The following is a 225,479-nucleotide window of genomic DNA, read 5'->3' on the forward strand; positions in this document are numbered from 1 at the left end:
GCCCGGAGACGTACGCGTTGACCGCCTTCGTCCGCCGGGAGGCGTCGGCGACCAGCACGTCGCGCACCGGCACCCCGTCGCGGGCCGCCATCGCCATCAGCTCGGCGCGCAGCGGGCCCTGCTCCATCGGGGTGAACCGGTTGAACACCGGCTCCACCAGCACCGGCAGCACGAACGACAGCAGCACGACCAACCCGGCCGCCCCGGCGGCGCCGAACGCCCACCACCAGCGGGGGGCGAGCCGGGTCACGGTGTAGAAGCCGAGCAGGGCCACCGCACCGATGACCGCGCTGACCGCGTACGACTTGAGCAGGTCGACGGCCCAGCCGCTCCAGCCGTGGGTGCTCAGCCCGTACCGGGTGAGCACGGACTGCCGCCAGGCGGCGAAGGGCAGGGTGAGCAGGTCGGCGAGGAGCACCACGGCGAGCCCGCCGAGCACCGCGCGGGCGGTCCAGTGGCCGCCGAAGGGGCGCCCGGCCAGCTCGACCAGGCGGGCGCCGAGCGGGGTGAGACCGAGCAGCAGCGCCACCAGCAGCCCGACCACCAGCGCGCCGTACGCGCCGGGGCGCAGCGCCGAGCGGAACTCGCGCGCGTGGGCCACCTGGTCGACGGGGAGTTCGCCCAGCGCGGCAACCTGGTCGGCCCGGGGTGCCGGCGGCCGACTCCACGGCACCAGCACGACGCTGGCGACCAGCAGCGCCAGCACCAGCCCGCCGAGGGTCAGCACCGCCCACCCGCGGGGGGTCACGCCGGCACCTCGTCCGCCGGCCCGCCGCCACCACGCCGTAACCGCGTCATGCCGCCGCTCCTCCCGCCGTGAGCGCCCATCCTATTGCCCGCCGCCACCGGGCCCGGCGCGGTGCCCGCGCCCGCGCGGGCCGATTGGCGCGGACCACTGTCGGACGGCCAGCGCGGCCCGCCGTCGGCCGACCGGTGCGGCCGGCCGCCGGGCGACGGTGCGGGTGGCAGGCGGGCGACCGGCGCGGCCGGGCCGACGGAGGCGCGGGGGCGTGGCGTGCTGGTCAGGCCACCCGGCGCCGGCGGGCGGCACGGGCCGGCGCGGCCTCGTGGGCCAGCACCGCCACGTCGAAGCCGGCCCGGGCGAACACCTCGACCGCCCGGAGCTCGGCCGGCCCGAGGCCGGCGGCCGGCGAGTCGGCGTCGAGCAGGGCGGTCACCAGGCAGCCGTTACAGCCGGCGCCCCGGATCCCGCACCTGTCGCAGTCGATGAGCATCGTGCCTCCCTGACGGAGTGCGGCGCGGCGGATGCGACAGCCTGGTCACCACCCGCGCACCGTCGGTCAGGTCGGACACTAGTCACCGGGTACGACGGAAACGGACAACAGTGATCAAGAGTCAGGAACGGGCCAGCCGGCGCAGCAGCGAGTCCGCGCCGAGCGGGTACGCGCCGTGCCGGCGCACGCCGTCGGCGACCTCGCGGTCCGACGAGACCACCACCACCGGCCGGCCGGCCGGCTCGGCCCGGACCAGGCGGCGGATCAGCTCGTCGGCGGTCTCCCCCTTGCGGGAGAAGAGCACCCGGACGCCGCGCGGGGTGGGCGGCAGCCCGTGCATCCGCTCCGCGCCGTCGAAGACCACGGTGACCTCGTCGCCAGTCTGCGCGGCGATCCCGCCCAGCCCGGTGATCAGCCGTTTGCGCTGCTGTTCGAGGGACATCTCGCCGAAGCCGCGCTTGGTGACGTTGTAGCCGTCCACGACCAGGTGCGCCCGGGGCAGGGCGAGCAGCTGGTCCAGCCGGGCCGGGTCGTCGGTGTCCCGGGCGCGGGCGGCGGTGCCGGCGGGCGTGACCGCCGACGAGTCGGCGAACGCGTCGGCCACGAAATCGGCCGGCAGCTTCTCCACCGGGTCCAGCGCCAGCTCCCGGCGCAACCCGACGGCGGCCTGGCCGATGGTCTCCAGCAGCAGCCAGAGCCGGGCGTCGTCCACCGAGCGGGCCTCCTTGGCGCTGGCCCGGGCGACCCCGGCCGCCGCCTCGGCCTCGGCCAGCCGGGCCCGCGCCCGGCGCAGCTCGGCGTCGCTGTCGGCGGTCGCCCGGGCCGCCCGGCCCCGCTCCGTGGCGAGCAGCTCGTTGGCCCGGCGTTCGCGCGCCTGCGTCTCCCGCAGCGTCCGCTGGAGCTGGCGGTTCTCCTCCCGCAGCTGCCCCAGTTCCTCGCGGACCCGGGCCAGCTCGTCGCGGAGCTTCTCCGCCTCGACCCGGGCCACCGCCCGGTCGTGCTCGGCGCGGGTGGCCCGCTGCTCGGCCTCCCGGACCAGCTCGGCCACGACGGCGCTGTCCGCCTCGGCCCGCACGGCGGCGCCGCTGGCCTCGATCAGCTCCCGCCAGCCGCGGGGCCGGGCCAGGTACGCCAGCGCGGCCACCTCGACCGGGTCGGCGGCGGCCGGCGCGGTGCCCTCGACCACGGCGGCGCCCAGGTCGCCGGCGTCGGCGAGCACCCGCGCGGTGACCCGCTGACGGAACAGCGGATCGGCGGTGAGTTGGGCGGCGATCACCGGCGCGCCCAGCCGGGCGCGGCGGTTCGGGGCGAACTTGGCCACCCGGCGCAGCGGCACCGGCAACTCGTCGGCGGGCAGCCCGGGCAGCACCGCCGCGGTGAGCGTGACGATGCGCTGGCGGACCGGCTCGGGGAGGGTGGGCTCCGGCTCGGGCGCCCCCGCACCCGGTTCCGCTCCGCCCTCGGGCGCGGCGGCGGACGACCCCTCCTCCGGGAGGTGGTCGTCGTACGGCTCGGTGAGGGGCATGGGGCAAGTCTCCCACCGCGACCGGGCCCACCGCCGGGTGAGTGAGCCGATCTCTCATCCTAGACCGGCGGTGACGGCTGGGGCCGCTGCGACGGGAGTGTCGGACCGGGCCGCTAACCTGCCGCGCGTGGCACCTGGCGAGTACGTCCAGCAGACGCTGGCCGGTCTGGATCCGACAGCGGGCGGCGGGGTGGACCCGGCGCTGCCGCTCTACGCGACGACCTTCGTGGTGGTCGACCTGGAGACGACGGGCGGCGCCCCGGACGGCGGCGGCATCACCGAGATCGGCGCGGTCAAGGTGCGCGGCGGCGAGGAGCTGGGCGTGCTGGCCACCCTGGTCAACCCCGGGGTGCCGATCCCGCCGTTCATCACCGTGCTGACCGGCATCACCCAGGCCATGCTGATCCCGGCCCCGCCGATCGAGCAGGTGCTGCCGAGCTTCCTGGAGTTCATCTCCGACGCCGTGCTGGTCGCCCACAACGCCCCCTACGACGTGGGCTTCCTCAAGGCGGCCTGCGCGAAGCACGGCTACCGCTGGCCCAACCCGCGGGTGCTCGACACCGCCGCCCTGGCCCGCCGGGTGCTCACCCGCGACGAGGTGCCCAACCGCAAGCTCGGCACCCTCGCCGCCTACTTCCGCACCGCCACCCAGCCCACCCACCGCGCGCTGGACGACGCCAAGGCCACCGTCGACGTGCTGCACGGGCTGATCGGGCGGCTGGGCGGGCACCGGGTGGACACGGTCGGCGAGGCCATCGAGTTCGCCCGCGCGGTCACCCCCACCCAGCGCCGCAAGCGGCACCTCGCCGAGGGCCTGCCCAAGGTGCCCGGGGTCTACATCTTCCGGGCCGCCGACGACCGGCCGCTCTACGTCGGCACCTCCGGCGACATCGCCACCCGGGTGCGCAGCTACTTCACCGCGGCGGAGAAGCGGGCCCGGATCTCGGAGATGCTGGCCGCCGCCGAGCGGGTGGAGGCGGTCGAGTGCGCCCACCCGCTGGAAGCCGAGGTCCGCGAGCTGCGGCTGATCGCGGCGCACGCCCCGCCGTACAACCGGCGCTCCAAGTTCCCGGAGCGGATGGTCTGGCTCAAGCTGACCGACGGCCCCTATCCGCGGCTGTCGGTGGTGCGCAGCCTCGCCCCCGGCGACACCGCCTACCTGGGGCCGTTCCGCTCCAAGCAGGCCGCCGAGCTGGCTGCCGCCGGCTTCCACGACGCCGTCCCGCTGCGCCAGTGCACCCACCGGCTCTCGCTGCGCACGGTCACGCCGGCCTGCGCGCTGGCCGAGCTGGGTCGCTGCCCGGCGCCCTGCGAGCACCGGATCACCCCCGAGGAGTACGACCACCGCGCCGCCGCCCCGTTCCGCACGGCGACGGCCAGCGACCCGCAGGTGGTGGTCGACGCCCTGCTCACCCGGATCGAGACGCTGTCGGCGGGCCAGCGCTACGAGGAGGCGGCGGTGGTGCGCTCCCGGCTGGCGGCGGTGCTGCGGGCGAGCGTACGCATGCAGCGGCTGGCCGGGCTGACCCGGATCGCCGAGCTGACCGCGGCCCGGCGTGCCCCCGGCGGCGGCTGGGAGCTGGCGCTGGTCCGGCACGGCCGGCTCGCCGGGGCGGGGGTCGGCCCGCCCGGGGTCCATCCTCGACCGACCATCACCGCGATCCGGGCCACCGCCGAGACGGTGGAGCCCGGCCACGGGCCGGTGCCCCGCGCCTCCGCCGAGGAGACCGAACGCATCCTGTCCTGGTTGGAGCGACCGGAGACGCGGCTGGTGGAGATGTCCTCCGAGTGGTCCTCGCCGGTGTCCGGCGCGGGCCGCTTCCGCGACCTGCTGGCCAAGGCCGAGAACGGCGGATCCCACCAACTCTCGACCGAACGCTCATGAGCAAGTGACCGATCGGACGACGGTGACTGACTTAGGCTGTTAAGGGAGTGCAGTCCTGCCCGTTTCGTGGGCCTGCTTCCGGTTACCAGAGATGGTGATCGCGGAGCCGGGGTGAGGAGGTGTCCCTCGTGGACGTCGACGCCGGACACGGCGCCGCCCTGGGGGGCGCGCTCCCGACCCAGCCCGGGGAGCTGCCGCTGGCCCGCCGGCTGCGGTCCCTGCTCACCTGGCCGACCAACGACACCGACCCGGTCAACCACCTGGTCCGCACCCACCGGGGCATCCACGCCAGCGCCGAGACGTCGGTGCTGCGCCGGGCGTACACGATCGCGGAGAACATGCACCGCGGCCAGTTCCGCAAGAGCGGCGAGCCGTACATCACCCACCCGCTGGCGGTCGCCCAGATCTGCGCCGACCTCGGCATGGACACCACCACCCTGGTGGCGGCGCTGCTGCACGACACGGTGGAGGACACCCGCTACACGCTCCAGGCGCTCTGTGAGGACTTCGGCCGCGCGGTGGCCCACCTGGTCGACGGGGTGACCAAGTTCGACAAGGAGTTCTACGGCAAGGCCGCCGAGGCGGAGACGATCCGCAAAATGATCATCGCGGCGGGCAAGGACGTCCGGGTGCTGATCATCAAGCTGGCCGACCGGCTGCACAACATGCGTACCCTCGGCGTGCGCTCGGCGGCGTCCCGCGAGCGGATCGCCCGCAAGACCCAGGAGGTGCTCGTCCCGCTCTGCGACCGGCTGGGCATCCAGACCCTCAAACGCGAACTGGACGACGTGGTGCTGCTGCACCTGCATCCCGAGGAGCACGCCCGGATCGCCCGGCACGTGCACGACCGGCCCGGGTGGGACGCCTACCTGGACGACGTGGTCGCCCAGACCAGGACGGCGCTGCGCCGCAGTCGGGTCGACGCCGAGGTGAGCCCCCGGCCCCGGCACCTCTACTCGATCTGGAAGGACACCGTCGCCGGCGGCCACACCGCCCCGTTCGACCTGCCCCGGATCGTGATCGTGGTGGACGGCCCGGCCACCGACTGCTACGCCGCGCTCGGCGCGGTGCACGGGCGCTGGCGGCCCGTCCCCGGCCGCTTCAAGGACTTCATCGCCTCCCCGAAGAACAACCTCTACCGGTCGCTGCACACCAGCGTCTGCGGCCCGCAGGACCGCACCGTCGAGGTGCTGATCCGCACTCGCGAGATGCACCGCTCCGCCGAGTACGGCGTCGCCGCCGACTTCCGCTTCCCCCGCACCTCTGGCGAGGCGGCCCAGGCGGAGCAACTCGCCTGGCTGCGACGGGTGCTCGACTGGGAGCAGGAGGCCCCCGACCCGGCCCAGTTCCTCCAGTCGCTGCGCTGCGACCTGGCCGAGACCCAGATCCAGGTGGTCGCCGACGGGAAGCAGGTCGTGCTCCCGGCCGGGGCCACCCCGGTCGACCTGGCGTACGAGCTGGGCGCCGAGCGGGGCGACCACTGCCTGGCCGCCCGGATCAACGGCCGGCTGGCGCCGCTCTCGTCCGAACTGGACGAGGGCGACGTGGTGGAGATCTTCACGGAGAACGACGCGGAGAGCGGCTTCGAGGCCGACTCGGCGCCGCGCGGGCCCCGGCGCGAGTGGCTCGGCTTCGTCAAGTCGCCGCACGCGCAGATGCAGATCAGCCGCTGGTTCGCCGAGCACACCGAACCGGGCATCTCGATCGCCGACAAGGTACGCCTCGGCCGGGCGACGATCGGGCTGGCGCTGCGCAAGCACGACCGGGGACTGGCCAGCGACCTGCCGCTGCTGCGGCTCTCCGAGGAACTCGGCTACCCCGACCTGGAGACCCTGCTGGTGGCGGTCTTCGACCGGGCGGTCGAGCCGGACACCGTCGTCCGGCAGCTCATCGACCTGGTCGACCATCGCCAGTGATCCCCGGCCGGTCCAGCCGTCCCGACGCGGGTGGTGGGGCCGGGGCGCGGGTGAGGGGCCGAGGGCCTAGCCTGGAGTCATGATCCCCCGCTCGCGCGCCACCGGCCGGGCCGTCGCCTACAAGGTCTTCTACCGCCTTCCGGTGGGGATGCGCCGCCGCCTGGTTCGGCTCGCCGTGCCGAAGTACGTCGTCGGCGCGGTCACCCTGGTCCGGGACAGCGAGGCCGAGGGGATCGGCCGGCTCCTGCTGCTGCGCCAACCGCCCGGGTACAGCTGGACCCTCCCCGCCGGCCTGCTCGAGCGCGCCGAGGCCCCGGTCGTCGGCGCGGCCCGCGAGCTGTACGAGGAGTCGGGCATCCGGCTCTCCCCCGACCGGCTCCGCCCGGCCGTCCCCAACGCCCTGGTGCACGCCAAGGGCTGGGTCGACATGGTCTTCGAGGCGGAGGTGCCGGCGTCGACCACCGAGCTGACGGTGGACGGCGCGGAGGTCTACGAGGCCGCCTGGCACCCGCTGGACGACCTGCCCCGGCTCAGCCGGGCCACCGCCTTCCTGCTCGGCCACTACGGCATCGGGCCGCTGGCCGGGCAGATCCCGCCCACCGGCCGAGCGGCGTGACCGCGATCCCCGACCGGCCGTCGCCCCAGACGGCCAGCCACCCGGCGCCGGTGCCGCCGGCGGGGATCTGCGCGGTGGTGCTCGCCGCCGGCGAGGGGACCCGGCTGCGGCCGCTCACCAAGCGGGTGCCCAAGGCGCTCTGCCCGGTCGGCAACGTGCCGCTGCTGGACCGCGCGCTGGCCCGACTCGCCGGGCTGGGCCTGACCGGTCCCGGGACGGTAGCGGTCAACGCCAGCTACCTCGCCGACCAGGTGGTCGCCCACGTCGGCGCCCGGGCCCACCTCTCCGTCGAGCCGGGCACCCCGCTGGGCACCGCCGGCGGCGTGGGCAAGCTGCGGGACTGGATCGCCGGGCGCGGCGTGCTGATCGGCAACGCCGACGCGTACCTCGCCGATCCGGCGGCCGCCCCCGGGCCGGACATCGCCGCGCTGCTCGACGGCTGGGACGGGCGGAGCGTACGCCTGCTCGGCCAGCCCGCCGCGGACCCGGCGGCCCCCGGGACGTTCCACGGGCACCAGTTCACCGGGTTCTCCCTGCTGCCCTGGCGGCTCGTCCGGGAGCTGCCGGCGACCTTCGGCGACCTGGTCCGGGCGGTGTGGCGGCCGGCGGAGGCGGCCGGGGCGCTGGAGGTGGTGCCGTACCCCGGCACGTTCTACGACACCGGCACCCCGGCCGACTACCTGGCGGCCAACCTGCACGCCGCCGGCGACGGCGAACTGCTCGATCCCGGCGCCACCGTGACCGGCCGGGTGCGCCGCGCGGTGGTCGGGGCGGGCGCGGTGGTCCGCGGCGACGTCGAGCGGGTGGTGGTCTGGCCCGGCGCCATCGTCGAGGAGGGCGAACGGCTGTGCGACGTGATCCGGGCCGGCGACGCGCTGACCGTGCCGGCGGGCTGAGCGGGCCCGCGCCGGACCGGTCCTGCGCCGGCCGGTGACCATCTAGTGCGGTGTCCACTGACGTTTGCCGGGTTTCCGGTTGGGCGTTGTGGATCCTCGCCGTGGGGCGAGCGACTCCCCACCGGGTGGTGGGGCGGGCCTCCGCGGGCCAACTGGGCCCTCACGCCGCCAGTAGTGCGCGGGGCGGCGGGGGTCACGCCGGGACTGGCCGGCACCAGGAAGGTGTCGGCCGGCTCGACGGTGCGTGACCACCTGCGGCAGCACGGGCGCTGCGCTGGTGGTGGTTCCGCCACCCGGGGTGCGGGTGGCGATGCTGGCGGCCGCGACCAGGTCGCGGTGCCCGGAGAATGTGCAGCGTGGGCAGAACAGGGTCCGCCCAGGAGGTTTGGGCACCCTCTTCCGGCAGGCGGGGCAGGTGGAGGAGGTGCCGCGCTCGTCGACCAGCCGCACGGTGATCCCGGCCAGAGTGGCCTTGTCGGTGAGGACCTGGATCAGCCGGCCGATCTGCCACTGCCGCAGCCGTAGGTTGTGCCGCCGCCCCGCAGGCAGGTCGAGCACGCCGCGGGGGTCACCGACGTGCAGCACGCCCACCCGCTGTCGTGCGGCCCAGGAGACCACTGTGCGGGCGGCTTCATGCTGGGCTTGGCGGATCCGCCGCCGATGCCGGCCCTCCACCCGCCGAGCCCGCCGACGGTACTGCCGCCACCGCCGCGACCCCCGCTCGCCCGGCTTTGGCGCCCGGCCGGCTACGGCCCGGCGGCGGGCCTTCGTGTCAGCCAGGTGCATGCGATGCTCGGCGCGGATCGCCCGCCCGGACACCAACAGCCCCTCCCCGTCAGGGCCGGCCACCGCGTACGGGTGGATGATCCCCAGATCCACCCCCGCCACCCGACCCGCATCCGGCTCCTCACCGGGCTGGTAGGTCGTCACCGGGACCTCGGCGGTCACCTCTAGGAACAGCCGGCCGGCTTCGCACAGAAGGGTGATCGACCGGACCTGCTCGGCCGGATACGGCACCTCCCGCGCCAGACGCACCCACAACGGCGCTGTGCCTCTGGCGGTGGGGATCCGCACCCGGCGCCCGTCGATGGTGAACGTGCCGTGATACCAGCGCACCGGCATCAACCCACGCCGGCGACGCGGGAACCGCGCCGACAGATCCCCGTCCTTGCGGCGTTTCGCCGCCGCGAACCACGCATCCGAGAACCGACGCAACACCGACCGCGCGCCCGTGGAGTCCAACTCGGCGAATGTGCCCGGCCCCGAGGTTGCCAACTCCCGGCACAACTCCTGATAACCGACCAGGGCCGCGTCCCCGCGGCGGCGGCGCCACGCGTTGACCTCCAACACACACGCCCACACATCCGCAGCCGACCGCAGCACTCCGAAACACCGCCGCCGCTGCCCCGCCGTCACCCGCAACCCAACCCGCGCCGTCCGATGAACCACCCGAGGCGCAGACGGATCACGACGACGAGGCACGAACCAAAGCCAACACCACCCCTACGACACTTCTCATGGGCCACAAACCGGCAGACGTGACAGACGCGGCACTAGCATGAGCCACGACGTCGACGAACGGAGAAGCGTCCAGTGATCACCGCGATCGTCCTGATCGACTGCGCCACCGACTCGATTCCCGAGGTGGCCGAGACCCTGGCCAACCTGCCCGGCGTCAGCGAGGTCTACTCGGTGGCCGGGCACGTCGACCTGATCGCCATGGTCCGGGTCCGGGAGTTCGAGCAGATCGCCCAGGTCATCGCCGGCAGCATCTCCAAGGTGCCCGGCGTGCTCAACACCGAGTCGCACATCGCGTTCCGGGCGTACTCCCAGCACGACCTGGAGGAGGCGTTCGCGATCGGGCTGGCCGGCGCCGACTGACCGGTTGACGCGCGGTGGCCGGCCCACCCCGGAGGGCGGGCCGGCCACCGTCGGCCGTGCGGTGACGTCAGCTGGTGCCCGGAGCCGGCGTCTCGGTGGTGCCCGGCGACTCGGTGCCGCCCGGGGATTCGGTGCCGCCCGGCGCCGGCGTGGTGGTGCCGCTCGGGCTGGGCGTGCCGGTGGCGCTGGCTTGCGGCACCGGGATGCCCAGCTGCTGCGCGAGGTTCACCAGCTCGTCGTAGTGCGCCTGGAGCACCGGCAGCGCGGTCTGCGCCAACTGGATCACCGACTGCTCCTGACCCTGCGAGATCTCGGTCTGGGTGGCCTGGATCGCCTGGAGGTGCGCGGCGAGCTGCGCGGTCACCCACTGCCGGTCGAACTCCTCGCCCCTGGCGTTCTTCAGCCGGTCGAGGATCTGCCGCTGGTCGGCGGTCGGCTCACCCGGCAGCTGCACACCCAACTGGGAAGCGGTCTGCTGGACCGACTGGTCGAGCTGGGTGTGGTCGGTCTTGAACATCTCGCCGAGCCGCTTGACCTCCTGGTTCTGGCCCTTCTCCCGGGCCAGCTCACCAGCCTTGATCTCGAACAGGTTGGACTGGTGCACCGCCTGCAGATACTGGCTGTCCTGCGTCGACGGCTGTGCCGCGGCCTGCACGGCCGCGGCAGGCGCCAGACCGACCAGCACCAGCGCGGCCAGCAGGCCGAGGCGTTTGATTCCCAACATGTTTCCCTCCCCGTTGACGTTGGACCGCACGGATACCCGGCTGGCGGGGGTTATTCCTGCGTTTCCACCCGTCAGTGGGCGGGTTGCGGGGTAGGCAGGGCGGACCCGGACGAACGTCGCGGAAATGGACGTGGCGCCCGCCGGAGAACTCCGGCGGGCGCCACGGTCGAGTACGTCGTCAGCGACGGCTCTCGCCGCTGCCGATCTCCTCCCGCTCGGGGCGGGGCTCGACCGGCGGGTGCCCCGGCGAGACCGGCGCCTCGGCCGGCTTCTCGATCGGGTAGAAGAAGCCCCGGATGGCCGGGCCGAGAGCCCCGAGCCGGTTCATCTTCTTCGGCACCACCCAGCCGACGTAGTCCAGCTCGCCGTGCCCGTCGTGGCCGTCGGCCGCGCTGAGCGGCTGGTGGACCTCGACGAACCGGCCGTCCGGCAGGCGCCGGATGATGCCGGTCTCCACACCGTGGGCCAGCACCTCCCGGTCGTGCTGCTGGAGACCGAGGCAGAGCCGGTACGCCACGTAGTACGCCAGCGGCGGGACCACCAGCAGGCCGATCCGGCCCGCCCAGGTCATCGCGTTGAGGCTGATCTGGAACTTGTCCGCGATCACGTCGTTGCCGCCGGAGAGGGTCAGCACCACGAAGAACGACACCGCCATGGCGCCCGCCGCGGTCCGGGCCGGCACGTCCCGGGGCCGCTGGAGCAGGTTGTGGTGCTTGCGGTCCTTGAGGTGCCGCGCCTCCATGAACGGGTAGAACAGGGAGATCGCGACCAGGATGCCCGGCAGCACGACCGTCGGCCAGAACAGCGGCGGGATGACGTACCCGTCGCCGATCGGGATGTTGATCTCCCAGGCCGGCATGAGTCGGGTCGAGCCGTCGAGGAACATGACGTACCAGTCGGGCTGGCTGGCGGCCGAGACCACCCACGCCTCGTACGGGCCGAAGTACCAGATCGGGTTGATCTGGAAGAGGCCACCCATCAGCGCGATCACGCCGAAGACGACCATGAAGAAGCCGCCCTGCTTGAGCGCGTAGCGCGGGAACATCCGCTCGCCGACCACGTTCTCGTTGGTCCGGCCGGGGCCGGGCCACTGGGTGTGCTTCTGCTTGAAGACCAGGCCCAGGTGGACGCTGATCAGCGCCACCAGCAGACCGGGGATCAGCAGCACGTGGGCGATGAAAGCCCGGCTGATGAGGATCTCGCCCGGGAACTCGCCGCCGAAGATCGACGAGGTGACCCAGGTCCCGATCACCGGGATCGACAGCATGATGCCGGAGGCGATCCGCAGACCGGTGCCGGAGAGGCCGTCGTCCGGCAGCGAGTAGCCGGTGAAGCCGGCCAGGAAGCCGACCCAGAACAGCAGCGAGCCGATGATCCAGTTCGTCTCACGCGGCTTGCGGAACGCGCCGGTGAAGAAGACCCGCAGCATGTGCACGACGATCGAGGCCATGAACAGCAGCGCCGCCCAGTGGTGCATCTGCCGCATGATCAGACCACCCCGGACGTCGAACGACAGGTCCAGGCTGGAGGCGTACGCGGCCGACATCGGCGTGCCCCGCAGCGGGGCGTAGCTGCCGTCGTAGACCACCTCGGTCATCGCCGGCTCGAAGAAGAAGGTCAGGAAGACACCGGTCAGCAGCAGCACGACGAACGAGAAGAGCGCGATCTCGCCGAGCAGGAACGACCAGTGGTCCGGGAAGACCTTGTTGAGCAGCTTGCGCAGCGGGGTGGCCACCTGGAACCGGTCGTCCACCGCCCCGGCCGTCTTGGCCGGCACCGCTGCTACGTCGAACTTTCGGCGCTTCATGGCCGCTCCCAGAAGTCGGGGCCGATGGTTTCGGTGTAGTCGGACTTCGCCACGAAGAAGCCCTCCTCGTCCACCTCGATGGGCAGCTGCGGCAGCCGACGGCTGGCCGGACCGAAGATGGGCCGGGCGTTGTCGGTGATCAGGAACTGCGACTGGTGGCACGGGCAGAGCAGCCGGTTGGTCTGCTGCTCGTACAGGCTCGCCGGGCAGCCGGCGTGCGTGCAGATCTTGGAGAACGCCGCGTAGTTGCCCCACATGAAGTCCTGGCGGCCCACCCGCGCGTTGGCGTCGCGGGACTCCTGGGCGTCCGTCTCGCGCAGGTGGATCAGCAGGGTCGGCGAGTCGGCGTGCTTGTTGCTCACGCCGTGCTCGATGCCGGGGAAGACGGTCAGCTGGCCACCGGCGCTGACGTCGGCCGGGCGGATCGGCCGGCCGTCCTCACGGACCAGCCGGATCTTGCGGCCGCCCTCGGCCGGCGCGAAGCCGGTGGTGAACATCTGGTTGTTCTTGTGCGGCTGCGAGATCAGGCCACCGATCAGCGGGGCCGCGACGACCGCGCCCACCGGCAGCAGGCCCGCCGCCAGCGAGACGCCGAGCAGCGGACGACGCCGCACGCCCATCTCGTCGGCCAGGTAGAGCATGGTCTCCCCGGTGATCTTGCGATCCTCCGGCGCTCCCGGCTGGTCGTGCCGGCCCTGGATCGAGACCTCCTTGGGCAGCAGCTTCTTGCCCCAGGTGAGGATGCCGAAGCCGACGGCCAGGAGCGCGACGCCCAGGGTGAGGCCGAGCAGCGGGGTGTACCACTTGTCACCGCCGCGGCCGGCCTCCCACTTCCACGGCCACCAGATGTAGATGACCAGGAAGGCGGTGGCCGCGAGGCCGGTGAGGAGGAAGAACGAGGCGACCGTACGGGTCAGCCGGCGCTCGGCCTTGCTGCCCGGCGCCACCTGCTCCTCGTAGTGGACGATCTCGATGTCGTCCCGACGCGCGCCCTCCTGGACGATGTCGAACCGGGACAGCCGGGGGTCCAGGACGTCGAGCGGCTCCCGACCCTGCGGGGTCTGGTGCTCGGTGTGGGTGCTCATGCCGTCACCTCGCTACGGGCGGTGCCGACGCACGGCACCACGGCAATGGTACTGACGTTCGACCGGGTCACGACTTGCCCGCAATCCACAGGCTGGCGAAGACCAGCGCGACGATTCCGATCAGGAAGATCGCCAGGCCCTCGGTGGAGGGGCCGTACCGGCCGAGGTTGAACCCACCCTGGTCCTGGTCGTGCTTCAGCGTCTCCTGGATGTAGGCGATGATGTCCGCCTTCTGCTCCGGGGTGATCTGGTTGTCGCCGAACACCGGCATGTTCTGCGGGCCGCTCAGCATCGCGGCGTAGATCTGCCGGTCGCTGGCCGGGCGCAGGCTCGGGGCGAACTTGCCCGAGGAGAGCGCGCCGCCGCCACCACCGAAGGCGTGGCACTGCGAGCAGTTGATCCGGAACAGCTCGCCGCCGGTCGCCACGTCGGCGCCCTCACGCAGGTGACCCTCGGGGACCTGCGGGCCGCCACCGAGCTCCTGGACGTACTGGGCGAGCTGGCGCACCTGCTCGTCGGTGAAGACCGGGGGCTTGCGCTGGGCCTGGGCCTCCTGTCGGGCCATCGGCATGCGGCCGGTGCCCACCTGGAACTCGACCGAGGCGGCGCCCACGCCGACCAGGCTCGGGCCACGACCCTCGACACCCTGCGCGTTGCGACCGTGGCAGGTCACGCAGCTCACGTCGAACAGCGCCTTGCCCTCGGCGGCGGCGCCGGTCAGCGGCGGGTTTTCCTGCGCCTGCACGCCAGGGGCGAAGACGGTGTAGGCGCCGCCGGCCAGCGTCAGCGCGGCGATCAGCCGGACCGCGGCGCCCAGCCGGCGGCGGCCCCTGCTGCGCGCTACGGGCCGCCCGCGCAGGCGCGCGAGCAGACCGCGTCGGCGGTCGTTGTCAGAAGTCATGACCTGTGTCCTTAACCGGTTGGACCTTGTCTCAGGGGACGGAGCAGCGGCGCGGTTCGTGACGCGCCAAGATCACTGGAGCCAGTAGATCATGGCGTAGAGCGCGATCCACACCACGTCGACGAAGTGCCAGTAGTACGACACGACGATCGCCGAGGTGGCCTGCGCCGGGGTGAACCGGCCCATGGTGGTGCGGATCATGAAGATGATGAAGGCGATCAGGCCGCCGGTCACGTGCAGGCCGTGGAAGCCGGTGGTGAGGTAGAACATCGACCCGTAACCGTCTTCGTTGATCTTCACGCCCTCGTGCACCAGGGTGCGGTACTCGTTGGCCTGGCCGAGCACGAAGATCAGGCCCATCACGAAGGTGATGGTGAACCAACGCCGCAGGGCGTGGACGTCGCCCTTCTCCGCCGCGAAGACACCGAGCTGGCAGGTCACCGAGGACAGCACCAGGATCACCGTGAAGGTGGTCGCGTAGGGGATGTTGAGTCCCTCGGTGTGCTTCTCCCACTGCTCCGGCGCTGCCGCGCGGATGGAGAAGTACATCGCGAACAGCGCCGCGAAGAACATGAGTTCGCTGGAGAGCCACACGATCGTCCCGACGCTGACCATGTTGGGTCGGGTCAGGGAGTGGATCCGGCTCTTGTCAATGGCTGGGGCCGCAGTCACGCGGTCATTATTGCCCTTGACCGGGGCGGGCGATCAGCGGGGGGCCAAACCCGGGCAAGGGATGGCCCGATCGTGGCGGTCCAATTCGCCTGGCCTAGCCTGAAAAGCGTGCTGCACGTCGATTCGATCTTCGCCGCGACCTCGGCGGGCCCGTCGGCGGTCCTCGCCGCCGGTGGCGAGGCCGTCCCGCCGCCGTTCACCGTCGCCCGGGTCTTCACCGAGACCCGGCTGGACAGCTGGCTCGCCCTCGGGCTGGTGCTGGCCGCCGGGCTCTACCTCTACGGGGTCTACCGGCTCCGGCTGCGCGGGGACGCCTGGCCGGCCCTCCGGACGATCTGCTTCCTCGGCCCGGGCCTCGGCGGCATCGCCGCGGTCACGGTCAGCGGCCTGCACGCGTACGACACGGCGCTGGTGTCGGTGCACATGGTGCAGCACATGGTGCTGTCGATGGTCTCGCCGATCTTCCTCGCCCTGGGCGCCCCGGTCACCCTGGCCCTGCGCACCCTGCCGGTACGCCCCCGCAAGCGGCTGCTGGCGGTCGTGCACAGCCGGTTCGCGAAGGTCTACAGCTTCCCGCTGGTGGCGTTCAGCATCTTCGTGGTGAACCCGTTCGCGCTCTACTTCAGTGGCCTCTACCACTACACGCTGGAGCACGCCTGGGCGCACGAGCTGGTGCACGCGCACTTCATCGCCACCGGCTGCGTGTTCTTCTGGCCGCTGCTCGGCCTCGACCCGCTGCCGGGGCGGTGGCCGTACCCGGCGCGGGCGCTGCTCATGCTGCTCTCCGTGCCGTTCCACACGGTGCTCGGCCTCACCATCATGCAGAGCACCACGCTGCTCGGCGGCGACTGGTACCCGTCGCTCAACCTGTCCTGGTCGAACCCCTGGAACGACCAGGTGGTCGCCGGCGGCATCCTCTGGGCCGGCGGCGAGTTCGTCAGCGTGACGATGCTCGCGGTGCTGGTCGTCCAGTGGATCCGGCAGTCCGAGCGGGAGGCCCGCCGGCTCGACCGCGAACTGGACCGCCAGGAGGCCCGCGACCGCGCCGCCGACGCCGCCGCGGCCGCAGCGACCGCGAACCCGACCCCGGGCACCCCGGCCTGAGCTGCGCCGACGCGGCGTCCGCGCGGGGCCGGCCGGGCGGGATGTCGGGTACGCCACACCGGCGGGTACCATCAGCGGGCAGCTACGAGGTGGGAGCCAGTCCAGCGATGAGCGATCGTCAGTGCACCGTCCTGCTCTACAGCGACGACCCGCAGGTCCGTGACCGGATGCGGCTGGCCGTCGGCACCCGCCCGGCGCCCGGCCTCGAGATCGAGTTCGTCGAGGCCGCCGCGTACGCCGAGTGCATCCGACTGGTCGACGACTACGAGATCGACCTCATGCTGCTCGACGGCGAGGCCAGCCCGGGCGGCGGCATCGGCATCGCCCGCCAGATCAAGGACGACCGGGACGACGCCCCGCCCACCTGCGTGGTCATCGCCCGCTCCGCCGACCGATGGCTCGCCGCGTACGCGCAGGTCGACGCCACGCTGGTGCACCCGCTCGACCCGGTGACCACCGGCACCACGGTCGCCGAGCTGCTGCGTACGCACGCCGCCGCCTGAGTCTGCGCGCTCGGCGGCGCCTCCGGCGCCCGGGCTGACGGGCGCCGCCCCCGTCCCACCCGCACCCACGCCCGCTCGGGAGGCCCACCATGGGCGAACGGACCTGGCCGCATCTGCTCAACGCGCTGCTGCGCGGCGACGAGCTCTCCACCGCGGACACCGCGTGGGCGATGGACGAGATCATGACCGGCGCGGCCGCCCCGTCCCAGGTCGCCGGCTTCGCGGTGGCGCTGCGGGCCAAGGGCGAGACCCCCGCCGAGCTGGCCGGCCTGGTGCAGGCGATGCTCGGCCGGGCGGTCCCGGTCGAGCTGCCCGAGGAGCTGCGGCGCACCGCGCTGGACGTGGTCGGCACCGGCGGTGACCTCGCCCACACCGTGAACATCTCCACGATGACCGCGCTGGTGGTGGCCGGCGCCGGCGTCCGGGTGGTCAAGCACGGCAACCGGGCCGCCTCCTCGCTCTGCGGCACCGCCGACCTGCTGGAGTTCCTCGGCGTGCCGCTGGACCTGGCGCCCGAGCAGGTCGCCCGCTGCGTCGAGGAGGCCGGGATCGGGTTCTGCTTCGCCGGCCGGTTCCACCCGGGGATGCGGCACGCCGGCCCGGTCCGCCGCGAGATCGGCGTACCCACCTTCTTCAACTTCCTCGGCCCGCTGACCAACCCGGCCCGTCCCCGGGCCGGCGCGGTGGGCTGCTTCGACGCGCGGATGGCGCCGGTGATGGCGGCCGTCTTCGCCGGGCGGGGCGACTCGGCGATCGTGATGCGCGGCGAGGACGGCCTGGACGAGTTCACCACCGCCGCCCCCACCCGGGTCTGGGTGGCCCAGCAGGGCACCGTCAGAGAGGCCGTGCTGGACGCGACGGACCTCGGGGTACCCCGGTCCACCCTGGCCGACCTGCGGGGCGGGGACGCGGCGTACAACGCCGGGGTGGCCCGCCGGCTGCTGGCCGGTGAGACCGGCCCGGTGCGGGACGCCGTGCTGGTCAACTCCGCCGCCGCGCTGGCCACCCAGGGGCCGCTGGACGGCGACCTGACCGAGGCGCTGCGGGCCGGGCTGGGCCGGGCCGCCGAGTCGGTCGACTCCGGCGCGGCGGCCGCCGTCCTGGAGCGCTGGGTCGAGGTGGCCCGCACGCTCTGAGCGGGTGGCGCGGCGGAACCGTCGGAGGGGCGTGCCAAACTACACGGGAGTAATTTTCCGTTTTCCGCCGATGGCTCCGATGGTCCTCGGCGGGCACCGGAGCGAGAGGAGACGCCCGTGTCGGACCGCGAGCTCTACTGCGACACCTGCGAGGGCGTGCAGCCGTTCGAGGTCCCGCCCTGCGTCGACGGTCACGACTTCGACTGCCCCGAGCTGATCTGCACCGGCTGCGGCGCGGCCGTGCTGATCGCCACCTTCGCCTTTCACGCCCCGCGCCTGGCCGACCGGCGCCCGCGGGCGACATCCCGGTCGGACCGCCGCGCGGCCTGACCCGCAGCACCGCCCACTTTCGCTCGCTCTCGCTCGCCGTGCTGCCGGGCCGTTGGCCCACCGGCGACCGCATGGCCTGCGTCCCGTCCTGTCGACCTGATGTCGTGGACGACGCAAGGGGCCGGAAACACGCGTAGGCCCGCGTCCCGGAGCGGGACGCGGGCCTACGGGCGAAGCCGTCAGATCAGTGCTCGGCGGTACGCCGGGTGCCGGTGTAGTACTCGAAGAGCAGGCCGCACGCGGCGAAGATGACCGCGACCAGGCCGAGGCCCACCAGCCAGAACTGCCAGTACACCAGGCCCAGGCCGGCCACCGCGGCGGCCAGCGCCAGGCCGAACGGCCAGTAGCTGCCCGGGCTGAAGAAGCCGATCTCGCCGGCGCCGTCGGCGATCTCGCCGTCCGGCCGGTCCTCCGGCCGCAGGTCGATGCGGCGGGAGACGAACCAGAAGAAGCCGCCGCACATCGTGCAGAGCAGGAACGACAGCAGCAGAGCCACCGTACCGATCCACTCGACCCGGCCGCCGTCGCCGTAGGTCCAGGCGCCGTAGAGCACCGTCACGCCGAACAGGAACGCGGCGATGACCAGGAAGATACGCCACTCGGTCTTCATGCCTGATCCCTCAGCTTCCCGCGCCGGCCGACACGTCGTCGGGGTTGAAGTTGGCGGTGTTGCGCCGCGTCTTGAACGGCGTGGTGGTCGACGCGTACGGGTCCTCGCCGATGGCGCTGAGCGCCTCCTGCGTCGACTTGCCGTCCCGCTTGGCCGCCAGGAACTGGTCGTACTTCTCCGGGGAGACGACGCGCAGCTCGAAGTTCATGAAGGCGTGGTAGCTGCCGCAGAGCTCGGCGCACCGGCCGACGTACGCGCCCTCGGACTCGAGCTTGGAGATCTCGAAGACGTTACGGATGTTGCCCGGCATGACGTCCCGCTTGAACAGCAGCTCCGGCACCCAGAACGAGTGGACGACGTCGCGGCTGGTCTCCTCGAAGCGGATCGACCGGTCGGTCGGCAGGACCAGCACCGGGATGACCTCGCTGGTGCCCAGCACCGACGCCACGGTGTTCGCCTCGGGGCCCTGACCGTCGCGGTAGTTGAACTGCCAGTTCCACTTGAACGCGACGACCTCGACGGTCACGTCGGGGTTCTTCGTAATCCGCACCACGTCGGTCTGCACGACCGCCGTGTAGTAGAAGAGCACGGAGACGATCAGGATCGGCGCGATGGTGTAGAGGAACTCCATCGGCAGGTTGTACCGGGTCTGCACCGGCAGCTCGTTGCCCCGCTTGCGGTAGCGCACGACGCACCAGAAGATCAGGCCCCAGACGAAGACGCCGACCGCGAGGGCGGCGATGCAGGAGGCGATCCACAGGTCGTACATCCGGTGCGACTCCGGCGAGATGCCGCCCTGCGGCCAGCCGAAACCGTCGACCGAGCTGCCGACGTTGCAGCCGGTGAGCAGAACCAGCAGCGCCGCTCCGCCGAGACCGAGCCCGGCGAGTCGACCAGCACCACGCCGCCGGCGCCCATCGGCTCCTGGGGAAGCGCTGTGCCGTACGGCCGAGGGCCGTACCTCCGAACTCCTTGCGACCACCTGGTCCTGCCTCCCTAGCGCGCCGCGGTGGGTTTCCCTGAAGCACCGACGGCAAAGGCGTCACCGACGGTCGCAGATTACTCGACCATGACGGGCTCGACCGTGTTGGGGTCACTGTGCGCCCCCATCGGGGGGCTCGTGGGCATACCGACCCGATAGCGTGGGCTGTCGTGAGCCCTACCCCCGTCTACCTGGATGCGGCCACCGCCGCGCCGCTGCACCCGGTCGCCCGGCAGGCGCTGCTGGCCGCCCTCGACGACGGCTGGGCCGACCCGGCCAGGCTGTACACCCAGGCCCGCCGGGCCCGCCAGCTCCTCGACGCCGCCCGCGAGGCCACCGCCGCCACGCTCGGCGTCCGCGCCGACGAGCTCTCCTTCACCCCCAGCGGTACGGCCGCGGCGCACGGGGCGGTGCTGGGTGGCCTGGCCGGTCGGCGGCGGGTCGGGGCGACGCTGGTGCACTCGACGATCGAGCACTCCGCGGTGCTGCACGCCGCCGAGCGGCACGTGGCCGGTGGTGGCGCCGCGGTCGCCGTGCCGGTGGACCGGCTCGGCCGGCTCGACCTGCCCGCCTGGTCCGACGCGGTACGCGCCCCCGGGGTCGCCTTGGCGGCGCTGATCGCCGCCAGCCACGAGGTGGGCACCGTCCAGCCGGTGGCGCGGGCGGCGGCCGAGTGCGCCGACGCGGGTGTCCCGCTGTACGTCGACGCGGCCCAGGTGGTGGGGCGGGCGCCGGTGCCGGCCGGCTGGTCGGTGCTGACCGCCAGCGCGCACAAGTGGGGTGGGCCACCCGGGGTGGGACTGCTGGTGGTGCGCAAGGGCACCCGGTGGGAGTCGCCCTGGCCGGCCGACGAGCGGGAGTCGGGGCGTACCCCGGGGGTGGTCAACCTGCCGGCGGTGGTGGCGGCGGCGGCGAGCCTGCGCGCGGCGGCGGCCGACGCCGCGGCCGAGGCGGCCCGGCTGGCGCCGCTGGTGGACCGGATCCGGGCCCGGGTGGCGGCCGAGGTGCCGGACGTGGAGGTGGTCGGCGACCCCGTCGACCGGCTCCCCCACCTGGTCACCTTCTCCTGCCTCTACGTCGACGGCGAGGTGCTGCTGCACGCGCTGGACCGGCGCGGCTTCGCCGTCTCCTCCGGCTCCTCCTGCACTTCCTCGACGCTGCGCCCGTCGCACGTGCTGGAGGCGATGGGGGTGCTCTCGCACGGCAACGTGCGGATCTCGCTGCACCGGGAGACGACCGAGGCGGACGTCGAGCGGTTCCTGGCCGAGCTGCCCGGGATCGTCGCCGAGCTGCGCGCCGAGGCGGGGGTGGTGGGGCTGTGACCGACCCCACGGAGGTGCTCGACTGCCGGGGCCAGCGCTGCCCGCTGCCGGTCATCGCGCTGGCCCGTCGCCTGCCGGAGCTGCCCGTCGGCGCGGTGCTGCGCGTCCTGGCCGACGACCCGGCCGCGGCCGTCGACATCCCGGCCTGGTGCCGCATGCGTGCCCAGGACTTCGTCGCCGCCCACCCCGACACCACCGCCTACGACGTCCGCCGCACCCACTGACTGACCCCTCCCCCACCCCGAGACCTGCCCGCGGGGCGCGCCCGGGGTCAGGTCAGGTAGCCGAGGATGGCGGGGAGGGGGTCCAGGTCCACGGCGGTGTCGACCACCAGGCGGGGACCGATGATCGGCTCGTACTCGGCGCGGCGGAGCAGGGTCTGGTCCCAGGTGGGGAGCAGCGGGTCGGGCTCGGCGGGCAGCCGCGCCTCGACCCGGCGGCGGTGCTCCGCCTCGTCGCCGCAGTGCACCTCGATCAGCCGCAGCGGCACCCCGGCCTGCTCGGCCAGGTCGTGCCAGAGGCCGCGGGCGCTGGCCACCGGGTTGACCGCGTCGACCACCACGGCCAGGCCGAGCCCCAACTGCACCTCGGCCAGCCCCGCCACCGCCTGGTACGCCGCCATCCCGGGCACGTCGCCGACCAGTCCGTGGTGGGCCAGCGCCCGCTCGACCGGGTCCACCGGCAGCACGGGCGCGCCCAGCGCCACGCCGACCCGCCGGGCGAGGGTGCTCTTGCCCACCGCCGGCAGGCCGGCGAACGCGACCAGGACGGGCCTCACGGCAGCAGGTGCGGCCGCACGTCCTCGGCGGCGGCGTCGCCGTACGACTCGGCCAGGCGCTTGACGAACAGGTCGCGGCGGACGTCGTACTCCTGGGTGCCGACGGTCTCCAGCACCAGGGTGGCCAGCAGCGAGCCGACCTGCGCGGCCCGCTCCAGGCCGAGGCCCCAGGAGAGCGCGGCGAAGAAGCCGGCCCGGAAGCCGTCGCCGACGCCGGTCGGGTCGACCGCCTGGATCTCCCGGGCGATCGGCACGTGGATCGTCCCGAAGTCCCGCCCGGCGATCTCGGCGCCGTCCTTGCCCAGCGTGGTGACCCGCACCTTCACCCGGTCGAGCAGCTGCTCGTCGGTGAGGCCGGCCTTGCTCTGCAGCAGGGACTTCTCGTAGTCGTTGGTCATCAGGTAGTCGGCGCCGTCGATCAGGCCGATCACGTCCGCGCCGTCCATCCGGGCGAGCTGCTGGGACGGGTCGGCGACGAAGGCGTAGCCGCGCTCCCGGCACTCGGCGGAGTGGCGGATCATCGCCTCCGGGTCGTTGGCGCTGACCAGCACCAGGTCGAGACCGCCGAGGCGCTGGGCGACCGGGGACAGCTCGATGTTGCGGGCCTCGCTCATCGCCCCGGCGTAGAAGGAAGCGATCTGGCACATGTCGGTGTCCGTGGTGCAGACGAACCGGGCGGTGTGCGCCACCTCGCTGACGTGCACCGACTCGCAGTCGACGCCGTGCCGCTCCAGCCAGGAGCGGTAGTCGGCGAAGTCGGCGCCGACCGCCCCGAGCAGCACCGGGCTCAGCCCGAGCTGCGCCATGCCGAAGGCGATGTTGGCGGCCACCCCGCCCCGACGCAGCACCAGGTCGTCCACGAGGAACGACAGCGACACCTTGTGCAGCTGGTCGGCGATGAGCTGGTCGGCGAAGCGACCGGGGAAGCTCATCAGGTGGTCGGTCGCGATCGAGCCGGTCACGGCGATCTTCATGTCAACCCTCGGGGTCGGGAGCACGGCGCCGGTCAGCCTACCGGGCCGCCCGGGGAGCCGGTCCAGGGTCGGTCGACAATGCGCCACCCGCCGCTCATCCGGACGTCACCTCCGGCGGATCCGCACAGACGGCGGCGGGGCCGCCCCGAAGGACGGCCCCGCCGGACACAGGTGCTGGTCGACTCAGCTGAACGAGTCGCCGCAGGCGCAGGAGCTGCCCGCGTTGGGGTTGTCGATGGTGAAGCCCTGGGCGTCGATCCGGTCGGCGAAGTCGATGGTGGCGCCGGCCAGGTAGGGGGCGCTCATCCGGTCGACGACGACCTCGACACCGTCGAAGTCGGTGACGACGTCACCGTCGAGCGACCGCTCGTCGAAGAACAGCTGGTACCGCAGGCCGGAGCAGCCGCCCGGCTGCACCGCGACCCGGAGCCGCAGGTCGTCGCGGCCCTCCTGCTCGATCAGGGCCTTGACCTTCTGCGCCGCGACGTCGGTGAGGACGACGGAAGTAGGGGCCTTGGCCTCGGTCGACTCGGTCTGCGCTGGCGTGGTCACGTGGAAATCTCCCTGCGCGGTATGGGTCCGGACGCACTGGCCAACGTCGCGCGTCGTCCAGTGATTCCCGGTGTGGTCCAGATCCGATCGTACGCCGTCCCGGCCGGCGCGGCCCGGGGGCGTGACCGGACGGTCGTCACCCGCGCCGCAGGTCCGCGCCGGGGCGGCACCGCGCCGCGCACCCCGGCATCCCGACGTGTCTCTTCGGCACGGCCGTTTCCGAACGAGCGTGATACCTCAGAGGCATCAATATGCCTCTGAGGTATCACGCTCGTGGTGGTGTCATGCCCCGGACCGGCGCGACCGGAGCCGGCGCGACCGAATCGGCGGCGGCGCCTCCGGCCGGGTGTTCAGCGGCTCCACTGCCGGGCCAGCCGGGCGCCCAGCGCCCGCAGCCCCTCGGCCGGGCGGCTCATCGCCGCCTCGACGCCGCCGCGTTCCTCCCCGCCGAAGTGCTCCACCAGGCTGTACGTCTCGGTGACGCCGGCCGAGGCGGCCTCCCGGCGCCCCGTGCTCACCCGTCCCGCCAGCACCACGCAGGGCACTCCGCGGTCGCGGGCGGCCCCGGCCACCCCGGCGACCACCTTGCCGCGCAGCGACTGGTGGTCGAAGGACCCCTCCCCGGTGATCACCAGGTCGGTGGCGTCGAGGGCGACGTCCAGCCCGATCGCCCGGGTCACCAGGTCGATGCCGGACTCGCAGCGTCCGCCCAGGGCGAGGATCGCCGCGCCGAGGCCGCCGGCCGCGCCGCCGCCCGGGAGCGTGCCCAGTCCGGGCGGGCAGCCCGGCAGGTCCCGTTCGAGCACCGCCGCCCAGCGCTCCAGCGCGGCGTCGAGCAGCAGCACGTCCGCCCTGGTGGCGCCCTTCTGCGGGCCGTAGACGTTGCTCGCGCCATGCAGCCCGAACAGCGGGCTGTCGACGTCGGTGGCGGCGACCAGGGTGGCCCCGCGCAGCCGGGGCGCGCCGTCGAGGGTGGCGACCGCGGCCAGCGCCGCCCCGCCGTACGGCAGGGCCCGGCCGGCGTCGTCCAGCGGCGTCGCGCCGAGCGCGGTGAGCAGGCCGGCCCCGCCGTCGTTGGTGCCGGAGCCGCCCAGCCCGACCACGACCGTGCGCGCCCCGTGCTCGACGGCCGCGGTGACCAGCGTCCCCAGCCCGTACGAGGTGGTCGCCTTCGGGTCCCGCTCGGCGGCGGAGAGCAGGTGCAGCCCGCAGGCCTGGGCGCTCTCCAGGTAGGCGGTGCCATCGTCGGTGAGCAGGATCTCACCGGCGGCCGGCCGGCCGAGCGGGTCGACGGTCGGCACCGGGATCCGCCGCCCACCGAGGGCGTCGGCGAGCACCGCGACGAAGCCCGGCCCGCCGTCGGCGAGCGGTCGGATCAGCAGCTCGTCGCCGGTGGCGACGGCCCGCCAGCCCTCGGCGACGGCGGCGGCGACCTCCGGAGCGGCGAGGGTGCCGGCGAACTTGTCCGGACAGAGCAGCACGCGCATGCCTGGCAGTGTGGCAGCCCACACCGGCAGAGGCTGCACGGCAGCCACGCTGTGGGACCATGGGAGGCGTGACTTCGACCTGGGTGGAACCCTCCAACACCGCCACTGCGCTGCTGCTCCTCGGCCGCGGCAGCGACCCCGCCACCGAGCGTGGCGTGGAGTGTCCGGGCGACCTGCCGGCGCCGAGCGACCCCGACCTGGTGGCCCGAGCGGCGGCGGCCAAGGCCGCGCTCGGCACCAAGGTGTTCGTGCTGGGTCACCACTACCAGCGCGACGAGGTGATCCAGTTCGCCGACGTGACCGGCGACTCGTTCAAGCTGGCCCGCGAGGCGGCCGCCCGGCCGGACGCGGAGTACATCGTCTTCTGCGGCGTGCACTTCATGGCCGAGAGCGCCGACATCCTCACCTCGGACGCGCAGAGGGTGATCCTGCCCGACCTGGCCGCCGGCTGCTCGATGGCGGACATGGCGGTGCTGTCGCAGGTCGAGACCGCCTGGGACGTGCTGACCGAGCTGGGCGTCGCGGCGGACACCGTCCCCGTGACGTACATGAACTCCTCGGCGGACATCAAGGGCTTCGTCGGGCGCAACGGCGGCGTGGTCTGCACCTCGTCGAATGCCAAGCGGGCCCTGGACTGGGCGTACCAGCAGGGGTCGAAGGTGCTCTTCCTGCCCGACCAGCACCTGGGCCGCAACACGGCGGTGCTGGAGATGGGCCTGTCGCTGGACGACTGCGTGCTCTACGACCCGCACAAGCCGGGCGGCGGGCTCACCCCGCAGCAGCTGCGCGACGCGAAGATGATCCTCTGGCGGGGGCACTGCTCGGTGCACGGCCGGTTCACCCTCGACAGCGTCAACGACGTGCGCGCGCGGGTGCCCGGGGTCAACGTGCTGGTGCACCCGGAGTGCCGCCACGAGGTGGTCACCGCCGCCGACCACGTGGGCTCCACGGAATACATCATCAAGACCATCGAGGCGGCTCCGGCGGGCTCGGCCTGGGCGGTCGGCACCGAGCTGAACCTGGTCCGCCGGCTGGCGCTGGCCCACCCGGACAAGCAGATCATGTTCCTGGACAAGGCGGTCTGCTACTGCTCGACGATGAACCGGATCGACCTGCCGCACCTGGTCTGGGCGCTGGAGGAACTGGTCGCCGGGCGGGTGGTCAACCAGATCACCGTCGACCCGGACACCGCGCACCACGCGCGGGTGGCGCTGGACCAGATGCTCGCCCTGCCGGGCGCGGACACCCCGCCGCCCACTGCCAGCTGATCACCCACGGTCACATCGCTGGTACGGAAACGTACCGGAATCCCCGGTTCGTTCCGTGCCTGGCGATGTGACCGATTCCATTTTCGTCACCGAGGGCTATGCTGCCGGGGCGACGACATCGCGGACCGTTTTGCGCCGGTCCCATTCCGGGTAGCTGAACAGCCGGCAAGAGCTGGACAGCCCGACCCACCCTCGACACAGCACCACCCGACGCGCGCTGGAGGTTGCGTTGACCGACGACGTCCTGGTCGTACACGGAGGCACGCCGCTGGAAGGGCGGATCCGCGTGCGCGGCGCGAAGAACCTGGTCTCGAAGGCGATGGTCGCCGCCCTGCTGGGCGACACCCCCAGCCGGCTGTTCGACGTGCCGCGCATCCGTGACGTCGAGGTGGTCCGCGGGCTGCTCGGCCTGCACGGGGTCAAGGTCACCGACGGCGCGGAGGAGGGCGAGCTGGTCTTCGACCCGGCCAACGTCGAGAGCGCCAGCACCGACCAGATCAACGTGCACGCGGGTTCCAGCCGGATCCCGATCCTGTTCTGCGGCCCGCTGCTGCACCGGCTCGGGCACGCCTTCATCCCGGACCTGGGCGGCTGCCACATCGGGCCGCGCCCGATCGACTTCCACCTCCAGGCGCTGCGCGAGTTCGGCGCGACGGTCGAGAAGACCCCGGAGGGGCTGCACCTGTCGGCGCCGAACGGGCTGCACGGCACCAAGTTCGCGCTGCCGTACCCGAGCGTGGGCGCGACCGAGCAGGTGCTGCTCACCGCGGTGATGGCCGAGGGCGTCACCGAGCTGCGCAACGCCGCCGTCGAGCCGGAGATCATCGACCTGATCTGCATCCTGCAGAAGATGGGCGCGATCATCAAGGTCCACACCGACCGGGTGATCGAGATCCAGGGCGTCAAGCGGCTCAGCGGCTACACCCACCGGCCGATTCCCGACCGGATCGAGGCGGCGAGCTGGGCGGCGGCGGCACTGGCCACCCGCGGGCACGTCGAGGTGCTCGGCGCCCAGCAGGTCGACATGATGACCTTCCTGAACATCTTCCGCTCGGTCGGCGGCGCGTACGAGGTGACCGACGCCCGCGCGCCGAAGCTCGGCGACCCGGGCCAGGAGGGCGGCATCCGGTTCTGGCACCCGGGCGGCGAGCTCAACGCCGTGGCGCTGGAGACCGACGTGCACCCGGGCTTCATGACCGACTGGCAGCAGCCCCTGGTCGTCGCGCTGACCCAGGCCCGCGGCCTGTCGATCGTCCACGAGACGGTCTACGAGCAGCGGCTGGGCTACACCGAGGCGCTGAACACGATGGGCGCCAACATCCAGGTCTACCGCGACTGCCTGGGCGGCACCCCGTGCCGCTTCGGCCGGCGCAACTTCAAGCACTCCGCGGTGATCGCCGGGCCGAGCAAGCTGCACGCGGCCGACCTGGTCATCCCGGACCTGCGCGCCGGGTTCAGCCACCTGATCGCGGCGCTCGCCGCCGAGGGCACCTCCCGGGTGTACGGCGTGGACCTGATCAACCGCGGTTACGAGGACTTCGAGGCGAAGCTGGCCAGCCTGGGCGCGCACGTCGAGCGGCCGTAACCGAACTCACCCAGCTCCGAACGAGCGCCCGGTGCACCGTGATGTGCACCGGGCGCCGTCGTTTGGCTACCCTTCACCTCGTGCCGTCGCTGTTTCGTCGCAAGTCCGCCGACCCCGACTCCTCCGCCACCGTCGTGGTGACCGAGGAGCAGCCCTCCACGCGCGCCCGGGGCTACACCCCGAGCAAGAAGGAACTGGGCCGGGAGACCCCGAAGCGGCCGGTCGCCGGTCGTCGCCCCGCCGGGCCGACGAAGCCGCTGACCAAGGAGGAGGCGCGGGAGCAGCGCCGGCTGGCCCGCGCCGAGGCGGCGGCGGAGTTCCGCCGCGAGGGCGGCCCGCGCGACCGCGGCCCGGAGCGGCTGCTGGCCCGCAACGTGGTCGACTCCCGGCGTACCGTCGGCACCTGGTTCTTCGGTGGCGCGCTGATCGTGCTGATCGGCTCCAACCAGGCCATGCCGCCGGCGATCCGGCTGGCCTCGAACATCGTCTGGGGCGCGCTCGCCCTCGGCGTGGTGATCGACTCGATCCTGATCTCTCGCAAGATCAAGAAGCTGGTCCGGGAGCGCTTCCCGAACAGCGGCGAGCGGATGGGGTCGCTCTACCTCTACGCGATCATGCGCTCGATCACCTTCCGCCGGATGCGGGCGCCCGCGCCGCAGGTCAACATCGGCGACAAGATCTGACCCGCACGGTCCCTCCCGAGCCCCTTCCCGCCATCGTGGGGAGGGGCTCCGGTCATTGGACCCCGGCCAGGCGCAGCAGCGCCGTGGTGCCGGCCGCCGCGACCACCACCAGGACGAAGGGTGCCCGCCGCCAGGCGAGCAGCACCCCGACCAGCACGCCCGCCGGCCGGGCGTAGCCGGCGAAGCCGCCCGCCTCGGTCAGTGCGGCGGTCGCGGCCAGCGCCGCCAGCAAGGCGGCAGCGCCGACCGGCAGCAGCCGCCGGGACCACTCGGGCAGGTCCAGCCGGTCGCGCAGCAGCACCCCGGCCACCCGGAAGCCGTATGTGCCGGCGGCCAGGGCGAGGATCACCACGATCAGCACGATGTTTCCTCCGTCCGGCGGGTCGGCCCCGACGGCCCTGCTTCCCGGAGGACTGCAGCCCGGCCCCGCGTCCCCGACCCGGCGGCAACGGCCTCCCCGGGCGGGACAGCGGCGCCGATGGCGGCGGGCGGGTCCGCGGCGCCGCTCGGAGCGGCCGGGTCGGCGGAGGGTGGGCGGTGCCGGCGGAGGGCCGGCACGGCCAGGGCGGCGAGCGCGAGCAGCACCGGCAGCCCGGCCGGCAGCACCGGGGTCGCCAGCACCGCCACCCCCGCGCCGCTCAGCGCCACGCGACGGGTCACCCGGTCGCGCAGGGTCGGCAGCAGCAGGGCGATCAGCCCGGCCGGAAAGGCGGCGTCCAGCCCCAGCATGGCCGGGTCGCCGACCGCGCCGCCGGCGAGCACGCCGAGCAGGGTGCCGGCGTTCCAGGCTAGGAAGAGCAGCGTCCCGGCGAGCCAGAACGCGCGTCGGCGCGCGCCGCCGGCAGGTCGGGCCAGCGCAAACGCGGTCGCCTCGTCGGTCATCAGGTGGCTGCCGAGCAGCCGCCGCCAGCGCGGGCGGCCGAGGCTGTCGCCCAGGGTCAGGCCGAACGGCAGGTGCCGGGCGTTGAGCAGCAGCCCGGCCAGGACCGCGGCCAGCGGGCTGCCGGCGGCCACCAGCCCGACCGCCATGAACTGCGCGCCACCGGCGTAGACCAGCACCGACATCGCCACGGTCGCCCAGGCGGGCAGGCCGGCGGCCACCGCGACCGCGCCGAAGGAGGCGCCGACGGCGACCATCGCCGCGCCGATCGCGGCGACGTCGCGGAGCATCCGGGCGTCGGGTGTTCGGTCAGCCGTACACATGGTTCATTATGATGAACAGCCTCGACACGTTCGTCAAACCGAACAAAGAGAACGATGGAGCGAACAACGCGTGGACAACACTCCCCCGCTGGCCACCATCGCGGCGGCCCTGCGCCGCGAGCGCGACCGGGCCGGTCTGTCGTTGACCGAGCTGGCCCGCCGTGCTGGCATCGCCAAGTCCACCCTGTCGCAGCTCGAATCCGGGGTCGGCAATCCGAGCGTCGAGACGCTCTGGGCGCTCGGTGTCGCCCTCGGCGTACCGTTCAGCCGGCTGGTCGAGCCACCGCCGGCCAGCGTCCGGGTCATCCGGGCCGGCGAGGGTCCCCGGGTCCGCTCGGAGCACGCCGACTTCACCGCCACCCTGCTCGCCGCCGGCTCGGCACACGGCCGGCGCGACGTCTACGTGATGGAGCTGGAGCCGGGCGCCGTCCGCGTCGCCGAGCCGCACACCCCCCGCAGCGTCGAACACATCGTGGTCGCCGCCGGGCGGATGCGGGTCGGCCCGGAGTCCGACCTGGTGGAACTCGGCCCGGGCGACTACGCGACGTTCCCGGGGGACGCCCCGCACCGGTACGAGGCGCTGGCGCCCGGCACCTTCGCGGTACTGGTGATGGAGCACCCCTGAGCTGCCGGCGGAGCCGCCCTCAACCGCAGTGCTCTCCTGGCCGGCGCCTTCACTGAGGGTGATGCCCATGCCTGTGCGATGGCGATGAGCGATATGCCTGTGCGTCATATTTATGACTCACAGGCATATCGCTCATCGGGAAGTCTGCCGGCTCGGGCGACGGCCCGCCGGTTGGGCGTGGGGAGCCGTGCCGACTTCGACGGTTGGCGGGGTCAGCCGGTGACCGGGGCCGCCCGGCTCGCCGGGGACCGGTAGAGCCGGGTCACCACCTCCTCGATGTCCGGCTCGACGATCGAGATGTCGCGGAGCGTGGCCAGGCCGGCCAGCCCGGCCACCACCTCCGCCGCGCCGGCCGACTCGCAGGCGTACACCAGCCGGCGCCCGTCCGCCTCGACCCGTTCCAGCGGCGCGCCGGGCAACGTCGGCGGGGTGTCCAGCGCGGTGTCCAGCTCGGCGACGACCAGCCGGCGGGAGCCGTACCGGCTGTGCAGGGCGGCGATCGAGCCGTCGTGCACCACCCGGCCGTGGTCGATCACCACGAGCCGGCGGCAGAGCCGCTCGATGTCGGCCAGGTCGTGGGTGGTGAGCACCAGGGTGGTGTCGCCGGCCCGGCGCAGCTCGCCGAGGAAGTCGCGGACCGCCTGCTTGCTCACCACGTCCAAGCCGATGGTGGGCTCGTCCAGGAAGAGCACCCGCGGGCCGTGCAGCAGGGCGGCGGTCAGCTCGCCGCGCATCCGCTGCCCGAGGGAGAGCTGCCGCACCGGGGTGTCCAGGAACTCGTCGAGGTCCAGCAGCGCGCGGCAGCGGCGCAGCCGGGTCGCGTGGTCGCCGGCCGGCACCCGGTAGACGTGCCGGAGCAGGTCGAACGAGTCGCGCAGCGGCAGGTCCCACCAGAGCTGGGAGCGCTGGCCGAAGACCACGCCGATGCCGAGGGCCAGCCGGGTGCGCTGGGCGACCGGGCGCAGCCCGCAGACGCGTACCTGCCCGGCGGAGGGGGTGAGCACGCCGGTGAGCATCTTCAGGGTGGTGGACTTGCCCGCCCCGTTCGGGCCGATGTAGCCGAGCGTCTCGCCGCGCTCCACCCGCAGGTCCACGCCGTCGACGGCGGTGACCGTCCGCTTCTCGCGGCGCAGCCGGCCGACCTTGACCCGGACCGTGAACTCCTTGCGCAGGCCCTGCGCGTCGATCACCAGGCTCATGATCCCGTACTCCGGTAGTGGCGGACACCGACGCGCCAGGCCGCCGTCGCGCCGGCGGCGGCGACCAGCGCGATCCCGGGCGAGGCCCAGCCGGCCCAGGCCGGCAGGCCCAGCGGGTCGGCCCGGCCGAGCAGCGCCAGCGCCGGCTGGTAGCTGACGAAGGCGAATCCCAGCCCGTACGCGAAGGCCGCGCGGAACCAGCCCTCGAAGATCGTGACCGGGTACGTGGTGAAGTCCCGTCCACCGTAGGTGAGCGAGTTGGCCAGCTCCCCCGACTCCACCCAGTAGAACGAGATGGTGGCGGTGGCCACGAAGAGCGAGCCGAAGAAGACCACCCCGGCCAGCGGGGCGACGACGGCCAGCGCCACCCGGCCGGGCGTCCAGTCGATCGGTGCGGTGGTCAGCGCCACCACCAGCACGGCCAGGCCGAACAGCGCCCGGGAGAGCTTGCGCAGCGGCAGGTCCATCAGCAGCAGCTGGGGCAGCGCGCCGAGCGGTCGCAGCAGCACCGCATCGAGCAGCCCGGTGCGCACGTACCGGGGCAGCCGCTCGATGTTGCCGACCAGCAGGTCGGCGGTGGCAAAGGCGCAGGAGGAGAGGCCGACCATCACCAGCGTCTCGGCGAGGGTGAAGCCGCCCAGCTCGTGGGTCACCCCGTAGAGCACCAGGACGGTGACCACGTCGAAGACGGTGGCCCCGACGTTGCCCAGCAGGTCCACCACGAACGACGTCCGGTACGCCGTCTGCGACCGCGCCTGCGCCCGCAGCAGCGCCCGGTACGCGGTGGCCGCGCCGCCCGCCTCAGCCACCCTGCACCACCAGCCGCCGTTCGGCCCGGCGCTGCACCAGCCGGCAGGCGGCCAGGATCAGCACCGCCCAGCAGAGCTGGAGGGCGACCAGCCCGAGCTGGGTGACCGGCGGGTCCCGCTCGACCAGCACGTCCAGCGGGGTCTGCAGCAGGCTCGGGAAGGGCGTGCCGAGCCAGAGGGAGAGCTGGAGCGGCTCGGGCAGGAACCGCAGCGGGAAGTAGAGCCCGGCCAGCACCCCCGAACCGAGCGTCCAGAGGATCATCGGGCCACGGACGTCCTGCAACCAGTACGCCGTGGCGTTGACCAGGTACCGGCAGCCGAAGCAGAGCACCAGCGCGGTGACCACGGAGACGCCGAAGAGCGGCAGGGTCGACCAGCGGGTGGGCAGGTACACGTCGAAGAAGAGCGGGCCGATGAGCAGCGGCGGCAGGAAGCGGGCCAGCACGGCGTACCCGGCGCGGCCCAGGTCGGTCGCGAGGTAGCTGGTCACCGGGTGCACCGGCCGGAGCAGGTCGCCGGCGACGTCGCCGGTGCGGATCCGATCGGCCAGGTCGGTCCAGCCCCAGAGCAGAATCACCGCCAGCAGGCCCTGCGCGACCCAGACGAAGGTGGCGAGCTGGGCCTTGTCGTACCCGCCGACGCTGCCGGCGGTCCCGGCCGCCGCGAGCAGCACGTAGCAGTGCAGGAACCCGAAGACGGAGTTGGTGACGGCACCGGCCAGCGCGGCCTGACGATAGGTGGCGTATCGTCGGAAGCCGGAACAGGATATCGCCCAGAATGTCCGAAACCATAGGATAACGTTTGAGTCCGTGGGCGGTGCCACAGTGGCGGTGACCGAGCCCACGCCGTTACCCTCCATCCGCAGCCATGCCGTGCCGGGCCGGGCGACTCTACCGGCAGGTGGAGGCCCCGGCACGACAATTTCCAACGAGGTGACACCGCCGTGAGCGAGCGACGCGAGCCGGGCATCGGGCCGCGCCGCACGGGCGGCGACGAGGGCCTTCGATGACGGGCGGCTACCGCGACCGCTGGCAGGACCCGGCCGAGCCCTCCTGGGTCGTCGAGCCGACCACCGAGTGGCAGCCGCAGTTCCCCGGCCAGCGCTACCCCGGCGACATCGGCGCCCGGCACGTCCCGGCGCCGCCCCCGCGCGGGCGGGCCGCCGTGGTCGGCCGGGCCGAGGTGCCGCCGCTCGCCCCGACCCGTCCCGACGGGACGTACCTCGGGCGGTCCTGGGACGACCACGACGAGGAGCCGCCGCGCTGGGGCGGCCCCCCGGTCGCCGAACAGCAGCCCCACGCCGACGAGGCGAACCGGCGCGACGACGACCTGTACCGGCGGCCGGCCTCCGACCTGACCTGGCAGCGCGAGCGCCGCCGGCCGGAGCCGGAGGCGCCGGCCCCGCGCGCCGCCCGTACCGCCTGGGCCGACCGCCACCCCGAGGTCGCCGACCGGCCGCGCGAAGGCGCCGACCGACCGCGCGAGGCGGCGTGGCACCGCGACCGGGGCGCCCCCGACCGGTACGACGGCCGCCCGCAGCGCCCCGCCCCGGGCGTCGCCCCGGTCTCCCCCGGGCCGAGGCACGAGCCGGCCCGTGGCCTCGAGCCCGGCTGGGTGCCCGAACCCGACGAGGCGCCGCCGGCGCGCCGGCCCGGCACCGGGTACGACCGCCGTCCGGCCGACGACGGCCGCCGGCGGGACGGTCACGAGCAGTTCCCGGCCGACCGGCGGACCCGCCCCGACCAGGAGGCCCCCGGCCGGTACCGCGAGCCGGACGAGCGCCGCCCGGCGCGCCACGACGAACGCCCGCCGGCTTCGCACGGATACGACGACCGCCCGCCCGCCCGCGACCACGCCGGCCACCGACCCGGACCGAACGGGTACGCGGACCGGCCCACCCCCAGCGGGTACGCCGAGCAGCGGCCCACGCCGAACGGGTACGCCGAGCAGCGCCCGGCACCGAACGGGTACGCCGAACAGCGGCCCGCGCCGAACGGGTACGACGACGGGCGCCGCCCGCCGTCGCGCGGGTCGGACGAGCGCTGGCAGCGCGGGTACGACGAGCGCCGCCACCCCGAGGAGCGGGGACCGTCGCGCGAGGCGGCCGCCCGCGCCGAGGCGTACCCGGACCGCCGGCCGCGCGAGGCGACGCCGCCCGCCGAGGCGTACCGCGAGCAGTGGAGCCGGCCCGGCGCGGACCGCGACGGCCGGGGCGGCCCTGGCCCGGAATACGGCCGGCACCAAGAGCAGCGGCCCGCTCGCCCCTCGTGGCACGAGGAGCGGCCCGCCGCCCACGGTCCGGTACGTCCGGTCTCGCCCGCGCCGGTCTCCGGGGCGCCGTCGTCCGGCGGCCCGGCCCCGGCCACACCCGTCTCCCCCGCCCCCACCTCGGGCGCGCCGGTCTCGGGCGCTCCCCTCCGCCCGGTCACCGACCCGCGTGCCCCGCACGGCCGGGACCAGTTCCCGCCCCGCGCCGCCGGCACGCCGCCCTACGCTGGGACCATGCCCCCGGTCTCCGGTCCGCCGCGCCCCGCGCCGCCGGCCACCGGCGGCTCACCGGGCCGGACCCGCGACGACCGGCCCACCTCCACCCCGCCCGGCCCCGACCGGGACGCGCCGATCTCGTCGCCCCCGGCGGCCCGCCCGCGGCCGGACTTCCGGCCCGGCCAGGAGAGCCCGCCGCGCCCCACCGCGCCCGGCGACGCCGGCCCGACCCCCCAGCGCCCCGTCCCGGCCGACCACCGGCCGGCGTCCGCGCCTCCGGCCGACGGGCGACCGGTCTCCGGTGCCCCCGGTGCGGGATTCCGGTACCCCGCCGACGACCGGGTGCCGCCGGCGCACGGCCGGCCGTTCCCCGGCCAGCAGCCGACGCCCGGTCCGACGCCCGACCGGCGCCCGGTGTCGGGAGCGCCCGTCGGGCACCAGCCCGCGCCGGGACCGTCCGTCGGCCACCGGCCGGTCTCCGGGCCGCCCGTCGGCCCGCCCCCGCCGCCCGAGACCCGGGTCGCCCCGCAGCGACCCGCCGGCCCGGCCCCCGCGCCGTCCACCCCGGCGAGCGCCGGCCCGTCCCTGGAGATCACGCCGGACAAGCCGCGCCGCTACGTCCCTCCGGCGCCGGAGCCCACCACTCCCGTGCCCCCGGTGGCCCGCAGCGCGGAGCCGAACACCTCCGAGGCGTGGTTCCGCCCCGCCCGCCCGACGCCGGCCGACGAGGCCGACGACCGCCCGATGTCCGCCCCGTCCGGCGCGACGGGCACGTCCGCGCCGGCGGCCCGCCCGACCCCGGACGCGGACCGGCCGACCCCGGTGGATCCGCCCCGGGACGCGTCCCGGTCGGCGGCCCCGGTGTCCGCGCCGCCCGAGGCCACCCACCCGTCGGACGAGTGGTCCCCCGTGCGGTCCCCCGACGACGAGCCGTACCGGCCGGTCTCCGCGCCGCCGGCGTTCCGGCCGGTCGCCGACCAGGCCGCGTCCGAGGCCACGGCACCGGCGGCGGCGCGTCCGGTCACGCCCGTCTCCGAGCCGGCCGTCGCACCGGTCGAGCCCACGGCTCCGGCGTCGGAGCGGGACACCGACGCGGAGATTGCCGCACCGCTGCCGGCCGAGGCCGCCGCGTCCGCGCCGGAGACGTCCGCCGAGCCGGCCTCGCCCGGGGCCGGGGAGTCGGCCGTCCCGGTCTCACCCGCCCGGCCACTGTCCACGCCGCCGGCGGACGCCACTGTGGAGCCGACCCGGCCCATCTCCGCGCCACCAGCCGACGCCCTGGAGCCGCCCCGGCCCGTCTCCGCGCCACCGGCCGGGGACTGGACGGCGACCGCCGGACCCCACGCGCCCGACGGCCCCGAACCGGCCCCACCGGTCAGCGCCCCACCGACCGACACCTGGACGGCAGGGACAGCCGAACCGCACGCGCCCGACATCGCCGAACCGGCCCGCCCGGTCACCGCACCGCCGGCCGAGCCCGACCCTGCCGCATCGGACGCCGTCAGCACGTCGACCCGACCCGTCTCCGCACCGCCGGCCGGCACGCCCGAGGAGTCCGCCCGGCCGGTGCCGGAAGTCCCGTCGTCCGTGGCCGAGGCACCGTCCGGCGGGCCGGAGTCCGCGCCGCCCGGGTTCGACACCGACGAGGAGCCCGTCCGTCCGGTCTCGGGTCCGCCGTCGGCGACCGGCGCGGGTCCGACCTCGCCCGAGGCGTCGACACCGCCCGCCACCGCGTCCGAGCAGTCCGCCGGGCTCGTTCCGACGCCCCCGGTCGCCGCTGCCACCACCGAAGCGGCACCCGAGTCGGACCCGGCCGAGACGGCCACGCCGCCGGCCGACGTGACCACGCCGCCGGCTGACGAGGCGGCGCCGGCCACGGCGGACCGGCCGGCCACCACCGCCCCGGAGACCGCCACCACCGTGCCGGACGAGCCGCCGGCCGACCCGGAGCAGGTCCTGGCCGCGTACCGGTGGCGGCTGGACCCCGAAACGCTGCGCGAGGTCGTCGACGACGCCGACGAGCTGCGGACGCTGCGCCGGCGGCTGACCGAGAAGCTCGGCGCGTCCCTGGACAACCGGGCCCGGGCGCGGCTGCTCAGCCTGCGCGCGGTGGTCTCCCGGGTCGTCCACGACCTGGACGACGCGCTCGCCGACGGCCGGCTCGCCCTCACCTACGCGGAGGCGACCGGCGAGCTGCGGCGGACCGCGCTGGCCCGGGCCCGGCTGGCGGAGGTGCTGCGCTGGAAGGGCGAGTTCGCCGAGGCGGACCGGCTCTTCGCCGAGGCGAACTCGGCCGAGCTGCCGGACCGGCTGCGGGCGGCGCTGCACGAGCACGCCGGCCGCTCCTGCTACGACCAGGGCCGGCTGATGGAGGCCTGCGAGCACTTCGAGCGCGCCCTGGACCTGCGCCGGGCCGACGACCCGGAGCTGACCGAGCGGATCCGGGTCTGCCTGGACGCGGTGCACACCCGGGCTGCCGCCCGGGGCGGCTTCGGGCCGTACCCCCGCAGCCGCGAGGAGGTGCTGCGCGGGCGCAAGTCGCCGGTGCCCACGCTCGACGGCGGCCTGGGCCGGTGGGGGTACGCGGACGCCGACGGTGAGCTGGTCCTCGACTACCGGTACGCCGAGGCGCAGCCGTTCCGCGAGGGCCTGGCCTGGGTACGCCGCCCGGACGCGCCGGGCTGGGAGCTGATCGACGAGGCCGGCACCACCATGATCGGCCCCTCGTACGCGGCGGTGCGGGCCTTCTCCGACGGCCTGGCCTGGGTCTCGCGCGGCGGCGAGGCGGACTGGATGGCGATCGACTCCGAGGACACCGTGGTGGTGCCGGCGGGCTTCGAGGATGCCCGGCCGTTCACCGCCGGGGTCGCCGCGGTGCGCCGGGGCGGCTGGGGCGCGGTGGACCGCAACGGCCGGCTGGTCGTCCCGACCCGCTACCACGGCTTCCGCACCGCGCTGGCCGGCGGCCGCCGGCTCGACGGCTTCACCGACGAGGGGCTGGCCGTGGTGGAACTGGGCGGCTTCCGGGGCGTGGTGGACCGCACGGGCAGGGTGCTGGTCGCGCCGGCCCACCCGGAGCTGGTGATCCACCCGGTGGCGTTCCTGGCCAACGACCGCACCGGCCGGTGGGGCGCGCTGGACCGGCGCGGCGAGCCGCTCATCGACCCGGTGCACCCCGGCCCGGACGCGGTGCTGGCCGAGATCGACCTGCTGCTGACCGACGCGCATCCGGTGCTCTGAACCACCCCACCGCCGCGCCGTCCGGCGGCCATGATCGGAGCGGACTAGGGTCGGGGGCATGGAATTCCGACACCTGGGCCGTTCCGGCCTGATGGTCAGCGAGATCTCGTACGGCAACTGGATCACCCACGGGTCGCAGGTCGAGGAGGACGCGGCGCTGGCCTGCGTCCGCGCGGCCCTGGACACCGGCATCACCACCTTCGACACCGCCGACGTCTACGCCGGCACCCGCGCCGAGGAGGTGCTCGGCAAGGCCCTCGCGGGCGAGCGCCGGGAGGGCCTCGAGGTGTTCACCAAGGTCTACTGGCCGACCGGGCCGGGCCGCAACGACCGGGGCCTGTCCCGCAAGCACATCATGGAGTCGATCAACGGCTCGCTGCGCCGGCTGCGCACCGACTACGTGGACCTCTACCAGGCCCACCGGTACGACTACAGCACCCCGCTGGAGGAGACGATGTCGGCGTTCGCCGACATCGTGCACGCCGGCAAGGCGCACTACATCGGCGTCTCGGAGTGGAAGGCCTCGCAGATCCGCGAGGCCCACCAGCTCGCCCGCGAGCTGCGCATCCCGCTGGTGTCCAACCAGCCGCAGTACTCGATGCTCTGGCGGGTCATCGAGACCGAGGTCGTCCCCACCAGCGAGGAGCTGGGCATCGGGCAGATCGTCTGGTCGCCGATGGCCCAGGGTGTGCTCTCCGGCAAGTACCTGCCGGGCCAGCCGCCGCCCGCCGGCTCCCGCGCCACCGACGAGAAGTCCGGCGCCGGGTTCATCGCCCAGTGGCTGACCGATGAGGTGCTGACCCGGGTGCAGCGGCTCAAGCCGCTGGCCGAGCAGGCCGGGCTGACCATGCCGCAGCTCGCCATCGCCTGGGTGCTGCAGAACCCGAACGTCTCGTCGGCGATCGTCGGGGCGTCCCGCCCCGAGCAGGTGCACGACAACGTCAAGGCGGCCGGCGTGAAGCTCGACGCCGACCTGCTCAAGGCGATCGACGAGATCGTCGAGCCGGTCACCGAGCGGGACGCGGCGAAGACCGAGAGCCCGGCCCAGCGGCCGTGACTCTCCCCCGGGCCGGCGCGGCGTCCGCGCCGGCCCGGGCCCTTTCCCGGGTACGCCGACCGCGCGGCGCCCCGCCGCTGCGCGGCGGCTCCCGGGTTCAGCCCTGCCAGAAGCGGATCAGGTCCAGCCCCAGGCCGTAGAGCCAGCTCGGCAGGCCGAGCAGGTCGCCGATTGCGAAGACCGCGTCGAAGAACCAGCCGCCGATGCGCGGGTTCCACAGCAGCGCGAAGAGCAGGATGAAGCCGTACGGGGCGAACATGTCGTACATCCGCCGCCATTGCGGGTTCAGCCAGGGCTGGATCATGTTGCCGCCGTCCAGGCCGGGCACCGGGAGCAGGTTGAGCACGCTCGCGGTGAGCTGGAGGAACGCCAGCAGCGCCACCCCGGCCCAGAACTCGATCGGCCCGCCGAGGGTGCCCGTGCCGATCCGCAGCGCCGCCACCAGCAGCAGCGTGAACAGCACGTTGGTGGCCGGGCCGGCGAGGCTGACCAGGGTGTGCCGCAGCCGGCCCGGGATCGCGTGCCGGTCCACCCAGACCGCGCCGCCGGGCAGGCCGATGCCGCCGAGCAGCACCACCACCACCGGCAGCACGATCGACAACAGCGGGTGGGTGTACTTGAACGGGTTCAACGTCAGGTAGCCCCGGTGGGCGATGTCCCGGTCGCCGGCCCGGAACGCGACCACCGCGTGGGCGTACTCGTGCAGGCAGAGCGAGACCAGCCAGCCCGAGACCACGAAGAGGAACACGTCGAACTTCACGTTGCCGAACCGGTTCCAGGCCATCACCCCGCTGGCCACGAAGAGCGCGACCAGGGCCAGGAAGACCGGGCTGGGCCGGAACGCCGCCCGGGGCACGCCGAGCACCAGCGGCTCGCCGCCCGGGCGGTCGTAGCCCATCACTCCGCCGTCGGGAGCAGGCTCATCCGGTACTCCACCCGGTCGTCCTCCACGAGCGCGACCGAGGTGACGCCGGACGCCGCGAGCTCCCGCCAGGTCTGGCCGATCCACGATTCGGCGTCCGCCTGACTGCCGAACGACTCCGCCGGTCCATCGACCGACGCGCCGTTCGCGCCCTCGTACCGCCAGCTCCACGCCATGCCGCGTCTCCCCTCGCCGCTACACCGTCCCCGGGGACGGACCCCCGCAAGCGTAGTCGGCCGTCCGCGCGGCGGCCCGACGCTCACCCCCGGCGGCGCCCGGCCGGTGATCACCATGAGTGTCCCGGGCCGGTACGGTGGCGCGGTGCTGACTCAAGGAGTGGTGCTCAGCAACCGGTACCGGCTGGGCGAACGGGTGGCGACCGGCGGCATGGGAGCGGTCTGGCGGTGTGTCGACACGTTGCTGGACCGCGAGGTGGCGGTGAAGGTGCTGCTCCCGGCGCTGGTGGAGGACCCGGAGTTCACCAGCCGGTTCCACGCCGAGGCCCGGATGATGGCGGCCCTGCGGCACCCGGGCATCGTCGCGGTGCACGACTTCGGCTCGGCGACGCTGGCCGACGGCAGCCAGGTCAGCTACCTGGTGATGGAGTACGTCGACGGCGAACCGCTGGTCACCTGGATCCGGCGCGCCGGCCGGCTCGACCCGACGTCGACCATGTCGGTGGTGGCGCAGGCCGCCGCCGCGCTGCACGCCGCGCACACCGCCGGCATCGTGCACCGGGACGTCAAACCGGGCAATCTGCTGGTGAAGCGGGACGGGACGGTGGTGCTGGTCGACTTCGGCATCGCCCGCTCCAGCACGATGGCCTCGCTGACCGCCGCGCACATGGTGCTCGGCACGGCCTCGTACATGTCGCCGGAGCAGGCGGTCGGCCAGCCGGTCTCGGCGGCCACCGACGTCTACGCGCTCGGCGCGGTCGCCTACTACTGCCTGACCGGGCAGCCGCCGTTCGTCGGGGAGAACCCGTTGCAGGTGGCGCTGCGGCACGCCCAGGAGGAGCCGGCGCCGCTGCCGCCGGGCACCCCGCCGGCGGTGGCCGAGGTGGTCGCGCGTGCCCTGGCCAAGAGCCCCGGTGACCGCTGGCCCAGCGCCGCCGCCCTGGCCGACGCGGCCCTGGACGCCCGGGACGCCACGTTGGCCGTGCTGCGGGTGCCGCCGCGTCCGCCGTGGGCGCTGGAGGGTCCGGCTCTGCCGACGCCGACCGGGCCGTCGACGCCGTCCGGCCCATTGACGCCGTCCGGCCCATTGACGCCGTCCGGCCCGTTGACGCCGTCCGGCCCGGCAGTGGCGGGCGACCCGTCGGGGGCGGCGTCCACCGGGCCGCGGGACACCGGCGTGGGGACCGGCTCGGGAGCCCTTCCAGCCGGACCGCCGACGCCACCCGGCGCGGGGACCGGGGCGCTTTCCGCCGCGTCCATCACCCCGTCCGCGCCGTCACCTGGCCCCGACCGGCGTCCCGGCATGGGCGCTGCTCCCCTCCCGCCCGCCGGCCCCGACAGGCGTCCCGGCATGGGCGCTGCTCCCCTCCCGCCCGCCGGGCCTGGAACCGGCCCGGCACAGGTTGCCGGCCCAGGGCACGCTGCCGGCCCCGGACCCGGGCCCGCCCACGGTGGCGCGGCGCCGGCCGGCCGCCCGGGGCACCTGGGTGGTGACGGGACCGGCACCGGCCCCGGAACCGTGGCGCCGCCGTGGCAGCAGAGCGGCCCACCCGCCACACCGCCGGGCGGCGCACCCGCTGCGACCGGGCACCCGGCTGGCGCACCGTTCCCGGCGGCCGGGCAGCCGTATCCGGGCGGGCCGTACCCGGCCGTGGTGGGCGGCCAGCAGACGACTCCGCCCGCCGGCTACCCCAGCCGGTACGTCGTACCGGAGACCACCCCGACCCGGGAGGACCGGGCCGGCGGCGCGGGCCGACGGCGCCGGCTCGCCCTGGCCGGCGCGGCGGGCGGGGTGGTGGCCGTGCTGGCCGCCGTGGCCGCGGTGGTGGCGCTCCAGCCGGACGAGCCCGCCCGGGGCGGCCCGGCGCAGACCGCCGAGACAGAGGCGGCGGCACCGGTGCTGCCAGGGCCGACCGTCAGCACCCGGGGCGGGAAGCCGAGGCCCAGCGCGAGCGCCACCGGCTCCCGGTCGGCCTCGGCGACGCCGACCGCCGGTTCGACCGGCACGACGGGCCCGGGACCGAGCGCCTCCCCCACCGCCTCCGCCCCGCAGCCGGGGACGACCACCACCCCGCCGGCGAGGACCAACCCGTACACGCCGGCCCAGGTCTGCGGCAGCGGCTACCAGGTGATGGACTCCGCCTCGTTGACCGCGAACGGGGTCCGGCGGGGAAAGGTCTACCTGCTGTGGAACGAGGCGGCCAAGGCCAACTGCGTGGTCACCATGAAGGTGACCGCGGTCGGCGAGCGCACCACGGCGTCGGCGTTCCTGGAGGTACAGGGGAAGACCCGCGTCACCGACAGCGGCGCCTTCGAGTACTACGCCGGCCCGGTCCGTGCCGGAGCCGGCGGGGCCTGCGTGAAGTGGGGCGGGGCTACCGGCGGCGCCAGCTACGCCAGCGGATTCGAGCACTGCGGCTGAGCCCGGGCCGGCCGGCGACCGCGGCCCGGGCGGCTTTAAGGTACGGGCATGTCCGTTGACGGCTGGAACACGGTCCTGGTGCTCGGCGGTATCCGCTCGGGCAAGTCGGAGTTCGCCGAGTCCCTGGTGGGTGACGCCCCGACGGTGCGCTACGTGGCGACCTCCGCCGACGCGGACCCGGACGACACCGAGTGGGCCGCCCGGCTGGCGGCGCACCGGGAACGCCGCCCGGGCAGCTGGACCACCGAGGAGACCGCCGACGACCCGCGCCGGCTGGCCGACGTGATCGCCTCCGCCGGGCCGAACGAGACGCTGCTGGTGGACGACCTGGGCGGCTGGGTGACGGTGCTGCTCGACCCGGCGCACCAGCCCGCCGACGACGTGGCCACCATCGCCGAACTGGCCGCGGCGGTCCGCGCCAGCGAGGCGCGGATCGTGCTGGTCAGCCCCGAGGTGGGGCTGTCGCTGGTGCCGACCACCCCGCTCGGTCGGGCCTTCACCGACGCGCTCGGCGCGGCGAACCGGGCCGTCGCCGACGCCTGCGACGCCGTGGTGCTGGTAGTCGCCGGTCAGCCGGCCTGGCTCAAGCCCGCCGTCGCCCCGCGCGCGGCCGGGGTGCCCGCCCAGGCCGGCCCGGCCCGGCAGGACGTGACCGCCGCCGCCGCGCCGGCCGAGGCGCCGCTGCCGGACGTGCTGACCCCGACCGCTCCCGCCGCACCCGCCGCCCCGGCGGAGACCAACGGGACCGCCTGGGCGGCGCCGACCATGGCGCTGCCGATGGTCGCCACCGGCCTGGTCATCCAGCCCGGCATGGAGCTGCCCATGCCGGACGAGTACGCCGGCCCGCAGGCCGTCGACCGGCTCGCCACCCTGGACGTGGCGGGGGCGGGGTTCGGCACGCTGGAACGGATCGTCGGCTTCGCCGCCGCCACCCAGGGCACCGCGACCCCCGCCCCATGGGCGAGCGTCCGGGTGCTGCTGCTGCACGGGGACCACCAGGGCGGCGCCGCCGCCGGCACGGTTCCCGGCGAGTCGTCGCGCCGGGCCCGGCAGGCGCGGGCCGGCCGGGGCGCGCTGGCCCGGCTGGCCGCCGAGAACGGCGCCAGCCTCCAGGTGGTGGACACCCCGTCCTCGGCGCCGATGGAGCAGGAGCCGGCGCTGGCCGGCGCCGCCGTCGAGTCGGCGCTGCGCTACGGCTGGCGGCTGGCCGAGGAGGCCGCCGACGCGGGCGTACAGCTGCTGGTGCTGGGGGCGTGCGGCGCCGGCACGGAGGCGGCGGCCGCCGCGGTGCTGGCGGCGACCGCCGGCGCGGAGGCCCCGGCGGTGCTCGGCCGGGTGATCACCGCCAGCGGCGAGATCGACGACGCGGCGTGGATGACCCGCTGCGCGGCGGTCCGGGACGCGCTGCACCGGACCCGCCGCTCCCCGCGCGACGCCAAGGACGTGCTGGCCGAGCTGGGCGGCGGCGACATCGCGGTGGCCACCGGCGTGCTGCTCGGCGCGACCGCCCGCCGGCTGCCGGTGATGCTCGACGGCCCGGTCGGCGTGGCCGCGGGCATGATCAGCCGCGATCTGGCCGGGCAGGCCCGGCACTGGTGCGTGCTGGCCGACCACGGCGGCCACCCGGCGGTCCGGCTCGCCGCCGACGTGCTCGGCCTGGCCCCGCTGCTGGACCTGCGGCTGGACCTGGGCGAGGGGGCGAACGCGCTGACCGCGCTGCCGCTGCTGCGCTCGGTGCTGGCGCTGGCCGCCGCGCTGCCGGCGCACCCCCGGCTCGGCGGCGGGGACCCCGACTCCGAGGAGCCGGACTTCGCCGAGCCGAACCCGGCAGGCCCCGGCCCGACCACCGTGGAGCCGGGCGGCACCGAACCGGACGTCTCCGAGCCCGACTTCACCGAGCCGGAGCCGGCCGGCCCGGGGCCGACGACCACGGAGCCGGACCCGTCCGGCTGGCGTGCCGGCTGAGTCGCGGGTCGCCGACGGCCTGCGGCTGGCGCTGACCACCTTCACCACGCTGCCGGTGCGCGCCGGCCGGATCGACCGTCCGACGGCGGGCGCCGCGATGGCGCTCGCCCCGCTGGTCGGGGCGCTGCTCGGCGCGGTGCTCGCCGGGGTGCTGCTGCTCCTGGCCGCGTTCGCTCCCCCGCTCATCGCCGCCGGGGTGACGGTGGGCTGCGCCGCCCTGCTCACCCGGGGGCTGCACCTGGACGGGCTGGCCGACACCGTGGACGCGCTGGGGTCGTACCGGCGGGGGGCGGCGGCGCTGGAGATCATGAAGAAGCCGGACGTGGGGCCGTTCGGGGTGGTCGCGTTGGTGGTCGTACTCCTGCTCCAGACGGCGGCCCTCGCGGAGCTGGCGGGGCGGTCGTGGCCGGCGGTGCTCGCGGGCGTGGTGGCCGCGACGGCGGCGGGGCGGCTCGCGGTGACGGTGGCCTGCCGACGCGGGGTGCCGGCGGCCCGGCCGGAAGGGTTGGGCGCGCTGGTCGCCGGGACGGTGGGGCCGGTGGCGCCGGCGGTCGGCGCGGTCGCCGTCGCGCTGGCGGCGGTTGCGGCGGTGCCGGGCCGCCCGTGGCAGGGGCCGCTCGCCGTCGTGGCGGCGCTCGCCGTCGCGGTGGGGCTGCTGCGCCACGTGGTACGCCGGCTCGGCGGCGTCACCGGCGACGTGCTCGGCGCCGCCGTCGAGGTGGTCACCACGCTGGTCTACCTGGGACTGGTGCTGTCCGGCTGAACGCGGCACCGGGCGGCGGGTAGCGTTTGCCCCGACAGCACCGGCACGGCCTTCCGGGGGACGACTTGCTCATCACGGACGACTTCCTCCCCATCCCGGTGCCGGAGTCGCTGAGCGCGACGTACCTGGTGCCGATGGCGGGGCTGCCCCGGGTGAGCCCGAAGACGGCGGTACGGGCGCTGGAGGGCCGGCTGGCCGAGCCGGTGCACGGGCTGGCGACGCAGATGCTGGACAGCCCGCTGATGACGGTGGACACCCGGTCGATCGACGAGTTCCCGCAGCTGCCACCGGACCTGCTCGCCGCGTTCGGCGCCACCGAGGCGCAGCTCGGTCGGCTGGCCGCGGCCAGCCACCTGGTGGTGGTGCAGGCCGAGTACCGGCCGGGCTGGCCGCCGGCGCACGAGTGGGCGGCCCGCGCGGTGGCCGCCGCGGTCGCCGAGTCCGTCGACGGCGACGTGGTGGACGTGTTCGGGTTGCAGTTCCTCGACCCGGCGGCCGCACTGCGCTCGCTGCCGGACGCCGAGGGCCGGGTACGCCTGGTCGACTGGGTGCTGGTGCCCTACTCCTCCGACGCGGAGGGGCTCTGGTTCACCACCAAGGGGCTGCGCCGGTTCGGCCTGCTGGAGTTGCAGACCCAGGGCGTGCCGGACCACCTCACCCGGGCCTGGGGCGCGGTGATGACCGGGGCCGCCCGGCGGTTGCTGCGGGACTGGACCGACGGGCTGGCCGGCGAGGAGGTGCCGGCGTTCGTGCAGCTGCCCGTACTGGCCACGGTGACCGGGCACGACATCGCGGTGGCGTACGGCAACCCGGAGCAGCACGGCGCGACGGCCCCGGTGCTGCTGCGGCTGGAGCTGGACCCGGCCACCGACCCGGAGGCCGACTCGTTCCTCAGCCTGCGCCCGCCGCCGGGGCACCCGGGCCCGCCCGGGAAGTACTTCGCCGCGGCCTGCGCGACGCTCTTCTCCGGCATCCAGCCCGACGTCCGCTACGCCCGGCCCGGCGACGCGATGAGCAAGGCGATCGCCACCGCCCGGGCCGGGCTGGACGACATCCGGGCCCGGTTCCTCGCCGGCACGCTGCCGCCCGAGTCGCAGCTCGTGGTCAAGTACGGCCTGCCCGGCGACGAGGGCCCCGAGTTCGTCTGGGCCGGGGTGACCTCGTGGGAGGTGCCGGAGCGGCTCGTCGGCGCCAGCGCCAGCGACGCCAACACCGACCCCACCGTCCGGATCGGCTCCCCCGTCGTGGTCGAGGCCACCGACGTCGTCGACTGGGCCCTCCTCGACGGCACCGGCGTCATCGAGGGCGGCTGGACCCAGGCCGTCCTCGACGCCGGCGAACCCCCCACCGCCTGACCCGCCTGCCCCTGCCCTGCCCCTGCCCCTGCCCCTGCCCTCGTTGATCAAGAAGTTTGCGTCAGATCCGGTGCTCGGGCCGACGCAAACTTCTTGATCAACAAGCTGGCGTCAGAGGGGTTACTTGACCGAGGGGGTCACGAAGGGGGGTCGGGTGACGCGCATCTGGGCGCGGCGGCCGCGGATGTCGACCTCGACGAGGTCGCCGTCGGCGAGCTTGGCCTCCGTGTCGAGCAGGGCCAGGGCGATGCCCTGCTTCTTGGTGGGCGAGAACGTGCCGCTGGTGATCGTGCCGAGCTCGGTGTCGCCGGCGTACACGGTCATGCCGGGGCGCGGGATGGCCCGGTCGACGGCCTCCAGGCCGCGCAGCGTACGCCGCGGGCCGGCGGCCTTCTCGGCGAGCAGCGCGTCGCGGCCCCAGAACGCCGGCTTGTCCCAGCCGACCGCCCAGCCGGAGCGGGCCTGCACCGGCGTGATCTCCAGCGACAGGTCCTGCCCGTGCAGCGGGTAGCCCATCTCGGTGCGCAGCGTGTCTCGGGCGGCCAGCCCGCAGGCCCGCAGCTCGTACTCCGCACCGGCGGCGAACAGCGCGTCCCAGACCGCGACGGCGTGCTCGGCCGGCACCACCAGCTCGTAGCCCAGCTCCCCGGTGTAGCCGGTGCGGCAGACCGTCAGCTCCACACCGGCCAGGGCGGCGGCGGAGAAGCTCATGTAGCCGTGCTCCACCGGCAGGCCCAGCCCGCCGAGCAGCTCCGCCGAGCGCGGGCCCTGCACGGCCAGCACCGCGTACGCCTCGTGCTCGTCGGTGACGGTGATCCCGGCCGGCGCGGCGGCGCGCAGCCGGCGTACCACCTCGGCGGTGTTCGCCGCGTTCGGGATGAGGAAGACGTGGTCGTCGGCGTGCAGGTAGGCGATGATGTCGTCCACCACGCCGCCGGTCGCGTCGTCGCAGCAGAGCGTGTACTGCGCCCGGCCCGGGCCGATGCGGCCCAGGTCGTTGCTGAGGCAGGCGTTGACGAAGTCCGCCGCACCCGGCCCGGTGACCCGCGCCTTGCCCAGGTGGGAGACGTCGAAGACGCCCACGGCGGTCCGCACCGCCGTGTGTTCCTTCAGCACGCCGCCTCCGGCGTACTCCAGCGGCATCTCCCAACCCCCGAAGGGGGCGAACTTGGCGCCGAGAGCGGTGTGCCGCTCGTGCAGCGGGGAACGGCGCAGCCGGGTCACGGCGGCGTCGGAGGTCACGTCCGTCATGGGTGGCAACTTACCGGGGTACCCGCCGCTGGTTAGCATCGGCGGGACCCGCCGCGACAGCCATCGGCGGGACAGCCAAGCTTCCGGCAGGTAGGTTGCCGCCGGAGACCTTCATCGCCGGTACGCGACGACGCGACCGGCCCGGCCCGCCCGGAGTAGCTTCAGTGACATCGCCCAGCACCACCCTGAGCCTGGTCGACACCGACCCCGCCGAGCTTGCCGTCGACGCGATCGTGATCGGCGTGCACAGCCAGACCGGAGAGCAGGACGCCACCAGCGGCCTCGCCGGCACCCTGCTGCTCGCCAGTGGCGCGGAGAGCATCGCCGCCGCCTTCGACGGCAAGCTGACCGAGACGCTGGCGCTGCTCGGCGCGACCGGCGCTCCGGGCGAGGTGACCAAGCTGGCCACGCTGGGCACGGTCACCGCGCCGATCGTCGCCGCGGTCGGGCTCGGCCCCGAGCCGACCGGCGCCGCCCCCGCTCCGGAGACGCTGCGCCGGGCCGCCGGCGCCGTCGTCCGGGCGCTCGCCGGCGCGCCCCGGGTGGCGCTCAGCATGCCGCTGCCCGACGACGCCGACGCCCCGGCCGCGCTGCGCGCGGTCGCCGAGGGCGCGCTGCTCGGCGGCTACCGGTTCGCCGGCTACAAGACCAAGCCGCAGCCGACCCGACGCACGCCGGTGGCCGAGGTGCTGATCTCCGTGCCGGACGCCGGTGACGCGACCGCCCGGGGCGAGATCGACCGGGCCACCGCGGTGGCCGGTGCGGTGCGTACCAGCCGGGACTGGGTGAACACCGCGCCGAACGAGCTGCGTCCGCCGGCCTTCGCCGAGGCCGTCGCGGCGGCCGCCCGCGCGGCCGGGCTCGGCGTCGAGGTGCTGGACGAGGAGGCGCTGCGCGCCGGCGGGTACGGCGGCATCGTCGCCGTCGGGCAGGGCTCGGAGGCCCCGCCGCGCCTGGTCAAGCTCACGTACACCCCGTCGGGTGGCGGCAGCGGCAAGCGGGTGGCACTGGTCGGCAAGGGCATCACCTTCGACACCGGCGGCATCTCGATCAAGCCGGCGCAGGGCATGTGGGAGATGAAGTCGGACATGGCCGGGGCGGCCGCCGTCGGCGCCGCGATGCTGGCGATCGCCGCGGTGAAGCCGTCGGTGGCGGTGACCGCGTACCTGCCGATGGCGGAGAACATGCCGTCGGGCACCAGCTACCGGCCGGGTGACGTGATCACCATGTTCAACGGCAAGAAGGTCGAGGTGCTCAACACCGACGCCGAGGGCCGCATGATCCTGGGCGACGCGATGGCGCGGGCCTGCGCGGACGGCACCGACTACCTCTTCGAGACGTCCACCCTCACCGGTGGGCAGGTCATCGCGCTGGGCAAGAAGATCGCCGGCGTGATGGGCACCCCGGAGCTGTGCGAGCGGGTCAAGACCGTCGGCGAGTCCGTCGGCGAGCCGGCCTGGCCGATGCCGCTGCCGGACGACGTGCGCAAGGGCATGGACTCCGACGTCGCGGACATCTCCCAGGTCAACGCCGGCATGGACCGGGCCGGGCACATGCTCCAGGGTGGCGTGTTCCTGCGCGAGTTCGTCACCGAGGACGTGGCCTGGGCGCACATCGACATCGCCGGCCCGGGCTACCACTCGGGCGAGGCGACCGGCTACTGGACGAAGGGCGGCACCGGCGTCCCGGTCCGCACCCTGGTGCAGCTGGTCGAGGACGTCGCCGCCAACGGCTGACGCCCACCCGCAACCCACGATCGGGGCGCCTCCCACCCGGGAGGCGCCCCGCCCCCATCCCGCCAAGATCCGCGCACTTTCCGAGAAAGCGTGGCTATCCGGCGCGGAATAGCCACGCTTTCCGGGAAAGTGCGCCCACGGCGTTGGCGGTGGGCGCGACCTCCTGGGGCGGGTGGGGTCAGAAGAGTTCGGGGCGGCGTTTGCGGCGCTCGTTGTAGTCGCGCATCCGCTGCGGGTAGCCCATCAGGCGGACGTCGTAGATGGGGATGGCCAGCCGGTGGGCGAAGCGGCGCGCTCCCTCGGGGCTGTCGACGCGACGGCGGGTCCACTCCCCGTCGTCGGCGATCAGGATGACCGTGGTCTCGGTGACCGTGGTCCGCGGCTCGATGTACGCCTCGACGCCCCGCCGGGTCCGGACGAAGTTCTCAAGATGGTCCAGATCGGCCCGGTCGGCGGGGCGGCCACGACTGACCGCGCCCGTCTGCTTTCGTCGCCGGAAGAGCCCCACCGACTGTCTCCTCCCCCGTCCGTCATCGAAGACGGTGCCAAGAGTACGTGTCGATGACGTGTCGTTGGGCACCTCGGTACGCGCTCCGCATCCCCTAGTGACAAGATGACCGAGGTGGGGTGTGTCCTGTTACCCCACCGTGACCCCCGATGCAGCGACGCGACCTGGGAGTTGGACGTGAGCGAGCCGAACGAGACCTTCGACATCGTCATTCTCGGAGGTGGCAGCGGCGGCTACGCGGCGGCGCTGCGTGCCGCCCAGTTGGATCTCTCGGTCGCGTTGATCGAGAAGGGGAAGCTCGGCGGCACCTGCCTGCACAACGGCTGCATCCCCACCAAGGCGCTGCTGCACGCGGCCGAGATCGCCGACCAGACCCGAGAGTCGGAGCAGTTCGGCGTGAAGGCCGAGCTGGTCGGCATCGACATGGCGGGGGTCAACTCGTACAAGGACGGCGTGATCTCCCGCCTCTACAAGGGCCTGCAGGGCCTGGTGGGCAGCGCCAAGAACATCACCTTCGTGGCCGGCGCCGGCAAGCTGGTCGGCAAGAACGTCGTCGAGGTCGACGGCAAGCGCTACACCGGCCGCAACGTCATCCTGGCCTCCGGCTCGTACGCCAAGAGCCTGCCCGGCCTGGAGATCGACGGCGAGCGGATCATCACCAGCGACCACGCGCTGACCCTGGACCGGGTCCCGGCGTCGGTGATCGTGCTCGGCGGCGGCGTGATCGGCGTCGAGTTCGCCAGCGTGTGGAAGTCCTTCGGCGTGGACGTCACGATCGTCGAGGCGCTGCCCCGCCTGGTCGCCGCCGAGGACGAGGAGTCGTCCAAGGCGCTGGAGCGGGCCTTCCGCAAGCGGAAGATCAACTTCAAGGTCGGCAAGCCGTTCGAGAAGGTCGAGAAGACCGACAACGGCGTCAAGCTGACCATCGCCGGCGGCGAGACCGTCGAGGCCGAGCTGCTGCTGGTCGCCGTCGGGCGCGGCCCGAACACCGCCAACCTCGGGTACGAGGAGCAGGGCGTGAAGATGGACCGCGGCTACGTGCTGACCGACGAGCGGCTGCGCACCAGCGTGCCGAACGTCTACGCGGTCGGCGACATCGTGCCCGGCCTCCAGCTCGCCCACCGCGGCTTCCAGCAGGGCATCTTCGTCGCCGAGGAGATCGCCGGCCAGAACCCGGCCGTGATCGACGAGGCTGGCATCCCGCGGGTCACCTATTCCGACCCGGAGCTGGCGTCGGTGGGTCTGACCGAGGCCCGGGCCAAGGAGCAGTACGGCGCGGACAAGGTCAAGACCTACAACTACAACCTGGGTGGCAACGGCAAGAGCCAGATCCTCAAGACGGCCGGCTTCGTGAAGCTGGTCCGGGTGGAGGACGGCCCGGTGGTCGGCGTGCACATGGTCGGCGCCCGGGTCGGTGAGCTCGTCGGCGAGGCGCAGCTCATCTACAACTGGGAGGCGTACCCGGCCGAGGTGGCGCAGCTCGTGCACGCCCACCCGACGCAGACCGAGGCCCTGGGCGAGGCGCACCTGGCCCTCGCCGGCAAGCCGCTGCACGCGCACGCCTGATCGAGAACTGATTCCGCGGCGTCCGGCGGCAGACGGGCGAGATCGCACCAGGGGAATGAAGGAGTCATAAGAGATGCCGGTATCGGTCACCATGCCTCGGCTCGGCGAGAGCGTCACCGAGGGCACCGTCACCCGCTGGCTCAAGCAGGAGGGCGACACCGTCGAGGTCGACGAGCCGCTGCTCGAGGTGTCGACCGACAAGGTCGACACCGAGATCCCGTCCCCCGCGGCGGGCGTGCTGAGCCGGATCGTGGTCGGCGAGGACGAGACCGCCGAGGTGGGCAGCGAGCTGGCCGTCATCGCCGGTGAGGGCGAGCAGGTCGGTGGCGGCGAGGCCGCTCCGCAGCAGGCGGCCGAGCCGGCCGCCGAGCCCACCGCCGCCGCGGCGGGCACCGGCCCGGAGCCGGAGCAGGAGCAGCCCGCGGCGCCGCAGCCGCAGGCCGAGGCCGCCCCGGCGCCGTCGGGCGAGGGCACCCCGGTGAAGATGCCGGCCCTGGGTGAGAGCGTCACCGAGGGTACGGTCACCCGCTGGCTCAAGCAGGTCGGCGAGACCGTCGAGGTGGACGAGCCGCTGCTGGAGGTCTCCACCGACAAGGTCGACACGGAGATCCCGTCGCCGGTCGCCGGCACCGTGCTGGAGATCAAGGTCGCCGAGGACGAGACCGCCGAGGTGGGCGCCGACCTGGCGATCATCGGTGCCGCCGGGGCCGCCCCGGCGAAGCCGGAGCCGAAGCCCGAGCCCAAGGCCGAGGCCAAGCCCGAGCCGAAGCCGGAGCCGAAGCCGGAGCCGAAGGCCGAGGCCAGGCCGGAGCCCAAGGTCGAGGAGCCGACCCCGGGCATGTCGTACAACGAGCCCGCGGCCGAGGCGGAGACCGCCGCCGAGCCGGCCAAGGCCGAGCAGGCGGCACAGCCGTCCGCGCCGACCCCGACCCCGCAGCGGCCCACCGCCCCGGCGCAGGGCGGCGAGGAGGCGGCCGGCTACGTGACCCCGCTGGTGCGCAAGCTGGCCGGCGAGCACGGTGTCGACCTCTCCTCGGTCAACGGCACCGGCGTCGGCGGCCGGATCCGCAAGCAGGACGTGCTGGAGGCGGCGGAGAAGGCCAAGGCGGCCAAGGCCGCACCGGCCCCCGCGCCGCAGCCCGCCGCGGCGGCCCCGGCCAAGCCGGCCGCGAAGCCGCAGCCGAGCGGCAAGCGCGGCACGACCGAGAAGCTGCCCCGGATCCGCAAGGCCATCGCCAAGCGGATGCACGAGTCGCTGCACGAGATGGCGCAGCTCACCACGGTGATCGAGGTGGACGTCACCAAGATCGCCAAGCTGCGGGCGCAGGCCAAGGAGTCGTTCCAGCAGCGGCACGGCGTCAAGCTGTCGTTCCTGCCGTTCTTCGCGCTGGCCGCCATCGAGGCGCTGCAGGCGTACCCGATCGTCAACGCCAGCATGGACCTCGAGGCCGGGACGATCACCTACCCGGACGCCGAGCACCTGGGCATCGCCGTGGACACCGAGCGGGGTCTCCTGGTCCCGGTCATCCACAACGCCGGTGACCTGAACCTGGGCGGCATCGCCAAGCGGGTCGCCGACCTGGCCGAGCGCACCCGGACCAACAAGATCAGCCCGGACGAGATCGCCGGCGCGACCTTCACGCTGACCAACACCGGCAGCCGGGGCGCGCTCTTCGACACCCCGATCGTGCCGTCGCCGCAGTCGGCGATGCTCGGCACCGGTGCCGTGGTCAAGCGCCCGGTCGTGGTCAACGACCCGGAGCTGGGCGAGGTCGTCGCGGTCCGCTCGATGATCTACCTGGCCCTCTCCTACGACCACCGACTGATCGACGGCGCCGACGCGGCCCGTTTCCTGGTCGCGGTCAAGGAGCGCCTGGAGGGCGGCAACTTCGAGGCCGACCTCGGCCTCTGATCCTCCCGTACGCGCGCAGGGCGCCCCGGTCACACCGACCGGGGCGCCCTGCGCCGTTGCACCCTGCGTGCGGCGACCGTGGAGCCGGTGCCGCAGCCAGTGTCACGCCCGGAGGGTCTCCTCGGAGACCGTCCAGAGCCGCCCCGCCGCCTCCGGGTCACGCGCGTACGGCGCGTAGCCGGTGCGGGTGCCCGGCTGGTTCGGCCCGGCCTCCTGGCAGTCCTCGAAGTAGCGCCCGCCGATGCCGTCGAGCAGCGGTGAGGTGGCGACCAGCACGGAGGTGGCCGCGCCCTGCTCGGTGCTCTTCCAGTAGGCCGCGCCGCCGCCGCTCTGCGCGCGCATCCGGTTCAGCTCCTCCTCGCTGATGTAGCGCTGGAGGTTGGTCCGGATCGCCCCGGGCATCAACGCGTTGCTGGTGATGCCGTCGTCGGCCCAGCGCCTGGTCAGCTCCACCGCGAAGAGCACGTTGGCCGTCTTGGACTGCCCGTAGGCCTCCCAGGGGTCGTACGGACGCCGGGTGAAGTGGATGTCGTCGAAGACCACCGGCGAGCGCAGGTGGGCCGCCGAGCTGACCGACACGACGCGCGCGCCCCCGGCCGCCGCCAGCGCCCGGTGCAGCCCGGTGGCCAAGGCGAAGTGGCCCAGGTGGTTGGTCGCGAACTGCATCTCCCAGCCCTGCGGGGTGCGCATCTCGGGCGAGGCCATGATGCCGGCGTTGTCGACCAGGATGTGCAGCGGTCCGTCCCAGGTGCGCACGAATCCGGCCACCGACGACTGGTCGGCGAGGTCGAGCGGGGCGACGAGGATCCGGTCGTTGCCGGTGGTGTCAGTGATGTCCGCCGCGGCCTGCTGGCCGGCGTCGAGGTTGCGTACGGCGAGGGTGACGTCGGCCCCGACGGCGGCGAGCGCACGGGCGGTCTCCACGCCGATGCCGGACGCCCCGCCGGTGACGACGGCCCGTCGACCGGTGAGGTCGATGCCGCGCACGACCTCCATGGCGGTGGACTCGCGGGAGAACGGCGTGCTGACAGGTGTGCTGGTGGTCATGATCCATCCTTGTCCGAGGCGGCGGCGGGCGGCTGCTGGACGCCGCGGTGCGGGCGTTTTCCCACCAGGGCGCGGAGGTAACGCTGGAGGCGATCGCCCGCGACGAGGGGAATCGCCTCCGGGCCGAGCCGACGCTGCGAGAGTGGACGGGTGGGCAGCGGGCGGTGGCGGTGGCACAGATGGCTGGGGCCCGCCATCTCCGTCGCCCCCGGCGCCCGGGTGGACCGCTTCGAGGTCTTCTTCGACCTGGTCTTCGTCTTCTCGTTCTTCATCATCACCCGGGCCACCGCCGTCCAGATCACCGGTACGGCGTTGCTGCACGGCATGCTGGTGCTGGCGGTGCTCTGGTGGACCTGGGTGGTGCACAGCGTGGTGGCCACCCGGGTCCGGCTCGGCCAGGGGTTCGTGCCGGTGCTGATGGTGGTCGGGATGGCGGCGCTGTTCTGCTTCGCGCTGGCCCTGCCGCAGGCCTTCGGCGACCCCCGGGCGGGCGCGGCCGGGCCGGTGGTCGTGGCGGTCACCTACGTGGTGATCCGTGCGGTGCACTTCATCCTCTACCTGCACGTGGTGTGGAGCAGCCCGATCGAGCGCCGGCAGATGACCCGGTTCGCCCCGGAGATGGTGTTCAGCACCCTCCTGCTGCTCGGCGCGGGGCTGATCCCGCCCCGGATCGACGACCTCGGGATGGCCGCGATGGTCCGGGACGGCCTGTGGGTTGCCGTGGTGCTGCTCCAGTACGCGGCCGGGATCCTCGGCGGCACCTGGGGCTGGGGGGTGACCTCGGCGGAGCACTGGACGGAACGCTACGAGCTCATCCTGATCATCGCGCTGGGCGAGTCGGTGATCTCGGTCGGCGTCGGCAGCAACCTGCTCGGCCAGCCGCCGACCTGGCCGGCGGTCGCGGCGGCGGCGCTCGGCATCTTCTTCACCGCCGCGCTCTGGTGGGCCCACTACGACGTGATCGGACCGGCGGCCCGGATCGCCCTGCACGCCGCCGAGGGCCACGCCCGGGTGGCGATGGCCCGGGACGCGTACGCGTACTTCTACCTGCCGATGATCGCCGGGATCATCCTGTTCGCCCTGGGCGCCGAGGGGATCGTGCACGAGATCGCCGACCCGTCGGTGCCGCTGCGCGTGCCGGCGCACGGTCCGAGCGTGCCCCTGCTCTTCGGCGGGGTGATCTGCTACCTGTGCGGGAACATGCTGTTCCAGTGGCGCACCCTGGGCACGGTCTCCTGGACCCGGGTCGGCGCCGTACTCCTGCTCGCCCTCGGCATCCCGGTCGGCTCCCACCTGCCCGGGCTGGCCACCTTGACCCTGCTCACCGTGATCTGCGTCGGGCTGGTGATGGTCGAGGTGGTCACCATGGAGGAAGGCCGGCGCGCGCTGCACGAACTGGTCTTTGAGGAGAAGACCACGCACGAGGCGCACGAGGCGGCCTGGCGGGCCCGGTGGAAGGAGCGCGGGACGGACGAGACGGGCACCTCGACGTAGGATCACCGGCAGCGTCGCGGTGCACCCGGCAAGCAGACCGCCGAGGGCATGGAGGCGCGGGACAGCATGGGATCCACGTGCACCCCTCCACCGAGCCGGGCGACCGCCTGACCGCCCTCGGCAACCAGTTGATCGAGATCCACCTCTGGCTCCGCGAGGAGCTGGCCGCGCTGCGCGACGGCCTCGACTCCCCCACCGGTCCGCGCGACCTGCGCGTCCACTGCCTCACCTTCTGCTCCGCGCTCACCCGCCACCACACCGGCGAGGACGGCGGCGCGTTCCGGGTGCTGGCCGAGCAGGCGCCGCAGCTGCGCCCGGTCCTCGACGAACTCGCCGCCGACCACGACGTGGTCGCGGCCGTCCTGCGCCGCGTCGAGGAGCTGGCCGCCGACCCGGCCGGCCTCGACGGCGTACGCGCCGAACTGGACGGCCTGAGCGCGCTGCTCGAATCGCACTTCGTCTACGAGGAGAAGAAGCTGGTCGCCGCCCTGAACGCGGTGCGCGACGGGACGACCGAGGAGCTGCTGGGCGTGCCGCTGCCCGAGTGAGGATTCGCCGGTCAGCAGAATCGGCCCGTCCGGGCTGGCCGGCGGGGTCCCCGACGGCGCAGGCTGGCCCGGTGACCGTCTTCTCCCTCCAGGCCACCCCCACCGACGCGGCGAGCTGGCTGGACCTGGCCCGCCGCGCGGAGGCCGCCGGCTTCGCCGCGCTGCTCGCCGCCGACCACCCCGGGGCCGTGACCTCCCCGTTCGTGGCGCTGGCCGCCGCCGCGTCGGTGACCTCGACGATCGGCCTCGGCTCGTACGTGTCGAACCTCGGCGTCCGCGAGCCGATGCTGCTCGCCACCGACGTGGCCACCCTCGACCTGGTCTCCGGCGGGCGGGCCCGGCTCGGCGTCGGGGCCGGCCACACCCCGGCCGAGTGGCGCGCCGTCGGCCGCGAGCGCCCGGACGTCGCCGACCGGGTACGCCGCTGCGTGGTCGTCGCCGAGGCGGTCCGCGCCCTGCTCGACGGCGACGAGGTCACCGTGGACACCCCCGAGCTGACGGTCCGGGAGGCCCGGCTGACCGCGCCCCGCCCGGTGCAGGACCGGATCCCGCTGACCATGGGCACCGCCAACTCGACGCTGCTGCGCTGGGCCGGCGCGCACGCCGAGGTGGTCGGGCTGACCGGCTTCGGGCGTACCCTCGCCGACGGCCACGCCCACGACGTGCGCTGGCGGACCGACCAGATCGAGGCGCAGCTCGACCACGTCGCGGCCGGCGCGGCCGGTCGGGACGACCCGCCCGCGCTGGAGGCGCTGGTGCAGAAGGTGGTGGTCACCGACGACGCGGAGGCCGCCGCGGCGGAGACCGCGCGCGACGTCGGCCTGACCGTCGCCGAGGTGCTGGCCACGCCGTTCGTGCTGATCGGAACGGCGGACGAGATCGTCGCGGCGGTCGCGGAACACCGACGCCGCTGGGGCGTCACCCGCTTCGTGGTACGCCGGGACGCCCTCGAACCGCTGGCTCCGGTGCTCGCCCGGCTGTCCTGACCTGCGGCAGGATCGGCCGGAGTCAGCGGCGAGCCGACTCCGGGCCGGGCGCCGCGTGGGTCGCCGCGACGCTGTCGAGCTGATGACGTAAACGACTCACGATCGGCCGCCTCCGGCGACGGACCCACCGGGGGCACGGGTGGTGCGGCCGTCGCGGTCGACGCCATGGTCGACAAGGCGCGTGCCGGGGAGCCGCTCGTAGAACCGGATCTTCTCGCGGAGATGGTGGTACTGGCGTTCCAGCAGGCGCATCTGCTCCTCGACCCGTTCGGCGTGCCGCTCCAACAGGGCCTGCCGTTGGCCGGCGGTGTGCTCACCGTCGCGGGCCAGCTCGGCGTACCGGCACATCTCGGCGATCGGCATGCCCGTGTCCCGCAGACAGCGGAACAGCAGCAGCCAGCTCAGGTCGTCGTCGGTGAAGACCCGACGGCCGCCGGAGGTGCGGCCGATGTCGCTGAGCAGGCCGATCTTCTCGTAGTAGCGGAGGGTGTCGAGGCTGAACCCGCTGCGGGTCGCCGCCTCCGAGGGGGTGTAGCCGGGCATGTCGCAATGCTAGGGCTTGACCTGGAGCGCGCTCCAGGTTGAAAGCTGACCGCATGACGATGACACGGACACTGGGCCGCAGCGGGATCGACGTCAGCGCCCTCGGCATGGGGTGCTGGGCGATCGGTGGACCGCTCTGGGGCGCGGGCGGAGAGCCGTTCGGCTGGGGTGAGGTGGACGACGACGAGTCGGTGCGCACCATCCACCGCGCCCTCGACCTCGGCGTCACGCTCTTCGACACGGCCAGCAACTACGGCGCCGGGCACAGCGAGCGGGTCCTCGGCCGTGCCCTCGCCGGCCGCCGCGACCGGGCGGTGATCGCCACCAAGTTCGGCAACCGCTCGGACGAGCGGACCCGCCGGTGGATTGGCGAGGACGGCAGCCCGGCCTACGCGGTGGCGAGCCTGGAGGAGTCGCTGCGCCGGCTCGGCACCGACCATGTCGACCTCTACCAGTTGCACATCAACGGCCTGCCGGCGTCCGCCGCGCTCGACCTGGTCGACACCCTGGAGGACCTCGTCACCCAGGGCAAGATCCGCGCGTACGGCTGGAGCACCGACAACCCGGCCTCCGCGCGCGGGTTCGCCGAGGCCGGTCCGCACTGCGCGGCGATCCAGCACGACGAGTCGGTGTTCAAGGACAACGCCGAGCTGCTCGCCGTCTGCGACGCGCTCGACCTGGCCAGTCTCAACCGGGGACCGCTCGCCATGGGACTGCTCACCGGCTCGACGCGGGCGGTCGGGGCGGACGACGTGCGCGGGAGGGCACCGGAGTGGCTGGTCTGGTTCACCGACGGCCGCCCGGCACCGCGGTGGTCGGCCCGGCTCGCCGAGATCCGGGAGGCGCTCACCGTGGACGGTCGTACCCTCGCCCAGGGTGCGCTGGGCTGGCTGCTCGCGCGCAGCCCACGGACGGTGCCCATCCCGGGCTGCCGCACCGTCGCGCAGGCCGAGGAGAATTTCGGCACCCTCGCCCGCGGACCGCTGTCGGCCGAGGCGTTCGCGGAGGTGGAACGCCTGCTCGCCGACCTGCGCGCCGTGCCGGTCGCCTGATCCCGGGCGGCCCTCGACCCGGCGGGTCGCGGGCCGCTCCCGGCGCCCTGATCCGCAAACGGGCTGAACGCATCCGAACCCGCTTCCGTACCCGAAGATATGAGCATGCGGATCCTCACGGCCGGCGTGTCCGGCTTCCTCGGCACCCGGCTGGTCGACCGCCTCACCGCCGACGGGCACCAGGTCACCCGGCTGGTGCGACGGCCGCCACGTACCCCCGACGAGCGACAGTGGAACCCGTCCGCCGCGCAGCTCGACCCGGCCGTGGTGGCCGCGGCCGACGCGGTGGTCAACCTGGCCGGCGCGGGCGTCGGCGACAAGCGCTGGAACGACGACTACCGGCAGCTCATCCGGTCCAGCCGGGTGGACACCACCACCACCCTGGCCATCGCCATCGCCGGGCTGCCGGCCGCCGACCGGCCGACGGTGCTGCTCAACTCCTCCGCCGTCGGCTGGTACGGCAACACCGGTGACCGGGCGGTCGAGGAGGACTCCCCGGCCGGCGACGGCTTCCTCGCCGATGTCTGCCGGGTGTGGGAGGCGGCGACCCGGCCGGCCGAGGACGCCGGGGTGCGGGTGGTACGGCTGCGCACCGGGCTGCCGCTGCACCGCGACGGCGGGCTGCTCAAGCCGCAGCTGTTGCCGTTCAAGCTGGGCATCGCCGGGAAGCTGGGCAGCGGCCGGCAGTGGCTGCCGTGGATCTCGATGCGGGACTGGCTGGACGCCGCGCTGTTCCTGCTCGACCGCGACGACATCGGCGGCCCGGTCAACGTGGTCGGTCCGGCCCCGGTCACCAACGCCGAGTTCACCCGGGAGCTGGCCCGCCAGCTGCACCGTCCGGCGATCATGCCGATCCCCGCGCTGGCCCTCAAGGTCGCCCTGGGCGGCTTCGCCCAGGAGGCCCTGACCAGCACCCGCGTCCTCCCCGGCGTCCTGACAAAGGCCAACTTCCACTACACCCACCCCGACCTCCCCACCGCCCTCCACGCCGCCCTCACCGACTGACCCCCCGGGTTCCAAGGCGGTGATCATGAAGTTGTTGCCCCGACACGCCGGAGCGCGGGGCAACAACTTCATGATCGACGGGGTGGGGACAGGGGTCAGCAGCCGATGACCCAGTAGGACGGGGCGGTCTGCTTGAGGGTGCTGGTGTTGAAGGTGTTGTAGAGGCCCATCCGCTGGTTGCTGCCGAGGGCGTAGGCGTAGCCGCCGGACTGGTAGGCGCGGCCGGCGGTCACGTGGGCGTAGTTGCTGGCGGTGACGCAGGTGGGGGCGGTGGTCGGGGTCGGGGAGGCCGTGGCGGTGGGGGTGGGGGTGACGCCGCCGCCGAGGCCGAAGAAGAGCGCGTCCCGGTAGGTCGAGCAGATGGTGTCCAGGAAGTACGAGGTCGCGGTGCCGCACTGGTCGGCGGCCGAGCCGGGGTCGACCGGCGTGCCGTGGCCCATGCCGGAGACCCGGTAGAGCCGGACGGCGTCGTTGCCGTACACCTCCAGGCTGGTGCCGCCGGTCAGCGACGCGGTGCTGGTGGGGGTCTGCGACACACCCAGCACGTTGGTCCACTGGTCGCGGGACTCGGTGGCGTTCATCGGCACCACCGTGGTGTCCGAGGTGCCGTGCCAGATGGCGACCCGGGGGCGGCGGCCGGTGTAGCCGGAGTAGGCGTTGCGGACCAGGTCGCCCCAGGCCGCCGGGCTCTTGTCCACCCCGGTGTACTGGCAGGTGTTGGTCGACGCCGGCGGCGAGCAGCGGTACGGCAGCCCGGCGATGACCGAGCCGGCGGCGAAGACGTCCGGGTAGGTGGCGAGCATGACCGAGGTCATCGCCCCGCCGGCGGACAGCCCGCTGACGAAGATCCGGTTGCCGTCGAGGCCGTAGTTGGTCTTGGCGTGGTCGACCATCTGCTTGATGGACAGCGTCTCGCCCTGGCCCCGGCTGATGTCCCCCTCGACGAACCAGTTGAAGCAGCTCAGCGACTGGTTAGCGCTGGACTGCTGGGGCACGATCAGGGCGAACTTCCACTGGTCGGCGTACTTCTGCCAGCCGGAGTTGGCGAAGTAGCCGGCGGCGTTCTGGGTGCAGCCGTGCAGCAGCACCACGGCCGGCGCGTTGGCCGGCAGCCCGTCCGGGCGGTAGGCGTACATGGCGAGGTTGCCCGGGTTCGAGCCGAAGCCGGTGACCTGGGTCAGCGTGGCGGCCTGGGCGGGCACGGCGACCGCGACCAGGGCGGCCGCGGCGACGACGGCCCCGGCCAGCGCCGCGGCGAGCCGGGCGAGGACGGATGGGGAACGGTGCACGGCGACCTCCTGTTGCGGCGTGTGAACTGGGTCACCCCCGAGTTGCCGAGACGTTACGTCCGTGTTTCAGACCAGCGACATGGCCGCCGCTCACACATTCGTCGTCGCCGATGTGGCGGTCGGGAGCCGGGCATCCCGGCCCCCGACCCGAGCCCTCAGCAGTTGCGCAGCTCCGGGCTCTGGTTACGGATCTGCGCCAGCGGCGAGACGAACTGCCGGTGGGCGTCGCCGCCGATCAGCGCCGGCGGGAAGGCCGCCACCCGGTGACAGTTCTGGAAGGCCAGCGTGACGTTGAAGTGCCGCTCCAGCCCGCCCCGGATGGCGTCGCTGGCCAGCGCGCGCAGCAACTGCCCGCGCTCGGCCTCCGACGGTGGCGGCACGGCGTGTTCGGCCATCCGGCCGCCGTCGGCCGCGCGCGGCGACGTCGGCGACCACCGACCAGGCGTACGGCACGGACCGCCGGACACAGTCGACGAACTCCTCGTCGTCAGTCAACCTTTCGTGTCCGACCGGCGTGTCCAGATCCGGTTGGTAACGTCCGCTCCGTGCCGACCTCCCCGACCCTGGCCGCCGACCAGCCGCCCGCCGCCGCACCCACCGCCGGCCAAGGTCGCCGGGCCGATCTGAGCGTGGTGCTGGCCGCCGTGGTGCTGGCCGTCTGGGTGACCAGCGGCCTCTGGCGCGACCCGAGCAGCCGGGCGATCACGGTCAACTCCAGCGACCAGGCACTCTTCGAGTGGCTGCTCGCCTTCGGCGGGCACGCGCTGACCCACGGCGAGAACCCGTTCTTCACCCACCTGGTCAACGTCCCGGACGGGGTGAACCTCGCGGTCAACACCTCGATCACCGTCTACGCGGCGGTCTTCGCCCCGCTGACGTACCTGATCGGGCCCCCGGCGACGTTCCTGGTGATCCTCACCCTCAACCTGGTCGCCACCGCGCTGGCCTGGTACTGGCTGCTCTCCCGGCACCTGGTCCGCAGCCGGCTGGCCGCCGGCGTCGGGGCGCTGTTCATCGCCTACTCCCCCGGCATGGTCGCGCACGCCAACGCGCACCTGAACTGGACCGCCGGCTGGCTGGTGCCGCTGCTGACCTGGGGGGTGTTCGCGCTGCGCCGACCCGGGCGCTGGCTGCGCGGCGGGATCGTGCTCGGCGTGCTGGTGGCGGTCGCCTTCTCGATCGCCGCCGAGGGGCTCTTCTTCACCGCGCTGGCGCTCGCCGTCTTCCTCGCCGTCTGGGCGCTGCACCCGGCCCGGCGGGCCGAGGCGCGGGCGGCGCTGCCCACCTTCCTGCGCGGGCTCGGCGTGACCGCGCTGGTGGCGGGGGCGCTGCTGGCGTACCCGCTCTGGCTGCACTTCGCCGGCCCGCAGCGCTTCCACGGCACCGGTTTCGACGCCGTGATCCACTCCGAGGACATCGCCGCGTTCGGGGCGTACCCGCAGCGGTCGCTGGCCGCCGCGGCGGGCCTGGGCACCAACCTGGCGCCCAACCCGACCGAGGAGAACTCCTTCTTCGGACTGCCGCTGCTGCTGCTCGCCGTGGCCTGCTTCGTGGCGCTGTGGCGGCGGGCCGACGTGGGCCGCCGGGCCACGCTGGCCGCGCTGGGCGTCACCGCCGTGCTCTTCTCGGTGCTCTCCTGGGGGCCGCTGGCGAAGTGGGACGGGCGGCGCACCGACCAACTGCTGCCGTTCGGCGTGCTGGACGCGCTGCCGGTGGTCAACGCCGCGTTGCCGTCCCGGCTGGCGCTGGTGGTCGCGCCGGTGATCGGCCTGCTGCTGGCGTACACCGTCGACCAGCTCCGGGCCGACCCGCCCCGGCGACGGCGCGTGGCGACGGCGTGGGCTGCCGGCTTCGCGGTCGCGCTGGTGCCGCTGCTGCCCACGCCGCTGGCGACCAGCGCCCGGCCGCCGGTGCCGGAATTCATCACGGCCGGGACCTGGCGGCAGCACGTCTCGCCCGGCGGGGTGCTCACCCCGCTGCCGCTGACCCTGGACGTGACGCCGGACGGGCAGCGCTGGCAGGCGTACGCGCTGGCGCACCGGCAGGGCGAGTTCCGCATTCCGGCCGGCTTCTTCCTCGGCCCCGGCGGCCCGGACGGCCGGGGCCGGATCGGCCCGCCGCCGCGCACCTTCGACACACTGATGGACCAGGCCGGCCGCACCGGGCTGGTGCCGATCGTCACCGAGGGCAGCATCCAGCTCTGCCTGGCCGACCTGCGGTACTGGGGTGTCGAGGCGGTGGTGCTGCCGGACGAGGTGCACGGGGCGAAGTACGACCTCGACGAGGACGCCCTGCGCCGCACCGCGACGGCCCTGCTCGGTCCCCCGCGGCGGGTCGACGACGTCTGGCTCTGGGAGGTTCCCGCCGCCCGACGCGACGAGGCTCACCCCCGGTGAGCCCCGGTGGCGGGTCTAGGCTGGAGAGGTGACCGCGACGACTTCCGGCCTGACGGCCGTCCGCGCCGGCCTGCTCGACTACCAGGCCGCCTGGGACGAACAGCGCCGCCTCCACGAGTCGGTGGTGGCGGGCGAGCGCGGCGACACCGTGCTGCTGCTGGAGCACCCGAGCGTCTACACCGCCGGCAAGCGCACCGAGCCGTGGGACCGCCCGATGGACGGCACCCCGGTCGTCGACGTGGACCGGGGCGGCAAGATCACCTGGCACGGGCCGGGCCAGCTCGTCGGCTACCCGATCCTGCGCCTGCCGGACCCGGTGGACGTGGTCGCCTACGTGCGCCGCACCGAGCAGCTGCTGATCGACGTCTGCGCCGAGTTCGGGCTGGCCGCCGGCCGGGTCGAGGGGCGCAGCGGCGTCTGGGTGCCCGAGGACGACCGGGGTCCGGCCCGCAAGGTGGCCGCCATCGGCATCCGGGTGGCCCGTGGGGTGACCCTGCACGGCTTCTCGATCAACTGCGACTGCGACCTGACGTACTTCGACCGGATCGTGCCCTGCGGCATCCGGGACGCGGGCGTCACCTCGCTCACCGCCGAGCTGGGCCGACCGGTCAGCGTCGCCGACGTCCTCCCGGTGGTCGAGCGTCGCCTGCCCACCCTGCTCGGCTGAGCCGCGTGCACGTCGATCTCGTCACCGTCGTCGTCGCCGAGTACGACCCGGCGATCGCCTTCTTCACCGAGGTGCTCGGCTTCGACCTGGTCGAGGACTCCCCCTCGCTGACCACCGACGGGCGCCCCAAGCGCTGGGTCGTCGTCCGCCCGCCCGGGGCACAGACCGGCCTGCTGCTCGCCCGCGCCGACGGGGAACGCCAGGAGCGCGCCGTCGGCGACCAGGTCGCCGGCCGGGTCGGCTTCTTCCTCCAAGTCGACGACTTCGACGCGGTGCACCGGCGGATGGTCGACGCGGGGGTCGAGTTCGTGCGACCGCCGCGCACCGAGCCGTACGGGCGGGTCGCCGTCTTCCGCGACATCGCCGGCAATCGCTGGGATCTGCTCGGCCCCGCCTAGCCGAGCGCCGTCCGACGTCGTACCCCGGCTCTACGGTGGTGCGATGACGGACAACGACACCCCCTGGGAGCCGCCCCTCGCGGGCACCGAGGTCGCGCACCTGGTCGGCGCGCTGGACCGCCTGCGTACGACCTTCCGCTGGAAGGCCGACGACCTCGACGCGGCCGGGCTGCGGGCCCGGGTCGGCGCCTCCGCGCTGACCCTCGGCGGCCTGCTCAAGCACCTCGCGGTCGTGGAGGACCACATGTTCACCGACCGGCTGAGCGGCGCGCCGCTGGGCCCGCCGTGGGACCTTGCCGCCTGGGACAGCCAGGCCTGGCCGTTCACCTCCGCCGCCGCCGACAGCCCGGACGAGCTCTACGCGCTCTGGGACGGCGCCGTCGCCCGGTCCCGCGCGAGGCTGTCGGCGGCCCTCGCCGACGGCGGGCTCGACCAGCTCGTCCACGCCTCCGCCCCCGACGGCACCCGGGCCAGCCTGCGCCGGCTCGTCTGCGACCTGATCGAGGAGTACGGCCGGCACACCGGCCACGCCGACCTGCTCCGCGAGGCGGTGGACGGGCTGACCGGTGAGGACCCGCCGCCCGGGTGGCGCCCGCGAGCGGGGCAGCCGATCCCGGGCAGCTGACGCGGACGAGACAACGCCGGCCCGACCCCGGCCCGACCCCGGTCAGCCGATCGGCAGCCGGGTCAGCCAGTCCTGCCAGGCCTGCTCGGCGCGGGCCGGGTCCGGGTCGGCGGCGAAGAGGTGGTGCCCGAGCACCAGGACGTTGCCCCGGTCCGTGCCGGAGTGCAGGAACCGGTAGAGCGCGTCCGACGTCCGTACGCCGAAGTACGTCGGCAGGCCGACGAGGTCGACCACCCCGTCGACCGGCGGCAGCCCGGGCAGCTCGAGCCGGACCGGCTCACCCCCGGTGACCGGGCCGGTGAGCCCGAACGCGCCGGCCACGGCCGCCCAGACCTGGTCCGGATCGCCCGCCCCGGGCCGGAACGCCGCGACCGGGGCTCCGGCCCGACCGGCGAAGTGCGCCAGGTACGCCGCGAGCGTCTCCAGGTACATGTCCCAACCGGTCCGCATGGCCTCGTACTCGGTCTCCCAGTTGTCCCCGAGGACGCCGCTCTGCACCAGCCGCAGCACGGTGCCGCCCTGCTCGCGGCCCTCGATCAGGTACTCGATGGCCATGAAGGTGCCGTCCGGCCCCGGGTCGCTCCGGTACGCGAACCGCTTGCCGGGCTCCCAGGCCGTCACGGTCGACTCGGCGACCTGACCGGCCATGGTGAACCGGGTCCGGCCGCCCTCGCCGGGCTCGACCTCGCTGCGGCCCATGAACCAGGAGTCGATGCCCGGCCCGGTCGCGATCGCCGCCCACACCTCCTCCGGCGTGCCGGGCAGCGCGATGTCCTTGCCGAGTTCGAACGGGTGTCCCATGGTGGTGCCTCTCTGTGCGGGCGCGAAGTGGGTCGCGAGCGGAAATTCAGTGATCGTCAGGAGCCCTCGGCTGCGCCGGTCGGGAGGTCGGCGCTGGGGTGCAGGGCGATGACCACCCGGTGCCGCCGGCCCCCGGGAGCCTGCTCGTCGTGGTACCGGCCGACCAGGCCGGCGACGGCGGCCGCCAACTCCTCGGCGAACGCGGCCCGGTCGGTCGCCGAGGCGAACCGGACGTCGGCGTCCACGGCGAAGGTGGCGACCCGCTTCCCGGCCCGGTCGGCGCCGGTGATCAGCGCGCCGACGTCCTGGACGAGCCGGGCGGCGAGTGCCAGCAACCACCCCGCGGAGAGCCGGTCGGGCGCCTGGGCCGGATCCGGGCGCACGGCGGCGAGCGCGGCCGGCGAGATGACGTACGACGCTGCGGTGGCGCGCATGACCCGCTCGGTCATGTTGCCCTTGCGGCGCTCCTCGACCAGCTCGATCAGGCCGTGCTGCTCCAGCGCCCGAAGGTGGTAGTTGACCTTCTGGCGGGCCAGCCCGACCCGGGCGGCGAGCATCGTCGCCGAGGCCGGCTCGGCGAGCGCGGCGAGCAGCCGGGCGCGCACCGGGTCCAGCGACGCCTCGGCCGCCGCCGGGTCCTCGATCACTGCGATGTCGAACATGCCTCCAGCCTTTCACCGACAATATTTCTTGTCAAGACAATGCAAGTTGTCGGTGGCGGCAGCCCGCGCCGCGACGCTCCCCCACGCGAGGGATTGAGCGGTCGCTCAACCGCCGATACCGTTCGTTGAGCGACCGCTCAAATAGGAGGCTGACGTGCGGGGCATCTACGTGGAGACACTGATCGACGCGCCGGTGGAACGGCTCTGGCAGGCGACCCAGGACCCGGCGGCGCACCGCCGCTGGGACGCGCGCTTCGGCCGGATCGACCCGGTGCCGGGCAGCACCCCCGCCCGGTTCCGGTACGCCACCACCGTGCTGCCCGGCGTGCGGATCGCCGGCCACGGCACGCACGCCGGTGAGCGGAACCGCCCGGACGGCACCCGCACGTCGGCGCTGCGCTTCGGCTCCGACGACCCGCGCTCGCTGATCGCCACCGGGTCCGGCTACTGGCGCTACCTGCCCGGGCCGGACGGCGTGCGGTTCCTGACCGGCTACACGTACGCCCCGCGCTGGGGGCTCGCCGGCCGGCTGGCCGATCTCGCCTTCCGGCCGCTGTTCGGCTGGGCGACCGCGTGGTCGTTCGACCGGCTGCGGCTCTGGCTGGAACGGGGCGTACCGCCCGAGCGCGCCCGGCGGCAGGCGTGGCGGGAGGTGGCCCTGCGGGCGCTCGCGGTGGCCGGCGTCGGTGCGCTGGCCGCCCGGCTCGGCACGGGAGGCGCGGGAGTCGCCGGGGCGGTGCTCGCCACGGCGGCGGTCGCGCTGGCGGTGCCGCCCCACCCGCACACCCCGGCCGCCCGCCGGTGCCGACGGCGGCCGGCGGACCGCCTCGCCGCCCGGACGCCGTCGCTGCTGGAGCAGCTGTGACCTCCGTCTTCCAGCGCGCCCTGGGCGCCGACTTCGACCGGCTGCACCCCCGACTGCGGCGCCGCTTCGGCGTCGACGGCCGGACCGACCTGGGTTGTGTGGGCACCGGCGTGATGGACCGGGTCTGGCGCGGCGCCGCCTTCACCGCGCCGTTCCTGCGGCTGGGCACCCTGCGGCACGTGCTGTTCCCGGAGACCGGCACCGGCGTGCCGTTCACCATCGAGAACTACGCCTACACCGACTCGTACCGCCGCCCGACGCTGACCTTCGTGCGTACCTTCGAGGTCGCCGCGCACCGCCGCCGCCGGTTCGACGCCACGATGGTGTGGAGTCCCCGGCGCGGCGTCCTGGTGGACTACCTGGGCACCCACCAGCACCTCGCGGTCGACCTGCACCTCGGCGTCGACGCCGCCGGGGCGCTGACGATCCGCAGCGGCGCCCAGCGCTTCCGCGGCGGGCTGCCCTGCCCGCCGGCGCTCAGCGGCGAGGCCCACGTGCGCGAGTGGTACGACGACCGGACCGGGCGGTTCCACATCGAGGTACGGGTCAGCAACCGCCACTGCGGGCCGCTGTTCGGGTACACGGGCAGCTTCACCGTCGACTACGTGCCGCCGGACGGGGCACCGGTGCCCGCCGCCGTGCGGCCGCTGCGGGAGAATCCCCGGGACTGACGGAGAGGATCCCCATGGCCGCCACCCGGCAGAAGCTGATCGACGGGGCGCTCGCGGCGATCCGGTCCCACGGCATCGCCGGCGCCTCGGCCCGCACGATCGCGGCGGCCGCCGGGGTCAACCAGGCCCTGGTCTTCTACCACTTCGGCACCGTCGACGCGCTGCTCGCCGAGGCGTGCCGCAGCGCGACGGCAACCCGGGTGGCGGCCTACCGGGACCGGTTCGCCGAGGTCGGATCGCTGCGCGAGCTGCTCGACCTGGGGCGCGCCCTGCACGAGCAGGAACGCTCCGCGGGCAACGTGGCGGTGCTGGCCCAGCTGCTGGCCGGGGCGCAGACCGACCCGGCGCTCGCGGAGTCCACGGCCGCCGCGCTCGGGCTCTGGACGGCCGAGATCGAGACGGTGCTGCGCCGGCTGCTGCGGGACTCGCCGGTCGCCCCGGTCGCCGACCCGGCCGGGCTGGCCCGCGCGATCTCCGCCGCCTTCATCGGGCTGGAACTCTTCGAGGGCGTCGACCCGGCCGGCGCCCACGACGCGTTCGACGCCCTGGAACGCCTCGCCGTCCTCCTCGAGGTCGTCGAGGACCTCGGACCGCTGGCCCGACGTACCCTGCGCGGCAGACTCCGCCCGCACACCTGACCCGCCCCGGCCCGGTACCGACCGGGCCGGGGCGGGGACCCGTCAGGGGGTGAGGCGGTGCAGGTCGCGGGGGAAGGCGGTGACCTCGCGGACGTTGGCGGCGCCGGTCAGCCGGGCGACGAAGCGTTCCAGGCCGATGGCGAAGCCGCCGTGCGGGGGCATGCCGTGCCGGAACGCGTCGACGTAGCCGGCGTACGGCTCCACCGGCTCGCCGCGCGCGGCCAGCGCCGCCAGGTAGTCGTCGTAGCGGTGCAGCCGCTGCCCGCCGGTCACCAGCTCCATCCCACGGAAGAGCAGGTCGAAGCCGTTGGAGTACGCCGGCCGCTGCGGGTCCGGGTGGGTGTAGAAGGGCCGCTTCGCCATCGGGTACCCGGTGACGAAGAGGAAGTCCGAGCCGTGCTCGGCCCGCGCCCACTCCCCCAGCGCCCGCTCGTGGGCGGGGGCGAGGTCCGGCTCGTCGGCCGGCGCGCCGGCGATCCGCAGCGCCTCGGTGAAGTGCACCGCGGGGATCTCGGCCGGCACCTCGGGCAGCCCGATGCCGAGGGTCGCCACCGCCCCGCCGGCCCGGTCCGCCACGCCGGCCAGCATCCCGGCGAGGGTGGCGCGCAGCACGGCCATCACGTCCCGGTGGTCGGCTACGAAGCCCAGCTCCACGTCGAGCGAGGTGTACTGGGCCAGGTGCCGGACGGTGTCGTGCGGCTCGGCCCGGAACACCGGGCCGACCTCGTAGACCCGCTCGAAGACGCCCACCATCAGCTGCTTGTAGAACTGCGGCGACTGCGCCAGGTACGCGGGCCGGCCGAACCAGTCCAGCGCGAAGACGTTCGCCCCGCTCTCGGTGGACGAGCCGACCACCTTCGGGGTGTGGATCTCCACGAAGTCACGGGCGTCGAGGGTGGCCCGGAACCCGGCCACCGCCGCCGCCGAGATCCGCAGCGCCGCCGAGCGGGTCGGGTGCCGCAGCGCGGTGGGCGCGTGGTCGAGCTGGGTGGGCAGGGTCGCGGTCAGCGTCGGCCGGTACAGGTCGAACGGCGGCGGCACGGCGGCCGGGCCGAGTGGTCGTACCGTCGGGTCGGTCAGCTCGACCCCGGCGGGCGCCGTCGGGTTCGCGACCACCGTGGCGGTGACCTCGACGACCGTCTCCTCGGTGAGCTTCTCCAGCGCGGCGCGGACGGCCGGGTCGGTGACCACGACCTGGCTCAGGCCGGCGGCGTCCCGCACGATCAGGAAGGCCACCGACTTGAGCAGCCGGCGGCGGTGCACCCAGCCGGCGATCCGGACGGTCCGCCCGACGTGGGCGGGGAGCTGGGTGGAGAGGATGCGTTGCACGGTGGTACCTCCTCGATCGATCGCAACGCGATCCCAGGGAGGTGTGGGCGAGCGGGAACCTCGCGGTGCCACCACACCTTCGCCCCCGCGGACGGGGGCCTCGTTCGTCGCCTTTTCACCGGGGCCGGCCGGGCGGGCTCTACTGGGCGCGAACGCCGTTCTTCCCGCAGCTCAGGAGGGTCTTCGCGCCCCGGCGCCAGACCGCCTTCCAGCATCCGGCGGCTCTCTGCACTGGCGGGTCGGGGCCCTACTCGGCTCCGTCACAGCTCTGCGGCAGACGCTAGCACCACTGGCGGGACCGCTGTGACGGGGTTTTTCGGCCCCCGGTGTCCGGTGTCACAACATCTGCGGCGTGACGCCGGTCGCCCGCGGTTCATCGACCGCCACCGCCGGGCGTAGTCTCGGTTTTGTGACGATCGAGCACTCCACGCCGACGACCGAACAGGCCGGCCGTACCGCGACTGCCGCACCTGAGGGGCGGCGTCTGCTGCGGATCGAGGCCCGCAACGCCGAGACGCCGATCGAGCGCAAGCCGCCGTGGATCAAGGTCAAGGCCAAGATGGGCCCGGAGTACACCCAGCTGCGCGGCCTGGTCGCGCGCGAGGGGCTGCACACCGTCTGCCAGGAGGCCGGCTGCCCCAACATCTACGAGTGCTGGGAGGACCGCGAGGCCACCTTCCTCATCGGTGGTGACCAGTGCACCCGGCGCTGCGACTTCTGCCAGATCGACACGGGCAAGCCGGCCGAGTTCGACGCCGACGAGCCGCGTCGGGTCGCCGAGTCGGTCGCCGCGATGGGGCTGCGCTACGCCACCATCACCGGCGTCGCCCGCGACGACCTGCCCGACGGCGGGGCCTGGCTCTACGCCGAGACGGTCCGGCAGATCCACGCCCTGCAGTCCGGCTGCGGCGTCGAGCTGCTGATCCCCGACTTCAACGCGGTCCCCGAGCAGCTCGCCGAGGTGTTCAGCTCCCGTCCCGAGGTGCTGGCGCACAACGTCGAGACGGTGCCGCGGATCTTCAAGCGGATCCGGCCGGCGTTCCGCTACGAGCGCTCGCTGGACGTGATCCGGCAGGCCCGCGCCGACGGCCTGGTCACCAAGAGCAACCTGATCCTGGGCATGGGCGAGGAGCGCGCCGAGGTCTCCCAGGCGCTGCGCGACCTGCACGAGGCGGGCTGCGAGCTGATCACCATCACCCAGTACCTGCGCCCCTCCCCCCGGCACCACCCGGTCACCCGCTGGGTCAAGCCGGAGGAGTTCGTCGAGCTGCGCGAGGAGGCCGAGGAGATCGGCTTCGCCGGCGTGATGAGCGGGCCGCTGGTGCGCTCGTCGTACCGGGCCGGGCGGCTCTACAAGCAGGCGCTGGAGGCCCGCGAGGGCGTCACCGCCGCCGGCTGAGGCCGGCCGACGGCCGCGTCACCGGCCGCCGGCCCCGGTCCGGATGCCATGATCGCAGGCATGACCACCGGGGTACGCCAGGCGGCGCGCGACGCCATTCGCCCGCGCGCGCCCCGGTGGCCCGCGCCGGTGGTGCTCGCCCTGCTGGTCGGCCTGGCCGGGGTGGGGTACCGGCTCGCGTTGCTGCTCGGGGACACTCCGCGCGCCAACAGCGACGAGGCGACCATGGGGCTCGCCGCGCTGCACATCGCCCGGGGCGAGGACTTCCCGGTCTTCTTCTACGGGCAGGCGTACATGGGTGCGCTGGAGGCGTACCTGGCGGCGCCGCTGGTGGCGCTGGCCGGGCCCTCGGTGCTCGCGCTGCGGCTGCCGCTGCTCGCCCTGTACGCGCTCTTCCTGCTGCTGAGCTGGCGGCTGACCCGCCGCCTCGGCGGGGACCGCTGGTTCGCGCTGCTGGTGGTCGGGCTGCTGGCGCTGGGCGCGGACCGGATCGTCAAGAACCAGCTCATCGCCGGGGGCGGCTATCCCGAGCTGAACCCGATCGGGGCGGGCCTGGCCCTGCTGACCCTCGACCTGGTCACCGGCCGGCCGGCGGGACGCCGGTGGCGCCTCGCCGGGTTCGGCTTCCTCGCCGGGTTGACCGTCTGGGTCGACCCGCTGCTGCTGCCGTACGTGCTGGCGCTCGGGGCGGTGCTCGTCACGATCACCGGGCGGGACCTGCGCGGGCGCGGCGGCGTCCTGCTGGCCGGGGCCGCGCTGGTGGGGGCGGCGCCACTGCTCGGGTACGGCCTGGCGCACGGCCACAACCCGCTCGCCGCGGCCGTCACGGCCGGGGGCGGGGACGCGGCGGCGAGCTGGGCGGACCGGCTGCACGGCGGGCTGGTGCTCGGGCCGGCGCTGGGCATGGGCCTCTGCTCCCCGGGGCACTGCGCGACCTGGCAGCTCTGGTGGGCGCTCGCCCTACCGGTGCTGCTGGTGCTGGCCGGGGTGTCGGCCTGGCGGACGGTGCGCGCCGACGGCGGTCGGGCGGTGCGGGCCGACGGCGCTCGGGCGGTGCGGGCCGGCGCGGCGGTACGGCTCGCGCTGCTGGCCGGGGCGGTGGGCACGCTGGCGGCGTACACGGTCAGCAGCGCCGCCGGGCGGACCCCGGTGGAAAGCTCCCGCTACCTGTCCTGCCTGGCCATTTCGCTCCCGGCGCTGCTCTGGCCGCTGTGGACCGTGGCGCGGCGACGCGGTCCGGTCGACCTCCCGCGGTTCGCGGCCGTCGGCACGCTGATCGCCCTGCTCGCCACCGCCACGGTCGCCACCGCCGGCGCGCTGGCCACGGTCCCGGCGAACCGGGCGGAGGCGCAGCGGCACCGCGCGCTGGTCGAGGCGCTGCGCGAGCGGGGCGTCCGGCACGTGTACGGCGAGTACTGGACCTGCAACCGGCTCACCTACGACACCGGCGAGGGGATCGTCTGCGCGGTGGTCGACGAGACGCTGCGCCCCGGCCTCGACCGGCTGCCCGCCTACCCCCGCGCGGTCCGCGAGTCACCGGCCCCGGCCTACGTCGCCCCGGTCGGCTCCCCCCTCGCCCGAAGCCTCGACCGCTCCCCGCCCCCCGCCCGGCAGGCGGTCACGGTGGACGGCTGGCGCATCTGGCTCCCCCACCCCTGACCCGCCGGCCCAGCGTCCTCCGCCGCGCACTTTCAGAGAAAGCGTGGCCTCGTGGCCGGGAATAGCCACGCTTTCTCTGAAAGTGCGCGCCCCTGCGGGGTGGCCGTCGGGGCGAGGGGGACGGGTTAGCGCGGGGGGTCGAGGAGGTTGAGGCGGTGGGCTAGGGCGGCGGCCTCGACCCGGTTGGTGACGTCCAGCTTGGCGATGATCCGCGAGACGTGCACGCTCGCGGTCTTCGGCGAGATGAACAGCTGCTCGGCGATCCGGCTGTTGCTGTGCCCCTCGGCGACCAGCCGCAGCACCTCCTGTTCCCGGGAGGTGAGCAGGTCCGCGCCGGGGCGGCCCCGGCTCGCCCCGCGCAGGCCGACCCGGCGAGCCAGGGTGGCGGCCTGCTCGGCCAGCGGGCTCGCGCCCAACCGCTGGGCGATCCCGGCGGCCTCCGCCACCGCCTCGGCGACCTCGTCCCGCTCCCCCGCCGACGCGGCCGCCTCGGCCAGCGCCAGCAGGGCCCGGCCCAGCGGGTACGGCTGGCCGTCGGCCCGCCACGCCTGCACCGCCGTACGCCAGGCGGGCAGCGCGCGACCGCCTGGCGTCAGCAGCGCGGCGACCTGGGCCGCGTGGGCCTGCTCGGCGGGCTGCCGGACGGGCAGCTCGGCGGCGAGCGCGGTGACCGCCGCGGCCAGCTCCCGGTCCTCGACCCGGGCGGCGGTGCGGGCGGCGGCGCTGAGCACCGGCCACCCCTCCCGGGGCAGGTGCGGCAGGCGGTCGTCGGCCAGCGCGGCGCGGGCCGCCCGGACCGCCTCGACCTTGTCGTCGGCCGCCAGCGCCGCCTCGATCCGCAGCTCGTGCAGGGGCAGCCGGTGGTTGGGCCACAGGTACGGCCGGGCGAGGAAGCCCAGCGCGCGGCCGACCAGCTCGTCGGCGGCGGGGTGGGCCCGGGCCAGCCGCAGCCCGGCGCGCAGCTGGAGCCAGTGCAGGCCGGAGACGCCGGGCGGGTCGATCCGGGCCGCGTCGGCGCAGGCCGCGTCGGCCTCGTCCCAGCGGCCCAGGGCGAGCAGCGCCTCGGCCTGGTTGGACAGCAGGTACGCCCCGGTGGAGCGGCTGATGCCGACCCGCCGCGCCTCGCTCACCCCGGCGGCGGCCGCCTCGGCGGACTCGGCGTACCGGCCCAGCTCGAAGAGCACGTCGGAGAGGTGGACCAGCGCGCTCACCAGCGCCGGCGCGTTGCCGGCGGCCCGGGCCAGCGCCTCGGCCCGGCGCAGCTCGGCCAGGCCGAGGTCGGGGGCCTGGTCGGTGCGGCAGAGCATGGCGATCCGGGTGGGCAGCAGGGCGAGGTCCTCACCGACCGCCTCGGCGACCGTGCGCGCCTCGGCGGCGACGGCCGCGGCCAGCTGCGGATCGATCTTCACCAGGTGCGCGGCGATGTCGGCGAGCAGTCGGACCCGGTCCGGTCCGTCCGGCACCCCGCCCGCCAGCCGGTACGCCTCGCGCAGCTCGGCGCTGCCGTCGCTCTTGCCGAGCAGGGCGAGCAGCCGTCCCCGTTGGTCCAGCAGCCGGGCGGCGCGCAGCGGCGCCGCGTCGGCGTCCACCTCGGCCAGCGCGGCCCGGGTGAGGGTGAGCGCGCGGCTGTAGTCGCCGGCCGTGGTGGCGGCGTCCAGGGTCTCCTCCAGCACCGCCAGGTGGTCCATGCCGAGCCGGTCGGCGGCGTCGGGCACCAGCTCCCACAGCTCAAGCACCCGTTCCAGCAGCCGGCTCTGCTCCGCGTACGCGTACCGGTCGGCGGCGGCGCAGGCCGCCGCGCGGGCGGTGACCAGGGCGCGGGGGTGGTCGTGGGCGGCGTACCAGTGGTGGGCCAGCTCGGCCGGGGCGCGGCCGGCGGCGACCAGGTGCGGCTGCGCCTCGATGGCGGCGGCGTACCGGGCGTGCAGCCGGGCGTGCTCGCCGGGCAGCAGCTCGTCATGGACGGCCTCGCGGACCAGGGCGTGCCGGAACTCGTAGTCGCCGTCGGGGTCGGCGACGACCAGTTGGGCGGCGACGGCGGCGCGCAGCGCGTCCTCCAGCTCGGGCTCGGGCAGGCCGGCGACCTCGGCGAGGAGCTGGTGCGCGAAGCGGGTGCCGCCGGCGGCGGCGATACGCAGCACCCGCTGCGCGGCGTCGGGGAGCCGGTCGACCCGGGCCAGCAGCAGGTCGCGCAGGGTCTCCGGCAGGGTGGCGCAGCCGACCGGGTCGCCGGCGGCGGCCAGCTCCTCGATGAAGAACGGGTTGCCCTGGGTACGTTCGTGGACGTCGTCGACGGCCCGGGCGGCCGGCTCGGTGCCGAGGATGTCGGCGAGGATCGCGGCGGTGCCGTCCCGGTCGAGGCGGCTCAGCTCGATCCGCTCGACGCTGCGGGCCCGGTCCAGCTCGGCCAGGAACGGCCGCAGCGGGTGGCCCCGGTGCAGCTCGTCGGTGCGGTACGTGCAGATCAGCAGCAGCCGGGCGGTGCGGGCGGCCCGGACCAGGAAGCCGATCAGGTCGCGGGTGGACCGGTCGGCCCAGTGCAGGTCCTCGATGACCAGCACCAGCGGCTGGTCGGCGGCGAGCCGGTGGAACAGCTCCCCGACCAGGTCGAACAGGTAGCCCCGGGGGGCGTCGGAGAGGGCCGGCCCGGCCGGCGCGGCGACGGCGGCGGGTCCCCGGCCCAGCTCGGGCAGCAGGCGGGCGAACTCCGGCTCGTACCCGTCGAAGACGCCGGGACCGTCGCGGCGCAGCACCTCGCGCAGCGCGGCGGCGAACGGCGCGAAGGGCAGGCCGGCCTCGCCCAGCTCCAGGCACTGGCCGACCAGCAGCCGGGCGCCGGCGGCGCCGGCCAGCGCGCCGAACTCCTCCAGCAGCCGGGTCTTGCCGACGCCGGCCTCGCCGCCGACGAGGACGGTGGTGGGTTCCCCGGCCCGGGCGCGGGCCAGGGCGGTGCGCAGCGACCCGACCTCGCCCTGGCGGCCGACGAGGACGGTGCTGGCGGCGCGTACGGTCACGGCACCGAGCATGCCACGCGCGCCACCGGCACCGGCCCCACCGACCGGGCGGTCCGGGACCGCCACCCCGGTGGGGCCGGTGGGGCCGGTGGTCGCCGCCGCAGCGGCGGTGGCCACGGTCGTCACCGGCGGGCGGCGTCGGTGCGGCCCGGGCGGCCGCGGCGGCTCAGCCAGCTACGGCCGTGCCGGCGCGGCAGGGACCGGGCGAGCCGGGCCGCCTCGGCGTCGGCCTGGAGCTCGGCGGCGTGGCTGCGGTGGATGGAGAGGAGGAAGTCTGCGTCGTTGCCGAACATGTCGGGCTCCTTCGGGGTCGTCGTTCGCTGATGTCGACTTTCCGCGCGAAGGTGCCCCCGGGGCATGGGTGCGCCGCCTGATCTTCGGCCGGGCGCCCTCCTTACCGGGGCCGGAAACGCCGGCTGAGGCGGCGTAAGGTACTCAGCCGGCCGCGGATCATCTGCGCCGGCGGGGACCACTAGACTCTGGGGCATGGCAAAGCCCCAGGAGAAGGTCTCGTTCGGCCAGCGGCTGAAGCAGATCGGGATGGTGTTCCAGTTCACCGCCAAGCAGGACAGGTGGTTCGCGCCGCTGACCGCTGCGGCGGTGCTGATCCCGCTCGCGCTCACCGTGGTCGCGGTGATCCTCTGGGGCTGGCTCTGGCTGCCGCTGGGCATCCTGATCACCCTGCTCGCCGTGCTGATCGTGCTCAACCTGCGGTCCAACAAGGCGATGATGAACGCGGCCGAGGGGCAGCCCGGCGCGGCGGCGCAGATCATGGAGAGCATGCGCGGCGACTGGCGGGTCACCCCGGCGGTCAGCTCCACCACCCAGATGGACATGGTCCACCTGGTGATCGGCCGCCCCGGCGTGATCCTGCTGGCCGAGGGGAACCCGCAGCGGGTGCGCGGCCTGCTCGGCCAGGAGAAGCGTCGGCTGGCCAAGGTGATCGGCTCGGCGCCGCTCTACGACTACGTGATCGGCCAGGGGGAGGGCGAGCTGCCGATCCGCAAGCTGCGGATGACCCTGATGCGGCTGCCGCGCAACCTCCAGGGCAAGGACGTCAACGCCTTGGACAAGCGGCTCAAGGCGCTCACCGCCCGCCCGCAGATGCCCAAGGGCGCGATCCCGAAGAACATGCGGCCGCCGCGCGCGTTCCGCCAGACGCGGGGCCGCTGACCCCCAGACGTACGCGAAGAGCCGGGCCCCCGAGGGGCCCGGCTCTTTCGTGCCGCCCGAGGCGGTGATCCACTCCGTTCCGCCGATACGGCGGGATCCGGACGACCGAGACAGGCCCATGTCGGCGACATGGAGTCGATCATGTCCCTCAGAAACGGCCGAGGCGCGTCAGGGGCGGGTGGGGCGGGGCGCGTCGGCGATCACCGAGCCGGTGAGCCGGTCGTGCAGGCCGCGCCGGTGCTCGTCCATGATCAGCGCGGGCACCAGCAGGGCGAGCAGCAGGCCCCGCAGCAGCGCCCGGAGCAGTCCGATCCGGCCGCCGTCGGCCCAGCCGAGGCAGCGCACCTTCGTGACGTACATGCCGGGGGTCTGCGCGAAGAGGCCGAGGAAGAAGCCGTACTCCAGGATCAGCACCAGCGGTGGGGCCCAGCCGTCGCGGACCGGGTCGGCGAAGCCGCGGGCGACCAGCAGGCAGAGTACCCAGTCGATCACCAGGGCACCGAACCGGCGGCCGAGGCTCGGCGGGGTGAAGGAGGGGTCGGCGGCGGGCGGCACCGGTGCCGCGGCGTGCGGGTTGGTCACGACGGTCAAGGGTAGTCAGCGCCCCGCCGACGGCGGTCGGGGTGGGCGGCGGAGGCCGGATCGGCACGTATCGCAGAATCGGGCCAACCGCATCAATTAGCCATACACCCTCCCAGCGGGTATCGTCCGAACGGTGACCCGCCGAGGGCTGAGCGGCGCCGATGACGCTCCGCGAGCGACGTAACACGGCGGAAACAGAGGAGACACGGCCGGGCAACCGCACGGCCATAGCGTCGTCAGTGCCCAGCCACCGGAGTGGACGTGCCAGGAGGACGTGTGTTTGCCAATCCCGAGGAACTCCTGCGATACCTCAAGAACGAGGACGTGAAGTTCGTCGACGTACGTTTCTGTGACCTGCCCGGCGTGATGCAGCACTTCAACATCCCGGTCGAGTCCTTCGACGACAGCGTCTTCACCGACGGCCTCGCGTTCGACGGCTCGTCGATCCGCGGCTTCCAGGCGATCCACGAGTCGGACATGCTCCTGCTCCCGGACGTCGCGACCGCCTTCATCGACCCGTTCCGCGCGCAGAAGACCCTCGCGCTGAACTTCTTCATCCACGACCCGTTCACCCGCGAGGCGTACTCCCGGGACCCGCGCAACGTGGCGAAGAAGGCCGAGGCGTTCCTGGCGGCGAGCGGCATCGCCGACACGGCGTACTTCGGCGCCGAGGCGGAGTTCTACATCTTCGACTCGATCCGCCACGAGACCTCCGCCCACCAGTCGTTCTACTACATCGACTCGATCGAGGGCGCGTGGAACTCCGGCCGGGAGGAGGAGGGCGGCAACCGCGGCTACAAGACCGCGTACAAGGGCGGCTACTTCCCGGTGCCCCCGGTGGACCACTACGCCGACCTGCGGGACCGGATCGTGCGTCGCCTGGTCGACGGCGGCTTCACCGTCGAGCGGTCGCACCACGAGGTGGGCACCGCCGGCCAGTCGGAGATCAACTACAAGTTCTCCACCCTGCTGCACGCCGGTGACCAGCTCCAGCTCTTCAAGTACCTCGTGAAGAACGAGGCCTGGGCCGCCGGCAAGACCGCCACCTTCATGCCGAAGCCGCTCTTCGGCGACAACGGCTCCGGCATGCACACCCACCAGAGCCTCTGGCTCAACGGCGAGCCGCTGTTCTACGACGAGACCGGCTACGCCGGCCTGTCGGACACGGCCCGCTGGTACATCGGCGGTCTGCTGCACCACGCCCCGTCGCTGCTGGCCTTCACCAACCCGACGGTCAACTCGTACCGCCGGCTGGTGCCGGGCTTCGAGGCGCCGGTCAACCTGGTCTACTCGCAGCGCAACCGCTCCGCCTGCACCCGCATCCCGGTCACCGGCAGCAACCCGAAGGCCAAGCGGGTCGAGTTCCGGGTGCCGGACCCGTCCAGCAACCCGTATCTCGCCTTCTCGGCGATGATGATGGCCGGCCTGGACGGCATCAAGAACAAGATCGAGCCGCCGGCGCCGATCGACAAGGACCTGTACGACCTGCCGCCGGAGGAGTGGGGCGACGTCAAGCAGGTGCCGGGCTCGCTGCCCGAGGTGCTCGACGCCCTCGAGGCCGACCACGACTACCTGCTCGACGGCGGCGTCTTCACCCCCGACCTGATCTCCACCTGGGTCGGCTGGAAGCGCGCCAACGAGGTCGACCCGGTGCGTCTGCGCCCGACCCCGCACGAGTTCGCCATGTACTTCGACTGCTGAGCAGTCGTCGACACCGGCCCGGGCCGGCTCCGCGTTCGCGGAGCCGGCCCGTTCCGTCGTACGGCCCCTTGATCGGCCCGGTTTGCGGCGTGTCGGGGTGTGTCGACGACGCGGACACCGCGACACGCCGCGAACGGGCGTGACGGTCAGGGTTGGGCGGCGGGTGGGGCGGGGCGGCCCCGGCGCCACGCGCGCCAGGCCCGTGCCGCGAGCGCCACCACCAGCACGGTCATGGCGATCGCGCCGGGCGCCTTGGTGTACCGGGCCAGGGACGTGCCGTCCGGCAGGGCCAGGAAGGTGGCCACCGCGGCGGGCAGCACGAACCACCCGGTCCGGGTCGCCGACACGGCGAGCAGCAGCAGCGGCCAGGTCGCGTACCAGGGGTGGAAGACCGGGGCGAGCACCACCGTGGCGGCCAGCGCGACGCCGGCGGCGTGCAGGGTCACCCGGGGGCGGGCCGCCGCCAGCCGGCGCACCCGCTGCCGGACGTCGTTGAGGGCGCGCAGCGCCGACCAGGCCCGCCACCAGAGCACCACCAGCAGCACCGCGAGCAGCACCAGCGCCGCCGCCCGGGTGACCGGCACCGCGCCCGGCTCCCGCCCGGCCCACTCGCCGAGGTAGTCCACGACGACGCCCACGGCGGTGGGCGGGGAGGTCCACTGCTCGGTGTCGCCGCTGCGGGCCAGGCCGGCGAGCCAGCCCAGGCCGAGCCCGGACAGCGCCGAGGTGGCGGCCAGCGCGGCCAGCACGCCGCCGGCCAGCCAGCCCCCGTCCCGGAGCAGCGCGCGCGGGGTGTACCGGCCGAGCACCGCCGCGAGGGCCGCGAACGGCAGCACCACCACGGCGGTGGCCTTCACCGTCACCGCCAGGCCGAGCAGCACCCCGGCGGCCAGCAGCGCCGTCGGCTTGCCGGGCAGCCGGACCAGCACCAGCAGGCCGAGCAGGAGCAGCCCGAGCATCACCGCGTCGTTGTGCGCCCCGGCCACCAGGTGCACCCCGACCAGCGGGCAGGCCAGCGCCAGCCAGGCCGCCCGGGCGGTGGGCACCCCGGCGGCCCGGGCCAGCCCGGGCAGGCAGAGCGCGGCCAGCAGCACCCCGGCCAGCGCGACGAGCCGCAGCAGCACGACGGTGCCGACCAGGCCGCCGCCGAGGGTCACGGCCAGCGCGGCGAGCAGCACGAAGAACGGGCCGTACGGCGCGGGAGTGTCCCGCCAGATCGGCGCGACCGACTCCACCCAGGGGCAGCCGGCCGCCGCCACCCCGATGTCGTACGGGTCGTGGCCGGCGGCGTACGCCCAGCCCTGGCAGGCGTACGAGTAGACGTCCCGGCTGCCCAGCGGCGGCGCGGCCAGCAGCGGGACCAGCCACAGCCCGGCGGTCAGGTACGCCCACCGGGTCGACGGGGCGCCCCGGCGCAGCGACCACCAGGCCCCGACCAGCAGCGCCGTGCCGAGCAGCCAGCAGCCCAGCGCCCACGGGGCGTTTCCGGCGCGCCAGGGGCCGGCGGGCGGGATGTCGGGCAGCGCCCCGCCCAGCCACCCGGCGACGGTGAGCAGCACCGCGCCAAGCAGGCCGGCGTACCGGGCGAGCCGGGCCTGGCCGATGGTCGGCGGGCCGGGCTCGGTCACCGGCAACCTCTCCTCAGGCGGCGGGGGCCGGCCGGCGGGCCGCCCGAGCCGACCGTACCAACCGGACGGCCACCACGATCACCAACAGCGTCATCAGCGGCGCACCGGGCATCTTGGTGAACCGGGCCAGGCCGGTGCCGTCGGCCAGCACCAGGAACGACGACACCAGCGCGACCAGCGAGAACCATCCGGTACGCCGGGCGGTGGCGGCCAGCACGGTCAGCGGCCAGATCCAGTACCAGGGGTGGAAGAGCGGGGACAGGGCCACCGTGGCGGCCAGGGCCAGCCCGGCGTGCCAGAGCGGGTCCCGGGTACGGGCCCGCCACCACAGCCACACCAGCAGCACGGCGAGCACCAGCACGCCGATCGCCCTGGTCACCGGCAGCGCGTCGACGTGCGCGCCGAAGAGCGCCGCGACGTACCCGACGGTCTGCCCGACCGCGGTGGACGGCGAGGTCCAGGCGATCACCAGGCTCCCCTGCTCCAGTCCGCTGATCCAGCCGAAGCCCAGGCCCGACGCGACGGTCGCCGCGACCGTCGCGGCGAGCGCCCCGCCGACCACCGGGCCGCCGTCACGGATCAGCGTCCGGATCCGGTACGGCCCGGCCATCGCGGCCAGCGCGGCGAACGGCACCACCACCAACGCGGTGATCTTCACGGCGGCGGCGAGCCCGAGCAGCACTCCCCCGGCAAGCAGCGCCCAGCGGCGACCGGGCCGGGAGACCACCACCGCCAGCCCGGCGACCATCAGGCCGACCATCAGCGCGTCGTTGTGCGCGCCGGAGATCAGGTGCACGCCGACCAGGGGGGACGCCAGCGCCAGCCAGAGCGCCCGCGGCACCGGAACCCCGCAGCGGCGGGCCACCACCGGCAGGCACCAGGCGGTCAGCGCCACCCCGGCCAGCGCCAGCAGCCGGAACAGCGCGGCGGCGGCGGTGAGCGAGCCGGTGGCCTTGACGATCGCGCCGGAGATCATGACGAACAGCGGCCCGTACGGCGCGGGGGTGTCCCGCCAGATGTACGAGATGGTGTCCAACCACGGGCAGGGCAGCGCGGAGACGCCCTGCTCGTACGGACTGATCCCGGCCGCGTAGCTCGCGCCCTGGCAGGCGTACGCGTAGACGTCCCGGCTGCCCAGCGGCGGCGCAACCAGCAGCGGGACCAGCCAGAGCCCGGCGGTGACCAGCGCCCAGCGGGCGGACGGCACCCGGTCGCGCAGCGACCACCAGGCCCACGCCATCAGCGCGGTGCCGACCAGCCAGAGGCCGATGACCAGCGGCCCATGCCGGCCCTGCCAGATGCTGACCGGGGTGGGGCGCAGCGGGGAGTCTGGCAGCGCGCCACCGAGGTACGCGGCGACGGCGAGCAGCGCCGAGCCGGCCAGGCCGATCCAGCGCGAGAGGTGGTGAGGCACGTCCGACATGCTGCCAGTACGGTGGTCGCGGACCGGAGGTGGGCATGCGGCGCAGCAGGGTGGTGGGGCTCTCCGCCGGCTGCGCCGCCGTGGCCGGCGCGGTGTGGCTGGCCCTGCCGCCGATGGGTTCGGACCTCTCCGCCCAGGTCACCCGGGCCGACTTCTTCGCCGCGCACGGCACCGCCCTGGTGGACCTGCGCTGGTACGCCGGCATCCACCCGCTCGGCTACAGCCTGGTCACGCCGCCGCTGATGGCCACCCTCGGGGTGGGCGTCATCGGCGTCCTCGCCCTGGTCGCGGCGGCCACCGCGTTCGCGGCGCTGCTGGTGCGCACGCCGGTGCCCCGTCCCCTGCTCGGCAGCCTGGTCGGGGTGCTCACCATCACCGGCAACCTGGTCTCCGGCCGGGTGACCTACGCGCTCGGCGTGGCGTTCGGGCTGGCCGCGCTGCTGGCGCTGACCCTGCCGACGCACGGCCCGCCGGGCCGCCGCTGGGCGCGCCCCGTCCTGGTCGCGGCGGGCGCGCTGCTGGCCTCGGCGACCAGCCCCGTCGCCGGCCTCTTCGTCGGCCTGGCCGGCGCGGCACTGCTGCTCACCCGCCGGTACGCCGACGGCCTGCTGCTCGGCGTCGCCGCCGCGCTGCCGCTGGGGGTGACCGGGCTGCTCTTCGGCGAGGGCGGCTGGATGAACATCAGCCGCACCGACACGTTGCGGGCGGTGCTGACCAGTCTGCTGGTGGCGGCGCTGGTGGCGTACCGGCCGGTGCGGGTGGGGGCGCTGCTGTCGGCGGCGGGAGTGCTGGCGGCGGCACTGGTGCACACCCCGGTCGGGTTGAACGCCACCCGGCTGGCGGTGATGTTCGCGCTGCCGGTGCTGGCCGCCGCCGCCCGGCCGCCCCGCTGGCTGACCGCCCGGCTGGCGAGCGGGGGGGCCCGGTGGGGCCGGGTGGCCGGTGGCGTGGCGCTCGCCGTGCTGCTGGCCGCGGTCTGCGCGTGGCAGCCGCCGGTGGTCGCCGCCGACCTGCGCAGCGTCGACGACCCGACCGCCGCCCGGTCGTTCTTCGCGCCGCTGCGGGCCGAGCTGGCCCGGCGCGGGCTCAGCGGCCGGGTGGAGGTCCCGCCGACCCGCAACTACTGGGAGGCGGCCCGGCTCGGCGAGGTGCCGCTGGCCCGGGGCTGGCTGCGGCAGGCGGACATCGCCCGCAACCCGCTCTTCTTCACCACCGTGCCGGGGGCCGCCGGCACGGGCGTGCCGCTGACCGCCGAGAGCTACCGGGCCTGGCTCGACGAGTTCGCCGTGCAGTACGTGGCGGTGCCCGACGCGCCGCTGTCCTGGGTCGGCCGGGCCGAGGCCGAGCTGGTCTCCGCCGGCCTGCCGTACCTGACGGAGGTCTGGTCGGACGGGCGGTGGCGGCTCTACGCGGTGGCCGACCCGACGCCGATCGTGGGCGCTCCCGGCGAGTTCGTCGGGCAGGACGGGGCCTCGCTGACGTTCCGCACGTCCGCCGCCGGCACGGTCCCGGTCCGGGTGTGGCACATCCGCTGGCTGACCGCCTCCGGCGGCGCCACCGTCGCCGCGGACGGGGACTGGACGACGGTCACCGTGCCGCGCGCCGGCACCTACACCCTGAGCGGGTGACGGACCGCCGGCGCGGACGGGCGCTGCGAGGTGCCTCCTCCACGCCCTTTCGAGCTGATGTCGTAGACGATTCACAGCGATGGCACCGAATAGGTAGGGCGGAGAGCCCGCTGACTCGTCTGCGTCATCAGCTCCACAGGGCCGCACGGCCGGCCGGGACGGGCCAGGCCGGTCAGCCGAGGTCGCGGCGTACCGGGGAGGGGCGGGCGCGGACGTGCAGCCGCTCCCCCTGCGGCCCGAAGAGGCTGAGGATCTCCAGCGGGCTGTCGTACGGGTTGCCGAACCAGTGCGGCGTACGGGTGTCGAACTCGGCGACCTCCCCCGCCTCCAGGGTCAGCTCGTGGCTGCCGAGCAGCAGCCGGCACCGCCCGGAGAGCACGTAGAGCCACTCGTACCCCTCGTGCACCTGCTGCTCGGGCTCCCCCGGCCGCCCGCCGGGCGGGTAGATCATCTTGTAGGCCTGCACCCCGCCGGGACGGCGGGTCAGCGGCACGATGGTGACCCCGTTGCGGACCACCGACCGGAGCCGGACCCGCGGGTCCCCGGTCTCCGGCGCGCCGACCAGGTCGTCCAGCGGTACCCGGTGGAACCGGGCCAGCGGGAGCAGCAGCTCCAGGGTGGGCCGGCGGCCACCGGACTCCAGCCGGGACAGGGTGCTCACCGAGATGCCGGTGGCGGCGGAGAGCTGGGCCAGCGTCACGGCGCGCTGCTGACGCAGGGCCCGCAGGCGCGGCCCGACCGCCGTCAGCACCTCGTCCGGGGCCGCGGTGTCGTCCGCCATCCGTTCGTTTGCCATCTCGGCAACGATACTTGTCGGTCCGGGAAGTAGCGCGGACGATCCGGGGCATGGGCGGGACGGACCCGCCCGGAGGGGGAACGAGGATGCATGAGCACCGGATCTACGACGTGGTGGTGGTCGGCGGCGGCGCGGCGGGGCTCAGCGGCGCGCTCACCCTGGGCCGGTCCCGCCGGTCGGTGCTGGTGATCGACGGCGGGGCGCCGCGCAACGCCCCCGCCGGGCACGTGCACAACTACCTCACGAGCGAGGGCGTCGCCCCCGCCGAGCTGTACGCGACGGGCCGGGCCGAGGTCGCCGGGTACGGCGTCGAGGTCGTCGACGGCACGGTCACCAAGGCGCACCGGGTCGAGGGGCACGACCGGGCCCGGTTCGAGGTGGAACTGGCCGACGGAGAGCTGGTGCGGGCGCGGCGGCTGCTGGTCACCACGGGGTTGGTCGACGAGCTGCCCGCGATCCCGGGGCTGGCCGAACGCTGGGGCCGGGACGTGCTGCACTGCCCGTACTGCCACGGCTGGGAGGTGCGGGACCAGGCCGTTGGCGTGCTGGCCACCGGGCCGATGACCACCCACCAAGCGCTGCTGTTCCGCCAGCTCACCGACGACGTGGTGGTGTTCACGCACACCGGCCCGCCGCTGGCCCCGGAGCAGGCCGAGCAGCTCGCCGCCCGGGGCGTACGGGTGGTCGAGGGCGAGGTGACGGGGCTGGAGGTGACCGACGACCGGCTCACCGGCGTACGGCTGCGCTCCGGGGAACTCGTCGCCCGGCAGACGCTGGTGGTCGGGCCCCGGTTCGCCGCGCGGGCCGACCTGCTGGCCGGGCTCGGCCTGACGACCAGCGAGTTCGTCGTCGGCGGGCACGTCTTCGGCGACCACGTCGCCGCCGACGCCAGCGGGGCGACCGCGGTGCCGGGGGTCTGGGTGGCCGGCAACGTGACCGACCCGCAGGCCACCGTGATCGCCGCCGCGGCGGCGGGGATGAAGGCCGGCGCGGCGCTCAACGCCGACCTGATCGCCGAGGAGACCGACCGGGCGGTCACCGCGCTGCGCGCCGGCGCGGACACCGAGGCCGGGGCCAGAGCGGATACCGGCGCGGACGCGGTGGACGCCGAGACGGCGCGGCACTGGGACGAGCTCTACCAGCGGCGGGAGCGGATCTGGAGCGGGCGGGCCAACCCGCACCTGGTCGACGTCGTCGACCCGCTGCCGGCGGGCACCGCGCTGGACCTCGGCTGCGGCGAGGGCGCCGACGCGATCTGGCTGGCCGGTCGGGGCTGGCGGGTGACCGCGGTGGACGTCTCCACCACCGCCCTGGACCGGGCGGCCGCCGAGGCCGCCACGGCCGGGGTGGCGGCCCGGATCGACTTCCAGCGGCACGACCTGACCCGCACCTTCCCGGAGGGGGTGTTCGACCTGGTCTCCGCGCAGTTCCTCCAGTCGCCGCTGGAGTTCCCCCGAGCCGACGTGCTCCGGGCGGCGGCGCGGGCGGTGGCGCCCGGAGGCCGGCTGCTGATCGTCGAGCACGGCGAGGTCCCGCCGTGGTCCCGACTGGCCCACCCGGACGTGCGCTTCCCCACCCCGGAGGAGACGCTGGCCGAACTCGACCTGGACCCGGACGGGTGGCGGACCGAGCGGTTGGACGCGCCCCGGCGCGAGGTCACCGACCCGGACGGGCGGCCGGCCACTCTGGTCGACCACCTGGTGCTGGTCCAGCGCCGCTGACGGCGCGGAGTGGGTGGACTGTGAGCCGCGCGCGGAAGCCAATGCCGTAACCACGTCGAGCGGTGACGGGCCAGTGACGAAAAGCATCGAAGTCCTTGACACTGAAATACGGCCTCCCGTAGGTTGGCAATCACGACAAGCAGTTACACGGGGGTAAATGCTTATCGCCTTCCTGATGGGTCGCTGTCATCCATGCGATCCATCATGGCGGTCGCAGCCTTTACGCCCGCAGCATCGCCTTGTGTCGATGCTATGGGCAGGCTGGCCGCGCCGGGCCAACACCCTGGCGCGGTCCACCCCTCGTCGCTGCGCCCCCCACAAGGAAGGAAGATCATGCGACGGATCGGCAGTACCCTGGCGGCCCTCACCCTCGTCGGCACCGCCGTGCTGAGCGGCTCGCCGGCCCAGGCGGCCACCTCGTCCACCGACACCAACCTGGCATTGAGCTGCCCCTCCACCGGCGCTCTCTGCCTCTACCGGGACGCCGGGTTCCTCAACCTGATGGACGTGCTCAACGGCAGCTCCAGCCTGGTCGGCACCACCGCCGACAACAAGACCACCTCCGTGCGGAACCGCTCGAGCTGCGCCTACCGGCTCTACAAGAACGGCGACCGCTCCGACTCGCCCATCACGATGGGACCGCGCACGGAAATCAGCAACCTCGGCACCTTCTGGGGCCTCCAGTGGAACGACTCCATCAGCTACGCGCAGATCTACTGCTGACGGATCGCGCCACCTTTTCTCAACGGCGCACACCCGGACGATCAATTGAGCAGTAACAATTCTCGCCAATATCTGCGCACAATTTCCGGGTAATGCTGTTCCTCGACGTCGGTGTGCTCAGGCACCGGCGTCGAGGACGCGTTCCATGGCGGCCCGGGACCGCCGGGCGGTGCGCAGGTACTCGTCGAGGAACTCGCCGGGGTCGTCGCGGCCGAGCAGCCGGACGACCCCGGCCAGCTCCACGCCGTGCCGGGGCAGCTGGTCGCCGGCGCGGCCACGGACCAGCATGAGCGCGTTGCGGACCTGCGCGGCGAGCGTCCAGCCGGCGGCCATCCCGGCGGCGTCCGCCGGGTCGACCAGGCCGGCGTCCCGGGCCGCCGCCAGCGCGTCGAGGGTCCGGGTGCCCCGCAGTTGCGGGTACGCCCCGGCGTGCCGGAGCTGGAGCAGCTGCACCGCCCACTCGACGTCGGCCAGGCCGCCCCGCCCCAGTTTGGTGTGGGTGGCCGGGTCGGCGCCCCGGGGCAGCCGCTCGTTCTCCACCCGGGCCTTGATCCGGCGGATCTCCACCACCTGCTCGCGGCTCAGCCCGTCGGCCGGCCAGCGGACCGGGTCGATCAGCGCCTCGAACTCGGCACCCAGGTCGGCGTCGCCGCAGACGAACCGCGCACGCAGCAGCGCCTGCGCCTCCCACACCTTCGACCAGCGGGCGTAGTACTGCGCGTATGCGGCGAGGCTACGGACCAGGGGCCCCTGCCGGCCCTCGGGGCGCAGGTCGGCGTCGACGCCGAGCGGCGGGTCGGGGGCGGGCACGCCGAGCAACCGGCGCAGCTCCTCGGCGATGCCGTGGGCGGCGGCGCTGGCCGCCTGCTCGTCCGCCCCGGCCGGCGAGTCGTGGACGAAGAGCACGTCGGCGTCGGAGAGGTAGTTCGACTCGTACCCGCCGAGCCGGCCCACGCCGATCACGGCGAACCGCAGTCCGGGGGGCCCCGGCCTGGCGGCCCGCGCGGTGCGCAGCGCGGCGGTGAGGGTGGCATCGGTGACGTCGGAGAGCGCGGTGCCGACCCCGGTGACGTCGGCCAGGGGCGCGGCGGCCTCCGAGCCCCGCTCCGGGCGCGGAGCGAGCCCGCCGGCCCGGCTGAGCAGGTCGGCGCAGGCGATCCGGACCAGCTCCCGCCGGCGCAGCGCGCGTACCGCCCGGATCGCCTGCTCCGGGTCGGGGTACCGGCCCGCGGCGGCGGCGAAGCCGTCGCAGAGCACCTCCCGGGTACGCGGGGCCAGCTCGCTCTCCTCGGCCAGCAGGCGCAGCGCCTCGGGCTCCCGGGCCAGCAGGTCGGCGGCGTACCGGGAGGAGGAGAGCACCCGGGCCAGCCGGCGGGCCACCGGCCCGGAGTCCCGCAGCAGCCGCAGGTACCAGGGGGTGCTGCCGAGCTTGTCGGAGACCTGGCGGTAGTTGAGCAGGCCGCGGTCCGGCTCGGGGGCGTCGGCGAACTCGCTGAGCAGCACCGGCAGCAGGGTGCGCTGGATGGCGGCGGTGCGGCTGACCCCGCCGGTGAGGGCCTGGAGGTGGCGCAGCGCCCCGGCGGGATCGGCGAAGCCGAGGATCTCCAGCCGGTGCCGGGCCGCCTCCGGGGTGAGCCGCAGCCCGTCGGCGGGTACCCGGGCCACCGACTCCAGCAGCGGCCGGTAGAGCAGCTTGGCGTGCAGCCGGCGTACCTCGGTTGCGTGGGCGACCCACTCGGCGCGGAAGCTCTCCACGGCGCTGCGGCCCGGCGTGGCGGTGCACCCGAGCGCGGCGGCGAGCCAGCGCAGCGCGGCCGGATCGGTCGGCACGGTGTGGGTCCGGCGCAGGCCCTGGAGCTGGAGCCGGTGCTCGACCCCGCGCAGGAAGCGGTACCCGCGCAGCAGCGCCTCGCCGTCGGCGCGGCCGACGTAGCCGCCGGTGACGAGCGCGCGCAGCGCCGGGATGGTGCCCGGCGCCCGCAACGACTCGTCGCCGCGGCCGTGCACCAGTTGCAGCAGCTGGACGGCGAACTCGATGTCGCGCAGCCCGCCCGGCCCGCGCTTGATCTCGCGTTCCAGCTCCTTCGGCGGAATGTTGTCGATGATCTTGCGGCGCATGGACCGGACGTCGGAGACCGCCTCGGGCCGCTCGGCGGCGGTCCAGACCAGCGGGGCGAGCGCCTCGATCCACTCCCGCGCCAGGGCCAGGTCGCCGGCGGCCGGCCGGGCCTTGAGCAGGGCCTGGAACTCCCAGGTCCGGGCCCAGCGCTGGTAGTAGGCCAGATGGCTGGCGAGGGTGCGCACCAGCGGCCCCCGGTTGCCCTCGGGGCGCAGCGCGGCGTCCACCGGCCAGGCGACCAGCCCGCAGACGCCGATCAGCCGGGCGGCGACCGTGGTGGCGACGCTGAGGTCCGCGTCGTCGGCGGCCACGAAGATCACGTCGACGTCGGAGACGTAGTTCAGCTCGTCGCCGCCGCACTTGCCCATCGCCACCACCGCGAGCCGGGGCCGGGCAGTGCCCGCGGGCAGCTCGTCGACGGCGATCTCGTACGCCGCCGCCAGGGTCGCGTCGGCCAGCGCGGAGAGCGCGGCCATGGTCTGCTCCAGGCCGCGCCCACCGGTCAGGTCGGCCGCCGCGATCCGCAGCAGCGCCAACCGGTACGCCTGCCGCAGCACCGCCACCGGCGCGGTGGCGGCGGTCAGCCGCCCGGCGGCGGGGAGGTCCAGCCGGCCGTCGGCGGTGGGGGCGAGCCCGTCCGGTGCGGTGGCCAGCACCGTCCACTGCTCCGGGTTGGCGACCAGGTGGTCGCCGAGCGCCGACGAGGCGCCGAGCACGGCGACCAGCCGGCGGCGCAGCCCCGGGTCGGCGTGCACCGCGTCCAGCAGGGCGGGCGGGTCGACGGCCCGGCGCTCCGCCTCGACCAGGCGGTGCAGCTGGCGCAGGGCCAGGTCCGGGTCGGCGGCCCGGGAGAGCGCGGCCAGCAGCTCGGCGGCCGGCTCGTCGACCGGCTCCTGCTCCTCGACCCGCCACAGTCCGAGGCCGTCCGGGCCGAGCAGGTCGGCCGCGCGGGAGCCGCCATCGGACTGCGCGGTGCCGAAGCCGTACCGGGCGAGCCGTCCCCTGGCCGGTCTGGTCATCTCACTGCCCGAGCAGCGGCAGGCTTCGCCGGGTGGGGTCGTCGCCCAGCTCGCCGAGGGCCAGCGCGGCGAAGCGGACGGCGAACGGCTGCCAGACCTCCTCCACGTCGGCCATCACCCGGTCGCAGGCGGCCACCACCAGCTCCGGGTCGTAGCCCAGCTCGGCCAGCAGGTCGGAGTCGCGGGCCCAGTCGGCGATCATCGCGGTGTCGCACTCGATGTGGAACTGCAACCCCCAGGCCCGGTCACCGAGCCGGAACGCCTGGTGCGGGTAGCGGGTCGAGGCGGCCAGCAGGGTGGCGCCCCGGGGCAGCTCGGTGATCTCGTCGGTGTGCCACTGGAGCACGTCCGGGATCAGCGGCACGTACCGGAACAGCGGGTCGGCGTCGGCGGCGTCCCGCTTGCCCACCACGCCGGGGCCGACCTCCGGGCCGGACGGGCTCCGCTCGACCAGGCCGGCGTGCGCGGTGGCCAGCAGCTGACCGCCGAGGCAGACGCCGAGGGTCGGCACCCGGTACCGGACCGCCTTGCGCAGCAGCCCCTCCAGCGCCGGGAACCAGGGCGCGCCGGGGCTGCCGTCGGGCAGCGGGTACGCCTGCTGCTCGCCGCCGAGCACCACCAGCGCGGCGTACCCCTCCAGGTCGGCGGGGAGCGCGTCGCCGGCGTGCGGGCGGAGCACCCGCAGGTCGAGGCCCCCCTCGGTCAGCCACTCCCCCAGCCGGCGGAGGTCGTCGGTCGGGTCGTTCTCGATCACCAGCGCGGTCGCCACGGTGTCGAGGCTAGCGGGTGCGCCGGCGCAGACCCGGAACGGCTCGGCCGCCCACCGCGCCGACTAGGCTCTGCCGCTGTGATCACCGACGAATGCCTGCGCCCGCCGGTCCTGCGCCCCGGTGACACGGTGATGCTCGTGTCGCCGTCCGGCCCGACCCGGCCCGAACGGGTGGCCCGGGGCGTCGAGCTGCTGACCGGTTGGGGGCTGCGCCCGGTGCTGGCGCCGAACGCGTACGCCCGGCGGGGCTACCTGGCCGGCGACGACGCGCTGCGTGCCGCCGACCTGAACACCGCCTTCGCCGACCCCGAGGTGCGCGGGGTGATCTGCACCCGGGGCGGCTACGGCGCGCAGCGGGTGGTCGACCTGCTCGACATGGCCGCCGTACGGCGGGACCCGAAGGTGGTCGCCGGCTTCTCGGACATCACCGCGTTGCAGTTCGCGCTCTGGCGGGGCGCCCGGCTGGCCGGCGTGCACGGCCCCGGCGCGGCCTGGCTGGACGAGCGGACCCCGCTGCGCTCGGCGGAGTCGCTGCACGCCGCGCTGATGACCACCGAGCCGGTGACCGTCGCCGCCACGCCGGACGAGGAGACCTTCGCCGTCCGGGTGCCCGGCCGGGCGGTCGGTCCGCTGCTCGGCGGCAATCTCTGCCTGATCACCGCCTCCATCGGCACTCCGGACATGCCCGACCTGACCGGCGCGGTGCTGCTGATCGAGGAGGTGCAGGAGCCGCCGTACAAGGTCGACCGGATGCTGACCCACCTGCGCCGGGCGGGCGTGCTGGACGGCCTGGCCGGGGTGGCGGTCGGCCAGTTCACCGAGTGCGCCGACGGCTGGGACACCACGGTCACCGACGTGCTCACCGAGTGCCTGGGCGATCTCGGCGTCCCGGTCCTCGGCGGCCTCCCGGTCGGCCACGGCGTCGGCCAGCTCACCGTCCCGGTCGGCACCCGCGCCACCCTCGACGCCGAGGCCGGCACCCTCACCGTCTCCCCCGCCGTCCGCTGACCCACCCCGCCCGCCGCCCCGCCTCCGCCTGGGCTCGGCGCGGTGATCAAGAAGTTTGCGTCCGGGAAAGCGTCTTCCGCTGACGCGAACTTCTTGATCACCTCTAGCGGGGGGTGGATTTTCAGCTGGGTGACAGGGTCGGCACGGGTTCGGCCCAGGTTCGGTGGTCACTGTCGGTGAGGTCATCGCACCAACCACCGATCACTGGAGGACTGATGTCCCGCACGATGTCGAAGAAGCACCTGCTGGCCGGGCTCGCCGCCGCCGGAGTGCTCGGCGTGGGGATCGCCGCCCCGACGGTGGCCTTCGCCGAGGACGCCACCCCGTCGCCCAGCGCCAGCAGCAGCGCCGACCAGGGCACCGACCGGCAGCAGCAGAAGGCCGACCGCCAGAGCGAGTTCGCCGAGGCGCTGGCCAAGGAGCTCGGCGTGCCCACCGAGAAGGTGACCGCCGCGCTGGAGAAGCTGCGCGAGCAGCGCAAGGCCGACCGCCCGGAGCGCCCCTCCGGCGAGGACCGGCAGGCGGCGCTCAAGGACCGGCTGGCCCAGGCGGTCAAGGACGGCAAGCTCACTCAGGAGCAGGCCGACGCCATCACCAAGGCCGCCGAGTCCGGCGTCTTCCCGGGCCCGGGCGGCCGTGGCCACCACGGCGGTCCGGGCATGACCGGCAGGTGACCCGGGTGGCCCCGCCGTCCCCTCCCCCGGCCGTCGGTCTCCTCCCGGCCGGCCCACCCCCAGCGGCGGGGCCATCCCTCTACTCGATCCGACCGCGCACGACGTGGTCCGCCCCGGCGGCGCTGCCGGGGCGGACCTGCGGTGGGCTCAGGCCCCGGCGGGCGGCGGCGCGAAGACGCCGAAGTGGTTTCCGGCCGGGTCGAGCAGGTGGGCGAAGGTCAGGCCGTTGTCGTTCGACTTCAGCGGGACCAGCACCTTGCCGCCGGCCGCCTCGGCCCGCCGGCAGGTGTCGGCCACGTCGGCCACCTGCACGTAGAACACCGCGTAGTTCGGGCCGGCCCCGCCGGTGGCCCGGATCGCGCCCTGGATCGACCCCTCCGGCCCCGGCTCCACCACCCGGTACGACGTCTCCGGGCTGCCCTGTTCGGTGAACGCCCAGCCGAACACGTCGGTGTAGAACCGCCCGGTCTCCTCGGGCCGGTCGGTGCCGACCTCGAACCAGCTGACCGCGTTGGTGATCGTGGACATGTGTGTCGCCTCCCGTCGCAGGCCCGGCCGGTCGGCCGGGCTCGTCAGGAGTCAGCCTCGGGGTCGTCCGCGACACCGTCCTGTCGGTGTTTCCCCGACGACTCGACCCCGCGGCCGGACGCTCAGACCAGGCTCAGCGCGCGGACCCGCTCGTGCGGGATGTCCAGGTCGTCGAGGCGCAACTCCCGGGTGACCACCTCGGGCAGCGCCTCCACCTCACGGATCCGATCGGTGCGGAAGCAGCGCAGCCCGTCGCGCAACCGGCACCAGGCGAGCAGGTACCAGTGTCGGGGGTTGCCGAGGTAGCCCAGCGGTTCGACCTCGCGTACCGACGCCGTGCCGGCGCCGTCGGCGTACCGCAGGCGCAGCACGCGCCGCGCGGAGACCGCGTCGGCGACGACGGCCGGGACGGGCGTGGCCGGCCCGTCGCCGATCAGGTGCACCCGGCCGGCGAGCCGGTGCGCCTCGGCCGCGTCGGCGGCCGGCATGACCGCCAGCAGTTTGCGCAGGGCAGTGGCGCCCGCCCCGGCGAACGGCGTGCCGCCGAGCCGGTGCAGCGCGACGGCCATCGCGACCGCCTCGGCGGCGGTCAGGTTGACCGGTGGCAGGGTGTGCGCCCGGTCGACCACGTAGCCGCCGGTGCGGCCGGGCTCGGCCCAGATCGGCACGCCGGAGCCCTGCAGCGCGCTGATGTCCCGCTCGATGGTGCGGGTGCTCACCTCGAAGCGCCCGGCCAGCCAGCGGGCGCTGCGCGGCCGGGGCGACACCGCCCGCAGCTCCTCCACCAGGGCGTAGAGGCGGTCGGTCCGGTTCACCCCCGCAACCTAGGCCGGGGGTACGACAGCGGCGCTCAGGCGATGCAGGCGCAGACGATCAGCGCGGCGCCGAAGTGGGTGGCGGCGCTGACCCGGGCCGCGGGGTGCGGCTCGTCGGAGCAGATGATCTCGCCCAGCCGGCCCGGGGTGAGCAGGTCGAGCACGAAGAAGGCCAGCGCCATGATAGCCAGCCCGATCAGCCCGAAGATCACCGTGGAGGCGAGCCCCTTGGCGAAGTCGCTGTAGCTGGTCAGGATCGCGGTGAAGACGATCCCGGCGATGCCGAGCTGGTTGGCGGCGAGCAGCAGCGCGGCGTTGCCGTTGCGCCGCACCCAGATCAGCTCGCGCAGCCTCCCCGGGGTCAGCATGTCGACCAGCAGGAAGCCGGCCGCCATCAGGGCCACCCCGACGACCCCGAACACCACGCTCTGCCACGCCCCGCTGAGCAGATCCTCCAGCACCGACTGCCTCCCGGCCTCCTACGCCCGGCGAGGGTGCCGGCGCGGTGATCGAGACGATAGCGGCACCGCGCCACCGCGATCTAGAGCGACAGGTATCGCTGCCGCTCGTACGGGGTGACCTCGCGGCGGTACTGCTCCCACTCGGCGCGCTTGTTGCGCAGGAAGAAGTCGAAGACGTGCTCGCCGAGCACCTCGGCGATCAGCTCCGAGCCGGCCATCACGTCGATCGCCTCGGCGAGGTTCTCCGGCAGCGCCTCGTACCCCATCGCCCGCCGCTCGGCGCTGGTCAGCGACCAGACGTCGTCCTCGGCGCCCGGCGGCAGCTCGTAGCCCTCCTCGATGCCCTTGAGGCCGGCGCCGAGCAGCACCGCGAAGGCGAGGTACGGGTTCGTCGCCGAGTCCAGTGAGCGGACCTCCACCCGGGCCGAGTTCGGCTTGCCGTACGCGGGCACCCGGACCAGCGCCGACCGGTTCAGGTGACCCCAGCAGACGTACGCCGGGCTCTCGGTGATCCGGTCCGGCAGTGCCAGCGGGAAGAGCCGCTTGTACGAGTTCACCCACTGGTTGGTGACCGCGGTGTACTCGCGGGCGTGCATCAGCAGGCCGGCGATGAACGACTTGGCCACCTTGGAGAGCTTCATCGGGTCGCCGGCGTCGTGGAACGCGTTGCGCTCCCCCTCGAACAGCGACAGGTGGGTGTGCATGCCGCTGCCCGGCTGGTCGGTGAAGGGCTTCGGCATGAAGGTGGCCTGCACGCCGGTGGAGAGCGCCACCTCCTTGACCACGTGCCGGAAGGTCATGATGTTGTCGGCGGTGGTCAGCGCGTCGGCGTAGCGCAGGTCGATCTCCTGCTGGCCGGGGGCCACCTCGTGGTGGCTGAACTCCACCGAGATGCCGATCCGTTCCAGGGCCAGCACGGCCTGGCGGCGGAAGTCCCGCGCGACGGCGTGCGTGGTGTGCTCGAAGTAGCCGCCGGTGTCCACCGGGGTCGGCAGGGAGCCGTCCTGGGGGCCGTTCTCGAGCAGGAAGAACTCGATCTCCGGGTGGGTGTAGAAGGTGAAGCCCTTCTCGGCGGCCTTGGACAGCATCCGGCGCAGCACGTGCCGCGGGTCCGCCCAGGAGGGCCCGCCGTCGGGGAGCAGGATGTCGCAGAACATCCGGGCGCTCTCGCCGCTGACCCCGCCCTCGAAGGGGAAGACCTGGAAGGTGGTCGGGTCCGGCATGGCGACCATGTCGGACTCGAAGACCCGGGCGAAGCCCTCGATCGCGGAGCCGTCGAACCCGATGCCCTCCTCGAAGGCGGCCTCCAGCTCGGCGGGGGCGACCGACACGCTCTTGAGCGTGCCGAGCACGTCGGTGAACCACAGCCGGACGAACCGGATGTCCCGCTCTTCCAGCGTACGGAGGACGAACTCCTGCTGACGGTCCACTTCCCCAACCCCTCGCGACACTCTTTGTCCGCCTTCGACCGGGCTGCGCCCGACCTGACCGCCCAGTCTCCCCGGGCCTCGTTACGCCGACGTTACGCGAAGCACCGCCGCCCGTCCCGTCGTGTCCCGCCCGCCGGTGGCCGCCCGGGAGGGTGGCCGCCGTCTCGTCCCGGCCATCGCGTCGGTCCGCCGGCGCTGGGGCAAGATGAGGGCATGCCCACCCTGCGTCTCGCCCTGTCACAGGTCAACCCGACCGTCGGCGACCTCGCCGGCAACGCCGAACTGGTCCGCACGTGGAGCCGCCGCGCCGCCGACGCCGGCGCCCAGCTCGTCGCCTTCCCGGAGATGATGCTGACCGGCTACCCGGTCGAGGACCTGGTCTTCCGCCGCTCCTTCGTGGCGGCGTCTAAGGCCGCGCTGGAGCAGCTCGCGGCCGACCTGGCCGCCGACGGCCTCGGCGACCTGCCGATCGTGGTCGGCTACCTGGACGCGGACGGCCCGCCGCAGGTCAGCGGGGACGCCCAGCCGGGCCGGGGCGCCCGCAACGCCGCCGCGCTGCTGCACTCAGGCGGCGTCGTGGCCACGTACTTCAAGCACCACCTGCCCAACTACGGCGTCTTCGACGAGGACCGCTACTTCGTTCCCGGCGACGCCCTCACCGTCGTGCGGGTCGGCGGGGTGGACGTCGGGCTGACCATCTGCGAGGACCTCTGGCAGGCCGGCGGCCCGTTCGCGGTGGCCCGGCAGGCCGGCGTGGGGCTGGTGATCAACATCAACGGCTCGCCGTACGAGCTGAACAAGGACGACATCCGGCTGCCGCTGGTCCGCCGCCGGGCCGCCGAGGCCGGCGCGACCATCGCGTACGTCAACATGATCGGTGGCCAGGACGAACTGGTCTTCGAGGGCGACTCGATGATCGTGGCGGCCGACGGCACCCTGCTCACCCGCGCCCCGCAGTTCGTCGAGCACCTGCTGATGCACGACGTCGAGCTGCCCGAGGCGGGCGAGCGCGGCGCGGACGAGGAGGAGCTGGCCGACGGGATGCGGGTGGTCCGCCGTACCGTCGGATCCATCCCGCCGGCCCCGACGGGCCCGGCGGCCGCCGGCGGGGTGATGGAACCGGTCGCCGACGAGGCCGAGGTGTGGCAGGCGCTGGTGCTCGGCCTGCGCGACTACGTCAACAAGAACCGCTTCCCGTCGGTGGTGCTGGGCCTGTCCGGCGGCATCGACTCGGCGGTGGTGGCGGCGATCGCCGTCGACGCGCTCGGACCGCAGCGGGTGGTCGGGGTGTCGCTGCCCAGCCAGCACTCCTCGGAGCACTCCCGGGCCGACGCCGAGGACCTGGGCAAGCGGACCGGCCTCGACTACCGGGTCGAGCCGATCCAGCCGATGGTGGACAGCTTCCTGGCCAACATGTCGCTGTCCGGGGTGACGGTGGAGAACCTCCAGGCGAGGGTCCGGGGCGTGATCCTGATGGCGCTGTCGAACCAGGAGGGCCACCTGGTCCTCACCACCGGCAACAAGAGCGAGCTGGCGGTGGGCTACTCGACCCTGTACGGCGACTCGGTCGGCGGCTTCAACCCGGTCAAGGACGTCTGGAAGACGCTGATCTGGCGGCTGGCGAAGTGGCGCAACGCCGACGCGGCCAGCCGGGGCGAGACCCCGCCGATCCCGGAGAACTCGATCGGCAAGCCGCCGTCGGCCGAGCTGAGCCCCGGCCAGCTCGACAGCGACAGCCTGCCCGAGTACGACGTGCTCGACCCGATCCTGATCGGCTACGTCGACGGCGACCTGGGCCGCCACGGGCTGGTGGAGTCCGGCCACGACCCGGCGGTCGTCGACCGGGCGCTCCGACTGGTGGATGTCGCCGAGTACAAGCGGCGGCAGTCCGCGCCGGGCACGAAGATCTCCATGAAGGCGTTCGGACGCGACCGGCGGCTGCCCATCACCAACCGCTGGCGCGAACACGGCTGAGCGGGGCTGTTCCCGGTGCAGCGGCGACCGGTCCCCGGTCCCGCCGCGCCGGTTGCGCCGAGTGAAATCCTGCACTGTGCCCTGCCGTGAGGCGGTCGTCCGGTGCGACGATCGCGGCGGAACCCGGGGACCGCGACGGCGGCCTCGAGGAAAGGAGACAGTCATGGTGGAATCCACCCCGACCGAGGTGACCGCCCTCTACGGCGGCCCGGCCACTCGGCGGGTACGCACCCGCGACCTGATCGCCGCCAAGGAGCGCGGCGACCGCTGGGCGATGCTCACCTCGTACGACCAGTACACCGCCTCGATCTTCGACACGGCCGGCATCCCCGTGCTGCTGGTCGGCGACTCGGCGGCGAACAACGTGTTCGGCTACGAGACCACCCTGCCGGTGACCGCCGAGGAGCTGCTGCCGCTGGTCCGGGCCGTGGTCCGGGCGACGAAGCACTCGCTGATCGTCGGTGACCTGCCCTTCGGCTCGTACGAGGAGGGCCCGACCCAGGCGCTGCGTACGGCGGTGCGGTTCATGAAGGAGGGCGGCTGCCACGCGGTGAAGCTGGAGGGCGGCCGGCGCTGCGCCGACCAGATCGCCGCGATCGTCGGCGCCGGCATCCCGGTGATGGCGCACATCGGCTTCACCCCGCAGAGCGAGCACACCCTGGGCGGCTACCGGGTCCAGGGGCGGGGCGACGCCGCCGACGAGGTGATCGCCGACGCCCGGGCGGTGGCCGAGGCGGGTGCCTTCGCGGTGGTGCTGGAGATGGTGCCGGGCGAGGTGGCCAAGCGGATCACCGCGGAGCTGCCGATCCCGACGGTGGGCATCGGCGCCGGCCCGGACACCGACGCCCAGGTGCTGGTCTGGCAGGACATGGCCGGCCTGCGTACCGGTAAGGCGCCGCGTTTCGTCAAGCGCTACGCGGACCTGGCCGGGACGCTGTCGGAGGCGACCCGGCGCTTCGCCGACGAGGTACGCGGCGGCGAGTTCCCCGCCGCCGAGCACACCTTCTAGGACGACGGGGCGGTGGGGGTCGTCCGCACGACCCCCACCGCCCCGCTCGCCGGGTCCACAGTCACCCGGTGTTCACCCTCTGCCACGCCCTCGACGAACGGCCTCGGGTTCGGGCCACCGCCGCCACCCGCGGCCCCGGCCGAGACCCGATGCCGGACTGACCGCAGCGCCGTCCGGGACGGCGCCGGGGGTCAGAGGTCGGTGACGCGGATGCCGGCGTGCGCCTTGTAGCGCTTGTTGATGGCGATCAGGTTGGCGGTGAACGCCTCGATCTGGTGGGCGTTGCGCAGCCGGCCCGCGTAGATGCCCCGCATGCCGGGGATCCGGGCGGCCAGCGCGCCGACGATGTCGACCAGCTCCCGGTCCTCGGTGCAGATCAGCACGTCGAGGTCGATCCGGTCGATCTCCGGGTCGGCCAGCAGCGGCGCGCTGACGTGGTTGAACGCCGCGCAGACCCGGGAGTCCGGCAGCAGACCGGCGGCCTGCTGCACCGCGCTGCCCTCGGGGACCGGGAGGGCGTACGGGCCCTGCTTGTCGAAGCCGAGCGGGTTGACGCAGTCGACCACGATCTTGCCGGCGAGCGGCTCGGCGAGGGCGGCGACGATGGCGGCGTGCCCGTCCCACGGCACCGCGATGATCACCACGTCGCTGCGGCGGGCCACTTCGTCGTTGTCGGCCCCGGTCACGTCCACTCCGGCCGGTACGCCGGGCAGCGCCGCGATCTCGGCGGCGGCGTCCGCGGCCCGCTCGGCGGAACGGGAACCGATCAGCACGGTCTGCCCGGCCCGGGCGAGCCGGTAGGCGAGGCCCCGCCCCTGGTCGCCGGTGCCACCGATGATGCCGACGGTCAGCCCGGAGACGTCGGGCAGCGTGGTCGCGTCGTAAGCCATGCGGCCATCCTCGCAAATCGTCCCCGCCCCCAGCAGCGCCCGCCGCTGTGACAATCCCCGCTACCCACCCCGCCGCGCGCCGCCCGCCCGCCGCCACCCGGTACCCGCACTTTCAGAGAAAGCGTGGCTATTCGGCGCGCGAAGGCCACGCTTTCTCTGAAAGTGCGGGGATCTTGGGGCGCGGATGGGGGCGGCGGCGGCAGAGACGGGCGGGCATGGGCAGGCGCGGGGGTCAGGTGCGTTCGAAGACGACCTTGCGCTGGGTGGGGTCGGCGGTGACCAGGCGGACCGGGATCCGCTCGCCGAGCGGCAGCTCGCCGGTGCAGCGGGCGCGCACCGGCGGGGCGTCCAGCGCCACCGTGCCGCCGGGCGGGCGGCCGGGCTTCGACTGGCCGTTCGGCGGGGCGTCCACGTCCAGCACGGCGGCCTCGAAGACCTCCCCCACCCGATGCTCCAGCAGCACCGCCTCGGCCAGCTCGATGGCGCCCCGGGTGGCCGCGCCCGCCGTCCGGTCGGTCGCCGCCATCACCTCGGGCAGCTTCGGCAGCGCCGCGCGGGCCCAGTCCGGCACCGGCCGCTCCTCGTGCAGGGCCAGGCAGACCTCCGTCGCGTACCGGTCGGCGAGCCGGCGCAGCGGGGCCGTGACATGGGCGTACGCGGCCGCGACCCCGCCGTGCTCCGGCTGCCCGGGCAACTCGCCGTCGAACGCCGTGTACGCGGCGCCCCGCATCAGCTCCGCCGCCTGGTCGGCGAAGGCGGCGGCCCGGGGCTGCGAGGCGTCCAGCCCGGCGAGCACCTCGCCCACGCCGGCGCCGTCGGGCCACGGCACGCCCAGCGGGGCGGCGGCGGCGCGCAGCCGGGCCACCGCCTCGGGCTTCGGCGGCGGCATGGTGCGCAGCAGCCCGATCCGGCCGGCCAGCATGATGTCGGCCGCGGCCATCCCGGTCAGCAGGGAGATCTGCGCGTTGTGGTCCTCCATCGGGACCGGCCCGCGCAGCACCAGCCGCCAGCCGTCACCGTCCGGCTCGACGTCCTGCTCGGGCAGGGGCAGGTTGACCGCGCCCCGGCCCAGGCCCCGGACGGTGAGCAGGGCGCCGATCTCGGGCAGCAGGGCGACCGGTTCGGGCAGCCGCCCGGCGTCCGCGGCGGCCTGCACTCCCTCGTAGTCGAGCTTGGCCCGGCTGCGGACCCGGGCGCGTTCCAGCGCGACGCCGGTGGTCGCGCCGTCGGCGTCGAGGTCGATGGTCCACACCACCGCCGCCCGGTCGACGTCGGGCAGCAGGCTGGCCGCGCCCTCGCTGAGGGTGTGCGGGTGCAGCGGCACGTTGCCGTCGGGCAGGTAGACGGTCTGCCCGCGGCGCCAGGTCTCCTCCTCCAGCGCGCCGCCGGGGCGTACGTGGGCGGCGACATCGGCGATGGCGTACCGCACGCGGTAGCCGCCACCGGGACGGCGGGCGAGGTGCATCGCCTGGTCGAGGTCGCGCGACGCCGCCGGGTCGATCGTGACGAACGGGACGTCGGTACGATCGACCCCGGTGGCCGGCGGTGCGGCGGCGGCCTGGTCCGCCTCGCGCTGCGCCGCGTCCGGGAAGCCCTCGGGCAGTCCCAGCTCGCGGCGCAGCGCGCCGAAGTCGATACGGGGCGCCAGTACGCGTCGGATGACCACGGGGTCAATCCTGGCAGTCCGGCGCGTGATCCGCCCTCCGGCGATGCGACGGCGGTCGCCGTACGGTCAGCCGGTGGCCTTGCGGGCGCGGGACCGGGCACTGGTGGGCGCGGTGGCCCGGGCGGCGGCCGGGCGGGCCGGTGCCTTGCGGGCGGTGACCTTCTTGGCGGCCGTGGTCTTCGTCGCCGGCGCCTTCTTCGCGGTCACCTTGCGGGTGGTGGTCGGCGAGGTGGCGGTCGTCTTTCGCGCCGGCGCCTTCTTGGCGGTGGTCTTCGACGCCGGCGCCGTCCTGGCGGTGGTCTTCTTCGCCGGTGCCTTCTTCGCCGCCGTGGTCTTCCTGGCCGCGGCACCGGTGGTCTTCTTCGCCGCGCCGGTGGTCTTCCTGACCGCGGCGGTGGCCTTCTTACCCGTGGAGGTGACCTTGCGGGCGGCGGTCGAGGCCTTCGCGGCCGTGGTCTTCTTCGCGGCGGCGGTGGTCTTCTTCGCCGCGGGCGCGGTCTTCTTCGCGGCGGCGGTGGTCTTCTTCGCCGCAGGCGCGGTCTTCTTCGCGGCGGCGGTGGTCTTCTTCGCCGCGGTCGTGGTCTTCGCGGCGGCCTTGCGGGCGGGGGCCTTCGTCGCCGTCGCCTTCGTCGCGGCGGTCTTCTTCGCGGTGGCCTTGACGGCGGGGGCCTTCTTCGCCGTGGTCCTGACGGCGGGGGCCTTCTTGGCGGTGGTCTTGGTGGCGGGGGCCTTCTTGGCGGTGGTCTTCGAAGCGGGGGCCTTCCTGGCCGCCGTCTTCTTCGCGGCGGTCGCCGTGGTGGTCGGGGTCCGTCCCGACCCGGCGCCCGCCGCGCTCGTCGCCGCCCGGCCGGCCGACGCCTTCCGGGCCGCCGCGGTGGTCGTGGTGGGCCGGCGTGCCACGGTGCTGCGGGTGGCGCCCGCCGTCCGCGTGGCCGCGGCGGACTTCTTGGCGGCCGGGCGGGTGGTGGCCTGTTGTGCTTCGGCCATCTCGGTTCCCTCCTTGGGGACATGCGCTCGCGCGCCCCCGGTGCGGAGGCACGGAGTTCCTCGACACGGGCGTCCCGCGCCGTTTAGCTGCCCTCCCCGGCCCAGCGAGCGTCCTCGGCCTCCCACGCCTCGTTGCGCTCCCGCACCGTCTGCAGGGCGTTCTCGGCGTCGGCGGACGAGTCGTACGGTCCGAGAACGTGCTTCGCAGGGCACACGTCGGCATCGGTCTCGACCCGGTGGTGTCGGGTGCACCAGTAGTAGTGCCCACCACTTCCGCTGTCGTTCATGAGATCACTGTGCACCGGGAGCAGCCCGGCCGCCACCGGATCGCGCAAATAGTCGCGACGACCTCCACAGTAGACGTGCTGGTGGGGGCCACGCGGCGGAATGCGGGAAGCCCTACCCGGACGGACGGGGCAGCCGGAAGGGCGGTCGGTGGCGGAGAATTTCCCGGTGCGTCTCGGGGGCAGAACATCGGCACGGGTACGCCGCGGCCTGCTCGCCGCGGCCGTGGTCACGGTCTTCGCCGTGACGGCGGTGGCGGTGGCGGCGCCGCTGCTGCGGGACCGTTCGCAGCAGCGGCTGGAGCGGCGGGCCGAGCGGGAGGTGACCGCCATCGCGCAGCGGGCGCGGGGCGAACTGCTGGCCGATCCGGCGGCCGGAGAGGCCGACCTGCGCCGCGCCGCGGAGCGGGTCGACGGCGTCGAGGTGTTGGCCGTGGAGGGTGGCGCGCAGCGCCGGGAGGCCGGGGTGCGCCTGGTCTTCCGGGTACGCGTGGCGAAGACCGCCGCCAGCGTCTTCGGCTGGCAGCGGGCCACCACCGAGCGGTGCTTCGCACAGCTGGTGCGCCCCGGCGCCGGTCCGGCCGCGCTGGAGCGGGTGCCCTGCCCGTCGTGAACGGAACGGTGGCGTGAGGACGTGACCGAGCGGGTGCCGTGACCGGCGAGATTGGGCCGGTGGCGTGCGCGGCGGGCAGGGCGTGCGGGGTGTGACCAGCTCGGCTGAACGGCCGGTACCGCCGGGCGGCCGGCACCGGCAGGATCGGCGCTCATGATCAAGACGACGGCCGGGGCGGGGTCGTGCCCGCGATGCGGCACGGCCACGGTGTCGGTACGCGAGGCGATGCCCTGGTGCGCCGACTGCGAGTGGAACCTGGACGGCTACGACCGGGCCCGGCAGGCGCCGGAGTTCGGCTGGTCGTGGGTCGACCGGCGGACCCACCGGCTCGCCGCCCGGCTCACCCGGCAGCAGTACGCCGCACTCGTCGAGCGCCCGTTGGCCGCGACCGGTCTCGGGTTGGCCGGGACGGTGACGGTGGTCGCCTCGCTGCTGCTCGTCGCGGCGGTGCTGGCGATGGCGGTGCTCGGCGGCTGGCTGATGTTCGCGTACCCGTTCCCGAGCCTCGCCGTCGTGGTCGGGCTGGCGCTGGTCGGCCTGGCGGTGGCGCTGCGACCGCGGTTCGGTCGGGTGGACCCGGAGCTGGAGGTGCTCTCCCCCGACCAGGCACCCCAGTTGCACGCCCTAATCGAGGAGGTGGCGGCGGCGATCGGCGCGCCGGGGCCGTACGTGGTCGGCGTCGACGGCAGCATCAACGCGTACGCGACGTCGGTGGGGCTGCGCCGACGGCGGGTGCTCTGCCTGGGGTTGCCGCTGTGGGGCTCGCTCGACGGGCAGGCGCGGGTCGCGCTGCTCGGCCACGAGCTGGGCCACTTCGTCAACGGCGACGTGCGGCGGCTGCTGGTGACCGACCCGGCGCTGACCATGCTCGGCTCCGCCGCCGACCTGTTCCGGCCCGCCCAGGCCGGCCAGGGCGGTGGGCTGCTGGAGATGATCGGCGAGGCGATCGGCCGGCTGCTGTCGTGGCTGCTGTCCCGGCTGCTCTTCGCCGGCCACCTGCTGCTGGTGGTGACGGCGCTGCGGGACAGCCAGCGGGCCGAGTACCTGGCCGACGAGATGTCCGCCCGGGCCGCCGGCACCGCCGGGGCGACCCGGCTGCTCGACGTCCTGCTCAGCGGCGAGTCGGTGGCGCTGGTCGTCCGGCAGGGGTCGCGGGGCGGGCACGGACCGGCGACGTGGCGGGCGGGCGTGGCGAGGTCGCTGGCCGGCGCCGCCGAGCGGCTGCCGCTGCTGCGCCAACTCTCCGTCCGCGAGCAGGTGTCGCTCTTCGCCTCCCACCCGCCGGCCGGCCTCCGGCACCGGATGCTCACCGCCCGCGCCTGGCAGGACCCCACGGTGGTGCTCACCGACACCCGCGCAGACGCAATCGACGCGGAACTGGACCGCCACTACCGGCGGGTGAGCCGGGCGGTGGCCTGGTCCGGCTGACGCCGCGGCGCGGCCATCGGTCGGCACGGGCGGGGCCGTGCCGGTTAGGGTCGCCGGATGGGCGTACCGGACTACATCCTGCGGATGCGCGAGCACGTCGGCCACGACCTGCTCTGGCTGCCGAGCGTCAGCGCGGTGGTCCGCAACGACGCCGGCGAGCTGCTGTTGGGACGGCGCTCCGACGACGGTCGCTGGTCGGTGGTGAGCGGCTTCGTCGAGCCGGGCGAGCAGCCGGCCACCGCCGTGGTGCGCGAGGTCGAGGAGGAGACCGGCCTGCACGTCGAGCCGGTACGCCTCAGCAGCGTCGTGTCGCACCCGCACACCTACCCGAACGGTGACCGCTGCGAGTACCTCAACCTCGGTTTTCACTGCCGACTCGTCTCCGGTACGGCCCGGGTCAACGACGACGAGTCGGTGGCCGTCGAGTGGTTCGGGCCAGACCGGCTGCCCGAACTGGACGCGCACGCCCGGCTGGTGATCGCGCGGGCGCTCGCCGACGACCCGGCCGCCTGGTACCTCCCGGCGGGCGCGACCTGGAACGAGTTCTCCGGCGCGCGCTGACCCGGCAGGCCGGGTTGCCGGTGGCCGACGAGACCGCAGCACCTGCCGGTGCTCTTCGCCTGCGCCGTGGTCCGCCGACCGACGCCGCAGCTGGCCACGTCCGGTCCCCGGTCCTTGGTGGAAGCGGGCCGGCGTCAGGCGTCGGTGTGCAGGCGGGCGTGCAGGTGCATGTCGTGCCAGCCGTCGGCGTGCAGCCCCTCGCCGCGCTTCGTACCCTCGGCGGTGAAGCCGGCGCGCCGCGCAACCCGGCAGGACGCCTCGTTCGCCGTGGAGTGGCACAGCTCGACCCGGTGCAACCGGAGGGTGTCGAAGCACCAGGCGGAGACCGCGGCGAGCGCCCGCGGGGCGACCCGGCGGCCCCGCGCGGCCGGCAGCACCCAGTACGACACCTCGGCCAGCCCGTCGGCGAGGACGAGCCGGCGCAGGCTGAGCTGCCCGACCACCGCCCCGGCGTCGCACACCGCCCACCCGGCGCCGGTCTCCGCCCGCCACCGGCCCGGCCAGGCGGCGATCCAGTCGGCGGCCTCGTCGTCGGTCATCGACCGGCAGTGCCAACGCCGGATCGCGGCGTCGGCGTACGCGGCCACCACCACCGCACGGTCCGCCAGCAGCCACGGACGCAGGTGTACGCCGTCGGCGCGCAGTTCCGGCTGCGCCAGCGCGGCCATCGATCCGGGCGGTACGGCGGGCGCGGAGAGCATCGGCACGAGTGGACTGTAGGCGGTGCTCCTGCCGCGCGGGGGCCCCGACGAGGCGCCGGCACGCCGTAGGCTGCCGCGAGGTCCCGGCCCCACAGGAGGACGACGATGGACACCCGCACCGACCCGGTCGAGATCCTTGACCGGGTGAGCGAGCAGGACGGTCGCCAGCGGGCGTTCGAGGTGTGGGTGCACAAGGCGATCAAGGCGGGTTGGGCGGTGACGGTTGAGTCGACCTCCGACCGGCCCGGGCCCGAGTGCGGTGTGGTGGAGATCGAAGGACTGCGGTACCGGGTCCTGCACGCCGAACGGGTCCGCCAGCGGGTGGCCATCGTGCCGGCCGGCGAACACCTGATCGCCGCGTCCGTGCGGCTCTCTAGGGGCGACGCGGAGGGCATCTCCTGGGCCTGGGAGTTCGGGCACGCCGCCTGGGCGGAACCGATCGTGTCGTAGATCGCGATGGTGTGCCGGAAGACGGCGGACCTATGCTCACCGACTGAAGATCGAGAAGTCTGAGGTGTGCCGGTGAGACGGGTCAGCGTTTTCCGCACCGCAGCCCTGCTGGCCGCGTTGGCACTGGCCGTCGGCGGGTGCGGCCGGCTGGGCGATGCGATATCCGGGGATCTCTCCCACCGCGACTGCCATCCCGACCCGGATACGGTCGCCGCACTGCGTCAGGAGCCGGTGTTGACCCGGACGCCATTCGGCGCCACCGCCGGGCCGACGACCGAGACCGTCAGTTGCGGCAATGAGCCACCCAGCTTCGGAATGCTCGACCGCCAGGTCACCTGGGCCGGTGCCGCCGACGACGTGTCACGCTTCTACGCGGACCTCGGCCGCTCCAGTGGCTGGGAGAGGTTCGACCATGGCGTCCATGTCTACGACGCCGGGAAGCCGGACGACACGAGGTGCTCGTGGCGGCTTCAGGTGGTCAGCACCGCCGAGGGGATCTACCACGTGCAGGTCTTCTACACGCCTCGGGATCTCCGGCCCACCTGCCTCTGACCGGATGACCACCCACGACGATCTGTCGACGGGCATCCCATCGACAGCCGTGGTGGGCGGATGATGGGCGCGGCGGCGGTGCGTCGATACTGATTCCCATGGCGGAGGAGCAGGCGACGGAGCTGACCCGATGGACCATCCACGGTGAGCGGGTCGTCGACGACACCCGGCGGGCGCGGCTGAGCATCGCCGAGGTGGAGTTGCCCGACGGCGTGCGGTTCGAGCAGTACGTGATCCGGGCGCCCCGGTCGGCGATGGTCGCCGTTCTGGACGAGCGGCAGCGTCTGCTGCTGATCCGGCGGCACAGGTTCGTGTTCGACCGGTGGGTGTGGGAGCTTCCCGGCGGCTATGTCGATGATCGGGAACAGGCGGTGGCCTGCGCGGTTCGTGAGGTGGAGGAGGAGACGGGCTGGTGCCCGCGCGAGGTGGAGCCGCTGCTGTCGTTCCAGCCGTGGGTGGGAACCGCGGACGCCGAGAACCTGCTGTTCCTCGCGCGCAGGGCTCAGTACACGGGCGTTCCGGTGGACGTGAACGAGGCCGAGCAGGTGGCCTGGATCCCGTTGGCCGAGGCGCGCGAACTGGTGACCAGCGGCGAGATCGTCGGGGCCGGCACGGTGATCGCGGTGCTTGAGCTGGTCGCCAGGCAGGCGCGGGGCGAGTTGTAGGCGTCAGGCGCGGGCGCCGAGGACCGCGTCGACATGGCGGATGAACTGCCGGACGGTGGGCCGCCGGCGGTGGGGCGCGAGCTGGGCCTGCAGATCGCGCATGTAGCGGACAGCTCGGGCCGACTGAAGTCGCGAGGTGAGCGACAACGCGTCGGTTCCGATGGCGCAAGCTCGGTCCGGCTCGCCCCGCTGCGCCTGGACAGTGGCGAGCAGAGCGAGGTTGAAGGCCTTGCCGCGAACATAGCGCTCGTCCATCCGCAAGGAGCGGGCGGCGAAGCCCTCGGCCCTGGCCGGCTTGCCGAGCGCGTGTAGGCAGTGACCGAACTTCGCCGACAGGTAAGCCTCGTCGAAGTAGCCGAGCCACTGGGGATCACTGCTTCGGTCGGCCCGGTCGAGGGCCTGTTCGGCCAGATGGAGGGCAGCCGCACACGCCCGTTCGTCTCTGATCACGGCATGCCCGTGGGCCTCCATGACGGACGCCTCCGCGGTCAGGACGGTGAGCCCGGCGCGCTGTGCCGTCTCCCGTGCGGCTCGCGCGAGGTCGACGCCCGCCGTGCCGTGCCCGAGGTAGGTGGCCTGGTGGCTCATGGCGGACAGGATCTCCGCGCCCAGGCCGGGATCGCCGGCGGCCCGGGCCAGGTCCAGGGCGCGGGTCAGGTAGAGCTGCGCCACCCCGTGGTCGGCCATGTCGTACGCCTGCCAACCGGCAAGCTGCGTCAGCTCTGCAACCGCGCTCAGGAGTCGCCGTCCCGTCCCGGCGTCGTAGCGTCCGTCGCTGAGCAGCGGTGTGACCTCCTGGTGGAGGTACCGGGTGACGGCGGCCCGGGAGTGGCCGCCGCCGTACTGGTTGTCCAGTCTGCGGTAGGTGCTGGTCATCTCCCGGATGGTGTCGATGTCAGGCTGGCCGACAAACCGACGGCCGCCCTGCTCGACAGCCGGCGCGGCGGGTGCGGTGAACCAGCGCAGGGCCGGCAGCGTGTAGCCGGCAGAGGTGAACGCCACCTGCCGGATCACGTCTCGACGGTTCACATCGCCTTCCCACAACTGCACGGCGGCGCGGACCTCCTCGCGCCAGGAACGGTAGACCGGCTGGTCACTCTGCCGCTCCCCCGCCGGTGATGCCATGCCCAGGAGACATGACGGGTCCTGCGGAGCGAGCCCCAGCGCCATTCGGGCCTGGTCAGGCATTCGAAAGCCTTCGGCGATGCGTTCCAGCACGTCGATGGACGTCACCTTCCGTCCCGCCATGACGCGGCTGACGTACCCCTGCTCCAAGCCGACGGTCGCGCCGATCCGGGTCTGGCTCGCACCGGTCAGTTGGCTGACGCGACGAAAGAGTGCGCCGACGTCACGTCGGGTCAGAGCATCGCGGACGACGGCGTCGGACCACACGTCGTCCGGAATCCGAAGCGGATCGAGCAGCACACCGGCTCCCAGCGTCGCGGACTGACTACCCAAGGTGCTCACCGCGGAGCCTAAGCGGCGAAGACGCGCAGGTCGAGGCAGGTCATGTCACCGTGACATGACCGCTCGACATGGCCGCCGACCGCTGCCGGACAGGACAGTCGAAGCATGCTTCCGACCGGCCGGCCTCCAGTGGGCATTCGCCCCGCACCGTGTGTTGTGCCCCATGGGACGGCGCCGTGAGAGCGGCCCGCAGGGAGCCATCGCGCCGAGTCTCGTACGACGAGTACCTGCTCGCCGTGGCGATGACTCTGGCCCGCCGCCACAAGCCGGTCTGGTCGTGGCGCAAGTGGCGACACGTCTGCCGCTGCGGCGCCGAACTTCCGTGCCGCGCCCAGCATCACATCCCGATCAACAGAGGTCACTGGCCGGTGAAGGATGAGCGGTGAACGACAATCAGGAACAGCAGATTCTTGCCGCGCACCTGCCAGGGGCGGCCGGGATGTGCATCGGCTGCCGCATCTGGTGGGCGCGGATGACGCCGTATCCCTGCTGCCAGGTGCAGTGGGCAACCAGTCGGCAGGCCCGGTCGATGACCGCACACTTCCTCCGCTGGGTGCGGTGACCACCCACGGACCCGTACTGCCGATCTGGAGTTGCGGAGGATGCGACGGCCCTTGGCCCTGCCCGACCCGCCAGCGCGAGTTGCGTGCGGAGTTCGACGGCGCGCCAGTCTCCCTGGCCCTCTACATGGGTGCCCAACTGGTTCGCGCCTCGGAGGATCTGACCTGGATGCCAGCCGGTAGCTTGCACCGGCGCTTCCTAGGGTGGGTGCGGTGAGCATCCTGCGGCTGGGTGACGAGAAGTTCCACTACAGCGACGGATCGCACAAGTGGATCCCGCCGGACCCGGACTACGAGCAGCAGGTCTGGGACGAGCAGGTTCGCCAACACAAGTATCGGCACCTAGCAGGAGAGCGACCGAAGGTGCGCGTGCAGCGGTTCGTCTGAGCTGCGTCGGGGTGAGTACGCGAGCTGCACTGCCGAATTGGCCTGTATTAGATCAAGGCGCTCCGCGCGGCGCGGGCCGGGGCGCGGTAACCGGCTCCTGCGGAGCCGCCGCCCCGGCCGCCTACGGCGCCGGGGCGGAATGTCAGCCGGGCCCGAACCCCACACCCCGCCCCGCGCGTCAGCCTGGGTCAATAGGTGACCGGTGACGAGTCCCGGAGATGACCAGGGCCAGGCAGAAACGCCTTCACCCGTTCTCGACGCTCCAAAGGCACCAGAAGGCCGGAGGCCACCACAAGGAAGTTGCCGAACGGTCCGTACGAGGCCGCTGAGGCCCCAGGGAGGGGAGGGGGAGGGGGGAGGTGGTGGTAAGGGCGGGAGGCGAGGGAGGGGGCGGGGTTAGAGCTGCGCCTCTGGCGGGGGCCAGACGACTCCCAGGATGGAGCTGCCGAACGGTTGGGTGGGTGGGGTGGTTGGGGAGCGGCCATCCCGCCAGCCACCGACCCAGGCAAGCCGAGCAGACCAGGGCCAGCTCCACCGAGGTGTGGGTCGGCGGAAGACAGTGGCAGGTCGCACGACTTGTTGTCTGACCGACGCATGCCACCGTGAGCGTCCCCGCAGGATGTTCGTTCGTTGAGGCGATCAGTGGCACATCTATCAGCCCTGCGACACCGCCCAACTTCAAGAAGTAGCCGGGCGTTCCATGGAAAATGTCGTACACGCGTGTCATGGTTGACGTACACCAAGTCGGGGAGGTATACATGCAGCCCCTCAACCAGCACGGCGAAGTGGCCCCGCCGAACGGCTGCCGATGGTGTGGCGTGGCCGAGCGCGAGCATGTCCAGTTGTGGACACCGGGTCATGGCTGGCACGGGTGGGAGCCCCCGACCAGCCTCCAGCGTCGTCACCGCATGCTTGCCCGAAGAGCCGCTTCCCTGGCTCACGCGTCTAGCGCTGCCATCTCCACGAGCTTGCGGAAGATCTCCTGAAGAGGTGCAGGAACATCCGCGGCCTCATCGAAGCTTTGGACTAAAGCGAACATTGTCGCCGGCTTCCCGCTTGGTCCCTGTTCACTACTCTCGCGGAACGTATCCGCTAGGCGGGCGCTGAACTTTTTTTCCTCTCGGAGGACTGCAATGTCCTCTGGCGCCCAGGGCCGCCCATCGACTCGTGGCCAGTTTACATTGGCGGCCCTGCACCATTGCTCATCCGTGAACAGGTGCTCCAACTCCTTATCGGGCAGACCAACAAGGTGAACGTGCTCGCGCAGTCTCAGCCCGGCATCCGCAAGCCGCCCTTCGTTATAGAACTTCTGCTTGCTGGTGTCCCCGTCAACGACGAAGGCTACTTGCCTACCATGCTTGACTAGATGCCCTGCGAACAAGATTGCACCCTCGTTCTTGTTGCAGGCCACCAATGCTATGCCGGCCTGCTGGAGCGTCTTGCCGGTGGAAAGCCGGAAGAGGATCGGGAAAGATTGCACCTCGGTATCGCCTTCCACCGCGAGGAAGAACCGCTCGTGCAGAAGAACCGTATTCCGAAGACCCAACGAGATGGCAACGTTCATCAAGTGTCGATCATGCTCATGGTGCGAGCTCGTCGAAAGAAGGCAATCGACCTCGGTTCGTCCGCTGTCGTTCAGCCTCAAGTGGACCAATTCATGAACCGCGGCGCCGTCGATCAGATTCATGGAGTGTGTCGCAAGCACGACGCCGATGTTCGGCGCGTCCGATTGCTCCTGAATAATCTTCATTATGCGCCGTTGCTGACGATAATCCAGGTGCGTATCCGGCTCGTCGTATAAGACGACGGCGTCTGGTGGTTGCGCGTCGAGCTGGTGCTCTACCCTACTAGCCTCGGCCGACCCGTCCTCCACGTGTTGCGGCCGAGGCAGAGAGCTACGAAGGGTTTCGCTGGCCCACTCCCAGATTGCCAGGCTCACCCGACGGCCGCGGCCTGCACCGAAGCGGCCTATACCAACCTCCTCACCGTCGGTCGTCGCAAGATGCAAGCGCGTCGCGCGTAGGGCTTTGCTGAAGCTAATTTCAGGCTCAATCTCTACAGAGGTCAGATCCCGGCATCGGTCTTTGACGTGTTTGACCAGCTCCTTGGCGTCCTCTCGAACCCTGCTGCTAAGTTCGCCCTTAAGGTCGTCAATCCTCGACTTCAAGGCAGGGTCATCGAGGTACTGCTGGAATCTCGTGTTCAAGGCGGCCTTGATGGCCGTCTCGGCAGAGTCTTGATCGCCAAATTTCAGCGGGTGGGGCAGCATTGACTGAACATCGGCCGGGAGTGATACCCAATCGATCGTTGACGGGGTGGCTTTGTCGTGCAGGCCAATTCGGTCCACCAAGTCGCTCTTCTTGGTGATGCCCCGGATATCGATGCCGTGGACTTTGGCGAGATCTCGGAGTTGGTCGTTCTTCTTGGAGGGCAGGTCTCGAAACTCTACATCCTCCGGCACCTTGGCTTCGATCTCGTATCTTCCTTGATCGTCCGCGGTGGCCTGGCGGCGGATCCGGACCCGCTCCGAGAGGCCGGACTCCTCCTGCTCCTGCAGCGAGAGCACGAATTCGCCGGTTACGGTAGTCGCCTCTACCCGAGCCGATCGTCCGTTCACGCCGCTAGAGGCAGGGTCTGACGGCTCCCGGAGATAGGTTCTGTCCTCTTCACCTAGCGTGTAGCTGTCGAGCAAGTACGCGATCGAATCGAGGAGTGCCGTCTTTCCGCTGTCATTGTGACCAACCAAGATGGTCGGACGAGTGATCTCAATTGGACCCACGTCTGCCAGACTGCGGAAACCCTGTACGTGTATCGACGCGAGGCGCACTGATCAACTCCAGCCTTCGGAGGGATTCGACTCCACTAAAGCATGTGAGGGATACGTCAGAGTAGTCCGGACGGCGGTCGCTTGGATGCCGACACCTCGCGGCTGGGTGGTTCTGTCGCTAACCGGGTATACCGGACGAAGTACCGATATCCCGCCCCAAAAGGCTGCAAAACTGCTGGGACTACTTGGCGGCGAGACTTGGCGGGCCGCTGACGGGCCCGCGTGGTCCAGGGAGATTGTCGTCCCTGGGACCTACTCTGCCGCATATGGCGCTAAGTGCGACGACCCGCGTCCTCACCTCAAACCGCGGGTGGGCCAGTCTGCGAGACCTACGTGTCGGCGATCATGTCTTCCACCCCTCTGGCTCGACGACCACCGTGACCGCCGTTGGCCAGGTGCAGGACGACCGCCACTGCTACCTGGTAGCGACGACCGATGGGCGTACCGCCATCGCCGACGCTGATCACCTGTGGGAGGTAACAGACAAGAGGGCCAGGCGGTCCCTCGGCCCCCGCGGGGCGACACGCAAGTGGTTCGAGAAGCGAGTCCTGTCGACACGGGAACTGCTCGCCTCCGGTTTGTCGCGCTACCCGGGCGGCGGACGAACCTCGATGACAGGTGGCAAGCAGTACGCCACCAACGAGTACCGGTACGTGCTTCCAGAGCAAGGAGGACTGGTGTCCGACGACGTGCCGTTACCTCTGGACCCATACCTGCTCGGTGCCTGGCTCGGTGACGGCACCTCCTCCAGTGCCTCCCTGACGGCACACGTTTCGGACGTTCCTCACTGGATCGCGGTCATCGAGGCCGCCGGGTTTATTCCAACCGTACGACCTGGCGGCGGGACGCGGGACACGCGGGCTGTGGGCATCACCTGTACACCCGGGCAGGGCCGTCGCGGCCGGTCCTTCATGGGTCGGCTGGTCGAGCTCGACCTTCGCCAAAATAAGCACGTTCCGGATGGCTATCTCTCAGCCGGCGCAGCGCAACGCGAGGCGCTGCTACAAGGACTCCTGGACACCGACGGCACCATCAACACAACCCGAGGCCAAGTCGAGTTCTGCTCCATGAACAGTCACCTGGCCACCGCAGTCCTGCAACTCGCTCGATCTCTCGGGTGGCGGGCTACATTGCGCACCGGCCGCGCCACGCTGGCGGGTAGGGACTGTGGCGAGAAGCTTCGGGTCTTTTTCACGCCTGTACGGACCGATCCATTCGTGCCGTTCCGTCTCGCCCGCAAGCGCGATCGTGTCAAAGAGTTGGACGGCGGCAAGGGTCGTTCAACGCTTTCCATAGCGGCCATCACCCAGGTCGAGCCTGTGCCGCTGTGCAGCATCCAGGTGGCGGCCTTGGACGGAATGGTCGTGCTTGGCGACCACTTCGTTCCGACTCTGGCGAACCTACATAACTTCATGTCTTACAGGACTGGGAGAGTCCCTGCATGACCAGTGTTCCGCAGCCTCGCGCCCAAGGTGCCGGCATACGCAAGAAGCTGCCGCCGGCAACGTTGGCTGCCCTCTGGACTATCAGCAACGGCAAGTGTTATGCACCCGGGTGCCCCGTGCCCGTGGTGCTAGAGGTACGGCCGGGTGTGTACCGGAAGAATGCCCAGGTCGCCCACATCTACGGAGTGAGGCCGGGCGCCGCCCGCTACCGTAGCGACCTGTCCGCTGATGAACGGGACTCCTTCTCCAACTTGCTCTTGCTGTGTCTCGGTCATCACGAGGAAATCGATGGCGACGGCCTGCGCTATCCGCCTGAGGTGCTCAGGACCTGGAAGGTTGAGCACGAAGGCATGGACAACTCCGTCCTAAACAGGCTCAGGGTCCTCGACGCTGAGGCGCTGACGAAGCTGCTCACCGAGCTTGCGACCCCTCCGCTGGAGAGACTCGAAGCCATCACGAAGCAGCTGGAGGAGACTGGCACAGCTACTGCTGACACAGTCGCCGAGCTCAAGCGGGTCATTGCAACGCTGTCGATGTCGGGAAGCGGAGTCGACGCTCGGACAGCTCGATCGCTCGCCTACTCGGCCGAGGTATTCGGAACATCGAGCTTCAAGAGGAGCGCCAGCGCGCTTGCTGAGGCTGCTCAGGTCCTGCCTCGCGTAGCGCGGCGGATCGAGGACGCGGCTAGCAGGATGTCCCGGTTCAAATGACAGCCGGGGCAATACCAGCCGTACAGCAGCGAAGTGCAGCAACCAATCGGGCCGCCAGAGCTATAACGCGGCGACCAGGAGCTATCTGACATCGAGGATGGCCGTAGGAGATCGCACTGCCCGGAGCTACGGATCAGAAGTCTAGGGATTCTAACTAGCAGGAGAGGCTTCGTCTACTGGTGAGGGATAGCCCGCTCCCACACGCTACGGGTGCTCGCCAGTAGTTCGAGCGTGTCACGAGCGTCTTGTACTTGCTGCGGAGTAAAGAACCGCAGAAGTTGTTCATCCGTCAAGTCGAGTTCGAAATAGCCGTCGCTCATTAGCTCCTCGGGCGTGTGCCCGTGGTAGTTGAGCCCTGCCGTGACCACGGCGTCGGAGCACCGACGGAACGCGGCACGGTACAAGGTCTGCTGTTCTGCTGCGCGCTGTCGCTGTTCCTCGCTCAGGCTGCCGACGGCTGCTCCCTTTCTCAGGTTGCAGTGACGGCACGACCCAGCCATGTTGCTCCATGTGTCGGTGCCTCCGTACAGGCGCGGATGAACATGCTCAGCGTGTTCGACCTTGGGGAGTCCACAGAGGTAGCAGGACGGCGCCAAACGCCTGACGATGGGAGGAAACGTCTCGATGTCGTAAGTCCCCGCAACTGCCCAGGTCAACGCGGCGTAGAGGCAGTCTGCATGGAAGGTGCGGCCGGTCTGGCAGACAGGACAGGGGCCCTGGGTCCATCGTCTGACCATCAAAGACCGCCTTGAGCCGTTGGCGTCCAGTGCCGGCCGCCTGGCGCGGACGATCGCCCCGCCAGCCGCTCGGTAGGAACGACTGCTGTACAGCAGCAAAGTACAGCATTGAACGACACCGAGCGGGGCTGCCGGGGACCCTGACTCCCCTGCCTGACCTCGAACGAGGCTTTAGCGGGCTGCTTGCTCACAGTTCGCGTCGAAGGGTCACTGTTCGAGATCCAGCTAGGTAGTCCCGCATGTCGACGTCGTGCGCTGCGGCGGTGGCGCGCCAACGGGCGAGATCAACATTCACACCGAAGAGGTCGATGGCGCGGCGAGATCAACATTCATACCGAAGGCTCGTTCGACTCAGTATCGCCCACGCAGGTCAAGGGCCACCTTCCACTGATGGAGGTGTCCCTTCTGCTGCCTGTATAGCAGCCAACTAAGAAGACGGCACGGTCACTTGCGGCGCCAATCTGCCGCGTCGTAGAGGAGTCTGTAGATCTGGACATCTTGCCCGCCTGCGTACACGATCGTGATGTCAGAAAGTAGTTGCTTGTAGGTGGCTCGCCGGGCCCGATATTCCTCCGGATCATCTACGATCCAGCGTTCAATCCTATCTGGAAGACTGAAGCGTAGCTCGACCCTTTGATCAGCCGATTCGATCAACCAGCTCCCTGCCGTATCAGTGTCGCCCACGTGTCGGAGCCGTACACGCGTCACGGGCCTCTGTGCCAGAGCGGCGAGCGTCGCAGCCATGTTGGGGACAAGCATCGGCAGGATGAGCGGAGCGGCGGGAAAACCCAAGAGCATTCGCGCTTGCCATTCAGTGGTTACGAAAGCCGCAAAGTCCTCGACCTCACCACCCAGAAGTTCCCCGACAGGGACGCCGTTTGCAAGGCCACCCGGTCTCTGATCGGCTGTTCCGAGCAGCCGACGGAGCTGGGTGCGAACCCAAGCCGTAGGGAAGTCATCCATCGGCCAAGCCTCCACCAGCCGGCGGGCAGAGTCACGGACCGCGTTCCGAAGGTCTTTGAAGGCGGGCATCGAGAGATCGACCAGAACGATCTGATGTGCCTGTGCGTATTCTTGCGCCCCAGAGGTAAAACCGGAGGTGGAGAACATTGAATATAGGTAATGGTATCGTTGCCGAGGCTGGCCTGAGCGAGGTTGAGTCGCCCAGTTTTGATTTACGTCGTGAATGACCCCATGAGCATTCCGAACCTCCCCCAGCCCGACACGCTCGGTTTTATAGCATTTCGCCTCGACGAACATGCGTAGCGGTAGTGAGAAGGGCGGCACGTACATCAGCTCCCCCAGCACGTCGGCTTGATGCTGCGCCCCTCGGCCACGGACCCGGAGTCCGTTGGCGCCATCGTCTAGCTCGACCGGGTCGTCGCTCGGTCGAGTTAGCAACCTATAGCCGCTACTCAGAAGCATCCAGGCGATGATCTCCTCAAGGAGATACCCACCGAGCTGAGCCGGACTGATGCGAGCCATCGCTCCACATTAGGACAGCGTGGGGTAGAGCGGTAGCCCGTCGTTTTCTGGTTGCAGACCGTTCACTGAAATCCAGTACAGCCAACTTACTGGCGCAGACGATGCCCTGCGAGTTGCCCCCGCTAACGGGCGGCGGGTAATTCGGCGAGCCGTAACCTGTGCAGGCGTCAGCGCCAGCATCACCAGGCGGCTGGAGCCGGGACACGCTCGGGCTGCTGCGTCAGCAAGAAGCAGCAAGAGGCGTGGTGCCCTCCAGCAATGAACGGCCTTCGGCGGTGGCCGGAACGTGTGCGACGACATCAGGTGGCAGGGGTGATGTACGCCTTCGCGGCCTGGGCATCGGCACTGGCGTCGGTCATGCGGCTGGCGGCATGTCGAGGGCGCCCGGCTCGACGGAGAAGCTCACGACAACCGGCCCCCGATTACACCCGTCACCACGAGAAGGACGGCGGCGAGCAGGAGGGCGAGGCCCATAACCCTGCCGCGGCGCTTGGCCTCCGCACTGCTGGACGCCCGTTAGACGCCGAAGCCCGACGCCGCGGCTACACCCAGAGGAACCGCCACCGACAGGAAGCGGAAGAAAGACCAGCCGTCGAAGGTTGCGTCACCACTACGGGTGGCAAGCTGGTAGACGAGGAATCCGAGGCCGACGACGCAGAAGAAGAACAGCACCATCGACAGCAGTGCGATGCCCCGGCGGAAGTCGTGCCACTGATCTGGTCTGTCTGGTGACGCCGTCGCCGGATCGGTCTGCCCGGTCTCATTCAGGACAGAACCATCCCACAGCACAACCACGGACCGCGACCCCGCGCCTACCTAAACGTTCAATTGTCGCGAAGTAGGCAGGTCAATGCAGGGCGGACGCATCTCGCTGCCGTGCCACCGGCCAGCGACAGACTCCGGAGACAGCAGCAACGGTTCCAGATTCGCCAAGATCAGGGCGTATCCAGGGCGTCAGGGCGTCTCTAGGGCGTCAGACGCCGACCAGAAATGCCCAACAACACCCATAGGCAGCCGGGTATACGCCGAGGCAGCAGCCTTGATCGAGGCTGCGACCTGGTGGGCGACGGACGAGTCGACCTGTACGCCGGATTCTGTGCGCGGCGCGTACCCCTCGCGGGGTACGGGCCGGCGGCGGCCATCCATCTCGGCCTGCCGTTGCCGACAGGCTCATGCGGCCTACCCGCAGACATCGGGCGGGCAGCCCTCAAGCGTCTGCGCCGGGTCGTCATCTTGCGGTGACGGCCCTTTCTTGGCCTTGCTCCGGGTGGGGTTTACCGAGCCACCCCGGTCACCCGGGGTGCTGGTGGGCTCTTACCCCACCGTTTCACCCTTACCGACCCGATGGGCCGGCGGTCTGTTTTCTGTGGCACTGTCCCGCGGGTCACCCCGGGTTGCCGTTAGCAACCACCCTGCCCTGTGGAGTCCGGACGTTCCTCGGCGGCGGGCCGGAGCCCGCCGACGCGACCGCCCGGTCGACTCGTCCGTCGCACCCTCATCCTAACGACGCGGGGTCACCGCCCATTTCCGCCCCGGACGGCCTCCCGGGGAGTCCCCGCTGCCCCGGTTTGCGGCGTGTCGCGGTGTCCGGGGCCGGGACACCGCGACACGCCGCAAACCGCACCCGCCGCGCGGCCCGCGCCGGGCGGGGTGGTCGGGGGCGCGGGGCGGAGCGGGGCGTACTAGCCTCGGGGCACCATGGATCTTTCCGACGCCGCGCTGCTGCTCGCCGCCGGTCTCGCCGCGGGCACGGTCAACGCGGTGGCCGGGGGCGGTTCGCTGATCACCTTCCCGGCGCTGATCGCGGTGGGCCTGCCGCCGGTGCCGGCGAACGTCACCAACTCGGTCTCGGTCTGCCCCGGTTACCTGGCCAGCGTGGCGGGCAGCCGGGCGGACCTGCCGCCGAGGCGTTCGCTCGCGACGCTGGTGCCCACCACGGTCGTCGGCACGATCCTCGGTTGCCTGCTGCTGCTGGCCACCCCGGCCCGGGCGTTCGAGGTGGTCGTACCGTTCCTGGTGCTCGGCGCGACGGCGGTGCTCGCCTTCCAGGATCCGCTGCGCGCGCTGGTCGGGCATCCGCGCGACCTGTCGCCGCGCCGCCGTACCGTCACGGTGCAGGCCATGGTCGCGCTCGGCGCCGTGTACGGCGGCTACTTCGGCGCGGCCCTCGGGGTGATGCTGGTCGCCGGCCTGGCCCTGGTGCTGGACGCGACGCTGGCCCGGGTCACCGCGATCAAGAACCTGCTCTCGGCGGTGGTCGGGCTGACCACGGTAGCGGTCTTCTCGCTCTTCGGGCCGGTGAACTGGGCGGCGGTCGCGGTGGTCGCACCGGCCACGCTGGTTGGCGGGTACGCCGGGGCCCGGCTGGTCCGCCGGCTGCCACCGGTGCTCCTCAAGATGATGATCGTGGCCTTCGGCACGGTGATCGGCCTCTACCTGCTCTGGCGGGCGCTGCGCTGACCCGTCCGAGACGGGTCGAGACACGGCCGTACGGACCCGATGATTGCCACGCATGGACCTTCCCACCCGCAATGAGCTGCATCTACATTCAAGGTTGCCGACGTACGGAGCTGACGCGTCGGTAGTCCTCGTCACCCAACCAGGGAGGTGCGGCACATCGTGGTGTCTCTCCGCAAGACGGTCGCCGGCGTTTCCATCGGCACCCTCATCGGATCGATGGCCCTCGTCGGGCCAGTCCAGGCCAATCCCAACAACAACTCCGTCAAGAAACTGACCAAGGCCGTCACGGTGGATGGCGTACTGCGCCACCTCGACGCCTTCCAGTCGATAGCCGACGCCAACGGCGACACCCGTGCGTCCGGCACGCCCGGCTACGACGCCAGTGCCGACTACGTGGCCGGGCTGCTCGAGCAGGCCGGCTACCAGGTGACCCGGCAGCCGTTCGAGTTCCCGTTCTTCGAGGAGATGGGCTCGGCGTTCGCCCAGGTCGCGCCGACGGCGACGACCTATGTCGACGGCACCGACTACGACCTGATGGAGTTTTCGGGCGCCGGCACCGCCGAGGCGCCGGTCGTCGGCGTCGACCTGGCGCTCAGCCCGCCGCGGGCCTCCTCGTCAGGCTGTGAGGCCAGCGACTTCGCCGGCATCGACGTGACCGGCAAGATCGCCCTCCTGCAACGCGGCACCTGCAGCTTCGGCGAGAAGGCGGCGAACGCCGAGGCGGCCGGAGCGGCCGGAGCGATCATCATGAACCAGGGCAACGGCACCCCGGAGGCGAACCCGGACCGGCACGAACTGTTCAGCGGCACGCTGGGCGGGCCGGTCGGCATTCCGACCGTCTCGGTGTCGTACCCGCTGGGGGCGCAGTTCGCCACCACCCCCGGCCTGATCCTCCGAATCAGCGCCGAGACCACCTCCGAGATCCGCAACACCGAGAACGTCATCGCCCAGTCCCGCGACGGCCGCACGGACAACGTGGTGATGGCCGGGTCGCACCTGGATTCCGTGCCGGAGGGCCCGGGCATCAACGACAACGGCAGCGGCAGCGCCGCGCTGCTCGAGGTCGCGTTGCAGATGGCCAAGGTCAAGCCGAACAACGCGGTGCGATTCGCCTGGTGGGGCGCGGAGGAGGCCGGCCTGCTCGGGTCGGAGTTCTACGTGGACCAGCTGTCCGAGCAACAGGTCGCCGACATCGCTCTCTACCTGAACTTCGACATGGTCGCCTCGCCCAACTACGTCTTCGGCGTCTACGACGGCGACGACTCGGCGGCCCAGGGCTCCGGCCCGGGTCCGAAGGGCTCGGCGGAGGTCGAGGACGTCTTCGAGGGGTTCTTCGCCTCTCGCGGGCTGGCCACCGTCCCGTCCGACTTCACCGGCCGCTCCGACTACGGGCCGTTCATCGCCGCCGGGATCGACATCCCGTCCGGTGGTCTGTTTACCGGTGCGGAGGGCCGCAAGTCGGCGGCCGAGGCGGCGCTGTTCGGCGGCGTGGCCGGCGCGTCGTACGACCCCTGCTACCACCAGGGGTGCGACAGCATGACGCCGGTCGCTGACGGCGCCGACGCCGCGCTGTACGCGCAGCTCGACGCCGCGTACGACCTGTACGGCAACCTGAACACCTTCGCCTTGGACGTGAACGCCGACGCCATCGCCACCGCGATCATCACGTTCGCGTACGGCACCTCGCCGGTGAACGACGAGCCGCGCGCCCCGGGCAAGTCGCACGGGGCCGGGCACAGCGCCGACGCGCACGGGCACCCCGCCATGTGACGCGACACCGCAACGCCTGCGGGCCGGGTCCCGTCTCGGGGACCCGGCCCGCTGCTGCGAGCGGAGACGCCGGACCGCCGGCGTCGCGGCGCTGCGACACCGGCGGTCCGAGTTCGGAGCGGTCAGTACGCCTCGCCGACCGGCTCCTCCGGGGCATGCTCGGCGTCCGCGGCGGCCCGGTTCCAGCGGGACCAGAGCACCCGCTCGCCGTAGCCGGCGGCCATCAGGTGCGCGAAGGCCAGGTAGACCAGCACGCCGACGGCGAGGACGCCGAAGCCGACCCAGAACGGCAGGGCCAGGCCGTGTTCGGCGAGCTTGCCCGAGATGATCGGGGCGGGCGCGGCGGCCCCCCAGCGGACCAGGTTGAACGCGCCGGTGGCGACCCGCCGGTCGGCGGAGCCGAGGCCGAGCGCGAGGTCGGTGAGGTTGGCGTTGGCCAGGCCCATGCAGAGGCCGGCGAGGACCAGCACCACCAGCGACTCGGCGGTGCTGCCGGAGGTGGCGAAGAGGACCATGCAGACCACCAGGCCGGCGATGGCGACGCCGACGGTCTGCACGGCGCCGATCCGGTGCGCGAGGCGGTGGCCGATCACCAGGATGCCGGTGGCCAGGCCGAGGCCCCAGCCGGTGAAGGCCAGCCCCAGCGGGACGATGTCCAGGCCGAGGAAGAGCGGCGTGTAGCCGAGCACCACGAAGAAGACGAAGTTGTAGGCGGCGGTGACCACGCAGAGGGTGACGAAGGCCGGCTTGCGGTAGGTGGCGAAGATCTGACCCACGCGTACGGGCGCCTGCCGGTTGCCCGGCTCGCGGAGCTTGCGGGAGGCCACGGCGAGCGCGAGCACCATGAACACGCCGCAGACGAAGAACGGCAGCCGCCAGCTGACCTGGCCGAGCAGGCCGCCGATCAGCGGGCCGACGGCGAAGCCGAGACCGAGCGCGGTCTCGAACAGGCCGACCACCCATTCCCGGTCGTTGGCGAGGTTGACCAGCACCACCATGGCGGTGGCGAAGAACATCGCGTTGCCGAGTCCCCAGACGCCGCGCAGCACCGACAGTTGGACGATGTCGTTGCTGAACGAGGCGAGGATGGCGGCCAGGCCGACGACGGAGACGCCGGTGACGAGAACCGGTTTGAAGCCGAACCTCCCGCTGGCCAGGGTGGCCGGGATCATGCCGACGGCCATCACCGCGATGTACGCGGTGAAGAGGAGTTCGACCTGCCAGGCGGTGACCCCGATGGCCTCGCCGATGGCGGGCAGGATCGGGTCGACGACGGCGATGCCGGCGATGGCGAGGAAGGCCACCAGCGTGGTGGCGTAGATGGCACTGCGGTGGGGCTCGGTACGCCGGTCCACTCCGCCTCCCAGATAGCTGTATCATACAGGTAGTTTTGTTTGTATCATACAGCTATGAGCGACGACCAGCGCACGGGAGCGGACGACCAGGCCACCCTCGGCCGGATCGAGACCGAGGTGGCCCTGCTGATGCGCCTGGGCGAGGCGACCCGCCGGGCCACCGGCACCGCCGAGCACCGGGTGCTGGACCGGGCGGCGTACGTGATCCTGCGCCACCTGGACGCGGCCGGTCCGCAGAACGTCTCCGCGCTCGCGGCGCAGCTCAACCTGGACGGCTCGACGGTCACCCGGCAGGTCTCGGCCCTGCAACGCGACGGGCTGATCACCCGCGCCCCCGACCCGGCGGACGGGCGTGGCACGGTGGTCTCCCCCACCGCGGCCGGCCTGCAACGGATGGCGGCGGTGCGGGCGGCGCGTACCCGGCTCTACGGCGACATCCTCGGCGACTGGGACACCGAGGACCGGGACACCCTGGCGCGGTTGCTGGGCCGGCTCAACGAGGCGCTGAGCGCCCGCAACCGGCGCCGCTGAGCGCCGGTGTTCCACCCGTCGCCTGGCGCCGGCGAGGACGGGCGGCGGACAGTACGGAGCTGATGACGTGAACGACTCAGCGGCCGGGCGCGGCCACCGATCCGTTCACGTCATCAGCTCCGTAGCGTTTCGGCACAGCGGCCGGCCCCGGGACCCCCGGGTGCCCACCGCAGCGGGCACCCGGGGGCGGGCCGACCTTTACGCCACCGGCTCGCGGGCCGAGTCGGCGTCGCGCTCGGTGCCCGGGGTGACCCGGGGGTCGCCCTCGTCGGCGACGTAGTCGTCCGGCGTGGTGTGGTCCACCCCGTCGGTGACCTTCGCGGCCCGCAGGACCAGGGTCAGCAGCGCGGCCACCACCAGGTTGACCAGCACCGCCACGATGCCCACGTAGATCGTCTTCTTGGTGTCGAAGCCGAACTCGGAGAGCGGGAAGGCCGAGCCGGCGAAGTGCTTCTTCCCGGTCGCCGGGTTCGCGATCTGGTAGAGCATCCACATGCCCATGCCCATGCCGGCCGCCCAGCCGGCGATCAGCGCGGTGCGGTGGAACCAGCGGGTGTAGAGGCCCAGCGCCACCGCCGGCAGCGTCTGGAGGATGATCACGCCGCCGATGAGCTGGAGGTCGATGGAGAACTGCGGGTCGAGGAAGATGATGAACGCCAGCGCGCCCACCTTGACCAGCAGCGAGGTCACCTTCGAGACCTGCGCCTCCTGTGCCGGGGAGGCGTCCCGCTTCAGGTACTCCTTGTAGATGTTGCGGGTGAACAGGTTCGCCGCCGCGATCGACATGATCGCCGCCGGTACCAGCGCGCCGATGCCGATGGCCGCGTACGCGACCCCGGCGAACCAGTTCGGGAACTGCTGGTCGAACAGGACCGGCACCACGGTGTTGCTGTCCACGCTCCCCGCCGTCGCCCCGGGCAGCGGCTTCACCCCGGCCGCGATGGCCATGAAGCCGAGCAGCGCGATCAACCCGAGCAACAGGCTGTACGCCGGCAGCGCGGACATGTTCCGCTTGATCACGTCGCGGTTCCGGCTGGCCAGCACGCCGGTGATGCTGTGCGGGTAGAGGAACAGCGCCAGCGCCGAGCCGAACGCCAGGGTGATGTACTGGAGCTGGTTGTTGGCGTTGAGCAGGATGCCGTCGCCCGGCGCCGGTGACGCCTTGAACTTCGCGTCCGCCGCGTCGAAGATCTCGCCCCAGCCGCCGAGCTTGTAGGGCAGGTACAGCACCGCCACCAGGATCACGATGTAGATCAGCGTGTCCTTGACGAACGCGATCAGCGCCGGCGCCCGCAGCCCGGACTGGTACGTGTACGCGGCCAGGATGGCGAAGGCGATGATGATCGGCAGGTGCCGGGCCAGGGTGCTCTCGCCGGTCACCCCCATCGTCTTCAACACCGCCTCGATGCCGACCAGTTGGAGCGCGATGTAGGGCATCGTGGCGACGATGCCGGTGATCGCGACCAGCAGCGCCAGCACCGGCGAGTCGAACCGGTTCCGGACGAAGTCGGCCGGGGTGACGAAGCCGTGCCGGTGCGAGACCGACCAGAGCCGGCAGAGCACCAGGAACACCAGCGGGTAGATGACGATGGTGTACGGCACGGCGAAGAAGCCCATCGCGCCCGCGCCGAACACCAACGCCGGCACCGCGACGAAGGTGTAGGCGGTGTAGAGGTCACCGCCGACCAGGAACCAGGTGATCCAGCCGCCGAAGTTGCGCCCGCCCAGCCCCCACTCGTCGAGGTGGGCCATGTCGCGCGGGGCGCGCCAGCGGGCCGCGACGAAGCCCATCGCGCTGACCAGCAGGAAGAGCACCGTGAAGACGATGATCTCGGTCAGGTGGTCACGCCACATCACCGACCACCCCGCTTCTTCGTCATCTGGTAGACCAGGGTCGTGGTGGTCACGCCGAGCAGGATGTAGGCCAGTTGCAGCCAGTAGAAGCGCGGGAAGCCGAAGAGCCGGGGCGAGTCCGCGTTGAAGAACGCCGGGATCAGCGGCACCAGGATCGGGATGAAGAGCAGCCAGTTCCAGGGACTGTGGTCCTTCGCCCTGGACGACGCCGTGGCCGCCGCGGGATCAGGTCCCGGCTCGGCCGGCGGTGTTCCGGGATCACTCATCTGCGTCTCCGAAGGGTCGTGGGTCGGTGCGATCGCGCGGAGGCTAACCACGCTGTGACTCCCGTCACGCCACTGGTCGTCGCACCCTGCGCCGAGCGGCAAGTCCGCTGCGCCGAATGACCTGCCCGGCCCTGGACGGGGCAGCCGGCCGGGCCACGCGCCGCTAGCCTGAGGCATCACGCACTGAGACGGGGGTGGTGCAGGGTGTCGCTGTACGCGACCGAGGCGATGCGGGCGTTGGGCTCCTCCTTCTCGACGTACGCCGACGACCTCGACCAGCAGACCCGCCCGACGCTGGCCGGGCTGGAGCTGCCGCAGGGGGCCTTCCCGCTCTTCGCGATGTCCGCGGCGGACGACTACGCGCAGTCCCTGGCGGCGGTGGGCGCGGTGACCACCGCGCTGCGCGACACCTTCGACGCGATCGGCACGGCGCTGCACCGGGTCGCCGGCCACTACGAGCAGTTGGAGGCCGACCAGGCGGCCGGCCTCCAGCGCAGTCACGACTGACCGGGGGGGACGGATGCCGGCGGGCTGGGACGAGGGCGGCTGGACCGACACCGACAGCGACGCGTTCGACACACTGCTGATCCGGGGGCTGGTGGTCGCCGCCACCAGCGGCCTGATCGTCGCGCTGGAGCCCTCCGGGGCCGGCATGGCGGCGGCCGCCCTGACCGGGCTGCTGGTGATGCCGAACGTCGTCGATCCTGAGCCGTGGATCAGCAACTCCGGCACGTGGGGCGAGCTGAAGAACGCGTACGACAGCATGCACGCCCAACTGCTGAGCCAGATCGAGAAGGTCGACGGGTTCTGGCAGGACTCGGCGGCCACCCAGTTCCACGCGTTCGCCACCGGCGACCTGCTGCCGGCCCTGGAGCGACTGGCGCAGACCTGCTCCCTGATGGACTCGTACTGCGCGCAGCTGGCGGCCGGCGTGATCACCACCCTCGGCGCGTTCCTGGTCGCCACGGTCAGCGCCGCCGTCGCCGCCGTGGCCGCCAACGCCGCCGGCCCGGTCTCGCCGGCCGTCAAGATCGGCATCTTCGCCTCCTGGGCGGCCTTCGCGGTCGCCGTGATCGGCCTGCTGGCCGGCTTCGTGATGACGGTCTGGCTCTCCGCCAAGACCCTCGGCGACGCCAACGACGAGCTGGCCAACAAGTTCGCCGACCGGAGCGGGCGGATCGACACGGCGAGCATCCGGCTGCCCGAGTCCCTGAAGATCGTCATCGGCGATCCGGCCGAGTGGGTGCAGCGGTGAACGCGGACGCGGAGGCCATCGCGGCGGCGGCGGACGAGGCGCGCCGCCAGGGCTACACCGACCCCTCGCTGCGCGCCGTCCGGGAGCGGGTGGACGGCCTCGCCGCCCGGATCGCCGCGCTGCCGGAGGAGAGCGTCGAGGCCAGTGACGCCACCGGCACGGTGACCGCCCGGGTGACCGGCGACGGCGAGGTGGCCGAGGTCTACCTCAGCCCGCAGGCCGTCCGGGACCTCGACGCCGACCAGCTCGGGGCCGCCTGCCTGGAGGCGGTACGCCAGGCCCAGACCCGGCTGTCGACCACCCTCACCGACCGGATCCGGGAGATCACCGGCAACGACGGCGTCGACCAGCCGCCCGCACCCCGGCAGGCGCTCGACGAGTTCCTCCGTGGCACCGGGGCGGTGGGCTGATGCAACGACCGGACCTGAGCGCCCTGGCCCGGCAGATGACCTCGGCGATGACCGCCGCGGTCGAGTTCGCCGAGGGGGCCGCGCACCGGCGGCACGTCGTCTCCTCGCCCGACGGCGAGGTCACCGTGGAGATGTCCGGGGCGCGGGAGCTGCTGGACATCCGCATCGACCCCCGGGCCCGCCGTACCGTCGACAACCTGACCCTCGGCGAGCTGGTCACCGAGACGATCCGGGCGGCCGGCCGGCAGGTGGACGAGGCCCGCCAGGAGCTGCTCGATTCGCTGCGGGTCGGCGACCACGCCATCGGTGACGTACTGCGCGACCCCCTGCGGCTGGTGTCGCGGCTGACCGAAGGGACGCCCCGCCCGTGACCCGGCCGCCCCGCTCGCCACGCCGCAACGCGGCGATCCTCGGCTACCTGCTCGTCGTCGCCACCATCGGCCTGGGCTTCCTCGCCCTCCAGCCGGGGCTGCCGGGCCTGGTCCGGCTCGCCGTGGGCCTGATGTGGCTGGCGGTCGCGCTGCCGTGCCTCTACCTCATCCGCTGGCTGCTGCGCTCCGGTCGCGGCTGAGCCGTCGGTCAGCGCGCGGCGAGGTGGGCGGTGTCGTTGACGCTGCGTACCGCCACGCCGCCGTCGGGCCACATGTCCAGCACCGAGATGCCGGCCGCGTCCAGGTAGAGCCGGTGCAGGAAGGCGTCGCCGGCCGCCAGGGCGTCGCGCAACGCCAGCTTGATCGGCGAGACGTGCGAGACGACCACCACGGTCTCCCCGGGGTACGCCTCGCGCAGCGCCGCCACCGCCCGGTCGACCCGCTCGGCGACGGCGGTGAACGACTCCCCGCCGGGCGGCGCGATCCGCGTCGAGGCGAGCCAGGCGTCCAGCTCCCCCGGCCACCCCTCGCGTACCTCGGCGAAGGTTTTGCCGTCCCAGTCGCCGAAGTCGCACTCGATCCAGTCGTCCTGCGGGCGTACCGGGATGCCGCCGAGCGCCCCGGCGATCGCCTCGGCGGTCGCCGTACACCGGGACAGCGGTGAGCTGAGCACGGCCGCGACGGACGGGGCCAGCTCGGCCACCCGCGCGGCCGTGGCCCGGGCCTGGGCCCGGCCCTGGTCGGAGAGCGGGACGTCGGCGCGGCCGGCGTAGCGGTGCTGCACGGTCCACTCGGTCTCGCCGTGGCGGACCAGGATCAGCCGGGTGGCGGTGAAGCTGGGCCGCGGCTCCCAGGAGGGCCTGGTGGTCGCCGGATCGGTGCCGGCGGTACGGGTGGTGGCGCGGGCGGCGACCTCGCGGGCTTGCGCACGGGCCGCCGAGTCCGCGGCGGCCACCTCACGCGGCTCGGCGGCGGCGGCGCGCTTCGGCGGCTTGCCGGCGGCGGCGTCCATCGCCGCGTTGGCCAACGCGTCGGCGTGCCGGTTGCGCTCCCGGGGGATCCAGCTGAACCGGACCGACTCGAAACGGTCGACCAGCGCGGCGGCCTGCGCGGCGAGCGGGCGCAGCCCCGGGTGCTTGATCTGCCAGCGGCCGCACATCTGCTCGACGACCAGCTTGGAGTCCATCCGCGCCTCGACCTCGGCCGCGCCCAGCTCGGCGGCGGCCTCCAGCCCGGCGATCAGCCCCCGGTACTCGGCGACGTTGTTGGTGGAGACCCCGATCGCCTCGGAGCGCTCCAGCAGCACCTCCCCGGAGTCCGGGTCCCGGACCACCGCGCCGTAGCCGGCCGGGCCGGGATTGCCCCGGGACCCGCCGTCGGCCTCGACGACGACCGCGCGCACCGCCACCGGCTACAGACCCGACTCGTTGGAGCGGACCATGATCCGTCGGCACTCCTCGCAGCGGACCACGTCGTCCGGGGCCGCCTTGCGGATCCGGGACAGGTCGGCGCCGGAGAGCTCCAGCCGGCAGCCGCCGCAGCGCCCGGCGGTGAGCAGCGCCGCGCCCAGGCCGGTGTCCTCGCGAACCTTGTCGTAGAGGGTGACCAGATCGGCCGGGAGGTCGCCGGCGAGCGGCTTGCGGGCCGCCTTCTTGAACTCCTCCTCCTTGGCGATCTCGGCCAGCGTGTCGTCCCGACGCTGCTCGGCCGCCGCCCGGCGCTCGCGCGCCTCGGCCATCCGGGCCTCGATGCCGTCGAGCACGCCCTGCGCGGTCTCCCGCTGCTCCATCAGCTCCAGCTCGGCGTCCTCCAGATCGCCCTGCCGCCGGTTGAGCGAGACCAGCTCGTGCTGGAGCGCCTCCAGCTCGCGGGCCGGGCCGGAGCCGGCAGCCAGCCGCGCCTCGTCCTTGCTCTTGCGGGCGCGGACCTGGTCGATGTCCTTCTCCAGCCGGGCGATGTCCCGGTCCAGGTCGTCCACGGCGACCTGGGCGCGGACCCGCTCGTCCTCCAGCGCGGACAGCTCACGGGCCAGCCCCTCCAGCTCGGCCCGCTCGGGCAGGGTGCGCCGGCGGTGCGCCAGCTGGGCGAGGGAGGTGTCGATGGCCTGCAGATCGAGCAGGCGGCGCTGGACCTGGGATTCAGCCTTCACGGTCGGGGCTCCTTGTCGTCCAGTACGGGCGCGGCGGCGTGCACGGTCCAGGGGTCGGTGTCCAGGTCGGACACCACGGTCTCGACGCCGAGGTCGTCCCGCAGGTGGGCGGCCAGGTCGTCCAACCAGGGTCGTTCGGTCGCCCAGTGGGCGGCGTCGAGCAGGGCGGGCCCACCCGCGGCGAGGTGCTCGCCCGCCGGGTGGTGCCGCAGGTCGGCGGTGAGGAAGGCGTCCACCCCGGCGGCGGTCGCCTCGGCCAGGAAGACGTCGCCGGCGCCGCCGCTGACGGCGAGGGTACGCACGATACGCCCGGGATCGCCCGCGGCGCGAACTCCCCAGGCGGTGGCGGGCAGCACGGCGGCGGCGTGCCGGGTCAGCTCGGCCAGGGTCAGCGGGGCGGGCAGCTCGCCGATCCGGCCGGTGCCCCGGCCCGGGCCGTCGGCCGGGGAGCCGGGCGACGGGCGGTGCAGCGGGCGCAGCCCGGTCAGCCCGAACCGGGCGGCCAGCGCGTCGGAGACGCCCGGGGCCGCCACGTCGGCGTTGGTGTGCGCGACGTACAGGGCGACGCCGGCCCGGATCAGGTCGTGCACGATCCGCCCCTTGTACGTGGTCGGGGCGACCGAGGAGACGCCGCGCAGCAGCAGCGGATGGTGGGCGACGATCATGTCGGCCCCGGCGGCGCGCGACTCGGCGACCGTCTCGGGCACCACGTCGACCACGCAGGCGACCCGGCGCACGGCGGCGGTGGGCTCACCGAGCACCAGGCCGACCCGGTCCCACTCCTCGGCCCAGGAGGGCGGATACCGGCGCTCCAGGACCGCCACCACGTCGGCGACGGTCGGTGGGGCTGCGGTTGTGCTCACGGCCGGTCAGCTTACCGGCGCGGACGGGCGGCCACGGCCTCGCCCGCCGCCCGTGTCCCCCGGCACAGCCCGGGTGATCGACTCCAGGTCGGCGATGTGGCGGGGTGCGCGGTGGTCGGAAACCGCCATGTCGCCGACACGGTGTGGATCAGCCCAGCCATGCGGCCGGGACCGTCAGGCGGCCGAGGTGAGGCGGGACCGGTCGGGCAGTGCCGCCACCGCCGCCTCCCACGGGAAGGCCTGGAGGTGCCGCTCCCCCGTGCCCGGCGCGTGCAGGGGGAAGACGTGGTCGCCGAAGAGCACCGTGGTGCCCCACTCGCGCAGCCGGGCCAGGCCGGCCCGGAAGGCCGGGTGGGCGGCCATCGCGGCGTTGGTGAACGGCACCGCCACCACGGGCAGCCCCATGCCCTGCCCCTCCACCAGCAGGCCGAGGGCGAGGGTGTCGGTGATCCCCGCCGCCCACTTGTTGACCGTGTTGACCGTGGCCGGGCAGACGATCATGGCGTCGGCCGGGGGCAGCAGGTCAGGGTCGCCGGCGTTCTTGTAGTGGGTGCGTACCGGGTGGCCGGTCTGCCGGGCCAGCGCGGCCCGGTCGACGAACTTCGCCCCGTCGGGCGTGGTCACCAGGCAGACCTCCCAGCCGTCCTGCTGGGCCAGGTCGACCAGGCGACCGACGTGCCGGGCCAGCGGCGAACCGCAGGCGATGACGTAGAGCACCTCGCGGCGCTCGCTGGTCGGGTGCGGGCCACTCATTCGGCCGGCACCGTGTTCATACTCCGACTCCCATGTGCTCAGCCAACTCCGCTATCGGCGGAGGCGGCGCACCACGTGTGCGACGCAGCACGTCCGACATCACCTCGTGGGCGATCGGCCGGCAGCGGATCTCCGAGGGCGCGAGCCGGTCGCCGCGCAGCAGCATCTCGCCGGCGTTGGCCACGTCGCCGATCTGGGCGAAGCCCCGGGCGATGTCGAGCAGGTGGTGCGCCCGGCGTTCGGGCAGCAGCGCGTTGAACGCGGGCTCCGGCAGGCGCTGGTGGATCTCCACCGCCCGGCCGCCGTCGCCCAGCTCGACCGCGGCGGCGGCGCGGTGCAGCTCCAGGTTGGTCGGGCCGAACGAGGTCCAGTAGTGGTTCTGGTCGCTGCCGAGCAGGGTGGCCGCCTCGTGGGCGCCGTTGAGCAGGTCGTCGACGGTGGCGGAGTCGCCGATCCGGGCGGCCGCCATCGCGCCCTGGAGCAGCAGCATGCCGTAGACGGAGAGCCGGTCCGGGGAAGCGTCGTTGCTCCCGCCCGGGGCGAGCCGGTTGGCGATGGTGACGTTCAGCTCCAACGCGGGCCGGGCCCGGCCCATGGCGACCAGCGCGTTGCAGACCCGGGTGGTGGCGACGCCGGCCAGCAGCTGGTCGTCGGCCCGCTGGGCGACCGCCATCGACCGGTCGGCGGCCAGCCAGGCCAGCTCGCACTCACCCAGCTTGCGCAGCACCGAGGAGGCGATCTGGTAGACCTGCCCGAGCAGATGGGCCGCTTCGCACGCCTGGTCGCCGCGGCAGCCCGCGTCGGCCGCCTGGGCGTCGCGCAGCAGCTTCGGCAGCGCCCGGGTCAGCATCCCGTAGCGGCCGTACTGGTAGGTGAGCCAGGCGTGGTTGACAGCCTTGCGCATGTCGGCCAGCGGCGGCGGGTACGGGGCGGCGTCGAAGTAGGCGCTCATCGAGTCGTACCGCTCCAGGGCGGCCCGGATCTCCTGCACCTCGATCTGGTCGATGCAGTTGAGCGCGTCGGTACGCCGCTCCGGGTCCTTGCCGAGCAGCAGCTGCACGTCGACCTGGAGGATGTCGGCGATCTCGTAGAGGACGGAGAACTTGTCGAGCCGGCGTACCCCGCGCTCGACCTTGTCGACCCAGCTCTTGGACTTGCCCAGTCGGTCGGCGAAGACCTGTTGCGACATCTTCCGCCGGCCTCGCCAGTAGGCGACCCGCCGGCCTATCGGCAGCTCGTCCATCCTCTTGCTCCTCCCCCTCGTCGCCCGTCCGGTGGATCTCCGGACGGCCCCCCCGCGGGTACGGCGCTCCGTCCGTCTCAGGTTTTCGCTGGTCGCACAGGTTGTACGTCGGCCATACGGCCAGTCCTCGTAGCTTTCGTGCAAGTTGCACGGGGCCGTTCGACAGCTCAACGATCGTGGGTTACGGCAGTGACGGTGCTCGACACGTTGCCTGACGGGGTGTCCGGTAGGGCGAGGGGAGATCACGGATTATGTGGGGGAACGTCGGACCTCGGGTCGCCCAGCTGTCGCCGATCGAGCGGGTTCGGCTGCGCCGGATCGCCGTCCGGTACGCCATGCACGGCTGGGAGGTCACCCCGGGCGCCTGCCTGGCGCGCAGCCGCTTCGTCTGCGGTCGGGCCGGCTGCCCCACCGTCGGCTGCCACCCCGCCCTCGAGGACTGGGAGTACGCGGCCAGCGCCGACCCGGCCCGGGTGGCCACCTGGTGGCGCAGCCGGCCGCACGCGGTGCTGCTGCCCACCGGGCGGTCCTTCGACGTGCTGGAGGTGCCGGCCCACCTCGGTCGGCGGGTACTCGACACGCTCCCGACCCACCCGGCCGGCCCCGCGGTCCGGGGTCCGGTGCTGGTGACCCCGACCGGCCGCTGGATGTTCCTCGTCCGCCCCGGCGACCCGCTGCGGCCGGAGCTGGAGCACTGCTTCCACGTGGTGCGCCACGGGCCCGGCTCGTGGATCGCGGCGCCGCCGACCCGGCTGCCGGAGGGTCCGGTGCGCTGGGCGGTCGCCCCGGAACAGGCGCGCTGGCAGCTACCCGACTCGTACCTGTTGCAGAACACCCTGGCCGACGCGCTGCGGGCCACCGGGGTGACGCTCCCCCCGGAGCTGCTCCCCGGCCACCTCCCGCTCCCCCGACGGGGTCACTGACCCGCGAATCGGTGACCGGCAGCGTCCCCGCCGGTGCCGGGGTCGTTGAACCGGTGACGGCGCGGACGCGCCGGGAGCAGGGGTACGTGATGGCCAGGGACGACGCGACGTGGCCCGCCGGCGGCGCCGAGCCGCCGCCGCACCACCGGCGGCGGCACCGCCGGTCGGGCACCCGCCCGGGCGGCTCCCGGCCGGAGCGCGCCCGCCCCGCCGGCTCCCGTCCGGCCGGCAGCCCCCGCCCGGCCCGCTGACCGGGGCCGGTCAGTCGGTCAGCGGGAGGCGGGTGGAGTGCAGCAGGCGGCCGTCGTCGGTGACGACCGCGTGCAGGTGGTCGGGGAGGCGGTCCAACCAGCCGATGCCGGCCTCGCCCATGGCCACCGCCGCGGTGGCGTACGCGTCGGCGACGCCCAGGTCCGCGCCGACCACGGTGACCGAGCGCAGGCCCCGGGCCGGCTCGCCCCGGCGCGGGTCCCGCACGTGCTGGCCCCGGTGCTGCACGCCCGAGGTGGCGACGGCCAGGTCGCTGCCGGCGAGGACCAGACAGGTGGCCATCGGGTTCCACGGGTGGGCGATGCCGATCCGCCACGGCTCCCGGGTCGGTGACAGTCCCCGGACCACCACGTCACCCCCGGCGTTGAGGCAGTGGTTGGCCGCCCCGGCGGCGACCAGCCGGTCCGAGGCGACCTGCGCCGACCAGCCCTTGACGTACCCGGACGGGTCGAGCCGCCCGGTGGCGTACGCGTCGAAGTAGCCGTCGGTGGCGGCCCACAGGTCGGCGCAGCGCTCCAGCACCGCCCGCAGGTCCGCCGACGCGTCGGCCAGCCGCAGCTCGCCCCGGTCCAGCCGGCACACCTCGCTGTCGTCGCGGTAGGTGCTGAACCGGGCGTCGACCTCGCGCAGCCAGCCGAAGGTCTCCTCGGCGAGGTCGTGCAGGGTCGTGGCGGGCAGGTCGTCGGCCAGGTCGAGGCTGATCGCCGTACCCATGACGTGCTCGACCCGGCGCAGACCGGGACGGGCCGGCGAGACCGGCACCTCAGCCGGCCCGGTCGATCGCCGCCTGGAGCGACTGCTGGTACGCGTCGCTGGTGGCGGTGGCGTCGCTGACGGTGTTCAGGTCGGCGGTCTGCTGCTGCACCACCTCGCCGCTGGTGCCGCTGTAGGTGCGCTGCACGTCGTCGCTGCGCTGGCCCGACTGTCCGCTCTGCGGCAGGCCGATCCCGGTGGCGTTGACGATCCTGCCGCCGGAGAGGGTGATCTGCACCGACAGGGAGCCGTATTCGTAGTTGACGGTCGGGCCGCTCACCGTGCGCAGCGCCGGCTTCGGTGCGGCGGTGGTGGTCCGCGGCGCGGCGGGAGCCCGGGTGCCGGTGGTGGACCGCGCGGCCGGGGTGCGGGGCGCGCCGGAGGTGGGGCGCGCCGCCGGGGCGCGTCCGGAGGCGGAGGGGCGCGGCGCCGGGCGGACCCCGCCCGCCGCGCCCGGGTCGCCGGCCGCGGGGGCGACGGACGCCTGGTCGGCCGGGAGGTCCTGGGCGACCTGGTTGGCGCCCGGAGAGCCCTTGAGCACCACCAGCGCGCTGGTGCTGGCGGCCAGACCGGTGATCGCGAGGATCGCGCGACGCATGTCGGGTGCCTTTCTACAGCTCGAACGTGGCGAGGTGGATCTGCCGGCGGGGCACGCCGGCGGCGCGCAGCACCCGCACCGACTCCTCGACCAGCCCGGACGGGCCGCAGAGGTAGACGTCGCGGCGGGCCACGTCGGGCACCAGCCGGCGCAGCCCCTCCGGGTTCATCACCTGGCGGGGGCCGGCGTCGTCCCGGGAGCCGATGACGTACCAGACGGAGACCTGGCGGGCCTGGGCGAGCCAGTCCAGCTCGTGGTGCAGCAGCACGTCGGCGGGGGTGCGGGCGCGGTAGATCAGCGCCGCGCCGGGCGGCAGTTCCTCCAGCATCGCCCGCAGCGGGGCGATGCCGCTGCCGCCGGCGATCAGCAGGGCCCGCTCCCGGGTGCGGTGCGCGGCGGTGAAGGTGCCGGACGGCCCCTCCGCCCAGACCCGGGTGCCCGGGTCAAGGTCGCGCAGGTCGGCGGTGTGCGCGCCGACCACCTTGACGGTCAGCCGCAGCCAGCGGCCGTTGGCGGCGGCGGAGAGCGAGAACGGGTGCGACTGCCACCAGCAGCCGCGGGTGAGGAACCGCCAGCGGAAGTACTGCCCGCCGAGCATGTCGATCTGGTTGAGCCGCGCGCCGGTCAGGTAGATCGAGATGGTGTCCGGGGTCTCGGCGACCACGTCGGCCACCTGGAGCCGGTGGCGCAGGTTGAAGCGCAGCGGGGCGACCAGCCGCCCCCAGACCAGGGCGGCGACCACCAGCAGGTAGGCGGCGATCCAGCCGGTGCGCACCGGCCCGGGCTGGAAGAGCTGGGCGCCGTTGCTGAACTGGTGGCCGAAGCCCAGCAGCAGGGCCGCGTAGCTGGTCAGGTGCAGGTGGTACCAGAGCTCGTAGGGCAGCAGGGTGCGGATCGCCCGGACGCCGGTGAGGCCGACCAGCACCATGATGCCGGCGGCGGCGAACGCGGAGAGCATGTCCTCGTAGTCGCGCAGCAACACGCCCACCTCGCCCACCACCGACTGCTCGTCGGCCTCGGCGTAGGCCACCAGCAGCAGCGACATGTGGGCGAGCACCGCGACGAGCAGGGTGGCGCCGACGTCCCGGTGCAGCCGGGAGATCCGCTCGCCGCCGAGCGAGCGTTCCAGCACGCCGAGGCGGCTCATCATCAGCACCTGCACCAGCAGCAGGTAGCCGGCGACCAGGCCGGTGATCCGCCCGGCGGCGGTGAGCACGTCGCCGGTGTCGGCCAGCGCGCCGGCCGGGGTGTCCAGCCACCAGGGCAGCACGCCGGCCACCAGGCCGAGCCAGAACAGCGCGGACACCGCCCGTCGGCCGCCGGGCCCGCGCCGGGGCAGCGCCGGTGTCGGGGGTACGGGGGCGGCCGAACGGCCGCCGTGCCGGGACGAGTTCCCGGTACGGCGGCCGCCGGCGTACGTCTCCTGGTACGTCACGCGTACAGCTTCATGGGGGTGTACTTCTGCCTCGGGAAGATCTTGTCCACCTCGGCGTTGGTCAGGCCGAACCGCCCCTGCGCCACGCTTCCGTAGACGTTGAACATGTTGTTGTACTCAGGTACGTCGCCACTGTCCAGATCGTTCAACCCGTTCCAGGTGCCGAGCAGCGAGCCGGCGAGCTTGCGGCCGGAGAGCAGGGTGACCACGCCGCCGTGGCCGTGGTCGGTGCCGCCGCTGTTGGAGGCGACCCGGCGGCCGAACTCGCTGGACACCATGATGGTGACGTCGGCGGCCCGGTCACCGAGATCGGTGAAGAACGCGGCCATCGCCGTGGCCAGCTCGTTGAGCCGCCGGTGCAGCTGGCCGCCGTCGCGGGTGCCCTGGTTCTCGTGGGTGTCGTAGCCGCCCATGCCGACGGTGGCCACCCGGACGTTCGCCCCGCCCTTGATCAGCTGGGCGAGCTGCTGGAACGCGGACCCGACGCCCTCGTATTTCACCCCGGCCGCCGGCTGGTACGGCTTGGCCGCCAGCCGCTGCGCCGTGGCCAGCGCGCCCATGCCGTCGAGCACCGCCTCCTGGACGGGATGGTTGATCCCGGTGAACAGGCCCCGGATCGCCTTCTCGGTGGCCGCCCGGTACTTCTCGTCGCCGTTGAGCCGCAGCGAGCCGACGTTGTTGATCGACAGCGCGCCGTTGGTGCCCACCAGCGACCGGGGCAGCGTGCTGCCGATGCCGACGCTGCGGAACGCGGTGCCCTTGCCCAGCGCGTCGACCAGGCTGTCCAGCCAGCCCCGGCCGCCGGTCTCGTTGGGCAGGCCGCCCAGGTTGCAGGCGTCGGCGGCCTGGAAGTGGCTGCGGGACAGCCGTTCGTCGGAGACCGCCGGGATGAAGCCGAGCTGGCCGGCCTTGAGCCACTGCTCCAGCGGCTGGAACGCGCTGGTCAGCTTGAAGCCGCGGCCCAGGGCCAGCGAGTCGTTGCCGAGCAGCAGGTCGGGCCGGGCCTTGGCCAGCACCGGGTCGTTGTCCGGAGCGACCAGGCTGAGCCCGTCCAGCCCGCCGTAGAGGAAGACGTGGATCAGGGTGCCGGTCTTCGTCGCCGCGAACGACGCCGAGGTGGTGACGAACTGCGCGGTGGCCAGCGCGGTGGCGGTGGCGGCGGCGCCGGCGACGAAGGTCCGCCGGGTCACCCCCCGCCCGTCCTGCTGGGCCTCCTCCAGGTCCTCCAGCCGGCGGTAGCGGTCGGCCTCGGCGGCGCTCTCGGCGGCGACGATGTCGGCCTCGGCGCGCAGCAGCGCCTCGGCCGGGTCGTCGGCCAGCCGCCGCAGGTCGGGGCATTCGGGGTGCAGGGGGAACGAGTGCACTGTCTTCTCCATCGGGTGCCTCACCGGAGGTGGTGCTGGGGGGAAGCGAGGATCGCCCGCGCGACGGCGGTGACGGCCCCGTTGAACGTCGCGTCGACCTTGGCGCCGGCCGGCACGCCGGCGACACCGAGGATCAGCGCCTTCTCCTTGGCGCTCAGCTTCTGGTGCACCAGCCGCTGGGCGAGCGCGTCCACGTACGCCCCGGCGGTCGCCGGCGGCTTCGCCACCAGGTTCTCCGCGCTGGTGTAGGTGAACTCGGTGCGGTAGCCGTTGAGCAGGTCGGCGGCCTCGTTCCAGCCGTTGACCATGGTGCCGGCCGAGGTCCAGGCGACGTAGACGTCCGGGTAGCCGTCCGGCGTGGGCTGGCCCATCGGGTACTGGCCGAGCTCGCGCAGCTTGTCGTGGACCTGGCGCAGCCCCCGGGCGAACGCCGGGCGCCCGCCGTCCTGCTTGAAGCCCCGCGACGCCTCCGGCCGGACGTTGAGGGTCCGGTAGGTGGCGATCAGGTACTCCATCGGCCGGCGCACCTTCTGCCCCACCGCCGCCCAGAACTCGGAGGAGCTGAGGAGCGTCATCAGCAGCGGCTTCACCATGCCCTTGTTGACCGTGTACGTCTTGGCCAGCCGGTCCACCAGGGACTTCGGCGGGGTGTCCGAGACGAACCGGGTGGCGAGGCTGCGCGCCACGTACTGGGCGGTCGACGGGTGCAGGGCGATGTAACGGATGTACGAGTCGATGACCGCGTCGGCCTTCTTCGGGTCCGCCGAGGCGTTCGCGTGGCTGAAGCCGAGAATCTTGACCTTGCCGAGGTAGTGCTGGTCGGCGCGGAAGACGTACCTGCCGTCCTGGACACCGCGGCCGGTCTGGAGCATGGCCGCCTGCCGGACGTCCTTCTCGGTGTAGCCGCCGTCGACGCCGACCGAGTACAGCTCGAGGTTCTCGCGGGCGAGGTTCTCGTTGATGGCGTCCTTGCGGGAGTCGTTCTGGCTCAGGTAGAGCAGCAGCGCGGGGTGCTTGTTCGCGGCGACCAGCATGTCCGGGTAGCTGCCCAGCGCGTTCGGCCGTACGACGTCCCGGTCGAACGAGTTGCGGTAGACCTCGCCGCCGTCGAAGTCGGCGGCGACGTGCAGGAAGTCGTTCCAGAAGTCGACCATCACCTCGAAGAGCTGCCGCTCGGACCAGATCTGGCGGGCGATGGTGGCGTCCACCATCTCCTTCTCCGGCTGCACGCCCGTGTCGTTGAGCTGGTCGCGCTGCTCGCGCAGCTGGACCGGGCTCAGCCTGAGGCTGGGCAGCTCGGCCAGCTTCAGCTCGGCCGGGCTCGGCGCGATCTTCTCCGGGTCGAGCTGCCAGCGGATCCAGCCGTCGATGCCCAGCCGGCGGATGTCGGCGAGCGTCCTGGGCGAGGCGCCGAAGGTGGCCCGGCTGGCGAGGTGTCGTACCGGATCCTTGGCCAGCACCGTCTTCACCGTCACCGGGGTCTCCGCCGCGGCGGCGGCCGGGCCGGAGAAGGTCCGCCCGCCGGCGGGGGCGTTCCTCTTCAGCGCGGCCCCGGCCCGGGAGCCCATGTAGCTCTCGTTCTGCTCGGTGTAGGTGCGCACCGTGCTCGCCTGCTGCCCGCTGGGACGGGCGGCGGTGCCGTCGGTGACGGTGGTGCCGGTGGCGTCGCCCGCCACCGCGTCGTCGCCGCCGAAGAGGCCGCGCACCGACGAGTTCATCGCGAGGGCGGCGCCGCCGGCGACCACGGCGGCGGTGCCGCCGATCGCGGCCAGGGCGCGCCGCCGGCCGACCCGGCCGCCGGGCTCGTCGCCGTCGTCCAGTTGGGGCAGTCCGGTGCCGGCCGGCTGGTGGAACGACTGCCGACCCAGGCCCTCCGGGCCGACCCACTGCGGGCCGCGGGGGGCCGGCTGGGTGGCGTACCCGGCGTGCGGCTGGCCGGGGTCGACCTGGCCCTGGTACTGCACCGCGTACGGCGTCGAGCGGTGGACGTTGCGGTATTCGTCCGGGGTGGGGTGTTGTCCAGCAGTCCAGCCGCGGTCTTCCCACGGTCCGCGCGGTGGCACATTCTGGTCGGCCATGCACCAATCCCGATTTCTTCAAGGCGCCGACACGCTGCGACCGGAGCGGGGCGGAGGGTGCGGCGACTGTTGCCTGAGGGGGTTGCTACGGGAAGGTAACCAAGGGGTGGGGGGCCTTCAAGGCGCTCACCAGCGGCTCCCGACGGCACTTAAGACACCGCTCAGCGGGCCCTCCGGCGGCCCGGTTTCCCCCCTGCCGGGCACCGGCGTCCGGAGCAGGGGCGACTCGGCCCCTGAGGACCGGGACGTAACGTTTCCGGACCACGCGACGCTTTTAGCGCCGTTCACGGGCACAGCGAAACTTAAGGAAGGGATAAGCCCGCGCTGAGCCGTTCCTGACCCGCGTCCGGTACCCGCGTCCCGCCACCCCGCCGGCGGCGCAAAGTGGCAGCAGCGCAAGGGCGTGAGCCGCCGCAACAGCGGGTAAGCCGCCGAACCGCTGAAGCCGTGAGGGGAAGGCATCGCCATGCTCAGCAAAGAGGATCAGCGCAGATTCGAACAGATCACCCGGCAGCTCCGGGAGAGCGACCCGAAGTTCTTCGCGAGACTCGACCATCGGGCGCGAGCCCGACGCGGGCGCTGGCTGATGATCCTGACGATCGTGCTCTGGGCGTCACTGCCGGCAATGACGGTACTGGCCGGACGCATGGCCGGGGCGATCTGCGCCGTCGTACTGGCGGCCAACGCCGCCCTGATGTGGCGCTTCCGCCGCCGCTGGCTATGACCCGTCGGCCACCACGGCCCGGCACCGGCGCCCCGTCGCCCGGTTCGAGATCGTGGACGGTCGGCGTCCACTGCGGACGGCGACTGTCCACGATCCGCCGCGGCCGGCGGGGTCAGGACCGGCCGAAGGTCCGGTACGCCCGGCGCAGCCGCTCCAGCAGACCCGGGCCGCCGATGGCGGGCGCGGGCGCGCCGAGCTGCCGCAGCAGCAGCTCGGGGCCGGTCGCCAGGGTGGGCGGCCGGTCCGGCAGCGGCACCGGCGGCAGCCAGAACCGGTCCACCGCCTCGTCCAGCGGGATCGCGGGCAGTGCGGCGAGCACCCGCGCCGCCCCGGCGGCCGGGACCGGTTGCACGCCGGCCGCCGAACCGGCGATGACCCCGGCCGTCGCGCCGGTGTCCGAACCGGACCGTTCCGGCGTACCGGCGGGGTCGGTCGCGCCGGCGCGCAGGGCACGCAGCCGGTCCAGCAGCTCGGCCCGGCCACGGCCGCGCCAGTGCAGCAGCTGGAACGGGTCCGCGTCGAACGCCTCGGCGAGCAGGTAGAAGGTCGCCGCCAGGTGCTTGCAGGGCACCGCGAAGTCGGGACAGCTGCACCGCTGGGTCAGCTCCGCCACCCCGCTCGGGAAGAGCGGGGCGCCGGCGTCGGCGAACACCTCCTCCAGCTCCGCCGGGAGGTCACCGGCGAGCAGCCGGGCACTGAAGAACGCCTGCGCGGCGAGGTCCCGCTCGACCCGCTCCCAGAGCGCCGCCGGGAACACCGGCAGCTCGATACCGACCCGGTACGGCTCGGCCCGGGAGCCCTGCACGGTGGCCTCGACCCGACCGGGCGTCACGTCGAGCCGCAGCACCTGGCCCTTGCGGGCGTACGACCGGCCACGGGTCAGCCGGGTGCCGAGGGCGAACGACTCCAGCACCTCCAGGAAGCGCCGCGACCACCAGGAGACCCCGATCGCGCCCCGGGTGCTGCGCGCCTTCAGCCCGCCGTCGACCCGCCGGGGCCGGCCGAAGTCGGCGAACCGGCCGGCCGCGCCCGCGTCGCCGTCGGGCGCCGGGTCGCCGGGCGGTGGCGTGCGGTCGGGGCCGGTCACTCGACCACCGCCCCGGCCTCCAGCGCGAACAGCTCGCGCAGCTGGGCGGTGGACAGCTCGGTGACCCACTGCTCGCCGCTGCCCACCACCGAGGCGGCCAGGCTGCGCTTGTCGGCAATCATCGCGGCCACCTTCTCCTCCACCGTGCCGGCGCAGACGAACTTGCGTACCTGGACCCGGCGACGCTGGCCGATCCGGAACGCCCGGTCGGTGGCCTGGTCCTCCACCGCCGGGTTCCACCACCGGTCGACGTGGACGACGTGGTTGGCGGCGGTGAGGGTCAGCCCGGTGCCGCCGGCCTTGAGCGACAGCACGAAGATCGCCGGGCCGTCCGGCGACTGGAACCGGGTGACCATGGCGTCCCGGTCCGCCTTGCCGACCCCGCCGTACAGGAAGAGCACCTCGCGGCCGAACCGGGCCGACAGGTGCCCGCGCAGCATCCCGCCGAACTCGGCGTACTGGGTGAAGAGCAGGGCCTTCTCCCCCGCCGCGAGCACCTCGTCGAGGATCTCCTCCAGCCGTTCCAGCTTGCCGGAGCGCCCGGGCAGCGCCGAGCCGTCGCGCAGCAGCTGCGCCGGGTGGTTGCAGACCTGCTTGAGTCGGGTCATGGTGGCCAGCACCAGGCCGCGGCGCTCCATCCCGTCGCTGGACTCGATCTTCGCCAGCATGTCGTCCACGATGGCCCGGTAGAGCGACGCCTGCTCGGCGGTGAGGTTGCAGAGCACCTCCATCTCCAGCTTCTCCGGCAGGTCGGAGATGATCGAGGAGTCGGTCTTGAGCCGGCGCAGCACGAACGGGCCGGTCATCCGGCGCAGCCGGGCGGCGACCTCGGCGTCCCCGTGCCGCTCGATCGGCACCGCGTACGCCTTCTTGAAGCTGGCGGCCGGGCCGAGCAGCCCGGGGTTGGCGAACTGCATGATCGACCAGAGGTCGGCCAGCCGGTTCTCCACCGGCGTACCGGTGACCGCGACCCGGTGCCGCGCGGGCAGCGACCGGACGGCCTCGGCCTGCCGGGTCGAGGCGTTCTTGATCGCCTGCGCCTCGTCCACCACCACCCGGTGCCAGCCGATCGAGGCGAGCGCGACGGCGTCCCGGGCCGCCACCGAGTAGGTGGTCACCACCAGGTCGGCGGCGTGCACGGCCTCGGTGAACTCCGCGCCGCGCGCCCGGTCCGCGCCGTGGTGCACGTGCACGCGCAGCCCGGGGGTGAACTTCGCCGCCTCCCGCTGCCAGTTGCCGACCAGCGACATCGGACAGACCAGCAGGGTCGGCCCGGCCGCCGGCGGGTCCCCGGCGAGCAGGGCCAGCAGCTGCACCGTCTTGCCCAGTCCCATGTCGTCGGCGAGCACCCCGCCGAGCCCGAGCGACTGGAGGAAGGCCAGCCAGGCCAGCCCCCGCCGCTGGTACGGACGCAGGGTGCCCTTGAAGCCCGGCGGCGGGTCGAGCGGGGTGAGCCGCCGTTCGGCCTCCCCGGCGAGCAGGTCGCCCAGCGGCCCGTCGGCGGTCACCTCCAGCACCGGCAGCGCCTCGGGCCGGTCGGCCCCGGACAGGCCGAGCCGGAGCAGGTCGGCGACGGTCAGCTCGCCGGAGGACCGCAGCAGCCGCAGCCCGGCGGCCAGCCGCTTCGGGTCCAGCTCCACCCACCGGCCGCGTAGCCGCACCAGCGGGGTCTTCAGCGCGGCCAGCGCGGCCAGCTCGTCGGCGTCGAGCGTCTCGTCGCCGAGCGCCACCTCCCACCGGTAGTCGACCAGGGCGTCCAGCCCGAGCCCGCCGCCGGCGCCGGCGACGGTGCCCGGGGCGGTACGCCCCCGGGCCTGCAACCGGGCGCCGAGTCGCGTCGACGGCCGCTGCCACCAGCCGGGCAGCAGCACCCCGAAGCCGGCGGCGTGCAGCACCGGTGCGCCGTCGCGCAGGAACAGGTGCGCGCCCTCGGCGTCCAGCTCCAGCTCCTCCGGCGCCGGGGTGCGCAGCGCGGCGTCCAGCGCGGGCCAGAGCCGGCCGGCCCGACCCAGCTCGGCCAGGAGGGTCTCCTGCGGGTCGTCCCGCCGGCCGGCGAGCGCGGGTACGGTCTCCGGCGCGCGCCAGACCTGGGCGGCGTCGACGTGCAGGCTCGGCTCGTCGGCGGCCTGGAGGCCGAACTCGACCCGCCAGCGGCCGGCGGGCCGGACCACCGTGGCCGGGTCGGCCGGCACCACCACCAGCGGTTCGACGATCTCGTCGGCCGGCGGCTCGACCAGCCGGAAGCTGGCCCGTACCGCCCCGCCGGCGGCGTCGCGCTGCCAGTTGTCCAGCTCGGCGCGGAGGGTGGCCAGCGCGGCGCGGTCGGCGGTGAACTCCCGGTCCGGCCCGGACAGCGCGGTCAGCCAGCCGGCGACCACCCCGTCGCGGCGCCCGCCCCGGGCCAGGTCGGTCTCGGCCAGCGCCGCCCGGGCGGCGGCGTCGGTCAGCGCGTCCAACGCGTCGGCGACCAGCGCGCCCGGCCCCGGATCGGCCGGCCCGGCACCGCCCGACGCGGCGGACCGGGCGGCCGGGGGCAGGGCCAGCGCGAGCGAGCGGGCCCAACCGGCGTCGGTGCCGGTGAGCAGTGGCCGCCAGCGCGCCCCGGCCACCGCCATCGCGCCGCCCTCGTCCGGGGCGGGCTCAGCCAGCCCGGGCAGCAGCCGCCCGCGGGACACCAGGTCGACCGCGAACTCGGCCAGCTCGGCGAGGTGGCGCAGGGTGGCGCCCGGCACGGCGGCGGCCGCGTTGAGGCCGCGCAGCAGGGTCAGCGCCTCGGCCGGGGCGAACGTCAGGACGGGCACCCGCCACCCGGCCAGGGTGACCGGGCCGCGGACCGGTTCGGCGACGGCGGTCCGCACTAGCTCGGGCGAGTCCAGCGGGGATCCCGCCCGGGTGGGCAGGGTGAGCCGCAGCGAGCCGGCCTCGGCCGGGACGTCGCCCAGCGCGGCGGCGAGCGTGGCGTGGTCGGCGGCGAACGGGTGGGCGCGCTCGCGCGGGGCCCGGCCGGGCCGGCGCGGCGCCCGGGCCGGCGCGGCGCTGTCCTCCGCCCAGACGGCGAGACCGACGTCGACCAGCCACAACCCGTGGATGACCAACAAAGCTCCCCCTCGTCGACGCCCGGCCCAAGGATAGGCGGCGGCCACCGGCTAGCGTCGGCGCCATGTTCGACCTGCTCGTGGTCGGCGGCCTGGGGGTGGATCTGCGGGTACGCGTGCCCGCGATCCCGCCCCCCGCCACCGACTCGCTCATCGTCCCGCCGATCGAGGCCCGGATCGGCAACACCGGCGCCGGGGTGGCCCTGGCCGCGCACGCGCTCGGGCTGCGGGTCGCCCTGGTGGACGTGCTCGGCACCGATCCCGCCGGCCAGGTGGTGCGCGCGGCGCTGGCCCGAACCTCGGTGCACACGGTGTTGGTGGACAACCCGGGCGGCAGCCGGCAGTCGGTGAACCTGGTCGACCCGGCCGGGCGGCGGATGTCGCTGTACGACCCGTCCCCGTGGACCGGCGCGGCGGCGCCGTTCGCCGACGACGAGCTGGCGAAGCTGGTGCGCGACGCCGCCCACGTACACGTCTCGATCATGGACTGGGCCCGGGACCGGCTGCCGGTGCTGCGCGCCGCGCTGCCCGACGGGGTGCCGCTCTCCACCGACGTGCACGACTGGGACGGGCAGAACCCCTACCACCGTCCGTTCGCCGAGGCCGCCGACCTGGTCCTCGTCAGCGGCGTACGGCTGGGCGACCGGGCCCCGGCGGTGGCCGCCGGGCTGGCGCCGCGCACGGTGGTGGTGACCCGGGGCGCGGACGGCGCCGACCTGCACCCGGGTGGCGGCGTCCCGGTGCGGGTGCCCGCCACCGTGCCGGCCGCGCCGGTGGTGGACACCAACGGTGCGGGGGACGCCTTCGCCGCCGGGCTGGTCGCCGGCCGGCTGCGCGGCGCGGCGCTGCCCGACGCGGCGGCCTACGCGGCGACGGTGGCCGCCGCGGCCTGCACCCACGACGGGATGGAGTATCCGCCGGGGCTGCTGCCGCGCGGCTGACTCAGAGCACGCCGGTCTCGCCGTCGGTCAGCTCGCGGAGGATGTCGGCGTGACCGGCGTGCCGGGCCGTCTCCTCGATCATGTGCACCAGGATCCAGCGCAGCGACACCTCGCCGAGCTGGGGGTGCGGCACGACGTGTTCCAGCGGGAACCGGGCCGCCACCTCCCGGGACCGCGCGCAGGCCCGCTCGTAGGCGTCGACGAGCGCGTCGAGGGTCTCCCCCTCGTCCACGGCGAAGCTGGCGGCCGCGTCCTCCTCGGCGGTCGGGAAGACCTCCCCTGGGGCGGGGTCGAGCAGGATCGGAAACCAGTTCCGCTCGATCAGGGTCAGGTGCTTGAGCAGGCCGGCCAGGGTGGTCGCGGACGGCACCAGCCGGCGGCGGGCGTCGACGTCGGCCAGGCCGCGCACCTTGCGCAGCACGATGCCCCGGTGGAAGTCGAGGAACGCCGTCAGCACGGCCCGTTCGTCGCCGGTGCGAGCCAGGACCGGCGCTAGCGTGGGGTCGATCTCGATGTCCGCCATTCCTGAACCGTAGACCCCCGGCCCGCCCTGGCCGCTGCCGGCAAATCCTGCGGTCCGGCGATGGTCGGGGCAGGATGGGCCCATGGCATCAACGGTGCGGATCCCGCTGGCGGACGGCCCGGCGGACGGCGAGTCGGTCCACGTCGAGCTGGACAGCAACAACCGTCCGCCGCTGACCCATCACCACCTCGGCCCCGAGGGGCTGGCCGACGCGCAGATCTACGAGCTGGAGTCCGTCGGCGACGAGTACTGCTACCGCTGGCGCGGCCCGGCGGTCTGAGGCGGTCCGGGCTGGCACCGGCCGGCGGTCAGGCTTCCATCCGGGCCAGCGCCCGGGACCGCAGGCTCTCCAGCACCGCCCGGGTGACCTGCGAGGTGCCCCGGGCCTGGTCGCAGACCTCGGCGACCAGGCGGGCGGTGGACTCCGCCCGGGACTCGCGTTCGTCCCAGAGCCGGTCGACCTCCGCGAGCAGCGGGCCCTCCACCTCCCGCTCCACGCCTCGCAGCGCCGGCACCCCGAGCCGCTGGGCCAGGTCGAAGACCTTTCCCGCGTACGGCAGGGGAAGGAACGGCGTGCCCACCATCGCCGCGAAGATCAGGAAGTGCAGTCGCATGCCGACCGCCAGGTCGAAGTGCCTCATCAGGCCGAGCACCTGTCGGGGCGAGTAGTCGCCGTGCAGGACGCGGCCCCGGTCGGCGGCGATCATGTGGGACATCACACCGTGCGAGTGCCGGATGTCGTCCCGCTCCATCGGGACGAAGAGGACGTAGGCGTCGATCCGCTGCACCAGGAAGTCGCCGATCTGGGCGATCAGCCGGTGGTACCCGTCGACGTCGAGCCGCTCGGCGGCCCGGCCGGGCTCGCGGACGCTCAGCCCGACCAGACGCTTGCCGGCGGGCACGCCCTCCTCGCGCAGCAGCCGGGCGGGGAAGTCCTCGGGTTCCAGCAGGAACGCCGGGTCGGCGGTGACGGTGATCGGATTGAGCAGCCCCGCCTCCTCCAGCACCATCCGGGACTCCTGGTCCCGCACGGTCACCTCGATGGCGTCGGCCAGGGTCTCCCGGACCATGCCGGTGTCGACCCCGTCGCTGAGCGGTCCCACCCCCACCGCGTACGTCAGCAGCGGCAGGCCCCGCTCCTGGGCGACCCGGACGACGCGCAGGTAGCGGCGGGCCTCCCGGTCGTACAGGATGCCACCGCCACCGAGGATCAGCAGGTCGAGCTGGCCGAGCACCTCCGCGGAGTCGACCCGGCTGACCCCCTCCCAGGGCACCGCCTCCACGTCCGGGTGGGCGAGCATGGTGTGCGACGGGTTGCGGGAGAAGACGATGATCCGGGCGCTGGGTTCCTGTTCACGCAGGTCGGCCAGGAGACCGGTCAGGATCGCCTCGTCGCCGAGGTTGCGTCCGCCGTACGAGCCGAGCACACCGATGGTCAGGCCGGCGCCGTCTCTCATCCGCCACTCCTCCCGGGGTACGTCGCAGGCGGTTTCCCGTTGCGGCGGGTGGCATACCTCGGGCCGCACCGGGCGGCGGGGGTGTGCTCAGGCGCGGGCGACCAGCCGGGACACCAGGGCGGACACCACCTCGTCCGGGTCGAAACCGGCGTCGATCGAGGTGGTGAGGAGATCGAGCAGGAGCCCGTCCAGCGCGTAGTGCAGCAGCGCCACCTCGAACGCCCCGCCGGGCAGCCCGGCGGCGACGTGGAACGCGACGTCGTCGCGGTAGCCGCGGCGCAGCGTGTCGCCGAGGATCCGGGCCAGTTCCGGCCGGCGCACCGCCTCCAGCCGCAGCTCGATCAGCGCCCGGGTCAGCTCCGGCTGGGCGGTGGTGCGCTCGACGATGTAGCGGACGTAGTCGGTGAACAGTTCCAGTGACGGCTCCCGGGCGCCCAGCTGTGCGAGGGTGCCCTCGTCCGGGGCGAACCGTTCCATGATCCGCTCGCCGAGCGCGCCGAGCATGGCGTCGCGGGAGCGGAAGTAGTTGGAGGCCGTACCGAGCGGGACGCCGGCCTCGGCGTCCACGGCGCGGTGGGTCAGGCCCCGCGCCCCGGTCGCCGCCAGCACCCGCAACCCGGCGTCGGCCAGCGCCGCCCGCCGCTCCACGTTTCTCGCCACGACATCACCCTAGCGGAAACCACGACAGGTGTTGTAGTTTCTCAACCACGACAGCAGTAGTGATTGAGGAGTTCGTTTGCGCAAGCTCGTGTACTACGTCGCCAGCACGCTCGACGGCTTCATCGCCGCTCCCGACGGGTCGGCCGACTTCTTCCCGCTCGACGCCGACGTGCTGGAGCAGCTGGTGGCGACCTGGCCCCAGACGTTGCCCACCTTCACCCACGAACGGTTCGGCATCGACCGGCCGGCCGGCCGCTTCGACGCGGTGGTGATGGGCCGCGCCACCTACGACCCAGGGCTCGCCATCGGCGTCACCAGCCCCTACGCCCACCTGACCCAGTACGTCTTCTCCCGCTCGCTGCCCCCGGCGGACTACCCGGACGTGCAGCTGGTCGACGCCGACCCGGTCGAGTTCGTCCGCGACCTGAAGCGGCGCGACGGCGGCGACATCTGGCTCGCCGGCGGCGGCCAGCTCGCCGGCCAGCTGCTGCCCGAGGTCGACGAGCTGGTGGTCAAGCTCAACCCGTTCCTGATCGGCCGGGGCGTGCCGATCGTCGACCGGGAGTTCGACCCGCGCCGCTTCCGGCTGGTGGAGACGCGCCCCTTCGACAGCGGGGTCGTCGTGCTGCGCTACCTCGCCGCGTAACGCGGTTGCCCGCCGGCCCGGCCCTGCACCACGCTGGACGGATGGGTGAGCTGGCCAGGACCCGGATCGGCTGGGCCGACCTGCCCGGCCACGTCCGGTCGGCGGTGCAGGACGTCCTCGGCGGCCGGGTGGTCGAGGCGGTGTCCCAGCCGGGCGGCTTCTCCCCCGGCACCGCCGACCGGGTCCGCACCGCCGACGGGCGGCGCGCCTTCGTCAAGGCGGTCAGCCGGGCGCGGAACGCCCACAGCGTCGCGCTGCACCGCGCCGAGGGGGCCGTCGCCGCCGCGCTGCCGCCGTCCGCCCCGACGCCCCGGCTGCTCGGGCGCCACGACGACGGCGAGTGGGTGGCGCTGGTCTTCGCGGACGTCGAAGGCCGGCACCCGGCCACCCCCTGGCGTGCCGACGAGCTGACCGCCGTACTCGACACGCTGGCGGCGATGGCCGCGGCGCTCACCCCCGACCCGGTCCGGCACGCGCCGACCGCCGTCGAGCGCCTGACGTACGACTTCACCGGCTGGGACCGGATCGCCGCCGACCCGCCCGCCGACCTCGACCCGTGGGCCCGCGCGCACCTGGACGACCTGCGCGCCTCGGCCGCACGAGGGCTGGCCGCCCTCGACGGCGACACGCTCTGCCACATCGACCTCCGGACCGACAACCTGCTCGTCGACCCGGCCGGCGCGGTGACCGTGGTCGACTGGCCGCACGCCTGCCGGGGCCCGGCCTGGTTGGACACCGCGCTGCTGCTGGTCAACGTCGAGCTGCACGGCGGACACGACACCGAAGCGCTGCTGCGCCGACTCCCGCTGACCGCCGCCGTCGACCCGGACGCGCTGACCGGCGTCTACGCCGGCCTGGCCGGCTTCTTCACCGACGGCGCCCGGCAGCCGCCCCCGCCGGGCATCCCCACCGTCCGGGCGTTCCAGCAGGCCCAGGCGGACGCCCTGCTGCCCTGGGTACGCCGCCGACTGGGCTGACCAGCAGGTCGCCGACCGGCACGACACCGGTCCGGGCCGTGGCACCATGACCTGTGGTCCACCGGGGAGGAGCCGTCAGGTGAGCGACATGGACATCCCGCGCGCGGTCGGCGTGCCCGCCCGGCGGGCGTTGGCCGGCGCGGGCTGGACCCGGCTGGACCAGCTGACCGCCGTCACCGAGCGGGAACTGCGGGCCCTGCACGGCATGGGACCGAAGGCGATCGGCGTACTGCGGGCGGCGCTGCGCGATCGCGGCCTGAGTCTCGCCGGGGAGCAGGCAGGCACCTGACCACCCGAACGAGGCGTCCGATCGCCGCCAGACCGCCGGCCCGGCCGCGCCGATGCTGAGCTGCATGACGACGACACTTCTGGACGGCAAGGTGGCCCTGGTGACCGGCGGTGGGCGGGGCATCGGGGCGGCGACGGCGCTGCGCCTCGCCGCCGACGGCGCCGACGTGGCGGTGACCTGGCAGCGCGACGCCGAGCGGGCGGCGACGGTGGTGAAGCAGATCGAGGCGCTCGGCCGGCGGGCGATCGCCGTGCGGGCGGACAGCGCCGACCCGGCCGCGCTGCGGGAGGCGGTGGACCGGACGGCGGACGAGCTGGGCCGGCTGGACATCCTGGTGAACAACGCCGGGGCCTTCCTGGTCGGCGCGATCGACGAGTTCACCGCCGACGACCTGGAGCGCACCATCGCGGTCAACGTCCGGGGGCCATTCGTCGCCGCCCAGGCGGCCGTGCGGCACATGACCGCCGGGGGCCGGATCATCTCGATCGGCAGCAATGTCGGCGAGCGGGCGGTCTTCCCCGGCCTGGCCGCGTACGCGATGAGCAAGACCGCGCTCGCCGGGCTGACCCGGGGCCTCGCCCGCGAGCTGGGGCCACGGGGCATCACGGTGAACCTGGTCGTGCCCGGGCCGACCAACACCGACGCCAACCCCGCCGACGGACCGAACGCCGCCGCCATCCGGGGGTTCACCGCCCTGGGCCGGTACGCCTCCCCCGCCGAGATCGCGGCCATGGTCGCCCACCTGGCCGGCGACGACACCGGCTACGTCACCGGTGCGGTGATCGCCGTGGACGGCGGCTTCACCAGTTGAATCCGACCGGCGGGGGCGGCGGGCCCACCGCCGCGCCCGCCGGCAACCGCCGGCGCTGACGGCTGTCCTCCGGAGCGCCACCGTCGGCACCCGCGCCGCCGGGGCATTCACTGCGGTGCGCGGACCTCGTGGGTGAGGAACGGCAGGACGGCGGCGGGCAGGGCCGGTGCGGCGACGATGTCGTAGTGGGTGAGGCCGGGCAGCACGGCCAGCCGGGATGCCGGCCGGTCGGTGCCGTCCCAGCCGGCGTCCCGTCGGCCGCCGCCGAGCAGCCCGAAGAACTCCGCCATGTGGGTGACCGGGATCGAGTCGGCGTCGGCGTAGACCAGCATGGTCGGCACGGTGAGGGCGGCGACCTCGGCCGACCAGTCGTACTCGCGGCGCAGCAGGTCGCCGCCCTTGGCCCAGAGCCGCGGCCAGTCCTCGGGCCGGGGCGCGATCCGCGCGTACAGCTCGTGCGGGGGCGTGCCCCGCATCTGCTCACCGACCCGCTCGTCCTGGCCGGCCATCGCGGCGAGCACCTCGGGATACCAGCCCTGCCGCCGGCACGGGGTGGAGACCAGCACCAGCCGCCGGACCAGCCCGGGATGCTGGATCGCGGTACGCAGCGCCACCCCGCCGCCGAGGGAGTAGCCGAGCACGTCGGCTCCGGACAGGTCGAGGTGCCGCAGCAGCGCCGCGACGTCCTCGGCCATCGTCTCGTACCGCAGTGGACGGTCGACGTCGGCGGTGCGCCCGTGCCCCTGGAGGTCGACGGCGATCACCTGCCGCCGCTGCGCGAGGGCGGGCAGGATCGGGGCGAACATTTCCGTCGCGCCGTACCCGCCGTGCAGCAGCACCAGCGGCCGGCCGCTGCCGTGCGTCTCGTACCAGAGGTGCAGACCGTTGACGTCCGCGTAGCTCACCGGCGGTGCCTCCCGTTCCTCCCCGTCCCCGTGCCGCCCCCCATCCTGACAACGCCGTACACGGCGCGAGCACCGGTCGCGAGATCGGCCCCGGGCAGCGTGCGGAAGACGTAGGGCTCAGCGGGCGAACGGGGAGTCGGGCAGCGGGGGCAGCGGTGGGGCGTCGCTCCCCGCGTCCACCCGATCGGTCTGCCAGCGGACCAGGGTGGGCGCGGCCCACCGACCGGCGTGCCAGGCGAGCACACCCACGGCGACGACCAGCGCACCGACGACCACGACGGCCAGCAGTCGGCGCAGGGCGGCCCGACCGTCGACCGGATTGCGGGGTGGCGGGGAATGCTCCAGCTCGAACAACCACTGTGGCCAGGTCATAGCGACGCCCACACCTCCCGCGCGACGGTGGTGGCGGCGGCGACGATGGCGGGAGCGGTGACACCGCGCGCCTCGTACCGCACGTAGACCCCGTACGTCCCCAGGCAGGACGACAGGTGGACGACGTGGCCGTCGGGCTGGTCGCCCCGCTCGAAGTAGTACGTCCCGACGTCGCCGATCGGGACCGGGTGGTTGGTCCGGTTCACCGGCAGGGTCAGCGCCCCGGGTCGGTCGGCGCAGCGCGGCCCCTCGCCCTCCTCGTTGCGCCCGTAGCCGGTCAGGGCGACGAACAGGCTGGCGCCGTCGGCGCCCGGTGGGCCCTCGGCCCGGCAGGAGGTGCCGGACCAGCTCGGCTGAACCTCCGCCTCGGCGGTCAGCGCGCCGTGACCGGGGACGAGGATGTCGAAGACCGCCGGCCGGACGAGTCCGCAGACGGAGGGGGGTGCGCTCGGGTCGACCACCGCGCTGCCGTACCCGAGCTGGAACCCGACGCTGGCCGCGATCAGCACGCAGACGATGGCGACCGTCAGCCAGACGACCCGGCGCGTGCTCATGCCGTGAGTGTGGCGCGGGCCGGCAACGAGGCGCCGACCGTCAAGGTCGTCGTCCCGTCGCGGCAGCGGCGACGGCGATCGGGACCGGGTTGGTGAGTGGTGGGCGCGGCAGGTTTCGAACCTGCGACCCCCCGCTTGTAAGGCGGGTGCTCTCCCACTGAGCTACGCGCCCGGAACGCCCCGTACGGCGGGCCGGAGGGTGGCAAGCTTACCTGCCGGCCTCCGGCCCGGTCGAACGGTGTGCCCGGTCAGGCGTCAGGCGGCGACGGCCTCCGCGAGGGCCTTGCGCCAGCCCTGCTGGTCGCGCGCCTCGCCCGGCATGTTCATCTCGGCGAACCGGACGACGCCGGCCTTGTCGATGACGAAGGTGCCCCGGTTGGCGATGCCGGCGACGTCGTTGAAGACGCCGTACGCCTGGGCGACCGCCCCGTGCGGCCAGAAGTCGGCCAGCAACGGGAACTGGTAGCCCTCCCGCTCAGCCCAGATCTTGTGGCTGTAGACCGAGTCGACGCTGACGGTGAGCACCTGGACGTCGTCGTTGACGTACTCGTTGAGGTTGTCCCGCACCTCGCACAGCTCGCCCTGGCAGATGCCGGTGAAGGCGAGCGGGTAGAAGACCAGCAGCACGGTGCGCCGGCCCCGGAAGTCCGAGAGCCGGACCTCCTGGTTGTTCTGGTCCTTGAGCACGAAGTCCGGCGCCTCGGCGCCAACCTCGATGGGCATGCGAGCTCCTTGGGTTGAGTCTGGAGGTGGCAACAGCCTGCCACACCCGGCGGCGACCGCCGCCGGGTCACGAACGGCCGGCTACTTCTTGCCCTTGGACCCCCGCCGCAGCACCAGGCGGGCGCCACTCCAGTCCCGGCCGGCGTTGATCGTCGAGGTCTGCTGGAGCCCGGCGGTCTGCGCCGACTCGGCGACCTCGCTCGGCTCGACGTGCCCGTCCCGGCCGGCCTTCGGGGTCAGCAGCCACACGACTCCGGCGTCGGCCAGCGGGCCGAGGGCGTCGACGAGGAGTTCGAAGAGGTCACCGTCGCCGTCGCGGTACCAGACCAGCACCGCGTCGACCACCTCGTCGGTGTCCTCGTCGACCAGATCTCCACAGCGGTCGGTCAGGGCGTCGCGGAGATCCTGGTCGACGTCATCGTCGTACCCCATCTCCATGACGACCATCCCCGGCTCGATCCCGAACCGGTCCGCCAGGCTGCGTACCCCGTCGGCGGCCTGACCTGCGGTCGCGCTCACTGTCGCGTGCCTCCTCATCTCATCCCTGCTCGCGGCGTCGTGCGACGCCGTCAGGCAAAGTCCACACAGTTGCGGGCCCACGCGCAAGTGGCGCACCGGGTGGAACGGAATTTACCGTGCCAGCAGCGTACGGGCACCCTGGGTAATGGCTTCCTCGGAGACCAGAACCTGACGGGCGGCCGGACCTAATGGTACAAACGAGTCGACTCCGGCCACTCGTCGCGCTGCACCTACATATCCGGCGTCGACCAGCGCCGCGATGATCCCCTCGCCGACGCCGCCGGACCGGCGGGTCTCGTCCACCACCAGCACCCGGCCGGTCGCCGACGCCTCGCGGATGATGTCCGCCACCGGCAGCGGGGCCAGCCACCGCAGGTCCACCACCCGGGTGCCGATCCCCTCGTCGGCCAGGACGGCGGCGGCCCGCAGCGACATCCGCACCCCGTTACCGAAGGTGAGGATGGTGACATCCTGGGCCGAGCCGACGCCGTAGACCCGGGCGCGGCCGATCGGCACGTGCCCGGCCGCCCACCCGCCCGGCTCCGCGTACTGCCCCAGCCACTCGCCGTCGCCCGGTTCGTACAGGTCACGGGTGTGGTAGAGCGCGATGGGCTCCAGGAAGACGCAGACGCTGCCGTCCACCGCCGCGGCGGCCAGGCAGCTCCGCAGCAGCGGCGCGGCGTCGTCCGGCCGCGCCGGCACCGCGATCACCAGGCCGGGCACATCCCGGAGTACGGCCACCGAGTTGTCGTTGTGGAAGTGCCCGCCGAACCCCTCCTGGTACGCCAGCCCCGGCACCCGCACCACCATCGGGTTGCGGAACGCCCCCTGCGAGAAGAACTGCATGGTGGCCGCCTCGCCACGTAGCTGGTCCTCGGCGTTGTGCAGGTACGCCAGGTACTGGATCTCGGGCACCGGCAGCAGCCCGGCCAGCCCGGCTCCCAGGCCCAGCCCCAGCACGGAGGTCTCGTCGAGCAGCGTGTCGAAGACCCGCGCCGGGCCGAACTTCTCGCGCAGCCCCTTGGTCACCCCGTACACCCCGCCCTTGGCGGCGACGTCCTCGCCGAAGACCGCCATTTGCGGATGGGCGAGCAGCCCGTCGGCCAGGGCCGCGTTGATGCTCTGCGCGAGGGTGAGCGGCCCGGCCAGCTCCGGCGGCTTCCCGCCGAACGCCTCGACGCGGGCGCCGGCCCCCGACCCGCCGGCCCGCGCCGCCACCTCCGCCACCGCCGCGGCGACCCGTGCCGGCCGGCGTGGCGCGAGCGGGGCCACCACCTCGGCCGCCGTGGCGAGCTTGGGCTCGTCGAGCACCTCCTCGGCGATCCGACGGATCTGCCAGCCGCGCTCGTCGTACCGGGACAGCAGGTCCCCGCCCGTGGCCAGCCCCGCGTCGACCAGCAGCCGGGCGGTGGCGAGCACCGGGTCGCGCGCCTCGTCCGCGGCGATCTCGGCGGCGCTGCGGTAGGCGCTCTCCGCGTCCGCGCCGGCGTGCCCCAGCAGCCGTACGGTGCGCAGGTGCAGCACCGCCGGCCGCCGGTGCCGGCGCACCCAGGCCGCCGCCTCGGCAGCCACCTGATACGCCTCGACCGGGTCCGCGCCGTCGGCGGCGAACCAGCGCAGCCCGGGCCGGGCCCGCAGGGTCCGCTCGACCCAGCCCTGCGGCGAGCGGACGCTGATGCCCAGCCCGTTGTCCTCGCAGACGAAGAGCACCGGGATCCGCAGCCCGGTGTGGTCGTACCAGCCGGCGGTGTTCAGCGCGGCGGTGGCGCTGGCGTGGTTGACCGAGGCGTCACCGAAGGAGCAGACCACGATGGCGTCGCGCGGCCACGGCGAGCGCGGCGGGGCGTCGGCGCCGTCCCGGCGGCCGGCGGTCTCCACCCTGCGCAGCCGTTCCAGGGCCAGGCCCAGGCCGACCGCCCGGGGCAGGTGCGAGGCGATGGTGGAGGTGGTGGGCACCACCGCGAGGTCGGCCCGGCCGAAGACCTTGTGCCGGCCCCCGGCGAGCGGCTCCCGCGCCGAGGCGACCATGCCGCGCAGCACGTCCCGCGCGGCGGCGGCGTACGCGTCCGGCTGGACCGCGCCGAACGCCGGGTCGCCCGAGGCAGCGCCGCCACCGGCAGCCGGGTCGACGTCAGTCGGGTCTGCGACCGGGTCGGCGGACGCGGGGACCGCCTCGGCGGTGCCGTCCGCGTCGACCTGGTAGGCGGCCGTGGGTGCCCCACCGACCGGGAACGGGTCCGGGCTGGTTGCCTGCTCGTCGGACGGCTCGTCACCCGCCACCGACGTGGCGTCATCGGGGGCGCCGGCGGGCTCGGGGACGCCGGAGGTGGGCGTGGCCTCGTCGCCGTCGGCGGCCGGGAACTCGCTGGCGGCCCGGGCGGCGCGGGCGCAGTAGAAGGCGCCGGAGCGGTAGTGCAGCAGGGCCGGATCGGTGGGGCGCAGCGCGGCGGCGACGGCGGCGTTGGCCTCGTGTCCGGCCGAGCCGATGGTGTAGAAGCCCTCCCCGAAGCTGCGCAGCCAGCGGCCGGCCAGGTCGAGCTGGCGGCTGGTGACCTGGGCGTCGAAGAGGGCGAGCAGTTGGTGCCCGGTCAGCGCGGCGCCGTCGCGGACCGGCTGCGCCGGGTCACGTCGCCGCTCGGGCTCGGGCAGCGCGCCCAGGCTCTCCCGGAACCGGTCGTCGAGATGCTGCGGGGTGGTCACGTCGATCAGCATTACCGACGGAGGCCAGGGTCGCCCACTCGGACACGATCCGCCCGGCCGGGCTCACTCCGGGCCGCACTGCTCCGGGCAGCCGCCGTCGGAGACCTTCCACACCAGCTCGCGCAGGGTGGCCAGCTCGTCGGCGCTCAGGCCGGCGAGCAGTCGTGAGTCGCTCATCACCCGGTGCACCCGCTCGCGCATCCGGCGGCCGGCGTCCGTCACGACCAGCGTCTTCTGCCGCCGGTCGGCCGGGTCGACCCGGCGCTCGACCAGCCCGGCCTGCTCCAGCTTGTCGACCAGCGCGGTCACGTTGGACCGGTCGCAGCGCAACTGCTCGGCGAGGTCGCGGGCGGGCAGCGGCCGGTCCGGGTCAAGCTCGTCCAACGCGCGGGCCGCCGCCGGGGTCAGCCCCAGCTCGCCGATTTCGACGTCCTGGTAGTGCCGGATGGCGGAGGCGATGTGCATGATCCGGCGCACCGCGTCCCCGGCCAGCCCGGAGCGGTCGCCCAGGTCGGATCCGGTGGCGGCGGTGCTCTGCGTCATGTCTCACATCCTACTTGCGGCCAGATAGTTGAGTAGCTCTACTATTGACAAGCTCACGTATCTGCGATCGAGGGGATCCACATGTCCGACCTCACCGTCCTCGCCATCTCCGGCAGCCTCCGCGAGGCGTCGTTCAACACGGCGCTGATCCGGGCCGCGCAGCGGCTCGCCCCGGCCGGCGTGACCATCGAGCAGTACACCGGCCTCGGCGCGATCCCGCCCTTCAGCGAGGACGTCGAGCCCGAGCCACCGGCGGCCGTGACGGACCTGCGGGAGCGGATCGCCGCGGCGGACGCCCTGCTCATCGCCACCCCGGAGTACAACTACGGCGTACCGGGCGTGCTGAAGAACGCCCTCGACTGGGCGTCGCGCCCCAGCTTCCCGATCACCTCGTGGGTCTCCCCGCTGGCGCACAAGCCGATCGCCATCGTCGGTGCCGCGCCGACCGGGATGGGCACCGTCCGCGCCCAGCTCCAGCTGCGCCAGCTCTTCCTCTGGACCGACTCCGCGGTGGTCACCAAGCCCGAGATCATCGTCACCAACGCGCACGAGAAGCTCGCCGCCGACGGCACCGTCAAGGACGAGACCACCGAGACCCTCCTGCGCGCCCTCCTCGACGCCCTCGCCACCAAGATCCGCGTGACGCAGCTCGCCGCCGCCACCGCCTGACGCCCACCGATCACGAGGTCGCCGGACCGGCGACGGCGACCTCGTGATCGACGGCGGGGACCGGGCGGCGCGGGCCGTTCCTGGTGTTCGGCGGATGGCGACGGTCCGGGGCCCCGGTCGTCACCTGCCGGCCATCCACGCTCGCGACGCTCCCCGGGTCGGCACGGAACCGGACCCTGGGGAGGAAATCGTGTCAGTGTCCCGACGTACCATCCTGCTCTCCGGCGCGGCGCTCGGCGCCGCCGGCGCGGTGACCGGGCTGCCCGCGGCGGCCGGCGCGGCCGCCGCCCGGCCGCTGCGGCAGGACCCGTTCACCCTGGGGGTGGCCTCCGGCGACCCCGACCACGACGGCTTCGTGCTCTGGACCCGGCTCGCGCCGCAGCCGCTCGCCGAGGACGGGCTCGGCGGCATGCCCGACCGGCCGGTGCCGGTGCGCTGGGAGGTCGCCGCCGACGAGCGCTTCCGGTACGTGGTGCGCCGCGGCGTCGTGCCGGCCCGGCCGGAGGCGGCGCACAGCGTGCACGTGGAGCTGGACGGGCTGCTGCCCGGCCGCGAGTACTTCTACCGGTTCCACGCCGAGGCGTACACCTCGCCGGTCGGGCGGACCCGGACCGCGCCGGCGCCGTGGGCCATGCCCGCGACGCTCGCCATGGGCTTCGTCTCCTGCTCCCAGTACGAGCACGGGTACTTCACGGCGTACCGGCGGCTGGCGGAGACCGAGCCGGAGCTGGTCCTGCACCTGGGCGACTACCAGTACGAGTACGCGAAGGACACCTACACCGTGCCGGGCGGCAACCCGCGCGACCACGAGGGACCGGAGACCCGGACCCTGGCCAACTACCGCCAGCGGCACGCCCAGTACAAGACCGACGCCGACCTGCGGGCCGCGCACGCGGTCGCCCCGTGGGTGGTGGTCTTCGACGACCACGAGGTGGAGAACAACTGGGCCGACGAGGTGCCCGAGGCGCCGGACCCGGACTTCCCCGCCCGGCGGGCCGCGGCCTTCCAGGCGTACTACGAGAACATGCCGCTGCGCCGCAGCTCGATCCCGCTCGGCATCGACATGCAGCTCTACCGCCGGGTCCGGTGGGGCCGGCTGGCCACCTTCCACATGCTCGACACCCGCCAGTACCGCGACGACCAGGCCTGCGGCGACGGGTACCGCAGCTGCGCCGCCGCCGCCGACCCGGCCCGCTCGATCACCGGGGCCGAGCAGGAGGCCTGGCTGCTCGACGGCTTCCGCCGCTCGGAGGCGCGCTGGGACGTCCTCGGCCAGCAGGTCTTCTTCGCCCAGCGGGACAACAACGCCGGCCCGCTGACGGTGACCAGCATGGACGCCTGGGACGGGTACGTCGCCTCCCGGGACCGGATCACCCGCGGCTGGCTCTCCGCCGGGGTGCGCAACCCGGTGGTGCTCACCGGCGACGTGCACGCGCACTGGGCCAGCGACCTGAAGCTCGACTACGCCGACCCGACCTCCCGCACCGTCGGCAGCGAGCTGGTCTGCTCGTCGATCACCTCCGGCGGCGACGGCGCCGACTCGGCCAGCGGCTCCCACCCGTGGCTGAAGATCAATCCGCACCTGCGCTTCCAGAACAACCTGCGCGGGTACGTCCGCACCACGATCGCCCCGGACCAGTTCGCCGCCGACTTCGCCGTGCTGCCGTACGTGAGCCGGCCGGACGCACCGGCGTACACCCGGGCGTCGTTCGTGATCGAGGACCGGGTGCCCGGGCTGCACCAGACCGGCGACCGCCCGCTCCCCTCCCCCCGCCCGCACCGCCGCTCCCGACTCGACCACCGACGAGGGCAGCCGCACCGTCGACCGCGAAACCACCCGCCCCTGACCCGCACCCCCACCGCGGGGCGCACCCCTCCTGGGCGCACTTTCACGGAAAGAGTGGCTATTCCACGCGGGATAGCCACTCTTTCCGTGAAAGAGGGCCCCGACGCGGCCCCCGGGGGGGTCAGGCGGGGAGGAAGGAGAGGCGGACCTGGCGGGTGGGGTTGTCGCCGTTGGTGTCGACCAGGGTGAGGGACTGCCAGGTGCCCAGCGCCAGGCGGCCGTCGAGCACCGGCAGGGTCGCGTACGGGGGCACGAACGCCGGCAGCACGTGGTCGCGCCCGTGCCCCGGCGAGCCGTGCCGGTGCCGCCACCGGTCGTCGGTGGGGAGCAGGTCGTCCAGCGCCCGCAGCAGGTCGTCGTCGGAGCCGGAGCCGGTCTCGATGATCGCCAGGCCGGCGGTGGCGTGCGGCACGAAGACGTGCAGCAGCCCGTCGCCCTGGCCGGCGACGAACCGCTCGGCCTCGGCGGTGATGTCCTGGACGGTCGGCCGGGACCCGGTCCGGACGGTGATCACCTCACTGCGCATACGGCGCATTCTGCCGCACCGGCTCAGTAGCTGCCGCCGCCTCCGCCGTCCGAGCCGCCCCAGCTCGATCCGCCGCCGTCCGAGCCGCTGAGCGAACCCGAGCCGCCGTCGCCCCAGAAGCCGCCACCGTCGGAGCCGCCACCGTCGGAGTCGCCGCCCCGACCGGAGTCCGATCCGCCGTCGCCCCCGCAGCCCGGGTCCGCGCCGACGTCTCCGTACGGCCCCGGCGTGTACCAGCCGGCCGTCGCGCCGTCGGCGCGGGACCGGCGGCGGGGGCGGCGGGCGTCGCGGGCCAGCCCGACGACGAGCAGCAGCGCGAGCGCGCCCAGTGCCACGAATCCCACCATCTCCGGCTTCCCCGCCGCCAGGCCGGCCAGCCCCACGCCGATGCCGGCCACGCCGGCGACGGCCGTCACGAGCCCCAGGAGCAGCAGTCGCGATCGCATGCCCGAAGGGTAGGGACGGCGGACAAGCGGCCGGTCGGCTAGCGCATCGGTCGGTTGCGCAAAGTTACTGACGGGTACCTGTGTTGAGCGTCGCGTCTGGGGGAGCTAGACGTGACGACGGGTGCCACCAGGGGGCAGGATGGCGCTAGAGACCTATCCCACACACAACCGAGGGAACGCCTGTGGCTACGGAACGCAAGCGCCCGGTGATCACCGCTGGTCTGCCGAGCCAGCTTCCGGACATCGACCCTGAAGAGACCGGCGAATGGGTCGAGTCGCTCGACGGTGTCATCGACGAGCGCGGGACAAAGCGCGCCCGCTACGTCATGCTGCGCCTGCTGGAGCGGGCCCGCGAGCGCCAGGTCGGGGTGCCGTCGCTGACCACCACCGACTACATCAACACCATCGCCCCGGAGCGGGAGCCGTGGTTCCCCGGTGACGAGCACGTCGAGCGGCGGATCCGGGCGTACGTCCGGTGGAACGCGGCGATGCTGGTGCACCGGGCGCAGCGCCCGGAGATCGGCGTCGGCGGGCACATCTCCACCTTCGCCAGCTCCGCCTCGCTCTACGAGGTGGGCTTCAACCACTTCTTCAGGGGCAAGAACCACCCCGGCGGCGGCGACCACATCTACTACCAGGGTCACGCCTCCCCCGGCATGTACGCGCGGGCGTACCTGGAGGGGCGGCTGAGCGAGGACCAGCTCGACGGGTTCCGCCAGGAGCTGTCCCACCCGGGCGGCGGACTGCCGTCGTACCCGCACCCGCGGCTGATGCCGGACTTCTGGGAGTTCCCCACCGTCTCGATGGGGCTCGGCGGCCTGAACGCCATCTACCAGGCCCGGTTCAACCGGTACCTGCACCACCGGGGCATCAAGGACACCTCCCAGCAGCACGTCTGGGCGTTCCTCGGCGACGGCGAGATGGACGAGCCGGAGACCCTCGGCGCGATCGGCGTGGCCGCCCGTGAGGAGCTGGACAACCTCACCTTCGTGATCAACTGCAACCTGCAGCGGCTGGACGGCCCGGTCCGGGGCAACGGCAAGGTCATGCAGGAGCTGGAGGCCTTCTTCCGGGGCGCCGGCTGGAACGTGATCAAGGTGGTCTGGGGCCGGGAGTGGGACCCGCTGCTCGCCGCGGACACCGACGGCGCGCTGGTGAACCTGATGAACACCACGGCCGACGGCGACTACCAGACCTACAAGGCGGAGTCCGGGGCGTACGTCCGGGAGCACTTCTTCGGCCGCGACCCGCGGACCCGCAAGATGGTCGAGCACCTCTCCGACGACGAGATCTGGAACCTCAAGCGGGGTGGCCACGACTACCGCAAGCTCTACGCGGCGTACAAGGCGGCGACCGAGCACACCGGGCAGCCGACGGTCATCCTGGCCAAGACGATCAAGGGCTGGACGCTCGGCTCGCACTTCGAGGCCCGCAACGCCACCCACCAGATGAAGAAGCTGACGCTGGAGGATCTGAAGACCTTCCGCGACCGCCTCTACCTGGACATCCCGGACAAGGTGCTGGAGGACAACCCCTACCTGCCGCCGTACTACACCCCGGGTGAGAAGTCCGACGAGATCGCGTACCTCAAGGAGCGGCGCCAGCAGCTCGGCGGCTACCTGCCGTCCCGGCGGACCAGCAGCAAGCGGCTGACCATCCCGGGTCCGGAGCGGTTCGCCGACGTCAAGCGCGGCTCCGGCAAGCAGAAGGTGGCCACCACGATGGCCTTCGTCCGCCTGCTCAAGGACGTGATGAAGGACAAGGAGTTCGGCAAGCGCTGGGTGCCGATCATCCCGGACGAGGCCCGCACCTTCGGCCTGGACTCGATCTTCCCGACCGCCAAGATCTACTCGCCGCACGGCCAGCGGTACACCTCGGTCGACCGGGAGCTGTTCCTGTCGTACAAGGAGTCGACCACCGGGCAGATCCTGCACGAGGGGATCAACGAGGCCGGCTCGGTCGCCTCGTTCACCGCGGCCGGCTCGTCGTACGCCACCCACGACGAGCCGATGATCCCGATGTACATCTTCTACTCGATGTTCGGGTTCCAGCGCACCGCCGACGGGCTCTGGGCGGCCGCCGACCAGATGGCGCGGGGCTTCCTGCTCGGCGCGACCGCCGGCCGGACCACGCTCAACGGCGAGGGTCTGCAGCACGAGGACGGGCACTCGCTGCTGCTCGCCGCCACCAACCCGGCGGTGGTCGCGTACGACCCGGCGTTCTCGTTCGAGATCGCGCACATCATGGAGAGCGGCCTGCACCGGATGTACGGAGACGCTCAGGAGAACGTCTTCTACTACCTGACGGTCTACAACGAGCCGATCCTCCAGCCGGCCGAGCCGGCGGGCGTGGACGTCGAGGGCCTGCTCAAGGGCATCTACCGCTACTCGCCGGCGCCCGAGGTGGGCGGGGACGCGCCGAAGGCCAACATCCTGGCCTCCGGCACCGGCATGCAGTGGGCGCTGAGGGCGCAGGAGCTGCTCGCCCAGGACTGGGGGGTGGCCGCCGATGTCTGGTCGGTGACCTCCTGGACCGAGCTGCGCCGGGACGCGGTCGAGTGCGAGGAGCACAACCTGCTGAACCCGGGCAGCGAGCCGCGGGTGCCGTACGTCCAGCAGAAGCTGGCCGACGCCGACGGGCCGAAGGTCGCGGTCAGCGACTGGATGCGCGCGGTGCCGGACCTGATCTCGCGCTGGATCCCCGGCGACTACACCTCGCTCGGCACCGACGGCTTCGGCATGTCGGACACCCGGCACGCGCTGCGTCGGCACTTCCACGTCGACGCCGAGTCGGTGGCGGTCGCGACGCTGCGGCAGCTCGCGCTGCGCGGCACGGTGCCGGCGAACGTGCCGGCCGAGGCGGCCAAGAAGTACGCCCTCGAGGACGTCACCGCCGCCCCGGTCGGCGAGACCGGCGGCGACAGCTAGTCCCCGCGTACGACGGACGGGCCCGGCGCACCGCGCGCCGGGCCCTTCGTCGTTCCCGGCCCGCCGCCTCCTGATCGACTCCACGTCGGCGACGTGGCGGTGTCCCGGTGCCGACGATGCCGCCACCTCGCCGACCTGGAGTCGATCTCCACCCGCCGGGCGGCGCAAGAGCGGGGCCGGTTACGGAAGCGGCGGTGGTCCGGAGCCCCTGGCGGGGACGCCGGGCCACCGCCGTCGCGGGTGACGCCGTAGGACGCGCCCTGCTCAGCCGACGGCGGCCAGGTCGGTGAGCCGGGCCAGCGAGTCCTCCAGGTCGGCGCCGACCCGACGCAGCCCGAGCCGGAGCAGGGCCGCCTTGACCGGTCCGGCCGGCCACCGTACGACGATGAGCCGCACGATCGTTCCGCCCTCCTCCTCGTCGGGGGTGAGCTGGACGTAGATCTCGGTGCGCGCCTCGGCCCGGGCGCCGGCGCCCCTGGCCCGCTCCCGCCACCCGATCAGGGTCGGCTCCTGGTAGGCGATCACCTCTGCCTCGTGCGCCGCGCCGCGGCCGGCCTGTACCAGCTGTCGCCGGCCGAAGCCCTCCCCCGAGAGGACCTCGGCCGCGCGGACGCCCGCCAGCCAGGCCGGCAACTGCTCGGCCCGCTGCACGACGTCCCAGACCGCTTCCATCGGCGCCATCACGTGCGCACTGCGTTCCACGAGGATCATTTCTGTCTTCCCCCACTGAGGACATCCGCGATATTCCGCACTGTATGCGCAAATTCGGACGTACCAGGACGGGTTCGGAAAAGACACGCCGAAAACCCTTGCGCCGGCACCGTTGCGGGCCTATGGCGCTTCGCGGGTCCGCGTCCTAGAGTCCCGAACACGTCTCATGTTTCTGGGAGGGCGACTGTGACGACCGCGCCGATGCCCGCGTTCCCCGCCGGCTTCCGCTGGGGGGTCTCCACCTCCGCGTACCAGATCGAGGGTGGCGCCGACGCCGACGGACGCGGGCCGTCCATCTGGGACACCTTCGCGCACACCCCCGGGCGGATCGCCGACGGCAGCACCGGCGACGTGGCCTGCGACCACTACCACCGGCACGGCGAGGACGTCGCGCTGATGGCCGGGCTGGGCGTCTCGGCGTACCGGTTCTCGATCGCCTGGCCCCGGGTGCAGCCCGGCGGGACCGGGGCGGCCAACCCGGCCGGCCTCGACTTCTACGACCGGCTCGTCGACGACCTGCTCGCCGCCGGCATCGATCCGGTGGCCACCCTCTTCCACTGGGACCTGCCGCAGCCGCTGGAGGACGCCGGCGGCTGGCTGAACCGGGACACCGCGCACCGCTTCGCCGAGTACGCCGACCTGGTCGCCGCCCGCCTCGGCGACCGGGTGAAGCTCTGGATCACCCTGAACGAGCCGTTCATCCACATGAGCCTCGGCCACGGCACGGGGGTGCACGCGCCGGGCCGGTTCCTGCTCTTCGACGCCCTGCCGGTCGCCCACCACCAGCTACTCGGGCACGGCCTCGCGGTCGCCGCGCTGCGCGCCCGCAGCAGCAGTCCGGTCGCCATCGCCAACAACTACTCGCCGGTGCGGCTGCTCGGCGGCACCGACGCCGACCGGGCCGCCGGGGCGGCGTACGACGCGCTGCACAACCGGCTCTTCACCGATCCGCTGCTCGGCCGGGGCTACCCGCCCGGCTTCGAGGACGCCCCGGTGCGCGACGGGGACCTGGACATCATCGCCGCGCCGATCGACGTGCTCGGGGTGAACTACTACAACCCGACCGGGATCCGCGCGCCGGAGGAGGGCGCGCCGCTGCCGTTCGAGATGGTGCCGCTGGAGGGCTACCCGAGGACCGCCTTCGACTGGCCGGTGGTCCCGGAAGGGCTACGGGAACTGCTCACCTGGCTGCACGACACCTACGGCGAGGCGCTGCCCCCGATCCAGATCACCGAGAGCGGCTGCGCCTACGACGACGTACCCGACGCCGGCGGCCGGGTGCACGACCCGGAGCGGATCGCGTACCTCGACGGGCACCTGCGGGCGGTCCGGGCGGCGATCGACGACGGCGTCGACGTGACCGGGTACTTCGTCTGGTCGCTGCTGGACAACTGGGAGTGGGCGGAGGGCTTCACCAAGCGCTTCGGCCTGGTGCACGTCGACTTCGACACCCAGGTCCGCACGCCCAAGTCCTCGTACGCCTGGTACCGGGACCAGGTCATCCGGCGATGACCACGATCGACCCGACGCCGACCTCGCTGCCGGCGGCGCTCGCCGAGCCGATGGCGCCGGTCCGGCGGAGCTGGATCGCGCTGATCTTCGCGGCCAACCTCGGCGTCTGGATGGCCTTCTTCACCCCGATCCAGGTGCTGCTGCCGCAGCAGGTCGAGCGGATCGCCCCGCTCGACAAGGAGGCCATGCTGGCCGTCGTCACCGGGATCGGCGCGCTCGCGGCGGTGCTCGCCAACCCGCTCGCCGGGGCGTTGTCGGACCGTACCTGCCTGCGGATCGGCGGGCGGGAGTTCGGCCGCCGGCACGTCTGGACGGCGGGCGGCGCGGTGCTCGGCGCGCTCGCCCTGGTGCTGCTGGCCCGGCAGGACACCATCGCCGGGGTGACGGTGGGCTGGGTGGCCGCGCAGGTGTGCTTCAACGCGATGCTGGCCAGCCTGACCGCGGCCATCCCCGACCGGGTGCCGGTCGCCCAGCGCGGCGGCGTCTCCGGCTGGGTGGGCATCCCGCAGGCCCTCGGCCTGGTGGTCGGCGCGGTGCTGGTCACCGCCGTGGTCAGTGGCACCACCGCCGGGTACGCGGCCATCGCGGTGGCCGTGCTGCTGCTCTCGCTGCCGTTCGCCCTGCTCACCGCCGACGACCCGCTGCCCCGGGCGCACCGCCCGGCGCTGCGCTGGCGGGCGCTGGCCGCCTCGATGTGGATCAGCCCGCGCCGGCACCCGGACTTCGCCTGGGCCTGGATCACCCGGTTCCTGGTCCAGATCGGCAACGCGCTCGGCACCCTCTACCTGCTGTACTTCCTCACCGACGGGGTGCGCCACCCCGACCCCGAGGGCGCGCTGCTGGTGCTGATCCTGCTCTACACCGTCGGGATGATGCTGACCGCGGTGGTCGCCGGCCGGCTCTCCGACCGCTCCGGCCGGCGCAAGGTCTTCGTGATCACCTCCGGAGTGATCATGGCGGTGGCGGCGCTGCTGCTCGCCGTCGCGCCGGTCTGGTCGATGGCGGTGGCCGCCGCGCTGCTGCTCGGCGCCGGCTACGGCGTCTACCTGTCGGTGGACGCCGCGCTGATCACCGAGGTGCTGCCCCGCGCCACCGACCGGGCCAAGGACCTCGGGGTGATCAACATCGCCAACTCCGCCCCGCAGGTGCTCGGTCCGGCCATCTCCGCCCCGATCGTGGTCCACCTCGGCGGCTACCCCACCCTCTACGCCGTGACGGCCGCCGTCACCCTCCTCGGCAGCGCCCTGGTCCTCAAGATCCGCGCCGTCCGCTGACCCCCACCCCACCCCCGCTGCCCGCACTTTCCCGGAAAGAGTGCTCGTTCGGCGCCGAATGGCCACGCTTCCCGGGAAAGTGCGTGGATCTTGGGGGGTGCGGCTCGGGACCCCTGGGGGAATGGGGTCGCGGGCGGCCGTAGGCTGGAGGACGTGACGGTACGTGTGCGCTTCGCCCCCTCCCCGACCGGTATGTTCCACGTCGGCGGCGCCCGCTCGGCGCTGCAGAACTGGATCTACGCCAAGCAGCAGGGCGGGGTCTTCGTGCTGCGCATCGAGGACACCGACGCCGCGCGCAACAAGCCCGAGTGGACCGAGGGCATCCTCTCCGCGCTGGAGTGGATCGGCATCGCCCGGGGCAGCTACGAGGGCCCGTACTTCCAGTCGCAGTACGCCACCGAGCACCGCGCCGCCGCCCAGCGGCTCCACGAGGCCGGCCGGGCCTACTACTGCGACTGCACCCGCGAGGACGTGCAGGCCCGCACCGGCTCGCAGTACCAGGGCTACGACGGCTTCTGCCGGGACCGGGGCCTGGAGCCCGGCCCGGGGCGCGCGCTGCGCTTCCGCACCCCGGACGAGGGCGAGACCGTGGTGGTCGACCTGATCCGCGGCGAGCCGACCTTCGAGAACAAGCTGATCGAGGACTTCGTCATCGCCCGCGGCGACGGCTCTGCGGTCTTCCTGCTGGCCAACGTTGTCGACGACATGACCATGGGGATCACCCACGTGGTCCGGGCCGAGGAGCACCTGCCCAACACCCCCAAGCAGCAGCTGCTCTGGGACGCCCTCGGGGTGAAGCCGCCGGTCTGGGCCCACGTCCCCGTGGTGGTCAACGAGAAGCGGCAGAAGCTCTCCAAGCGCCGCGACAAGGTCGCCCTGGAGGCGTACCGGGACGAGGGCTACCTCGCCGACGCCATGCGCAACTACCTGATGCTGCTCGGCTGGGCGCCGTCGGGCGACCGGGAGATCGTGCCCTGGTCGGTGATCGAGGAGGAGTTCCGGCTGGAGGAGGTGAACGCCTCCCCCGCCTTCTTTGACGAGAAGAAGCTGCGCGCGTTCAACGGCGAGTACATCCGCGCCCTGCCGGTCGACGAGTTCGTGGCCGCCTGCCAGCCCTGGCTGACCGGCACCGGCACGATCGCCCCGCCGCCGTGGCAGCCGGACGAGTTCGACGCCGAGGCGTTCGCGGCGGTGGCGCCGCTGGCCCAGACCCGGATCGCGGTGCTGAGCGAGATCGTGCCGAACGTCGACTTCCTCTTCCTGGCCGACCCGCTGATCGACGAGGCCGCCTGGGCCAAGGCGATGAAGGAGGGCGCGGCCGAGCTGCTGGACGCGGCGATCGCCGCGTACGAGGCGTTGGAGTCGTGGGACGCCGAGTCGCTGAAGGCGACCCTGGAGGCGGTGGGCGCCGAGCGCGGCCTGAAGCTGGGCAAGGCGCAGGCGCCGGTCCGGGTCGCGGTCACCGGCCGCACCGTCGGGCTGCCGCTGTTCGAGTCGCTGGAGGTGCTCGGCCGGGAGCGCACCCTGGCCCGGCTGCTCGCCGCCCGGGTCCGCCTGGTCTGAGACGTACCCGAGAAGGGCCCGCCGGTTCCCCGGCGGGCCCTTCGTCGTAGCTGCGTCGGACCTGGTGACCAAACTCCGTCACGCCGGTACGGCGTCGACCCCCGGCCGGGGACCGTGCGGGACCGGTCAGGAGCGGGTGGCGCGGCGGCGCAGCAGGACGGCGCCGAGCCCGGCCACCACCAGCCCGGCGACGACCAGCCAGGGCCAGACCGGCGTGCCGTCGTCGGAGCGGGCAGCGGGGACGGCCGGCCCGGCCGTCGTCGCGGCGCCCGTCGACGGCAACGCCGTCCCGACGGACGGCGACGGGGGCGCCGAGGACGGCGACGGCGACAGGGACGGCGAGGCCGGATCGGCCGGCGTACCGGTGGTGAGGGTGAAGCGCACCTCCCCCTTGACGGGATGGCCGTCGCTGGACGAGAGCTGGTAGCCGACGATGTAGAGGCCGGCCTTTCCGGGCTTGAACGGCACGGCGACCCGGCTGCCGACGAAGCGCGGCGCGCCGCCGGCGGCTGGCACGTTGTCCGGCCCGACCACTGTGATCTTCGTCGTAGCCGGGTCGACCCTGGACAGGAAACGAAGCTCGATCCGGGCGGGTGCCGCAGCGACCCGCGCGCCGTCGGCCGGGTCGCTGCCGGTCAGCGAGTTGTGCGCTGCTGCCGGCGTCGCCGGCAGCAGCAAAGACACACCGAGCGCCACGCCCATAACCGCTAGCGAGGTACGCGCCATACGTGCGACCCTGCCCCCCATGAACCCCTCCGCAAAGGTACGATCCGCCCGCTGATCAACGGCTGACCATTAGTCGGGCCCGGATCGCAGATAGTTCCAGATAATGGTCCAGCAGCTGCAACCTAGCGCCGTTCTGCGGAGTCTTTGAGATGGGGGATCCCCGGCCTGCGGGCACGGTCACCGCCATCGACGAGCAACGCGTGACCCTGCAGCACAGCCATCCATCGAACGGGGCGAGGAGGCGGCTATGGTCGGAAGGGTGAGGCGGCTGCTCGGCGTGGTGGTCGCGATGGCGGCAGCCGTGGTGCTCAGCGCCGGAATGGCCGCGCCCGCGCAGGCCACCAGCCCGCAACGGGCCGCCCCGAAGCCGCCCCCGGCCGGGGTGGACATCACCGGCGACGGGCTGACCGAGCCGCTGCGGCTGCGCGCCGACAGCCAGCCCGCCCACGTGCTCGCGGTGATCGATCAGGTCAACTGGTTCGGCCGTAGCGGCGCCGCCGCCGGTCCCAAGCGCGCCGACCTCGGTCCGAAGTACACGATCGTGGTGCTCGCCGGGGACGTGCCGAAGCAGACCTTCGACCTCTACCCGCTGGCCAAGGGCGGGCCCCGGGCCTACCGGCCGGCCAAGCAGCCGGACTCCCGCAAGACCAGCGCCGGTTGGTTCCTCGGCCGGCTCAACATGTCGGAGACGCTGCGTACCGCCGGGGTGCCGCTGGAGCGGCAGTTCGACACGGTCAGCGGCGGCGTCGGCGGCGGCGAGCGGGTCATCCCGGAGGACGCCCTCAACCCGGGCCGGGACATCGACGCCGCGATCAGCGAGTTGCAGCGCCTGCTGCTGCTCAACGCCGGGGTGATGCTGGTGATCACCTCCGGGCTGGCCGGGATCGCGCTGCTGGTCCGCCGCCGTACCCGCTGAGCCGCCCACCCGGGCGGCGCAGACCTCCAGCAGGCTCAGACCTCCAGCACCACCTTGCCGCGGACGTGCCCCGCCTCCACCAGGCGCTGCGCGTCCGCAGCCTGCGCCAGGGGGAACGTCCGTTCGACGTGCACGGTCAGCCGGCCGGCGTCGACCAGCCCGGCCAGCACGGTGAGGTCCTGGGTGGACGGTTTGACGAAGACGTAGCTGCCACCGAGCCGGGTCACGTGCTCCGGGTCGGCGGTGGAGATCAGCCGGGCCGGGCGGGTGAGCAGCTCGGCGGAGACGTCCAGCGCCTCCCCGCCGAACAGGTCCAGCGCCACGTCGACCCCGTCGGGCGCGACCGCGCAGAGCCGGTCGGCCAGGCCGTCGCCGTAGCTGACCGGCTCGGCACCGAGCGCGCGGACGAAGTCGTGGTTGGCCTCGCTCGCCGTGCCGATCACCCGGTCGGCGCCGAGCGCCCGGGCCACCTGCACGGCCAGGTGGCCGACCCCGCCCGAGGCCCCGTGCACCAGCACGGTGTCCCCCGCGCCGGTGCGCGCCGCCTGCAACGCCTGGTACGCGGTGAGCCCGGCCAGCGGCAGGCCGGCGGCCTCCGCCCAGGACGCCTGCGGCGGCTTGTCGGCCAGGCAGCGCTCGGGGGCCGGGACGAGTTCGGCGTACGTGCCGTACTGGAGGTCGTCGCGGCGGACGTACCCGATCACCTCGTCGCCGACCGCGAACCCGGCCACCGCCGGCCCCACCGCGACCACCTCGCCGGCGGCGTCCCAGCCGGGCACCAGCGGGAAGTGACCGGGGATCGCGGCGGCCAGGTGGCCCTCGCGGACCTTCCAGTCGACCGGGTTCACGCCCGCCCCGCGCACCCGCACCAGCACCGTGTCGGGGCCCACCGGCGGGTCCGGCAGATCCCGGAGGGCGAGTTGGTCGGCCGGGCCGTACGCGTCGATCGCGATCGCCTTCACCCTGCCCACGCTAGCGGCCGGACGGCCGCCGGGTGGTCAGCACCAGCGGTGCGGGGGCCGCTCCCGGCGGTCGGGGCGGCGGCTGGGGCGGACCGGGCCGTGCCGGTGCGCGCCGGCCCAGCCGGCCAGGTCGCTGCGGCAGGCCCGGGGGGTGGTCGGGTCGGGCTCGCCCGACGTGGCCGGCTCGCCGGCCGACGGGCGCGGGCCCGGCTCGACGCCGCGCGGCCGGGACGTCGCCGCCTCCGCAGGGGCCGGCTCGGCGGGACGCTGCCGGGGCACCGTCACCTCGTCGTCGGCCCGCTCGGGCGCCCGGCCGGCCTGCTCGGCCGGGCAGGGCACCGCCGCGAGCCGGCGGTGGGGCCGCAGCGGCCCCTGCTGCTCGTGGTTGCCGAGCCGGCAGGGCTCGCCCTGGGCGCAGCCGTGTTCGGCCTCCCCGTGCGCCATCCCGGTCTCCTCACGCTCGCGTCGCGCGCCGGGAGGTCGCCCCGGCGCCCACGTCACCGTACTGGCCGGCACCGACGCCGTGTGCAGCGCGTACCCGGGTGTCAGCGCTTCGGGCGGCGCGGAAAGATCGTCTCCCAGACCGGGAAGGCGACCAGCCAGAGCACGATGACCATCGTGCGGCTGCGGATCCGGTTCACCAGCTCGCGGATGCGCTCGGCGTCGTCGACGTAGATGATCGCCGCGCCGAGCAGGCCGCAGGCGATCGCCCAGCCGAGCAGCGCCCTGCCCTGTCCCACCAGCAGATCGCGCAGCGGCCGGCGATGGCGGAAAGCACCACAAAGACCCACGTGAGCCGGATCCTGGCGAAACCGGAGCTGCGCAGCCGGGTGCAGGCGGCCATCCTGGCCCAGGAGCTGGGGCTGACCGCGCCCCAGTGACCGCCCGGCGTGGATCGCCAGGTCAGCACGTGTCAGGCTGGACCGGTGAGCGAGCCGGGCGGGATGGAGCTGTCGGCCACGCTCCGCCGGATCGAACGGGCGGCGGGGGCGTTGGCCACCGCCAGCGTGGCCCGGATGGACGAGAGCCTGCCCTGGTTCCGCGAGCTCCCGGCCGACCAGCGCTCCTGGGTCATGCTGGTGGCCCAGGCCGGGGCCCGGTCCCTGGTGCAGTGGCTGCGCTCGGGCGGCGGCAGCGCGGACAGCACCCAGGAGGTCTCCGACGAGGTCTTCGCCACCGCGCCGGAGGCCCTCGCGCGCTCGATCAGCCTCCAGCAGACGGTGGCGCTGATCAAGGTGACCATCGACGTGGTCGAGGAGCAGGTGTCGCACCTGGCCGCCCCGGGCGAGGAGCAGCAGCTGCGCGAGGCGGTGCTGCGGTTCTCCCGGGAGATCGCCTTCGCCGCCGCCCGGGTGTACGCCCGGGCCGCCGAGTCCCGCGGGTCATGGGACGCCCGGCTCCAGGCGCTGCTGGTCGACGCGCTGCTGCGCGGCGACTCCCCCGACGTGCTGGCCAGCCGGGCGGCGGCGCTGGGCTGGTCGGACGCGCCGCCGGTGGCGGTGGCGGTGGGCCGCTCCCCCGGCGGCGAGGTGGCCGCCGTGCTGCACACCGTCTACCGGCAGGCCCGCCGGATCGGCGTGGAGGTGATCGGCGGCGTGCACGGCGACCGGCTGGTCATCGTGCTCGGCGGGGCGGCGGACCCGGTGGCCGCCACCGAGAAGCTGCTGCCCGCGTTCGGCGAGGGGCCGGTGGTGGTGGGGCCGGCCGTACCCAGCCTGGACGAGGCGACGGAGTCGGCGCGGGCGGCGCTCGCCGGGTTCCGCGCCGCGTCGGCCTGGCCGACCGCACCGCGCCCGGTGCCGGCGGCGGAGCTGCTGCCCGAGCGGGCCCTCGCCGGCGACGCCGAGGCCCGCCGGCGGCTGCGGCACGACGTGTACGCGGCGCTGGTGCGCGCGGGCGGCGAGCTGCTGGAGACCCTGGACGCCTTCTTCACCGCGGGCGGGACGCTGGAGAGCGCGGCCCGGTCGCTGTTCGTGCACCCGAACACGGTCCGCTACCGGCTGCGCCGGATCGCCGAGGTCACCGGCTTCTCGCCGCTGTCGCCCCGGGACGCGTTCGCCCTCCAGGTGGCGCTGACCGTCGGTCGGCTCGACCCGGTCGTCCCGGCGGTCACGCCCGTCCCGACCCAGACAATGACCCCAGGCGTCAGGAAAACGTCACAGACGGGTGATGACCGCCGTTGATTTTTGTAGGATCCCTCCAAAGGTTCTAGTGCGGTTTGGTCGGTGCCAGTACAGCGCTACCCAGAGGTATCCAGGAGAGTCATAGACGTGCTCGCCGTACTCTCCCCCGGCCAGGGTTCCCAGAAACCCGGCTTCCTGACCCCCTGGCTCGACCTGCCCGGCACCGAGGCCCGCCTGCGGTGGTGGTCCGCGCTCGCCGGGGTCGACCTGGTGCACCTCGGCACCGAGGCCGACGCCGACGAGATCAAGGACACCGCCCGGACGCAGCCGCTGCTGGTCGCGGCGGCCCTGCTCGCCGCCGAGCACCTGCCGATGTACGACGTCGCGGTCACCGCCGGCCACAGCGTCGGCGAGCTCGGCGCCGCCGCGCTCGCCGGGGTCCTCCCGGCCGAGGCGGCGATCACCCTCGCCGGGGTACGCGGCCGGGAGATGGCCGCCGCCTGCGCCCTGGAGCCCACCGGGATGGCCGCCGTGCTCGGCGGCGACCCGGACGAGGTGCTCGCCGCGATCACGGCGCACGGGCTGCACCCGGCCAACCGCAACGGCGCCGGCCAGATCGTCGCCGCCGGGGCGCTCGACGCGCTGGACAAGCTCGCCGCCGAGCCGCCCGCGAAGGCCCGGATCACCCGGCTCAAGGTCGCCGGCGCGTTCCACACCCCGTACATGGCCCCCGCCGAGGCCGCGCTGGCCGGCGTGGCCGCCGGGATCACCCCGGCCGAGCCGGCCCGGATCCTGCTGTCCAACCTCGACGGCTCGGCGGTCAACCACGGTCGGGAGATGGTGCAGCGGCTGGTCCGCCAGGTCACCGCGCCGGTCCGCTGGGACCTGTGCATGCGCACCCTGGCCGACCTCGGCGTCACCGGCGTGATCGAGCTGCCCCCGGCCGGCACCCTGGCCGGGCTGATCAAGCGGGAGCTGAAGGCCACCGGCGGGCCCGAGATCGTCACCCTCAACACCCCCGACGACCTGCCGGCCGCGCGCGACCTGATCGCCCGGCACAGCGGGCTGCGCGGTCACGAGCCGGTGGTCCAGTTCCGGGTGGTGGTCTCCCCCGCCGCCGGGACGTTCGAACCGACCGCCGACCTCGCCGAGGGCGCCGACCTGCGCACCGGCCAGGTGATCGGCCACATCGCGACCCGGCAGGGGCCGGTCGAGGTGACCGCGCACGACAGCGGCCTGCTCACCGAGTGGCTCGCCCACCACGACGACCCGGTCGCGCCGGGCCAACCCCTCGCCCGCATCGGAGGCCACGTATGACCGGCAGTCGGATCCTCGCGATGGGCCACTACCAGCCCTCCCGCATCGTCACCAACGACGACATCGCCCAGCTGGTCGACACCAACGACGAGTGGATCCGGGACCGGGTCGGCATCGTCACCCGGCGGATCGCCGACGGGGAGACGGTGGCCGACATGGCGACCGCCGCCGCCGGCAAGGCGCTGGCCAACTCCGGCCTCACCGCCGCCGACATCGACCTCGTCGTCGTGGCCACCTGCACGTCGGTCGACCGCAGCCCGAACGTGGCCTGCCGGGTCGCCGCCAAGCTGGGCATCGCCGCCCCGGGCGCGTACGACATCAACACCGCCTGCTCCGGCTTCGCGTACGCCCTCGGCACCGTGGACCACGCGATCCGGGCCGGGGCGGCGCGCAACGCGATCGTCGTCGGCGCGGAGAAGCTTTCCGACTTCACCGACTGGACCGACCGCTCCACCTGCATCATCTTCGGCGACGGCGCCGGGGCCGCGGTGGTCACCGCCGCCGCCGAGGGCGAGCCGGCCGGGGTCGGCCCGGTGGTCTGGGGCTCGGTGCCGGAGAAGAGCGACGCGGTACGCATCGAGGGCTGGCGCCCGTACATCGCGCAGGAGGGTCAGGCGGTCTTCCGCTGGGCCACCACCGCGCTGGCGCCGCTCGCCCTGCAGGCCTGCGAGCGGGCCGGGGTCGACCCGTCGGAGCTGGCCGCGTTCGTGCCGCACCAGGCCAACGCCCGGATCATCGACGGCATCGCGAAGCGGCTGAACATCCCGCAGGCGATCATCGCCAAGGACATCGTCGAGTCCGGCAACACCTCGGCGGCGAGCGTGCCGCTGGCCCTGTCCAAGCTGATCGAGCGGCGGGAGGTGCCCTCGGGCGCCCCGGTGCTGCTGTTCGGCTTCGGCGGCGGCCTGACCTACGCCGGTCAGGTCGTCCGCTGCCCCTGAGACCCCCTCCGGCGCGCCAGCGCCGAGGAGTGGCGGTCGGCGCGTCGCCGCCCGCCGAGTAACCCCCGATGAAAGGAACCAACCGAAATGACCCGTGACGAGATCACCACCGGCCTCGCCGAGATCCTCGAAGAGGTTGCCGGGGTGAACCCGGACGACGTGGCCGAGGGGAAGTCCTTCACCGACGACCTCGATGTCGACTCGCTCTCCATGGTGGAGGTCGTGGTGGCGGCCGAGGAGAAGTTCGGCGTCAAGATCCCGGACAACGAGGTGCAGAACCTCAAGACCGTCGGCGACGCCGTCACCTACATCGAGGCGCAGTCCTGATCATGAGTCGCATCGACGTCGTCGTCACCGGGCTCGGCGCGACCACCCCGCTGGGCGGGGACGTCGCGTCGACCTGGGACGCCATGCTCGCCGGCCGCTCCGGGGTGAGTGCGCTCACCCAGGAGTGGGCCGGGCAGCTGCCGGTCCGGATCGCGGCCCAGCTGGCGGTCGACCCGGCCGGCCTGCTGGACCGGGTCAAGCTGCGCCGGCTCGACCGTTCCGAGGCGATCGCGATCATCGCGGCGCAGCAGGCCTGGGCGGACGCCGGCCTGGCCGACAACGGGCCCGACCCGGACCGGCTGGGCGTCAGCGTCGGCTCCGGCATCGGCGGCGCGCTGACCCTGCTCGCCCAGGACGACATCCTGGAGGCGTCCGGCCCGCGCCGGGTCTCCCCGCACACCATCCCGATGCTGATGCCCAACGGCCCCGCCGCCTGGGTGGGGCTGGAGCTGGGCGCCCGGGCGGGCGTCCACTCGGTGGCCAGCGCCTGCGCGACCGGCGCGGAGGCCATCGCGCTCGGCATGGACATGATCCGTGCCGGCCGGGCCGACGTGGTGGTGGCCGGCGGCACCGAGGCGGTCATCCACCAGCTGCCGATCGCCGGCTTCAGCTCGATGCGGGCCATGTCGACCCGCAACGACGAGCCGGAGCGGGCCTCCCGCCCCTGGGACAAGGGCCGTGACGGGTTCGTGCTCGGCGAGGGCGCCGGCATCCTGGTGCTGGAGCGGGCCGAGCACGCGGCCGCCCGGGGCGCCCGGGTGTACGCGCGGCTGGCCGGTTCGGGCATCACCTCCGACGGCTACGACATCGTCCAGCCGCACCCGGACGGTGCGGGCGCGATCCGGGCCATCGCCAAGGCGATCGCCGACGCGGACGTGGCGAAGTCCGACATCGTCCACGTCAACGCGCACGCCACCTCGACCCCGGTCGGGGACATCGCCGAGATCAAGGCGCTGCACGAGGCGCTCGGCGACCACCCGGTGCTGACCGCCACCAAGTCCATGTCCGGTCACCTGCTGGGCGCGGCGGGCGCGCTGGAGTCGATCGCCACGATCCTGGCGATCCGCGACGGTGTCGTACCCCCGACGATCAACCTCGATGACCCGGACGACGGCCTCACTCTGGACGTGGCCGCCAACAAGGCGCGCCACATGGACATCCCCGCCGCGCTGAACAACTCGTTCGGCTTCGGCGGACACAACGTGGCTCTCGTCTTCACGCGGGCCTGAGACCACAGCCTTGGAGGCTCACGTGACCACCACCGCCGTCGGTGCGGACACATCCACCGTGGACTACCGGGATCCGGAGCTGCGCCTCCGGGCCCTGTTCGACGCCGGTTCGCTGCGCCTGCTGGCACCGCGGGACACCTCCGGCGTCCTCTGGGCGCGGGGTGAGATCGACGGCACGCCGGCGATCGCGTACGCCACGGACGCCACGAAGATGGGCGGCGCGATGGGCACCGAGGGGTGCCGGCACATCGTCGACGCGATCGACACCGCCGTCCGGGAGCGGGTGCCGGTGCTCGGCCTGTGGCACTCCGGCGGCGCGCGGCTGGCCGAGGGCGTGGTCGCGCTCGACGCCGTCGGGCAGGTCTTCGCCGCCATGGTGCGCGCCTCCGGCCGGGTGCCGCAGATCTCGGTGGTGCTCGGACCGGCGGCCGGTGGCGCGGCGTACGGGCCGGCGCTGACCGACATCGTGGTGATGAGCGGCGCCGGGCGGATCTTCGTCACCGGGCCCGAGGTGGTCCGCAGCGTCACCGGCGAGCAGGTCGACATGGCGCGGCTCGGCGGCCCCGAGCCGCACGGCCGGCGCTCCGGCGTGGTGCACGTGACCTGCGCCGACGACGAGGCGGCGATGGTCGAGTCGCGCAAGCTCGCCGCGCTGCTCGGCCGCCAGGGCCGGCTCTCCCCCGACGACGTGGCGACCGGCGTCGAGGACGGGCACGACCTGATGGCGAAGATGCCCGCCGAGACCAACCGGGCGTACGACGTCAAGCCGGTGGTCAAGGCGCTGCTGGACGCCCCCGGCGTGGAGCTGCACGCCAAGTGGGCGCCGAACGTGGTCACCACGCTCGGCCGGTTCGCCGGCCGGACGGTCGGCGTGATCGCCAACAACCCGCTGCGGCTGGGTGGCTGCCTCGACGCGTCCAGCGCCGAGAAGGCGGCCCGCTTCGTGCGGATGTGCGACTCGCTCGGGGTGCCGCTGATCGTGCTGGTCGACGTGCCCGGCTACCTGCCCGGCCTGGGCCAGGAGTGGGACGGCGTGGTCCGGCGCGGGGCGAAGCTGCTGCACGCCTTCGCCGAGGCGGTGGTGCCGCGGGTGACGCTGGTGACCCGCAAGGCGTACGGCGGGGCGTACATCGCGATGAACTCCCGCTCGCTCGGCGCGACCGCGGTCTTCGCCTGGCCGAACGCGGAGGTCGCGGTGATGGGCGCCAGCGCGGCGGTCAACATCCTGCACCGCAAGAAGCTCGCCGCCGCCCCGGCGGAGGAGCGCGAGACGCTGCGCGCGCAGCTGATCGAGGAGCAGACCCGGGTCGCCGGCGGGGTGAACCGGGCACTGGAGATCGGCGTGGTGGACGACGTGATCAAGCCGGAGGAGACCCGGCGCCGGATCGCCGAGGCGCTCGCCGGGGCGCCCGCCGCGCGGGGCGCGCACGGCAACATCCCGCTGTAGCACCGGTCGTACCAGTCAGGGTCCGCGCCTATTCGGGCGCGGGCCCTGACCGCGTCTCAGCCCCGGTTGCGTGGGTGCTGCCGGGCGGTCCGCTCGTTGCCCCGGCGGTAGTTGCCGGTCCACTCCTCGATGCGGTCACCAACCGGGCGGTTAGGGTGAGGGCCGCCGAACCCGCGAGGAGCACGCCGTGGAAGCGACGGAGATCCGCAAGCTCGCCGCGCTCGAGGACGCCCACTGGTGGTACCGCGAGCGGCGTGCCCTGCTGGCCCGGTCGCTGCGCCGGCTGGCCGCGGCCGGGGCACGTCCCGGGCGGGCGCTGGACGTCGGCGCGGCCGGCGGCGGCAACACCCGGGTGCTGCGGGCGCACGGGTGGCGCCCGCTGGCCCTGGAGTACAGCGTCGACGGCGCCGGGGTGGCCCGGGAACGCGGGCTCGACGTGATCCGGGCCGACGCCCGGCACCTGCCCGTCGGATCGGCGAGCCTCGGCCTGGTGGTCGCCTTCGACATCCTCGAACACTTCGACGAGGACCACCTGGCCGCCGCCGAGATCCGCCGCACGCTGCGCCCAGGCGGGACGGCCCTGATCGCGGTGCCCTGCGACATGGCGCTCTGGTCGGCCCACGACGTGGCGGTCGGGCACGTCCGCCGCTACGACCGGGAGTCGCTGCGGGCGGTGGTGGAGAAGGCCGGCCTGGTGGTCGACGAGCTGTGGAGCTGGAACGTCCTGCTCCGCCCGGTCGCCGCCTGGCGGCGCCGCACCTCCACCGGCAGCGACCTGGGCGAGCTGCACCCGCTGGTCAACCTGGGGCTGCGCACGGTCGTCACCGCCGAGCGGTACCTGCCGGTGCGGTCGCTGCCCGGGGTCTCGCTGATGCTGCGGGCCCACCGCCCGGCCTGAACCGCCCACCCCGCAAGGGGTCCCGTCCGCTAGCATCGGCCGGCCGTCGCATCGACGGCACGAGATCCGACGGGGGACGTGACAGATGATCCGACGGGTGGCCGTACTGGCCGCGCTCACCCTGACCGTGGCGACCGGCTGTGCCGAGGACGCGAAGGAGCCCGCCGTGGCGCCGTCGCCGTCGCCGTCGGCCAGCCCGACCGCCTCGCCGATCGCGGCCGGTGCACCCTGGTACGACGAGGTCGCCCCGGCCGCCGCCGGCACCACGGTCGGCCCGGAGGGCAGCACCTGCCCGCTGCCGATCACCTTCTCGGTGCCGGCGAAGTGGAAGGTCAAGGCGGTCACCTCCGGCAAGGACTTCCAGATCGGACCGGCGGTGCCGCTCTGCGAGATCGACGCGAAGCCGGCCGGGCACATCGGCTTCCTGCGGGTCTGGCGGGTCGAGGGGGCGACGCCCCGGACGCCGCAGATCACCCTGGACAAGTTCATCGACGATTACGGCTCGGCCGAGGAGCGGCAGTACCGGCGCACCAAGGCCGGCCCGCTGGACTCGTTCGAGGCGACCTGGACCGGTGACGACGGACGGAAGCGGGCGATCCTGGTGTCCAGCCTCTACGGCAAGATCCTGGTCACCCTCGGCGGGGCGGACGACGAGGAGTTCACCGCGATGCTCCCGGCGTACCAGCTGGCCAAGTCGAGCACCAACCTGCCGAAGTGACCGCCGGGCGCCCGGCCCGCCACCCGGCGGGCCGGGCGTCAACGCAGGCGGTAGACGGCCATCCGCGCGTTCTCGTGGCGCAGGTCGGCCAGCTCGGCCAGGTCCGGGGACTCCGGGTCGACCGTGCGGTCGACCACCAGCCAGCGCACGCCGTACCGGTCGCGCAGCTCGGCCAGGCCGGCGGCGGTGGGCGCGGTGAACGCGGCGTCGTTGGCGCGCAGCCGCTCGGCGTCCCAGAACGGGGCGTACGGGCCTTCGGGCCGGCCCACCATCCGGGGCGCGAACGCCCAGCCCTCCACCAGCACCGGCCGTTCGGCGTAGCCGCTGAGCCAGAACGAGCGGGCGTCGCACCAGCCGCTCACCACCACCCGGCAGTGCACGTTGGTGGCCAGCACGTCCTCCGGCGCGCTGTGCGCGCGCACCCAGCGGGCCGCCTGCACCCGGGAGGCCGGCATCCGCTCCACCGCGTACGCCCCGCCGTTGGTGAAGTGCCGGGCCGCCGCCGCGTCGAGCACCAGGCCCGGCGCGCCGGCCACCAGCACCGCGGTGAGCAGCACCAGCGGGCCCCGGCCGGCCAGCCCGGGCCAGCGGTCGACCAGCCCCGGCCAGAGCAGGGCCACCAGGACGACCGCCACCAGCAGGGCCGCCGCCCAGCAGAGCAGCGGCAGCACCGCGGCGTACGGCCGGTCGGGCGGCACGGTCGCCGGGAAGCGCAGCTGGTACGCGGTCAGCGCCAGCGCGAGGCCGGCCGCGCCCGCGCCGAGCAGCACCCGTCCCCGGGTGGTGAGCGCGGCCCGGTCCAGCAGCTCGACGAAGCCCCAGCCGGACAGCAGCACCCCGAACGCGAAGCCGGTCCGGGTGAAGTACTGGTTGCTGCTGCCCGGGTGGGCGAGCAGCAGGTAGACCGCCGGACCGGCCAGCGCCCCGCCGAGCAGGAAGACCTGCGCCGGCTCCAGCCGCCACCGGCGCAGCCTCAGCAGCGCCACCACGCCGGCGAGGCGGAGCTGGAGGTTGAGCAGGAAGGCGACCAGGACCCCGGCCCAGAGCAGCGCGGTCACCGGGCCGGAGTGCCCCTCGCCGACGTACGGGCGCAGCCCGGAGAAGGGCCCCACGGTCACCCCGTGGCTCTCGAAGGCGAAGAGGACGGCGGTGGCGAACACCTGCGCCGCCAGGGCCAGCGCCGCCGCGACGAGCACCGGCCGAGGCGGCCGCCGCCGGGTCACCAGCAGCACCGCGACGGTGAATGCCAGCGCGGCCAGCACCACCGGCACCGAGCTGGCCTTGGCCCCGGTGGAGGCGGCGAGCAGCAGGACCGCCAGCATCCAGGCGCCCCGGCCCACCGGCGGGACGGTGCTGCCCCGGGCCCGGCCGACGATCTCGGCCAGCACGGCGATCAGCGGCAGCAGCAGCACCCAGCTGTACGTCATCGACGGGCTGCCCCAGACGATGAAGGTGACCTGGCTGCCGAAGAGCTGCCGCAGCCCGTTCTCGAAGCCGAACTCCCCCACGGTGAACATCAGCCCGGCGGCGACCAGCCCGGCGTACGGCCGGCCGGTGACCCGCCAGCCGACCACCGCGACCAGCACGGCGGCGAGCGCACAGAGCGCCGGCACGGCGAGCCGGAAGAAGACCGTGGGCAGGTCGACGCCGCTGACCAGGCTGGCTGCCGCGAGGTGGGCGAAGCCGAACCAGTGGTAGTGCAGCGGCTCGCCGGCCACCTGGGGGACCTCCGGGGGCACCTGGTGGGTGGCCGCGCCGGCCAGCGAGAGCTGGAACGCCAGGTCGATGTACTGGGCCTGCCCCTCGTCGGTGGGCAGCACCGGGTTGACCCGCAGGAACGACTCGCTGAGGTAGAGGGTGAACCCGGCGACCACCCCGGCGAGCGACCAGGCCCAGCCGGTCGGCACCGAGGTCGTCGCACCGGTCCGCCAGTGCCGGCGCAGCCGGGGCACGGCGGCGTACGGCAGCAGCACCGCCACCGGCCAGAGCCGCAGCCAGCCCGGCAGGCCGGCGGCGGTGCAGGCGGCCCAGGCGACCAGCTCCAGCACCAGCCCGAGGGCGCTGCCCATCGCCACGTCCTCGACCAGCGTGTGCGGCCGGCGGCGCAGCGTGCGCCAGAGCAGCGTGCCGGGCAGCGCCACGGCGAGCGCGGCGTAGAGCGTGTAGCGGATCAGGTCCGCTGCGGGGGTGCCGGCGGCCAGCAGGGTGACCGCGACGACGGCGTACCCGGAGAGAGCCGGCGCGAAGCGGGCCGGGGCCGGCCGGCGGCGCGGCGCGGCGGCGGCCCGGGCGGCGTCGCCGGTGGCGAGGGCGGTCACCGCAGGCTGTCGGCCAGCTCGCCCGCGCCCGCCGGGCCGGCGGCGTCCGCTCCGGCCGCCGGGCCGTCGGGGCTGTCGGGGCTGTCGGCGCTGTCGGCGCTGTCGGCGCTGTCGGCGGCGACGAAGTACGCCGGCCGGCCCTGCACGGCGGTGTAGATCCGGGCCACGTACTCGCCGAGCAGGCCGAGGCAGAGCAGTTGCACCGCGCCGAGGAAGAGCACCGCCACGTAGAGCGAGGGCCAGCCGGAGACAGTGGACCCGGCCAGCCAGGCCAGGACGGCCACCACCACCAGCACCCCGCAGACCGCCACCCCGGCCAGCCCGAGCCAGGTGGCGACGCGCAGCGGCGCGGCGGAGAAGCTGGTGACGCTCTCGGCGGCCAGCCCGGCCATCCGGGACAGCGGGTACTTCGTCCGCCCGGCGGCCCGCTCGTCGCGCTGGTAGCTGACCTCGCCGCTGGGGAAGCCGAGCCAGGGCACCACCAGCCGCAGCACCGGGCTGCGCTCGGGCAGCTCCCGCAGCGCCTCGACGGCGGCGCGGCTGAGCAGCCGGAAGTCGCCGGCCTGGGCGGGCACCTGCTTGCCGACCAGGCGGCGCATCAGCCGGTAGTAGCCGGCTGCGGTCCACCGCTTGAACGCGCTGTCGGTGCGGCGGTCGGCCCGGACGCCGTAGACGATGTCGAGGTCGTCGTCGCGGGCGAGGCGGAGCATCTCGACGATCGTCTCCGGCGGGTCCTGGAGGTCGGCGTCGATGCTGACCACGTACCGGCCACGGGCCCGGAGCACCCCGGCGACCAGGGCCGCCTGGTGGCCGCTGTTGCGGCGCAGCCGCAGCACCCGCAGCTGGGGCCAGCCGGCGCGCAGCGCGGCCAGCCCGGCCCCGGTGCCGTCGGTGCTGCCGTCGTCAACGGCCACCACCTCGTACGCCTCGCCGAGGCCGTCGAGGACCGCGCGCAGCCGCCGGGCGAGCAGCGGCAGGACGCTCTCCTCGTCGAACATCGGCACCACCACCGAGAGGGCCGGCTCCGGTCGCGTCACGGCGCTCGCCCCTCCCGCGCGTCTTTCCCCTGGTGGACCACCGCACGCTATCAGCCGGACGGGCTCCGTCCGGGCCGGTCGCGGGGACCTCAGGCCGCGCAGGTGGTGGCCGGCAGCCCCGGCACCCGCACCGGCGACCGGCCGCCCGGCCGCTGCCGGCCGGCGAGCACGTCGGCGAGGGCGGTCATCGAGGTACGGCTGGAGGAGTAGGTGGCCAGCAGGGTCGGCGACTTCGCCTTCTCCAGCACGTACGGGGTGTCCATCGCCACCGTCACCGCCGCGTCGGCGCTCAGGTCGTCCGCGCCGTCGCCGTAGCCGACCAGGTGCACCTTGGTGCCGCCGCTCGGCACCACCGGCACGCCGGCCGCGGTGAGCGCCTCGGTCAGCGCGGCCCGGGTGTGGTCCCGGCCGGCGGAGGAGGTGACGGTCACCGGGCCGCGCACCGGGGCGCCGCAGGAGCCGCGCAGCACGGTCACCGCCGCCGCCGCGAGGTCCTGCGCCGCCTTGCGGTGCTCCGCGCTATTCAGCGTGGACATCGCCGGGGCGGGCCGGTCGGCGAGCTGGAACTTCATGGTCAGCACCCGGGTGGCCGCCTCGACCAGCCGGGGCCGGGGCAGCGACCCGTCGCGCAGCGCGGCCAGCAGCCCGTCGTACGCCTGGCCGACGTGCGGGGTCATCAGGATCAGGTCGTTGCCGGCGAGCAGCGCCCGGACCGCGGCCTCGCCCGGCGCCCAGCGCTTGGCCGGCGCCATGTTCATCCCGTCGGTGATCACCACGCCCCGGAAGCCGAGCTGCCCGCGCAGCACGTCGGTGAGGAGCTTGCGGGAGAAGGTGGCCGGGGTGCCCGGGTCGACCGCCTTGACGTCGAGGTGGGCCGACATCACCGCCATCGCCCCGGCGTCGATGCCGGCGGTGAACGGCGGGAACGCGGTGGCGTCGAGTTCCTTGCGCGGCTGGCTGATCACCGGCAGGTCCTTGTGCGAGTCGGCGGCGCTGAGCCCGTGGCCCGGGAAGTGCTTGACGCTGGCCGCGACGCCGGCGCTCTGCAGGCCCTTCACCGCGCCGGCGACCTGGGCCGACGCCCGCTTCGGGTCGGCGCCGAAGGAGCGGGAGCCGATCACCGTGCTGCGGGTGGCCAGCACGTCGGCGACCGGGGCGAAGTCCAGGTTGATCCCCATCGCGGCCAGCTCGGCGCCGGCGGCGCGCCAGGCGGCCTCGGTCAGCGCCGGGTCGTCGGCCGCCCCGGCGGCCAGCGCGCTGGGCAGGGTGGTCACCCCGTCGGTGATCCGGGTCACCACGCCGTACTCCTGGTCGGTGCCGATCAGGAAGGGCGCCGCCCCGGTGGGGAGCTTCGCCGCGGCGGCGCGCAGCCCGGTGGTGAGGTCGCGCACCTGGGCCGGGTTGTCGACGTTGGTGGTTGCCTGGTTGCCGGAGGTCGGGTCGTCGGCGCTGAAGCCGACCAGGATCACCCCGCCGAGGCGGTACTTCGCGACCATCTCCGCGGGGGTGTCGACCCCGGCGAGGGCGCGGTTGCCGGCGGCCGAGGCGGCGGTGACGTCGGTGGCGGAGCTGCCGTACGCGTAGGGCATCAGCACCTGGCCGACCAGGTCCTCGTCGGCGAGCGTGCCGACCAGCGCGGCGGCCCGGGCGGCCGGGTCGGCCGCCGGGGTGCCGGCCGGGCCGGGCGTGGCGGAGGCCGACGGGCTCGGCGCCGGGCGCGGTCGTTCCGGCTCCGCCGAGCACCCGGAGACGAGTAGCGCGGTCAGGGCGGCGAGGGCGACGCCGGCACGTCGCGGTGAGGTCGGCACGAAGCCCATCAAACCCGCTGCCGACTCGTCGCGGCAACCGGAGCCGGGCGGCCGGCCGGTGGGGTGTGCCGGTCCCCCACCGGGTGTCCGGGTGCCCGCCCGGGCTCAGCCGACCCGGGTGAGCAGCGTCACCGGGGCGCCGTCCCCGGCGTACCGGTAGGGCTCCAGCTCGGCGTCCCAGGCGGTGCCGAGCGCCTTGTCGAGGGCGTGCGCCAGCGCCTCCGGGGCGCGGGCGGTCGCCATGATGCTGCGCAGCCGGTCCTCGCCGAGCTGGATGTCGCCGGCCGCGCCGACGGTGGCCCGGAACAGGCCACGGCCGGGGACGTACATGAAGCGTTCACCGTCGGCGCCCGGACTGGGCTCCTCGGTGACCTCGAAACGGATCATGGGCCACTGCCGGAGGGCAGCAGCCAGTTCGGCGCCCGTCCCCGGGCTACCGGTCCACCCGCACTCGGCCCGGCGGGCGCCGGGATCGACGGGCTGGCCCGTCCACTGCAGGTTGACCGGCGCGGCGAGGACGCGCGCGATCGCCCACTCGACGTGCGAGCACACGGCGAGCGGGGTTGAGTGGACGTATACGACGCCACGCGTTGGCACGGTGACCTCCCGGAGACCGAGGTGCGTCTTCCCCTACGACCTCGACCACCCGAGTGGTTCCTGCAACACATGATGACTCTGTGACGGATGGTGCGCCAGCGAATCGGAAAATTCGCCGGGGGGAAATACCCGGACCGGTGACCCGGTTGTGCTCTCCGGACAGGCACGGTGGCCGACCAGGCATCGTGTTCGTGTACAGTTCTCTGGGCGGTTCTGCGCCGTCGTACATCTTCGCGGGCCGAGGCTCATCCGGGCGTCTCCCGCATTCAGCCCCCGGACGTTTTCCGTCCTCCCGTACGTCTTGCAAGGAGTACCTCCGTGGCGAGCAACACCTCTAAGACCGCGCGCGCGTCAGTCCGGGCCGGCCAGGCTGGCCAGGGTGGGGCCCTCAGCGTGCTGGGCGAGTTCAAGTACCTCATCCCGCTCAACGGCGGCAAGCACGCCTACGTGCGGAACCTGACCAACGGCAAGACCGCGCACCTGCGCACCGACTCGGACGCCTTCGTCGAGGAGATCCGGGTGCTGGCCGCCGCCGGCCACGCCGCCAAGATCCGCGCCGAGATCAACAACCTCGCCGCCACCCACCCGGGCGACGGCTGGGACAAGACCGAGAAGCGCCTCGTCGAGGCTGGCGTCTTCGAGGGCTGAGCCCTCCCCCCAAGCGCCACCTGGAACCGCCCGTCGGGTCACCCCGGCGGGCGGTTCCGTCTTTCCCGGGTACCCGGCACCACCGCCACCCCCGGCCCCGGCCCGGCTTGCGGCGTGTCGCGGTGTCCCGCCGCCGGGATGCCGCGACACGCCGCATCTCGTATGGATCTTGACGAGGCCGGGATCGAGGCCGGGACCATCGCTGACCGGTGGGCCGGTCAGCGGTCGAGGAGGGTGACCTCGCCGGTGGCCAGGTCGTAGACCGCGCCGACGACGTCCACCCGGCCCTCGGCGACCGGCCCGGTGAGCAGGTCGTCGGTGAGCAGGGTGGCCACCGTGCGCAGCACGTGCCGGCGTACCGCCATCGGATGCGCCCGCGGGTCGTCCGCCCCCACCTCGGTCACCGCCGGGGCGATCTGGTCCACCAGGTACGCCAGCGAGCCGCCCGGCCGCTCCCCGGTGCGCAGGGTGTCCACCGCCGAGGCGACCGCCCCGCACCGCTCGTGGCCGAGCACCATCACCAGCGGCACCCCGAGCTGGCCCACCACGTACTCGATGGAGCCGCAGACCGCCCGGTCCAGCACGTGCGCGCCGGTGCGGATCACGCAGATCGACCCGAAGGTCTGGTCGAAGATCGCCTCCAGCGGCACCCGCGAGTCGATGCAGCCGAGCAGCACCGCGTACGGCTGCTGGTCGCCGGAGGCGACGGCCGCGGCGGCGGTGACGTCGTGGCCGTGCACCGGCTGCCCGCTGACGAAGCGGCGGTTGCCGGTCAGCAGCTCGGCCAGCGCGGCCCGGGGCGTCCGCGCCGCTCCCGCGCTCGAACCGGTCATGTCCCCAGCCTGGTCACGGATCCGGCCTGGCGGGGCGGGATGCGAATCTTCTCACCACCACGGTTGGCGTGGTGTCATGACGGGTAGCCGGTGTTTCCGCCGGGTTAACCCGGTACGAGGTACCGGACGGCCCGGGGAGGTCACGATGTCGGAGCAGCAGCAGATACGGCTTCCCGACGACGTGCGCCTGCACGTGGAGGTGACCGGGTCGGCGGACGCCGAGGTCACCGTGATCATGCTGCACGGCTGGACGCTGGACGGGCGGGCCTGGCACCGGCAGCTCGCCGACCTGACGGCCCGCTTCGGGCGGCGGGTCCGGGTGGTGACCTATGACGCCCGCGGGCACGGCCGGTCGAGCTGCATGGCCCTGCGCACGGCGACCCTGGCCCAGCTCGGCGACGATCTCGCCGCGGTGCTCGACGCGGTGGCCCCGACGGGCAGGGTCGTGCTGGTCGGCCACTCGATGGGTGGGATGACCGTGATGGAGTACGCCCACCGCCACCCCGAGCACTTCGCCGCCCGTACCGCCGGGCTGGTCTTCGTCTCGACCACCGCCGAGGGGCACACGCACACGGTCTACGGGCTCTCGCCGCGCATCGCCCGGCTGATCCGGATCGCCGAGACCACCGGCGCCGGGGTGCTGGCCCGCTGCGGCTCCTGGCGCCCGCCACGGGCGCTGCTCCGCGCGCTGCGGCCCAGCATCCGCTGGATGCTCTTCGGCGACCGCTGCGACCCGTCCGACATCCGCCTGGTCACCTCGGCGGTGGCCCGCGCCTCGCTGCGCTCGATCGGCGGGTTCCGCGCCTCGATCGGCGCCCAGCACCGGCTGGAGACCCTGGCCGAGCTGGCCCACCTGCCGGCGGCGGCGCTGGTCGGCGACCGGGACCGGCTCACCCCGCCGCCCTGCGCGGAGTCGATCGCCGCCGCGCTGCCGGTGACCGAGCTGACCGTCTGTCCCGGCGCCGGGCACATGCTGATGATGGAGCGGCCGGACGAGGTGAACGCCGCGCTGGCCGGGGTGCTGGACCGGGTGCTGGCCGGCGCGCCGGAGATCGGCGCGACCGAGATCGGCGCCACGGTGATCGGCCCGACCGGGCCGACGACGACGGGCGCGACGGAGCCGATCCCGGCCGGCTGAGCGGGCCCGTGGAGGGTGGCGGACGTCGCGGGACGCGGCATGGCCCCGAAGGGGGGTGGCAGGCTGCCCGTACCCTCATTCCGCCTGGCGTGCGCCCGCGCCCGGCCGCCGCCGTCGCACAGGAGCCGTCACGTTGACCGACCAGACCACCCTGGAGCAGGAGATCGCCGCCGAGCAGCGGCATCTCGACCGGGTGTACGCCCGCCTCGTAGAACTGCGCCGCTCAGCGGCGAAGGCCGAGAAGGAGGGCTATCGGCTGGCCCGGGTGGGCAACTTCGGCGCGCTGGTCGAGCGGGACGCGATGGTGTTCCACGCCGCGCAGCGGCGGTACGTGCTGGACGCCGAGCACGAGGGGCTGGTCTTCGGCCGGCTCGACCTGCGCACCGGCCAGGTGCTGCACGTGGGGCGGCTCGGCGTGCGGGGCGAGAACGCCGAGACGCTGGTCGTGGACTGGCGGGCCCCGGCCGCCGCCGCGTTCTACCAGGCCACCCCGGCCGAGCCGCTGGGCGTGGTGCGGCGGCGCACCATCCAGTCGTCGGCCGAGAAGGTCACCCGGATCGAGGACGACCTGCTCGACCCGGAGTCGGCGCCGGCCGAAATGGCGGTGGTCGGTGACGGGGCCCTGCTGGCGACCCTGTCCCGGGCGACCGGCCGGGGCATGCGCGACATCGTGGCCACCATCCAGCGGGAGCAGGACGAGGCGATCCGCTCCCCCGGCTCCGGGGTCACCATCGTCTCCGGCGGCCCGGGCACCGGCAAGACGGCGGTCGCGCTGCACCGGGCGGCGTACCTGCTCTATTCCGACCGCAGCCGGTACGCCGGCGGCGGCATCCTGGTGGTCGGGCCGTCCTCGGTCTTCGTGGAGTACATCGCCTCGGTGCTGCCCTCGCTCGGCGAGGAGACCGCCACGCTGCACTCGCTGGGCTCGCTCTTCCCGGGCATGTCGGCGACCCGGACCGACCCGCCGGAGGTGGCGGCGGTGAAGGGCTCGCTGCGGATGCGGAAGGTGCTCGAGCGGGCGGTACGCGACGCGGTGCCGGACGGGCCGGACGAGCTGCGCCTGCTCTACCGGGGCGGACTGCTCCGGCTGGAGCGCCGCGAGCTGGACGGCGTCCGGGACCGGGCGCTGTCCCGGGGCGCCCGGCGCAACGAGGTACGGCGGGTCGCCTTCGACGCGGTCCTCGCGGCGCTGTACGCCCAGGCCCGCCGGCTGGGCGTCCCCCGGCTGCCGGAGCAGCGCGCCTTCGAGGACGAGATCATCGACCGGCCGGAGTTCCGCGAGTTCCTCAAGGCGTGGTGGCCCCGGCTGCACCCGCGGCACGTGCTGGGCTGGCTGGCCCGGCCGGAGCGACTGCGCCGGTACGCCGGCGGCATCCTGTCCCGGGCGGAGACCGCGCTGCTGGTCGAGGCGTACCGGGTGCTGGACGCGCAGGGGCTGACGGTGGCCGACATCGCCCTGCTCGACGAGCTGGACGCGCTGCTGGGCAAGCCGGTGCAGCCGGCCCGGGCCAAGCGCGACCCGTACCAGTTGGCCGGCGGCGTGCGCGAGCTGAGCACGTTCGCCGACCGGCAGCGGGCCGCCCGGGCGGCGGCCCGGGAACGTCCGGAGGACTACCGCGACTACGCGCACGTGGTGGTGGACGAGTCGCAGGACGTCTCCCCGATGCAGTGGCGGATGATCGGCCGGCGCGGCCGGCTGGCCTCCTGGACGGTGGTGGGCGACCCGGCGCAGACCGCCTGGACCGGTGACCCGCAGGAGCTGGACCGGGCCCGGGACCAGGCGCTGGGCCGGCGCCGCCGGCACCGCTTCGCGCTGACCACGAACTACCGCAACTCGGCGGAGATCTTCGCGGTGGCGGCGGCGGAGATCCGCCGGCTCTACCCCGACCTGGAGCTGCCGACGGCGGTCCGCTCCACCGGCGTGGAGCCGATCGCGCTGACCGTCGCCGCCGACCGCCTGCCGGCGGCGACCGTCCAGGCCGTGGACGCGCTGCTCACCGAGGTGGAGGGCACGGTCGGCGTGATCACGCCGGTGCCGCGCCGCGACGAGGTGGCCGGCTGGCTGGGCGGACGCGGCGGCTCCCGGCTCCAGGTGGTGACCAGCCTCCAGGCCAAGGGCATGGAGTACGACGGCGTCGTGCTCATCGCCCCGAGCGAGATCCGGGCCGACCCCGGCTCGGGCGTGCGCACCCTCTACGTCGCCCTCTCCCGCGCCACCCAGCGCCTCACCACCATCGACCCCACCCCCTGACCCCCGCCCCGGGGTCGGGCACTTTCGAAGAAGGAGTGGCTGTTCCGGGCGCGGAGGCCACTCGTTCTCCACAGTGCGGGATGGTCGCGGTGTTAGTTGCACACATAGCGATGTGAGCATAGATTGGGTTCGGGCCGCCGGGGCGACGGAGGGTGTGGGCGTGGGCGCAGGTCATGACCACCACGGGTCGGTCGCGAACGCGGCGCACCGCCACCGGGGGCGGCTCTGGACGGCCTTCGCGCTGCTCGCCGCGCTGATGGTGGTCGAGGCGGTCACCGCGTTCGCCACCGGCTCGCTGGCCCTGCTCTCCGACGCCGGGCACATGTTCACCGACGTGCTCGGCATCGGCATGGCGCTGGCCGCCATCACCGCCATCCGGCGCGGCGACCGGGACCCGCAGCGCACCTTCGGGCTCTACCGGCTCGAGGTGCTGGCCGCGCTCGCCAACGCCGTCCTGCTCAGCGGGGTGGCGATCTATGTGCTGATCGAGGCGGTCCGCCGGTTCGGCGACCCGCCGGAGGTGCGGACCGGGCCGATGCTGGCGGTGGCGGTGCTCGGCCTGCTGGCCAACCTCGTCGCGTTCGCGCTGCTGCGCGAGGGGGCGCAGGAGAGCATCAACCTGCGCGGGGCGTACCTGGAGGTGCTCGGCGACCTGCTCGGCTCACTGGGCGTGATCGGGGCCGCGCTGCTCATCGCCGGCACCGGCTGGTGGTGGGCCGACCCGGCGGTGGCGGTCGCGATCGGCCTGTTCATCCTCCCCCGCACCTGGCGGCTCGGCCGCGCGGCGGTGCGCATCCTGGTCCAGGCCGCCCCGGAGCATCTCCAGGTGACCGCCGTGCACGACCGGCTGACCGCCGTCCCCGGCGTCGCCGAGGTGCACGACCTGCACGTCTGGACGCTCACCTCCGGCATGGAGGTCGCCTCCGCCCACCTCACCATGGTCCCCGGCGCCGAGGTCGGCACGGTGCTCGCCGCCGCCCGCACCGCCCTGCACGAGGACTTCCACATCGAGCACGCCACCCTCCAGATCGAGCCGGGGGCCGCCCCCGGCGCCTGCGGGCAGGTCGAGTGGTGACGAAAGCGGACACCTATTGTCCCGTTACGTCACCTAAACCAGGATTCACTCCAGTACCGTCAGTCACGAAACGGGCGGGTGTCACACCCGTACCGGTAGGCTCGGTCCCGGCCTCCGCCAGGCGGCACCCTCCGGTGCCGGCGGTGGCCGCCGCCTAATCGCCTGCCAGGGCGAGCCGGGGAACCATGTTCGTGGGGTGCATCCGCGTCAGCGGTAGGGATCTTCCGTCCCGAACCCGTCAGCTAACCCGGTCGGCGGCTGACGGAAGGACATGTGCATGCACGTACGACGTACCACCGCACGGCTGGCGGCCGCGGTCGTCGCGGCACTCGCCCTCGGCGTGTCGTCCGCGCCGGTCCCGGCGACCGCCGCCGGCCCCGCCACCCGGCTCGCCGCCGCCCCCGGCGACGAGGAGGGCGGCACCCCCGCGCTGCGCGCCCAGCTCGACGCGGCCAGCAAGGGCTGGATCGACGCCAAGGCCGCGCTGGAACGCTCCACCAAGCGGCAGCAGGAGCTCGGCAACCAGCTCAAGACCATCGAGTCGGAGCTGACCGTCCGGCAGGGCAAGGTCGGCCAGATCGCCGGCGTGGCCTACCGGACCGGACGGCTCGGGCCGGTGTCGGCGCTGCTGAACAGCTCCAGCCCCGAAGGCTTCCTGGACCGGGCGGCGGCGCTGGAGACGGTCGCTTCCAACGAGGACCGGGAGCTGCGCAACCTGATCCAGACCCGCGACGACGCCACCCGCACCCGGGCCGCGCTGGACCAGGAGATCGTCGAGGAGCGCAAGCAGGTCGCGGTGATGGCCAAGCGCAAGGAGCAGGCCGAACGGGCCCTGGCGGTGGCCGCCGCCGACAAGCCCGCCGCCAGCACCGCCGGCGGCTCCAACCGCGGCACCTCCACCGCCAACGCCCGGCCGGCGCCGCGCAACCCCGACGGCTCCTGGCCGCCGGAGTCGTGCAGCGTCAACGACCCGACCCCGGCCGACGGCTGCATCACCCCGCGCATGCTCAACGCGCTCCAGCAGGCCCAGGCGGCCGGCTTCACCCGGTACGTCTCCTGCCACCGTCCCAGCGGCTCCGGCGAGCACCCCAAGGGCCGGGCCTGCGACTTCGCCGCGCAGAAGAGCGGCTTCGGCGGCGACGCGACCGGCGGCGACAAGACGTACGGCAACAACCTGGCCGCGTACTTCATCCGCAACGCCGACCGGCTCGGGGTGCTGTACGTGATCTGGTACCGGCAGATCTGGCTGCCCAGCAGTGGGTGGAAGTCGTACAGCGGGGCCGGCGGGGACCCGTCCAGCGACCACACCAACCACGTGCACCTGTCGGTCTACTGACCGACCCGCGGCGGGGCCCGTCCACGGCGGACGGGCCCCGTCGTACGCGCGCCGACGTACCCGGGATGTCGTCGACCGGCCCACGACGCAGCGCGACGGCCGGGCGAGCATCGAGGCATGACCCGACTCTCCCCCGACGGCCGCAAGACCCTGCTCACCCTGCACCTGGTGACCGCGCTGGGCTGGCTCGGCGCGGACCTCGTGCTGCTCACTCTCGGCATCGCCGGGCTGCGCGGCGCCGACCCGGGGGTGGTCTACCCGGCGGCGGCGCTGGTGGCGACCTGGCTCTTCGCGCCGCTGAGCGTGCTGGTCTGGGTGGTCGGCGTGACCAGCGCGCTGCTGACCCCCTGGGGGCTGCTGCGCTGGCGCTGGGTGGTGGTCAAGCTGGTGCTCACCACGGTGATGATCGGCCTGGTGCTCTTCGCGCTGACGCCGAACCTGCGCGCCGCCGCCGGACCGGACGCCACCGCGCACCAGCGCATCGACGTGGTGGTCGCCCCGGCGGTCTCCACCGGCCTGCTGGTCACCATGACCGTGATCTCCACCTGGAAGCCGTGGGGCCGCAACCGCCGGGCCGTCCCACCGCCCCGCCGGACGGCGGCGCCCGCCGGCCACCGCTGAGTGGACGGGGGCGTCAGCTCGGGACCGGGCCGCCGTCGGCCTTTCGGTCCAGCACCGCGCCGAGCCGGCTGGCCAGGCCCAGGTGCGCGGCGCGGGCCTGGCGGAACGCGTACCCGAACAGCGGCGCCGGCGCGGAGAGGGTGATCTCCACGTCGATCCGCAGCACGTCGCCCTCCTCCTGGAGCCGGGTGTGGTTGCGCACCGTCGTGCCGGGCTGCTGCCGGGCCACCGTGACGATCTCGTCGTCGGTGACCACCAGGACGTCGGCCTGGTAGGTGACCGGGAACCGCAGCGGCCCCAGCTCCAGCCGGTCGGTGATGGCGTAGCTGGCTCGGGCGCCCGGACGGGTCGGCAGCTGGCGCACCCGGACGATCAGCGGATGCAGCTCCCCCTGCCGGGCCGGATCGCTCAACAGCGCCACCGCGTCCGCCCGTGAGCAGCGCGCCTGCACCGTGTAGCTGAACGACTCCCGCCGGACCACTCCACCCTCCACCCCTCGTCGGTCGCCCGATCGTCCCGTACGGCGGCCGGGCTGGCAATCGCAGGCGGCATGACGGTGCCCCGGCGGGGAATCCGGCCGGCGACGGCCACGGGAGGCGGGGCATGGACGGGTACCGGTGACGCTGCGGGTGCTGGTCACCAACGACGACGGGATCGCCGCGCCGGGCATCCTGGCGCTGGCCCGGGCGGCGACCGAGCGTGGCCTGGACGTGGTGGTGGCCGCCCCGCTGGAGGAGGCGAGCGGTACGAGCGCCTCGATGACCGCGGTGGAGCGCGAGGGGCACATGGTCGTCCGCGACCATCCACTGCCGGAGCTGCCGGGGGTGCCCGCGTACGGGGTCGGCGGCTCGCCCGGCTTCATCGCGCTGATCGCCGTGCACGGGGCCTTCGGGCCGCCGCCGACGATGGTGCTCTCCGGGATCAACCGGGGCGCCAACGCCGGCCGGGCGGTGCTGCACTCGGGCACGGTGGGCGCGGCCTTCACCGCCGCCGCCAACGGCTGCCGCGCCATGGCCGTCTCGCTGGACGTGCTCTCCGTCGGCGAGGCCACCGCCGTCAGCGGCGGCGCCGCGGTCTCCGCCGCCGCCCGGGTACGCGACGCGGAACGGCACTGGGACACCGCCGCCCGGATGGCGCTGGACCTGCTACCCCGACTGACCGCCGGGCCGGTGGAGAGCGTGCTCAACGTCAACGCCCCGGACCTGCCCCACGGGCGGCTGCGCGGCGTGCGCCGGGCCACCCTGGCCAGCTTCGGCCAGGTGCAGATGACGGTGGCCGAGTCCGGGCACGGCTTCGTGCGGACCTCGCTGGAGGAGCCGGGGCAGGCCGTACAGCCCGGCACCGACCTGGCCCTGCTGGCCGCCGGGTACGCCTCCGTCACCGCCGTCCGGGCGGTCACCGAGGTCACCGACGTGGACCTCTCCGGCCTGGGCGGCGACTGACCGTCCGCCACGTGGGGGCCGGCAGTGCCGGCGTCAGGCGCCGGGAAGGACCTCGGGGGTCGGGGCTGCGTGGCCGGCGAAGTAGGGCTCCGGCGCGCCGAAGAGGCCGAGCAGGCCGGTGACCCAGAGCTGCCGGTGGACGAACCGGCTGGGCTGGGTGACCACCAGCTTGACGCCGCTGACCTCGGCCGTCTGGAACCCGGCGACCATCGCGCTGATGCCGACGGAGTCGATGAAGGTGACGAGTCGCATGTTCAGCTCGATCCGGGACGGACGGCCCTTCGCGAGCACCTCGGCGATCGCCTCACGCACCTCGTACGCGGTGTCGACGTCGATCTCCCCTCGCGGAGCGATCTCCATGACACCACCCGGCAGAACCGACTTCACGATCGACAGGCTCACGCGAGCACCTCCACTCGCCCGTCCACGGGCGCCTCATCAGTACGCGGGCCGCGACCGAGAGTATTCCTCCGACGGCCTCGGTCGCCACCCCTCGGGATGAGCAATTCGCGGATCCGGACGGACCGGACCGTTCTTCCCCGAGTTGTTCCTGGTCCCGTTCATTCCAACGAGCGACCGGGTTCGGCCGCTCCAACCGATCCAGGGTAGCGACCCCGGTCCAGTCGATTCCGTACCCGGCCCGCCCGGCGAGCCCCGGTGCGCGCCGATCCTCCGGTGTTGCCCCACCCGCCTAGGGTCGGCGGGCGAGGGTTCCACCACGACGGAAGGAACGATCGATGCTCAAGAGACTGCTCGGCCTGGCCGGTGTCGGCGCGCTGCTCGCTCTCGTACTGGCCTGCGGCTTCGGCGGCGGGGACGACGACGATGACGACGACGACGACGATTTCGCCCGCGGCGTCGCGGTGGTCACGGTCCGCTGAGGGTCCGACCCGGGTTTGCGGCGCGTCCCGGATGGGCACTGGCGGGACAGGCGACCGTGACGCGCCGCAGACGTCGACGTCCGAAGTGGCCGCAGACTTCGGCACCCCGAGGAGGTACCCATGTTCGGCAGCAACCTGCTGGAGCGCCGCAGCAAGCCGGAGCGGATCGCCGACCAGGCCTGGCAGCAGCTGGTCTCGGCGGTCGGTTCCGCCGGTGACAGCGTGCGGGACACGGCGCGGTCGGTCCGCGGCGGCGCCCACCTTTCCGACGCCGGTGACCTGGTGGGCTCGGCGGCGGACGAGGCGCGGCGACGGGCCACGCTCGCCTTCGACGCGCTCGCCGGGCGCCGTCCGGCCCTGCCGTGGACGCTACTGATCAGCGCGGCGCTGGTCGGGGCCGCGATCGGTTGGGCCGCCGGGACCGCCGCGCGGGCCGCCGGCAGCCGGGACGGTCGGGCCGCCGACGACATCGAGTTCGTCGACGTGGACCGGCCGAACTCACCGGTCGGCCTCGACGGCTGACCGACGGCACGCCGGGGACTGCCCGGGTGGATCAAACGACGTGGCGGTGTCCGGGACTCCGGACACCGCCACGTCGCGTAGGGCGGTCGGTCGCGCCGGCCGGGGTCAGCGGCTGGTGCAGGTGACCGTCGGCACGCCGGTGCTGCCGCTCGAGCTGCCGAGGAAGCCGACGCTGCTGGTGGCGCCGGCGCCGAGGGCGCCGTTCCAGCCGGCGTCCCGCACCGACTCGGCGACGTCGCTCCCAGTCAGCTTGCCCGGTCGAGGTGGTAGACCACCGCGTCGCCGACCCGCTCGCGGTGGATCCCCAGCCCGTCGACCGGACGGGCCGCCGCGCCCTGCCACGGCGTGCCGGTCGCGTACCGGGGCAGCAGCACCACCGTGCGCACCCCGGCCGCCCGCAGGTACGCCACCGCCCCGGCGTCCGGGAAACCCGTGCCGGCCGCCCGGATCCGCTGCTGACTGTCCGGAGTGAACGAGGCCAGCCCGTTGACCGTGGACGGGAAGCCGTCGGTCGACCAGAGCATCACGTGGTAGTCGCGGATGCCGCCCAGCGGCAGCACGAGCACCGGGCCCGCGACCCCGCGCAACGCCACCGGCTGCGCCGGCACCGGCACGTGCGGGGTCCGGTTCACCCCCTCGGCCAGCACCAGCAGCGCCGGGAGCACCAGCGCCACCCGCGCCGACCGACGCCAGTCCCCGCGACCGGCCACGGCCGGCGGCGGCTCCCGGACCGTCAGCGCCCCGGCGGCCAGTACGCCCAGTAGCAGCGTCGTCCAGAGCACCAGCCGGCCCGGGGTGCGCAGGGCGTCCCAGCCCGGCAGGTGCCGCATCAGGGTCAGGTAGCCCGGGTCGCCGTCGCCGAAGCTGGTCCCCGCCGCGAGGGCGAGGCTGACCAGCACCCCGGCGGCCAGCGCGACCCGCTGCCACACCCGCCAGGCCGAGAAGACCAGCCCGGCCACCGCCAGCCCGATCAGCACGACGCCGGGCAGCAGGGTCATCTCCCCCGGGAAGCCGAGCGCCGCCCGCGCCGCGCCGTGCCGCTCGCCCCACAGCCACGACTCCGGCGGCGCCGTCAGGAAACCACGGGCCGGCGGGGAGAACATCGCCACCTGCGCGGCCGTCCGCCGGCCGGCCGGATGGCGGGCCACCACCTCCAGGTACGGCGCCGCCATCAGCAGGCTCACCCCGGCGAACCCGGTGACCCCGGCCAGGTCGACCAGGAGCAGGCCGCGCGGAACCGCCGGCCGGGACCGGCGCCGCCACCAGGTGACGCCGTACGCCCCGGCGACGGCGAGGCCGAGCAGACCCAGGACGTACGCGAACGGCAGGCCGACGCCGAAGCCGAGGGTGACCTGCCAGGCGGCAACCGCCCAGCCGGCCCCCGCCCAGCCCGGACGGACCCGGTCGGGCCGGTACCCGTGACGCAGCGACCAGCCGTGGCCCCGGGCCAGCATGGCCAGCGCGAGGGCCACCCCGCCGATGCTGAGCACGTGCAGGTGCCCGGCCTGGGCCAGCTTCCACGGCGCGTACGCGAACGACGCCCCGGCCACCGCCGCTCCCGCCCGTCCGGCCCCCAACTGCCGCGACAGCGCGTACGCCCCGACGAAGGCGAGCGCGTGCACCAGCACGTAGAGCAGGTTGTAGCGGACGACGGCGGCCACCGGCCCCTCGCCGATGAGGGCGAACGGGGCGAAGCCCAGCAGGGTGTCGGAGTAGGCGTAGGTGTACGGCTCGGGGAAGAACGTGTTCGAGTGCCAGAGGTGGGCCGGTTCGGTGCGCAGCGCGTGCCCGCCCCAGGCGACCTGCCACGCCTGCAGGGTCGGGTCGCCGGTGTCCTGCGGGAGGGTGCCGGCCGGGTCGCGCAGCGTCGGCCAGGTCAGCGCGGCGGCCAGCGGCAGTGACGCGACCACCACGAGGGTCCACTCGTGCCGGGCCACCCGCCACAGCGCCCGCCCCGCCCGGCGCACCCCGTCCATCGCCCCCGCCCCTCGCCGACCGCCAGATCGTGCCCGAGCCCACCCCGGGTTGTCGATGCCCGGGCAGCCGGTCACCCGGTGCGGGTGAGGGGGGCTCATCCGGTGTGCCGGCAGGATCGCGGTTCGGCGGGCTGTGCGCCCGCCCCGTGTCCCGATCCCGGGAGGAGTGAGCGCATGGCCAGCGCGACCATCGTCACGCGTACCGACCAGGACATCCAGACCGACGTGCTCGACGAGTTGACCTGGGAGCCCCGGGTGAGCCCGGCCGAGGTGGGGGTCACCGTCGCCGAGGGGGTGGTGACGCTGACCGGACGGGTGGACAGCTACGCCGCGAAGTGGGCCGCCGAGCGGGCCGCGCACCGGGTGGCCCGGGTCCGGGCCGTCGCCAACGACCTGGCCGTACGGATCACCCCGTCGGCCGAGCGCACCGACACGGAGATCGCCGGGGCGGCCGAGCGGGCCCTGGAGTGGGACGCCTTCGTGCCGGTGGAGGACCTGGAGGTGACCGTCGCCGACGGGTGGGTGACGCTGCGCGGCGGGGTGGAGTGGGAGTACCAGCGCCGGGCCGCCGAGCGCGTCGTCGGCCGGCTCACCGGCGTACGCGGGGTCAGCAACGGCATCACCGTCCGGCCGTCCACCCCGCCGACCGGCGACGAACTGCCCGACCGGATCGTCGACGCGCTCGCCCGCAGCGGCGCCACCGAGCCGGACCGGATCAGCGTCCGGGTGTACGGCGACACCGTGGTCATCGACGGCCTGGTGCACTCCGTGCCCGAGCGCGACGAGGTGGAGCGGATCGTCTGGTCCGCCCCCGGCATCCGGGAGGTGCACAACCACGTCACGGTGGGCCGCTGAGACCACCCGGGCCGGGTGAACCGGCCTCACCCGGCCGGCGGGCAACGTGGGAGTCATGACTGATTCCGACGGGCTGATCACACCCGGGAGCCCGGCGCCCGACTTCACCCTGCCGGCCACCCCGGACGGGCGACGTACGGGCCCCGGGCAGTTCCGCGGCCGGCCGGTGGTGCTCGCCTTCTACCCCGCCGACTGGACCCCGGTCTGCGGTGACCAGATGGCGCTGTACCAGGCCGCGATGCCGGAGTTCGAGCGGTACGACGCGGTGGTGCTCGGCCTCTCCGTCGACAGCATCTGGTCGCACCAGGCCTTCGCCGAGGCCAGGGGGATCACGTTCCCGTTGCTGGCCGACTTCGAGCCCAAGGGCGAGGTGTCCCGCCGGTACGGCGCGTACACCCCGCAGGGGGAGTCGGCGCGGGCGCTGGTGGTGCTCGACCCGGATCAGACGGTGGCCTGGAGCTACCTGTCGCCGCCGGAGGTGAATCCCGGCGCCGACGGCATCCTCGACGCGCTGGAGCAACTCGTCTCCGATCGGCGGGTGGTGACTCGATGACGACGCCGCTCCAGGTCACCGCCCGGCTGCGCACGCCGGTGGACGGGACCGACCACGTCCGGGGGCCGGTGGACGCGCCGGTCACCATCGTCGAGTACGGCGACTTCCAGTGCCGCTTCTGCGGCGCGGCGTACCTGAACCTGGCCGAGGTGCTGCGCCAGCGCACCGCCACCGTCCGGCTGGTCTTCCGGCACTTCCCGATCGCCAACGTCCACCCGTACGCGGAGAGCGCGGCCGAGGTCGCCGAGGCGGCCGCCCGGCGCGGCAAGTTCTGGGAGATGCACGACTGGCTCTACGAGCACCAGGACCAGTTGGACCCGGTGCACCTGTCCCTCGGCGTCGAACAGCTCGGCCTGCCACCCGAGGAGGTGAGCGCCGAGGTCGAGCGGCAGGCGTATTCCGACCGGGTACGCCGGGACTTCGTCGGCGGGATCCGCAGCGGGGTCAACGGCACCCCCACCCTGTTCATCAACGAGGTCCGGCACGAGGGCGGGCACGACCTGCCGGAGCTGCTCGCCGCCGTGGACGCGGCGGCCGGCAGCTGACCGCGCCGCGCCGACCACCGCCGGGATCGCACCGCCCGGCGGCGGTCGGCCCACGCGTGGGTCAGATCAGCCGCAGTTCGCGGGCCCGTCGCACGGCCTCGCGCCGACGGGTCGCGTCGAGCTTGCGGTAGATGTTGCGCACGTGCGTCTTGACGGTGTTGACCGACACCGACAGCTCGCTGGCAATCTCCACGTTGGACAGAATGCTCTGCAGGTAGCGCAGGATGGTCAGCTCCCGCTCGGTCAGCGGCTCGTCCAGCGCCCGCTCCGCGCCGGCCGGTCCCCGTTCGGCGGGCTCGTCGGCGCCCCGGACCAGGTCGCTCACCGTCGGCCAGTGCGCCGTGCCGGAGTCGAGGTGGGCGGCGAGCAGGTCGCGCACCGCCGGTTCCGCGCGGGTGAACACCCGCCGGTGGCCCTCCGGGCCGGCCAGGTCGAGCACCCGTTCCAGCAGCCGCCCGGCACGTCGGTCGTCGCCGCCCCGGCGGGCCAGCACCGCCTCCAGCAGCCCGGAGGCGAGGCGTACCGGCAGCGGCCAGTCCCCGGCGGCCGGGGCGTCCCAGTCCGGCAGGGCGTAACCGGCCGCCCGCACGTCGCCGGCGCGCAGCTCCACCCGGGCCAGGGCCAGGGCCAGCACCGGCGCCGGTTCGGGCGCCCGCGCCCAGTCGGCGAGCAGCCCGCGCGCCGTGTCCACGTCGCCCTGCTCGCTGCGCAGGTCCGCCTCCTCGGCGAGCAGCCGGTCGGCAAGGTCCCCGGCGGCGGACCGGGACGCCAGCTCCTCCCGGGCCCGGGCGACCAGCTGGGTCGCCGCCGCCGGCTCCGCCGCGTCGCGCAGCAAGGCGCCCCGGCACAGCACCGCCGCGGCGGCGACCGTCGCGTCCCCGCCGGCCCCGCCGGTGAGCGCCAGGTGCGCGGTGGCCTCCTCGGGCTGGTCGCGGTGCAGCGCCACCAGGGCCAGCGCCAGGTGGGCGTGGGCGCACTCGGCCCGGCTCGACCACCCCTGGCAGGACGGCATCTCCAGCGCCGCCCGGGCGGTCCGCTCCGCCGCCCGCAGCTCCCCGGCCAGCGCGTGCAGCAGCGCACAGCGCGCCGCGCAGACCAGCTCGGTGCGCGGCCGACCGGCCCGCCGGGCGGCGTCGAGCGCCGCGCCGAAGGTCGCCGAGGCCGCCCGCAGGTCACCCTCGGCGAGGTCGACCAGGCCGAGCGCGGTGCCGGCCACCGCCCGCACGTCGGCGTCCTCGCCGGTCCGCGGGTCGTCGGTGTCCGGGCTCTCCACCTGCGCCGGGTCGCGGGTCGCGAGCAGCCGGGCGGCGGCGTCGCGTACCTCCCGGTGGTCGCCGCCAAGCCGGGCCAGGGTGAGTTCCAGCGCGGTGGCCAGCCGGCGGAACCGGTCCCGGCGCGGCGCGGGCAGTGACCGGGCCGCCGCCACGGCCTCGCGCAGCCGGGCGGCGGCGGTCGCGGCGTCCCCCGCGTACGCCCGTTCGGCCGCGCCGGCCAGGGCCAGCTCCGGGTCCCGGCGCACCGCCTCGGCCGGCGGCGCCGGTGGCGGTGGGCCGGCGGCGGCCTCCCGGTCGTACGGGACCAGCTCCGGCCAGCCGGCGAGCAGCAGCTCGCTGGCCCGGTCCCACTCCCCCGCGGCCAGCGCGTGCCGCAGCGCCTCGGCGGGCCGGTCGTGGCCGGCGTACCAGCCCGCGGCCCGCAGGTGCAGGTCGCGCCGCTCGTCGTCGCCCAGCCCGTCGAGTTCCTCGCGGAGCAGGTCGGCCAGCAGCGGGTGGGCCCGGTACCAGGGTGGGTCGCTGTCGTCGCGGTACAGGAAGCCGCCGTCCCGGGCCAGCCCGGCCAGCACCTGCCCACCGTCGCCCCGGCCGGTCAGCGCGTCGCCGAGGTCGGCGCGGACCGCCGGCGCGACCGCCGCCCGCAGCAGCAGGTCCCGCGCCGCCGGCGTCAGCCCGGACAGCACCTCCGACCGCAGGTACGCGGCGACGTCCGGCTGGTCGCCGCCGAACCGCTCGGCCCACCGTTGCGGGTCGGGACGGTCCCGGGCCGCCAGCGCGGCGAACCGCAGCCCGGCCGGCCAGCCGCCGGTCCGCTCGCGGAGCCGGGCGACCGCCGTCGCGGGCAGCGGCGCGCCGTGCGCGACCAGCAGGTCGGCGACCTCGTCGTCGGTGAAGGCCAGCTCCTCAGGGCCGATCTCGGTCAGCTCGCCGGCCAGCCGCAGCCGGTGCAGGGCCAGCGGCAGCTCGGTGCGGGCCCCGGCGACCAGGCGCAGCCGCCCGTCGGTGTGCCGCAGCAGGAACTCCAACCCGGTCAGCGCGGCCGGGTCGGTGACCCGGTGCAGGTCGTCCAGGACCAGCAGCACGGGCCGGTCCCGGGCGGCCAGGGCGGCGGCGAGCAGCTCCAACTGATCGGGGCGGGGCGGGGCCACCGGCACGGCCGGTTCCTCCTCCTCCGCCTCCGCCACCCCGCGCAGCGCCGCCGCCAGGTACGCCCAGAGCCGCTCCCCGGTGTCCCCCTCCTCCACCTGGACCCACGCCGGCCCGGGCTCCGGCGCGCCGCGCGCCCAGGCGGCGAGCAGGGTGGTCTTGCCCCAGCCGGCCGGCGCGCGGACCAGGGTGACCGGTCCGGCGGTCCCGGCGTCCAGCCGTGCGGTCAGCCGGGGCCGCAGCAGCAGCGGCTCGGGCAGCGCGGGCGGGGTCAGCCGGGAGGCGAGCAGCGGCGGCGGGCCGGCGGACGCCTCGGCGATCCCGTTGCTGACCTGCGGCTGCGGCATACACCCACCCCCGTCGACGCGTTCCTCCCCCGGTCGGCGGCGCTTACCCGGCCGGGACGGGTTCACCCCTTCGGGGGGAGCACAGCTCACCCGCGCCGGGCCGACCATCGGCGTACGCGGGCGACCGGCCGCGCGTGACCGGTCGCCCGTACCGCAACCGGTCCGGAGACCGGAGGGACAGGTGGTACGGATGGGACGGCGGTTCCTCGGCGGGCTCACCCTCGCGGCGGTCGCCGGTGGGACGGTGGCGCTGCGCGCGCTGGTCGTACCCCGGCGGAGACACTGGCCCCGCGCGGCCGGCGCCGACCCGCGACCCGGCCGCTGGCAGGTGGTGACGGTGGACCGCCCGCCCGCGGCGGTGCTGCCCGACGGACGGTGGCCGGAGCCGCTGCGCCCGCTGGACGGCGCTGTGGAGCTGCGCCTGCGCCCGGCCCCCGGCGGGCGCGGCAGCGAGCTGGCCGCCCGGCCGCTCGGCGGGGTGGCGACCCTGCCCGGGATGGCGGCGCACCTGGTCGGTGACGACCCCGGCCTGTTCCTGCGGGACGTGCTGCGCCGGGTCAAGCAGCTCACCGAGACCGGCGAGGTGCTGCGCGCGGACCGCTCGGCGGTGGACCGGCCGGCGGTGCCGGGGTGAGGGCGCTCTGCTGGGAGGGCGTCGACTCGCTGGCGGTACGCCAGGTGCCCGACCCGGAGCTGCGCAACGCGCACGACATGATCGTCCGGGTCCGGCGCAGCGCCACCTGCGGGGCGGACCTGCCGCTGCTCGGCGGCCGGCTGCCCTTCGTCGCCGCCGGGGACGTGCTGGGGCACGAGTTCGTCGGCGAGGTGGCCGAGGTCGGCCCGGAGGTACGCCGGCACCGGGTCGGCGACCGGGTGGTGGTCAGCGCGGCGGTGGCCTGCGGCAGCTGCTGGTACTGCCGGCAGGGGCTGCACTCCTGCTGCGACAACTCCGGCACCGCCCCGGCCGTCACCGAGTCGGCGTGGGGTCAGCCCACCGCCGGCTGCTACGGCCAGCCCGGGGCGATGGGCGGCTTCGCCGGCAGCCACGCCGAGTACGTCCGGGTGCCGTACGCCGATGTCGGCGCGTTCACCGTGCCCGACCCGGTCAGCGACGACCGGGCGGTCTTCGCCTCGGACGCTGCCCCGGCCGGCTGGATGGGCGCGGAACTGGGCGAGGTGGGCCCCGGCGACGTCGTCGCGGTCTGGGGCGCGGGCGCGGTGGGGCAGTTGACCGCGCAGGCGGCGACGCTGCTCGGCGCGGACCGGGTGATCGTGATCGACCGGCATCCGGAGCGGCTGGCGATGGCCGAGCGGCACACCGGCGCGGAGACACTCAACTACGAACTGACCGACGTCCCCGCGGAGCTGCGCGAACGCAGCGGCGGGCGCGGCCCGGACGTCTGCGTGGAGGCGGTCGGCACGGCCGACGGCGGCGGGACGCCGGCGTCGCTGGCCGCCCGGCTCACCGGCCACCGGGGCGACGGCGAGGACCCGCTCGCGGTGCGGGAGGCGGTGCACGCCTGCCGCAAGGGCGGCACCGTCTTCGTCTCCGGCACCTTCACCGGCTTCGTCCACACCTTCCCGCTCGGCGCGGTGATGAACAAGGGGCTCACCCTGCGCAGCGCCCGCCAGCACGGGCAGCGGTGGATTCCCATGCTGCTGGACCGGATGGCCCGCGACGAGCTGCGCACGGAACACCTGGCCACCCACCGGTTCCCGCTGGAGCAGGGCCCGGCCGGGTACGCGCTGTTCCGGGACCGGGCCGACGGCTGCGTCCGGACCGTCTTCACGCCGGAGGGGTGAAAAGCCCTCGCGGATGGCAGACTCGGCGGATGCGTGACGACCGCCCGTACGACATCGTCCTGTTCGGTGCGACCGGCTTCACCGGTGGCCTGACCGCCGAGTACCTGGCCCGGCACGCCCCCGCCGGGCTGCGCTGGGCTCTCGCCGGCCGCAACCCGGCCAAGCTGGCGGCGGTCCGCGACCGGCTGGCCGACATCGACGCGGCGCTGGCGGAGCTGCCGCTGCTCACCGCCGACGTCACCGACGCCGCCTCGCTGCGGGCGGTCGCCGAGAGCGCCCGGGTGGTGGCCAGCACCGTCGGCCCGTACATCCACCACGGGGAGCCGCTGGTGGCCGCCTGCGCCGCCGCCGGCACCGACTACCTGGACATCACCGGCGAGCCGGAGTTCGTCGACCTGATGTACGTGCGACACCACGCCGAGGCGGTGCGCACCGGGGCGCGGCTGGTGCACGCCTGCGGCTTCGACTCGATCCCGCACGACCTGGGCGCGTGGTACACCGTGAAGCAGCTCCCGTCGGACGCGCCGATCACGGTGGACGGCTTCGTCCGGGCGGGCGGCCGGTTCTCCGCCGGCACCTACCACTCGGCGCTGACCGCGTTCTCCCGCACCGGCGAGATGAGCCGGGCGGCGAAGGAGCGCAAGGCCGTCGAGCCCCGGCCCGAGGGTCGGCGGGTCCACGCGGTGCCGGGCCGGGTGGGCCGGTCGAAGGAGATCGGCATGTGGGCGGTGCCGCTGCCCACCATCGACCCGCAGGTGGTCCGCCGGTCCGCGGCGGCCCGCCCGGAGTACGGCCCGGACTTCCGTTACCGGCACTTCGCCGCGGTGAAGCGACTGCCCACGGTGCTGGTCAGTGGGGTCGGGTTCGCCGGCCTGATCGGCCTGGTGAAGCTGCCGCCGACCCGGCGTTGGCTGCTCGGCCGGCTCGCCTCCGGGCAGGGGCCGACCGCTGAGCAGCGGGCGAAGTCCTGGTTCCGGGTGCGCTTCCTCGGCTCCGGCGGGGGCCGGCGGGTGCTGACCGAGGTCTCCGGCGGCGACCCCGGGTACAACGAGACGGCGAAGATGCTCGCCGAGTCGGCGCTCTGCCTGGCCTGCGACGACCTGCCGTCCACCGCCGGGCAGGTCACCCCGGTGACCGCGATGGGCGACGCGCTGCTGGACCGGCTGGTCAAGGCCGGCATCACGTTCCGGGTGCTGGACGCGCCGCGGTGAGCGCCGGCCGCCCCGCCGCTTGACCCTCGACCTGGTTGAGGCGACAGGATCACCGTCGTGGAGAGCGAGCTGCGCAGCATCGGCGAGCTGGCCCGGGCCAGCGGCCTGACGGTCAGCGCCCTGCGGTTCTACGACCGCAGCGGGGTGCTGGCCCCGGCGCGGGTGGACCCGGTGACCGGCTACCGGTGGTACACCGACGAGCAGGTGGCCCCGGCCCGGCTGGTCGCCGGCCTGCGCCGGGTCGGCATGCCGTTGGCGGGCATCGCCGAGGCGCTACGCCACCGGGCCGAGCCGGCGGTGGTCGGGCGGCTGCTCGACGCGCACCTGCGCCGGCTGGAGGACGGCCTCGCCGACGCCCGCAGGGAACTCTCCCGGATCCGCGTCCTGCTCGATCCCGAGGAGACCCCGATGACCACCCGTATCGTGCTGTCCCGCGTCGACCTGGCCGCCGCCGTCGACGCCGTCCGCTTCGCCGTCGGCGCCGACCCGGAGCTGCCGGTGCTCTCCGGCGTGCTGCTCGACGTGGAGGCCGACGGCGTACGGCTGGTCGCGACCGACCGGCACCGCCTGGCGCTGGCGCGTACCCCGGGAAGGGTGGACGGCCCCGCGGTGCGCGCCCTGCTCCCGGTCGACGCGGTGGACGAGGTCCGCGCCCTGCTGGACACCGGCGCCGGGGTGACCCCCGAGGCGCAGCTGACCCTGGCCGGCCTCGACGTGACGGTCTCCGTGGCGGGTCGGGCGGTCACCGCGACCGCCCTGCCGTACGACTTCCCCGACTACCGCCGGCTGCTGCACCGGGCGGCCGGCGCCGCCCCCGCCCGGCGGATCCCGGTGGACGGGCCCGCCCTGCGCGCGGCGCTGCGCGACGGCGGCGCGCCCACCGTCACCCGCGACCATGACGGCGTGCCGCTGGCGGTGACCGTGCTCGGCCTCGACGAGTCCGACGGGCTGCGCCTGCTCGGCCCGGACGACCTCACCGCGGACTCCGGGGAGCTGCGGGTCGGCGTGAACGGCGGCTACCTGCTCGACGCGCTGGACGCCGCGGGCGGCCCGCAGCTGGTGCTGGAGCTGGACGGCCCGATCGCCCCGCTGGCCATCCGCCGCCTCGACGACGAGGACGCCTTCTCGATCCTGATGCCGATCCGACTCTGACCGGACTCCGGCGCGCACCACCCGTCGGCGCGGTAGCGCCCGCCGGCACCGCGATCGCTGCGGCGACCTGGCACTCACGCACGGTAGCCACCTCCCCGACCCCCACCCACCCTGCTCGCACGCTTTGCTCTGCTGCCCCGACGGCAACAGTCACCCATCGTTGCTGTTGCCTCGGCGGCAGCAGAGCAAAGCGTCGGAAGGGGGTGCCCGGCCGGACGACCGGCGTGGCGGGTCGGCGCTGGTCAGGTAGGTGTGGACGGATCCCGGGGCGGCGGTGCGGGCGCAGCGGCTCGGCGGGCATCACCCACAGTGACGCCAGTGCCCTCGGCGGGTCGCCGTGACGGTGGGTGAGGGGCGCCCGGCCACCGTGCGAGGCGAGACCGGGCGCGGTGGAGACCGCGCCGAAAAGAGCGACGCCGGACCGGACCGGCAGCGGCGGCTCGTCGGGCCGGACCGGGGGCGGGAAGGCGCGACGGTAGCATCTGGGGGTCTCACCTGACATCCCGGACGGAGGCGTACGGAGCAGCATGCTCGACATGGAGTTGATCCGGAAGGATCGCGAGGCGGTGGCGACCGCGCTGGCGAAGCGACTGGATCCCGCCGAGGTCAACCGGGTCCTGGACGAGATCCAGCGGCTCGACCAGGAACGTCGCGCGCTGATCAGCGAGATCGACGCCGAGCGGCAGCGCCGCAAGGCGGAGGCGCGGGCGTACGCGGCGGCGAAGCGTGCCGGCGCCGAGCCGGAGGTCTCCGCGCCGGAGTCCGGCCGGAAGCAGCTCGCGGAGCTGGAGTCCGAGCTGGACGAGGTGCAGGCCCGGCTGCGCGGCACGATGAGCGAGCTGCCCAACCTGCCCGCCGACGACGTGCTGCCCGGCGGCAAGGAAGCCAACCGGGTGGTGAAGACCTTCGGCGCGCCGCCGGCCATCGAGAAGGTCCGCGACCACATCGAGCTGAGCCGGATGCTGGGCCTGGTCGACCACGAGCGCGGGGTCAAGCTCGGCGGTTCCGGTTTCTGGATGTACACCGGCATCGGCGCCCGGCTGGAGTGGGCGCTGATCAGCTGGTTCATCGACGAGCACGTCAAGGCCGGCTACGAGTTCCTGCTCCCGCCGCACCTGCTGCTGGACACCGCCGGCTTCGCCGCCGGCCAGTTCCCCAAGTTCTACGACGACGTCTACCACCTGGACCGCGAGTCGGCCCCGCGTGGGCAGTTCCTGCTGCCCACCTCGGAGACGGCGATCCTCGGGGCGTACCAGGACGAGATCCTGGACACCGGGAAGCTGCCGTTGAAGGCGTTCGCCTACACCCCGTGCTACCGGCGCGAGGCCGCCGGCTCGCACTCCGACGAGCGCGGCACCGTGCGGGGCCACCAGTTCAACAAGGTGGAGATCTTCCAGTTCTGCCTGCCGGAGCAGGCCGACACGGCGCTGGAGGAAATGCTCACCCACGCCGAGAGCCTGGTCGAGAAGCTGGGCCTGCACTACCAGCGCAGCCTGCTCTCCGCCGGCGACGCGAGCGCGGCGATGAAGAAGACCCTCGACATCGAGGTCTGGATGCCGAGCACCGGCAAGTACAAGGAGGTGTCGTCGGTCTCCTGGGCCGGCGACTACCAGGCCCGCCGGGCGGCCATCCGCTACCGCGAGCCGGGCGGCAAGCAGACCCGCTTCGTGCACACCCTCAACGGGTCGGCGCTGGCCACCAGCCGGCTCTTCCCGGCCATCCTGGAGCAGTTCCAGCAGCCCGACGGCTCGGTGCTGCTGCCCGAGGTGCTCCGCGACCGGCTCGGCACCGACCGGCTCACGCCGGTCCGCTGACCGCCTGAGCGTCGGCGGGGATCGGGTCTCCCGGTCCCCGCCGTCCGTCTTCCGCGACCGGCGAGGCGGCGGGCACCGACGACGCCACCCCGGGGCGGGCGCGGCGGCGGGACAGCATCGCCGCCGCCAGCAGGCCCACCAGCAGCGCCGCGAGCACCGCCGGGCCGACCGCGTCCAGCGCGGTGACCAGTGTCCGCTGGACCCGGGCCGCGCCCACCACCACCGGATCGCCGAACGCGTCGCGCCGGCCCTGCGCCAGCCGGACCTCGTACCAGCCGTACCAGGCGACGTAACTCCCGGCGAGGAGCAGCACCAGCCCGCTGAGCCGGGGCACCCAGGCGCCGGCGGCGCGCAGCCGGGCCACCACCGCGCCGCGCAGCAGCGCCACGCCGAGCGCGGCCACCGTCGCCACCAGCCCCATCCCGACCGCGTACGCGACGAAGAGCGCCAGCCCGTGCAGCGTGGAGCCGGCCTGGAGGCTGGTCACCACGATCGCCAGGAACGGGGCGATGGTGCAGGTCAGCGAGGCCAGCGCGTACGCCATCCCGAACAGCGCCATGGACGCCCAGGAGCGGGTGAGTCGGGGCGCCCGGCCGAGGCCCGCGCCCGGGGCGGGCAGCCGGCGGCCGGCGAGCAGCCAGCAGCCGAGGGCCAGCAGGCCCAGCCCGAGGGTCACGGTGAGCCAGGGCAGCCGGGGGCGCAGCCAGCCGGCCAGCGGCGCCACGGCCAGCCCGAAGGCGCCGAACACCACGACGTACCCGCAGGTCAGGCCGGTGGCGGCGGTGAGAGCGCGGCGGACCGGGCCGCGCCCGTCGCCCGCGCCGGCGACCAGCAGCGACAGGTACGCCGGCAGCATCGCGAAGCCGCACGGGTTGACCGCCCCGAGCATGCCGGCGGTCAGCGCGAGCAGTAGCGGGGTCTCCATCAGCCGGCCAGCGCGGCGACCCGGCGGGTCAGGTCCGCACCGTCCAGGAAGCCCTGGTGCAGGACCTTCCCGTCCCGGTCGATCACCAGGAAGGTGCTCTGCTCGACCACCTCGAAGCGGCGCCACAGCGCCCCGGCCCGGTCGTCGAGCTGGGGCGTGCCGGCGAGGTCGAACTCGGTGACGAAGTCCTTCATGGCCCGCTGCTCGCCCAGGCCGGCCACCCCGACGATCGGCACGGTGTCCCGGTACTTCGGGGCGATCTCGGCGACGGTCCACGCCTGGCTGGCGCAGGTGGCGCACCACGGCGCCCAGAACCAGAGCACCACCGGCCGGCCGGCCAGCTCGGCCGCCGAGAACGCCGTACCGTCGAGGGTCTTGGCGGTGAAGCGCAGCGTGTCCGGCACCCGGGCCGGGGCCGACGGGCTCGCCGGGCCGGGGCCGGCGGGCAGCGGCGACGCGGTGGCCGCCGGCACGGCGACCTCGGCGGGCGGTCCGGCCGGGTCCGGGCCGACCGCGCAGCCGCCGGCGGCGAGCAGCGCGCCGACCAGTACGACGCCGACAGCGGCGAGCCGGCCCGCGCCGGGCGGTCGTCCACCCGGCCCGCTCCTGGGGTACGACCGCATGGCGCGTCTCCTCTCGGTGGTGCTGCTATTCGGCCCTGGCCAGGCGCAGCGCGAGCTCAGGGCAGACCTTGACCGCCTTCAGCGCGCCCTCCCGGAGCCAGGTCGGCACGGGGGTGGACGGGAAGGCGGGGTATCCGTTGGCGTCCAGCCGGATGAAGTCGGGCACGACGTGCGCGCAGAGCCCGTGCCCGTCGCAGCGGGACCAGTCGAGGGTGAGCTTCTGCGGGTTGGCGTCGGGCGCGCCGGGCAGCCCCATCACACCCTTGACCCGCCGGCCGCAGCCGTCCCCGGTGGTGTGCAGGCGCAGGTCCTCGGCGAAGACCTCCATCGCCGAGAGCGCGAACCGGGCCGTACCGTCGGGGTGGCTGCACGCGCCGCGGCCCTTGACGTCGCCGGCGGCGGCCCGGACGACCTCCACCGGCGCGCTGCCGGAGACCGCCAGGTCGACGGCGCGGGCCAGGTCGGGCAGCCCCATCTTGCACGGTCCGCACTGGCCGGCGGACTCGCCGGCGAGGTAGCGGACCACCTGCGCGGCCTCGCCGAGCGGGCAGGTGTCGGTGCCCAGCGGCAGGATGATGCCGGCGCCGAGGGTGCCGCCGACCTTGGTGAGCCCCTTGCGGGACACCTCCGCCCGGTCCGCGGCCTCCTGGGTGATCCACTTGCCGTGGAAGCCGCCCATCAGGATGCCCGGTGAGTCCGGCACCTCGCACAGGTCGAGGATCTCCCGCAGCGGGGTGCCGGCGGCGCACTCCACGACGGCCGGGCGCTTCGCCGCGCCGGTCACGGTGAGCAGCACCGTGCCCGGCTCGTCGTCGGTGCCGAGCGCCGCGTACTCGTACGGGCCGAGCCGGGCGGCGACCGCGAGCTGCGCATACGTCTCGGCGTTGGAGAGCAGGGTGGGCAGGTTGTTCACCCCGGAGTCGCTGGAGCGCTTCTTGGTGCCGGGCGGGATGTGCGGCAGCCCGTTGATCCCGTTGACCAGCGCGCCGCCCTCGCCGGAGATGAACCGGTGCGGCACGGTGACGATGCTGGTCGGCACCGGCATCCGGCGCTCCTGGAGGGCCTGGGTGATCGAGTCCCGACCCACCCCGTCGTCGGCCACCCCGATCACGATCTCCTCGGCGTCCAGCGCGTACGCGGCCAGCGCGGCCCCGTCGAGGATCAGGTGCGGCGCCCGGGTGAGCAGGACCTTGTCCTTCCAGCTCGCCGGCTCGCCCTCGGTGGCGTTGACCACCACCACGGCGGGCAGGTCCTGCCGCTCGCAGGACTCCAGCACCGCCGTGAGCTTGCGGGCGAACGGGAAGCCGGCGCCACCCTTGCCCTTGAGCTGCATGCTCTCGGCCAGCCGGAGCAGGTTCGCCGGCTCCATCGGGCCGATCGGGCCGTGCACCTCCTCGTGCGCGACCAGGTCGAGCCGGCCGAACTCGGCGAACCCGGCGGTGAGCCGGGGCTCGCCGACGCACGCCACCGGCGGCACCTTGGTCCGCATCACTTCGCCTCACCCCGCAGCCCGGCCCAGTACGCCCCGTCCACCGCGTCCGCTTCGGCCCGCCGGCGGCGCCGGCGGCTCTCGCCGGTGGCCTTCAGGGCACGACGGGAGGCCAGGTCGACAAGGGTGGGGGTGTCGTCGACGGGCACCTCGTCCGGGACGTACCGGGCCGGCGGCCGCCAGTAGTCCGGCTCCTCCGGCACCTCGTCGTCGACGCTGTGCCGGCCGGCGCCGCTGCGCGGCATGGCGGAGATGGGCTCGGCCGACACCGGCAGCGAGTTCTCCCAGCGGCGCGGGCTGTCCCACGGCTCCTCAGGCTCCTCGCGGCGCCGGGGCGGGGCGGAGTAGCTCGCCGCCACGTCCTCGTCGTCGCGGCGGGCCCGCCGGCCGCTGGAGACCGGCGCGACGTCCTCGGCGTCGAGGCGGGCCCGCCGGCCGGCCGAGACCGGGGCGACGTCCTCGTCCCGCCGGGCCCGCCGGCCGCCGGAGACCGGCGCGACGTCCTCGTCGGAGCGGGCGCGGCGACCGTCCGAGACCGGGGCGGTCTCCTCGTCGTACCGGGCGCGGCGGCCCCCGGAGACCGGGGCGACGTCCTCGTCGCGGCGGCGCGGGCGGTCGGCGTCCCGGCGGCGCTCGACGGGCTCGGCGTCCCGGCGGCGGGCGGCCGGCTCCAGGTCACGCTCCCGGCGCGGGGTCGGCACGTCCTCGACGTCGCGGCGGGACCGGCCGCCCCGGACGGGCTCGCGCAGCGTGCCGGGCTCGGGCACCACCGGCACGGTGAACCGGTCGGGGTCGCGGCGCCGGGCGGTGCCGGTGGGCGCGGTCCACGACGCGGCGACGGTGGTCTCGGCCCAGCCGCCCCGGACGTCCTTCTCCCCGGCTCCGGCCTTGCGGCGGCCGAGCCCGGCGAGCAGCGTCCGGCCCGTGCCCTCGTCGGTCGCCCGGCCGGCCATCGCCTTGTTGATCGCGGCGGCCTGGTGCTGCTCCCGGCTGCGCTTGCCGAGGTGGACGGAGACCCGCACCAGCAGCGCCACCACCACCAGCAGCACGCAGGCGAGGTAGCTCAGCGTCACCCAGGACTTCGCCGCCCGGCCGGCGTTGAGGCCGTGCAGCAGCGCGAACGGCCAGGCGACGTACGCCATGGAGTGCAGCGCGCGCCAGAACCACTTCGGACCGACGCCGGCGAAGCGGACCCGGATGATGCCGGTCCAGAGCACGCTCACCATCAGGAACGCGGCGACCGTGCCGAGCCCGACGTAGAGGCCCCGCCCGCCCACGAACGGCACCACGGCGTCGGTCGGCCCGGCCCGGCCGATGGCGACCTTGGTGATGACGTGGAAGACCAGCCCGGCCACGCCGAGCACGCCGGTGGCCCGGTGCGCGGACTGCAGCAGCACCCGGTGCGGAATCTTCAGCACCAGCCGGTCCGTGGCGAGCAGCCCCATCATCACGGTGAGGCTCAGCGCGACCAGGGCGACCACCCCGGCGAAGAACTCGGTGAAGAAGAAGCCGTACGAGTACATCGACCCGCCGGCGCCGCTGAGCTCCACACCAGCCCACATCAGGGCGAGCGCGGATCCGATCAGCAGTGCCATCGCGGGTTTCGACGTGGTCCGGACACCACGGCTGCTGGTGCTGGTCCGGACGGTCGTCACCTTCTGGTTCTGCTTTGCCCGGCCCATCTGCTCCTCGATCGCGACTCACGGCGGCACCACCACCGGCCGACCTGCTCCGTCATCCAGTACGGACGTCCGGCCCGTACGGATCAGTGCCGGTGGCGAATTTCTCGGGCGATCCGTCGAACCGTCCCGGCCCGGGGCGCGTGTAGCGCCCAGCGCAACGACGCATGTCCATCCATTGACAGCTGTTGCAACACGCTTGTAACCTTTCCGAAAATTTTCAGCCTGGCTGCAAGAAGCCATCAGGCGAACCCCTCCCCCGCGTCGCCACCACCCCCGACCCCCAGGGAGTTCCGATGCATCGACGCCGATGCCGCTCGGCGATCCTCGCCCTCGCCGTGCTCGCCAGCCTGCTCGTCCCGACCACCGTGGCGGCTCCCCCGGCCGCTGCGGCGCCCGCCGGCGCCAGGAACGTCATCGTCCAGCTCTTCGAGTGGAACTGGCCGTCGGTGGCCAGCGAGTGCACGAACGTGCTGGGCCCCAAGGGCTACGGCTACGTCCAGGTCTCACCGCCCCAGGAACACGTCCGCGGCAACCAGTGGTGGCTGGCGTACCAGCCGGTCAGCTACCGGATCGAGTCGCGCAAGGGCACCCGGGCACAGTTCCAGTCGATGGTGAACACCTGCCACGCCGCCGGCGTGAAGGTCATCGTCGACGCGGTGATCAACCACATGTCCGGCCAGGACACCCCCGGCACCGGCTGGGCCGGCTCGTCGTACAGCCACTACGACTACCCGGGCATCTACCAGACGCAGGACTTCCACCACTGCGGCCGCAACGGCGGCGACGACATCGCCAACTACAACGACCGGTACGAGGTGCAGAACTGCGAGCTGGTCAACCTCTCCGATCTGAAGACCGAGTCCGACTACGTCCGATCGAAGATCGCGGCGTACCTCAACGACCTGCTCGCCCTCGGGGTGGACGGCTTCCGGCTGGACGCCAGCAAGCACATGCCGGCCGCCGACATCGCCGCCATCAAGGGCAAGCTGTCCCGCTCGGCGTACGTCGTGCAGGAGGTCATCTACGGCGCCGGCGAGCCGATCGGCCCGGGTGAGTACACCGGCAACGGCGACGTGCACGAGTTCCGGTACGGCAAGGACCTGGCCCGGATGTTCAACAACGAGCGGCTGGCGTACCTGCGCAACTTCGGCGAGGCGTGGGGTTACCTGCCCAGCGGCTCGGCCGAGGTGTTCGTCGACAACCACGACACCCAGCGCGACGGCAACGTGCTGACCTACCGCAACGGGGCCGCCTACGCCCTGGCCAACGCGTTCATGCTGGCCTGGCCGTACGGGGCGCCGACCGTGATGTCCAGCTACACCTTCAGCTCCCGCGACCAGGGCCCACCGTCGGACGCCAACAACAAGACCTTGAACACCACCTGCTACTCCGGCTGGGAGTGCGAGCACCGCTGGCGGGTCGTCGCCAACATGGTCGGCTTCCACAACGCCACCCAGGGCGCCGCGGTCGCCAACTGGTACGACAACGGCTACCAGCACATCGCCTTCAGCCGTGCCGGCAAGGGCTACCTGACCATCAACGACGAGGGCTCGGCGATCACCGGCCGGTCCTACTACGCCGGGCTGCCCGCCGGCCGGTACTGCGACGTGATCCACGGCGACTACGCCAACGGCTCCTGCTCCGGGCCGGTGATCACGGTGGACGCCAACGGCTGGTTCGCGGCGAACATCCCGGCCCACGACGCGGTCGCCATCCACGTCGGCGCCAAGCTGTCCTGACCCGTCCCCGGCAGGGCTCCCGTCCGGCGCAGTTCCGCCGGGGCGGGAGCCCCTCGCGTTTTCTGTCCTTTAGAGTAGTTTGGTGTTCTTTGACCGATTGACGTCCCGCTTCGGCATCGCCTGGCTGGCCGCCGCGTTCGGCGTACCGGCGGTGCTGGCACTCGCGCTGCTGGTCAACTCGGCGCTGCGCCACGACCAGACGTCCCCGCCGCCGGCCCGGGTCGCACCGGCCACCCCGACCGCCGAGCCGACCGCCGAGCCGACGGTCGAGCCGACCCCCGAGGAGTCGGTGCCGGCCGCGGCGCCCGCCCCGGACGGCCTGCCGGTGGTCGACTACGACCCGGCACCCGCCGGCTTCCCCGCCGACCCGCGCCCGCAGGACACCACCCCGCTGACCGAGGGGCTGACGCCGACCCGGCGGATCGCCGCGTACGACGCCCCGGGCGGGCGCCCGCTGGCCCTGCTCGCCCCGACCATCAGCGGCGTGGAGGTGACGATGCCGGTGGTGGAGCACCGTACGGGCTGGACGGCGGTGCTGCTGCCGTCGGCGAACCGGCGGATCGCCTGGCTGCCGGCGGGCGGCTGGAGCACCGTCGCGCTGCGCCACCAGCTCGTGGTGGAGCGCCGCTCGCACCGGCTGACCTGGTACCGGGACGGCCGGGCCACCCACTCCTGGCCGGTCAGCCTCGGGATGCCGGGCCAGTCCACCCCGCTCGGTCGGACCTTCGTCCTCGGCCGTACCCCACCGCCCCAGGAGGTCTACGGCGGCGTCGACGTCTTCGCCCTCGGCGCGATACCCGACGACCCGGAGGCGGTGCCGACGGGCCTGCGGGGCGCGCACATCGGCCTGCACAGCTGGTACAACGACGACACGCTCGGCAAGAACGTCACCAACGGCTGCATCCGGCTGACCCGCAGCGCCCAGCGGCAACTGCTCGCCGAGGTGCCCCCCGGCGCACCGCTGGTGGTGGTCGAGCGACTGTCCACCCCACCGCCCACCGCTTGAGGCCCTCCGAAACAGGCCCAGGTCATCCGCCGAGCAGCCAGCCGTTCTGCTCGGCGATGCGCACCGCGTCGGCCCGGTTGCGGGCGCCGGTCTTGCCGATCGCCGCCGAGAGGTGGTTGCGCACCGTCCCCTCCGACAGGTGCAGCGCCGCCGCCAGCTCGGCGACCGTGCCGCCGTCCCGGGCCGCGCGCAGCACCTCGGTCTCCCGTCCGGTCAGCGGGCTGGCGCCGGTGGCCAGGGTCTCCGCCGCCAGGGTGGGGTCGACCACCCGCAGGCCGGCGTGCACCCGCCGGACGGCGTCGGCGAGCTGCCGGGCCGGGGTGTCCTTGACCACGAAGCCGTTCGCCCCGGCCTCCATCGCGCGGCGCAGGTAGCCGGGACGGCCGAAGGTGGTCACCACCAGCACCCGGCAGCCGGGCACCGCCGCCCGCAGCGCGGCGGTGGCGGAGATGCCGTCCAGCCCGGGCATCTCCACGTCCAGCAGGGCCACGTCCGGGCCGGTGCGGCGGGCCTCGTCGACCACCTCGTCGCCCCGGCCCACCTCGGCCACCACGGTCAGGTCCGGCTCCAGCGAGAGCAGCGCGGCCAGCGCACCCCGGACCAGCGCCTGGTCGTCGGCGAGCAGCAGCCGGATCGGCGCGCTCACGCGCCGACCCGCAACAGGAAGCCGGGGCCGTCGGCCCGCCGACCGACGGTGACGGTGGCGTCCAGCCGGCGCGCCCGCTCCCGCAGGCCGGTCAGGCCGTGCCCCGCGCCGTCCGGGTCGGCCGGCCCGCGCCCGTCGTCGGCGATCTCCACCCGGTCCGGCCGGACCTGGATGACGCACCGCCGCGCCCCGCTGTGCCGCACCACGTTGGTCACTCCCTCCCGCACCGCCCACCCGAACAGCTCGTCCCGCTCCGCCGACAGCTCCGGCACGTCGTCCGGCAGCTCCGCGACGATGCCCGCGGCGGCCAGCGCCGTCCGGGCGCCGGCCAGTTCGCCGGCCAGGCTGATCTCCCGGTACGCCCCGACGGTGCGCCGCACGTCGGCGAGCGCCTGCCGGGCCAGCCGCTCGACGTCGGCGATCTCGGTGGCCGCCCGGGCCGTGTCCAGCTCCAGCAGCCGACCGGCCAGTTCCGCCTTGACCGCCACCACCGTCAGCGAGTGGCCGAGGATGTCGTGCAGGTCCCGGGCGGTGCGGGCCCGCTCCTCGGCGACCGCGAGCCGGCGGATCTCGGCCTGGGCCGCCTGGAGTTCGGCGTTGCGCTGGGCCAGCCGGCTCACCCCGAACATGGCGAAGGAGGCGAGCAGCACCGCGAAGACCACGGTGCTCTCCGCCTCCCAGCCGGGCACCAGCCGGGCGACCACCGGCGGGGTGAGCGCGGCGAGCGCCACCACCACCAGCGCCTCGACGCCGGGCAGCAGGAACACCGCCGCCGCGGCGACGAAGACCAGGGTGGCCAGCCAGTCCCCGCCGGTGCCGGGGATGCCGGCCAGCCCGAGCCCCAGCAGCAGCGCGACGAGGGCCCGGGCCCGACCGACCGGCACCGGCCGGTGCTCCTGCCGGCGGCCCCGCGCCCACTGGAACACCACCACGTAGACCAGGCCGAAGGCGACCAGTGTGGTCACGCCCACCGCCCGCCGCCACAGCTGCGCCTGGTGCAGGGCGGTGGCCAGCGGGATGTTGAGGAAGAAGAGCCAGACCGCGGCGAGCAGCCAGCCGGTGAACCGCCAGTGGCGACTCACCGGCGCGGGCCGGCCCGGTGCACGCTCCATCGGGTACACGCTATCCACCGCCGTCGCACCTCAGACCCGGGCGGTGTCCCGGCGGAACAGCCGGGACGCGGCGTAGCCGAACAGCGCCGTCCAGCCGACCACGTTGGCCAGCTCCGCCGGCCCCACCCCGGTGTCGGTCAGCGGGGCGCGGGCCAACTGGCCGACCCCGTAGACCGGGGTCCAGCGGGCGATCTCCTGGAGCGCGTGCGGCAGCACGTCGAGCGGGACGAACAGGCCGCCGAGCATGGCCAGCACCGCCAGCACCGGGCCCAGGTACTGCATGACGTTCTCGGCCGGGGCGAGGTAGCCGACGAAGAGCCCGAGCGCGGCGAAGACCAGCGAGCCGAGCCAGGCGGCCAGGCCGGCGAGCAGCCAGACGGGCACCGGCAGGCGTACCCCGGCGGCCGCGCCGACGCCGAACTCGACGACGACCGCGGCGAGGCCGAGCACCATCGCGGTGACCACCTTGGTCGCCACGTACGCGGCCGGCCGCAGCGGGGTGAGCCGTAGCTGCCGGGTCCAGCCGAGCGCCCGTTCGGTGGCGACCGCGGCGCCGGCGCTGGTGGTGGCGACCATCGCGGCGTACACGGCGAGGCTGATCATGATCCAGGCGGTGACCGGTCGGCCGTTGGGCAGCTCCTGCCCGCGCTGCGGCAGGCCGAACAGGAGGAAGAAGACCGCCGGCATGACCAGGGTGAAGCCCAGCGTGCGGCGGTTGCGCAGCAGCCGGCGCAGCTCGATGGCGAGCACCGCCGGGGAGAAGCCGCCGAGCGCCGGCGGGCGGCGATCCGGGCGGGCGGCGGCGACGGGGGCGGGCGAGGTCAGCGTCATCTCAGGCTCCGGGGTTCTCGGCGGCGGTCAGGGCGAGGAAGGCGTCTTCCAGGTTGCGCGAGGTGATCTCGACGTCCCGGGCGGCGGTGCGGGTCAACAGGTGCCGGGCGACCGCGTCCGAGTCGTCGCAGCGCACCACCACGCCGTCGCCGCGTACCTCGACCGCCACGACCCCGGGCAGGGCGGCAAGGGCGGCCTGGTCGGCGTTGGGCAGGGTGGCCCGGACCAGCCGCCCGGCGGCCAGGTTCTTGATCTCGGCGGTGGTGCCGTCGGCGACCACCCGCCCCTGCCGGACCAGCACGATCCGGTCCGCGTACGCGTCGGCCTCGTCCAGGTAGTGGGTGGCGAAGACGACGGTTCGGCCGGCGCGGGCGTCGGCCCGGATGGCCTGCCAGAAGTCCCGCCGCCCCTCGACGTCCATCCCGGTGGTCGGCTCGTCGAGGATCATCAGGTCCGGGTCGGGCAGCAGCGCCAGGGCGAAGCGCAGCCGCTGCTGCTGACCGCCCGAGCACTTGCCGACCGGGCGGTCCGCCGCCTCGGTGAGCCCGGCCCGCGCCAGCACCTCGGCCACCGGGCGGGTACGGCCGTGAAAGTGCGCGGTCATCCGTACCATCTCGGCGACGGTGAGGTCCTTGAGCAGGCCGCCGGTCTGCATGACGGCGGTGACCCGGCCGTGCCGGACGGCGTCGCCCGGGTCGCCGCCGAAGATCCGGACGGTGCCGGCGTCCGGGCGAGCCAGGCCGAGCAGCATGTCGATCGTGGTGGTCTTGCCGGCGCCGTTGGGACCGAGGAAGGCGACCACCTCGCCGGGGGCGATGCGCAGGTCGAGTGAGTCGACGGCGGTCACCGGTCCGAAGCTCTTGCGGAGGCCGGCCAGCTCGACGGCCGGATGCGTACTGGTCATGACATCGATCCTGGGCCGCACCGGGGCCGCGTCCCCGGCCCCGGCGTCACGACCCGGGCATGACAAATGTCAGCCCCCGCCGGTTCCGATGCCGTCCGGTGGGTATGCCGCCGGGTCCGCGCACACCGGGGAGGTACGCCAATGGGCACCGCGCCGACCGGACGGGTCGACACGATCGTGCTGATTCACGGTCTGTGGATGACACCACGCAGTTGGGAGCACTGGGCGCGGCGCTACCGGGCCTTCGGCTTCCAGGTGCACACCCCCGCCTGGCCGGGGATGGAGGCGGAGGTCCAAGCGCTGCGCGACGATCCCGCCCCGATCGCCGGGCTGACCCTGGGGCAGATCGTCGACCATTACGCGGCGGTCGTCCGGGAGCTGCCGAACCCGCCGCTGATCATGGGGCACTCCTTCGGCGGGCTGGTCGCCCAGGTGCTGCTCGACCGGGGGCTCGGCGCGGCCACGGTGGCCATCGCCCCGGCGCCGCCCAGGGGTGTGGTCCGGCTGCCGGTGAGCACCCTGCGGTCGGCGTACCCGGTGCTGCGCAGCCCTGGCAACCGGCACCGGGCCGTGCCGATCACGCACGACGAGTTCCGGTACGCCTTCGGCAACACCCTCACCCGCGAGGAGTCCGACCGGGCCTGGCAGCGGTACGCCGTGCCGGCGGCCGGGCACGTGCTCTTCGAGGGGGCGTTCGCCAACCTCGACGCCCGCTCGGCGGCGACGGTGGACAACGGGCGCGACGACCGGGCGCCGCTGCTCCTGATCGCGGGCGGCGAAGATCACGTGTCGCCGCCGGCCCTGGTCAAGTCGAACGCCAACCTGTACCGCAAGTCCCGGGCGGTCACCGACTACCAGGAGTTCCCGGGGCGGTCGCACTTCACCGTGGGCGAGCGGGGCTGGGAGCAGGTGGCCGACCGCGCGCTGGACTGGGCGGTGGAGATGGCCACCACCCGTTCGCCGGCGATCGTCGGCGAGGCGCCCCGGTGGTGACGCCCGGCCCTGGCATGGGACGGCGTCGGCCGGGTAAGACCCGGGCATGAGGGCGAGCTTCCGGCTTGGCCGGATCGCGGGGGTACCCGTCGGGGTCAACTGGAGCGTCCTGGTCATCTTCCTGCTGATCGCCTGGGGGCTGGCGGCCAACCTGTTCCCCCGCTCCTACCCCGGCCATTCCACCTTGGCGTACATCTTCGCGGGGCTGGCCGCGGCGGTGGTCTTCTTCTTCGGCCTGCTCGCCCACGAGGTCTCCCACGCGGTCGTCGCCAAGCGCAACGGCCTGCACGTCGAGGGGATCACGCTGTGGCTCTTCGGCGGCGTCGCGGAGCTGCGCGGCGAGGCGCGCGACCCGGGCGCGGAGCTGCGCATCGCCGGGGTCGGGCCGCTGGTGAGCCTGCTCCTCGGGGTCTTCTTCGGCGGGATCGCGGTGGCGCTCGCCCTCGCCGGCGTGCACGGTCTGCTGCTCGGTGCGCTGTCCTGGCTGGCCGGCATCAACGTCCTGCTGGCGATCTTCAACGTGCTGCCGGCCGCGCCGCTGGACGGTGGCCGGCTGCTGCGCGCCGCGGTGTGGAAGGCCACCGGCGACCGGACGAAGGCCTCCGTGGTGGCCGCCCGGGCCGGCTGGGTCCTCGGCGCGCTGCTGATCGGTCTGGGGCTGGTGCAGTTCCTGACCGGCTTCGGCGTGGGCGGGCTCTGGCTGGCGCTGATCGGCTGGTTCCTGATCGGCGCGGCCGGCGTGGAGGAACGCCAGGCCCGGATGGGCAGCGCGCTGCACGGGGTACGGGTCGGCGACGTGATGACCCCGCAGCCGCAGACCGCGTCGGCGGAGATGACAGTGGCCGACTTCGTCGACCACTACCTGTTCGCGTACCGGCACTCGGCGCTGCCGCTGACCGAGGAGGGCCGGCCGGTCGGCCTGGTCACCCTCGACCGGGTACGCGGCATCCCGGCCGACCGCCGGGGCAGCACCACCCTGGCCGAGGTCTCCTGCCGGGCCGAGGACCTGGTGCTCGCCCGGCCGGAGGAGCAGCTCAACGACCTGCTCCCCCGGCTCAGCGAGTGCGCCGACGGCCGCGCGCTGGTGGTCACCGACCAGCGGCTGGTCGGCATCGTCTCGCCCAGCGACATCAGCCGCGCGGTGCAGCGCGGCAGCATGCGCGACCAGTTGGCCGGTAGCCGGCACTAGGCCCCGGCCCGCTCCACCGGGATCCACAGCTCGGCGTCCACCCGCGTGCCGTCCGCCGAGATCCGGTTCCGGGAGATCTCCGGCCCGGGCCGGCTGCGGTAGGCGTTCGACGGGAACCACTGGGTGAACACGTCCCGCCACAGCTCCTGCACGGCGGCCGGGAACTCGCCGGCGGTCTCGAAGACCGCCCACGTCCCCGCCGGGACGGTCGTCGAGTCCAGGTCGGCCGGGGCATCCGCGCCGGTGACCACCCCGTGCCAGTAGTCCAGCTCGCTGCCCTCGGCCCGGTCGTCGGCCACCTTGTCGCTGACGTTGACGATCCCGGCCGGCTCCTGGTCCGACAGGGCCGCGATCCGGGCGACGGTCTCCTTCGGGATGCCCCGGATGAACTCCACGATCGCCGGGTTCATCCCCTGGTGCACCAGGGGCACCCGGGCCCGCCGGCCCACCAGCCGGAACTCCGGCTTCTCCACCACGCGGTAACGCATGCTGCCACTCCCTTCGACGACGAGGCGGAAGGACAACCGCTGCTGGGAGCGGAGCGCCGCGCCGGTCCGCCGGGCCTCGCCGGGCCCGACCCCGTGCAGCGCGCGGAACGCCCGGGTGAACGCCTCGGTCGAGCCGTACCCGTGCCGGACCGCGATGTCGAGCAGCGTCCGCTCGCCGGCCGTCACCTCGGCCGCGGCCACCGTGAGCCGGCGGCGGCGGACGTACTCGGACAGCGGCATGCCGGCCAGCGCGGAGAACATCCGCCGGAAGTGGTACTCCGACGTGAGGGCGATCCGCGCCAGCTCGGCGACCTCGATCCGCTGGTCGAGGTGCCGCTCGATGTGGGCCATGGCCTCGTTCAGCCGCTCCAGCACCTGGTCTCCTTCCCGTGTGCCTCGACGCTAGGCGGCCGGCGGACGGCGGGACCCGACATCCGGTGCCCGCTCCGGTCGGGTCCGCGCCGGTCGGCGCGCTGACCGGTCGCCCCGACGGCCGGTCAGCGTGGGAAGTAGTGGTCGAGCAGGTCGGTGCGGAACTTTCCGGTCGGGTCCAGCTCGGAAAGCAGGGCGGCGAAGTCGGCGTACCGGCCGAAGGCGGCGGCCACCGAGGATCGGTCCAGCGTGAAGACCTTGCCCCAGTGCGGGCGGGGCGCGAAGGGGGCCAGCCGCTGTTCCACCTCGGCCAGCACCGGCAGCACCGCCGCCGGGTCGTCGACCCAGGTGAAGTGGATCGCCAGGCTGTCGCGCCCCTGGTTCGGGCTGAGCCAGAGGTCGTCGGCGGCGATCGTGCGCAGTTCGGAGATCTGGAGCACGGCGGCGATCCGGTCCCGCATCCCGTCCAGCGCGGCCAGCGCGCCGGCCGCCGCCGCGCGGGGCAGGTGGTACTCGGACTGGAGTTCGTCGCCGCTGCTCGGGGTGAAGCCGAGCCGGAAGTGCGGCAGCCGCTCGTGGCACGGGCCGGGCTCGCCCAGTTGGGCGGTGCAGTGCACCGGGTCCAGGCCGGGCACCGGGTGCAGCGGGGCCTCGGCGG

212 protein-coding genes, 1 tRNA gene, 1 other RNA gene, 3 pseudogenes and 1 riboswitch (2 of these 218 cut by a window edge) are annotated in these 225,479 nt (G+C 73.9%); of the genes and pseudogenes, 111 read left to right on the plus strand and 106 right to left on the minus strand.

Translation table 11 applies throughout. The features are described 5' to 3' along the window. The 3 genes from ACTWM8_RS22170 to ACTWM8_RS22180 form a co-directional block, all read right to left on the minus strand. Positions 1-748: the 5' portion of a M48 family metallopeptidase gene (locus tag ACTWM8_RS22170; protein ID WP_446210708.1), read on the minus strand. The gene continues 512 nt to the left of window position 1, outside the view; the window shows 748 of its 1,260 coding nt (coding positions 1-748); its start codon is at positions 746-748; its stop codon lies beyond the left edge, outside the window. 274 nt (positions 749-1,022) lie between these two features. Then, positions 1,023-1,235: a hypothetical protein gene (locus ACTWM8_RS22175; protein ID WP_446210709.1), complete on the minus strand. Its 213-nt coding sequence runs from the start codon at positions 1,233-1,235 to the stop codon at positions 1,023-1,025. A 121-nt stretch (positions 1,236-1,356) separates the two neighbouring features. Continuing rightward, positions 1,357-2,760, minus strand: coding sequence for an NYN domain-containing protein (locus tag ACTWM8_RS22180; protein WP_446210710.1), 1,404 nt, complete (start codon positions 2,758-2,760; stop codon positions 1,357-1,359). A gap of 127 nt (positions 2,761-2,887) precedes the next feature. On the opposite strand from ACTWM8_RS22180, the gene ACTWM8_RS22185 reads away from it, so the two are divergent. The 4 genes from ACTWM8_RS22185 to ACTWM8_RS22200 all read left to right on the plus strand — a co-directional run bounded on the left by ACTWM8_RS22185 (position 2,888) and on the right by ACTWM8_RS22200 (position 8,073). After that, a complete protein-coding gene (locus ACTWM8_RS22185) occupies positions 2,888-4,645 on the plus strand; it encodes a DEDD exonuclease domain-containing protein (RefSeq protein ID WP_446210711.1) in 1,758 nt (585 codons plus the stop codon). Between the two features lie 128 nt (positions 4,646-4,773). Continuing rightward, on the plus strand, positions 4,774-6,561 hold the full coding sequence (locus ACTWM8_RS22190; protein ID WP_446214633.1) for a RelA/SpoT family protein: 1,788 nt from the start codon (positions 4,774-4,776) through the stop codon (positions 6,559-6,561). 79 nt (positions 6,562-6,640) lie between these two features. Beyond that, positions 6,641-7,177, plus strand: a complete 537-nt coding sequence (locus ACTWM8_RS22195; RefSeq protein ID WP_446210712.1) for an NUDIX hydrolase — start codon at positions 6,641-6,643, stop codon at positions 7,175-7,177. Positions 7,178-7,227: 50 nt separating this feature from the next. Then, positions 7,228-8,073, plus strand: coding sequence for a sugar phosphate nucleotidyltransferase (locus ACTWM8_RS22200; RefSeq protein WP_446214634.1), 846 nt, complete (start codon positions 7,228-7,230; stop codon positions 8,071-8,073). Between the two features lie 42 nt (positions 8,074-8,115). Here ACTWM8_RS22200 and ACTWM8_RS22205 read toward each other — a convergent pair whose 3' ends face one another. Beyond that, the gene (locus tag ACTWM8_RS22205) at positions 8,116-9,555 is read right to left on the minus strand and encodes an RNA-guided endonuclease InsQ/TnpB family protein (RefSeq protein WP_446210713.1); all 1,440 of its coding nucleotides are present in this window, start codon (positions 9,553-9,555) and stop codon (positions 8,116-8,118) included. 111 nt (positions 9,556-9,666) lie between these two features. Here ACTWM8_RS22205 and ACTWM8_RS22210 point away from each other — a divergent pair, with 111 nt between their 5' ends. Beyond that, positions 9,667-9,954, plus strand: a complete 288-nt coding sequence (locus ACTWM8_RS22210) for an Lrp/AsnC family transcriptional regulator (RefSeq protein WP_088961047.1) — start codon at positions 9,667-9,669, stop codon at positions 9,952-9,954. A 67-nt stretch (positions 9,955-10,021) separates the two neighbouring features. Here ACTWM8_RS22210 and ACTWM8_RS22215 read toward each other — a convergent pair whose 3' ends face one another. The 5 genes from ACTWM8_RS22215 to ctaE all read right to left on the minus strand — a co-directional run bounded on the left by ACTWM8_RS22215 (position 10,022) and on the right by ctaE (position 15,143). Beyond that, a complete protein-coding gene (locus ACTWM8_RS22215; RefSeq protein ID WP_446210714.1) occupies positions 10,022-10,678 on the minus strand; it encodes a DUF4142 domain-containing protein in 657 nt (218 codons plus the stop codon). A gap of 178 nt (positions 10,679-10,856) precedes the next feature. Then, on the minus strand, positions 10,857-12,485 hold the full coding sequence (gene qcrB / locus ACTWM8_RS22220; RefSeq protein WP_446210715.1) for a cytochrome bc1 complex cytochrome b subunit: 1,629 nt from the start codon (positions 12,483-12,485) through the stop codon (positions 10,857-10,859). Further along, positions 12,482-13,570, minus strand: a complete 1,089-nt coding sequence (qcrA, locus tag ACTWM8_RS22225) for a cytochrome bc1 complex Rieske iron-sulfur subunit (RefSeq protein WP_446210716.1) — start codon at positions 13,568-13,570, stop codon at positions 12,482-12,484. The genes qcrB and qcrA overlap by 4 nt, the downstream gene beginning before the upstream one ends. Positions 13,571-13,637: 67 nt before the next feature. Next, entirely contained in the window at positions 13,638-14,471 is an 834-nt protein-coding gene (gene qcrC, locus ACTWM8_RS22230) for a cytochrome bc1 complex diheme cytochrome c subunit (RefSeq protein WP_446210717.1), read from the minus strand. A 72-nt stretch (positions 14,472-14,543) separates the two neighbouring features. Further along, positions 14,544-15,143 carry an aa3-type cytochrome oxidase subunit III gene (gene ctaE, locus ACTWM8_RS22235; protein WP_446210718.1) on the minus strand — a complete coding sequence of 200 codons (600 nt, stop codon included), beginning with the start codon at positions 15,141-15,143 and terminating at the stop codon, positions 14,544-14,546. A 108-nt stretch (positions 15,144-15,251) separates the two neighbouring features. On the opposite strand from ctaE, the gene ACTWM8_RS22240 reads away from it, so the two are divergent. From ACTWM8_RS22240 to ACTWM8_RS22255, 4 genes are all read left to right on the plus strand, one after another. Next, entirely contained in the window at positions 15,252-16,247 is a 996-nt protein-coding gene (locus ACTWM8_RS22240; protein WP_446210719.1) for a cytochrome c oxidase assembly protein, read from the plus strand. Between the two features lie 107 nt (positions 16,248-16,354). Continuing rightward, the gene (locus ACTWM8_RS22245; RefSeq protein WP_446210720.1) at positions 16,355-16,750 is read left to right on the plus strand and encodes a hypothetical protein; all 396 of its coding nucleotides are present in this window, start codon (positions 16,355-16,357) and stop codon (positions 16,748-16,750) included. 89 nt (positions 16,751-16,839) lie between these two features. Next, a complete protein-coding gene (trpD, locus tag ACTWM8_RS22250; RefSeq protein WP_446210721.1) occupies positions 16,840-17,886 on the plus strand; it encodes an anthranilate phosphoribosyltransferase in 1,047 nt (348 codons plus the stop codon). A gap of 117 nt (positions 17,887-18,003) precedes the next feature. Then, positions 18,004-18,216 carry a hypothetical protein gene (locus ACTWM8_RS22255; RefSeq protein WP_446210722.1) on the plus strand — a complete coding sequence of 71 codons (213 nt, stop codon included), beginning with the start codon at positions 18,004-18,006 and terminating at the stop codon, positions 18,214-18,216. 184 nt (positions 18,217-18,400) lie between these two features. Here ACTWM8_RS22255 and ACTWM8_RS22260 read toward each other — a convergent pair whose 3' ends face one another. Together ACTWM8_RS22260 and ctaC are read right to left on the minus strand one after the other, a co-directional pair. After that, complete coding sequence (locus ACTWM8_RS22260) at positions 18,401-18,826, minus strand: cytochrome c oxidase subunit 4 (protein ID WP_446210723.1); 426 nt, start codon at positions 18,824-18,826, stop codon at positions 18,401-18,403. A gap of 10 nt (positions 18,827-18,836) precedes the next feature. Beyond that, positions 18,837-19,808, minus strand: coding sequence for an aa3-type cytochrome oxidase subunit II (ctaC, locus tag ACTWM8_RS22265; protein WP_446210724.1), 972 nt, complete (start codon positions 19,806-19,808; stop codon positions 18,837-18,839). Between the two features lie 170 nt (positions 19,809-19,978). Here ctaC and ACTWM8_RS22270 point away from each other — a divergent pair, with 170 nt between their 5' ends. Next, positions 19,979-21,130, plus strand: coding sequence for a cysteine desulfurase family protein (locus tag ACTWM8_RS22270; protein ID WP_446210725.1), 1,152 nt, complete (start codon positions 19,979-19,981; stop codon positions 21,128-21,130). Continuing rightward, on the plus strand, positions 21,127-21,354 hold the full coding sequence (locus ACTWM8_RS22275; RefSeq protein ID WP_088961034.1) for a sulfurtransferase TusA family protein: 228 nt from the start codon (positions 21,127-21,129) through the stop codon (positions 21,352-21,354). Before ACTWM8_RS22270 ends, ACTWM8_RS22275 begins: the two co-directional genes overlap by 4 nt. A gap of 47 nt (positions 21,355-21,401) precedes the next feature. On the opposite strand, the gene ACTWM8_RS22280 is transcribed toward ACTWM8_RS22275, so the two are convergent. The 4 genes from ACTWM8_RS22280 to ACTWM8_RS22295 all read right to left on the minus strand — a co-directional run bounded on the left by ACTWM8_RS22280 (position 21,402) and on the right by ACTWM8_RS22295 (position 24,921). Then, positions 21,402-21,908, minus strand: coding sequence for an AAA family ATPase (locus tag ACTWM8_RS22280; RefSeq protein ID WP_446210726.1), 507 nt, complete (start codon positions 21,906-21,908; stop codon positions 21,402-21,404). After that, positions 21,905-22,882, minus strand: coding sequence for a carbohydrate kinase family protein (locus ACTWM8_RS22285; protein ID WP_446210727.1), 978 nt, complete (start codon positions 22,880-22,882; stop codon positions 21,905-21,907). The genes ACTWM8_RS22280 and ACTWM8_RS22285 overlap by 4 nt, the downstream gene beginning before the upstream one ends. 183 nt (positions 22,883-23,065) lie before the next feature. After that, complete coding sequence (erpA, locus tag ACTWM8_RS22290) at positions 23,066-23,434, minus strand: iron-sulfur cluster insertion protein ErpA (protein WP_179801104.1); 369 nt, start codon at positions 23,432-23,434, stop codon at positions 23,066-23,068. Positions 23,435-23,784: 350 nt separating this feature from the next. Beyond that, a complete protein-coding gene (locus ACTWM8_RS22295; protein WP_446210728.1) occupies positions 23,785-24,921 on the minus strand; it encodes a glycerate kinase family protein in 1,137 nt (378 codons plus the stop codon). Positions 24,922-24,989: 68 nt separating this feature from the next. Here ACTWM8_RS22295 and nadA point away from each other — a divergent pair, with 68 nt between their 5' ends. The 3 genes from nadA to ACTWM8_RS22310 all read left to right on the plus strand — a co-directional run bounded on the left by nadA (position 24,990) and on the right by ACTWM8_RS22310 (position 28,457). Continuing rightward, on the plus strand, positions 24,990-26,189 hold the full coding sequence (gene nadA, locus ACTWM8_RS22300) for a quinolinate synthase NadA (protein ID WP_446210729.1): 1,200 nt from the start codon (positions 24,990-24,992) through the stop codon (positions 26,187-26,189). Between the two features lie 229 nt (positions 26,190-26,418). Continuing rightward, on the plus strand, positions 26,419-27,774 hold the full coding sequence (gene murA, locus ACTWM8_RS22305; RefSeq protein ID WP_088961029.1) for a UDP-N-acetylglucosamine 1-carboxyvinyltransferase: 1,356 nt from the start codon (positions 26,419-26,421) through the stop codon (positions 27,772-27,774). Between the two features lie 41 nt (positions 27,775-27,815). Continuing rightward, positions 27,816-28,457, plus strand: a complete 642-nt coding sequence (locus ACTWM8_RS22310) for a DUF3043 domain-containing protein (RefSeq protein WP_446210730.1) — start codon at positions 27,816-27,818, stop codon at positions 28,455-28,457. 52 nt (positions 28,458-28,509) lie between these two features. Here ACTWM8_RS22310 and ACTWM8_RS22315 read toward each other — a convergent pair whose 3' ends face one another. Beyond that, entirely contained in the window at positions 28,510-28,818 is a 309-nt protein-coding gene (locus tag ACTWM8_RS22315) for an AzlD domain-containing protein (RefSeq protein WP_377610348.1), read from the minus strand. Beyond that, positions 28,812-29,660, minus strand: a complete 849-nt coding sequence (locus ACTWM8_RS22320) for an AzlC family ABC transporter permease (RefSeq protein WP_446210731.1) — start codon at positions 29,658-29,660, stop codon at positions 28,812-28,814. Before ACTWM8_RS22320 ends, ACTWM8_RS22315 begins: the two co-directional genes overlap by 7 nt. A 70-nt stretch (positions 29,661-29,730) precedes the next feature. Between ACTWM8_RS22320 and ACTWM8_RS22325 the strand changes: the two genes are divergently transcribed. Then, positions 29,731-30,285, plus strand: coding sequence for a helix-turn-helix domain-containing protein (locus ACTWM8_RS22325; protein ID WP_377610345.1), 555 nt, complete (start codon positions 29,731-29,733; stop codon positions 30,283-30,285). Positions 30,286-30,497: 212 nt separating this feature from the next. Here the strand turns inward: ACTWM8_RS22325 and ACTWM8_RS22330 are convergent, their stop codons facing one another. From ACTWM8_RS22330 to ACTWM8_RS22340, 3 genes are read right to left on the minus strand one after another with little or no spacing between them, the layout of a single operon-like run. After that, a complete protein-coding gene (locus tag ACTWM8_RS22330) occupies positions 30,498-31,484 on the minus strand; it encodes an ABC transporter ATP-binding protein (protein ID WP_446210732.1) in 987 nt (328 codons plus the stop codon). Then, positions 31,481-32,293 carry an ABC transporter permease gene (locus ACTWM8_RS22335; protein ID WP_446210733.1) on the minus strand — a complete coding sequence of 271 codons (813 nt, stop codon included), beginning with the start codon at positions 32,291-32,293 and terminating at the stop codon, positions 31,481-31,483. Before ACTWM8_RS22335 ends, ACTWM8_RS22330 begins: the two co-directional genes overlap by 4 nt. After that, a complete protein-coding gene (locus ACTWM8_RS22340) occupies positions 32,286-33,137 on the minus strand; it encodes an ABC transporter permease (protein WP_446210734.1) in 852 nt (283 codons plus the stop codon). Before ACTWM8_RS22340 ends, ACTWM8_RS22335 begins: the two co-directional genes overlap by 8 nt. Before the next feature lie 161 nt (positions 33,138-33,298). Here ACTWM8_RS22340 and ACTWM8_RS22345 point away from each other — a divergent pair, with 161 nt between their 5' ends. Together ACTWM8_RS22345 and ACTWM8_RS22350 are read left to right on the plus strand one after the other, a co-directional pair. Next, on the plus strand, positions 33,299-38,017 hold the full coding sequence (locus ACTWM8_RS22345; protein ID WP_446210735.1) for a WG repeat-containing protein: 4,719 nt from the start codon (positions 33,299-33,301) through the stop codon (positions 38,015-38,017). Positions 38,018-38,075: 58 nt separating this feature from the next. Next, complete coding sequence (locus ACTWM8_RS22350; RefSeq protein WP_446210736.1) at positions 38,076-39,074, plus strand: aldo/keto reductase family protein; 999 nt, start codon at positions 38,076-38,078, stop codon at positions 39,072-39,074. A 97-nt stretch (positions 39,075-39,171) separates the two neighbouring features. On the opposite strand, the gene ACTWM8_RS22355 is transcribed toward ACTWM8_RS22350, so the two are convergent. Next, entirely contained in the window at positions 39,172-39,972 is an 801-nt protein-coding gene (locus ACTWM8_RS22355; RefSeq protein ID WP_334573194.1) for a site-2 protease family protein, read from the minus strand. Further along, positions 39,972-40,172: a hypothetical protein gene (locus tag ACTWM8_RS22360; RefSeq protein ID WP_088961023.1), complete on the minus strand. Its 201-nt coding sequence runs from the start codon at positions 40,170-40,172 to the stop codon at positions 39,972-39,974. The genes ACTWM8_RS22355 and ACTWM8_RS22360 overlap by 1 nt, the downstream gene beginning before the upstream one ends. A 145-nt stretch (positions 40,173-40,317) precedes the next feature. On the opposite strand from ACTWM8_RS22360, the gene ACTWM8_RS22365 reads away from it, so the two are divergent. The 4 genes from ACTWM8_RS22365 (at position 40,318) to ACTWM8_RS22380 (ending at position 46,677) form a co-directional block, all read left to right on the plus strand. Continuing rightward, a complete protein-coding gene (locus tag ACTWM8_RS22365; protein ID WP_446210737.1) occupies positions 40,318-42,594 on the plus strand; it encodes a protein kinase domain-containing protein in 2,277 nt (758 codons plus the stop codon). Positions 42,595-42,642: 48 nt separating this feature from the next. After that, positions 42,643-44,559, plus strand: a complete 1,917-nt coding sequence (locus ACTWM8_RS22370) for a bifunctional adenosylcobinamide kinase/adenosylcobinamide-phosphate guanylyltransferase (RefSeq protein ID WP_446210738.1) — start codon at positions 42,643-42,645, stop codon at positions 44,557-44,559. After that, complete coding sequence (cobS, locus tag ACTWM8_RS22375; protein WP_446210739.1) at positions 44,549-45,322, plus strand: adenosylcobinamide-GDP ribazoletransferase; 774 nt, start codon at positions 44,549-44,551, stop codon at positions 45,320-45,322. The genes ACTWM8_RS22370 and cobS overlap by 11 nt, the downstream gene beginning before the upstream one ends. 65 nt (positions 45,323-45,387) lie before the next feature. Continuing rightward, positions 45,388-46,677 carry a DUF2314 domain-containing protein gene (locus ACTWM8_RS22380; RefSeq protein ID WP_446210740.1) on the plus strand — a complete coding sequence of 430 codons (1,290 nt, stop codon included), beginning with the start codon at positions 45,388-45,390 and terminating at the stop codon, positions 46,675-46,677. 120 nt (positions 46,678-46,797) lie between these two features. On the opposite strand, the gene gcvT is transcribed toward ACTWM8_RS22380, so the two are convergent. After that, the gene (gene gcvT / locus ACTWM8_RS22385; RefSeq protein WP_446210741.1) at positions 46,798-47,928 is read right to left on the minus strand and encodes a glycine cleavage system aminomethyltransferase GcvT; all 1,131 of its coding nucleotides are present in this window, start codon (positions 47,926-47,928) and stop codon (positions 46,798-46,800) included. A gap of 164 nt (positions 47,929-48,092) precedes the next feature. On the opposite strand from gcvT, the gene ACTWM8_RS22390 reads away from it, so the two are divergent. Then, complete coding sequence (locus tag ACTWM8_RS22390) at positions 48,093-49,664, plus strand: leucyl aminopeptidase (RefSeq protein ID WP_446210742.1); 1,572 nt, start codon at positions 48,093-48,095, stop codon at positions 49,662-49,664. A 178-nt stretch (positions 49,665-49,842) separates the two neighbouring features. Here ACTWM8_RS22390 and ACTWM8_RS22395 read toward each other — a convergent pair whose 3' ends face one another. Continuing rightward, the gene (locus tag ACTWM8_RS22395) at positions 49,843-50,172 is read right to left on the minus strand and encodes a hypothetical protein (RefSeq protein WP_446210743.1); all 330 of its coding nucleotides are present in this window, start codon (positions 50,170-50,172) and stop codon (positions 49,843-49,845) included. Between the two features lie 177 nt (positions 50,173-50,349). Between ACTWM8_RS22395 and lpdA the strand changes: the two genes are divergently transcribed. Both lpdA and sucB read left to right on the plus strand, forming a co-directional pair. Then, the gene (lpdA, locus tag ACTWM8_RS22400) at positions 50,350-51,738 is read left to right on the plus strand and encodes a dihydrolipoyl dehydrogenase (protein WP_446210744.1); all 1,389 of its coding nucleotides are present in this window, start codon (positions 50,350-50,352) and stop codon (positions 51,736-51,738) included. Between the two features lie 73 nt (positions 51,739-51,811). Then, positions 51,812-53,650 (plus strand): 2-oxoglutarate dehydrogenase, E2 component, dihydrolipoamide succinyltransferase, encoded by a 1,839-nt coding sequence (gene sucB, locus ACTWM8_RS22405; RefSeq protein ID WP_446210745.1) that lies wholly within the window; start codon positions 51,812-51,814, stop codon positions 53,648-53,650. Between the two features lie 102 nt (positions 53,651-53,752). Here the strand turns inward: sucB and ACTWM8_RS22410 are convergent, their stop codons facing one another. Continuing rightward, positions 53,753-54,697, minus strand: a complete 945-nt coding sequence (locus ACTWM8_RS22410) for an SDR family NAD(P)-dependent oxidoreductase (protein ID WP_446210746.1) — start codon at positions 54,695-54,697, stop codon at positions 53,753-53,755. A 150-nt stretch (positions 54,698-54,847) separates the two neighbouring features. Between ACTWM8_RS22410 and ACTWM8_RS22415 the strand changes: the two genes are divergently transcribed. The 3 genes from ACTWM8_RS22415 (at position 54,848) to ACTWM8_RS22425 (ending at position 57,725) form a co-directional block, all read left to right on the plus strand. Then, on the plus strand, positions 54,848-56,191 hold the full coding sequence (locus tag ACTWM8_RS22415) for a low temperature requirement protein A (RefSeq protein ID WP_446210747.1): 1,344 nt from the start codon (positions 54,848-54,850) through the stop codon (positions 56,189-56,191). 77 nt (positions 56,192-56,268) lie between these two features. Further along, a complete protein-coding gene (locus tag ACTWM8_RS22420; protein WP_446210748.1) occupies positions 56,269-56,739 on the plus strand; it encodes a hemerythrin domain-containing protein in 471 nt (156 codons plus the stop codon). 71 nt (positions 56,740-56,810) lie between these two features. After that, positions 56,811-57,725: an LLM class flavin-dependent oxidoreductase gene (locus tag ACTWM8_RS22425; RefSeq protein ID WP_446210749.1), complete on the plus strand. Its 915-nt coding sequence runs from the start codon at positions 56,811-56,813 to the stop codon at positions 57,723-57,725. Positions 57,726-57,821: 96 nt separating this feature from the next. Here the strand turns inward: ACTWM8_RS22425 and ACTWM8_RS22430 are convergent, their stop codons facing one another. After that, positions 57,822-58,268, minus strand: a complete 447-nt coding sequence (locus ACTWM8_RS22430; RefSeq protein WP_446210750.1) for a MerR family transcriptional regulator — start codon at positions 58,266-58,268, stop codon at positions 57,822-57,824. Between the two features lie 53 nt (positions 58,269-58,321). Between ACTWM8_RS22430 and ACTWM8_RS22435 the strand changes: the two genes are divergently transcribed. Together ACTWM8_RS22435 and ACTWM8_RS22440 are read left to right on the plus strand one after the other, a co-directional pair. Further along, positions 58,322-59,320, plus strand: coding sequence for an aldo/keto reductase (locus tag ACTWM8_RS22435; RefSeq protein ID WP_446210751.1), 999 nt, complete (start codon positions 58,322-58,324; stop codon positions 59,318-59,320). Between the two features lie 105 nt (positions 59,321-59,425). Next, on the plus strand, positions 59,426-60,325 hold the full coding sequence (locus ACTWM8_RS22440; protein ID WP_446210752.1) for a TIGR01777 family oxidoreductase: 900 nt from the start codon (positions 59,426-59,428) through the stop codon (positions 60,323-60,325). A gap of 95 nt (positions 60,326-60,420) precedes the next feature. On the opposite strand, the gene ACTWM8_RS22445 is transcribed toward ACTWM8_RS22440, so the two are convergent. Then, positions 60,421-61,614 (minus strand): extracellular catalytic domain type 1 short-chain-length polyhydroxyalkanoate depolymerase, encoded by a 1,194-nt coding sequence (locus ACTWM8_RS22445; RefSeq protein WP_446210753.1) that lies wholly within the window; start codon positions 61,612-61,614, stop codon positions 60,421-60,423. 155 nt (positions 61,615-61,769) lie between these two features. Beyond that, positions 61,770-62,136 (minus strand): annotated as a pseudogene (locus ACTWM8_RS22450) (SCO5389 family protein). 23 nt (positions 62,137-62,159) lie between these two features. Between ACTWM8_RS22450 and ACTWM8_RS22455 the strand changes: the two are divergent. From ACTWM8_RS22455 to ACTWM8_RS22470, 4 genes are read left to right on the plus strand one after another with little or no spacing between them, the layout of a single operon-like run. After that, a complete protein-coding gene (locus tag ACTWM8_RS22455) occupies positions 62,160-64,010 on the plus strand; it encodes a DUF2079 domain-containing protein (RefSeq protein ID WP_446210754.1) in 1,851 nt (616 codons plus the stop codon). A 28-nt stretch (positions 64,011-64,038) separates the two neighbouring features. Next, positions 64,039-64,677, plus strand: a complete 639-nt coding sequence (gene lipB / locus ACTWM8_RS22460) for a lipoyl(octanoyl) transferase LipB (RefSeq protein WP_154943993.1) — start codon at positions 64,039-64,041, stop codon at positions 64,675-64,677. 5 nt (positions 64,678-64,682) lie between these two features. Next, a complete protein-coding gene (locus ACTWM8_RS22465; protein ID WP_210779345.1) occupies positions 64,683-65,075 on the plus strand; it encodes a VOC family protein in 393 nt (130 codons plus the stop codon). 43 nt (positions 65,076-65,118) lie between these two features. Then, complete coding sequence (locus ACTWM8_RS22470) at positions 65,119-65,700, plus strand: mycothiol transferase (RefSeq protein WP_446210755.1); 582 nt, start codon at positions 65,119-65,121, stop codon at positions 65,698-65,700. A gap of 42 nt (positions 65,701-65,742) precedes the next feature. On the opposite strand, the gene ACTWM8_RS22475 is transcribed toward ACTWM8_RS22470, so the two are convergent. Further along, complete coding sequence (locus ACTWM8_RS22475) at positions 65,743-66,501, minus strand: SRPBCC family protein (RefSeq protein ID WP_446210756.1); 759 nt, start codon at positions 66,499-66,501, stop codon at positions 65,743-65,745. A gap of 56 nt (positions 66,502-66,557) precedes the next feature. Continuing rightward, positions 66,558-67,163: an ArsR/SmtB family transcription factor gene (locus ACTWM8_RS22480; protein WP_446210757.1), complete on the minus strand. Its 606-nt coding sequence runs from the start codon at positions 67,161-67,163 to the stop codon at positions 66,558-66,560. A 154-nt stretch (positions 67,164-67,317) separates the two neighbouring features. Between ACTWM8_RS22480 and ACTWM8_RS22485 the strand changes: the two genes are divergently transcribed. From ACTWM8_RS22485 to ACTWM8_RS22495, 3 genes are read left to right on the plus strand one after another with little or no spacing between them, the layout of a single operon-like run. Then, a complete protein-coding gene (locus ACTWM8_RS22485) occupies positions 67,318-68,028 on the plus strand; it encodes an SRPBCC family protein (protein WP_446210758.1) in 711 nt (236 codons plus the stop codon). After that, positions 68,025-68,699 carry a DUF4166 domain-containing protein gene (locus ACTWM8_RS22490; protein WP_446210759.1) on the plus strand — a complete coding sequence of 225 codons (675 nt, stop codon included), beginning with the start codon at positions 68,025-68,027 and terminating at the stop codon, positions 68,697-68,699. The genes ACTWM8_RS22485 and ACTWM8_RS22490 overlap by 4 nt, the downstream gene beginning before the upstream one ends. A 14-nt stretch (positions 68,700-68,713) precedes the next feature. After that, complete coding sequence (locus ACTWM8_RS22495) at positions 68,714-69,337, plus strand: TetR family transcriptional regulator (protein WP_446210760.1); 624 nt, start codon at positions 68,714-68,716, stop codon at positions 69,335-69,337. A gap of 42 nt (positions 69,338-69,379) precedes the next feature. Here the strand turns inward: ACTWM8_RS22495 and aspS are convergent, their stop codons facing one another. Beyond that, the gene (aspS, locus tag ACTWM8_RS22500) at positions 69,380-70,666 is read right to left on the minus strand and encodes an aspartate--tRNA(Asn) ligase (protein ID WP_446210761.1); all 1,287 of its coding nucleotides are present in this window, start codon (positions 70,664-70,666) and stop codon (positions 69,380-69,382) included. Positions 70,667-71,075: 409 nt separating this feature from the next. Here aspS and lipA point away from each other — a divergent pair, with 409 nt between their 5' ends. Continuing rightward, on the plus strand, positions 71,076-72,065 hold the full coding sequence (lipA, locus tag ACTWM8_RS22505; protein WP_446210762.1) for a lipoyl synthase: 990 nt from the start codon (positions 71,076-71,078) through the stop codon (positions 72,063-72,065). A gap of 60 nt (positions 72,066-72,125) precedes the next feature. Then, the gene (locus tag ACTWM8_RS22510; protein WP_446210763.1) at positions 72,126-73,724 is read left to right on the plus strand and encodes a hypothetical protein; all 1,599 of its coding nucleotides are present in this window, start codon (positions 72,126-72,128) and stop codon (positions 73,722-73,724) included. 125 nt (positions 73,725-73,849) lie between these two features. Here the strand turns inward: ACTWM8_RS22510 and ACTWM8_RS22515 are convergent, their stop codons facing one another. Continuing rightward, on the minus strand, positions 73,850-76,855 hold the full coding sequence (locus ACTWM8_RS22515; RefSeq protein ID WP_446210764.1) for a helix-turn-helix transcriptional regulator: 3,006 nt from the start codon (positions 76,853-76,855) through the stop codon (positions 73,850-73,852). A 5-nt stretch (positions 76,856-76,860) separates the two neighbouring features. Next, on the minus strand, positions 76,861-77,031 hold the full coding sequence (locus tag ACTWM8_RS22520) for a hypothetical protein (protein ID WP_446210765.1): 171 nt from the start codon (positions 77,029-77,031) through the stop codon (positions 76,861-76,863). A gap of 193 nt (positions 77,032-77,224) precedes the next feature. On the opposite strand from ACTWM8_RS22520, the gene ACTWM8_RS22525 reads away from it, so the two are divergent. After that, the gene (locus ACTWM8_RS22525) at positions 77,225-77,911 is read left to right on the plus strand and encodes a DUF4191 domain-containing protein (protein WP_446210766.1); all 687 of its coding nucleotides are present in this window, start codon (positions 77,225-77,227) and stop codon (positions 77,909-77,911) included. A 168-nt stretch (positions 77,912-78,079) separates the two neighbouring features. Here ACTWM8_RS22525 and ACTWM8_RS22530 read toward each other — a convergent pair whose 3' ends face one another. Continuing rightward, a complete protein-coding gene (locus ACTWM8_RS22530; protein ID WP_446210767.1) occupies positions 78,080-78,493 on the minus strand; it encodes an RDD family protein in 414 nt (137 codons plus the stop codon). A gap of 276 nt (positions 78,494-78,769) precedes the next feature. On the opposite strand from ACTWM8_RS22530, the gene glnA (ACTWM8_RS22535) reads away from it, so the two are divergent. Further along, complete coding sequence (gene glnA / locus ACTWM8_RS22535; protein ID WP_357913549.1) at positions 78,770-80,194, plus strand: type I glutamate--ammonia ligase; 1,425 nt, start codon at positions 78,770-78,772, stop codon at positions 80,192-80,194. Positions 80,195-80,340: 146 nt separating this feature from the next. Here the strand turns inward: glnA (ACTWM8_RS22535) and mptB (ACTWM8_RS22540) are convergent, their stop codons facing one another. Both mptB (ACTWM8_RS22540) and mptB (ACTWM8_RS22545) read right to left on the minus strand, forming a co-directional pair. After that, on the minus strand, positions 80,341-81,822 hold the full coding sequence (gene mptB, locus ACTWM8_RS22540) for a polyprenol phosphomannose-dependent alpha 1,6 mannosyltransferase MptB (protein WP_446210768.1): 1,482 nt from the start codon (positions 81,820-81,822) through the stop codon (positions 80,341-80,343). A gap of 13 nt (positions 81,823-81,835) precedes the next feature. Beyond that, positions 81,836-83,245, minus strand: a complete 1,410-nt coding sequence (mptB, locus tag ACTWM8_RS22545; protein WP_446210769.1) for a polyprenol phosphomannose-dependent alpha 1,6 mannosyltransferase MptB — start codon at positions 83,243-83,245, stop codon at positions 81,836-81,838. Positions 83,246-83,280: 35 nt separating this feature from the next. Between mptB (ACTWM8_RS22545) and ACTWM8_RS22550 the strand changes: the two genes are divergently transcribed. Further along, complete coding sequence (locus ACTWM8_RS22550; protein ID WP_446210770.1) at positions 83,281-84,873, plus strand: hypothetical protein; 1,593 nt, start codon at positions 83,281-83,283, stop codon at positions 84,871-84,873. 172 nt (positions 84,874-85,045) lie between these two features. Here the strand turns inward: ACTWM8_RS22550 and ACTWM8_RS22555 are convergent, their stop codons facing one another. Continuing rightward, positions 85,046-85,669 carry a helix-turn-helix domain-containing protein gene (locus ACTWM8_RS22555; RefSeq protein ID WP_446210771.1) on the minus strand — a complete coding sequence of 208 codons (624 nt, stop codon included), beginning with the start codon at positions 85,667-85,669 and terminating at the stop codon, positions 85,046-85,048. 86 nt (positions 85,670-85,755) lie between these two features. On the opposite strand from ACTWM8_RS22555, the pseudogene ACTWM8_RS22560 reads away from it, so the two are divergent. The 3 genes and pseudogenes from ACTWM8_RS22560 to ACTWM8_RS22570 all read left to right on the plus strand — a co-directional run. Next, positions 85,756-86,748 (plus strand): annotated as a pseudogene (locus ACTWM8_RS22560) (NAD(P)/FAD-dependent oxidoreductase); the annotation flags it as partial. Between the two features lie 96 nt (positions 86,749-86,844). Continuing rightward, a pseudogene (locus ACTWM8_RS22565) lies at positions 86,845-87,390 on the plus strand (SAM-dependent methyltransferase); the annotation flags it as partial. A 333-nt stretch (positions 87,391-87,723) separates the two neighbouring features. Then, positions 87,724-88,113: a peptidase inhibitor family I36 protein gene (locus ACTWM8_RS22570; protein WP_446210772.1), complete on the plus strand. Its 390-nt coding sequence runs from the start codon at positions 87,724-87,726 to the stop codon at positions 88,111-88,113. A gap of 117 nt (positions 88,114-88,230) precedes the next feature. Here ACTWM8_RS22570 and ACTWM8_RS22575 read toward each other — a convergent pair whose 3' ends face one another. Both ACTWM8_RS22575 and ACTWM8_RS22580 read right to left on the minus strand, forming a co-directional pair. After that, on the minus strand, positions 88,231-91,251 hold the full coding sequence (locus ACTWM8_RS22575; RefSeq protein ID WP_446210773.1) for a bifunctional [glutamine synthetase] adenylyltransferase/[glutamine synthetase]-adenylyl-L-tyrosine phosphorylase: 3,021 nt from the start codon (positions 91,249-91,251) through the stop codon (positions 88,231-88,233). A 1-nt stretch (position 91,252) separates the two neighbouring features. Beyond that, positions 91,253-92,020, minus strand: coding sequence for a type 1 glutamine amidotransferase (locus tag ACTWM8_RS22580; protein ID WP_154944028.1), 768 nt, complete (start codon positions 92,018-92,020; stop codon positions 91,253-91,255). Positions 92,021-92,098: 78 nt separating this feature from the next. Here ACTWM8_RS22580 and ACTWM8_RS22585 point away from each other — a divergent pair, with 78 nt between their 5' ends. Together ACTWM8_RS22585 and ACTWM8_RS22590 are read left to right on the plus strand one after the other, a co-directional pair. Beyond that, positions 92,099-93,028, plus strand: coding sequence for a S66 peptidase family protein (locus ACTWM8_RS22585; RefSeq protein ID WP_446210774.1), 930 nt, complete (start codon positions 92,099-92,101; stop codon positions 93,026-93,028). A gap of 215 nt (positions 93,029-93,243) precedes the next feature. Beyond that, entirely contained in the window at positions 93,244-93,702 is a 459-nt protein-coding gene (locus ACTWM8_RS22590; protein WP_446210775.1) for a hypothetical protein, read from the plus strand. Between the two features lie 147 nt (positions 93,703-93,849). On the opposite strand, the gene ACTWM8_RS22595 is transcribed toward ACTWM8_RS22590, so the two are convergent. From ACTWM8_RS22595 to glnA (ACTWM8_RS22610), 4 genes are all read right to left on the minus strand, one after another. Next, complete coding sequence (locus ACTWM8_RS22595; RefSeq protein WP_446210776.1) at positions 93,850-94,230, minus strand: VOC family protein; 381 nt, start codon at positions 94,228-94,230, stop codon at positions 93,850-93,852. A 122-nt stretch (positions 94,231-94,352) separates the two neighbouring features. After that, positions 94,353-95,045: a helix-turn-helix transcriptional regulator gene (locus ACTWM8_RS22600; protein ID WP_446210777.1), complete on the minus strand. Its 693-nt coding sequence runs from the start codon at positions 95,043-95,045 to the stop codon at positions 94,353-94,355. A 35-nt stretch (positions 95,046-95,080) separates the two neighbouring features. After that, the gene (locus ACTWM8_RS22605) at positions 95,081-95,506 is read right to left on the minus strand and encodes a DUF350 domain-containing protein (protein ID WP_446210778.1); all 426 of its coding nucleotides are present in this window, start codon (positions 95,504-95,506) and stop codon (positions 95,081-95,083) included. Between the two features lie 80 nt (positions 95,507-95,586). Further along, positions 95,587-96,936: a type I glutamate--ammonia ligase gene (glnA, locus tag ACTWM8_RS22610; RefSeq protein ID WP_154944022.1), complete on the minus strand. Its 1,350-nt coding sequence runs from the start codon at positions 96,934-96,936 to the stop codon at positions 95,587-95,589. A gap of 213 nt (positions 96,937-97,149) precedes the next feature. Here glnA (ACTWM8_RS22610) and ACTWM8_RS22615 point away from each other — a divergent pair, with 213 nt between their 5' ends. Together ACTWM8_RS22615 and panB are read left to right on the plus strand one after the other, a co-directional pair. Continuing rightward, positions 97,150-98,910 (plus strand): NAD+ synthase, encoded by a 1,761-nt coding sequence (locus tag ACTWM8_RS22615; protein ID WP_446210779.1) that lies wholly within the window; start codon positions 97,150-97,152, stop codon positions 98,908-98,910. Positions 98,911-99,073: 163 nt separating this feature from the next. Then, complete coding sequence (gene panB / locus ACTWM8_RS22620) at positions 99,074-99,919, plus strand: 3-methyl-2-oxobutanoate hydroxymethyltransferase (protein WP_446210780.1); 846 nt, start codon at positions 99,074-99,076, stop codon at positions 99,917-99,919. Between the two features lie 191 nt (positions 99,920-100,110). Here the strand turns inward: panB and npdG are convergent, their stop codons facing one another. The 4 genes from npdG to ACTWM8_RS22640 all read right to left on the minus strand — a co-directional run bounded on the left by npdG (position 100,111) and on the right by ACTWM8_RS22640 (position 103,749). After that, complete coding sequence (gene npdG, locus ACTWM8_RS22625; protein WP_446210781.1) at positions 100,111-100,809, minus strand: NADPH-dependent F420 reductase; 699 nt, start codon at positions 100,807-100,809, stop codon at positions 100,111-100,113. 232 nt (positions 100,810-101,041) lie between these two features. Next, positions 101,042-102,475: an RNB domain-containing ribonuclease gene (locus ACTWM8_RS22630; protein WP_446210782.1), complete on the minus strand. Its 1,434-nt coding sequence runs from the start codon at positions 102,473-102,475 to the stop codon at positions 101,042-101,044. A gap of 66 nt (positions 102,476-102,541) precedes the next feature. Further along, the gene (locus tag ACTWM8_RS22635) at positions 102,542-103,462 is read right to left on the minus strand and encodes a histone (protein WP_446210783.1); all 921 of its coding nucleotides are present in this window, start codon (positions 103,460-103,462) and stop codon (positions 102,542-102,544) included. An 83-nt stretch (positions 103,463-103,545) separates the two neighbouring features. Then, on the minus strand, positions 103,546-103,749 hold the full coding sequence (locus ACTWM8_RS22640; protein ID WP_088964487.1) for a hypothetical protein: 204 nt from the start codon (positions 103,747-103,749) through the stop codon (positions 103,546-103,548). A gap of 166 nt (positions 103,750-103,915) precedes the next feature. Here ACTWM8_RS22640 and ACTWM8_RS22645 point away from each other — a divergent pair, with 166 nt between their 5' ends. The 3 genes from ACTWM8_RS22645 to ACTWM8_RS22655 all read left to right on the plus strand — a co-directional run bounded on the left by ACTWM8_RS22645 (position 103,916) and on the right by ACTWM8_RS22655 (position 106,348). Next, positions 103,916-104,359 carry a hypothetical protein gene (locus tag ACTWM8_RS22645; protein WP_446210784.1) on the plus strand — a complete coding sequence of 148 codons (444 nt, stop codon included), beginning with the start codon at positions 103,916-103,918 and terminating at the stop codon, positions 104,357-104,359. 153 nt (positions 104,360-104,512) lie between these two features. Next, the gene (locus ACTWM8_RS22650; RefSeq protein WP_446210785.1) at positions 104,513-105,787 is read left to right on the plus strand and encodes a M48 family metalloprotease; all 1,275 of its coding nucleotides are present in this window, start codon (positions 104,513-104,515) and stop codon (positions 105,785-105,787) included. A 57-nt stretch (positions 105,788-105,844) separates the two neighbouring features. Then, positions 105,845-106,348 (plus strand): NUDIX hydrolase, encoded by a 504-nt coding sequence (locus ACTWM8_RS22655; RefSeq protein WP_446210786.1) that lies wholly within the window; start codon positions 105,845-105,847, stop codon positions 106,346-106,348. 134 nt (positions 106,349-106,482) lie between these two features. Here ACTWM8_RS22655 and ACTWM8_RS22660 read toward each other — a convergent pair whose 3' ends face one another. Next, complete coding sequence (locus ACTWM8_RS22660; protein WP_446210787.1) at positions 106,483-107,055, minus strand: GNAT family N-acetyltransferase; 573 nt, start codon at positions 107,053-107,055, stop codon at positions 106,483-106,485. Between the two features lie 99 nt (positions 107,056-107,154). Between ACTWM8_RS22660 and ACTWM8_RS22665 the strand changes: the two genes are divergently transcribed. The 3 genes from ACTWM8_RS22665 to ACTWM8_RS22675 all read left to right on the plus strand — a co-directional run bounded on the left by ACTWM8_RS22665 (position 107,155) and on the right by ACTWM8_RS22675 (position 108,716). After that, positions 107,155-107,499 carry a hypothetical protein gene (locus ACTWM8_RS22665; protein ID WP_446210788.1) on the plus strand — a complete coding sequence of 115 codons (345 nt, stop codon included), beginning with the start codon at positions 107,155-107,157 and terminating at the stop codon, positions 107,497-107,499. Positions 107,500-107,571: 72 nt separating this feature from the next. Then, complete coding sequence (locus tag ACTWM8_RS22670) at positions 107,572-108,051, plus strand: hypothetical protein (RefSeq protein WP_446210789.1); 480 nt, start codon at positions 107,572-107,574, stop codon at positions 108,049-108,051. Positions 108,052-108,149: 98 nt separating this feature from the next. Continuing rightward, positions 108,150-108,716 (plus strand): NUDIX hydrolase, encoded by a 567-nt coding sequence (locus ACTWM8_RS22675; protein ID WP_446210790.1) that lies wholly within the window; start codon positions 108,150-108,152, stop codon positions 108,714-108,716. Between the two features lie 3 nt (positions 108,717-108,719). Here ACTWM8_RS22675 and ACTWM8_RS22680 read toward each other — a convergent pair whose 3' ends face one another. Further along, positions 108,720-110,141 (minus strand): helix-turn-helix domain-containing protein, encoded by a 1,422-nt coding sequence (locus ACTWM8_RS22680; protein ID WP_446210791.1) that lies wholly within the window; start codon positions 110,139-110,141, stop codon positions 108,720-108,722. Between the two features lie 424 nt (positions 110,142-110,565). On the opposite strand from ACTWM8_RS22680, the gene ACTWM8_RS22685 reads away from it, so the two are divergent. After that, positions 110,566-110,745 carry a hypothetical protein gene (locus ACTWM8_RS22685; protein WP_446210792.1) on the plus strand — a complete coding sequence of 60 codons (180 nt, stop codon included), beginning with the start codon at positions 110,566-110,568 and terminating at the stop codon, positions 110,743-110,745. Between the two features lie 211 nt (positions 110,746-110,956). Then, positions 110,957-111,130: a hypothetical protein gene (locus tag ACTWM8_RS22690; RefSeq protein ID WP_446210793.1), complete on the plus strand. Its 174-nt coding sequence runs from the start codon at positions 110,957-110,959 to the stop codon at positions 111,128-111,130. A 937-nt stretch (positions 111,131-112,067) separates the two neighbouring features. Here the strand turns inward: ACTWM8_RS22690 and ACTWM8_RS22695 are convergent. Beyond that, positions 112,068-113,909 carry an AAA family ATPase gene (locus tag ACTWM8_RS22695; protein ID WP_446210794.1) on the minus strand — a complete coding sequence of 614 codons (1,842 nt, stop codon included), beginning with the start codon at positions 113,907-113,909 and terminating at the stop codon, positions 112,068-112,070. Between the two features lie 725 nt (positions 113,910-114,634). Between ACTWM8_RS22695 and ACTWM8_RS22700 the strand changes: the two genes are divergently transcribed. Beyond that, a complete protein-coding gene (locus ACTWM8_RS22700) occupies positions 114,635-115,402 on the plus strand; it encodes an LAGLIDADG family homing endonuclease (protein WP_446210795.1) in 768 nt (255 codons plus the stop codon). Positions 115,403-115,518: 116 nt separating this feature from the next. Then, a complete protein-coding gene (locus ACTWM8_RS22705) occupies positions 115,519-116,112 on the plus strand; it encodes a hypothetical protein (RefSeq protein WP_446210796.1) in 594 nt (197 codons plus the stop codon). A gap of 173 nt (positions 116,113-116,285) precedes the next feature. Here ACTWM8_RS22705 and ACTWM8_RS22710 read toward each other — a convergent pair whose 3' ends face one another. The 4 genes from ACTWM8_RS22710 to rnpB all read right to left on the minus strand — a co-directional run bounded on the left by ACTWM8_RS22710 (position 116,286) and on the right by rnpB (position 119,817). Beyond that, positions 116,286-116,849: an HNH endonuclease gene (locus ACTWM8_RS22710; RefSeq protein WP_446214635.1), complete on the minus strand. Its 564-nt coding sequence runs from the start codon at positions 116,847-116,849 to the stop codon at positions 116,286-116,288. 444 nt (positions 116,850-117,293) lie between these two features. Next, positions 117,294-118,157, minus strand: coding sequence for a restriction endonuclease (locus ACTWM8_RS22715; RefSeq protein ID WP_446210797.1), 864 nt, complete (start codon positions 118,155-118,157; stop codon positions 117,294-117,296). A gap of 693 nt (positions 118,158-118,850) precedes the next feature. Further along, positions 118,851-119,129 carry a hypothetical protein gene (locus ACTWM8_RS22720; protein ID WP_446210798.1) on the minus strand — a complete coding sequence of 93 codons (279 nt, stop codon included), beginning with the start codon at positions 119,127-119,129 and terminating at the stop codon, positions 118,851-118,853. A 272-nt stretch (positions 119,130-119,401) separates the two neighbouring features. Then, positions 119,402-119,817: RNase P RNA component class A (rnpB, locus tag ACTWM8_RS22725), an RNA gene on the minus strand. Between the two features lie 215 nt (positions 119,818-120,032). Here rnpB and ACTWM8_RS22730 point away from each other — a divergent pair. Together ACTWM8_RS22730 and ACTWM8_RS22735 are read left to right on the plus strand one after the other, a co-directional pair. After that, the gene (locus ACTWM8_RS22730) at positions 120,033-120,794 is read left to right on the plus strand and encodes a sulfite exporter TauE/SafE family protein (RefSeq protein ID WP_446210799.1); all 762 of its coding nucleotides are present in this window, start codon (positions 120,033-120,035) and stop codon (positions 120,792-120,794) included. A 159-nt stretch (positions 120,795-120,953) separates the two neighbouring features. Further along, positions 120,954-122,564 (plus strand): M28 family metallopeptidase, encoded by a 1,611-nt coding sequence (locus ACTWM8_RS22735; RefSeq protein WP_446210800.1) that lies wholly within the window; start codon positions 120,954-120,956, stop codon positions 122,562-122,564. 122 nt (positions 122,565-122,686) lie between these two features. On the opposite strand, the gene ACTWM8_RS22740 is transcribed toward ACTWM8_RS22735, so the two are convergent. Next, positions 122,687-123,919, minus strand: coding sequence for an MFS transporter (locus ACTWM8_RS22740; protein WP_446210801.1), 1,233 nt, complete (start codon positions 123,917-123,919; stop codon positions 122,687-122,689). A gap of 54 nt (positions 123,920-123,973) precedes the next feature. Here ACTWM8_RS22740 and ACTWM8_RS22745 point away from each other — a divergent pair, with 54 nt between their 5' ends. Continuing rightward, positions 123,974-124,450: a MarR family winged helix-turn-helix transcriptional regulator gene (locus ACTWM8_RS22745; protein WP_446210802.1), complete on the plus strand. Its 477-nt coding sequence runs from the start codon at positions 123,974-123,976 to the stop codon at positions 124,448-124,450. A gap of 198 nt (positions 124,451-124,648) precedes the next feature. Here the strand turns inward: ACTWM8_RS22745 and mctP are convergent, their stop codons facing one another. Both mctP and ACTWM8_RS22755 read right to left on the minus strand, forming a co-directional pair. Next, positions 124,649-126,304, minus strand: a complete 1,656-nt coding sequence (gene mctP, locus ACTWM8_RS22750) for a monocarboxylate uptake permease MctP (protein ID WP_446210803.1) — start codon at positions 126,302-126,304, stop codon at positions 124,649-124,651. Further along, entirely contained in the window at positions 126,304-126,570 is a 267-nt protein-coding gene (locus ACTWM8_RS22755; protein ID WP_446210804.1) for a DUF3311 domain-containing protein, read from the minus strand. Before ACTWM8_RS22755 ends, mctP begins: the two co-directional genes overlap by 1 nt. A gap of 204 nt (positions 126,571-126,774) precedes the next feature. Between ACTWM8_RS22755 and ACTWM8_RS22760 the strand changes: the two genes are divergently transcribed. From ACTWM8_RS22760 to ACTWM8_RS22780, 5 genes are read left to right on the plus strand one after another with little or no spacing between them, the layout of a single operon-like run. Next, on the plus strand, positions 126,775-127,077 hold the full coding sequence (locus ACTWM8_RS22760; RefSeq protein ID WP_446210805.1) for a hypothetical protein: 303 nt from the start codon (positions 126,775-126,777) through the stop codon (positions 127,075-127,077). A 13-nt stretch (positions 127,078-127,090) separates the two neighbouring features. Further along, positions 127,091-127,825, plus strand: coding sequence for a hypothetical protein (locus ACTWM8_RS22765; RefSeq protein WP_441145514.1), 735 nt, complete (start codon positions 127,091-127,093; stop codon positions 127,823-127,825). Beyond that, positions 127,822-128,235 carry a YbaB/EbfC family nucleoid-associated protein gene (locus tag ACTWM8_RS22770; RefSeq protein ID WP_446210806.1) on the plus strand — a complete coding sequence of 138 codons (414 nt, stop codon included), beginning with the start codon at positions 127,822-127,824 and terminating at the stop codon, positions 128,233-128,235. The genes ACTWM8_RS22765 and ACTWM8_RS22770 overlap by 4 nt, the downstream gene beginning before the upstream one ends. Then, positions 128,235-128,606, plus strand: a complete 372-nt coding sequence (locus ACTWM8_RS22775) for a YbaB/EbfC family nucleoid-associated protein (RefSeq protein ID WP_446210807.1) — start codon at positions 128,235-128,237, stop codon at positions 128,604-128,606. The genes ACTWM8_RS22770 and ACTWM8_RS22775 overlap by 1 nt, the downstream gene beginning before the upstream one ends. Continuing rightward, positions 128,603-128,806 (plus strand): hypothetical protein, encoded by a 204-nt coding sequence (locus tag ACTWM8_RS22780; RefSeq protein ID WP_357618108.1) that lies wholly within the window; start codon positions 128,603-128,605, stop codon positions 128,804-128,806. Before ACTWM8_RS22775 ends, ACTWM8_RS22780 begins: the two co-directional genes overlap by 4 nt. A gap of 8 nt (positions 128,807-128,814) precedes the next feature. Here the strand turns inward: ACTWM8_RS22780 and ACTWM8_RS22785 are convergent, their stop codons facing one another. From ACTWM8_RS22785 to ACTWM8_RS22805, 5 genes are all read right to left on the minus strand, one after another. Then, positions 128,815-130,014, minus strand: a complete 1,200-nt coding sequence (locus ACTWM8_RS22785) for a bifunctional RNase H/acid phosphatase (RefSeq protein WP_446210808.1) — start codon at positions 130,012-130,014, stop codon at positions 128,815-128,817. Positions 130,015-130,017: 3 nt separating this feature from the next. Continuing rightward, positions 130,018-130,755 carry a zinc ribbon domain-containing protein gene (locus ACTWM8_RS22790; protein ID WP_446210809.1) on the minus strand — a complete coding sequence of 246 codons (738 nt, stop codon included), beginning with the start codon at positions 130,753-130,755 and terminating at the stop codon, positions 130,018-130,020. Next, positions 130,752-131,618, minus strand: coding sequence for a Nif3-like dinuclear metal center hexameric protein (locus ACTWM8_RS22795; protein WP_446210810.1), 867 nt, complete (start codon positions 131,616-131,618; stop codon positions 130,752-130,754). Before ACTWM8_RS22795 ends, ACTWM8_RS22790 begins: the two co-directional genes overlap by 4 nt. A 174-nt stretch (positions 131,619-131,792) precedes the next feature. Further along, positions 131,793-132,371 carry a flavoprotein gene (locus tag ACTWM8_RS22800; RefSeq protein WP_446210811.1) on the minus strand — a complete coding sequence of 193 codons (579 nt, stop codon included), beginning with the start codon at positions 132,369-132,371 and terminating at the stop codon, positions 131,793-131,795. 16 nt (positions 132,372-132,387) lie between these two features. After that, complete coding sequence (locus ACTWM8_RS22805; protein WP_446210812.1) at positions 132,388-133,614, minus strand: helix-turn-helix domain-containing protein; 1,227 nt, start codon at positions 133,612-133,614, stop codon at positions 132,388-132,390. 251 nt (positions 133,615-133,865) lie between these two features. On the opposite strand from ACTWM8_RS22805, the gene ACTWM8_RS22810 reads away from it, so the two are divergent. Together ACTWM8_RS22810 and ACTWM8_RS22815 are read left to right on the plus strand one after the other, a co-directional pair. Then, positions 133,866-134,537: a bifunctional DNA primase/polymerase gene (locus tag ACTWM8_RS22810; RefSeq protein WP_446210813.1), complete on the plus strand. Its 672-nt coding sequence runs from the start codon at positions 133,866-133,868 to the stop codon at positions 134,535-134,537. A 53-nt stretch (positions 134,538-134,590) separates the two neighbouring features. Beyond that, entirely contained in the window at positions 134,591-134,788 is a 198-nt protein-coding gene (locus ACTWM8_RS22815) for a hypothetical protein (protein ID WP_446210814.1), read from the plus strand. 10 nt (positions 134,789-134,798) lie between these two features. On the opposite strand, the gene ACTWM8_RS22820 is transcribed toward ACTWM8_RS22815, so the two are convergent. Genes ACTWM8_RS22820 through ACTWM8_RS22840 form a run of 5 tightly spaced genes read right to left on the minus strand, consistent with a single transcriptional unit; the run spans position 134,799 to position 141,035 of the window. Further along, positions 134,799-135,521: an FAD:protein FMN transferase gene (locus ACTWM8_RS22820; protein ID WP_179801191.1), complete on the minus strand. Its 723-nt coding sequence runs from the start codon at positions 135,519-135,521 to the stop codon at positions 134,799-134,801. Between the two features lie 49 nt (positions 135,522-135,570). After that, entirely contained in the window at positions 135,571-136,158 is a 588-nt protein-coding gene (locus ACTWM8_RS22825) for an FMN-binding protein (protein WP_446210815.1), read from the minus strand. A 13-nt stretch (positions 136,159-136,171) separates the two neighbouring features. Continuing rightward, complete coding sequence (locus tag ACTWM8_RS22830) at positions 136,172-137,593, minus strand: ferredoxin reductase family protein (RefSeq protein WP_446210816.1); 1,422 nt, start codon at positions 137,591-137,593, stop codon at positions 136,172-136,174. Next, positions 137,590-138,969, minus strand: coding sequence for a DUF1501 domain-containing protein (locus ACTWM8_RS22835; RefSeq protein ID WP_446210817.1), 1,380 nt, complete (start codon positions 138,967-138,969; stop codon positions 137,590-137,592). The genes ACTWM8_RS22830 and ACTWM8_RS22835 overlap by 4 nt, the downstream gene beginning before the upstream one ends. Positions 138,970-138,977: 8 nt before the next feature. Further along, positions 138,978-141,035, minus strand: coding sequence for a DUF1800 domain-containing protein (locus ACTWM8_RS22840; RefSeq protein WP_446210818.1), 2,058 nt, complete (start codon positions 141,033-141,035; stop codon positions 138,978-138,980). 466 nt (positions 141,036-141,501) lie between these two features. On the opposite strand from ACTWM8_RS22840, the gene ACTWM8_RS22845 reads away from it, so the two are divergent. Next, positions 141,502-141,759, plus strand: a complete 258-nt coding sequence (locus ACTWM8_RS22845) for a DUF3040 domain-containing protein (RefSeq protein WP_179801196.1) — start codon at positions 141,502-141,504, stop codon at positions 141,757-141,759. Between the two features lie 112 nt (positions 141,760-141,871). Here ACTWM8_RS22845 and ACTWM8_RS22850 read toward each other — a convergent pair whose 3' ends face one another. Both ACTWM8_RS22850 and ACTWM8_RS22855 read right to left on the minus strand, forming a co-directional pair. Beyond that, positions 141,872-142,846 carry an SWIM zinc finger family protein gene (locus ACTWM8_RS22850; protein ID WP_446210819.1) on the minus strand — a complete coding sequence of 325 codons (975 nt, stop codon included), beginning with the start codon at positions 142,844-142,846 and terminating at the stop codon, positions 141,872-141,874. Then, positions 142,843-145,944, minus strand: a complete 3,102-nt coding sequence (locus ACTWM8_RS22855; RefSeq protein ID WP_446210820.1) for a DEAD/DEAH box helicase — start codon at positions 145,942-145,944, stop codon at positions 142,843-142,845. Before ACTWM8_RS22855 ends, ACTWM8_RS22850 begins: the two co-directional genes overlap by 4 nt. Positions 145,945-146,006: 62 nt before the next feature. Between ACTWM8_RS22855 and ACTWM8_RS22860 the strand changes: the two genes are divergently transcribed. Then, on the plus strand, positions 146,007-146,882 hold the full coding sequence (locus ACTWM8_RS22860) for a carbohydrate kinase family protein (protein WP_446210821.1): 876 nt from the start codon (positions 146,007-146,009) through the stop codon (positions 146,880-146,882). A 1-nt stretch (position 146,883) separates the two neighbouring features. Here ACTWM8_RS22860 and ACTWM8_RS22865 read toward each other — a convergent pair whose 3' ends face one another. Beyond that, positions 146,884-147,405 carry a DinB family protein gene (locus ACTWM8_RS22865; protein ID WP_446210822.1) on the minus strand — a complete coding sequence of 174 codons (522 nt, stop codon included), beginning with the start codon at positions 147,403-147,405 and terminating at the stop codon, positions 146,884-146,886. An 82-nt stretch (positions 147,406-147,487) separates the two neighbouring features. Here ACTWM8_RS22865 and ACTWM8_RS22870 point away from each other — a divergent pair, with 82 nt between their 5' ends. Then, the gene (locus tag ACTWM8_RS22870; protein WP_179801201.1) at positions 147,488-147,685 is read left to right on the plus strand and encodes a hypothetical protein; all 198 of its coding nucleotides are present in this window, start codon (positions 147,488-147,490) and stop codon (positions 147,683-147,685) included. A 28-nt stretch (positions 147,686-147,713) separates the two neighbouring features. On the opposite strand, the gene ACTWM8_RS22875 is transcribed toward ACTWM8_RS22870, so the two are convergent. Then, positions 147,714-148,862: a polysaccharide pyruvyl transferase family protein gene (locus ACTWM8_RS22875; protein WP_446210823.1), complete on the minus strand. Its 1,149-nt coding sequence runs from the start codon at positions 148,860-148,862 to the stop codon at positions 147,714-147,716. A gap of 87 nt (positions 148,863-148,949) precedes the next feature. Next, a complete protein-coding gene (locus ACTWM8_RS22880) occupies positions 148,950-149,522 on the minus strand; it encodes a TetR/AcrR family transcriptional regulator (RefSeq protein ID WP_446210824.1) in 573 nt (190 codons plus the stop codon). 76 nt (positions 149,523-149,598) lie between these two features. Between ACTWM8_RS22880 and ACTWM8_RS22885 the strand changes: the two genes are divergently transcribed. From ACTWM8_RS22885 to ACTWM8_RS22900, 4 genes are all read left to right on the plus strand, one after another. After that, entirely contained in the window at positions 149,599-150,168 is a 570-nt protein-coding gene (locus ACTWM8_RS22885; protein WP_446210825.1) for a dihydrofolate reductase family protein, read from the plus strand. 41 nt (positions 150,169-150,209) lie between these two features. After that, complete coding sequence (locus ACTWM8_RS22890) at positions 150,210-151,145, plus strand: phosphotransferase family protein (RefSeq protein WP_446210826.1); 936 nt, start codon at positions 150,210-150,212, stop codon at positions 151,143-151,145. A 79-nt stretch (positions 151,146-151,224) separates the two neighbouring features. Next, positions 151,225-151,434, plus strand: coding sequence for a DNA-binding protein (locus ACTWM8_RS22895; protein WP_446210827.1), 210 nt, complete (start codon positions 151,225-151,227; stop codon positions 151,432-151,434). Positions 151,435-151,498: 64 nt separating this feature from the next. Beyond that, on the plus strand, positions 151,499-152,245 hold the full coding sequence (locus ACTWM8_RS22900) for an SDR family NAD(P)-dependent oxidoreductase (protein WP_446210828.1): 747 nt from the start codon (positions 151,499-151,501) through the stop codon (positions 152,243-152,245). A 107-nt stretch (positions 152,246-152,352) separates the two neighbouring features. Here ACTWM8_RS22900 and ACTWM8_RS22905 read toward each other — a convergent pair whose 3' ends face one another. The 8 genes from ACTWM8_RS22905 to ACTWM8_RS22940 all read right to left on the minus strand — a co-directional run bounded on the left by ACTWM8_RS22905 (position 152,353) and on the right by ACTWM8_RS22940 (position 158,561). Further along, entirely contained in the window at positions 152,353-153,150 is a 798-nt protein-coding gene (locus tag ACTWM8_RS22905) for an alpha/beta fold hydrolase (protein WP_446210829.1), read from the minus strand. A gap of 117 nt (positions 153,151-153,267) precedes the next feature. Continuing rightward, positions 153,268-153,522 (minus strand): hypothetical protein, encoded by a 255-nt coding sequence (locus ACTWM8_RS22910; protein ID WP_446210830.1) that lies wholly within the window; start codon positions 153,520-153,522, stop codon positions 153,268-153,270. Beyond that, a complete protein-coding gene (locus tag ACTWM8_RS22915; RefSeq protein WP_446210831.1) occupies positions 153,519-154,076 on the minus strand; it encodes a hypothetical protein in 558 nt (185 codons plus the stop codon). The genes ACTWM8_RS22910 and ACTWM8_RS22915 overlap by 4 nt, the downstream gene beginning before the upstream one ends. A 97-nt stretch (positions 154,077-154,173) precedes the next feature. Then, positions 154,174-154,248: transfer RNA gene (locus ACTWM8_RS22920), tRNA-Val, on the minus strand. 83 nt (positions 154,249-154,331) lie between these two features. Next, positions 154,332-154,799, minus strand: coding sequence for a peroxiredoxin (locus ACTWM8_RS22925; protein ID WP_154942663.1), 468 nt, complete (start codon positions 154,797-154,799; stop codon positions 154,332-154,334). Positions 154,800-154,880: 81 nt separating this feature from the next. Continuing rightward, positions 154,881-155,318, minus strand: a complete 438-nt coding sequence (locus ACTWM8_RS22930) for a DUF3052 domain-containing protein (protein ID WP_154942662.1) — start codon at positions 155,316-155,318, stop codon at positions 154,881-154,883. 111 nt (positions 155,319-155,429) lie between these two features. Then, positions 155,430-158,030 (minus strand): transketolase C-terminal domain-containing protein, encoded by a 2,601-nt coding sequence (locus ACTWM8_RS22935; RefSeq protein WP_446210832.1) that lies wholly within the window; start codon positions 158,028-158,030, stop codon positions 155,430-155,432. Positions 158,031-158,081: 51 nt separating this feature from the next. Beyond that, entirely contained in the window at positions 158,082-158,561 is a 480-nt protein-coding gene (locus tag ACTWM8_RS22940) for a MarR family winged helix-turn-helix transcriptional regulator (protein ID WP_446210833.1), read from the minus strand. 81 nt (positions 158,562-158,642) lie between these two features. On the opposite strand from ACTWM8_RS22940, the gene ACTWM8_RS22945 reads away from it, so the two are divergent. Further along, the gene (locus tag ACTWM8_RS22945; RefSeq protein WP_446210834.1) at positions 158,643-159,230 is read left to right on the plus strand and encodes an NADPH-dependent FMN reductase; all 588 of its coding nucleotides are present in this window, start codon (positions 158,643-158,645) and stop codon (positions 159,228-159,230) included. Positions 159,231-159,426: 196 nt separating this feature from the next. After that, positions 159,427-161,265 carry an alkaline phosphatase D family protein gene (locus tag ACTWM8_RS22950; protein WP_446210835.1) on the plus strand — a complete coding sequence of 613 codons (1,839 nt, stop codon included), beginning with the start codon at positions 159,427-159,429 and terminating at the stop codon, positions 161,263-161,265. Here the strand turns inward: ACTWM8_RS22950 and ACTWM8_RS22955 are convergent. Together ACTWM8_RS22955 and ACTWM8_RS22960 are read right to left on the minus strand one after the other, a co-directional pair. Beyond that, the gene (locus ACTWM8_RS22955; protein WP_179801218.1) at positions 161,198-161,602 is read right to left on the minus strand and encodes a YjbQ family protein; all 405 of its coding nucleotides are present in this window, start codon (positions 161,600-161,602) and stop codon (positions 161,198-161,200) included. The genes ACTWM8_RS22950 and ACTWM8_RS22955 overlap by 68 nt on opposite strands. Positions 161,603-161,625: 23 nt before the next feature. Continuing rightward, entirely contained in the window at positions 161,626-162,048 is a 423-nt protein-coding gene (locus ACTWM8_RS22960; protein ID WP_446210836.1) for a hypothetical protein, read from the minus strand. 182 nt (positions 162,049-162,230) lie between these two features. On the opposite strand from ACTWM8_RS22960, the gene aceE reads away from it, so the two are divergent. Next, complete coding sequence (gene aceE / locus ACTWM8_RS22965; protein WP_446210837.1) at positions 162,231-164,975, plus strand: pyruvate dehydrogenase (acetyl-transferring), homodimeric type; 2,745 nt, start codon at positions 162,231-162,233, stop codon at positions 164,973-164,975. Positions 164,976-165,239: 264 nt separating this feature from the next. Here aceE and ACTWM8_RS22970 read toward each other — a convergent pair whose 3' ends face one another. Beyond that, complete coding sequence (locus ACTWM8_RS22970) at positions 165,240-165,686, minus strand: SRPBCC family protein (protein WP_088960933.1); 447 nt, start codon at positions 165,684-165,686, stop codon at positions 165,240-165,242. Between the two features lie 201 nt (positions 165,687-165,887). On the opposite strand from ACTWM8_RS22970, the gene ACTWM8_RS22975 reads away from it, so the two are divergent. From ACTWM8_RS22975 to gltX, 3 genes are all read left to right on the plus strand, one after another. Then, positions 165,888-167,198, plus strand: a complete 1,311-nt coding sequence (locus ACTWM8_RS22975; protein WP_446214636.1) for a GH1 family beta-glucosidase — start codon at positions 165,888-165,890, stop codon at positions 167,196-167,198. Continuing rightward, positions 167,195-168,472 carry an MFS transporter gene (locus ACTWM8_RS22980; protein ID WP_446210838.1) on the plus strand — a complete coding sequence of 426 codons (1,278 nt, stop codon included), beginning with the start codon at positions 167,195-167,197 and terminating at the stop codon, positions 168,470-168,472. Before ACTWM8_RS22975 ends, ACTWM8_RS22980 begins: the two co-directional genes overlap by 4 nt. Before the next feature lie 192 nt (positions 168,473-168,664). After that, complete coding sequence (gltX, locus tag ACTWM8_RS22985; RefSeq protein WP_446210839.1) at positions 168,665-170,035, plus strand: glutamate--tRNA ligase; 1,371 nt, start codon at positions 168,665-168,667, stop codon at positions 170,033-170,035. 126 nt (positions 170,036-170,161) lie between these two features. Here the strand turns inward: gltX and ACTWM8_RS22990 are convergent, their stop codons facing one another. Beyond that, positions 170,162-170,737: a copper resistance CopC family protein gene (locus ACTWM8_RS22990; RefSeq protein ID WP_446214637.1), complete on the minus strand. Its 576-nt coding sequence runs from the start codon at positions 170,735-170,737 to the stop codon at positions 170,162-170,164. A gap of 271 nt (positions 170,738-171,008) precedes the next feature. Here ACTWM8_RS22990 and ACTWM8_RS22995 point away from each other — a divergent pair, with 271 nt between their 5' ends. Then, positions 171,009-171,677, plus strand: a complete 669-nt coding sequence (locus ACTWM8_RS22995) for a hypothetical protein (protein ID WP_446210840.1) — start codon at positions 171,009-171,011, stop codon at positions 171,675-171,677. A gap of 35 nt (positions 171,678-171,712) precedes the next feature. Here the strand turns inward: ACTWM8_RS22995 and ACTWM8_RS23000 are convergent, their stop codons facing one another. The 3 genes from ACTWM8_RS23000 to ACTWM8_RS23010 all read right to left on the minus strand — a co-directional run bounded on the left by ACTWM8_RS23000 (position 171,713) and on the right by ACTWM8_RS23010 (position 173,379). Next, positions 171,713-172,639, minus strand: a complete 927-nt coding sequence (locus tag ACTWM8_RS23000) for an NADP-dependent oxidoreductase (RefSeq protein ID WP_446210841.1) — start codon at positions 172,637-172,639, stop codon at positions 171,713-171,715. Positions 172,640-172,675: 36 nt separating this feature from the next. Beyond that, a complete protein-coding gene (locus tag ACTWM8_RS23005; protein WP_446210842.1) occupies positions 172,676-173,083 on the minus strand; it encodes a hypothetical protein in 408 nt (135 codons plus the stop codon). A 101-nt stretch (positions 173,084-173,184) separates the two neighbouring features. Further along, positions 173,185-173,379, minus strand: a complete 195-nt coding sequence (locus ACTWM8_RS23010; protein WP_446210843.1) for a hypothetical protein — start codon at positions 173,377-173,379, stop codon at positions 173,185-173,187. A 204-nt stretch (positions 173,380-173,583) separates the two neighbouring features. On the opposite strand from ACTWM8_RS23010, the gene ACTWM8_RS23015 reads away from it, so the two are divergent. The 8 genes from ACTWM8_RS23015 (at position 173,584) to ACTWM8_RS23050 (ending at position 181,639) form a co-directional block, all read left to right on the plus strand. Further along, on the plus strand, positions 173,584-174,822 hold the full coding sequence (locus tag ACTWM8_RS23015) for a PucR family transcriptional regulator (RefSeq protein WP_446214638.1): 1,239 nt from the start codon (positions 173,584-173,586) through the stop codon (positions 174,820-174,822). 87 nt (positions 174,823-174,909) lie between these two features. Continuing rightward, a complete protein-coding gene (locus ACTWM8_RS23020; RefSeq protein WP_446210844.1) occupies positions 174,910-176,079 on the plus strand; it encodes an acyltransferase domain-containing protein in 1,170 nt (389 codons plus the stop codon). Continuing rightward, positions 176,076-177,020: a beta-ketoacyl-ACP synthase III gene (locus tag ACTWM8_RS23025; protein WP_154942643.1), complete on the plus strand. Its 945-nt coding sequence runs from the start codon at positions 176,076-176,078 to the stop codon at positions 177,018-177,020. The genes ACTWM8_RS23020 and ACTWM8_RS23025 overlap by 4 nt, the downstream gene beginning before the upstream one ends. Before the next feature lie 87 nt (positions 177,021-177,107). Then, positions 177,108-177,347, plus strand: coding sequence for an acyl carrier protein (locus tag ACTWM8_RS23030; protein ID WP_088960922.1), 240 nt, complete (start codon positions 177,108-177,110; stop codon positions 177,345-177,347). A gap of 2 nt (positions 177,348-177,349) precedes the next feature. Further along, on the plus strand, positions 177,350-178,576 hold the full coding sequence (gene fabF / locus ACTWM8_RS23035) for a beta-ketoacyl-ACP synthase II (protein WP_446210845.1): 1,227 nt from the start codon (positions 177,350-177,352) through the stop codon (positions 178,574-178,576). Between the two features lie 22 nt (positions 178,577-178,598). Then, positions 178,599-180,023, plus strand: coding sequence for an acyl-CoA carboxylase subunit beta (locus ACTWM8_RS23040; protein WP_446210846.1), 1,425 nt, complete (start codon positions 178,599-178,601; stop codon positions 180,021-180,023). Positions 180,024-180,210: 187 nt separating this feature from the next. Next, positions 180,211-180,921: a class I SAM-dependent methyltransferase gene (locus tag ACTWM8_RS23045; RefSeq protein ID WP_446210847.1), complete on the plus strand. Its 711-nt coding sequence runs from the start codon at positions 180,211-180,213 to the stop codon at positions 180,919-180,921. A gap of 85 nt (positions 180,922-181,006) precedes the next feature. Next, positions 181,007-181,639 (plus strand): lipoprotein, encoded by a 633-nt coding sequence (locus tag ACTWM8_RS23050; RefSeq protein WP_446210848.1) that lies wholly within the window; start codon positions 181,007-181,009, stop codon positions 181,637-181,639. A gap of 38 nt (positions 181,640-181,677) precedes the next feature. Here ACTWM8_RS23050 and ACTWM8_RS23055 read toward each other — a convergent pair whose 3' ends face one another. The 4 genes from ACTWM8_RS23055 to ACTWM8_RS23070 all read right to left on the minus strand — a co-directional run bounded on the left by ACTWM8_RS23055 (position 181,678) and on the right by ACTWM8_RS23070 (position 187,399). Continuing rightward, positions 181,678-183,957: a hypothetical protein gene (locus ACTWM8_RS23055; protein ID WP_446210849.1), complete on the minus strand. Its 2,280-nt coding sequence runs from the start codon at positions 183,955-183,957 to the stop codon at positions 181,678-181,680. Further along, positions 183,954-184,994, minus strand: coding sequence for a glycosyltransferase family 2 protein (locus tag ACTWM8_RS23060; RefSeq protein ID WP_446210850.1), 1,041 nt, complete (start codon positions 184,992-184,994; stop codon positions 183,954-183,956). The genes ACTWM8_RS23055 and ACTWM8_RS23060 overlap by 4 nt, the downstream gene beginning before the upstream one ends. An 89-nt stretch (positions 184,995-185,083) precedes the next feature. Next, positions 185,084-186,811: a glycoside hydrolase family 3 protein gene (locus tag ACTWM8_RS23065; RefSeq protein WP_446210851.1), complete on the minus strand. Its 1,728-nt coding sequence runs from the start codon at positions 186,809-186,811 to the stop codon at positions 185,084-185,086. A gap of 96 nt (positions 186,812-186,907) precedes the next feature. Then, positions 186,908-187,399 carry a DUF3145 domain-containing protein gene (locus ACTWM8_RS23070; RefSeq protein ID WP_154942635.1) on the minus strand — a complete coding sequence of 164 codons (492 nt, stop codon included), beginning with the start codon at positions 187,397-187,399 and terminating at the stop codon, positions 186,908-186,910. Positions 187,400-187,717: 318 nt separating this feature from the next. Between ACTWM8_RS23070 and ACTWM8_RS23075 the strand changes: the two genes are divergently transcribed. Further along, positions 187,718-188,047 carry a hypothetical protein gene (locus ACTWM8_RS23075; RefSeq protein WP_088960914.1) on the plus strand — a complete coding sequence of 110 codons (330 nt, stop codon included), beginning with the start codon at positions 187,718-187,720 and terminating at the stop codon, positions 188,045-188,047. Between the two features lie 218 nt (positions 188,048-188,265). Here the strand turns inward: ACTWM8_RS23075 and ACTWM8_RS23080 are convergent, their stop codons facing one another. Continuing rightward, on the minus strand, positions 188,266-188,880 hold the full coding sequence (locus ACTWM8_RS23080; RefSeq protein ID WP_446210852.1) for a carbonic anhydrase: 615 nt from the start codon (positions 188,878-188,880) through the stop codon (positions 188,266-188,268). Positions 188,881-189,025: 145 nt separating this feature from the next. Between ACTWM8_RS23080 and ACTWM8_RS23085 the strand changes: the two genes are divergently transcribed. From ACTWM8_RS23085 to ACTWM8_RS23105, 5 genes are all read left to right on the plus strand, one after another. Continuing rightward, entirely contained in the window at positions 189,026-190,018 is a 993-nt protein-coding gene (locus tag ACTWM8_RS23085) for an alpha/beta fold hydrolase (protein ID WP_446210853.1), read from the plus strand. A gap of 133 nt (positions 190,019-190,151) precedes the next feature. Next, complete coding sequence (locus ACTWM8_RS23090) at positions 190,152-192,269, plus strand: HelD family protein (RefSeq protein WP_446210854.1); 2,118 nt, start codon at positions 190,152-190,154, stop codon at positions 192,267-192,269. A 160-nt stretch (positions 192,270-192,429) separates the two neighbouring features. Further along, the gene (locus ACTWM8_RS23095) at positions 192,430-193,344 is read left to right on the plus strand and encodes a cation diffusion facilitator family transporter (RefSeq protein ID WP_446210855.1); all 915 of its coding nucleotides are present in this window, start codon (positions 192,430-192,432) and stop codon (positions 193,342-193,344) included. A 141-nt stretch (positions 193,345-193,485) separates the two neighbouring features. Further along, a riboswitch (cyclic di-AMP (ydaO/yuaA leader) is annotated at positions 193,486-193,617 on the plus strand. Between the two features lie 4 nt (positions 193,618-193,621). Further along, complete coding sequence (locus ACTWM8_RS23100; RefSeq protein ID WP_446210856.1) at positions 193,622-194,680, plus strand: coiled-coil domain-containing protein; 1,059 nt, start codon at positions 193,622-193,624, stop codon at positions 194,678-194,680. A gap of 117 nt (positions 194,681-194,797) precedes the next feature. Beyond that, the gene (locus ACTWM8_RS23105) at positions 194,798-195,301 is read left to right on the plus strand and encodes a hypothetical protein (RefSeq protein ID WP_446210857.1); all 504 of its coding nucleotides are present in this window, start codon (positions 194,798-194,800) and stop codon (positions 195,299-195,301) included. Positions 195,302-195,314: 13 nt separating this feature from the next. On the opposite strand, the gene ACTWM8_RS23110 is transcribed toward ACTWM8_RS23105, so the two are convergent. Then, the gene (locus ACTWM8_RS23110; protein ID WP_446210858.1) at positions 195,315-195,794 is read right to left on the minus strand and encodes an SRPBCC family protein; all 480 of its coding nucleotides are present in this window, start codon (positions 195,792-195,794) and stop codon (positions 195,315-195,317) included. 124 nt (positions 195,795-195,918) lie between these two features. On the opposite strand from ACTWM8_RS23110, the gene surE reads away from it, so the two are divergent. After that, positions 195,919-196,743 carry a 5'/3'-nucleotidase SurE gene (surE, locus tag ACTWM8_RS23115; RefSeq protein ID WP_446210859.1) on the plus strand — a complete coding sequence of 275 codons (825 nt, stop codon included), beginning with the start codon at positions 195,919-195,921 and terminating at the stop codon, positions 196,741-196,743. 33 nt (positions 196,744-196,776) lie between these two features. Here the strand turns inward: surE and ACTWM8_RS23120 are convergent, their stop codons facing one another. After that, positions 196,777-197,145 (minus strand): STAS domain-containing protein, encoded by a 369-nt coding sequence (locus ACTWM8_RS23120; RefSeq protein WP_446210860.1) that lies wholly within the window; start codon positions 197,143-197,145, stop codon positions 196,777-196,779. 335 nt (positions 197,146-197,480) lie between these two features. On the opposite strand from ACTWM8_RS23120, the gene ACTWM8_RS23125 reads away from it, so the two are divergent. Next, complete coding sequence (locus ACTWM8_RS23125; protein WP_179801252.1) at positions 197,481-197,624, plus strand: hypothetical protein; 144 nt, start codon at positions 197,481-197,483, stop codon at positions 197,622-197,624. A 120-nt stretch (positions 197,625-197,744) separates the two neighbouring features. Further along, on the plus strand, positions 197,745-198,146 hold the full coding sequence (locus tag ACTWM8_RS23130; RefSeq protein WP_446210861.1) for a hypothetical protein: 402 nt from the start codon (positions 197,745-197,747) through the stop codon (positions 198,144-198,146). Positions 198,147-198,391: 245 nt separating this feature from the next. On the opposite strand, the gene ACTWM8_RS23135 is transcribed toward ACTWM8_RS23130, so the two are convergent. Next, positions 198,392-200,122 carry a hypothetical protein gene (locus ACTWM8_RS23135; protein ID WP_446210862.1) on the minus strand — a complete coding sequence of 577 codons (1,731 nt, stop codon included), beginning with the start codon at positions 200,120-200,122 and terminating at the stop codon, positions 198,392-198,394. A 174-nt stretch (positions 200,123-200,296) separates the two neighbouring features. On the opposite strand from ACTWM8_RS23135, the gene ACTWM8_RS23140 reads away from it, so the two are divergent. From ACTWM8_RS23140 to ACTWM8_RS23150, 3 genes are read left to right on the plus strand one after another with little or no spacing between them, the layout of a single operon-like run. After that, a complete protein-coding gene (locus tag ACTWM8_RS23140) occupies positions 200,297-200,977 on the plus strand; it encodes a BON domain-containing protein (protein WP_446210863.1) in 681 nt (226 codons plus the stop codon). 55 nt (positions 200,978-201,032) lie between these two features. Beyond that, positions 201,033-201,530 (plus strand): redoxin domain-containing protein, encoded by a 498-nt coding sequence (locus ACTWM8_RS23145; RefSeq protein ID WP_446210864.1) that lies wholly within the window; start codon positions 201,033-201,035, stop codon positions 201,528-201,530. Beyond that, positions 201,527-202,075: a DsbA family protein gene (locus ACTWM8_RS23150; RefSeq protein ID WP_446210865.1), complete on the plus strand. Its 549-nt coding sequence runs from the start codon at positions 201,527-201,529 to the stop codon at positions 202,073-202,075. The genes ACTWM8_RS23145 and ACTWM8_RS23150 overlap by 4 nt, the downstream gene beginning before the upstream one ends. A gap of 61 nt (positions 202,076-202,136) precedes the next feature. On the opposite strand, the gene ACTWM8_RS23155 is transcribed toward ACTWM8_RS23150, so the two are convergent. Continuing rightward, positions 202,137-204,842, minus strand: coding sequence for a LuxR C-terminal-related transcriptional regulator (locus tag ACTWM8_RS23155; RefSeq protein ID WP_446210866.1), 2,706 nt, complete (start codon positions 204,840-204,842; stop codon positions 202,137-202,139). Between the two features lie 190 nt (positions 204,843-205,032). Between ACTWM8_RS23155 and ACTWM8_RS23160 the strand changes: the two genes are divergently transcribed. The 5 genes from ACTWM8_RS23160 (at position 205,033) to serS (ending at position 210,822) form a co-directional block, all read left to right on the plus strand. Next, the gene (locus ACTWM8_RS23160; RefSeq protein ID WP_446210867.1) at positions 205,033-205,476 is read left to right on the plus strand and encodes a hypothetical protein; all 444 of its coding nucleotides are present in this window, start codon (positions 205,033-205,035) and stop codon (positions 205,474-205,476) included. Then, positions 205,473-206,645, plus strand: a complete 1,173-nt coding sequence (locus ACTWM8_RS23165; protein ID WP_446210868.1) for a zinc-dependent alcohol dehydrogenase — start codon at positions 205,473-205,475, stop codon at positions 206,643-206,645. The genes ACTWM8_RS23160 and ACTWM8_RS23165 overlap by 4 nt, the downstream gene beginning before the upstream one ends. Before the next feature lie 29 nt (positions 206,646-206,674). Continuing rightward, on the plus strand, positions 206,675-207,856 hold the full coding sequence (locus ACTWM8_RS23170; RefSeq protein ID WP_446210869.1) for a saccharopine dehydrogenase family protein: 1,182 nt from the start codon (positions 206,675-206,677) through the stop codon (positions 207,854-207,856). 69 nt (positions 207,857-207,925) lie between these two features. Continuing rightward, positions 207,926-209,008: a DNA polymerase III subunit beta family protein gene (locus tag ACTWM8_RS23175; protein ID WP_446214639.1), complete on the plus strand. Its 1,083-nt coding sequence runs from the start codon at positions 207,926-207,928 to the stop codon at positions 209,006-209,008. A 527-nt stretch (positions 209,009-209,535) separates the two neighbouring features. Beyond that, positions 209,536-210,822, plus strand: coding sequence for a serine--tRNA ligase (gene serS / locus ACTWM8_RS23180; protein ID WP_446210870.1), 1,287 nt, complete (start codon positions 209,536-209,538; stop codon positions 210,820-210,822). Here the strand turns inward: serS and ACTWM8_RS23185 are convergent. From ACTWM8_RS23185 to ACTWM8_RS23200, 4 genes are read right to left on the minus strand one after another with little or no spacing between them, the layout of a single operon-like run. Beyond that, complete coding sequence (locus ACTWM8_RS23185; protein ID WP_446210871.1) at positions 210,806-211,747, minus strand: cytochrome c biogenesis CcdA family protein; 942 nt, start codon at positions 211,745-211,747, stop codon at positions 210,806-210,808. The two genes, serS and ACTWM8_RS23185, sit on opposite strands and share 17 nt — an antisense overlap. Continuing rightward, a complete protein-coding gene (locus ACTWM8_RS23190; protein WP_446210872.1) occupies positions 211,747-212,370 on the minus strand; it encodes a redoxin domain-containing protein in 624 nt (207 codons plus the stop codon). Before ACTWM8_RS23190 ends, ACTWM8_RS23185 begins: the two co-directional genes overlap by 1 nt. A gap of 25 nt (positions 212,371-212,395) precedes the next feature. After that, entirely contained in the window at positions 212,396-213,862 is a 1,467-nt protein-coding gene (locus tag ACTWM8_RS23195) for an NADH-ubiquinone oxidoreductase-F iron-sulfur binding region domain-containing protein (RefSeq protein ID WP_446210873.1), read from the minus strand. Continuing rightward, positions 213,859-215,514 carry a hypothetical protein gene (locus ACTWM8_RS23200; RefSeq protein WP_446210874.1) on the minus strand — a complete coding sequence of 552 codons (1,656 nt, stop codon included), beginning with the start codon at positions 215,512-215,514 and terminating at the stop codon, positions 213,859-213,861. Before ACTWM8_RS23200 ends, ACTWM8_RS23195 begins: the two co-directional genes overlap by 4 nt. 320 nt (positions 215,515-215,834) lie before the next feature. Between ACTWM8_RS23200 and ACTWM8_RS23205 the strand changes: the two genes are divergently transcribed. Both ACTWM8_RS23205 and ACTWM8_RS23210 read left to right on the plus strand, forming a co-directional pair. After that, positions 215,835-217,280, plus strand: coding sequence for an alpha-amylase (locus ACTWM8_RS23205; protein WP_446210875.1), 1,446 nt, complete (start codon positions 215,835-215,837; stop codon positions 217,278-217,280). A gap of 82 nt (positions 217,281-217,362) precedes the next feature. Then, positions 217,363-218,286, plus strand: a complete 924-nt coding sequence (locus tag ACTWM8_RS23210; protein ID WP_446210876.1) for a L,D-transpeptidase family protein — start codon at positions 217,363-217,365, stop codon at positions 218,284-218,286. Between the two features lie 22 nt (positions 218,287-218,308). Here the strand turns inward: ACTWM8_RS23210 and ACTWM8_RS23215 are convergent, their stop codons facing one another. From ACTWM8_RS23215 to ACTWM8_RS23230, 4 genes are read right to left on the minus strand one after another with little or no spacing between them, the layout of a single operon-like run. After that, positions 218,309-218,932: a response regulator transcription factor gene (locus ACTWM8_RS23215; RefSeq protein WP_346538870.1), complete on the minus strand. Its 624-nt coding sequence runs from the start codon at positions 218,930-218,932 to the stop codon at positions 218,309-218,311. Then, a complete protein-coding gene (locus ACTWM8_RS23220; RefSeq protein ID WP_446210877.1) occupies positions 218,929-220,044 on the minus strand; it encodes a sensor histidine kinase in 1,116 nt (371 codons plus the stop codon). The genes ACTWM8_RS23215 and ACTWM8_RS23220 overlap by 4 nt, the downstream gene beginning before the upstream one ends. Before the next feature lie 30 nt (positions 220,045-220,074). Next, complete coding sequence (locus tag ACTWM8_RS23225; RefSeq protein WP_446210878.1) at positions 220,075-220,875, minus strand: ABC transporter permease; 801 nt, start codon at positions 220,873-220,875, stop codon at positions 220,075-220,077. A 1-nt stretch (position 220,876) separates the two neighbouring features. Then, positions 220,877-221,779: an ABC transporter ATP-binding protein gene (locus ACTWM8_RS23230; protein WP_446210879.1), complete on the minus strand. Its 903-nt coding sequence runs from the start codon at positions 221,777-221,779 to the stop codon at positions 220,877-220,879. A gap of 198 nt (positions 221,780-221,977) precedes the next feature. Between ACTWM8_RS23230 and ACTWM8_RS23235 the strand changes: the two genes are divergently transcribed. Then, on the plus strand, positions 221,978-222,772 hold the full coding sequence (locus ACTWM8_RS23235; RefSeq protein ID WP_446210880.1) for an alpha/beta hydrolase: 795 nt from the start codon (positions 221,978-221,980) through the stop codon (positions 222,770-222,772). Between the two features lie 46 nt (positions 222,773-222,818). Beyond that, positions 222,819-223,961, plus strand: a complete 1,143-nt coding sequence (locus tag ACTWM8_RS23240; RefSeq protein WP_446210881.1) for a site-2 protease family protein — start codon at positions 222,819-222,821, stop codon at positions 223,959-223,961. On the opposite strand, the gene ACTWM8_RS23245 is transcribed toward ACTWM8_RS23240, so the two are convergent. Together ACTWM8_RS23245 and ACTWM8_RS23250 are read right to left on the minus strand one after the other, a co-directional pair. Next, positions 223,958-224,824 carry an AraC family transcriptional regulator gene (locus tag ACTWM8_RS23245; protein WP_446210882.1) on the minus strand — a complete coding sequence of 289 codons (867 nt, stop codon included), beginning with the start codon at positions 224,822-224,824 and terminating at the stop codon, positions 223,958-223,960. The two genes, ACTWM8_RS23240 and ACTWM8_RS23245, sit on opposite strands and share 4 nt — an antisense overlap. 122 nt (positions 224,825-224,946) lie before the next feature. Then, a protein-coding gene (locus tag ACTWM8_RS23250) for an FAD-binding protein (RefSeq protein WP_446210883.1) crosses the window boundary here: on the minus strand, positions 224,947-225,479 show its final stretch. Its footprint extends 712 nt past the window's final position; only the last 533 of its 1,245 coding nucleotides appear in the window; its start codon lies beyond the right edge, outside the window — the gene reads right to left on this strand; the stop codon is at positions 224,947-224,949.

The organism is Micromonospora sp. IBSANI012 (assembly GCF_052814045.1).

Coding starts and splice junctions, on each gene's coding strand:
- ACTWM8_RS22175 (WP_446210709.1), bottom strand. CDS start 1,235: ATGCTCATCGACTGCGACAGGTGCGGGATCCGGGGCGCCGGCTGTAAC.
- ACTWM8_RS22180 (WP_446210710.1), bottom strand. CDS start 2,760: ATGCCCCTCACCGAGCCGTACGACGACCACCTCCCGGAGGAGGGGTCG.
- ACTWM8_RS22195 (WP_446210712.1), top strand. CDS start 6,641: ATGATCCCCCGCTCGCGCGCCACCGGCCGGGCCGTCGCCTACAAGGTC.
- ACTWM8_RS22215 (WP_446210714.1), bottom strand. CDS start 10,678: ATGTTGGGAATCAAACGCCTCGGCCTGCTGGCCGCGCTGGTGCTGGTC.
- qcrB (WP_446210715.1), bottom strand. CDS start 12,485: ATGAAGCGCCGAAAGTTCGACGTAGCAGCGGTGCCGGCCAAGACGGCC.
- qcrA (WP_446210716.1), bottom strand. CDS start 13,570: ATGAGCACCCACACCGAGCACCAGACCCCGCAGGGTCGGGAGCCGCTC.
- qcrC (WP_446210717.1), bottom strand. CDS start 14,471: ATGACTTCTGACAACGACCGCCGACGCGGTCTGCTCGCGCGCCTGCGC.
- ACTWM8_RS22245 (WP_446210720.1), top strand. CDS start 16,355: ATGAGCGATCGTCAGTGCACCGTCCTGCTCTACAGCGACGACCCGCAG.
- trpD (WP_446210721.1), top strand. CDS start 16,840: ATGGGCGAACGGACCTGGCCGCATCTGCTCAACGCGCTGCTGCGCGGC.
- ACTWM8_RS22260 (WP_446210723.1), bottom strand. CDS start 18,826: ATGAAGACCGAGTGGCGTATCTTCCTGGTCATCGCCGCGTTCCTGTTC.
- ACTWM8_RS22285 (WP_446210727.1), bottom strand. CDS start 22,882: ATGAAGATCGCCGTGACCGGCTCGATCGCGACCGACCACCTGATGAGC.
- ACTWM8_RS22295 (WP_446210728.1), bottom strand. CDS start 24,921: ATGCGCGTGCTGCTCTGTCCGGACAAGTTCGCCGGCACCCTCGCCGCT.
- ACTWM8_RS22310 (WP_446210730.1), top strand. CDS start 27,816: ATGTGCACCGGGCGCCGTCGTTTGGCTACCCTTCACCTCGTGCCGTCG.
- ACTWM8_RS22320 (WP_446210731.1), bottom strand. CDS start 29,660: ATGTGTACGGCTGACCGAACACCCGACGCCCGGATGCTCCGCGACGTC.
- ACTWM8_RS22330 (WP_446210732.1), bottom strand. CDS start 31,484: ATGAGCCTGGTGATCGACGCGCAGGGCCTGCGCAAGGAGTTCACGGTC.
- ACTWM8_RS22345 (WP_446210735.1), top strand. CDS start 33,299: ATGACGGGCGGCTACCGCGACCGCTGGCAGGACCCGGCCGAGCCCTCC.
- ACTWM8_RS22350 (WP_446210736.1), top strand. CDS start 38,076: ATGGAATTCCGACACCTGGGCCGTTCCGGCCTGATGGTCAGCGAGATC.
- ACTWM8_RS22355 (WP_334573194.1), bottom strand. CDS start 39,972: ATGGGCTACGACCGCCCGGGCGGCGAGCCGCTGGTGCTCGGCGTGCCC.
- ACTWM8_RS22360 (WP_088961023.1), bottom strand. CDS start 40,172: ATGGCGTGGAGCTGGCGGTACGAGGGCGCGAACGGCGCGTCGGTCGAT.
- ACTWM8_RS22370 (WP_446210738.1), top strand. CDS start 42,643: ATGTCCGTTGACGGCTGGAACACGGTCCTGGTGCTCGGCGGTATCCGC.
- gcvT (WP_446210741.1), bottom strand. CDS start 47,928: ATGACGGACGTGACCTCCGACGCCGCCGTGACCCGGCTGCGCCGTTCC.
- sucB (WP_446210745.1), top strand. CDS start 51,812: ATGCCGGTATCGGTCACCATGCCTCGGCTCGGCGAGAGCGTCACCGAG.
- ACTWM8_RS22410 (WP_446210746.1), bottom strand. CDS start 54,697: ATGACCACCAGCACACCTGTCAGCACGCCGTTCTCCCGCGAGTCCACC.
- ACTWM8_RS22430 (WP_446210750.1), bottom strand. CDS start 58,268: ATGCCCGGCTACACCCCCTCGGAGGCGGCGACCCGCAGCGGGTTCAGC.
- ACTWM8_RS22435 (WP_446210751.1), top strand. CDS start 58,322: ATGACGATGACACGGACACTGGGCCGCAGCGGGATCGACGTCAGCGCC.
- ACTWM8_RS22440 (WP_446210752.1), top strand. CDS start 59,426: ATGCGGATCCTCACGGCCGGCGTGTCCGGCTTCCTCGGCACCCGGCTG.
- ACTWM8_RS22470 (WP_446210755.1), top strand. CDS start 65,119: ATGACGGACAACGACACCCCCTGGGAGCCGCCCCTCGCGGGCACCGAG.
- ACTWM8_RS22475 (WP_446210756.1), bottom strand. CDS start 66,501: ATGGGACACCCGTTCGAACTCGGCAAGGACATCGCGCTGCCCGGCACG.
- ACTWM8_RS22480 (WP_446210757.1), bottom strand. CDS start 67,163: ATGTTCGACATCGCAGTGATCGAGGACCCGGCGGCGGCCGAGGCGTCG.
- ACTWM8_RS22495 (WP_446210760.1), top strand. CDS start 68,714: ATGGCCGCCACCCGGCAGAAGCTGATCGACGGGGCGCTCGCGGCGATC.
- ACTWM8_RS22510 (WP_446210763.1), top strand. CDS start 72,126: ATGACCACCGGGGTACGCCAGGCGGCGCGCGACGCCATTCGCCCGCGC.
- ACTWM8_RS22520 (WP_446210765.1), bottom strand. CDS start 77,031: ATGTTCGGCAACGACGCAGACTTCCTCCTCTCCATCCACCGCAGCCAC.
- ACTWM8_RS22525 (WP_446210766.1), top strand. CDS start 77,225: ATGGCAAAGCCCCAGGAGAAGGTCTCGTTCGGCCAGCGGCTGAAGCAG.
- mptB (WP_446210769.1), bottom strand. CDS start 83,245: ATGTCGGACGTGCCTCACCACCTCTCGCGCTGGATCGGCCTGGCCGGC.
- ACTWM8_RS22550 (WP_446210770.1), top strand. CDS start 83,281: ATGCGGCGCAGCAGGGTGGTGGGGCTCTCCGCCGGCTGCGCCGCCGTG.
- ACTWM8_RS22555 (WP_446210771.1), bottom strand. CDS start 85,669: ATGGCAAACGAACGGATGGCGGACGACACCGCGGCCCCGGACGAGGTG.
- ACTWM8_RS22570 (WP_446210772.1), top strand. CDS start 87,724: ATGCGACGGATCGGCAGTACCCTGGCGGCCCTCACCCTCGTCGGCACC.
- ACTWM8_RS22575 (WP_446210773.1), bottom strand. CDS start 91,251: ATGACCAGACCGGCCAGGGGACGGCTCGCCCGGTACGGCTTCGGCACC.
- ACTWM8_RS22590 (WP_446210775.1), top strand. CDS start 93,244: ATGTCCCGCACGATGTCGAAGAAGCACCTGCTGGCCGGGCTCGCCGCC.
- ACTWM8_RS22595 (WP_446210776.1), bottom strand. CDS start 94,230: ATGTCCACGATCACCAACGCGGTCAGCTGGTTCGAGGTCGGCACCGAC.
- ACTWM8_RS22615 (WP_446210779.1), top strand. CDS start 97,150: ATGCCCACCCTGCGTCTCGCCCTGTCACAGGTCAACCCGACCGTCGGC.
- panB (WP_446210780.1), top strand. CDS start 99,074: ATGGTGGAATCCACCCCGACCGAGGTGACCGCCCTCTACGGCGGCCCG.
- npdG (WP_446210781.1), bottom strand. CDS start 100,809: ATGGCTTACGACGCGACCACGCTGCCCGACGTCTCCGGGCTGACCGTC.
- ACTWM8_RS22635 (WP_446210783.1), bottom strand. CDS start 103,462: ATGGCCGAAGCACAACAGGCCACCACCCGCCCGGCCGCCAAGAAGTCC.
- ACTWM8_RS22640 (WP_088964487.1), bottom strand. CDS start 103,749: ATGAACGACAGCGGAAGTGGTGGGCACTACTACTGGTGCACCCGACAC.
- ACTWM8_RS22650 (WP_446210785.1), top strand. CDS start 104,513: ATGATCAAGACGACGGCCGGGGCGGGGTCGTGCCCGCGATGCGGCACG.
- ACTWM8_RS22655 (WP_446210786.1), top strand. CDS start 105,845: ATGGGCGTACCGGACTACATCCTGCGGATGCGCGAGCACGTCGGCCAC.
- ACTWM8_RS22665 (WP_446210788.1), top strand. CDS start 107,155: ATGGACACCCGCACCGACCCGGTCGAGATCCTTGACCGGGTGAGCGAG.
- ACTWM8_RS22675 (WP_446210790.1), top strand. CDS start 108,150: ATGGCGGAGGAGCAGGCGACGGAGCTGACCCGATGGACCATCCACGGT.
- ACTWM8_RS22710 (WP_446214635.1), bottom strand. CDS start 116,849: ATGGTCAGACGATGGACCCAGGGCCCCTGTCCTGTCTGCCAGACCGGC.
- ACTWM8_RS22730 (WP_446210799.1), top strand. CDS start 120,033: ATGGATCTTTCCGACGCCGCGCTGCTGCTCGCCGCCGGTCTCGCCGCG.
- ACTWM8_RS22745 (WP_446210802.1), top strand. CDS start 123,974: ATGAGCGACGACCAGCGCACGGGAGCGGACGACCAGGCCACCCTCGGC.
- mctP (WP_446210803.1), bottom strand. CDS start 126,304: ATGTGGCGTGACCACCTGACCGAGATCATCGTCTTCACGGTGCTCTTC.
- ACTWM8_RS22755 (WP_446210804.1), bottom strand. CDS start 126,570: ATGAGTGATCCCGGAACACCGCCGGCCGAGCCGGGACCTGATCCCGCG.
- ACTWM8_RS22765 (WP_441145514.1), top strand. CDS start 127,091: ATGCCGGCGGGCTGGGACGAGGGCGGCTGGACCGACACCGACAGCGAC.
- ACTWM8_RS22775 (WP_446210807.1), top strand. CDS start 128,235: ATGCAACGACCGGACCTGAGCGCCCTGGCCCGGCAGATGACCTCGGCG.
- ACTWM8_RS22800 (WP_446210811.1), bottom strand. CDS start 132,371: ATGAGTGGCCCGCACCCGACCAGCGAGCGCCGCGAGGTGCTCTACGTC.
- ACTWM8_RS22805 (WP_446210812.1), bottom strand. CDS start 133,614: ATGGACGAGCTGCCGATAGGCCGGCGGGTCGCCTACTGGCGAGGCCGG.
- ACTWM8_RS22810 (WP_446210813.1), top strand. CDS start 133,866: ATGTGGGGGAACGTCGGACCTCGGGTCGCCCAGCTGTCGCCGATCGAG.
- ACTWM8_RS22820 (WP_179801191.1), bottom strand. CDS start 135,521: ATGGGTACGGCGATCAGCCTCGACCTGGCCGACGACCTGCCCGCCACG.
- ACTWM8_RS22825 (WP_446210815.1), bottom strand. CDS start 136,158: ATGCGTCGCGCGATCCTCGCGATCACCGGTCTGGCCGCCAGCACCAGC.
- ACTWM8_RS22835 (WP_446210817.1), bottom strand. CDS start 138,969: ATGGAGAAGACAGTGCACTCGTTCCCCCTGCACCCCGAATGCCCCGAC.
- ACTWM8_RS22840 (WP_446210818.1), bottom strand. CDS start 141,035: ATGGCCGACCAGAATGTGCCACCGCGCGGACCGTGGGAAGACCGCGGC.
- ACTWM8_RS22845 (WP_179801196.1), top strand. CDS start 141,502: ATGCTCAGCAAAGAGGATCAGCGCAGATTCGAACAGATCACCCGGCAG.
- ACTWM8_RS22860 (WP_446210821.1), top strand. CDS start 146,007: ATGTTCGACCTGCTCGTGGTCGGCGGCCTGGGGGTGGATCTGCGGGTA.
- ACTWM8_RS22865 (WP_446210822.1), bottom strand. CDS start 147,405: ATGGCGGACATCGAGATCGACCCCACGCTAGCGCCGGTCCTGGCTCGC.
- ACTWM8_RS22870 (WP_179801201.1), top strand. CDS start 147,488: ATGGCATCAACGGTGCGGATCCCGCTGGCGGACGGCCCGGCGGACGGC.
- ACTWM8_RS22875 (WP_446210823.1), bottom strand. CDS start 148,862: ATGAGAGACGGCGCCGGCCTGACCATCGGTGTGCTCGGCTCGTACGGC.
- ACTWM8_RS22890 (WP_446210826.1), top strand. CDS start 150,210: ATGGGTGAGCTGGCCAGGACCCGGATCGGCTGGGCCGACCTGCCCGGC.
- ACTWM8_RS22900 (WP_446210828.1), top strand. CDS start 151,499: ATGACGACGACACTTCTGGACGGCAAGGTGGCCCTGGTGACCGGCGGT.
- ACTWM8_RS22910 (WP_446210830.1), bottom strand. CDS start 153,522: ATGACCTGGCCACAGTGGTTGTTCGAGCTGGAGCATTCCCCGCCACCC.
- ACTWM8_RS22915 (WP_446210831.1), bottom strand. CDS start 154,076: ATGAGCACGCGCCGGGTCGTCTGGCTGACGGTCGCCATCGTCTGCGTG.
- ACTWM8_RS22925 (WP_154942663.1), bottom strand. CDS start 154,799: ATGCCCATCGAGGTTGGCGCCGAGGCGCCGGACTTCGTGCTCAAGGAC.
- ACTWM8_RS22935 (WP_446210832.1), bottom strand. CDS start 158,030: ATGCTGATCGACGTGACCACCCCGCAGCATCTCGACGACCGGTTCCGG.
- ACTWM8_RS22940 (WP_446210833.1), bottom strand. CDS start 158,561: ATGACGCAGAGCACCGCCGCCACCGGATCCGACCTGGGCGACCGCTCC.
- ACTWM8_RS22945 (WP_446210834.1), top strand. CDS start 158,643: ATGTCCGACCTCACCGTCCTCGCCATCTCCGGCAGCCTCCGCGAGGCG.
- ACTWM8_RS22955 (WP_179801218.1), bottom strand. CDS start 161,602: ATGCGCAGTGAGGTGATCACCGTCCGGACCGGGTCCCGGCCGACCGTC.
- ACTWM8_RS22960 (WP_446210836.1), bottom strand. CDS start 162,048: ATGCGATCGCGACTGCTGCTCCTGGGGCTCGTGACGGCCGTCGCCGGC.
- ACTWM8_RS22970 (WP_088960933.1), bottom strand. CDS start 165,686: ATGATCCTCGTGGAACGCAGTGCGCACGTGATGGCGCCGATGGAAGCG.
- ACTWM8_RS22975 (WP_446214636.1), top strand. CDS start 165,888: ATGCCCGCGTTCCCCGCCGGCTTCCGCTGGGGGGTCTCCACCTCCGCG.
- ACTWM8_RS22980 (WP_446210838.1), top strand. CDS start 167,195: ATGACCACGATCGACCCGACGCCGACCTCGCTGCCGGCGGCGCTCGCC.
- gltX (WP_446210839.1), top strand. CDS start 168,665: ATGTTCCACGTCGGCGGCGCCCGCTCGGCGCTGCAGAACTGGATCTAC.
- ACTWM8_RS22990 (WP_446214637.1), bottom strand. CDS start 170,737: ATGGGCGTGGCGCTCGGTGTGTCTTTGCTGCTGCCGGCGACGCCGGCA.
- ACTWM8_RS22995 (WP_446210840.1), top strand. CDS start 171,009: ATGGTCGGAAGGGTGAGGCGGCTGCTCGGCGTGGTGGTCGCGATGGCG.
- ACTWM8_RS23005 (WP_446210842.1), bottom strand. CDS start 173,083: ATGGCGCACGGGGAGGCCGAACACGGCTGCGCCCAGGGCGAGCCCTGC.
- ACTWM8_RS23015 (WP_446214638.1), top strand. CDS start 173,584: ATGGAGCTGTCGGCCACGCTCCGCCGGATCGAACGGGCGGCGGGGGCG.
- ACTWM8_RS23025 (WP_154942643.1), top strand. CDS start 176,076: ATGACCGGCAGTCGGATCCTCGCGATGGGCCACTACCAGCCCTCCCGC.
- ACTWM8_RS23030 (WP_088960922.1), top strand. CDS start 177,108: ATGACCCGTGACGAGATCACCACCGGCCTCGCCGAGATCCTCGAAGAG.
- fabF (WP_446210845.1), top strand. CDS start 177,350: ATGAGTCGCATCGACGTCGTCGTCACCGGGCTCGGCGCGACCACCCCG.
- ACTWM8_RS23050 (WP_446210848.1), top strand. CDS start 181,007: ATGATCCGACGGGTGGCCGTACTGGCCGCGCTCACCCTGACCGTGGCG.
- ACTWM8_RS23065 (WP_446210851.1), bottom strand. CDS start 186,811: ATGGGCTTCGTGCCGACCTCACCGCGACGTGCCGGCGTCGCCCTCGCC.
- ACTWM8_RS23080 (WP_446210852.1), bottom strand. CDS start 188,880: ATGACCGGTTCGAGCGCGGGAGCGGCGCGGACGCCCCGGGCCGCGCTG.
- ACTWM8_RS23085 (WP_446210853.1), top strand. CDS start 189,026: ATGTCGGAGCAGCAGCAGATACGGCTTCCCGACGACGTGCGCCTGCAC.
- ACTWM8_RS23100 (WP_446210856.1), top strand. CDS start 193,622: ATGCACGTACGACGTACCACCGCACGGCTGGCGGCCGCGGTCGTCGCG.
- ACTWM8_RS23105 (WP_446210857.1), top strand. CDS start 194,798: ATGACCCGACTCTCCCCCGACGGCCGCAAGACCCTGCTCACCCTGCAC.
- ACTWM8_RS23125 (WP_179801252.1), top strand. CDS start 197,481: ATGCTCAAGAGACTGCTCGGCCTGGCCGGTGTCGGCGCGCTGCTCGCT.
- ACTWM8_RS23130 (WP_446210861.1), top strand. CDS start 197,745: ATGTTCGGCAGCAACCTGCTGGAGCGCCGCAGCAAGCCGGAGCGGATC.
- ACTWM8_RS23135 (WP_446210862.1), bottom strand. CDS start 200,122: ATGGACGGGGTGCGCCGGGCGGGGCGGGCGCTGTGGCGGGTGGCCCGG.
- ACTWM8_RS23140 (WP_446210863.1), top strand. CDS start 200,297: ATGGCCAGCGCGACCATCGTCACGCGTACCGACCAGGACATCCAGACC.
- ACTWM8_RS23145 (WP_446210864.1), top strand. CDS start 201,033: ATGACTGATTCCGACGGGCTGATCACACCCGGGAGCCCGGCGCCCGAC.
- ACTWM8_RS23150 (WP_446210865.1), top strand. CDS start 201,527: ATGACGACGCCGCTCCAGGTCACCGCCCGGCTGCGCACGCCGGTGGAC.
- ACTWM8_RS23155 (WP_446210866.1), bottom strand. CDS start 204,842: ATGCCGCAGCCGCAGGTCAGCAACGGGATCGCCGAGGCGTCCGCCGGC.
- ACTWM8_RS23160 (WP_446210867.1), top strand. CDS start 205,033: ATGGGACGGCGGTTCCTCGGCGGGCTCACCCTCGCGGCGGTCGCCGGT.
- ACTWM8_RS23170 (WP_446210869.1), top strand. CDS start 206,675: ATGCGTGACGACCGCCCGTACGACATCGTCCTGTTCGGTGCGACCGGC.
- serS (WP_446210870.1), top strand. CDS start 209,536: ATGCTCGACATGGAGTTGATCCGGAAGGATCGCGAGGCGGTGGCGACC.
- ACTWM8_RS23185 (WP_446210871.1), bottom strand. CDS start 211,747: ATGGAGACCCCGCTACTGCTCGCGCTGACCGCCGGCATGCTCGGGGCG.
- ACTWM8_RS23190 (WP_446210872.1), bottom strand. CDS start 212,370: ATGCGGTCGTACCCCAGGAGCGGGCCGGGTGGACGACCGCCCGGCGCG.
- ACTWM8_RS23205 (WP_446210875.1), top strand. CDS start 215,835: ATGCATCGACGCCGATGCCGCTCGGCGATCCTCGCCCTCGCCGTGCTC.
- ACTWM8_RS23220 (WP_446210877.1), bottom strand. CDS start 220,044: ATGGAGCGTGCACCGGGCCGGCCCGCGCCGGTGAGTCGCCACTGGCGG.
- ACTWM8_RS23225 (WP_446210878.1), bottom strand. CDS start 220,875: ATGACGCTGACCTCGCCCGCCCCCGTCGCCGCCGCCCGCCCGGATCGC.
- ACTWM8_RS23230 (WP_446210879.1), bottom strand. CDS start 221,779: ATGACCAGTACGCATCCGGCCGTCGAGCTGGCCGGCCTCCGCAAGAGC.
- ACTWM8_RS23235 (WP_446210880.1), top strand. CDS start 221,978: ATGACACCACGCAGTTGGGAGCACTGGGCGCGGCGCTACCGGGCCTTC.
- ACTWM8_RS23240 (WP_446210881.1), top strand. CDS start 222,819: ATGAGGGCGAGCTTCCGGCTTGGCCGGATCGCGGGGGTACCCGTCGGG.